Origin of the sequence: Roseovarius nitratireducens, assembly GCF_002925845.1 — a bacterium.
GTDB lineage: Bacteria > Pseudomonadota > Alphaproteobacteria > Rhodobacterales > Rhodobacteraceae > Roseovarius > Roseovarius nitratireducens.
In genome coordinates, this window is sequence record NZ_PDNI01000074.1 from 55,434 (window position 1) to 240,000 (window position 184,567).

Annotated in this window: 191 protein-coding genes, 2 tRNA genes and 1 pseudogene (2 of these 194 only partly in view); 96 read left to right on the forward strand and 98 right to left on the reverse strand. The window is 65.9% G+C overall.

Going from position 1 to position 184,567, the window contains the following annotated elements; all coding sequences use genetic code 11:
• From CRJ03_RS16635 to CRJ03_RS16665, 7 genes are all read right to left on the reverse strand, one after another.
• Positions 1-311 carry the 5' end (the start) of a TRAP transporter small permease subunit gene (locus CRJ03_RS16635; protein WP_104019995.1) on the reverse strand. The gene continues 322 nt to the left of window position 1, outside the view, so only the first 311 of its 633 coding nucleotides appear in the window; its start codon is at positions 309-311; the stop codon falls past the left edge of the window.
• A gap of 74 nt (positions 312-385) precedes the next feature.
• Positions 386-1,405, reverse strand: a complete 1,020-nt coding sequence (gene dctP, locus CRJ03_RS16640) for a TRAP transporter substrate-binding protein DctP (RefSeq protein WP_104019996.1) — start codon at positions 1,403-1,405, stop codon at positions 386-388.
• A gap of 120 nt (positions 1,406-1,525) precedes the next feature.
• Positions 1,526-2,866: a sigma-54-dependent transcriptional regulator gene (locus tag CRJ03_RS16645; RefSeq protein ID WP_276308238.1), complete on the reverse strand. Its 1,341-nt coding sequence runs from the start codon at positions 2,864-2,866 to the stop codon at positions 1,526-1,528.
• Positions 2,863-4,596, reverse strand: a complete 1,734-nt coding sequence (locus CRJ03_RS16650) for a sensor histidine kinase (RefSeq protein WP_104020182.1) — start codon at positions 4,594-4,596, stop codon at positions 2,863-2,865. Before CRJ03_RS16650 ends, CRJ03_RS16645 begins: the two co-directional genes overlap by 4 nt.
• Before the next feature lie 10 nt (positions 4,597-4,606).
• Positions 4,607-6,112, reverse strand: coding sequence for a heme biosynthesis protein HemY (locus tag CRJ03_RS16655; protein ID WP_104019997.1), 1,506 nt, complete (start codon positions 6,110-6,112; stop codon positions 4,607-4,609).
• Between the two features lie 19 nt (positions 6,113-6,131).
• Positions 6,132-7,523 (reverse strand): COG4223 family protein, encoded by a 1,392-nt coding sequence (locus CRJ03_RS16660; RefSeq protein ID WP_104019998.1) that lies wholly within the window; start codon positions 7,521-7,523, stop codon positions 6,132-6,134.
• Positions 7,524-7,571: 48 nt separating this feature from the next.
• A complete protein-coding gene (locus tag CRJ03_RS16665) occupies positions 7,572-8,303 on the reverse strand; it encodes a uroporphyrinogen-III synthase (protein WP_104019999.1) in 732 nt (243 codons plus the stop codon).
• A gap of 76 nt (positions 8,304-8,379) precedes the next feature.
• On the opposite strand from CRJ03_RS16665, the gene tsaD reads away from it, so the two are divergent.
• From tsaD to CRJ03_RS16690, 5 genes are all read left to right on the forward strand, one after another.
• Positions 8,380-9,474 (forward strand): tRNA (adenosine(37)-N6)-threonylcarbamoyltransferase complex transferase subunit TsaD, encoded by a 1,095-nt coding sequence (tsaD, locus tag CRJ03_RS16670; protein ID WP_104020000.1) that lies wholly within the window; start codon positions 8,380-8,382, stop codon positions 9,472-9,474.
• Positions 9,471-10,427 (forward strand): NAD(P)H-dependent glycerol-3-phosphate dehydrogenase, encoded by a 957-nt coding sequence (locus CRJ03_RS16675; protein ID WP_104020001.1) that lies wholly within the window; start codon positions 9,471-9,473, stop codon positions 10,425-10,427. Before tsaD ends, CRJ03_RS16675 begins: the two co-directional genes overlap by 4 nt.
• On the forward strand, positions 10,427-10,696 hold the full coding sequence (locus tag CRJ03_RS16680; protein ID WP_104020002.1) for a YciI family protein: 270 nt from the start codon (positions 10,427-10,429) through the stop codon (positions 10,694-10,696). Before CRJ03_RS16675 ends, CRJ03_RS16680 begins: the two co-directional genes overlap by 1 nt.
• The gene (locus CRJ03_RS16685; RefSeq protein ID WP_104020003.1) at positions 10,696-11,115 is read left to right on the forward strand and encodes an EVE domain-containing protein; all 420 of its coding nucleotides are present in this window, start codon (positions 10,696-10,698) and stop codon (positions 11,113-11,115) included. Before CRJ03_RS16680 ends, CRJ03_RS16685 begins: the two co-directional genes overlap by 1 nt.
• 103 nt (positions 11,116-11,218) lie before the next feature.
• Positions 11,219-12,847 (forward strand): AMP-binding protein, encoded by a 1,629-nt coding sequence (locus CRJ03_RS16690; RefSeq protein WP_104020004.1) that lies wholly within the window; start codon positions 11,219-11,221, stop codon positions 12,845-12,847.
• A 69-nt stretch (positions 12,848-12,916) separates the two neighbouring features.
• On the opposite strand, the gene CRJ03_RS16695 is transcribed toward CRJ03_RS16690, so the two are convergent.
• On the reverse strand, positions 12,917-13,795 hold the full coding sequence (locus CRJ03_RS16695) for a LysR family transcriptional regulator (RefSeq protein ID WP_104020005.1): 879 nt from the start codon (positions 13,793-13,795) through the stop codon (positions 12,917-12,919).
• 102 nt (positions 13,796-13,897) lie between these two features.
• On the opposite strand from CRJ03_RS16695, the gene CRJ03_RS16700 reads away from it, so the two are divergent.
• Positions 13,898-15,436 (forward strand): proton-conducting transporter transmembrane domain-containing protein, encoded by a 1,539-nt coding sequence (locus CRJ03_RS16700; RefSeq protein ID WP_104020006.1) that lies wholly within the window; start codon positions 13,898-13,900, stop codon positions 15,434-15,436.
• Between the two features lie 20 nt (positions 15,437-15,456).
• On the forward strand, positions 15,457-17,832 hold the full coding sequence (locus CRJ03_RS16705) for a YbcC family protein (protein ID WP_104020007.1): 2,376 nt from the start codon (positions 15,457-15,459) through the stop codon (positions 17,830-17,832).
• Between the two features lie 6 nt (positions 17,833-17,838).
• Here CRJ03_RS16705 and CRJ03_RS16710 read toward each other — a convergent pair whose 3' ends face one another.
• Positions 17,839-19,449: a GMC family oxidoreductase gene (locus tag CRJ03_RS16710; protein ID WP_104020008.1), complete on the reverse strand. Its 1,611-nt coding sequence runs from the start codon at positions 19,447-19,449 to the stop codon at positions 17,839-17,841.
• 116 nt (positions 19,450-19,565) lie between these two features.
• Here CRJ03_RS16710 and CRJ03_RS16715 point away from each other — a divergent pair, with 116 nt between their 5' ends.
• From CRJ03_RS16715 to CRJ03_RS16730, 4 genes are all read left to right on the forward strand, one after another.
• Positions 19,566-20,801 (forward strand): TRAP transporter substrate-binding protein, encoded by a 1,236-nt coding sequence (locus tag CRJ03_RS16715; protein ID WP_104020009.1) that lies wholly within the window; start codon positions 19,566-19,568, stop codon positions 20,799-20,801.
• Positions 20,802-20,896: 95 nt separating this feature from the next.
• Positions 20,897-21,565, forward strand: coding sequence for a TRAP transporter small permease (locus tag CRJ03_RS16720; RefSeq protein ID WP_104020010.1), 669 nt, complete (start codon positions 20,897-20,899; stop codon positions 21,563-21,565).
• Position 21,566: 1 nt separating this feature from the next.
• Positions 21,567-22,928 carry a TRAP transporter large permease gene (locus CRJ03_RS16725; protein ID WP_104020011.1) on the forward strand — a complete coding sequence of 454 codons (1,362 nt, stop codon included), beginning with the start codon at positions 21,567-21,569 and terminating at the stop codon, positions 22,926-22,928.
• Between the two features lie 13 nt (positions 22,929-22,941).
• Complete coding sequence (locus CRJ03_RS16730) at positions 22,942-23,721, forward strand: IclR family transcriptional regulator (RefSeq protein ID WP_104020012.1); 780 nt, start codon at positions 22,942-22,944, stop codon at positions 23,719-23,721.
• Between the two features lie 67 nt (positions 23,722-23,788).
• Here the strand turns inward: CRJ03_RS16730 and CRJ03_RS16735 are convergent, their stop codons facing one another.
• The 5 genes and pseudogenes from CRJ03_RS16735 to bcoG form a co-directional block, all read right to left on the reverse strand.
• Positions 23,789-24,586 carry a carnitinyl-CoA dehydratase gene (locus CRJ03_RS16735; RefSeq protein ID WP_104020013.1) on the reverse strand — a complete coding sequence of 266 codons (798 nt, stop codon included), beginning with the start codon at positions 24,584-24,586 and terminating at the stop codon, positions 23,789-23,791.
• Complete coding sequence (locus CRJ03_RS16740; protein WP_104020014.1) at positions 24,583-26,577, reverse strand: acetate--CoA ligase family protein; 1,995 nt, start codon at positions 26,575-26,577, stop codon at positions 24,583-24,585. The genes CRJ03_RS16735 and CRJ03_RS16740 overlap by 4 nt, the downstream gene beginning before the upstream one ends.
• A gap of 10 nt (positions 26,578-26,587) precedes the next feature.
• A complete protein-coding gene (locus CRJ03_RS16745) occupies positions 26,588-27,751 on the reverse strand; it encodes an acyl-CoA dehydrogenase family protein (RefSeq protein ID WP_104020015.1) in 1,164 nt (387 codons plus the stop codon).
• A 29-nt stretch (positions 27,752-27,780) separates the two neighbouring features.
• A pseudogene (locus CRJ03_RS16750) lies at positions 27,781-28,746 on the reverse strand (3-hydroxyacyl-CoA dehydrogenase NAD-binding domain-containing protein); the annotation flags it as partial.
• On the reverse strand, positions 28,743-29,651 hold the full coding sequence (gene bcoG, locus CRJ03_RS16755) for a 3-dehydrocarnitine:acetyl-CoA trimethylamine transferase BcoG (RefSeq protein WP_104020017.1): 909 nt from the start codon (positions 29,649-29,651) through the stop codon (positions 28,743-28,745). The pseudogene CRJ03_RS16750 and the gene bcoG, both read right to left, overlap by 4 nt.
• Before the next feature lie 70 nt (positions 29,652-29,721).
• Between bcoG and CRJ03_RS16760 the strand changes: the two genes are divergently transcribed.
• The 4 genes from CRJ03_RS16760 to CRJ03_RS16775 all read left to right on the forward strand — a co-directional run bounded on the left by CRJ03_RS16760 (position 29,722) and on the right by CRJ03_RS16775 (position 35,229).
• Positions 29,722-30,696: a GlxA family transcriptional regulator gene (locus CRJ03_RS16760; RefSeq protein ID WP_104020018.1), complete on the forward strand. Its 975-nt coding sequence runs from the start codon at positions 29,722-29,724 to the stop codon at positions 30,694-30,696.
• Between the two features lie 82 nt (positions 30,697-30,778).
• Positions 30,779-33,067, forward strand: a complete 2,289-nt coding sequence (locus tag CRJ03_RS16765) for an adenosylcobalamin-dependent ribonucleoside-diphosphate reductase (protein ID WP_104020019.1) — start codon at positions 30,779-30,781, stop codon at positions 33,065-33,067.
• 298 nt (positions 33,068-33,365) lie between these two features.
• Positions 33,366-34,280 (forward strand): MBL fold metallo-hydrolase, encoded by a 915-nt coding sequence (locus tag CRJ03_RS16770; protein WP_104020020.1) that lies wholly within the window; start codon positions 33,366-33,368, stop codon positions 34,278-34,280.
• A gap of 4 nt (positions 34,281-34,284) precedes the next feature.
• A complete protein-coding gene (locus tag CRJ03_RS16775; protein ID WP_104020021.1) occupies positions 34,285-35,229 on the forward strand; it encodes an MBL fold metallo-hydrolase in 945 nt (314 codons plus the stop codon).
• A gap of 99 nt (positions 35,230-35,328) precedes the next feature.
• On the opposite strand, the gene CRJ03_RS16780 is transcribed toward CRJ03_RS16775, so the two are convergent.
• The 13 genes from CRJ03_RS16780 to CRJ03_RS16840 form a co-directional block, all read right to left on the reverse strand.
• Positions 35,329-36,393: a YeeE/YedE family protein gene (locus tag CRJ03_RS16780; protein WP_104020022.1), complete on the reverse strand. Its 1,065-nt coding sequence runs from the start codon at positions 36,391-36,393 to the stop codon at positions 35,329-35,331.
• A 100-nt stretch (positions 36,394-36,493) separates the two neighbouring features.
• Positions 36,494-36,922: a DUF302 domain-containing protein gene (locus tag CRJ03_RS16785; RefSeq protein WP_104020023.1), complete on the reverse strand. Its 429-nt coding sequence runs from the start codon at positions 36,920-36,922 to the stop codon at positions 36,494-36,496.
• A 39-nt stretch (positions 36,923-36,961) separates the two neighbouring features.
• A complete protein-coding gene (locus CRJ03_RS16790; RefSeq protein ID WP_104020024.1) occupies positions 36,962-38,230 on the reverse strand; it encodes an NAD(P)/FAD-dependent oxidoreductase in 1,269 nt (422 codons plus the stop codon).
• A 28-nt stretch (positions 38,231-38,258) separates the two neighbouring features.
• Positions 38,259-38,939: a c-type cytochrome gene (locus CRJ03_RS16795; protein WP_240611706.1), complete on the reverse strand. Its 681-nt coding sequence runs from the start codon at positions 38,937-38,939 to the stop codon at positions 38,259-38,261.
• Between the two features lie 25 nt (positions 38,940-38,964).
• Complete coding sequence (locus CRJ03_RS16800) at positions 38,965-40,014, reverse strand: c-type cytochrome (RefSeq protein ID WP_104020026.1); 1,050 nt, start codon at positions 40,012-40,014, stop codon at positions 38,965-38,967.
• On the reverse strand, positions 39,998-41,278 hold the full coding sequence (soxC, locus tag CRJ03_RS16805) for a sulfite dehydrogenase (RefSeq protein ID WP_104020027.1): 1,281 nt from the start codon (positions 41,276-41,278) through the stop codon (positions 39,998-40,000). Before soxC ends, CRJ03_RS16800 begins: the two co-directional genes overlap by 17 nt.
• Positions 41,279-41,304: 26 nt before the next feature.
• Entirely contained in the window at positions 41,305-43,005 is a 1,701-nt protein-coding gene (gene soxB / locus CRJ03_RS16810) for a thiosulfohydrolase SoxB (protein WP_104020028.1), read from the reverse strand.
• Positions 43,006-43,104: 99 nt separating this feature from the next.
• Positions 43,105-43,956: a sulfur oxidation c-type cytochrome SoxA gene (gene soxA / locus CRJ03_RS16815; protein ID WP_104020029.1), complete on the reverse strand. Its 852-nt coding sequence runs from the start codon at positions 43,954-43,956 to the stop codon at positions 43,105-43,107.
• A gap of 28 nt (positions 43,957-43,984) precedes the next feature.
• On the reverse strand, positions 43,985-44,314 hold the full coding sequence (soxZ, locus tag CRJ03_RS16820) for a thiosulfate oxidation carrier complex protein SoxZ (protein ID WP_104020030.1): 330 nt from the start codon (positions 44,312-44,314) through the stop codon (positions 43,985-43,987).
• A 23-nt stretch (positions 44,315-44,337) separates the two neighbouring features.
• The gene (gene soxY / locus CRJ03_RS16825; RefSeq protein WP_104020031.1) at positions 44,338-44,754 is read right to left on the reverse strand and encodes a thiosulfate oxidation carrier protein SoxY; all 417 of its coding nucleotides are present in this window, start codon (positions 44,752-44,754) and stop codon (positions 44,338-44,340) included.
• Positions 44,755-44,798: 44 nt separating this feature from the next.
• Positions 44,799-45,269 (reverse strand): sulfur oxidation c-type cytochrome SoxX, encoded by a 471-nt coding sequence (soxX, locus tag CRJ03_RS16830; protein WP_104020032.1) that lies wholly within the window; start codon positions 45,267-45,269, stop codon positions 44,799-44,801.
• A gap of 117 nt (positions 45,270-45,386) precedes the next feature.
• On the reverse strand, positions 45,387-45,965 hold the full coding sequence (locus CRJ03_RS16835; RefSeq protein WP_104020033.1) for a thioredoxin family protein: 579 nt from the start codon (positions 45,963-45,965) through the stop codon (positions 45,387-45,389).
• Positions 45,966-45,977: 12 nt separating this feature from the next.
• Positions 45,978-46,715: a cytochrome c biogenesis CcdA family protein gene (locus CRJ03_RS16840; RefSeq protein ID WP_104020034.1), complete on the reverse strand. Its 738-nt coding sequence runs from the start codon at positions 46,713-46,715 to the stop codon at positions 45,978-45,980.
• A 78-nt stretch (positions 46,716-46,793) separates the two neighbouring features.
• Here CRJ03_RS16840 and CRJ03_RS16845 point away from each other — a divergent pair, with 78 nt between their 5' ends.
• Genes CRJ03_RS16845 through CRJ03_RS16855 form a run of 3 tightly spaced genes read left to right on the forward strand, consistent with a single transcriptional unit; the run spans position 46,794 to position 48,584 of the window.
• On the forward strand, positions 46,794-47,156 hold the full coding sequence (locus CRJ03_RS16845) for a thioredoxin domain-containing protein (RefSeq protein ID WP_104020035.1): 363 nt from the start codon (positions 46,794-46,796) through the stop codon (positions 47,154-47,156).
• Positions 47,157-47,183: 27 nt separating this feature from the next.
• Positions 47,184-47,498, forward strand: coding sequence for an ArsR/SmtB family transcription factor (locus CRJ03_RS16850; protein WP_104020036.1), 315 nt, complete (start codon positions 47,184-47,186; stop codon positions 47,496-47,498).
• A 36-nt stretch (positions 47,499-47,534) separates the two neighbouring features.
• Entirely contained in the window at positions 47,535-48,584 is a 1,050-nt protein-coding gene (locus CRJ03_RS16855) for a YeeE/YedE family protein (RefSeq protein ID WP_104020037.1), read from the forward strand.
• A 97-nt stretch (positions 48,585-48,681) separates the two neighbouring features.
• On the opposite strand, the gene CRJ03_RS16860 is transcribed toward CRJ03_RS16855, so the two are convergent.
• The gene (locus tag CRJ03_RS16860) at positions 48,682-49,716 is read right to left on the reverse strand and encodes a hypothetical protein (RefSeq protein ID WP_104020038.1); all 1,035 of its coding nucleotides are present in this window, start codon (positions 49,714-49,716) and stop codon (positions 48,682-48,684) included.
• 123 nt (positions 49,717-49,839) lie between these two features.
• Here CRJ03_RS16860 and CRJ03_RS16865 point away from each other — a divergent pair, with 123 nt between their 5' ends.
• The 6 genes from CRJ03_RS16865 to CRJ03_RS16890 all read left to right on the forward strand — a co-directional run bounded on the left by CRJ03_RS16865 (position 49,840) and on the right by CRJ03_RS16890 (position 52,969).
• Entirely contained in the window at positions 49,840-50,724 is an 885-nt protein-coding gene (locus CRJ03_RS16865) for a carbon-nitrogen hydrolase family protein (protein ID WP_104020039.1), read from the forward strand.
• Positions 50,725-50,806: 82 nt separating this feature from the next.
• Entirely contained in the window at positions 50,807-51,025 is a 219-nt protein-coding gene (infA, locus tag CRJ03_RS16870) for a translation initiation factor IF-1 (RefSeq protein ID WP_005978431.1), read from the forward strand.
• Between the two features lie 10 nt (positions 51,026-51,035).
• Entirely contained in the window at positions 51,036-51,614 is a 579-nt protein-coding gene (locus CRJ03_RS16875) for a Maf family protein (protein WP_104020040.1), read from the forward strand.
• On the forward strand, positions 51,611-52,639 hold the full coding sequence (locus CRJ03_RS16880; RefSeq protein ID WP_104020041.1) for a ribonuclease E/G: 1,029 nt from the start codon (positions 51,611-51,613) through the stop codon (positions 52,637-52,639). Before CRJ03_RS16875 ends, CRJ03_RS16880 begins: the two co-directional genes overlap by 4 nt.
• Complete coding sequence (locus CRJ03_RS16885; protein ID WP_104020042.1) at positions 52,636-52,818, forward strand: DNA gyrase inhibitor YacG; 183 nt, start codon at positions 52,636-52,638, stop codon at positions 52,816-52,818. The genes CRJ03_RS16880 and CRJ03_RS16885 overlap by 4 nt, the downstream gene beginning before the upstream one ends.
• Before the next feature lie 76 nt (positions 52,819-52,894).
• Positions 52,895-52,969: transfer RNA gene (locus CRJ03_RS16890), tRNA-Phe, on the forward strand.
• 403 nt (positions 52,970-53,372) lie between these two features.
• On the opposite strand, the gene CRJ03_RS16895 is transcribed toward CRJ03_RS16890, so the two are convergent.
• The 4 genes from CRJ03_RS16895 to CRJ03_RS16910 all read right to left on the reverse strand — a co-directional run bounded on the left by CRJ03_RS16895 (position 53,373) and on the right by CRJ03_RS16910 (position 60,329).
• Complete coding sequence (locus CRJ03_RS16895; RefSeq protein WP_104020043.1) at positions 53,373-55,388, reverse strand: CocE/NonD family hydrolase; 2,016 nt, start codon at positions 55,386-55,388, stop codon at positions 53,373-53,375.
• Between the two features lie 82 nt (positions 55,389-55,470).
• A complete protein-coding gene (locus CRJ03_RS16900) occupies positions 55,471-56,769 on the reverse strand; it encodes an ATP-grasp domain-containing protein (protein ID WP_104020044.1) in 1,299 nt (432 codons plus the stop codon).
• Positions 56,770-56,839: 70 nt separating this feature from the next.
• Positions 56,840-59,482 (reverse strand): cyanophycin synthetase, encoded by a 2,643-nt coding sequence (cphA, locus tag CRJ03_RS16905; protein ID WP_104020045.1) that lies wholly within the window; start codon positions 59,480-59,482, stop codon positions 56,840-56,842.
• On the reverse strand, positions 59,469-60,329 hold the full coding sequence (locus CRJ03_RS16910; RefSeq protein WP_104020046.1) for a cyanophycinase: 861 nt from the start codon (positions 60,327-60,329) through the stop codon (positions 59,469-59,471). The genes cphA and CRJ03_RS16910 overlap by 14 nt, the downstream gene beginning before the upstream one ends.
• Before the next feature lie 207 nt (positions 60,330-60,536).
• Between CRJ03_RS16910 and CRJ03_RS16915 the strand changes: the two genes are divergently transcribed.
• From CRJ03_RS16915 to CRJ03_RS16930, 3 genes are all read left to right on the forward strand, one after another.
• On the forward strand, positions 60,537-61,463 hold the full coding sequence (locus CRJ03_RS16915) for an isoaspartyl peptidase/L-asparaginase family protein (protein ID WP_104020047.1): 927 nt from the start codon (positions 60,537-60,539) through the stop codon (positions 61,461-61,463).
• 816 nt (positions 61,464-62,279) lie between these two features.
• A complete protein-coding gene (locus CRJ03_RS16925) occupies positions 62,280-63,611 on the forward strand; it encodes an ethylbenzene dehydrogenase-related protein (RefSeq protein ID WP_104020048.1) in 1,332 nt (443 codons plus the stop codon).
• A 94-nt stretch (positions 63,612-63,705) separates the two neighbouring features.
• Positions 63,706-64,275, forward strand: a complete 570-nt coding sequence (locus CRJ03_RS16930; RefSeq protein WP_104020049.1) for a NapC/NirT family cytochrome c — start codon at positions 63,706-63,708, stop codon at positions 64,273-64,275.
• 457 nt (positions 64,276-64,732) lie between these two features.
• On the opposite strand, the gene CRJ03_RS16935 is transcribed toward CRJ03_RS16930, so the two are convergent.
• Positions 64,733-65,164, reverse strand: a complete 432-nt coding sequence (locus CRJ03_RS16935) for an ATP-binding cassette domain-containing protein (protein ID WP_439126646.1) — start codon at positions 65,162-65,164, stop codon at positions 64,733-64,735.
• A 163-nt stretch (positions 65,165-65,327) separates the two neighbouring features.
• Between CRJ03_RS16935 and CRJ03_RS16940 the strand changes: the two genes are divergently transcribed.
• The 3 genes from CRJ03_RS16940 to CRJ03_RS16950 all read left to right on the forward strand — a co-directional run bounded on the left by CRJ03_RS16940 (position 65,328) and on the right by CRJ03_RS16950 (position 66,830).
• Positions 65,328-66,026 (forward strand): OmpW/AlkL family protein, encoded by a 699-nt coding sequence (locus CRJ03_RS16940; protein ID WP_104020050.1) that lies wholly within the window; start codon positions 65,328-65,330, stop codon positions 66,024-66,026.
• A 92-nt stretch (positions 66,027-66,118) separates the two neighbouring features.
• Positions 66,119-66,409 (forward strand): nitrate/nitrite transporter NrtS, encoded by a 291-nt coding sequence (nrtS, locus tag CRJ03_RS16945; protein ID WP_104020183.1) that lies wholly within the window; start codon positions 66,119-66,121, stop codon positions 66,407-66,409.
• The gene (locus CRJ03_RS16950; protein WP_165375345.1) at positions 66,342-66,830 is read left to right on the forward strand and encodes a MerR family transcriptional regulator; all 489 of its coding nucleotides are present in this window, start codon (positions 66,342-66,344) and stop codon (positions 66,828-66,830) included. The genes nrtS and CRJ03_RS16950 overlap by 68 nt, the downstream gene beginning before the upstream one ends.
• Before the next feature lie 4 nt (positions 66,831-66,834).
• Here CRJ03_RS16950 and CRJ03_RS16955 read toward each other — a convergent pair whose 3' ends face one another.
• The 5 genes from CRJ03_RS16955 to CRJ03_RS16975 form a co-directional block, all read right to left on the reverse strand.
• Positions 66,835-67,818 (reverse strand): GlxA family transcriptional regulator, encoded by a 984-nt coding sequence (locus CRJ03_RS16955; RefSeq protein WP_104020051.1) that lies wholly within the window; start codon positions 67,816-67,818, stop codon positions 66,835-66,837.
• Positions 67,815-68,513, reverse strand: a complete 699-nt coding sequence (locus tag CRJ03_RS16960) for a class I SAM-dependent methyltransferase (protein WP_104020052.1) — start codon at positions 68,511-68,513, stop codon at positions 67,815-67,817. The genes CRJ03_RS16955 and CRJ03_RS16960 overlap by 4 nt, the downstream gene beginning before the upstream one ends.
• 47 nt (positions 68,514-68,560) lie before the next feature.
• On the reverse strand, positions 68,561-69,385 hold the full coding sequence (locus CRJ03_RS16965; protein WP_240611707.1) for a 3-methyl-2-oxobutanoate hydroxymethyltransferase: 825 nt from the start codon (positions 69,383-69,385) through the stop codon (positions 68,561-68,563).
• Positions 69,386-69,721: 336 nt separating this feature from the next.
• Positions 69,722-69,922, reverse strand: a complete 201-nt coding sequence (locus CRJ03_RS20170) for a hypothetical protein (RefSeq protein ID WP_104020054.1) — start codon at positions 69,920-69,922, stop codon at positions 69,722-69,724.
• Positions 69,919-70,863, reverse strand: a complete 945-nt coding sequence (locus tag CRJ03_RS16975; RefSeq protein ID WP_240611708.1) for a LysR family transcriptional regulator — start codon at positions 70,861-70,863, stop codon at positions 69,919-69,921. The genes CRJ03_RS20170 and CRJ03_RS16975 overlap by 4 nt, the downstream gene beginning before the upstream one ends.
• A gap of 107 nt (positions 70,864-70,970) precedes the next feature.
• Here CRJ03_RS16975 and CRJ03_RS16980 point away from each other — a divergent pair, with 107 nt between their 5' ends.
• From CRJ03_RS16980 to CRJ03_RS17005, 6 genes are all read left to right on the forward strand, one after another.
• A complete protein-coding gene (locus CRJ03_RS16980) occupies positions 70,971-71,441 on the forward strand; it encodes a TRAP transporter small permease (RefSeq protein ID WP_104020056.1) in 471 nt (156 codons plus the stop codon).
• Positions 71,438-72,748, forward strand: a complete 1,311-nt coding sequence (locus CRJ03_RS16985) for a TRAP transporter large permease (RefSeq protein WP_104020057.1) — start codon at positions 71,438-71,440, stop codon at positions 72,746-72,748. Before CRJ03_RS16980 ends, CRJ03_RS16985 begins: the two co-directional genes overlap by 4 nt.
• Before the next feature lie 41 nt (positions 72,749-72,789).
• Positions 72,790-73,785: a TRAP transporter substrate-binding protein DctP gene (gene dctP, locus CRJ03_RS16990; protein ID WP_104020058.1), complete on the forward strand. Its 996-nt coding sequence runs from the start codon at positions 72,790-72,792 to the stop codon at positions 73,783-73,785.
• A gap of 61 nt (positions 73,786-73,846) precedes the next feature.
• Positions 73,847-74,941 carry an NAD(P)/FAD-dependent oxidoreductase gene (locus CRJ03_RS16995; protein ID WP_104020059.1) on the forward strand — a complete coding sequence of 365 codons (1,095 nt, stop codon included), beginning with the start codon at positions 73,847-73,849 and terminating at the stop codon, positions 74,939-74,941.
• Positions 74,922-75,224: a 2Fe-2S iron-sulfur cluster-binding protein gene (locus tag CRJ03_RS20380; protein WP_276308239.1), complete on the forward strand. Its 303-nt coding sequence runs from the start codon at positions 74,922-74,924 to the stop codon at positions 75,222-75,224. Before CRJ03_RS16995 ends, CRJ03_RS20380 begins: the two co-directional genes overlap by 20 nt.
• Complete coding sequence (locus CRJ03_RS17005) at positions 75,211-76,605, forward strand: FAD/NAD(P)-dependent oxidoreductase (RefSeq protein WP_104020061.1); 1,395 nt, start codon at positions 75,211-75,213, stop codon at positions 76,603-76,605. The genes CRJ03_RS20380 and CRJ03_RS17005 overlap by 14 nt, the downstream gene beginning before the upstream one ends.
• Before the next feature lie 510 nt (positions 76,606-77,115).
• Here the strand turns inward: CRJ03_RS17005 and CRJ03_RS17010 are convergent.
• Positions 77,116-77,191, reverse strand: a tRNA-Thr gene (locus tag CRJ03_RS17010).
• A gap of 192 nt (positions 77,192-77,383) precedes the next feature.
• Between CRJ03_RS17010 and CRJ03_RS17015 the strand changes: the two genes are divergently transcribed.
• From CRJ03_RS17015 to CRJ03_RS17030, 4 genes are read left to right on the forward strand one after another with little or no spacing between them, the layout of a single operon-like run.
• The gene (locus tag CRJ03_RS17015) at positions 77,384-78,034 is read left to right on the forward strand and encodes a histidine phosphatase family protein (protein WP_104020062.1); all 651 of its coding nucleotides are present in this window, start codon (positions 77,384-77,386) and stop codon (positions 78,032-78,034) included.
• Positions 78,035-78,061: 27 nt separating this feature from the next.
• Positions 78,062-78,676, forward strand: a complete 615-nt coding sequence (locus CRJ03_RS17020; protein WP_104020063.1) for a glutathione S-transferase family protein — start codon at positions 78,062-78,064, stop codon at positions 78,674-78,676.
• 10 nt (positions 78,677-78,686) lie between these two features.
• Positions 78,687-79,742, forward strand: coding sequence for a saccharopine dehydrogenase (locus CRJ03_RS17025; protein ID WP_104020064.1), 1,056 nt, complete (start codon positions 78,687-78,689; stop codon positions 79,740-79,742).
• A gap of 3 nt (positions 79,743-79,745) precedes the next feature.
• The gene (locus tag CRJ03_RS17030) at positions 79,746-80,888 is read left to right on the forward strand and encodes a saccharopine dehydrogenase family protein (protein ID WP_104020065.1); all 1,143 of its coding nucleotides are present in this window, start codon (positions 79,746-79,748) and stop codon (positions 80,886-80,888) included.
• Between the two features lie 41 nt (positions 80,889-80,929).
• Here CRJ03_RS17030 and CRJ03_RS17035 read toward each other — a convergent pair whose 3' ends face one another.
• The gene (locus CRJ03_RS17035) at positions 80,930-82,138 is read right to left on the reverse strand and encodes an aminopeptidase P family protein (protein WP_104020066.1); all 1,209 of its coding nucleotides are present in this window, start codon (positions 82,136-82,138) and stop codon (positions 80,930-80,932) included.
• Between the two features lie 152 nt (positions 82,139-82,290).
• Here CRJ03_RS17035 and CRJ03_RS17040 point away from each other — a divergent pair, with 152 nt between their 5' ends.
• The gene (locus CRJ03_RS17040; RefSeq protein WP_104020067.1) at positions 82,291-83,283 is read left to right on the forward strand and encodes a P1 family peptidase; all 993 of its coding nucleotides are present in this window, start codon (positions 82,291-82,293) and stop codon (positions 83,281-83,283) included.
• Between the two features lie 210 nt (positions 83,284-83,493).
• On the opposite strand, the gene panC is transcribed toward CRJ03_RS17040, so the two are convergent.
• Both panC and panB read right to left on the reverse strand, forming a co-directional pair.
• On the reverse strand, positions 83,494-84,339 hold the full coding sequence (panC, locus tag CRJ03_RS17045) for a pantoate--beta-alanine ligase (RefSeq protein WP_104020068.1): 846 nt from the start codon (positions 84,337-84,339) through the stop codon (positions 83,494-83,496).
• Complete coding sequence (gene panB / locus CRJ03_RS17050; protein WP_104020069.1) at positions 84,336-85,160, reverse strand: 3-methyl-2-oxobutanoate hydroxymethyltransferase; 825 nt, start codon at positions 85,158-85,160, stop codon at positions 84,336-84,338. The genes panC and panB overlap by 4 nt, the downstream gene beginning before the upstream one ends.
• Before the next feature lie 195 nt (positions 85,161-85,355).
• Here panB and CRJ03_RS17055 point away from each other — a divergent pair, with 195 nt between their 5' ends.
• Positions 85,356-87,863 (forward strand): GcvT family protein, encoded by a 2,508-nt coding sequence (locus CRJ03_RS17055; RefSeq protein WP_104020070.1) that lies wholly within the window; start codon positions 85,356-85,358, stop codon positions 87,861-87,863.
• A 30-nt stretch (positions 87,864-87,893) separates the two neighbouring features.
• Here CRJ03_RS17055 and CRJ03_RS17060 read toward each other — a convergent pair whose 3' ends face one another.
• The 4 genes from CRJ03_RS17060 to CRJ03_RS17075 all read right to left on the reverse strand — a co-directional run bounded on the left by CRJ03_RS17060 (position 87,894) and on the right by CRJ03_RS17075 (position 90,722).
• Complete coding sequence (locus CRJ03_RS17060) at positions 87,894-88,631, reverse strand: GH25 family lysozyme (protein ID WP_104020071.1); 738 nt, start codon at positions 88,629-88,631, stop codon at positions 87,894-87,896.
• Between the two features lie 83 nt (positions 88,632-88,714).
• A complete protein-coding gene (locus CRJ03_RS17065) occupies positions 88,715-89,056 on the reverse strand; it encodes a carboxymuconolactone decarboxylase family protein (RefSeq protein ID WP_104020072.1) in 342 nt (113 codons plus the stop codon).
• Positions 89,057-89,127: 71 nt separating this feature from the next.
• The gene (locus CRJ03_RS17070; RefSeq protein WP_104020073.1) at positions 89,128-89,787 is read right to left on the reverse strand and encodes a DUF938 domain-containing protein; all 660 of its coding nucleotides are present in this window, start codon (positions 89,785-89,787) and stop codon (positions 89,128-89,130) included.
• Positions 89,784-90,722, reverse strand: coding sequence for an aldo/keto reductase (locus CRJ03_RS17075; protein WP_104020185.1), 939 nt, complete (start codon positions 90,720-90,722; stop codon positions 89,784-89,786). Before CRJ03_RS17075 ends, CRJ03_RS17070 begins: the two co-directional genes overlap by 4 nt.
• Before the next feature lie 110 nt (positions 90,723-90,832).
• Here CRJ03_RS17075 and CRJ03_RS17080 point away from each other — a divergent pair, with 110 nt between their 5' ends.
• The 3 genes from CRJ03_RS17080 to CRJ03_RS17090 are packed head-to-tail and all read left to right on the forward strand — an operon-like array spanning position 90,833 to position 92,875.
• The gene (locus CRJ03_RS17080) at positions 90,833-91,495 is read left to right on the forward strand and encodes a phosphatidylserine decarboxylase (RefSeq protein ID WP_104020074.1); all 663 of its coding nucleotides are present in this window, start codon (positions 90,833-90,835) and stop codon (positions 91,493-91,495) included.
• Positions 91,492-92,235 carry a CDP-alcohol phosphatidyltransferase family protein gene (locus CRJ03_RS17085; protein ID WP_104020075.1) on the forward strand — a complete coding sequence of 248 codons (744 nt, stop codon included), beginning with the start codon at positions 91,492-91,494 and terminating at the stop codon, positions 92,233-92,235. Before CRJ03_RS17080 ends, CRJ03_RS17085 begins: the two co-directional genes overlap by 4 nt.
• A 19-nt stretch (positions 92,236-92,254) precedes the next feature.
• Positions 92,255-92,875 carry a class I SAM-dependent methyltransferase gene (locus CRJ03_RS17090; RefSeq protein WP_104020186.1) on the forward strand — a complete coding sequence of 207 codons (621 nt, stop codon included), beginning with the start codon at positions 92,255-92,257 and terminating at the stop codon, positions 92,873-92,875.
• Between the two features lie 56 nt (positions 92,876-92,931).
• Here the strand turns inward: CRJ03_RS17090 and CRJ03_RS17095 are convergent, their stop codons facing one another.
• Genes CRJ03_RS17095 through CRJ03_RS17110 form a run of 4 tightly spaced genes read right to left on the reverse strand, consistent with a single transcriptional unit; the run spans position 92,932 to position 97,591 of the window.
• Entirely contained in the window at positions 92,932-94,005 is a 1,074-nt protein-coding gene (locus CRJ03_RS17095; protein WP_104020076.1) for a BMP family ABC transporter substrate-binding protein, read from the reverse strand.
• A 23-nt stretch (positions 94,006-94,028) separates the two neighbouring features.
• A complete protein-coding gene (locus tag CRJ03_RS17100) occupies positions 94,029-94,943 on the reverse strand; it encodes an ABC transporter permease (protein ID WP_104020077.1) in 915 nt (304 codons plus the stop codon).
• On the reverse strand, positions 94,943-96,025 hold the full coding sequence (locus tag CRJ03_RS17105) for an ABC transporter permease (RefSeq protein WP_104020078.1): 1,083 nt from the start codon (positions 96,023-96,025) through the stop codon (positions 94,943-94,945). The genes CRJ03_RS17100 and CRJ03_RS17105 overlap by 1 nt, the downstream gene beginning before the upstream one ends.
• A gap of 48 nt (positions 96,026-96,073) precedes the next feature.
• Entirely contained in the window at positions 96,074-97,591 is a 1,518-nt protein-coding gene (locus tag CRJ03_RS17110; protein ID WP_104020187.1) for an ABC transporter ATP-binding protein, read from the reverse strand.
• Positions 97,592-97,837: 246 nt separating this feature from the next.
• On the opposite strand from CRJ03_RS17110, the gene CRJ03_RS17115 reads away from it, so the two are divergent.
• From CRJ03_RS17115 to CRJ03_RS17125, 3 genes are read left to right on the forward strand one after another with little or no spacing between them, the layout of a single operon-like run.
• Complete coding sequence (locus CRJ03_RS17115) at positions 97,838-98,281, forward strand: hypothetical protein (protein ID WP_104020079.1); 444 nt, start codon at positions 97,838-97,840, stop codon at positions 98,279-98,281.
• Between the two features lie 46 nt (positions 98,282-98,327).
• Positions 98,328-101,828 (forward strand): DNA polymerase III subunit alpha, encoded by a 3,501-nt coding sequence (dnaE, locus tag CRJ03_RS17120; protein ID WP_104020080.1) that lies wholly within the window; start codon positions 98,328-98,330, stop codon positions 101,826-101,828.
• Between the two features lie 48 nt (positions 101,829-101,876).
• A complete protein-coding gene (locus CRJ03_RS17125) occupies positions 101,877-102,269 on the forward strand; it encodes a hypothetical protein (protein WP_104020081.1) in 393 nt (130 codons plus the stop codon).
• Here CRJ03_RS17125 and CRJ03_RS17130 read toward each other — a convergent pair.
• Positions 102,266-102,733 carry a GNAT family N-acetyltransferase gene (locus CRJ03_RS17130; protein WP_104020082.1) on the reverse strand — a complete coding sequence of 156 codons (468 nt, stop codon included), beginning with the start codon at positions 102,731-102,733 and terminating at the stop codon, positions 102,266-102,268. The genes CRJ03_RS17125 and CRJ03_RS17130 overlap by 4 nt on opposite strands.
• 180 nt (positions 102,734-102,913) lie before the next feature.
• Between CRJ03_RS17130 and CRJ03_RS17135 the strand changes: the two genes are divergently transcribed.
• On the forward strand, positions 102,914-106,369 hold the full coding sequence (locus CRJ03_RS17135; protein ID WP_104020083.1) for a chromosome segregation SMC family protein: 3,456 nt from the start codon (positions 102,914-102,916) through the stop codon (positions 106,367-106,369).
• A 375-nt stretch (positions 106,370-106,744) separates the two neighbouring features.
• On the opposite strand, the gene rpmE is transcribed toward CRJ03_RS17135, so the two are convergent.
• From rpmE to CRJ03_RS17195, 12 genes are all read right to left on the reverse strand, one after another.
• Positions 106,745-106,966, reverse strand: coding sequence for a 50S ribosomal protein L31 (gene rpmE / locus CRJ03_RS17140; RefSeq protein ID WP_104020084.1), 222 nt, complete (start codon positions 106,964-106,966; stop codon positions 106,745-106,747).
• 11 nt (positions 106,967-106,977) lie between these two features.
• Positions 106,978-107,361 (reverse strand): 50S ribosomal protein L19, encoded by a 384-nt coding sequence (rplS, locus tag CRJ03_RS17145; RefSeq protein ID WP_104020085.1) that lies wholly within the window; start codon positions 107,359-107,361, stop codon positions 106,978-106,980.
• 261 nt (positions 107,362-107,622) lie between these two features.
• Positions 107,623-108,234, reverse strand: a complete 612-nt coding sequence (gene cobO, locus CRJ03_RS17150) for a cob(I)yrinic acid a,c-diamide adenosyltransferase (RefSeq protein ID WP_104020086.1) — start codon at positions 108,232-108,234, stop codon at positions 107,623-107,625.
• Between the two features lie 61 nt (positions 108,235-108,295).
• Positions 108,296-109,102, reverse strand: coding sequence for a tRNA (guanosine(37)-N1)-methyltransferase TrmD (trmD, locus tag CRJ03_RS17155; RefSeq protein ID WP_104020087.1), 807 nt, complete (start codon positions 109,100-109,102; stop codon positions 108,296-108,298).
• 5 nt (positions 109,103-109,107) lie between these two features.
• A complete protein-coding gene (gene rimM, locus CRJ03_RS17160) occupies positions 109,108-109,611 on the reverse strand; it encodes a ribosome maturation factor RimM (protein ID WP_104020088.1) in 504 nt (167 codons plus the stop codon).
• Positions 109,612-109,636: 25 nt separating this feature from the next.
• A complete protein-coding gene (gene bluB / locus CRJ03_RS17165; RefSeq protein ID WP_104020089.1) occupies positions 109,637-110,266 on the reverse strand; it encodes a 5,6-dimethylbenzimidazole synthase in 630 nt (209 codons plus the stop codon).
• Between the two features lie 18 nt (positions 110,267-110,284).
• Positions 110,285-110,650 (reverse strand): 30S ribosomal protein S16, encoded by a 366-nt coding sequence (rpsP, locus tag CRJ03_RS17170; RefSeq protein WP_104020090.1) that lies wholly within the window; start codon positions 110,648-110,650, stop codon positions 110,285-110,287.
• A 48-nt stretch (positions 110,651-110,698) separates the two neighbouring features.
• Positions 110,699-110,998, reverse strand: coding sequence for a chorismate mutase (locus CRJ03_RS17175; protein ID WP_104020091.1), 300 nt, complete (start codon positions 110,996-110,998; stop codon positions 110,699-110,701).
• An 83-nt stretch (positions 110,999-111,081) separates the two neighbouring features.
• On the reverse strand, positions 111,082-111,690 hold the full coding sequence (locus tag CRJ03_RS17180) for a GNAT family N-acetyltransferase (RefSeq protein WP_104020092.1): 609 nt from the start codon (positions 111,688-111,690) through the stop codon (positions 111,082-111,084).
• Complete coding sequence (locus tag CRJ03_RS17185) at positions 111,687-112,250, reverse strand: GNAT family N-acetyltransferase (RefSeq protein ID WP_104020093.1); 564 nt, start codon at positions 112,248-112,250, stop codon at positions 111,687-111,689. The genes CRJ03_RS17180 and CRJ03_RS17185 overlap by 4 nt, the downstream gene beginning before the upstream one ends.
• Positions 112,251-112,301: 51 nt before the next feature.
• Positions 112,302-113,798, reverse strand: coding sequence for a signal recognition particle protein (gene ffh, locus CRJ03_RS17190; protein ID WP_104020094.1), 1,497 nt, complete (start codon positions 113,796-113,798; stop codon positions 112,302-112,304).
• A 217-nt stretch (positions 113,799-114,015) separates the two neighbouring features.
• Positions 114,016-114,822: a mechanosensitive ion channel family protein gene (locus tag CRJ03_RS17195; protein ID WP_104020095.1), complete on the reverse strand. Its 807-nt coding sequence runs from the start codon at positions 114,820-114,822 to the stop codon at positions 114,016-114,018.
• Positions 114,823-114,980: 158 nt separating this feature from the next.
• On the opposite strand from CRJ03_RS17195, the gene CRJ03_RS17200 reads away from it, so the two are divergent.
• Positions 114,981-115,790, forward strand: a complete 810-nt coding sequence (locus tag CRJ03_RS17200; protein WP_165375346.1) for an alpha/beta fold hydrolase — start codon at positions 114,981-114,983, stop codon at positions 115,788-115,790.
• Positions 115,787-116,719 (forward strand): DMT family transporter, encoded by a 933-nt coding sequence (locus CRJ03_RS17205; RefSeq protein WP_104020097.1) that lies wholly within the window; start codon positions 115,787-115,789, stop codon positions 116,717-116,719. The genes CRJ03_RS17200 and CRJ03_RS17205 overlap by 4 nt, the downstream gene beginning before the upstream one ends.
• Positions 116,720-116,977: 258 nt before the next feature.
• On the opposite strand, the gene CRJ03_RS17210 is transcribed toward CRJ03_RS17205, so the two are convergent.
• Complete coding sequence (locus tag CRJ03_RS17210) at positions 116,978-118,189, reverse strand: bifunctional alpha/beta hydrolase/OsmC family protein (protein WP_104020098.1); 1,212 nt, start codon at positions 118,187-118,189, stop codon at positions 116,978-116,980.
• Between the two features lie 198 nt (positions 118,190-118,387).
• Here CRJ03_RS17210 and CRJ03_RS17215 point away from each other — a divergent pair, with 198 nt between their 5' ends.
• Complete coding sequence (locus CRJ03_RS17215) at positions 118,388-119,137, forward strand: GGDEF domain-containing protein (RefSeq protein ID WP_104020099.1); 750 nt, start codon at positions 118,388-118,390, stop codon at positions 119,135-119,137.
• Positions 119,138-119,260: 123 nt separating this feature from the next.
• A complete protein-coding gene (locus CRJ03_RS17220) occupies positions 119,261-119,449 on the forward strand; it encodes a hypothetical protein (RefSeq protein ID WP_104020100.1) in 189 nt (62 codons plus the stop codon).
• 6 nt (positions 119,450-119,455) lie between these two features.
• Here the strand turns inward: CRJ03_RS17220 and dddP are convergent, their stop codons facing one another.
• Positions 119,456-120,796, reverse strand: a complete 1,341-nt coding sequence (dddP, locus tag CRJ03_RS17225) for a dimethylsulfonioproprionate lyase DddP (protein WP_104020101.1) — start codon at positions 120,794-120,796, stop codon at positions 119,456-119,458.
• A 179-nt stretch (positions 120,797-120,975) separates the two neighbouring features.
• On the opposite strand from dddP, the gene CRJ03_RS17230 reads away from it, so the two are divergent.
• Positions 120,976-121,275, forward strand: a complete 300-nt coding sequence (locus CRJ03_RS17230) for an SCP2 sterol-binding domain-containing protein (protein ID WP_104020102.1) — start codon at positions 120,976-120,978, stop codon at positions 121,273-121,275.
• Here CRJ03_RS17230 and CRJ03_RS17235 read toward each other — a convergent pair.
• Positions 121,270-121,476, reverse strand: a complete 207-nt coding sequence (locus tag CRJ03_RS17235; protein ID WP_104020103.1) for a GDCCVxC domain-containing (seleno)protein — start codon at positions 121,474-121,476, stop codon at positions 121,270-121,272. The genes CRJ03_RS17230 and CRJ03_RS17235 overlap by 6 nt on opposite strands.
• Positions 121,473-121,697, reverse strand: a complete 225-nt coding sequence (gene merF, locus CRJ03_RS17240; protein WP_240611709.1) for a mercury resistance system transport protein MerF — start codon at positions 121,695-121,697, stop codon at positions 121,473-121,475. Before merF ends, CRJ03_RS17235 begins: the two co-directional genes overlap by 4 nt.
• Positions 121,698-121,773: 76 nt before the next feature.
• Between merF and CRJ03_RS17245 the strand changes: the two genes are divergently transcribed.
• Positions 121,774-122,178, forward strand: coding sequence for a MerR family transcriptional regulator (locus CRJ03_RS17245; RefSeq protein ID WP_104020105.1), 405 nt, complete (start codon positions 121,774-121,776; stop codon positions 122,176-122,178).
• An 18-nt stretch (positions 122,179-122,196) separates the two neighbouring features.
• Here the strand turns inward: CRJ03_RS17245 and CRJ03_RS17250 are convergent, their stop codons facing one another.
• Positions 122,197-122,850, reverse strand: coding sequence for a ChrR family anti-sigma-E factor (locus tag CRJ03_RS17250; RefSeq protein WP_104020106.1), 654 nt, complete (start codon positions 122,848-122,850; stop codon positions 122,197-122,199).
• Between the two features lie 5 nt (positions 122,851-122,855).
• A complete protein-coding gene (locus CRJ03_RS17255) occupies positions 122,856-123,395 on the reverse strand; it encodes a sigma-70 family RNA polymerase sigma factor (protein WP_206018391.1) in 540 nt (179 codons plus the stop codon).
• Between the two features lie 275 nt (positions 123,396-123,670).
• Here CRJ03_RS17255 and CRJ03_RS17260 point away from each other — a divergent pair, with 275 nt between their 5' ends.
• From CRJ03_RS17260 to CRJ03_RS17285, 6 genes are all read left to right on the forward strand, one after another.
• Positions 123,671-124,969 (forward strand): NAD(P)/FAD-dependent oxidoreductase, encoded by a 1,299-nt coding sequence (locus CRJ03_RS17260; protein ID WP_104020107.1) that lies wholly within the window; start codon positions 123,671-123,673, stop codon positions 124,967-124,969.
• Positions 124,966-125,724, forward strand: coding sequence for a DUF1365 domain-containing protein (locus CRJ03_RS17265; protein ID WP_104020108.1), 759 nt, complete (start codon positions 124,966-124,968; stop codon positions 125,722-125,724). The genes CRJ03_RS17260 and CRJ03_RS17265 overlap by 4 nt, the downstream gene beginning before the upstream one ends.
• A complete protein-coding gene (locus tag CRJ03_RS17270; RefSeq protein ID WP_104020109.1) occupies positions 125,721-126,968 on the forward strand; it encodes an MFS transporter in 1,248 nt (415 codons plus the stop codon). The genes CRJ03_RS17265 and CRJ03_RS17270 overlap by 4 nt, the downstream gene beginning before the upstream one ends.
• 4 nt (positions 126,969-126,972) lie before the next feature.
• Positions 126,973-127,533, forward strand: a complete 561-nt coding sequence (locus CRJ03_RS17275) for a DUF3833 domain-containing protein (protein ID WP_104020110.1) — start codon at positions 126,973-126,975, stop codon at positions 127,531-127,533.
• Positions 127,530-128,264, forward strand: coding sequence for an SDR family NAD(P)-dependent oxidoreductase (locus CRJ03_RS17280; RefSeq protein ID WP_104020111.1), 735 nt, complete (start codon positions 127,530-127,532; stop codon positions 128,262-128,264). The genes CRJ03_RS17275 and CRJ03_RS17280 overlap by 4 nt, the downstream gene beginning before the upstream one ends.
• 65 nt (positions 128,265-128,329) lie before the next feature.
• Positions 128,330-128,656 (forward strand): DUF3775 domain-containing protein, encoded by a 327-nt coding sequence (locus CRJ03_RS17285; RefSeq protein ID WP_104020112.1) that lies wholly within the window; start codon positions 128,330-128,332, stop codon positions 128,654-128,656.
• Positions 128,657-128,669: 13 nt separating this feature from the next.
• Here CRJ03_RS17285 and CRJ03_RS17290 read toward each other — a convergent pair whose 3' ends face one another.
• Positions 128,670-129,074: a cytochrome c gene (locus CRJ03_RS17290; protein ID WP_240611710.1), complete on the reverse strand. Its 405-nt coding sequence runs from the start codon at positions 129,072-129,074 to the stop codon at positions 128,670-128,672.
• 65 nt (positions 129,075-129,139) lie between these two features.
• Positions 129,140-130,714 (reverse strand): lysine--tRNA ligase, encoded by a 1,575-nt coding sequence (locus tag CRJ03_RS17295; RefSeq protein WP_104020114.1) that lies wholly within the window; start codon positions 130,712-130,714, stop codon positions 129,140-129,142.
• A gap of 118 nt (positions 130,715-130,832) precedes the next feature.
• Between CRJ03_RS17295 and CRJ03_RS17300 the strand changes: the two genes are divergently transcribed.
• The 6 genes from CRJ03_RS17300 to CRJ03_RS17325 all read left to right on the forward strand — a co-directional run bounded on the left by CRJ03_RS17300 (position 130,833) and on the right by CRJ03_RS17325 (position 135,030).
• Positions 130,833-131,258 (forward strand): tellurite resistance TerB family protein, encoded by a 426-nt coding sequence (locus tag CRJ03_RS17300; RefSeq protein ID WP_104020115.1) that lies wholly within the window; start codon positions 130,833-130,835, stop codon positions 131,256-131,258.
• 81 nt (positions 131,259-131,339) lie between these two features.
• Positions 131,340-132,128, forward strand: a complete 789-nt coding sequence (gene rpiA / locus CRJ03_RS17305) for a ribose-5-phosphate isomerase RpiA (protein WP_104020116.1) — start codon at positions 131,340-131,342, stop codon at positions 132,126-132,128.
• Positions 132,129-132,176: 48 nt separating this feature from the next.
• Positions 132,177-132,572 carry a 30S ribosome-binding factor RbfA gene (rbfA, locus tag CRJ03_RS17310; RefSeq protein WP_104020117.1) on the forward strand — a complete coding sequence of 132 codons (396 nt, stop codon included), beginning with the start codon at positions 132,177-132,179 and terminating at the stop codon, positions 132,570-132,572.
• A gap of 154 nt (positions 132,573-132,726) precedes the next feature.
• Positions 132,727-133,524, forward strand: coding sequence for a phosphodiester glycosidase family protein (locus CRJ03_RS17315; RefSeq protein ID WP_240611711.1), 798 nt, complete (start codon positions 132,727-132,729; stop codon positions 133,522-133,524).
• 40 nt (positions 133,525-133,564) lie between these two features.
• The gene (gene truB / locus CRJ03_RS17320; protein ID WP_104020119.1) at positions 133,565-134,470 is read left to right on the forward strand and encodes a tRNA pseudouridine(55) synthase TruB; all 906 of its coding nucleotides are present in this window, start codon (positions 133,565-133,567) and stop codon (positions 134,468-134,470) included.
• Positions 134,467-135,030 carry a DUF1643 domain-containing protein gene (locus tag CRJ03_RS17325; RefSeq protein WP_104020120.1) on the forward strand — a complete coding sequence of 188 codons (564 nt, stop codon included), beginning with the start codon at positions 134,467-134,469 and terminating at the stop codon, positions 135,028-135,030. The genes truB and CRJ03_RS17325 overlap by 4 nt, the downstream gene beginning before the upstream one ends.
• A gap of 365 nt (positions 135,031-135,395) precedes the next feature.
• Here the strand turns inward: CRJ03_RS17325 and CRJ03_RS17330 are convergent, their stop codons facing one another.
• The 11 genes from CRJ03_RS17330 to CRJ03_RS17380 form a co-directional block, all read right to left on the reverse strand.
• Positions 135,396-136,793, reverse strand: coding sequence for a DegQ family serine endoprotease (locus tag CRJ03_RS17330; protein WP_104020189.1), 1,398 nt, complete (start codon positions 136,791-136,793; stop codon positions 135,396-135,398).
• Positions 136,794-137,004: 211 nt separating this feature from the next.
• Entirely contained in the window at positions 137,005-137,202 is a 198-nt protein-coding gene (locus CRJ03_RS17335) for a DUF2065 family protein (protein ID WP_206018392.1), read from the reverse strand.
• Entirely contained in the window at positions 137,199-138,077 is an 879-nt protein-coding gene (hflC, locus tag CRJ03_RS17340; protein WP_104020121.1) for a protease modulator HflC, read from the reverse strand. The genes CRJ03_RS17335 and hflC overlap by 4 nt, the downstream gene beginning before the upstream one ends.
• Before the next feature lie 4 nt (positions 138,078-138,081).
• The gene (hflK, locus tag CRJ03_RS17345; RefSeq protein WP_104020122.1) at positions 138,082-139,227 is read right to left on the reverse strand and encodes an FtsH protease activity modulator HflK; all 1,146 of its coding nucleotides are present in this window, start codon (positions 139,225-139,227) and stop codon (positions 138,082-138,084) included.
• Between the two features lie 67 nt (positions 139,228-139,294).
• On the reverse strand, positions 139,295-140,650 hold the full coding sequence (gene gor, locus CRJ03_RS17350; protein WP_104020123.1) for a glutathione-disulfide reductase: 1,356 nt from the start codon (positions 140,648-140,650) through the stop codon (positions 139,295-139,297).
• Positions 140,651-140,790: 140 nt separating this feature from the next.
• Positions 140,791-141,351, reverse strand: a complete 561-nt coding sequence (locus CRJ03_RS17355) for a F0F1 ATP synthase subunit B (RefSeq protein WP_104020124.1) — start codon at positions 141,349-141,351, stop codon at positions 140,791-140,793.
• Positions 141,352-141,356: 5 nt separating this feature from the next.
• On the reverse strand, positions 141,357-141,902 hold the full coding sequence (locus CRJ03_RS17360; RefSeq protein ID WP_104020125.1) for a F0F1 ATP synthase subunit B': 546 nt from the start codon (positions 141,900-141,902) through the stop codon (positions 141,357-141,359).
• Positions 141,903-141,993: 91 nt separating this feature from the next.
• Positions 141,994-142,230: a F0F1 ATP synthase subunit C gene (locus CRJ03_RS17365; protein WP_104020126.1), complete on the reverse strand. Its 237-nt coding sequence runs from the start codon at positions 142,228-142,230 to the stop codon at positions 141,994-141,996.
• 94 nt (positions 142,231-142,324) lie between these two features.
• On the reverse strand, positions 142,325-143,107 hold the full coding sequence (locus CRJ03_RS17370) for a F0F1 ATP synthase subunit A (protein ID WP_104020127.1): 783 nt from the start codon (positions 143,105-143,107) through the stop codon (positions 142,325-142,327).
• A complete protein-coding gene (locus CRJ03_RS17375) occupies positions 143,097-143,438 on the reverse strand; it encodes an AtpZ/AtpI family protein (RefSeq protein ID WP_104020128.1) in 342 nt (113 codons plus the stop codon). The genes CRJ03_RS17370 and CRJ03_RS17375 overlap by 11 nt, the downstream gene beginning before the upstream one ends.
• 201 nt (positions 143,439-143,639) lie before the next feature.
• Positions 143,640-144,053, reverse strand: coding sequence for a universal stress protein (locus CRJ03_RS17380; RefSeq protein WP_104020129.1), 414 nt, complete (start codon positions 144,051-144,053; stop codon positions 143,640-143,642).
• A 178-nt stretch (positions 144,054-144,231) separates the two neighbouring features.
• On the opposite strand from CRJ03_RS17380, the gene CRJ03_RS17385 reads away from it, so the two are divergent.
• Together CRJ03_RS17385 and CRJ03_RS17390 are read left to right on the forward strand one after the other, a co-directional pair.
• The gene (locus CRJ03_RS17385; RefSeq protein ID WP_104020191.1) at positions 144,232-144,567 is read left to right on the forward strand and encodes an ArsR/SmtB family transcription factor; all 336 of its coding nucleotides are present in this window, start codon (positions 144,232-144,234) and stop codon (positions 144,565-144,567) included.
• Complete coding sequence (locus tag CRJ03_RS17390) at positions 144,557-145,534, forward strand: glycosyltransferase family 61 protein (protein ID WP_165375347.1); 978 nt, start codon at positions 144,557-144,559, stop codon at positions 145,532-145,534. The genes CRJ03_RS17385 and CRJ03_RS17390 overlap by 11 nt, the downstream gene beginning before the upstream one ends.
• Positions 145,535-145,551: 17 nt before the next feature.
• On the opposite strand, the gene CRJ03_RS17395 is transcribed toward CRJ03_RS17390, so the two are convergent.
• The 4 genes from CRJ03_RS17395 to CRJ03_RS17410 form a co-directional block, all read right to left on the reverse strand.
• Positions 145,552-146,424, reverse strand: a complete 873-nt coding sequence (locus CRJ03_RS17395) for a LysR family transcriptional regulator (RefSeq protein ID WP_104020131.1) — start codon at positions 146,422-146,424, stop codon at positions 145,552-145,554.
• Positions 146,425-146,538: 114 nt separating this feature from the next.
• Positions 146,539-147,009, reverse strand: a complete 471-nt coding sequence (gene rlmH / locus CRJ03_RS17400) for a 23S rRNA (pseudouridine(1915)-N(3))-methyltransferase RlmH (protein WP_104020132.1) — start codon at positions 147,007-147,009, stop codon at positions 146,539-146,541.
• Entirely contained in the window at positions 147,010-147,372 is a 363-nt protein-coding gene (gene rsfS / locus CRJ03_RS17405; RefSeq protein WP_104020192.1) for a ribosome silencing factor, read from the reverse strand.
• 182 nt (positions 147,373-147,554) lie between these two features.
• Entirely contained in the window at positions 147,555-148,868 is a 1,314-nt protein-coding gene (locus CRJ03_RS17410; RefSeq protein ID WP_206018394.1) for a mechanosensitive ion channel family protein, read from the reverse strand.
• 95 nt (positions 148,869-148,963) lie between these two features.
• Here CRJ03_RS17410 and CRJ03_RS17415 point away from each other — a divergent pair, with 95 nt between their 5' ends.
• From CRJ03_RS17415 to CRJ03_RS17440, 6 genes are all read left to right on the forward strand, one after another.
• The gene (locus tag CRJ03_RS17415; protein ID WP_104020133.1) at positions 148,964-149,893 is read left to right on the forward strand and encodes a histone deacetylase family protein; all 930 of its coding nucleotides are present in this window, start codon (positions 148,964-148,966) and stop codon (positions 149,891-149,893) included.
• A 5-nt stretch (positions 149,894-149,898) separates the two neighbouring features.
• Positions 149,899-151,071, forward strand: coding sequence for an MFS transporter (locus CRJ03_RS17420; protein ID WP_104020134.1), 1,173 nt, complete (start codon positions 149,899-149,901; stop codon positions 151,069-151,071).
• A gap of 73 nt (positions 151,072-151,144) precedes the next feature.
• Positions 151,145-152,167, forward strand: a complete 1,023-nt coding sequence (locus CRJ03_RS17425) for an aspartate-semialdehyde dehydrogenase (RefSeq protein WP_104020135.1) — start codon at positions 151,145-151,147, stop codon at positions 152,165-152,167.
• Positions 152,168-152,311: 144 nt separating this feature from the next.
• The gene (locus CRJ03_RS17430) at positions 152,312-153,019 is read left to right on the forward strand and encodes a hypothetical protein (protein ID WP_129590307.1); all 708 of its coding nucleotides are present in this window, start codon (positions 152,312-152,314) and stop codon (positions 153,017-153,019) included.
• A 34-nt stretch (positions 153,020-153,053) separates the two neighbouring features.
• The gene (locus CRJ03_RS17435) at positions 153,054-153,767 is read left to right on the forward strand and encodes a hypothetical protein (protein ID WP_104020137.1); all 714 of its coding nucleotides are present in this window, start codon (positions 153,054-153,056) and stop codon (positions 153,765-153,767) included.
• Between the two features lie 59 nt (positions 153,768-153,826).
• Positions 153,827-154,507, forward strand: a complete 681-nt coding sequence (locus tag CRJ03_RS17440) for a hypothetical protein (protein WP_104020138.1) — start codon at positions 153,827-153,829, stop codon at positions 154,505-154,507.
• Positions 154,508-154,520: 13 nt separating this feature from the next.
• Here the strand turns inward: CRJ03_RS17440 and CRJ03_RS17445 are convergent, their stop codons facing one another.
• Together CRJ03_RS17445 and CRJ03_RS17450 are read right to left on the reverse strand one after the other, a co-directional pair.
• Positions 154,521-155,234, reverse strand: coding sequence for a sulfotransferase family protein (locus CRJ03_RS17445; protein WP_104020139.1), 714 nt, complete (start codon positions 155,232-155,234; stop codon positions 154,521-154,523).
• Entirely contained in the window at positions 155,234-156,268 is a 1,035-nt protein-coding gene (locus CRJ03_RS17450) for a succinylglutamate desuccinylase/aspartoacylase family protein (protein ID WP_104020140.1), read from the reverse strand. The genes CRJ03_RS17445 and CRJ03_RS17450 overlap by 1 nt, the downstream gene beginning before the upstream one ends.
• Positions 156,269-156,377: 109 nt before the next feature.
• Here CRJ03_RS17450 and CRJ03_RS17455 point away from each other — a divergent pair, with 109 nt between their 5' ends.
• The gene (locus CRJ03_RS17455) at positions 156,378-157,034 is read left to right on the forward strand and encodes a class I SAM-dependent methyltransferase (RefSeq protein WP_104020141.1); all 657 of its coding nucleotides are present in this window, start codon (positions 156,378-156,380) and stop codon (positions 157,032-157,034) included.
• Positions 157,031-157,639 carry a methyltransferase domain-containing protein gene (locus tag CRJ03_RS17460; RefSeq protein WP_104020142.1) on the forward strand — a complete coding sequence of 203 codons (609 nt, stop codon included), beginning with the start codon at positions 157,031-157,033 and terminating at the stop codon, positions 157,637-157,639. Before CRJ03_RS17455 ends, CRJ03_RS17460 begins: the two co-directional genes overlap by 4 nt.
• Here the strand turns inward: CRJ03_RS17460 and CRJ03_RS17465 are convergent.
• Positions 157,627-158,367 carry a glutamine amidotransferase gene (locus CRJ03_RS17465; RefSeq protein ID WP_104020143.1) on the reverse strand — a complete coding sequence of 247 codons (741 nt, stop codon included), beginning with the start codon at positions 158,365-158,367 and terminating at the stop codon, positions 157,627-157,629. The two genes, CRJ03_RS17460 and CRJ03_RS17465, sit on opposite strands and share 13 nt — an antisense overlap.
• A gap of 129 nt (positions 158,368-158,496) precedes the next feature.
• Between CRJ03_RS17465 and CRJ03_RS17470 the strand changes: the two genes are divergently transcribed.
• Genes CRJ03_RS17470 through lpxK form a run of 3 tightly spaced genes read left to right on the forward strand, consistent with a single transcriptional unit; the run spans position 158,497 to position 160,988 of the window.
• Positions 158,497-158,739 (forward strand): DUF4170 domain-containing protein, encoded by a 243-nt coding sequence (locus tag CRJ03_RS17470; RefSeq protein WP_104020144.1) that lies wholly within the window; start codon positions 158,497-158,499, stop codon positions 158,737-158,739.
• Positions 158,740-158,745: 6 nt separating this feature from the next.
• On the forward strand, positions 158,746-159,981 hold the full coding sequence (locus CRJ03_RS17475) for a 3-deoxy-D-manno-octulosonic acid transferase (protein ID WP_104020145.1): 1,236 nt from the start codon (positions 158,746-158,748) through the stop codon (positions 159,979-159,981).
• Positions 159,978-160,988, forward strand: coding sequence for a tetraacyldisaccharide 4'-kinase (gene lpxK / locus CRJ03_RS17480; protein ID WP_104020146.1), 1,011 nt, complete (start codon positions 159,978-159,980; stop codon positions 160,986-160,988). The genes CRJ03_RS17475 and lpxK overlap by 4 nt, the downstream gene beginning before the upstream one ends.
• Before the next feature lie 25 nt (positions 160,989-161,013).
• Here the strand turns inward: lpxK and CRJ03_RS17485 are convergent, their stop codons facing one another.
• The gene (locus tag CRJ03_RS17485) at positions 161,014-161,631 is read right to left on the reverse strand and encodes a DsbA family protein (protein ID WP_104020147.1); all 618 of its coding nucleotides are present in this window, start codon (positions 161,629-161,631) and stop codon (positions 161,014-161,016) included.
• Complete coding sequence (locus CRJ03_RS17490; protein ID WP_104020148.1) at positions 161,628-162,155, reverse strand: DUF721 domain-containing protein; 528 nt, start codon at positions 162,153-162,155, stop codon at positions 161,628-161,630. Before CRJ03_RS17490 ends, CRJ03_RS17485 begins: the two co-directional genes overlap by 4 nt.
• 81 nt (positions 162,156-162,236) lie before the next feature.
• Here CRJ03_RS17490 and CRJ03_RS17495 point away from each other — a divergent pair, with 81 nt between their 5' ends.
• A complete protein-coding gene (locus tag CRJ03_RS17495; RefSeq protein WP_104020149.1) occupies positions 162,237-163,301 on the forward strand; it encodes an A/G-specific adenine glycosylase in 1,065 nt (354 codons plus the stop codon).
• A 25-nt stretch (positions 163,302-163,326) separates the two neighbouring features.
• Positions 163,327-164,466: an alkane 1-monooxygenase gene (locus CRJ03_RS17500; RefSeq protein ID WP_104020150.1), complete on the forward strand. Its 1,140-nt coding sequence runs from the start codon at positions 163,327-163,329 to the stop codon at positions 164,464-164,466.
• Positions 164,467-164,599: 133 nt separating this feature from the next.
• Here CRJ03_RS17500 and CRJ03_RS17505 read toward each other — a convergent pair whose 3' ends face one another.
• From CRJ03_RS17505 to petA, 3 genes are read right to left on the reverse strand one after another with little or no spacing between them, the layout of a single operon-like run.
• Entirely contained in the window at positions 164,600-165,448 is an 849-nt protein-coding gene (locus CRJ03_RS17505) for a cytochrome c1 (protein ID WP_104020151.1), read from the reverse strand.
• 10 nt (positions 165,449-165,458) lie between these two features.
• Positions 165,459-166,781: a cytochrome b gene (gene petB / locus CRJ03_RS17510; RefSeq protein ID WP_104020152.1), complete on the reverse strand. Its 1,323-nt coding sequence runs from the start codon at positions 166,779-166,781 to the stop codon at positions 165,459-165,461.
• A gap of 12 nt (positions 166,782-166,793) precedes the next feature.
• On the reverse strand, positions 166,794-167,354 hold the full coding sequence (petA, locus tag CRJ03_RS17515) for a ubiquinol-cytochrome c reductase iron-sulfur subunit (protein WP_104020153.1): 561 nt from the start codon (positions 167,352-167,354) through the stop codon (positions 166,794-166,796).
• 225 nt (positions 167,355-167,579) lie between these two features.
• Between petA and CRJ03_RS17520 the strand changes: the two genes are divergently transcribed.
• On the forward strand, positions 167,580-168,272 hold the full coding sequence (locus CRJ03_RS17520; RefSeq protein ID WP_104020154.1) for an outer membrane protein: 693 nt from the start codon (positions 167,580-167,582) through the stop codon (positions 168,270-168,272).
• Between the two features lie 32 nt (positions 168,273-168,304).
• Here the strand turns inward: CRJ03_RS17520 and CRJ03_RS17525 are convergent, their stop codons facing one another.
• Both CRJ03_RS17525 and hemN read right to left on the reverse strand, forming a co-directional pair.
• The gene (locus CRJ03_RS17525) at positions 168,305-168,907 is read right to left on the reverse strand and encodes a glutathione S-transferase (protein ID WP_104020155.1); all 603 of its coding nucleotides are present in this window, start codon (positions 168,905-168,907) and stop codon (positions 168,305-168,307) included.
• A gap of 146 nt (positions 168,908-169,053) precedes the next feature.
• Complete coding sequence (gene hemN / locus CRJ03_RS17530) at positions 169,054-170,409, reverse strand: oxygen-independent coproporphyrinogen III oxidase (protein WP_104020156.1); 1,356 nt, start codon at positions 170,407-170,409, stop codon at positions 169,054-169,056.
• A gap of 55 nt (positions 170,410-170,464) precedes the next feature.
• Between hemN and fnrL the strand changes: the two genes are divergently transcribed.
• On the forward strand, positions 170,465-171,226 hold the full coding sequence (gene fnrL, locus CRJ03_RS17535) for a transcriptional regulator FnrL (RefSeq protein WP_104020157.1): 762 nt from the start codon (positions 170,465-170,467) through the stop codon (positions 171,224-171,226).
• 297 nt (positions 171,227-171,523) lie between these two features.
• On the opposite strand, the gene CRJ03_RS17540 is transcribed toward fnrL, so the two are convergent.
• Positions 171,524-172,363, reverse strand: coding sequence for a universal stress protein (locus tag CRJ03_RS17540; RefSeq protein WP_104020158.1), 840 nt, complete (start codon positions 172,361-172,363; stop codon positions 171,524-171,526).
• 201 nt (positions 172,364-172,564) lie between these two features.
• On the opposite strand from CRJ03_RS17540, the gene ccoN reads away from it, so the two are divergent.
• From ccoN to ccoP, 4 genes are read left to right on the forward strand one after another with little or no spacing between them, the layout of a single operon-like run.
• The gene (ccoN, locus tag CRJ03_RS17545) at positions 172,565-174,169 is read left to right on the forward strand and encodes a cytochrome-c oxidase, cbb3-type subunit I (protein ID WP_104020159.1); all 1,605 of its coding nucleotides are present in this window, start codon (positions 172,565-172,567) and stop codon (positions 174,167-174,169) included.
• A 14-nt stretch (positions 174,170-174,183) separates the two neighbouring features.
• Positions 174,184-174,909, forward strand: a complete 726-nt coding sequence (gene ccoO / locus CRJ03_RS17550; RefSeq protein WP_104020160.1) for a cytochrome-c oxidase, cbb3-type subunit II — start codon at positions 174,184-174,186, stop codon at positions 174,907-174,909.
• Positions 174,910-174,921: 12 nt separating this feature from the next.
• Positions 174,922-175,116, forward strand: coding sequence for a cbb3-type cytochrome c oxidase subunit 3 (locus CRJ03_RS17555; protein ID WP_104020161.1), 195 nt, complete (start codon positions 174,922-174,924; stop codon positions 175,114-175,116).
• A 3-nt stretch (positions 175,117-175,119) separates the two neighbouring features.
• Positions 175,120-175,989 carry a cytochrome-c oxidase, cbb3-type subunit III gene (gene ccoP, locus CRJ03_RS17560; RefSeq protein WP_104020162.1) on the forward strand — a complete coding sequence of 290 codons (870 nt, stop codon included), beginning with the start codon at positions 175,120-175,122 and terminating at the stop codon, positions 175,987-175,989.
• Positions 175,990-176,149: 160 nt separating this feature from the next.
• Here ccoP and CRJ03_RS19985 read toward each other — a convergent pair whose 3' ends face one another.
• Positions 176,150-176,317: a hypothetical protein gene (locus CRJ03_RS19985; RefSeq protein WP_165375348.1), complete on the reverse strand. Its 168-nt coding sequence runs from the start codon at positions 176,315-176,317 to the stop codon at positions 176,150-176,152.
• A 103-nt stretch (positions 176,318-176,420) separates the two neighbouring features.
• On the opposite strand from CRJ03_RS19985, the gene CRJ03_RS17565 reads away from it, so the two are divergent.
• The 8 genes from CRJ03_RS17565 to msrQ all read left to right on the forward strand — a co-directional run.
• Positions 176,421-177,338 (forward strand): LysR family transcriptional regulator, encoded by a 918-nt coding sequence (locus CRJ03_RS17565; RefSeq protein WP_104020163.1) that lies wholly within the window; start codon positions 176,421-176,423, stop codon positions 177,336-177,338.
• Between the two features lie 95 nt (positions 177,339-177,433).
• Entirely contained in the window at positions 177,434-178,870 is a 1,437-nt protein-coding gene (ccoG, locus tag CRJ03_RS17570; RefSeq protein WP_104020164.1) for a cytochrome c oxidase accessory protein CcoG, read from the forward strand.
• Positions 178,867-179,331, forward strand: coding sequence for a FixH family protein (locus CRJ03_RS17575; RefSeq protein WP_104020165.1), 465 nt, complete (start codon positions 178,867-178,869; stop codon positions 179,329-179,331). Before ccoG ends, CRJ03_RS17575 begins: the two co-directional genes overlap by 4 nt.
• A 3-nt stretch (positions 179,332-179,334) precedes the next feature.
• Positions 179,335-181,518, forward strand: coding sequence for a heavy metal translocating P-type ATPase (locus CRJ03_RS17580; RefSeq protein ID WP_104020166.1), 2,184 nt, complete (start codon positions 179,335-179,337; stop codon positions 181,516-181,518).
• A 3-nt stretch (positions 181,519-181,521) separates the two neighbouring features.
• Positions 181,522-181,680, forward strand: coding sequence for a cbb3-type cytochrome oxidase assembly protein CcoS (gene ccoS, locus CRJ03_RS17585; RefSeq protein WP_104020167.1), 159 nt, complete (start codon positions 181,522-181,524; stop codon positions 181,678-181,680).
• Between the two features lie 182 nt (positions 181,681-181,862).
• The gene (locus tag CRJ03_RS17590) at positions 181,863-183,356 is read left to right on the forward strand and encodes an FMN-binding glutamate synthase family protein (RefSeq protein WP_104020168.1); all 1,494 of its coding nucleotides are present in this window, start codon (positions 181,863-181,865) and stop codon (positions 183,354-183,356) included.
• Between the two features lie 76 nt (positions 183,357-183,432).
• On the forward strand, positions 183,433-184,332 hold the full coding sequence (gene msrP, locus CRJ03_RS17595) for a protein-methionine-sulfoxide reductase catalytic subunit MsrP (protein ID WP_104020169.1): 900 nt from the start codon (positions 183,433-183,435) through the stop codon (positions 184,330-184,332).
• On the forward strand, positions 184,332-184,567 hold the 5' portion of the coding sequence (msrQ, locus tag CRJ03_RS17600) for a protein-methionine-sulfoxide reductase heme-binding subunit MsrQ (protein WP_104020170.1). It continues 367 nt past the right edge of the window; the window shows 236 of its 603 coding nt (coding positions 1-236); its start codon is at positions 184,332-184,334; its stop codon lies beyond the right edge, outside the window. Before msrP ends, msrQ begins: the two co-directional genes overlap by 1 nt.

The following is a 184,567-nucleotide window of genomic DNA, read 5'->3' on the forward strand; positions in this document are numbered from 1 at the left end:
TCGATCAGCCATAGCGCGCGGCCCTGAAACAGACCGACGAAGATATCCATGCGGATATGGCCACCGTCGCGCTGTGTGTAGGCCACGCCCATAAAGGCGATGAGCGGCATGATCTGCTCGATCCAGTCGACATAGCCGGACAGCGGTTGATTGAAGAAATTGCGCCCGCCCACGGAAAAGACCGCCAGCACCATGAGCGAGAACACCGCGATTCCGCTCAGCAGAGCGAGTTGCCGCTCGACCCGGTAGAGCCCAAGATCAAGCCTGCTTAGCGTGCTGTCGTCCGACAGCACAGAGGCCACGCCCGCCATGTCTCATCTCCCCCGCTATACCTGAATGAATCGGCCCGCTGCGGTTCTTGCGCAGCGGGCCAGAGCGGTCAGGCTCAGGAGCCACCCTTCAGCTCGGCGAGCTTGTCGGTGGCGAAGTCATAGAGATCCTGCGCGGGCAGGCCGCGGTTTCCCATGTCCTCGATCCACGCCGCCGCGGCGGGACCGGCCACGGCCTCTTCGAACGCCTTGAGTGACGCCTCGTCGAAGCTGATGACCTCGATCCCGCGCTCTTCGAGCGCCGGGCCCCAGGCTTCCATCGTGTTGTTCGTGTAGTTGTCGACATAGTGGTCGAGCGCTTCGTCGATCGAGCCCAACAGCGCCTCGCGATGTTCGTCAGATAGTCCTTCGAGCGCATCGGTATTGGCCACGACCGGGCAATTAACCGTGCCGGGGTTGAGGTTCGCGGTCCACCAGTCGCCGTTCTCGATGGTGCCGAAGGCCATGTGCGCGTGCGGGGCAAAGGCCACGGCCTTGACCACGCCACTGTCCATCGCCTGCCGCACCTCGGTTGCGGTCATCGAGGTGGGCACCGCGCCCACGGCCTCCATCGCCGCACCGATCCCGCCGGTGGCGCGCACGCTCAGCCCCTCGAAATCGCCGAGGCTGCGGGGGGCGTCGCCCATGCCCACGAGGTTGTATTGCGGCATCGGCGAAGGCATCAGCAGCGTCGCGTTCCAGCGCGCGAGATCGGCCTCGACTGCCGGGTGATCATAGAGCGCCATCGACAGCTTGCGCTCCTGATCCAGCGTCTCGACGCCCAGGAAAGGCAGCTCCAGCACGGTGATCGACGGGTTCTTGTCGCGGTGATAGCCGGCACAGAACTGCGCCATCTCGAACGCCCCGATGGAGATACCGTCGAGGTTCTCGCGGTTGTTGCTGAGGCCGCCATAGCTGATGTTGAGGGTGAAATCGCCGTCGGTCTTGGCGCTCACAAGCTCGGCCATCTTCTCGACATGCTCGGTGAATGCGCGGCGCTTGCCCCAGAGCGAAACATTCCACTCGGTTGCCATCGCCTCACCGGCAAAGGCAAGGCTGATTGCGGCCACGGCGGTATAGCTGAGATATTTCTGCATGGTTTTCCTCCCAGATTTCATGCGTCATGATGGCCGCTACCTTGGGACATGCCCGTCCCGATGGCTATGAAGAAAACCGCGCATGCCCCGGCAGCCGCCCTGCGGATATCCGCAAGGTGACTACAGCAGCGCCTCCTTGTCCAGTCCCAGCTTGACGATCTTCTCGTTGAGGGTGCGTCGCCCGATGCCGAGCGTTTCCGCCACCGCGTCCATACGACCCTCGTGTGCGGTGATCGCCTTGGCGATCAGCTCGCGCTCAAACGCCGCGACGGCGGCGCGCAGCGTGTCAGGCACATCGTCGCTCACCGGGTCGCGCCGCAGTGCCTGCGCGACCGAACCTCCGCCGCGCCGCGCCATGAGCACCCGGCGCTCGCAGACATTGCGCAGTTCGCGCACATTGCCCGGCCAGTCATGGGCCAGCAGCGCGGCGCTGTCCTCGGGCGTCAGGTCGGGCACGCGGGTCTCGTAGACGCGGGCGAACTCGTCGAGGAACCGCGCTGCCAGAAGCATCACGTCATCCCGCCGCTGCCGCAGCGTGGGCAGGGTGATCACCGTGGTATTGAGCCGATAGAGCAGATCGGCGCGCAGCCGCCCGTCGCGCACCGCCTCTTCTGCGTCCTCGTTGGTGGCCGAGATCACCCGGAACGACAGCGGCACCGGCGTCTCCGCCCCCAGCGGCAGAACCTGCTTGTCCTCGATCACCCGCAACAGCTTGGCCTGCACCGGCATCGGGCAGGTGCAGATTTCATCCAGGAACAGCGTGCCGCCATCCGCGCCCTGCAAGCGTCCCTTGGCTCCGCCCCCGGTGCCGAACATCTCGGCCTCGAAGCCCTCGATCGCGAGCGCGGCGCAGTTGAGCGCCACGAACGGCCCCTCGGCCTGCGTGCCCAGGTCATGCAGCGCGCGTGCCACCAGTTCCTTGCCGGTGCCGGTCTCGCCCTGCAACATCACCGCCGCGCCGCTTTGCGACAGGTCCAGAACGTCCTCGCGCAGGGCAACGGTCTCGGGCGTCTGCCCGAGCAGTACCCGGTCCAGGCCTGATAGCTGCATCAGCCGCGTCTTGAGCCGCGCATTGGTGCGGCGCATTGCGTGCTGATCGGCGGCATGGCGCAGGATGTTGAGCAAGCGGCGCGGCTCATAGGGCTTTTCGACGAAACTGTAGGCGCCGCGCTGCATTGCATCGACGGCCATCGCGATATCGCCATGCGCCGAAATCAGCACCAGCGGCGGCGCGAGATCGCGGTCCAGACTGTCCAGAAGCTCGAGCCCCGACATGCCCGGCATCCGCACATCCGACAGGATCACATCCGGCTGAAACTCCGCCAGCCGCTCGATCAGCCGCTCGGCGCGCGGCAGCGCCTCCACCTGCCAGCCCGACGCATCGAGCAGATCGACCAGCGACAGGCGCATTGCGCGGTCATCCTCGACAACGAGGATGCGGGGGATCGCCGGACCGCTCACGCCGCGCTCGCTCCGGCGTCGTCGCGTTCCTGCGGGATGTCGATGCAGAACACCGCGCCGCCGCCTTCGGCGTCGCGGGCGCTGATCCGCCCCTCATGCGCGCGAACGATATTGGCCGAGATGGCAAGCCCGAGCCCCATGCCGCGCCCGCTTTCGCGGGTCGTGACAAACGGCTCCTGCAAGTCCTCGAGCCGGGCCTGTCCCAGCCCGTGGCCGGTATCGCGCACCTCGACCCGACCCGCGCCGTCGCGCAGCGCGACCAGTACCTCGATCCGCCGCACGTCGCGATCTTCGACCGCGTCGATAGCGTTACGCAACACGTTGGTCAGCACCTGCTCGATCCGAAGCTGATTACCGCGCACGGTCACCGGTTTATCAGGGGCGGTCACCGATACCGTGGCCGCGACCCGTGCGATATTGGGCTCCACCAGCGCCAGCGCTGCTTGCACCGCGGCGAACAGGTCGACCGGGCCGAATTCCTCGCGGTCATTGCGGGCAAAGAACTTGAGCTGACGGGTGATCCCTTCCATCCGGTCAACGATAGCGGCGATCCGCGGCGCGAGCCGCCCCTCGCCCTGCCCGCCGATCTCCGCCGCCGTGAGGTGATTGCGCATCGCGGCAATCGGCTGCCCAAGCTCATGCGTAACCGAGGCGGCCAACTGTCCCAGCGCTGCCAGACGGCTTGCGCGTTCAAGCTCGTCCTGTGTCCGTGCCAGCCGCCGTTCGGCTGCCCGGCGTTCCTCGATCTCGACTGCCAGCCGTTCGTTGGCCTCGCGAAGCTGCGCCTCCTCCGCCTCGGACCGGCGCAGCGCCGCCCCGATTCGCCTAGTGCGCCGCACCTGCGACGCAAGCAGCCCGCCCCCGGCCAGCGTCGTCACGATCCCGGCCAGAAGCCAGCTTCGCGTCACCGCCGCGCTGTCATCGGCAAAGTAGTGCAGAACCCAGCCATGCGGGGTCAACGTGCCGGAAAGGTGCAGCCGCTCGGCCCCGCCGATCACGGCGCGCCGGTCCTCGGCGGGCCGCCAGTCGAGCGGCCCGAGTTCCTGCCCCGGAAATTGCCGATCCCGCGCGATCCGCGCGCGCTGTTTCGTATCCAGCGTGCCGAGCGCGCGATACCGCCAGCCGGGATCGGACGACAACAGAACCACGCCGTCGCGGTTGGCGAGCAACACCTGCTCTCCCGCCGCGCGCCACGTCTCCTCCAGATCGGTGAGGTCAAGCTTGATCGCGATCACGCCCAGAGTCTCTCCGCCGTTTCCACGTACCGGATCTGCAATGAAATAACCCGGCAGGCCGGTCGTCGCGCCGATCCCGTAGAACCGTCCCTGTCCACCGGCGAGCGCGGTCTGGAAATAGGGCCGGAATCCGTAATCTTGCCCCACAAAGCTTTCCGGTGTCCCGGCATTAGAGGCGGCGATGGTCACGCCGTCGGGGCGCATGAGATAGATCGCGTCGAGCCCCGATTCCGCGGCAAAGGCCGCAAGCCTGCGGTCAAGCACATCCGTTGCGCGCCCGGCGGCGGTGTCCATCACGTGCCGGTCCCGCGCCAACACATAGGTCAGGTGCGAAAACCGCTCGATCTCCGATATCACCATGCTGCGATAGAGCGACAGGCGGCCCTCCGCCTTGGCCTGTTCTTCCGAGCGGAAGAAGCCGAGCGAGATCAGAAACACGCCAAGAATGACGCCCAGTGCCGTCAGAACGGCCAGACCCCGGAGTGTCAGGCGCATCGCGAAGCCGTCACCGCCGCTCCCCGGTCGGCTCCGCTTCATCCGTCCCGGGGGCGTCCTCGACGATCTCGGCATCGGGCACCGTCTCGTCCTCTCCGGCGGTGTCCTCGGTGGCGGTGTCCTCTTCCGCCGGCTCTTCGACCGGACCGATCAGCAGCGGCAGCATCTCAAGCCCGGTGGGTGTGCTCACCGCCGTATCGGGCGGCGCACGCCAGCTCAGCGTATCGAATGAATGACAGTTCTCGCAGACGGGCTGCCACTCGGCATGGATGTGCTGGCAGTTGTCGCAGCACCACTGCGGGCCGCGCGGCGCGCCCAGCGCCCGCGCCAGCCAGCCCTTGACCACGGCATCCGACGCACCCTCGCCGCGCTCGATCGCCGCCATGATCGTGAGCGCGCGGGCATCCGGCTCCACCTCCGCGAGGTCGCCGAGCGCGCGCCGCGCCGCCGGGAAATCCTCTGCCGCGAGGCACAGTTCCGCCTCCAGAAGCCGCGTCTCGCGGTCGTCAGGATGCACCTTGAGCAGCTTGGCGAAGCGCTTGAGCCGCGCCTGCGGCGTCTCGTCCGGCTCGATCGACGCAAAGGCGGCGGCGAGGTCGGGATGCGGCCGCATCAGCCAGGCCTTGTTGATGACGCGCACGGCGGCGCGCTTCTTGCCGGCCTCGACATAGCCGCGCGCGGCCAGTACGGCAGCCGGGACGAGGTCGGGTGACATCCGGTTGGCCTCTATCGCCGCCTCGCGCGCCTCGACTGTCCTGCCTTCGTCCAGCACGTCGCGTGCCTCCGACAGCGCCAGAACGGCATCGCGCCGCTTGTGCACGTCGCGCGGCAGTGCGCCGTACTTGAGCTTGGCACCCAGCGTGGCGCGCGCGCCCTTCCAGTCGCTCTTGTCGGCCTGAAGCTGCAACAGCGTGTCCTGTATCTCGACCTGCCGGGGCTTGAGCGCGAACGCGGTCTTGGCCAGCTTGAGCGCGGCGTCGGTCTCGCCTGCCTCCAGCTTTTGCCGCAGGATGCCGCGTATCCCGACGAAGCGGGTTTTCTCGTTGGTGAGCAGGCGTTTGAACGCCGCTTCGGCCTTTGCCTTGTCGCCCGCCATCTCCGCGCCCTGAGCGGTGATGAGATCGGTGAGCGCGGGTTTGTGCAGAAATTTCTCTGCCTTGGCTGCCTGCAGGACGGCCTTGTCACCCTCGCCCGAGGCCAGCGCCAGCACGCCCTCGCCCAACGCGCGATAGCCCTTTTCCTGACGGTTGCGATCGAAATAGCGCGACAGCGCTGTCTCGTCGCCGTTGATGAAGCGCAGCACCGCCACCAGCATCCCTGCCAGCTTCATCAGCAGCCAGATCGCAAGCACCAGGATGCCCAGCGCGATCACCGCCTTGATGGGCGTGAGGTTGACCTCGATCCCGGCCATGACGATGCGCACGCCGCCCTCGAGTTCGAGCAGGTAGGACGCCCCGAAGGTGATGGCCCCGACAAGGGCGATGAACACTGCAACCTTCACGATGGACCAAAGCATCAGACCCGCCCTTTCAAACTCAATTCAGTTCCGCCGACAGTGCCTCGGCGGCGGCCAGTGCGTCGCGTCGCGCGGTGGCATTGGCCGCCCAGCCGGACATGGCGGCGCGCGCGTCCTTCGGCAAGGTCTCGATCTCTGCCAGCGCATCGCCGGTCCGCCCCTCTGCCAGCGCGGCTTCGGCGCGCGACAGGATGGCGTCCGGTCCATCGCCCTCGCGTGGTTCGAGCGACCGGATACCGAGCTGCGCGCGCAGGAAGTCGCCGACCGACGCGCCGTCGCCGGTATCCGAGGTGCGCGCCGCCGCCAGCGCCGCGCGCGCAGCATCGGGGAAGCTCTCGACAAGCTGCGCCCGGGTCGGCACGCCGGTTTCGGCCACCTCGGCGAGTGCATCGGGCACCGTGGCCCCCGTGTCGCGCAGATCGGTGAGCGCGGTGTCGAAGGCGTCGCCGGTGTCAAGCGCGGTCATCACCCGAGTGAGCGCCGCACGCTGCAGTGTCGCGCGGGCACTGTCGCGGGCCACCTGCTCCTCGGCTTGAAGCGTCGCCCGCAAGTCCTCGATCTCGGCGCTTTGCGCGGCGAGGCTGTCACGCAGTTCGTCGAGCGCCGCGTCGGTGGCGGTGGTATCCGGGGCCTCGGGCACCTGCGGAATCTCGAGGTTCGAGAGCTGAACCTCCAGGTTCGCGACCCGTTCGGCCAAGGATGTCACGGTCTCGCTCAGCCCGGACAGCTCGTCGGAGGGATCTGCCGGCTCCGGCAACCCGTCGATCCGTGCCCCGAGATCGGAAATCCGCTGCGCCTGCTCGTCGAGCCGCGTCTCGATCCCGTCATCGACGGGCGTGGGTGCGGGTGCGGCCTCCTGCCCGACCGGCAGGTGAGGGTAGATATAAGGGGCCGCCGCCACGCCGATCCCCGCTGCCGCGACCCCGCCGATCAACATCGACCAAAACCCGCCCTGCCGCACCGTGACCTGCTCGGTACGCACCACGGGTGTGGGTTCTTCATTATGCTCAGGGGACGGTGGACCGGTCTCTTCTGCCGGGTGTTCTCCGTCCTCGCCTTGCGGGGTTTCACCTGTTTCGTCCGATGGGGACGTGGTGGTCTCGCCCTCCGGCGTCGCGGCGTCGTCTGCGGGCTCTGCGTCAGGCGGGGCTGCACCCTCCGCTACCTCGCTTTCCGTTTCCTGTGCCTCTTCAGCTTCGGGGGAGTCCTGCTCAGGCGCGTCAGGGGCCGGGGTATCCTCGACCGTGTCCTCGCCCGCCTTGGAAAGGGCGGCATCCGATGCAGTGTCAGGCGCTTGCGTTTCGGTGGTCTCGGGCGTGTCTTGCGCCGCGGCGGAGGGGGCGGTCATATCCTCGGCTGCGCCTTCGGGCGCCTCGGGTTTGTCCGTCTCGGACTTCTTCTTTCTTGCCACGGCACGCCACCTTCTCGAATCTTGTCACGCTCGACTGTCAACCTGACCTTACTGTGCCCCCTTGTGGCTCTCAACCCGCTTGGCGTGTTTCGCCAGATCGTTCAGCACGATGCGCAATGCGCGGGCATCTGGCGTTGCGGCGACGGAGACGCGGGATGCCGCGCCGTCGGGGATGCGTGCGGCCACGTTGCGGCTGATCGCCGCGACGAAGAGCGGTGCGCGCGGGGTGCCCGCCACGTCAAAGAAGAGCACGGCGCTGCGCGGCGACATCAGGGGAAGGATCACGGGGGCGTCGCCCTCCAGCATGGTGCGGGCGGCGTCGCTCAGCGGCAGCGCCTGTTGGTCATAGACCATTGCCTCACGCGCGGCGTGGCCCGCCTGCCTCAGCGCGCTGGCGATATCGGCGGCTACATGCGCGCCGCGCGCGTGCAGGAACGGCCCCGCCACCCCTTCGTCGGCGAGAAGGTAGAGCAGGGCCTCGGCATCCTCGGCCACCGCGATCACTGAAAAGCCTCGCTGCCTCGCCTCCTCTGCCGTGGCCTCGCCCACGACGCAGGCGGGCAGGTCGCGCCGGGGCGACAGGCGGCAGAATCCCTCGACCCCGTGCCGCGAGGTGAAGATGAGCACCTCGCCGCGGGCAAGCGTGGGAAGAGTGCCGTCATAAGTGATGTGCATGAGTGGCGAGACGAGCACCTCTGCCCCCGGAAACTCTGCCCGCAATTCCCCGGCGAAGCGGGTCGCGGCGGGTTCGGGCCGGGTGATGAGCAGGCGCAGGGGCATGATCGCTCCGCAGTTGTTAGCCTCCTGATAAGGTGTTACCTGCCGCAGACGCGCGGGGCAATGCAGCAGGGCCGGGATGAGCACGCCGCTGACCATACTCGGGATCGAGAGCAGTTGCGACGATACCGCCGCCGCGTTGGTGCGCCTCGACGGCGACTCTGCGCAAGTGTTGTCCTCGGTGGTGCACGGGCAGACGGCGTTGCATGCGGATTTCGGCGGCGTGGTGCCAGAGATCGCGGCCCGCGCCCATGCCGAAAAGCTCGATCTTGCGGTGCGCGAGGCTATGGCGCGCGCTGGCCTTACGCTTGCCAATGTGGACGTGGTGGCAGTCACCGCCGGGCCGGGGCTGATCGGCGGGGTGCTCGCCGGGGTGATGTGCGCCAAGGGGATCGCCGCAGGCGCTGGCCTGCCGCTTGTTGGGGTCAACCACCTCGCGGGCCATGCGCTGACACCCCGGCTTACCGACAAAGCGGGTTTTCCCTATCTCATGCTGCTCGTCTCGGGCGGGCATTGCCAGTTTCTCATCGTGCGCGGGCCGGATGATTTCAGCCGCCTTGGCGGCACCATCGACGACGCGCCGGGCGAGGCGTTCGACAAGGTGGCGCGGCTTCTGGGCCTGCCGCAGCCGGGCGGCCCCGAGGTGGAGCGCGCCTCCACGGTGGGCGACGCGAGCCGGCTCCGGTTTCCGCGCCCGCTTCTGGACCGGGCGGGGTGCGATCTGTCCTTTTCCGGGCTCAAGACGGCGGTGCTGCGCGCGCGCGATTCGGTCGTGGCGGAAAAGGGCGGGCTGACGCGGCAGGACAGGGCCGATCTTTGCGCCGGGTTTCAGGCAGCGGTCTGCGACGTGCTGGCGGAAAAGACCCGGCGCGCGCTGGCGCTCTACATGGAGGAGGCGCCGCCCGCGCCGCTCATCGCGGTGGCGGGGGGCGTTGCGGCCAACGGCCCCGTTCGTGCGGCCCTGAAAGACGTGGCGGCGCAGGCGGGCGCGCGCTTCCTTGCGCCACCGCTTGAGTTATGCACCGACAACGCGGCGATGATCGCCTATGCCGGCGGCGTGCTCTACCGGTTGGGCCATCGCGATGACATGACGCTTGCCGCGCGACCGCGATGGCCGCTGGATGCGGCAAGCCCGGCGATGCTGGGCAGCGGCAAGAAGGGGGCCAAGGCATGATCCTGGTTTGCGGCGCGGGGGCGTTCGGCACGGCCCTGGCGGTGACACTGGCGCAAAACGGCCCCGTCACGCTCTGGGCGCGCGACGTGGCCCATGCCGCCGAGATGCGCGCAACGGGCCGCAACGATCGCCGCCTGCCCGATATCGCCCTGCCCGAGGCCATCACCATGGTCTCGGGCGAGGTGCCCGGCGGCGATACCCCCTGCCTGCTGGCGATGCCGATGCAGACGCTGGGGGGTTTTCTCCGCGATCATCACGACGCGCTCGGGTCGCGACCCCTCGTCGCCTGCTGCAAGGGGATGGACCTCGCCACCGGCCTCGGCCCCACCGGCCTCATCGCGCAGACCTGCGCGCAGGCCACCCCGGCGATCCTCACCGGCCCCAGTTTCGCGCGCGACATCGCCCTTGGTCTGCCCACGGCGCTAACGCTGGCCTGTGCCGATGCGGCGGCCGGAGAGGCGCTGCAAGCCACGCTCACCACGCCCACCCTGCGCCTCTACCGCACCACCGATACCATCGGCGCGGAACTGGGCGGTGCGCTCAAGAACGTGATCGCCATCGGCTGCGGCGCGGTGATGGGCGCGGGGCTGGGCGAGAGTGCGCGCGCCGCGCTGATGACCCGCGGTTTCGCCGAGATGAACCGGCTGGCCCATGCCTTGGGCGCGGGCCCTGAGACGCTGGCAGGGCTGTCGGGGTTCGGCGACCTGGCGCTGACCTGCACGAGCGCGCAGTCGCGCAACTATCGCTACGGCGAGAGCCTGGGGCGGGGCGATGCCTTTGACCCGGCGATCACCGTGGAGGGGGCGGCGACGGCGCGGGCCGTGCTGCACCGCGCCCGTGCGCTGGGCCTAGACATGCCGGTGACGGCGGCGGTGGCCGCGCTGGTCGCAGGTGAATTGCGCGTGGCGCAGGCGGTGGATATGCTGCTGTCCAGGCCACTGAAGGAAGAATGATGCTGATTGCCCTTATCGCCCGCGACAAGCCCGGCGCCCTGCAAACCCGTCTCGACAACCGCGACGCCCATGTCGCCTATCTCAAGGAGACCGGCGTGGTGTCGCAGGCCGGGCCGCTGCTGAATGACGAGGGCGAAATGGTGGGCTCGCTGATCATCCTCGATGTCGAGGACATGAAGGCGGCGCAGGACTGGGCGAACAACGACCCCTATGCCAAGGCCGAGCTGTTTTCCGGCGTCGAGCTGATCCCGTGGAAGAAGGTGATCTGATGCGCTACTGGCTGTTCAAGTCCGAGCCGTCCACCTGGTCATGGCAGGATCAGCTTGCCAAGGGCGAGGCGGGCGAGGAATGGGACGGCGTGCGCAACTACCAGGCGCGCAATTTCATGCGCGAGATGGCGGTGGGCGATCGCGGTTTTTTCTACCATTCACAAAAGGAAAAGGCGGTTGTCGGCACCGTAGAGGTGATCGCCGAGGCGCATGCCGACAGCACCACCGACGATCCGCGCTGGGAGTGTGTGGACATCAAGGCGCTGGAGAGTGCGCGAGAGCCGGTGACGCTCGATATGATCAAGGCCGATCCGCGCCTGTCGGAGATGGTTCTGGTGCGCAACTCGCGCCTCTCGGTGCAGCCGGTGACGGCCGAGGAATGGCGTCTCGTCTGCGGCATGGCCGGGCTTTCAGGCTGAATGGGAACAATCCGGGACCGCTTGGCCAACGCGCTCTTGACCTCAGAGCGATGCTTCCTGCTAATCGCCTAAAGGCGTGTGACGCAAGAAAGGGAGGCGTGCGATGGGCTGGATGAAGGACGAGACCGGGCTCGGCAAGACGGCGGCGAATTTCGTGCCGCTCACACCGTTGTCGCACCTGAAGCGGGCCGCTCATGTCTTTCCCGACCGCGAGGCGGTGGTCTATCACGGCCACCGCAAGACCTATGCCGAGTATCACGCGCGCGTCTCTCAGCTTGCCTCGGCGCTGGTGAATATCGGGGTCGAGCCGGGCGACGTGGTCGCCAGCATCCTGCCCAACATTCCCGCCCATTGCGAGGCGCATTTCGGCGTGCCGGCGGCGGGGGCGGTGCTCAACGCGATCAACACGCGGCTCGAGGCCGACACCATCGCCTATATCCTCGATCACGGCGAGGCGCGGGTGGTGCTGTGCGACACGCAGTTCCTGCCGACCCTCAGTGCGGCGCTGGAGATCATGGAACGGCCCGCCCCCGCGATCATCGAGGTGCCCGATGACGGCGCGGGGGTGCACGCGCATTCCGATTACATGAGCTACGAGGAGTTTCTCGCCACCGGCGACCCGGAGTTTGCCTGGATCATGCCCGAGGACGAGTGGGAGAGCCTCGCGCTCAACTATACCTCGGGGACCACCGGGCGGCCCAAGGGCGTGGTCTGTCACCATCGTGGTGCCTATCTGATGACGATGGGCACGGTGGTGAGCTGGCAGTTGCCGCGCTATCCCAAGTACCTGACCATCGTGCCGCTGTTTCACTGCAACAACTGGAACCATGTCTGGCTGATGCCGATGCTGGGCGGCACCGTGGTTTGCTGCCGCGACATCAACGCCCGCGCCATCTATGACGCCATCGCCGACGAGGGGGTGACGCATTTCGGCGGCGCGCCCATCGTGCTCAACATGATCGTCAACGCCCGCGACGACGAACGCCGCGACTTCGACCACGTGGTGGACGTGTTCACCGCCGGTGCCCCGCCGCCCGCCGCGACGCTGGCGGCGATAGAGCCGCTGGGCTTTACCGTGACGCAGGTCTATGGCCTGACCGAGACCTATGGCCATGTCACCGAGTGCCTGTGGCAGCACGGCTGGGACGGTCTGTCCGACGACGAGCGCTATGCCATCAAGGCGCGCACCGGCATCCTCATGCCGATGATGGAGGACATCACGGCGATGGACCCCGAGACGATGGAGCAGATCCCGATGGACGGCGAGAGCCTCGGCGAGATCATGATTCGCGGCAACAGCGTGATGAAAGGGTACCTGAAGAACCCCGAGGCCACCGAGAAGGCGTTTGCGGGCGGGTATTTTCATTCCGGCGACATCGCGTTCCAGCATCCCGACGGCTATCTCAAGATCGCCGATCGTGCCAAGGACATCATCATCTCGGGCGGCGAGAATATCAGCTCCGTCGAGGTGGAGGGCGTGCTGATGCGGCACCCGGCAGTGCTGCTGTGTGCCGTGGTGGCGAAACCCGACGACAAGTGGGGCGAGGTGCCCTGCGCCTTTGTCGAGCTGAAGGACGGGGCCGAAGTTGGCGAGGCCGACCTCATCGTTTTCTCCCGCGAGCGGCTGGCCGGGTTCAAGACGCCCAAGGCGGTGATCTTTCAGGAACTGCCCAAGACCTCGACCGGCAAGATACAGAAATTCGAGCTGCGCCAGATCGCCAAGGGGATGTGAGGGGCTCCCGCCGGTGCTCGGCGCCTTGGTGCCGGGCGCTGGCGACCCATAATCGACAAGAGGGCCGTATCACACCGACGCCGTGTCCAGCACCTCGGCCACCAGCGGATTGGGGAATCGGCGGCGCAGCGTCACTGCGAGAAACCGCTCGGTGATCCCCTCAAGCCGTGCGCGCTCCACCAGCATCCCCGAGGCCAGCTCGTCCCGCACCACGATGGGCGGGATCACGGCAAGGCTGGTACCGCTGCGCGCCAGCAGGCGCAGCATCGCCATGTCGTCTGCCTCGGCGGCGATGCGGGGCACCACGCCCAGCCGGTCCAACAGCGCGTCAAACGCCGCCCGCAGCGCCGATTCGGGCGTGGGCAGGATCAACGGCTCGCTTGCCAGCATCCCGGCCACATCCTGCGCCGCGTCCGCACCGGGGGGCGTACCGACGAGGCTGACGGGCTGTTCCGAGATCGCATGTACGAGATAGGGGCTGCCCGCGTCCCGCGCGGGCACGAGGTTGGTGAGCACGATGTCCAGCGTCAGCGCCTCCAGACCGCGCAAAAGGTCGCCCTGCGCGCCCGAGCGCAGCACCACCTCGACATCGGCGCGCCCGATCAGCGGCCCGACAAAGCCGATCTGGAAATTGCGCGACAGGGTCGACAGTGCCCCCACCCGCAGCACCCGGCGCGAGCCGGGGGCCTGCGCCAGCGTAGCGGTCAGGTCGTCGGCGGTGCGAAAGATCGCCTCGGCGTGATCGAGCGCGATGCGGCCCGCTTCGGTCAGGACGAGGCCGCGCCCGCGGCGCTCGAACAGGTCGTGGCCGAGCGCCGCCTCGAGCGTGCGCAACTGCGTGGACAGCGCGGATTGCGACAGGTTGAGGCCGCGCGCGGCACCGGTCAGCGTGCCGTCGCGGGCGACGGCGCGGAACAGGCGGAGATGATGAAGGTTCAGTTGGGCCATTATTCTATTTTATCTAATATTAATGCCCATAATATGTAATTTTCTGGAAGACGCGCAAGCCGTATCTCCTCCTGCAAACCTCTGGAACAGGAGACGCAAGATATGGACCTGCCCCCTCTGAGCCTCTTCACACCCCTTATTTTACTGGCCGTTTCGGCGCTTGCCATCGCCCGGCCCGGTCGCCGTCCGCGGGCCCTGCCGCGGCTGGCGGAGGGGGCCGCGCTGGCCGCGTTGGTCGTTGGCGTTGCGGGGCTGGCGCAACTCGTGATCGCCGGTCCGGTCACGCTGGCGGGCCTTGTACGGCTCGACGCGGTGAGCGCGACGATGGTGGTGCTGGTCTCGTTCGTCGGCTGGGTGGTGGTGCGCTACACGCGCAGCTACCTCGACGGTGAGGCGCGCGAAGGGGCGTTTCACGGGCTGCTTCTGGCCGCGTTGGCGGCAGTGAACCTGCAGGTTCAGGCCGCGAACCTCGCGGTTCTGGCCGCCGGTTTCATGGCCACCGGCCTGGCCATCCGGCAGCTTTTGCTGTTCTACCCCGAGCGCGCCGAGGCGCGGCGCGCGGCGGCCAAGTTCACCCTCGTGTGGGGCGCGGGCGACGCGGCGCTGATCCTCGCTGCAGCCCTCCTGTGGCACGCCTTTGGCACCATCGGGATCGCGGAGATTGCGCAGGCGGCGGGCGCGGGCCTGCCGCTCGCCGCCAAGCTCGCGGTGGCGCTGCTGGTAATCGCGGCGGCGCTCAAGACCGCGGCCTTTCCGCTGCACGGCTGGCTCACCGAGGTGATGGAGGCCCCAACTCCGGTCTCGGCGCTCTTGCACGCGGGCATCATCAACGGCGGCGGGCTGCTGCTCATCCGGCTGGCCGAGGTGGTGCAGGCAAGCCCCGGCGCGATGGCCGCGCTGGTGATGCTGGGTGGCTTCACCGCGATCTTTGGCGCGGCGGTGATGCTGACCCAATCGGCGGTCAAGACCGCGCTGGCGTGGTCCACGGTGGCGCAGATGGGCTTCATGCTGCTGCAATGCGGGCTTGGTCTGTGGGCGCTGGCGATGCTGCATATCGTGGCGCATTCGCTCTACAAGGCGCATGCGTTCCTCGCCTCGGGCGGGGCGGTGCGGGCGGTGGTGTCGGTGCGGCGTCCGGGGCCGGTGGCGGTACCGGGGCTGTCGGCGGTGGCACGGTCCTTCGCGCTGGCGCTGGTGCTCTACGCAGGTGTCGCCACCGGGTTCGGCTTGATCGCGGGGCCGAAATCGGCGCAGGCGCTGGCGCTGGGGGCGATCCTGATCTTCGGGGTGGCCTATCTGGTGGCGCAGGGCCTGGCCGATGCCGCGCCGCGCGCGCTGACATGGCACACGGCGCGCGCCTCGCTGGCGGCGGCGGTGGCCTATTTCGGCTTTCACGTCCTGTCGGGGGTGCTCTGGGGCACGCATCTGCCCGTGCCGCCCGCGCCGGGGCCGCTGGAGTGGGGCCTCATCGTGCTGGCGCTGGGCTCGTTCGGGCTGGTGGCGGTGGCGCAGGCGCTGTTCCCGCTCTGGGCGCACCATCCCTCGACCGCCGGGCTGCGGGTGCACCTGGCCAACGGGCTTTACCTAAACGCCGTTCTCGATCGCCTGATCGGCGGGCTGAAAACCGTGAAATCCAACTGACAGGGCAGGAGTAGAGACAGATGTTCCTCAAGCATACACAGATCGCCGCCGACCGGGTCTCGGGCCTGCTGACAAGCGCCGAGGCCGCAGCAAAGGCCATCCCGCCCGCATTTCCGCTGGACGCGACCGTGGCGGTCAACCCGTTCCTCGGGCAGGCGCAGGAAGACCTTGCCACCGCATCCGCACGGCTGGCGCGGGTGGCGGGGGTGCGCCTCTCCCGCCCGCGTGCCGAGTATGCCGCGAAAGTGGAGGCGGGCGAGATCACCGATGGCGACCTCGCCGCCGCGCTCTTTGCAAATTCGTCACCGCTTAAACCCGCCGATCTGGCGCTGTTGAAGGCGAAGCTTGCCACCGAAAGCCCCGAGCCGCAGGCCCTGCCCACGGTGGCGGAGCTGGCGGCACAGGCCACCGGCACCGACTGGCCCGCCGTGATCGCACGCAGCTTCGGGCTGTGGGCGGCGGGGCATTTCGACCGGGGGCAGGCGCTGTGGACGCCCGCACCGGGGCGCGGGGCCTTTGCCGCGTGGCGCGAATGGGCGACCCATGACCTGACACCGGAGATCGCGGGGCTGGTGGGTTTCTGCGCGCATGTCGCCGCCGCGCCGGACACGGCGGAGCGGGCGATCCTGCGCGCCGCCGAGCGGCTGGGCCTGACGGAAGCGGCGGCCGGGACGGCCTTTCATCGGCTGCTGATGGATTTGGGCGGCTGGGCGCAGCACGCGCGCTGGCTGCTGTGGCAGGCCGAGATGGCGGGCGAGAGCGACACCACCATCACCGACTTGCTGGCGATCCGCATGATCTGGGAGGAGGCACTCATCGACCATGCGCCGCAGGTCGAGGGCGACTGGCAGGACGTGGTGACCACCCATGCCGAACCGGTGACCGTGACGCCCGATCAGGCGATTGACGCGATCCTTCAGGACGCCGCCGAGCGCGCCTATCAGCGCCACCTGTCGGCGGCCCTGACCGGGGCCACGGTGCAGGATGCACGCCCGGCGCTGCAGGCTGCGTTTTGCATCGACGTGCGCTCGGAGGTGTTCCGCCGCGCGCTCGAGGCGCAGGGCGGCGGGATCGAGACCATCGGCTTTGCCGGGTTCTTCGGCCTGCCGGTGGCGCACAAGCCGCAAGGCACCGACATGGCGCAGGCGCATCTGCCGGTGCTGCTCAAACCGGCGCTGACCTCGTGCAGCCACGAGGGCGACGAGGTCGAGCAGGCGGCGCGCATCGCGGCCCGCGCGGTGCGGGCCTGGGGCCGGTTCCGGCAGGCGGCAGTATCGTCCTTCGCCTTTGTCGAGGCGGCAGGCCCGGCCTATGGCTGGAAGCTGGTGCGCGATGCACTGGGCTTGGGGGCCGAGCGCCCCGCACCCGACCCCGCCCCACGGATCGAAGGCGGCCTGAGCGCGGCGCAGAAGGCCGGGACGGCGGCAATGGTGCTGCGGGCGATGAGCCTGACCACGGGGCACGCGCGGCTGATGCTGCTCCTCGGTCACGGCGCGCAGGTCACCAACAACCCGCACGAGAGCGCCTATCATTGCGGCGCCTGCGGGGGGCAGACCGGCGAGGTCTCGGCGCGGCTCCTGGCCGCGTTGCTCAACGATCCCGAGACGCGGGCGGGCCTGCCCGAGCACGGCATCGACCTGCCCCACGACACGCTGTTCATGGCCGGGCTGCACGACACCACCACCGACAGGGTCACGCTCTACGAGGACGCCCCCGCCCCGGACCATGAAGCCGACATTGCGCAGGCGCGGGCGTGGCTCAATGCGGCGGGGGGCGTGGCGCGGGCGGAGCGGGCGGGCCGTCTGCCCGGCGCGCGGGCCGACACGGTGGCGCGGCGCGCGCTGGACTGGGCCGAGTTGCGCCCGGAATGGGGCCTAGCGGGGTGTGCCGCCTTTGTCGCCGCGCCGCGCGGGGTGACCGCCGGGGCCGATCTGGGCGGGCGCGCCTTCCTCCACAGCTATGACTGGCGGGCGGATGCGGGTTTTGGCACGCTGGAGCTGATCCTCACCGCGCCGATGGTGGTGGCAAGCTGGATCAGCCTGCAATATTACGGCTCGACCGTGGCGCCCGCAGCCTTTGGCGGTGGCAACAAGCTCATCCACAACGTGGTGGGCGGGATCGGTGTGGTGCAGGGAAATGGCGGCATCCTGCGCCCCGGCCTGCCGTGGCAGGCCGTCCATGACGGCGAGCGCGCGGTACACGAGCCGCTGCGCCTGTCGGTGATGATAGAGGCCCCGCGCGAGGCAATCACGGATGTGCTGACGCGGCACGCGGAGGTGCGGGCGCTGTTCGACAACGGCTGGCTGCACCTGTTGGCACTGGAGGAGGGCAGGGTGGCCGCGCGTTACCGGCCCGGGCTTGAGTGGGAGGGGGCTCCGCGCAAGACGGCGGCCTGAACCCGCTCAGCCGGTGCGGTCCTCGAGGATCATTTCGGAGGCCTTTTCGCCGATCATGATGGCGGGGGCGTTGGTGTTGCCCGAGACGATCTCGGGCATGATCGAGCAATCGGCGACGCGCAGCCCGGTGATGCCGTGCACGCGCAGCCGTGCATCGACCACGGCATCGCCACCCGGCCCCATCTTGCAGGTGCCGGTGGGGTGGTAGATCGTGGTGGAATAGTTGCGTGCCCAATCGAGCGTGCCCTCGTAATCGTCGAGATCGAGCGCGGCGTCGGGGCGGAACTCCTCGGATATCTTGGAGTTGAGCGGCGCGTGGCGGGCGATACGGCGGGCGATCTTGACGCCCTCGACGATGGTCCGGCAGTCGGTTTCGGTCGAGAGGTAGTTGGGGTGGATTTTCGGGTAGGTGGCCGGGTCGGCTGAGGCGAGGCGAATCTCGCCCCGGCTCTCGGGGCGCAACTGGCAGACCGACATGGTGAAGGCGGAGAAGGGATGCGGCCCCTCGCCGGGGCTGTCGGCGGACCAGGGCTGTACGTGGAACTGGATGTCGGGTGTTTCCACATGGTCGCCGGTGCGCATGAAGCCGGTGGCGAGGCTGGCGGCCATGGCCATCGGTCCGGCGCGGAACATCGCGTATTTCAATGCGATCCGCGCCTGGTTCCACAGGCTGCGCACCTCGTCGTTGAGGGTGGGTTCGTTGCACTTGAACACCAGCCGCGCCTGCAGGTGGTCCTGCATGTTGCGGCCGACGCCGGGCATATCGCGCAGCACCTCGATGCCGTGCTCTTGCAGGTGCGCCGCCTCGCCCAGACCCGAGAGCATCATCAGGTGTGGCGAGCCGATGGCGCCGGAGGACAGGATGACTTCCGCATTGGCCTTGACCACATGTTCCACCCCTGCGCGGTCGCGGTAGGCCACGCCGGTGGCGCGGGTGCCGTCGAAGGTGATGCGGCTGGCCTGCGCGCGGGTCAGGATGGTCAGGTTCTCGCGTTTGCGCACAGGGTTGAGGAACGCCACAGCGGCGGAGCAGCGCCGCCCTTTGCGCGCGGTGAGCTGGAAGTATCCCACGCCCTCTTGGCGAGCGCCGTTGTAATCGGGATTGAAGGGATAGCCCGCCTCCTGGGCGGCGGCCACCCATGCGTCGCAGATGGGCCGTTGCAGGCGCATGTTGGACACCGAGAGCGACCCCTGGTCGCCGTGATAATCGTCGGCGCCGCGTTCCTGCCGTTCTGAGCGCTTGAACAGCGGCAGCACGTCGTCCCAACCCCATCCGGGATTTCCCATCTGCGCCCAGCGGTCGTAATCCTGCGGCTGGCCGCGCACGTAGAGCAACCCGTTGAGCGAGGAGGAGCCGCCAAGCACCTTGCCGCGCGGCCAGTCGAGGGCGCGCCCGTTCAGCCCCGGGTCGGGCTCGGTCCGGTAGCACCAGTCGACCGAGGGGTTGTGCATGGTCTTGAAGTAGCCGACCGGAATGTGGATCCACGGGTTCCAGTCGCGCCCGCCAGCCTCCATCAGGATGACCTTGATCTTCGGGTCGGCGGAAAGCCGATTCGCAAGCACGCACCCGGCAGACCCTGCCCCGACGATCACGTAATCCGCTGATAATTCCGACATTTTCGACCGACCTTTGCACAAATTATGTGCGGAAAAGATTTTCCTTGCCAGAACGAGCATAAGTCTATCAATATTGAGACTGCAAGTATCATTATTGCAAAATCAGGGAGGACGTCATGAAAGTATCGAAAGCGCTCAGCGGGATTTCCCGCCGGGACCTGTTTCGCCTGACCGGCCAGTTTGGCCTGTCATCCGTGGTGATGGGCGCGGGCGCGCTGACCGGTGCGGTCAGCCTGCCCTCGCTCGCGCGGGCCGCCGAGAGCACCTATGACAAGCGTTTCGCCAAGGAGCCAAAGCATACGCTAAAGCTGGGCGCCGCAGGCTTCAACGCGCGCAACCTGCTGATCGAGCGCGCAGGCGTCCTGCAATTCGCCCGCGATCTGGAGGAGCGGACCGAGGGCGAGATCCGGGTGGAATTCATCGGCGACAACCAGATCTGCGGCCAGCTCAACTGCGTGGAGAAGACGCAGACCGGCGTGATCGACATGTATGCCGCCTCGACGCAGAACTCGGCCGGTGGCGCGCCGTATCTCAACGTGCTCGACTATGCCTACATGTTCCCGAGCCGGGCCGCGCAGTATCATTTCCTCTATTCTCCGGAGTCGCAGCGCATCCTGCGCGAGCCGCTGGAAAAGCGGCACGGGCTGAAATTCCTGTTCTCGCATTGCGAGTTGCGCGGCATCCAGCTTGGCAACAACTTTGCCGAGAAGCCCACGGTGACCAAGCTCGAAGAGCTGTTTGGCACCAAGAACCGCGTCACCGGTACGCAGCTTGGCCGCATCGCCATGCAGCTTCTGAACCTCAACCCGGTGCCGGTGGCCTGGGAAGAGACGCTTGACGGGCTCAAGCAGGGCCTGATCGACGGGGCCGAGACGTGGGCGTCGGCGGTGGCCTATGCCAACATGTCGACGGTGGTGAGCCAGTCGGTCGATCTCAAGTTCTTCTGCGGGACCGAGCATACGTCGATGTCGGCGCGCGTCTTCGACGCGATGGAGCCGCATCTGCAAGAGGCGATCATGGAATCGGCCTACCTTGCGCAGGTGCATGTGCAGGCGGCGAACGAGGCGGCGCTGGTCAAGACCGTCGGTTTCTCGGACCCGCAGCTGCCGGGTACGATCTTTGCCGAGCACGGCGTGCGGCCCGCCTTTCTCGCCGACGATCAGATCAGGATGGCCGAGGAGATGTGTTCGCCCGAGTTCAACCCCGAGCCGTGGGCGCAGTGGCGCGAGCGGCTCAACGGCTGGGCGGGTGGCATCGACACCTATCAGGACATTTATAACGTGGCGCGCGAGATCCCCAGGGATACGCTGCCCGAGAATGTCGAGCCGCGCCGCTGGTGGCGCGCGGCGTGATCGCCTAGCATCGGACCGGGCCGCACGCGGCCCGGCACCCCAAGCCGCCGATACGTGCGGCCACGACATACGGCAACCCAAGGGGAGGAGTGGGCATGACCGGCTGGTTTCAGGGCACGGGTGATATCCTGAGTGCCCTCGCCTCGGGCGATTCATGGATGTTGAGCGAAGCGATGCGCGCCCCGGCGACCTGGCCACTGGGCCTGATGGCGATGCTGGTGCTGGCGCTGGCGTTTCTCGTCCTTTACCGCGTCGTGCCGTGGACCGAGCGCAACCTCGAACAGTGGCTGATGGTCGTCTCCTACCTTGCCATCGGCGGGATCATCTTTGTCGAGGTGTTCCGCCGCTTCGTGCTGTCACAGCAGGCGCCGTGGTCCACCACGCTGCCGCCCTTCCTGTTTCTCATCATGACGTGGTTCGGGTGCAGCTATAACGTCAAGCTGCGCACGCATCTGGCGTTCGCCGAGTTTCGCATGGCCATGCCGCGCGCCGGACAGATGGCGTGCCTGGTGCTGGATGCGCTGTTGTGGATCGGGTTTTCCTGGGTCGTGGTTGTCACCTCGACCAAGGTGGCCGCCAATTCCGCCGCGAATTTCCAGATCATGCTGGGCACGGACAACGTGATGCAGTGGTGGTTCCTGCTGTCGGTGCCGCTGGCGTTCACCACGCTGGTGGCACGGGTGATCGAGAACCTGCTCGCTGACATGGTCAATTTCCGCAAGGGTGACACGCTCATCACCCAGGCCGTGATTGGAGGCGACTGACATGACCGACCCATCGACGCTTGTCACGCTCATTTCCATCGGGGTGACGCTTCTGTTCATGCTGGGCGTGCCGGTCTTTCTGGTGATCGGCTACTGGGTGATCGGCGTGTCCTTCGTCCTTGGCATGCCGTTGCAGAATATCGGCGGGGCGCTGGCGGATGTGTTCACCGATGGTTTTGCCTTGCTGGCGATGCCGCTGTTCATCCTGACGGGAGACCTCATCAACCGGTCGGGGATCGCGCGCAGGCTCAGTGATTTCGCCTATGCCTGCCTTGGCTGGATACGCGGCGGGCTGTCGATGGCGTCGCTTGGCGCCTGCGGGCTCTTTGCGGCGATTTCGGGCTCCAACTCGGCCACGACGGCGACGATCGGCTCGATGCTGCATCCCGAGATGGTCAAGGGCGGCTATGACGAGCGGTTCTCGGCGGCGACAGCGGCGGCGGGCGGCACGGTGGGGATCATCATCCCGCCCTCGATCATCTTCATCGTCTATGGTTTCCTGCTCAACCTGCCCATTTCAGAGCTGTTTGTCGCTGGAATCCTGCCCGGCGCGTTGATGGTGGGCGCGATGATGTTTGCCGCGTTCCTGATCTGCTGGAGCAACAAGTGGGGGTTCCTGATCCCATTGAGCCCGATGCGGGTGATCAAGACAGCGATTGGCGCATGGCTCGGGTTCTTTGCCATCGGGCTGGTGCTCTGGGGTATCTACACGGGCAAGTTCTCGCCCACCGAGGCGGCGGGGGTGACCGTCGGGTTCTGCGTGATCGTGGGCTTTGTCAGCCTGCCGCTCTACCGGATCATGGGTGGTGCCAAGGGGCGTGACGTGAACGAGAAGCGCGTCTCGGAGATGCTGGTGGTCGAGGGGTTCAGCCCGCTGGAGCTGCCGTCGATCACCATGCGTTCCGCGCAGATCACCGGTATTCTCGCGCCGCTCATCGCCGTGTCGGTGGTGATGCAGCAGATCATGTCGGTGCTGGGCGCGCAGGAGGTGATTGGCGGTTTCGTGACGTCGATGGGCGGTTATTACGCGGTGCTGTTCACCTCGATGGCGATCGTTTTCGTCTGCGGCATGGTGCTGGAAAGCCTGCCGGTGACGATCATCCTCGCCCCGATCCTTGCGCCGATCGCGCATGAGGTGGGGGTGGAGCCGGTGCAATTCGCGGTGATCTTCCTCGTGGGGGCCTCCATCGGCTTTATCACGCCGCCTTACGGGCTCAATCTCTATGTCGCATCCGGTGTGACTGGCGTTCCCTATTTCCGGCTTTTGCGTTACACGGTGCCGTATCTTGTGGCATTGCTGGCGGTCTGGTTCATCGTCGCGCTGGTGCCGCAGCTTTCGACGGCGCTCTTGCCGAACCGATGACGGTGGGGTTTGTATGGACGGGGACAGCACGGGAACGATCCCGACCAACCTGCGCCTGCTCCTGGTGATCGAAGAGATCGCCCGGGCGGGCGTGCCGGTCACACCGACCGAGGTCAACGCCGCCATCGGCCTGCCCAAGCCCACCATCCACCGCCTGTTTGCCACGCTGGAGGAGGAGGGATTCCTGCAACGTGACTTGGACGGGCGGACCTATTCGCCGGGGCCGCGCCTGCGCCGGTTGGCGGGCGGTATCCTGTCATCGCTGCGCATCCGCACGGCGCGGCAGGCGATCCTGAAGCGGGTGAGCAGCGAGATTGGCGAGACCTGCAACATCGCCCTGCCGGACCGCGACGCGATGATCTATCTCGAACGGGTCGAGACGCAATGGCCGTTGCGCATCCAGTTGCCCATCGGCACGCGCGTGCCATTCTACTGCACGGCGAGCGGCAAGATGTACCTGTCGTCGCTGGCGCGACCGCACCTGATGAAATACCTCTTGGCGACCGATCTGGAGGCGCGCACGCCCAACACCCTGACCGATCCAGATGCGCTGATGGCTGAGATCAGCCAAGTCCGGACGCAGGGCTATTCGCTCGACCGCGAGGAATTCATGCGCGACATGATCGCGCTCGCCGTGCCGATCCTGGACGTCAACGACCGGCTGATGGCGACACTGGCCTTTCACGCGCCCACGCAACGCTTTGATATCGCGCGGGCGCTGGAGTATCTGCCGTCGATGCGCGAGGCAGCGGCGGATTTGTCGAGCCTTGTCTCGGAGGGCGAAGGGGGCTGAGCATGTTGCTCAGGAGCGGGAACCGGCCTTGAGCTCCTCGAACATGCGACCGTAATAGCTGGGAGGTTCAGCGCCCCTTCCAGACCGGGTTGCGCTTCTCGGCAAAGGCGTTCTGGCCCTCCAGCAGATCCTCGCTACCGTATAGCGTGTCGACGGTGGCGAATTGGCGCCGCGTTACCCGGTTGAGCGCATCCTGAAAGCGCATCGCCTCGGCCTCGCGCACGATTTCCTTGATGGCGGCGTAGACGAGCGGCGGGCCACTTTCGAGGTGCCGCGCCAGTTCCCATGTCTGCTCCAGCAGGTCGTGGGGCGCGCAGACCTCGCGCAGCAGCCCCCAGCGTAGCGCCTCTTCAGCGTCGAACCAGCGTCCGGTCAGCAGCAGGTCCATCGCGACGTGGTAGGGGATGCGCTTGGGCAGCTTGATCGAGGCGGCATCGGCTACCGTGCCAGAGCGGATTTCGGGCAGGGCAAAGCGCGCGGTGTCGGCGGCGAGAATCAAATCGCAGGACAGCGCCAGTTCCAGCCCGCCGCCGCAACAGATGCCGTTCACCGCGCAGATCACCGGCTTGTTCAGGTGCGGCAATTCCTGCAATCCGCCGAACCCGCCGACGCCGTAATCGCCGTCCACCGCGTCGCCCCCGGCGGCGGCCTTGAGATCCCAGCCGGGGCAGAAGAATTTCTCGCCCGCCGCGCGCAGGATCGCCACGCGCAGGGCGTCATCGTCCCGGAAGGCGCGGAATACCTCGCCCATGATCCGGCTTGTCGCCAGATCAATGGCGTTGGCGTTCGGTCGGTCGAGCGTCACCTCGAGCACCGCCCCTTCGATCCGCGTGCGGATCGGCCCTTCGGTCAGCATGTCCATCATGTCTCCTCCCGGATGAATGCGTCCGCCGCCACCGCGCCTTTGCTGCACAGGATCAGCGGGTTGATTTCGATTTCGGCGATGTTTGGGTCGCTCTCCATCATGTCCTGAAGCGCCAGCGCCACGGCCCCCGCCGCGACGGTATCGGCACGCGGCCCCCCGCGCCAGCCGTCGAGCAGTGGCCAGAGCCGCAGGCCACGCAGCGCGGCGGCGATGTCCTCGGCGGTGACCGGGCAGACGAGCGTCACGGTGTCGGCCAGAAGCTCGGCCGTCACGCCGCCCACGCCCAGCGTCAGCGTCGCGCCATAGACCGGGTCGCGGCGCAGGCCCAGCAGCATCTCGGCCACGCCGCCGGTCACCATCTCTTCGAGCAGGTAGCCGGTGACGCCCGGCATATCCGCCTCGCGCGCCGGATCGGTCACGCCGAGCCGCACGGCCCCGACCTCGGTCTTGTGGGCAAGGCCCAGGCCCTTGAGCGCGAAGGGCGGCGCGAGCCCTGCACCGCCCGGATCGAGTGCCGCGAGCGAGGGCGCGGTGATGCCGCGTGGCGCCGCCACGCCTGCCGCCGAGAGTCGCGCCTTGGCCGCCGCCTCGTCGAGCAGGCGCGGCTCCGCCCCCGAGCGCACCGGCCAAGGCCGCCAGCCCGGGCGCACGGGTGGGAGGCACGCCGCCGAAAGCGCGGCGAGTGCGGTATCGAGCCCCATCAGCGGCACCACCCCACGCCCCAGCATGGCGATGGCGCGCGGCTCGTCGAAATTCTCGGGCAGCGAGGCCACGGGGAAGGCGGGCAGGCCGGTCGCCGCCTGTGCCGCCTCGATGGCGTCGAGCGCGGGCTGAAAGCTCGCGGGGTCGCAACGGTCGGGGCGCGGCGGGTCGATGATGAAAAGCCCGGCGTCGTAGTCGCCGAGCATGGTGGCGAAGACATCGATGGTGCGGGCCACGTCGCCCCAGATGAAGGTGTGGTAGTCGAGCGGGTTTGCCACGCGCACCAGCGGCCCGAGCGTGGCGGAGAGCCGCGCCGCTGTCGCCGGTGCGGGTGGCTCGAAACGCAGGCCGTGGCGCGGCGCGAGATCGGCCACGAGCCCTGCCTCGCCGCCCGAGCTCGATACCGAGCAGAACCGCGTGCCGGAAAGCCCCCCATGAACATGCACGATCTTGAGCGTTTCCAGCAGTGCGTCGAGGCTTGCCACCTCGGCCACGCCGCATTGGCGCAGGAATGCGCCCGAAGCGGCGCCTTCGCCGGCGAGCGCGGCGGTGTGGCTCGCGGCAGCGTCCTGCGCGGATGGGGTCTTGCCGGATTTCAGAGCGATGATGGGCTTGCCTGCCGCGCGTGCCCGTTCGGCCATCGCGGCAAAACCCGGGGCGTCGCCCACCCCCTCGATATAGAGGCCGAGCGCGGTCACGCGCGGGTCGTCGAGCATGGCGAGGGCGAGGTCGCTCAGCCCCACCTGCGCGGCGTTGCCGAGGCAGGCGACATAGGCGATGGGCAGGCCGCGCGCCTGCATGGTGAGGTTGATCGCGATGTTCGACGATTGGCTGAGGATCGCCACGCCCGTCTCGACCCGCTGCCCGCCATGCTGATCGGGCCACAGGAGCGCGCCGTCGAGGTAGTTGATGAAGCCGTAGCAATTGGGGCCGAGCACCGGCATCGGCCCGGCGGCCTCGACGAGCGCGGCTTGCAGACCGTCCTCGCCCGCCTCGCGCCAGCCAGAGGCGAAACAGACCGCCCCGCCCGCGTCCAGACCTGCGAGCGCGGCCACCGTCTCGACCGTGGCGTGGCGGTTGATGCCGAGAAAGGTGGCGTCGGGCGCGGCGGGCAGGTCGGCGAGGCTTGGGAAGCAGGGTCGCCCGCCGATTTCGGCCCGCGCCGGGTGCACCGGCCAGACCTCACCCGAAAACCCCATCCGATCGCATTGCGCGATCACGTTCGCCGCCCAGCCGGCGCCCATCACGGCGATGCTCCGGGGTCGCAGGAGGCGCGTCAGATCACCCATCTCCCCTCCCTCAGCCGCCCAGCGGGCGGAGCAGCGCGCGGCTGATGATGTGGCGCTGGATCTCGGAGGTGCCTTCCCAGATGCGCTCGATCCGCGCGTCGCGCCAGATGCGCTCAAGCGGCAATTCTTCCATCAGCCCCATGCCGCCGTGAATCTGGATCGCCTCGTCGGCGATCATCGCCAGCACCTCGGTCGCCTTGAGCTTGGCCATCGCCATGTCGGCATCGGTGACGGTGCCCTGGTCCGCCTTCCATCCCGCCCAGAGGGTGAGCAGCTCGGCGGCTTTCAACTCGGTCGCCATGTCGGCGAGCTTGAAGGACACGCCCTGGAACTTGCCGATCCGCTGCCCGAACTGGCGGCGCTCGGCGGCCCAGCCGAGGGACAGGGCCAGCGCGCGCTCGGCCCGACCGAGGCTGGTAGCCGCGACCTGGAGACGGGTGGCCCCCAACCATTCGTTGGCCACGTCGAAGCCCTTGTGCACCTCGCCCAGAACGTTGGCGTCGGGCACCCGGCAGCCGTCGAATTCGAGGATCGCGTTGGTGTAGCCGCGATGCGAGACGGAGCGATAGCCGGGGCGGACGGTAAAGCCGGGGGTGCCCTTGTCCACGAAGAACGCGGTGATGCGCTTGCGCTTGCCCCTTGGCGTGTCCTCCTCACCGGTGGCCATGAAGGCGATGGTGAAACCCGCGATATCGGCGTGGCTGATGAAATGCTTGGTGCCGTCGAGCACCCAGTCGCCGCCCTCGCGCCGGGCGGTGGCGCGCATCCCGCGCAGGTCCGATCCGGCGTCGGGCTCGGTCATGGCGAGGCAATCCCATGTCTCGCCGCGGATGCAGGGCATGAGATAGCGCTCGCGCTGCTCTGGCGTGCCCGCGAGCAGGATGTTGGAGGGGCGCGCCACGCAGGTCCAGTGCAGCGCGTAATTGGCGCGGCCAAGCTCTCGCTCGTAGAGCAGCCAGGTGAGCGTATCGAGCCCGGCGCCGCCCACCTCCTCGGGCATGTTGGCGGCATAGAGCCCGGCGGCCATCGCCTTTTTCTGAACCTCGGCCACGAGGTCCATCGGCAGGTGGCCGGTGCGCTCGATTTGGGCCTCGTGTGGGAACAGTTCGGCCTCGACAAAGGCGCGGGTGGTCTCGACGATCATGCGCTGTTCGTCGCTGAGGGCAAAATCCATTGCGGTCACTCCCCCGCGCCTGCGCGGCGCGCGTCGTGATCGGCGATCACGCGCCCCGCGCCCCAGCCGTTTTCCTTCAGCACCCGCAAAAAGCCCACGAGGTTGCGGTCGCGGATACGCTCCAGCTCGCGGATGGAATGGTGGCCAGATTGCGCATCCGATTGTCCGGCGATCAGGTCAACAAGGGCATCGTCATACTCGGGTACGTCCATAAGCCGCGTCCACGGCTCTTGCAGGCAGGGGCCGAACTGACCGAGGAAATGGCGCATCCCGGCCTCGCCCCCGGCGATACGGTAGGTCTCGAAGAGGCCCATCTGTGCCCAACGCAGGCCAAAGCCCATGCGGATCGCGTCGTCGATTTCCTCGGTTGTGGCCACGCCATCGCGCACCAGCCACAGCGCCTCGCGCCAGACGGCCTCTAGCAGGCGGTCGGCGATATGGGCGTCGATTTCCTTGCGGACATGGAGGGGGAACATGCCGATTTCCTGCAATATCCCCTTGGCCGTCTCGATGACCTGCGGCGCGGTGCCGGGAGAGGGCACGAGTTCGACCAAGGGCAGAAGGTAGACCGGGTTGAACGGGTGCGCGACGAAGATCGAGGCCGGGTTGGCCGCCTCTTCCTGCAACACCGAGGGGCGATAGCCCGAGGTCGAGGAGCCGAGCGGCGCATCTGGCGCGGTCTTTTGTATCTCGGCATAGACCCGGTGCTTGAGCGCGATCCGCTCGGACACCGATTCCTGCACATAGGCCGCGCCTGCCACCGCGTCGGCGATGCTGTCGGCGAAGGTGAGGCGGCCCTCACCCGGCATCGGCAGGTCGGAAAGCGCGGGGAGCGCGGCGCGGGCATTGTCGAGCACTTCGCCGATCTTGCGCGGGGTCTGCGGGTCGGGGTCGAACACCGCCACGTCCCAGCCCGCGAGCAGGAAGCGCGCGGCCCAGCCGCCGCCGATGACGCCGCCGCCGATGATGGCCGCCTTGCGGGGTGCGCCGCTCACAGTGGTGCCCTCTTTTCGAGGCTCAGCCGCTCGCGCACCGCGTCGGGGCCGACCACGCGTGCGCCCATCGCCTCGACGATGCCCACCGCGCGCTCGACCAGTTGCGCGTTGGTGGCGAGCACACCGCGGTCGAGCATCAGGTTATCCTCGAGCCCGACGCGCACGTTGCCCCCCGCCAGCACCGCCGCCGCGACATAGGGCATCTCGTTGCGCCCGAGGCCGAAGGCCGACCAGTGCCAGCCTGCGGGCACGTTGTTCACCATCGCGAGGAAGGTGTTGAGATCGTCGGGCGCGCCCCACGGCACCCCCATGCAAAGCTGCACCAGCACCGGCTCGGGGATGATCCCTTCGTCCACGAGCTGTTTCGCGAACCACAGGTGGCCGGTATCGAACGCCTCGATCTCGATCCGCGTCCCGGCGGCCACCATCCGTGCGGCCATGTCGCGCAGCATTCCCGGCGTGTTGACCATGACGTAATCGGCCTCGGCGAAATTCATCGTGCCGCAATCGAGCGTGCAGATTTCCGGGCGGCAGTCGACGACATGGGCCACCCGCTCTGTCGCGCCGGCCATGTCCGACGCGGTCGACATCCGGTCCATCGCCTCGGTGCCGTCGAACATCAGGTCGCCGCCCATCCCGGCGGTGAGGTTGAGCACCACGTCGGTGGCGCTGTCGCGGATGCGCTCTGTCACCTCGCGGAAGAGCGCGGGATCGCGCGAGGGCGCGCCGGTCTCGGGGTCGCGGACATGGCAGTGCACCACCGCCGCGCCGGCCTTTGCCGCGGCGATGGCGCTCTCGGCGATGGCCTCGGGCGAGCGGGGAACGTTGGGGCTGCGGTCTTGCGTGCCGCCCGATCCGGTCACGGCACAGGTGATGAACACCTCGCGATTCATGTTGAGTGGCATGGATTCCTCCTTGGCTGTCGCAAAGCCTAGCAGAGTTGCGGCGAGATGATTGACGATTTACGAAAGGAAGATGGCAAATTCCGAAACGATCTTTGCGCCCTCGCGCGCCACCCTCGACATCGCGGTGCTGGTCCTGCCGCGCGCCTCGATCCTCGAGGTGGCCTCGGTGCTCGACCCGATGCGCAACGCCAACCGGCAGATGCGGCGCGAGGCGTTCCGCTGGCGGGTGGTGACCCCCGACGGGGTGGCGGCGCCGCTGACCTGCGGGATCGAACTGCCCGCATCGGGGGCCTTTGCCGACGTTGCGGGGGCCGATCTTCTGATGGTGATCTCCGGTTACGATCAGGCCGAGGTGGCAACCCGGAGCCTGATTGCCGCGCTGCGCCGGATGGCCGGGCGGTTTGGCGCGATCGGCGGGATCGACGCGGGGCCGTGGATCATGGCGCGGGCCGGGCTGCTCGACGGGCACCGCGCCACCGTGCACTGGGAGGACCTGGAGGATTTCGCTGCCGCCTTTCCGGCGGTCGAGGTGGTGGCGGACCGCTACGTGCGCTCGGGCAACCGGCTGACGGCGGGCGGGGCGGTGCCTGCGGCGGACATGATGTTGCACCTCATCGGCGCGCGCTGCGGCCTCGGCGTGGCGGGGCAGGTAGCTGATTCGTTTCTCTATGATCAGTATTCCGATGCCACGCGCCCGCAACGCCCCGGTCTGGTCCCCGGCGCGCGCGACCGGCGGCTGTCGGAGGCGCTGACGATAATGGGGCAGGCGGTCGATGCGCCCTTGCCTGTCCCCCGGATTGCCGCGGCGCTCGGGGTCGGGACGCGGCGGCTGGAACAGATTTTCCGCGACGGGCTCGGGATGGCACCTGCGGCCTGCTATCTGGATTTGCGGCTACAGGCGGCACGGCGGATGATGAGCGACACCGATCACCCGCTTCTGGAGATCGCCCTGCGCACAGGGTTCTCCGACAGGTCGAGCTTTTCGCGCGCCTATCGCCGCCGGTTCGGCCACGCCCCGCGCGAGGCACGCAGGTCCAGAGGCTGAGACGGGAGCGACCGGCACGGCTGGAAATCGCGCGACGCGCGGGCTATTGTCAATCTCCGCTCCAGCGCAAGGGACACGCCTCATGACCCGCTTTTCCGCCCCGATCGCCGAACAGATCTGGTCCATGAAGTACCGCTATGTTGCCGACGAGGGCGGCGATGCAAGCGTCGAGGACACGTGGCGGCGTGTTGCGCAGGCGCTGGCCGCGGTCGAGGCCGAACCGGATGTCTGGGAGGAACGGTTCTATGCCGCGCTTGAGGACTTCAAGTTCCTGCCCGCGGGCCGGATCACCGCCGGGGCGGGTACGGGGCGCAAGGTGACGCTCTTCAACTGTTTCGTCATGGGCACGATCCCCGACGACATGGGCGGTATCTTCGACGCCTTGCGCGAGGCGGCGCTGACCATGCAGCAGGGCGGCGGGATCGGCTATGATTTCTCGACGATCCGGCCCAGGGGGGCGGTGGTCAAGGGCGTGTCGGCGGATGCGAGCGGGCCGCTGTCGTTCATGGATGTGTGGGACGCGATGTGCCGCACGATCATGTCTGCGGGGAGCCGCCGGGGCGCGATGATGGCGACGATGCGCTGCGACCATCCCGATATCGAGGAATTCATCGCTGCCAAATCCGACGCGGCGCGGTTGCGCATGTTCAACCTGAGCGTTCTGGTGACCGATGCCTTCATGGACGCGGTCAAGGCCGACGGGCCGTGGGATTTGCAATTCGGCGGCAAGGTCTATCACACGCTGCCCGCGCGCGACCTGTGGAACCGGATCATGCAGGCGACCTATGACTATGCCGAGCCGGGGGTGATCTTTATCGACCGGATCAATCAGGCGAATAACCTGAGCTATGTAGAGAATATCTCTGCGACCAATCCCTGCGGCGAACAGCCACTTCCGCCCTACGGCGCCTGCCTGCTGGGCTCGATCAACCTCGCACGGCTGGTGATCGACCCGTTCGGGCCGCGTGCGCGGCTTGACGCGGCCGCGCTCAAGGATCTGGTGCGGGTGGCGGTGCGGATGATGGACAACGTGGTGGACGTGTCGCAATTCCCGCTTGAGGCGCAGGCCGAGGAGGCGCGCGCCAAGCGCCGCATCGGGCTTGGGGTCACGGGGCTGGCGGATGCGCTTTTGATGCTGGGGCAGCGCTATGGCTCTGACAAGGCGGCGCGGCAGACGGAAATCTGGATGCACAAGATCGCCGTCGCCGCCTATCTCGCCTCGGTAGACCTCGCCCGGGAGAAGGGGGCGTTTCCGCTGTTTGATGCCGACAAGTTCCTCGCGTCCGGCACCATGCGGGACATGGACGAGAGCGTGCGCGATGCGATCGCGAAACATGGCATCCGCAACGCGCTTCTGACCTCGGTCGCGCCGACGGGCACGATCAGCCTCTACGCAGGCAATGTCAGCAGCGGCATCGAGCCGGTATTCGCCTACAGTTATACCCGCAAGGTGCTGCAAAAGGATGGAAGCCGCACCGAGGAAGAGGTCGTCGATTACGCCGTGCAGATGTGGCGGGAGAAGATGGGTGATGCCCCGCTGCCCGAGCATTTCGTGAACGCGCAGGTGCTGGCACCCGAGGATCACGTGAAGATGCAGGCGGCGGCGCAGAAATGGGTGGATTCGAGCATCTCGAAAACCATCAACTGCCCCGCCGATATCTCCTTCGCGGCGTTCAAGGATGTCTACATGCAGGCTTGGGAGTCCGGCTGCAAGGGTTGCACAACCTACCGGCCCAACGAGGTGACGGGGTCCGTGCTGAGCGTGAGCGAAACCGAGGACAAGGTGCCCGGGGAGGGCTCGGATCAGGCCCGGGGCGATTTTCCCGCCGAGGGCGGTGAAGTCGTCTACATGTCCGAGCCGCTCGACCGGCCCGCGGAGCTGGAGGGCGCGACCTACAAGCTCAAATGGCCCGACAGCAACCATGCGATCTATGTGACGGTGAACGATATCGTGCTGAACGGGCACCGGCGCCCCTTTGAAGTGTTCATCAATTCCAAGAACATGGAGCATTACGCCTGGACCGTGGCGTTGACGCGGATGATCTCGGCGGTGTTCCGGCGCGGTGGCGACGTGTCCTTCGTGGTGGAGGAACTCAAGGCCGTGTTCGACCCGCGCGGCGGGGCGTGGATGCAGGGCAAATACGTGCCCTCGATCCTCGCGGCGATCGGCGGCATTCTGGAGCGGCACATGGTGCAGATCGGATTTCTCGAGGGCGAGGGGCTGGGCCTCAAGTCCGATCCGACGGCGCAGGTCGTGGGGCTGGAAAATGTCCCGAGGGGCCCGGTCTGTCCGGCCTGCGGCAGCTACGAGATGCGCATGATCGAGGGCTGCATGACCTGCGCAAGCTGCGGGCACAGCAAATGCCAATAGGCATGTAACAGGTCCATAGCGCGGTGACAGGCAAGCGTGTGCGTCGTGATACGCCTCGACTGACTTCGTGGATTCGTGCTGCGAACCCTCCATGCTCAGAGGTCTGCAACAACGCATCTGCTAACCTCGCTTGCCGCTTATGCCGTCATTCGCACGAATGCGGGCCTTCCCGGTCACGGCCTGCTCCCCGACGGGCATGACTCTGCCGGGCGGTGTGTGTCCGCCGCATCCTCCTTGCTATTTGTCGCTCATCGTGAAATCATATTCGTATGTTTGCATTTAACGAACGGGGGGAGAGATGCGGATTACCAGACGCGAGCTCATGGTCGGGGGGCTGGCTGCGCTCACGGCGGGCGCGGGGCTGCGCGCCTTTGCCGCCACCGACATGGAACTCGGCACCGCGCGCCTGACCACGCTCAGCGATGGCAATCTCGTGCTGCCGCTCGATTTCCTCATCGGCGATCTGCCGCGGGGGCAGGCCACCGAGGCGCTCGCGCAGCACGGCATCACCGGCGACACGCTCACCCCGCCCTGCAACGTAACCCTCTACCGCGACGGCACAAACACGGTGCTGTTCGACGCGGGCTCGGGCCATGCCTTCATGCCCAGCGCGGGCCGTCTTGCCGATGCGCTTGACGCTGCCGGGGTCGCGGCCGACGAGATAACCCACGTGCTGCTCACCCATGCCCATCCCGATCACCTCTGGGGCGTGCTCGACGATTTTGATGATCCGGTCTTCGTCAACGCCACCCACATGATCGGGCAGGCGGAGCTGGACTACTGGACCGATCCTGCCACCGTCGACACCATCGGTACAGCGCGCGCCAGCTTTGCCGTCGGCGCGGCACGGCGGCTTGAGGCGATCGCGGACCGGCTTGAGACCTTCACCGGCGGACAGGAGGTGCTGCCCGGAATCCTCGCCCACGATACGCCCGGCCACACGCCCGGCCATATCAGCTTCGAGGTCCGACAGGACAGCACGGCGGTGATGGTGGTGGGGGACGCCATCGGCAACGGCCACCTTGCGCTGGCGCATCCCGACTGGGCCAGCGGCGCGGATCAGGATGCCGAACAGGGCATCGCCACGCGGCTGCGTCTGCTCGATCAGTTGGCCACCGACGGCATGGCGATGGTGGGCTTTCACCTGCCCGGCGGCGGGCTTGGCCGGGTGGAGCGCGCGGATGGCGCCTATCGCTTCGTGACGGAGGTGTGATCCGATGCGCAGCCTCTTCATAGCCGCCCTTTTCGCCGCCACCCCCGCGCTTGCCAGCGAGGATATCGCCGACCAGTATCCCGGCTCGCTGCTTTATTCCAAACCGGTGGAGTTCATCCCCGGTATCTGGTCCGCCATAGGCGCCACCGCGCCGCCCACCTACGAGAACGCGGGCCACAACAACAACCTGAGTTTCATCGTCACCGGCGAGGGCGTCGTGGTCATCAACGGCGGTGCCTCCTACGGGCTGGCCAAGGCCCTGCACGACGAAATCAAGGTGATCACCGATCAACCCGTGACCCATGTCTTCAACGAGAACGGGCAGGGCCACGCGATGCTGGGCAATTCCTACTGGGTGGAACAGGGCGTACCGGTGATCGCCCACGAGGATGCGCTGCACGAGATCGAGCGCTACGGCGGCTCGTCGCTGGAGGCCGCGCGCCGCGTCACCAAGGAACGCGCCGAGGGGACCGAGGTGGTGATGCCCACCGAAACCTTTGCCGGCGACTACCTGCTGGAGATGGGCGCGTATCGGATCGAGGCGCGTCACCTGGGCCCCGCGCACAGCCCCGGCGATATCGTGATCTGGCTGCCGGAACAGAGCCTCGTCATCTCCGGCGACATGGCGTTTCATGAGCGCATGCTGCCGATCTTTCCCGAGACGATCACGCGCGACTGGCTGGATACCTGGGATGCCGAGTTCGAGGCGCTAAACGCCACCTACGTAATCCCCGGACATGGCCACCCCACGAACATGGACCAGGTGCGTCGCTACACGAAGGGTTATCTCGAGTATCTGCGCGCGCGCATCGCCGAGCATCTCGATGCGGGCGGTGACCTCGCCGATGCCTATTACGTGGACCAGTCCCCCTACGCGCATCTCGACACGTTCGAGGAGCTGGCCACCAAGAACGCGGGTCGCGTCTACGAGCAGATGGAATGGGAATGAGAGCGGTGCTCGGGCAGAGTATTTGAACCAGGAAAAAGCCGGGCAATCGCGTGAACCGGAACGGGTTTCGTCTTGGCAGCAATACCCCCGGTGCGCCGTCTAACCCGGCGCTGCCCGCCGGGTGGGACGCAGCATCAGCAGATGCGTGGCCATCGCGCCCAGCCACATCGCGGTGACTGCGATCCAAGCTGTCAGCGCAAAGATCGCACCACCGGACATGCCCGCGCCCACGGCGCAGCCCCCCGCCAGCATCGAGCCGAACCCCATGAGCACCGCGCCCAGAAGATAGCGCTCCATCGGTGTGTCGGGGCCGAAGCGTTCGATCTTCCACTCGCGGGTGACAAGCGCCATCGAGGCGGCACCGACGAACACACCCGGCACCAACCCCACGCCGAATCCGAGGGGAAGCGAGGTGCTGTTGACCAGCCCCATCAGCGTGTCGGTGGAGGGGCCGGTGAAGGTGACCGAGGAGATCGCGATCACCTCGAAAGACGTCTGCGAGACCGCGTAGGTCGCGAGCCAGCCTAGTCCGATGGCCAATCCGACGCCCATCCCGGCCAGAACATGGCTCACCCGTACATGGCGCATCAGCGCCAGCATGACACCGGCCATCAGCGCCAGAGCGGCCAGCGTCGCCGCCGTGGCGTGCGTCAGGCCCAGATGCGCCAGCAGGTCACGCGCCTCGCCCCCCGGCACCGTCCAGAGCTGCGCCAGCCCCTCGCGTGCGGGCGAGAGGACCCCGCGCAGCGCCGATTGTGCCACAATGGTCAGGACCAGCCCGGTGATCAATGCGCGCAGGTTGCCCGTGGCGGAGAGCACCAGCAGGCGGCTCGCGCAGCCGCGCGCGAGGATCATGCCCGCGCCGAACATCAATCCGCCGATGACTGCCCCGGACATGCTACCGGTGGCGGCAAGCTGACGCGACTGGCTCACATCGAGAACCCCGATCGCGATGGCCCCCTGAACGGAGAGCACCCCGGCGGAGAACGCGATGAGCCAGATCGACAGGCGGGGGCCGAGATGGCGCTCGGCCACCTCGATTGTCGCTGCCCGCAGGCAAAAGCGCGAATGCTGTGCCGCCACCCCGAAGATCACGCCGACAAGCGCGCCGGCCATCGCCAGCACGGCCCCATCCCCGTAGGTGTCGATCAGTGTTTCCAGCATCGCGGGCCTTTCACATGGTCTTGCACGGGTCTGGCCTGCACGCGGCCTGCCTGCCTTGAGTCAGGTCAACCGGGCCGCCTGCGCGGCCCGGTCGGAGGCCTTATTCCAGCGCGTCTTGCACGATCTCGTCGAGAAACGCCTGGACCTTCTGCATCTCGCCCTCGGGGTAGGTGCGATAGCCCACCATCACCTCTCCCTCACGTTCCGCGACAAAGACGCCATAGGGGCAATGCGCGATGTTCATCGGGTCGGCCTCCATCACCTCGCGAGAGAGGGTGGCCGAGCAGAACAGGAAGATGTCCGCCGCTTCGAAGATCTTGACGTCGCTGCCCACATCCGTGCCGGTGCGGTTGAGCATGTCGCCCACATGGCTGGTGAGGTCGATCACCAGCCCCCGGTCGAGGATGGCGCTTTCGACCGCGAATGTCGCATCGCCGAATGTGCCGTTGAATGGATAGGTCACCGCCTCCTGCGCCATTGCGGGCAGCGCCATGAGGCCGAAAACCCCGGCCAGAATTGTCTGTTTCATTTCCTTTACTCCTTTATAAGACGGGCGTTCGCGCGCCGGTCAACTGAACATGTCCGTGGTGATCCCCGAATACCAACCCACCGATTCTTCGTAGGTGGCCTTGCGCGTCGCGGCGTCTTCGCCGGTCTGCGAGATGAAGCCGTCCACCTTGGCGATCTTTTCCTCCGTGGCCTCGTAGGTCGCGCCTACCTTGACGCCGTCATCCTCGGCGATGAGCGACCAGCAGGTGTTTGTGAACTTGGCCGGGAACACCTTGGAGCCCGTCAGCGCCCCGCGCACCGCCATTGCACAGACCTTGGCCTGTGAATTGGCGGCAAAGCCGGACTTGGGCATGTCGCCCTGCGCGGCGGCGTCGCCGAGCACGTGCACGTCCGGGTCCATCTTCGAGGACATGTCGGCGGCATTCACCGGGGCCCAATTCCCCTCCGTCACGCCCGCCATGTCGGCGATGCGCCCTGCCTTTTGCGCCGGGATCACGTTGCAGACATCGACCTGTTCGACCATGCCATCTATGTCGATGGTCATCGCCTCCGGGTCAACGCTCACGTTCTCGCCGCCGAAATCGGGGCCGATCCGCTCGATCATGCCGCTGTAGTGCCGCTGCCATCCCTCCTCGAACAGCGCCTGCTTGGAGAACTTGGGCTTGGGGTCGGCCACGAGGATCTTGGCGGTGGGGTTCACCTGGCTCAGCACATGCGCCACCATCGAGATCCGCTCGTAGGGGCCCGGCGGGCAGCGGTAGGGGTTGGGCGGGGCCACCATGGCAAAGCGCCCGCCCTCTGGCATGGCCATGATCTGCGCCTTTAGAAGCTCGCTCTGGGATCCGGCCTTGTAGGCATGGGGCATCTTGTTCTGCTCGGTCACGGACCAGCCCGGCACGGCATCCTCGACGAAGTCGATGCCGGGGCTGAGGATCAGCTTGTCATAGGGCAGAACCGCGCCGCCGGCGAGGCTGACTGTCTTGGAATCGCGATCCACGTCCACCGCCCAGTCATGCACCACGTTGATCCCGTATTTCGCGGCCAGGGTGCCATAGGTGTGGCTGATATCTTCGAGGTCAGTGAAGCCGCCGATATAGAGGTTGGAGAAATAGCAGGTGAAATAGCTGCGCGTGGGCTCGACCAGCGTGACGTCGATTTCGCCCTTGTTGTCGCGGGCGATATAGCGCGCGGCCGTGGCCCCGCCCGAGCCGCCGCCGATCACGACGACGCGTGGCTTGCCGTGCCCGTCAGCCAGCAACGCAGGCGCCGAGAGGGTGGCAGCCGCAGCGGTTCCAACGGCAATGAATTTGCGTCGGTTCAAAGTCACAATGTCTCCTCCCTTGAATGGCCCCCGATTATTCGAGGTCCTTGAAATAGGCCGCCAGCGCCGCGATCTCCTCGTTCGACAGGCGCCCGGCCATCATCTGCATCACCGGATGGGGACGCAGCTTTTCCTTGTAGGCGTGCATCGCCACAACGAAATCCTGCTCTGGCCAGCGGGTGATCGAGGGGATGCCCTCGGCGCTGCCATCGGCGCGGTGGCAACTCACGCATTCGCTGCTGAGATATTCGCCGTAGTCCGGGTCACCCTGGATCGCGAGGATCTCGGGGGCGACCGAATGATCGGTGCCGATAGCCGTGGGCGCGGCCTCGGGGATGTTTGCCGGGTTGTCCGAGAATTGGCGCAGAAAAGCTAGCAGATCAGCGCGCGCCTGGTCGTCCTTCAGGCCACGATAGCTCATCCGCGTCTTGGAGACGAGCGCGCGCGGATTGGCGATATAGGCGTCGAGCGTCTCCAGCGTCCATGTCAGCCCATCGATGCCCGCCCGCTCCATCGAGGCGGAATAGCGATAGCCCTCGTGCGCGGCTGCGCGCCGCCCGAAAAGGCTGTTGAGATGGGGGCCGATGCGGTCCTCGGCCCCATTGCCGACCTCGTGACAGCCCGTGCACGCGTTGAAGTGCCGCGCGCCCTTTTCGGCATCGCCGATCAGGTCTGCCCGAGTGCCGCCCGCGACGATCAGTGCGGCGAGTGTCAAGGCGGGCAGCAGCGGGCGCAACGGCCTATTCTCCGAAAGTCGAGAGATAGGCAGTGATGGCCGCGATATCCTCGTCCGAGCGCAGGCCGCCAAAGCCCATGCGCGTCCCATTCATGAAGCCGCGCGGATCGGCGAGGAAGGCGGCGAGATTCTCCTCGTTCCAGACCAGACCGTCGGCGGCCATGTCCTGAAGCGCGGAGGAATACTTGAACCCGTCCACCGCCCCTGCGGCGCGGTTCATCACCCCGTTGAGCTGCGGGCCGACACGGTTCTTGGCGCCGTCGCCCACCATGTGGCAGGCCTTGCATTGGCGAAACACCTTTTCACCGGCGGCCACCAGTTCGGGATCGGGGGCGGCGGCGGTCTCCGGCTCGGCGGCAGCCACCTCGACAGGCGGTTCCTCGGCGGCGGGGGCGGCGGCCTCCTCCGCCTCGGCGCCCGCTTCCTCCGGCGTCACGTCGAGGACGGCGGCGCGCATCGTGATCTCGACGCTGTCCTTGCAGTTTTCCATGCACGGCTCGCCATGCCAGGTCGCGTATTCCGTTTCGGCGCGGTCATCGACGATGAAGCCGTCCGCGTTGGGCATCTCGAATTCGGCGAAGTTCTCGTGGCTGAGCACGAAATCGTCCTCAACCAGGAAGTTGGAATAGAGGATATAGGCGGTGATCGCGTAGACATCGTCGGGGCTGAGCGATTGCGCATTGCCGAAGGGCATCGAGCGGTTCACGTAATCCCAGACCGTCGAGAGATGGGGCCAGTAGGAGCCCACGGTCTTGAGCGGGTCCTCGTTGGCCAGCGTGCCTTCGCCGCCGGCGAGCTTGGGCCAGTTGCCCACGCCTTCTGCGAAATCCCCGTGGCAGACCGCGCAGTTCTCGATGAACACCTGCTCGCCGGTCCACACGTCGCCCGACCCTTCGGGCAGGCCGCGCCCGTCGGGCATGACATTCACATCCCAGGCGGCGACCTCCTCGGGCAGCGCGGGGCGGCCAAGGCCGTATTCGCCCGACCAGACGGCTGTGGCGGTGACGCTGATGGTCAGGCCCGCGACCAGGGTAAACTTAAGAAACCTCGACATTTTCCGCCTCCCCGTTCGGTCGCACCCACCATGTCTGGATACAGTTGTTGTGATAGATCGAGTTGAGCCCGCGCACCTCGCGTAGCTGCGCCTTGGTGGGCTGGATATAGCCGGCCTCGTCCATCGCGCGGCTTTGCAGCAGCATCTCCTCGCCGTTCCACTCGGTATCGAGGTAGAACCGGGTCAGCGCCTTGGCCTCGCCTTCCTTGGCCAGCCGGGCGGTTTCCCACGTCTTGCCGCCATCCTTCGAGACATCCACGCGGGTGATGGCGCCGTGACCGGACCATGCGAGGCCGGTGATGACGAGCGGGCCCTTGCCGTGGGTGATCGGCGCTTGCGGGCTGGGGCTCGTGACGACCGATTTGGCGTCCATCACCCAGGTCCATTTGCGGCTTGTGCCGTCGGCCAGCGTATCGGTGTACTTGCTGGTTTCCTCGCGGCTTTCCACCGGGCTATTGGTCACCTCGATCCGGCGGATCCACTTGACCCACATGTTGCCTTCCCAGCCCGGCACGACGAGGCGCACGGGGTAGCCATGCTCCTTGCGCAGGGCCTCGCCATTGGCCTTGAACGCCACGAGGCAATCGCCAAGGGCCTTGCCCATCGGGATCGAGCGGCCGTTGGAGGACGCATCCGCGCCCTCGACATAGACCCACTTGTCCTGCAGATCGCCCGCCACGTCGAGCCCGGCCTCTTCCAGCAGGGTGCGCAGCGGCACGCCGGTATATTCCATGTTGTGGATCATGCCGTGGGTGAACTGCGCGCCGTTCAATTGCGCACCCGCCCATTCCATGCCGGTATTGGCGGCGCATTCGCAGAAATAGACGTGGTTCTCGCGCGGGAAGCGTTCGAGATCGGCATAGGTGAACACGAGCGGCGTATCCACCAGCCCGTTGATCATCAGGCGATAATCCTCTTTCTTCAGATCAATCGCACCCGAATGGTGCCGCTCGAAGGCGCAGCCCTGCGGTGTGATCGTGCCGTCGAGCGCGTGAATCGGCGTGAAGTTGATCGAGGAGATCGTGTCGGCGGTCAGCCACTCGACATTGCGGCGCACCACGTCGGATTCGTACTCGATGGGCAGGCCATAGGGCGTGGCATCCACCCCGTCACCCAGCCCAGTGGCCCAGGGCTGCACCTCGGTGATGAGGGGATCGGGACCAGCCTTCGCCGCACCCGCCGTCACCGCCCCCGCCGCCGCAGCGACGCTGCCGCGCAGGAAAGCGCGGCGCGAGGTCGATTTGCCCTTGAAGAATTCAGACATTGCCAATGCCTCCTTTCAACATGCTCTTACGCGCCAATAACCTTGACGCTCTCGTTCGGTGCGACACGCACGGTGCCCTGCTTGCGGATATGGCTCTCGACCACGTCCCAGATCTGCGGCCCCTCGGTGCCCTCGTTGACGCTGGCCCAACCGGCGACCACGTAATTCTTCTCGGGGTGGATGGCCTCGCCGGTCTTGAGCAGTGTCATGTCGCTGATCCGGCTGCCCTGCGGCTGGTTGATGTCGATCCGGTAGCCCATACCGCCGATGCGCACCATGTCGCCGCCCTGCTGGTAATAGGGGTCGGGGTTGAAGATGTTGTCGGCCACGTCCTCGAGAATGACCTTGATGAATTCGCCGGTCATTTCCGAGCGATACGCCTTGCCATAGGTCATCGAGGTGACGTTGAAGATGTCCTCGCGGGTGATGTCCTGCCCGGGGATGAGGCTCGGACCCCAGCGCACGCCGGGCGACATGGCGATATCCGCCTCGCGCTCCTCGATCAGCGCCTCGCAGATGAGATCGTCCCACGATCCGTTGAAATTGCCGCGCCGGTAGAGCAGGCTTTCGGTCTGGCCGATCACCTCTTCCAGCTCGGATTTGAACGGTGCGCGCTCGGCGTCGATGAGCGCGGCCACCTCCTTGTCCGGTGCGATCACGTCCGAGAAGATCGGGATCAGCTTGTGGCGGAAGCCCATCATGCGGCCATCGCGCACGTCGAGATCGACGCGGCTGACGAATTTGCCGTTGGAGCCGGAGGCCACGATGATCGTCTCACCCACCAGCACCGGCTCGGGCAGGGCGTCATGGGTGTGACCCGACAGGATCACGTCGATACCGCTGACGATGCCCGCCATCTTCTTGTCCACGTCAAAGCCGTTATGGCTGAGCACGACCACCAGGTCGGCCCCTTGCCCGCGCACCTCGTCGACCATGTCCTGCATGTTCTCGTCGCGGATACCGAAAGAATATTCGGGGAACATCCAGCCCGGGTTGGCAATCGGCATGTAGGGGAAGGCCTGACCGATCACGGCGATCTTGGCGCCGCCCCGCTCGAAGAACTTGTAAGGAGGGTAGAGATCCGAGGCGGGCTCGTCCCATTCGGCGTCGAAGATGTTCTGCCCGAGCGCGGCGAAAGGCAGGCCCTCGACCAGTTCCTGCATCCGGGCGGAGCCCAGGGTGAATTCCCAGTGAAAGGTCATCGCATCCGGCTTGAGCGCGTTCATCACGTTGACCATGTCCTGCCCCTGCGTGTGGTAGCAGGTGTAGGAGCCGTGCCAGGTATCACCGCCGTCGAGCAGGATCGCGTCAGGGCGATCGGCGCGGATTGCGTTGATGACTGTGGCCATGCGGTCCAGTCCACCCACCTTGCCATAGGCCTGCGCGAGGGCGCTGAAATCACCTGAGGACAGGGCGTAATGCGACGGGCTGCCATCGTCGATGCCGTAGAGCTTGCGGAAGTCGGCTCCGGTGACGTGCGGAACGGCACCTTTGTTGTCGCCCACGCCGATATTGATCGACGGCTCACGGAAGTAGATCGGCTTAAGCTGTCCGTGAATGTCGGTGATGTGGATGAGGCTCACATTGCCGAATGTGTCGAACTGCAAAAGTTGGTCCTGCGTCAGCGCCTGTTGCGCGGCCAGCTTGGCCCAGTTGCCAAAGGACGATGCCCCAAGGATGGCCGACGCGGCCATGCTCGTTTGAAGAAAATCGCGACGCGAGATCATGTCGGGCCTTTCCACGTTCCGCATGAAACCCATGCGGTTTTTTGAATGTTTCAGCTTGAAGAAAACCCCGCACGGGCAGCGCCCGGCGGGGTTCTCGAATCAGTTGCGGACCGACGGTCCCTCGACCGACAGGCCATTGCCGCGGCTCGCGACGTAGAGTTCCAGCGCCACGAATTCGGGGCTGCCGGGCTTGTAGGTCTCGGCGCGGGTGTCGCGCACGCAGCCCTTGAACCGGGCATGCACCGAATTCAGCTTGGTGTTTTTCAGCCGATAGACCGGGAAGCCGTTGATCTGCCCCTGGCTAAGATGGTCGGCGCGGATCATGCGGCCGTAATTGTCCTCGTGACAATTGGCACAGCTCAGCTCCAGTTGGCCGGTACGAGTGTAGTAGAGTTTCTTGCCCTGCTCCCACGTCTCGGCCACCGGGCCATCAGTGGCCACGTTGACGGGCAGACCGCGCGAGACCGAGGAAATCAGTGCCACCATGCTCGTCATGTCGGTGCCGGTATATTTCAGCGGCTCGGCCTGCATGTTCTCGGTGCGGCAGGCATTCACCTGCATCTCCAGCGTGCGGACCTCGCCCGCGGTCTCGTTCCACTTGGGATAGACCGCGCGCACGCCCTTCATGCTGTCCTCCACGTCACCGTGGCAGCTTGCACAGGATTTGCCTGCCTCGCCCTCGACCTCGTCCCAGGCCGCCATCGCGTCCTCGACGAAGATCATGCCGGGATTGTCGAAATCGTCCGACTGCATGGCCCGGGTCTCGGTGCCACGGAAGTGCCAGCCCGAGATCACCTCGGGCAGGGCGCCCTCGACCACCGCAGAGGGTTCGGTCCAGGTGGTCATCTCGATCTCGCCATTGATGGTCAGCTTATCCTCGGCGGGCTCGGCCCAGGCCGCCCCCGCCGTGATCGCGCCCAGTAGCGCCGTTATGGCTGCGGTTCTTTTCATGTTCGTCCCTCCCTGACGATGAGGCCGATCAGGCCAGCGCGACGCTCTTGGTCTCTTCGTAGACGGAGCCGTCGTCGTCGTACCAGGTGAACTTGAAGTCACCGGCATCGGGCACCACGGCCTCGAATTCGAAATACGGGTTGGTCGAGATCGCGGGCTCCATCGCCACGTCGACGACCATCTCGCCGTTGTACTCGCAGGTGAAGCGGTGGATGATCGAGCGCGGGATGGTGTTGCCATCCTTGTCCTTGCGCTGGCCCGATTCCATCGGGTGGCTGATGAGGGTCTTGATGGTAACCACCTCACCGGCCTTGGCTTTGCGCGGTGCTTTCACGCGGGGTCTGACGTTGTCTGCCATTGTCCTAGTCTCCTGTCTCTGCCTCAGCCGCCGCAGCCGCCGATGGTGACCTTGACGTTGCTCGATGCCTTGGCGAACGAGCCGTCCTTCATCTTGGCGATCGCCACCACGTCCTGCGTTCCGGCCAGCCGGATGCGGGTCGAGGCGCTCTGCGATCCAGCCAGCGGGCCGAATTTGAACTCGGCCACGCCGGGCGTCGGATTGCCCGTTGCCAGCACAAGAATCGCCTCGGCGCCGGGCGCATCCACCTCGATCGGCACGGTATTGCCGTTCTCGGCGATCTCGGGCGCGGTCAGGGTGATGCCTTCGCTGCCCATTTCCGCCCCGCCGGTGAACTCGGCGATCCGGTCCTCGGCGGCGGCGGTCGCCCGCATCGGCAGGCCGAAGGCCACGAACGCGCCCGCCCCCATCACCATCACGCTGCGTCTTGTCAGTGTCATCTCGTCTTTCTCCTTTACAGGCCGCCCGGCGCGCGGGCGCGGTATCATTCCTTGAGGGTCAGCAGGTAGGCGACCACATCCTCGATCTGCTGTGCGGTCAGAAGCGGGCCAAAGCTGTCGTCTGCCGCGTCGCCGGTATAGGCGTTGCCAGGGCGGATGAACCCGTCGACCTTGTAGAAGGACGGCATCATCGAGCCGGGGAACATCATCTTGGCGTTGGTGACGATGCCGCGCAGTTCCGCCTCGCTCCAGCGGTCGCCGACCCCGTCGAGGGGCGGGCCGATTTCGCCCTGAAACGGAACGTCGCTCATCTCGGTATTGACGTGGCACGCCACGCAATTGCCGAGTGACTTCGTCCCGACCACCTCGCGCCCCCGAACCGGATCGCCAGGTTGTCCGGTCAGCGACTGCGTCACAGCGCCTACCTCGAAGGCCACGTTGCCGGGCGCAACCTCCGCCGCCGCGGCGCCCGAGGCCGCACAGGCGAGGGCCAGGGTAATAATATTGCGTCTCATGCGTCCTCCCTAACACATTCAGAATTCAGTATATCATAGAACACAAACGCGTGAGCACACAACATTAAATTCTGATTATTGAATTTGATGTATTCGCGCGCTCATGTTTGGCCGTGTTCACTCCGACTTAGCGGCAGCGCGCTGCTCGATCATCCGTGCGTGATACCTCTGAAAATCCTCATCCGTATCAAGCGCGTATCGCTCTTCTCTCACCCATGTCAGCAGGTCGAGCGTAGTCTGTGGGCCGAATGCGCCGGGCATCATCGCCACCGCTGCCTCGGCCGCGGTTTGCCCCTCCGGCACCTCCTCGGGCAGGAACAGGATCGACGGAGTGAACAGCAGGCCCCACTTTCGCGTGGCCTGTTTTTCGCTCAGTGATTCCCCGTCGAAATCGGTCACCTCGATATCGCCGTGCAGGTTGATCTGCACCACGAAATAATTCTCGCGGATATAGTCTGCGATCTCGGCGCGCGGAAACACCTCCTCGTGCATCTTTGTGCAGTAGATGCAGCCGCGCTGCTCCACGATCAGCATCAGGCGCTTGCCCTCGGCATTGGCCTCGGCAAGATCCTCACGCAAGTCCTTGAACGTCTCGCGCATCCAGTCGGTCTTGTGCAGCCCGTCATCGCCAAGCTCCGCCGCGGCGACCGGCACTGCTAGCAGGAGCGCCGCCATCAGGCTCAGGAATCGTGTCATGTCATCTCCTCCCTAGATTTTCTGAAAGACCGGAAAGGCCTCGAGCATCCATTGCGCGATGTAGTTGACGCTGTCGGTGGCGATCAGAACGGCAAAAACGATTAGCAATGCGCCCATCGCCTTCTCCACCACCGGCAGGTATTGTCGAAATCGCGCAACGAAGCGCAGGAACGGCCCGATGAACAGCGCCGCCACCATGAACGGCGTTGTCATGGCAAGCCCGAAGACAAGCATCAGCCCCAGCCCCTTGATCGCCGTGGCCTCGGTGCTCGCGGTGAACACCACCGCAGTCAGCACGCCGCCCACGCAGGGCGTCCAGCCGGCGGCAAAGGCAAAGCCGACGAGATATGCGCCCATCACCGACATGCCCTTGGTCTCGCCCGCCTCGATCTGGAACACGCGATTGAGAAAGCCGATGCGCAGCACGCCCAGGAAGTGCAACCCCATCACCAGTACGATGAGCGCAGCCACTGCGCGAAATTCTGTCTGATGCGCGCGAAACGCCTGGCTCAGCCCGAAGGCAGCAGCACCCAGAAGGACGAAAACCGTGATGATCCCCGCCGAGAACATCACCGAGGCGGCGAAGGCACGCGCCCGCACTCCCGCTGGAATGGCGCCTTCAGCCGTTACCGCAGAGACAGACGCCCCCGCCATGTAGCTGAGGTAGAACGGCACGATCGGTAGCACGCAGGGCGAAAAGAACACCACGAGCCCACCAAGAAAGGCACTCAGCAAGGAGACATCGAACATCAGGGACCCCGGGAAGGTTGCAACAGATTCACATTCAAACTATCATATGTTTTTGAACATCCGTCAATCGGAGCGCCCATGCGCGTGCCCGTCCTCATTCTCGGTCTGATCCTAGCCACCCTGCCCGGCGTGCCGCACGCGGCGGAATTGCTGATGGTTGAGCGGCACGGCTGTCACTGGTGCGAGCGCTGGAACGCCGAGATCGGCCCGATCTATCCCAAGACCGACGAGGCCACCCGCGCGCCGCTGCGCCGCGCGCAGATCAATGACCTGCCGGAGAATGTCGAGTTCACCTCGCGGCCAGTGTTCACGCCCACCTTCGTGCTGATCGACGACGGGCGCGAGCTTGGCCGGATCGAGGGCTACGCAGGCGACGAGTTCTTCTGGTTCCTGCTCGGCCAGCTTCTTGACGCGCATCCCAAGGCCACGTCCCTGCCGTGACCCCACCCAATTGACGGACCTGAGCCGATGGACATCACCCCGCAAAGCCTTGACGATTTTCACCGCCACGCCTGCAACGCGGCGGAGTTTCTCAAGGCGATCAGCCACGAGGGGCGGCTGATGATCCTGTGCTACCTTGCCACCGGCGAGAAATCCGTCTCCGAGCTTGAAACGCTGCTGTCCGCGCGGCAGGCGGCGGTGTCGCAACAGCTTTCGCGGCTGCGACAGGAGGGGCTGGTCACTCCGAGACGTGAGGGCAAGACGATCTATTATCGTTTGACAGACGAGCGCACCAGGAGAATGCTCTCGGTGGTGTATGACCTGTTCTGCCACACTGCGTGACAGGGGTCGTGGCGCCGGGCGGAGGGAGGAAGCGTAATGGCCACCGACATTCCCGATCCGATCCTCATCGCGCTGGTGGCGTTCGGTGGCGGTATCCTTCTGGGGCTTGCGGCCCGGATCGGGCGGTTCTGTACGCTGGGTGCGATCGAGGACCTGCTCTACCAAGGTAGTGACACGCGCCTGCGGATGTGGGGGCTGGCCATCGGCTTTGCCGGGGTGGCGGGGTTCGGCATGGCAGCGCTGGGCCTCTTCGACATCGGCGCGAATGTCTACTGGCGCACGCCGTGGTCGCCGCTTGCCAGCGTGGTTGGCGGGCTGCTCTTCGGCTATGGCATGTCGATCGCCGGGAATTGCGGCCACGGTGCGCTGGCGCGGCTGGGCGGTGGCGATCTGCGGGCCTTCGTCATCGTACTGGTGATGGGCATCTCGGCCTATGTCATGATGTCGGGTCCGCTGGCGGCGCTACGCGTGGCCCTGACCGACGCCACCAGCCTTGGTTGGCAGACCCGCAGCTATGCCGAGGTTGTGTCCACGCTTACCGGGCTACCGCTGGTCTGGGCAGGGCTTGGCCTGTCGTTCGGCATCGCGGTGATGGCGCTGGCGTCGGGTCCGTTCCTCGCCAATCGGCGCGCGGTGTTTTGGGGCTCGGCAGTCGGACTCGCCATTGCCTCGGGCTGGGCGGTGACCTCGCATGTGGCTACCCACGGCTTCGCCCCGCAGGAGGTGATCTCGCACACGTTTTCGGCCCCGCTGGGAGATACGATCCTCTACCTGATGACCGCCAGCAGCGGAACCGGCATCAGCTTTGGCGTTGCCTCGGTTTTCGGCGTGCTGGCGGGGGCGCTCCTGGGCAGTTTTGTCCAGGGCCATTTCCGTTGGGAGGCGTGCGAGGACCCGCGCGAACTGCGCCGCCAGATTCTCGGCGGGGTTTGCATGGGCTTTGGCGGGGTGATCGCTGTGGGCTGCTCGATCGGGCAGGGCATGTCGGCGTTCTCGGTGCTGGCGCTGAGCGCGCCGGTCACGTTGGCTGCCATCTTCGCAGGGGCGGCGCTCGGCCTGCGGCAACTCATCACCGGCTTTGCGTGAATGCCTGGAACTGCGGGGCGAACTGGTCTTTGGCCGATGCCAGGATACCATAACCGAGCGGGACAAGACACCCTTCCCCCTTGTCGCCGTCCAGGCTTCACCCCCCGCAGATACCCTGCAGACGCAGCCAGTTGCCGTCGCTCAGGATGGGGGGCAGATCGGCGTCACGCGCGAAGGGATCGGCCTCGATCAGGCCGAGGACCGTCTCGCCGGTGATGTCGCGGGCATAGGCGTAGGGCGTGGCGCGTACCTGCCAGCGGGCAAACCCAGCGATCAGCGCATCGTTGGGCGGCGGTTCAGGCGGGTTCCTGAGCAACGCTTCGGCATGGGCGCGCAAGGTCTCGTCGCTGAGGCTTCCGGTGGCCATTAGCCGAAGCACCTCCCACAGCCCGGCGTCGGCCAGAAGCCGGTCGAGCGGGTCGCGGGCTTCGGCGCGCAGATGTGCCGCGATGATGTGACCGGCCACCGCGTCCGGCGTGTCGTGATCCTCGACAAGATCGGCGTTGACAAGCGTTGTGCCGCCGGTCAGCCGCAGCGCGTCACGGACACCGCTGCGCACCACCACGAGCCGTGCGCGCCCATCTTCCGGCGGCAGCCGTTGTTCCAGAGCGGCGACTGCACCCGCGCCGCCCGGCGTCCGGCAGGGCGGCCCTGTCACCCGGAAGACGTGATCGAGCAACGCCTGCCCAATCTCGGTGCGCTTGGCCTCCGGCACGACGCGCAACGCGTGATCGCGCGCGGCCCCCGGGAGCCAGAGCGTGACAACCAGAACCACCGCCAGAAGGCTCACCGCCATCCCGGCAAAGCGCAGGCGCCCAGGTCTTGGCCGTTGGCGCGCGATGGCGGTGCGCAGGATCTCGATGGCGGCAATCATCTCGTCCTCGCCCTCGGCGATCTCAAGCGTCTCGCCGGGATCGGCATCGGGGTGATAGAGCGCAGGGGACGCACCGGGATTTGCACGGGCTATGGCCGCCAGTGACCAGTGCGCCTGCACGCGGTCGCGCATATCGGTGATGGTGAGCGTCGCCTCGCCGAGCGACACGACGACATCGAGCCGCTGTGCGCCCGGCTCAGGCCGCCACAGCCCCGCCGCCTCTAGCCGCTGGTATTTCCGGAGTGCCGTTCTTCTCATGTGCCGGGCTGCCCTGCCTCGTTCGCGTGAGCGTAGCACGGTGCGGCACATGGCGGCAATTGCTCGACGTGCCCGCATGCGGGCGATATGGAAGGAAGACACCACAACCCGGAGTCGACCGCCATGAAGATCGCCACCGCCGCCTATCCCCTCGATCCGCTCAGCCAATGGGCGGAGTATGCCGCGAAGCTGTCGGACTGGGTGGGCCGGGCGGCGGCCGAAGGTGCCGATCTCGCCGTCTTTCCCGAATACGGGGCGATGGAGCTTGCGATGCTTTCGGGCGCGGAGGCCGCGGGTGACCTGGAGCGGTCTTTGCACGCAGTCGATGCCGTGATGACGGATGCGGGCGATCTTCATGCCGATCTGGCTGCGCGCCACGGGCTGCACATCCTCGGTGCATCGGCCCCGGTCTTCGATTCCGCACTCGGCGACCGGCCTGTGAATCGCGCCACGCTCTACACCCCGACCGGCGCGCGTGGGCATCAGGACAAGCAGATCATGACGCGTTTCGAGCGCGAGGAGTGGGGCGTGGCGCCCGGCGGGCCGCTGCGGCTCTTCGACACTGCGCTTGGGAAAATCGGCGTTCTGATCTGCTATGACTGCGAGTTTCCCCTGCTGGGCCGCGCGCTGAGCGACGCCGACCTGATCCTCGCCCCGTCCTGCACCGAGGCGCTCACCGGCTATTCCCGCGTTCGCATCGGTGCGATGGCCCGCGCGCTCGAGGCGCAATGCGTCACCGTCATGGCCTCGACGGTGGGGGATGCGGCCTGGTCACCGGCGGTTGATGCTAATACCGGCATGGGCGGCATCTTCGGCCCACCCGATACCGGCTTTCCGCCCACCGGCGTGATCGCCGAGGGCACGCTCAACCGCCCCGGATGGACCGTGGCAGAGGTGGACCTCGGCACCGTCGCTCATGTGCGCGCCGATGGCGTCGTGCTCAACCGCCGTCACTGGGACGATCAAGCCGGTCGTGACGCCACGGTCACACCCGTGCGCCTGCGCTGATTAGACCTTGAAAATCGCGGGAAACGGGCGCATTTAAAGGCGCGTTCCGCACGAGGGCGGAATTTATGTGCAAGGAGAGACCATGGCCAAGGAAGACACGCTCGAATTTCCCGGTGTCGTCAAGGAACTCCTGCCGAACGCGACATTCAGGGTCGAGCTTGAAAACGGCCATGAGATCATCGCGCACACGGCAGGCAAGATGCGCAAGAACCGGATCCGGGTTCTTGCGGGCGACAAGGTACAGGTGGAAATGACCCCCTACGATCTGACCAAGGGTCGGATCAATTACCGCTTCAAGTAAGCGCGGTTCGATGCGCTTGATCCTCGGCTCGGGCAGCCCGCGCCGCAGCGACCTGCTGGCGCAGATCGGCGTGATCGCCGATGCGATCCGCCCGCCCGAGATCGACGAGACCCCCGGTAAGGGCGAGTTGCCCCGCCCCTATTGCGCGCGCATGGCTCGGGAAAAGGCGCGGGCTGTCGAAGCTGACACGGATGACATCGTGCTCGCCGCCGATACCACTGTCGCCATGGGCCGCCGCATCCTCGGCAAGCCCGCCGATGTGGGCGAGGCGGCGCAATTCCTTCACGCGCTCTCGGGGCGGCGGCACCGGGTCATCACCGCGGTGGCGGTGCGGCGCGGCGAGCGGTTGTGGCAGCGCGACGTGGTGAGCGCGGTGAAGATGAAGCGGCTCTCGGACGAGGAGATCAACGCCTATCTCACCTCCGGCGAGTGGCAGGGCAAGGCGGGTGGCTATGGCATCCAGGGAATGGCCGGGGCATTTGCGGCGTGGATATCGGGATCGTTCACAGGCATCGTCGGGCTGCCGCTGACTGAAACCGCCGGGCTGTTACAGGCCGCAGGCTACCCAATGTGGGAGGCCGGAGCATGACGGAACGCATCACTGTCGCGCTCGATCACCTTGGCGGTCGCGAGGCGGCGGCGCTGATGCATGGTGGTCGGCTCGAGGATCTTCTCATCGACGGTGAAACTCCCCGTCCGGGCACCATCTATCGCGCCATCGCGGACCGCCCGGTCAAGGGGCAGGGCGGGCTGTTCCTGCGCACGCCTGATGGCAATGCTTTCCTGCGGCAGGTCAAGGGGATTACACCGGGGCAGGCGCTGCTCGTCCAGGTGACGGGTCATGCCGAGCCGGGCAAGGCAATCCCGGTCACCGCGCGGATACTCTTCAAGAGCCGGTATGCCATCGTCACCCCCGAGGCGCCGGGGCAGAATGTCTCGCGCGCGATCCGCGATGAGGAAACGCGCGCGCGGCTCCACGCGATCGCGGCGGAGGCAATGGGCGGGAGTGGCATGGGGCTGATCCTGCGCTCGGCCTGCGAGAGCGCCGGGGATGACGAGATCGCCGCCGATATCGCGCAGATGCGCGAGGTGGCCGAGGCGGTGAAGAGCGACGCCGAGGGGCGTGGGCCGGAAAAGCTGCTCGAGGGGGATGGTCCCCATGCCCGCGCGTGGCGCGACTGGCCGCTGCCCGACGAGCTGGGCCGCGAGCCCGGCTGTTTCGCGGAGCTCGGGGTTCTCGAGCGGATCGACGATCTCTGCACGCCGAGGATGACACTGCCGGGTGGCGCGAGTGCCTTTGTCGAGCCGACGCGCGCGCTCATCGCGGTGGACGTGAACACCGGCACCGACACCAGCCCCGCTGCCGGTCTCAAGGCCAACCTTGCGCTGGCGCGCGACCTGCCGCGGCAGTTGCGGCTGCGGGGCCTCGGCGGGCAAATCACGCTCGACCTCGCGCCGATGCCGAAGAAAGACCGCCGCGTGTTCGAGGACGCGCTGCGCGCCGCGTTCCGCCGCGACGAGGTGGAGACGGTTCTGGCCGGATGGACCCCGCTCGGCCATTACGAGTTGCAGCGACAGCGCGCGCGCATCCCGCTTGCCGAGGTGATGCGATGAGCTGTCCGATCTGCCGCAAGGCGACGGTGGCGCGCTATCGCCCGTTCTGCTCGCGCCGCTGCGCCGATATTGATCTTGGCAAGTGGTTCGCCGAGGGATACCGCGTGCCGTCTGACGATCCCGACGAGATCGCCGAGGCCGTGGAAGCGGCGGAAAACGAAGCGCAAAAACCGCACTGAAATCGCGCGAAGCCTCTGGACAGCCCGCCCACGCTCGCCTAAGACACGCCCACCCGAGGGCCAGACCCTCACCCGTGCCCGGGTAGCTCAGGGGTAGAGCAGTGGATTGAAAATCCTCGTGTCGGTGGTTCGATTCCGCCCCCGGGCACCATATATTTTTGCAATCACATTTTATATCAAGATGTTAAGGGTGAGCTGAAAGTTTCAAGTCACCTTTCTTCCCGCTCATAACCTCTTGTCACAGCGCACCCGGTGCGGAAGTATCTTCCATTTGTCACCAAAGCTTGAACGTATAGCTGATCTGGTCCGCTTTGCGGGCCTTCACTTTGGATTGCACACGACGTGCGCACTACAAGTAATCAAAACCTTGATCCAGCTGGCTAATCTGTCCGATCCTCCAGAAGCCAAAAAGCTTTTTCCACTGGCATGCCTCATCGGGTGGTCCGGTTTGGATAATCGCACTCGGTCAGTTCTGAATGCAGATTGACACGGTCACGGCAATTCATGGGCTCTCTTCGAGCCAGCTTAGCCTGCCCGTGGTCGGTGCTCGCGCGTCAGACGGCGTGTCTCGGGATGGTCGCGACATAGGTCTTGTCGCGAACAGAGGTATCGCCTTCGAATGCCTGCATCCGCGCGCGGAGGTGGAAATGCGTGCTGTCGCAAGACAGGTGCGTGTGCGTCACAGTCCGCACGACCCAGTCGTCCCGCCGCATCTCATGCACCCAGGTCACCTCGCCTTCGGCGGACGTTGGATCGCCCGGCAGGATGGAATAGCGCTCGGTGCACTCGGCGGAATGCGTCAGACCGTGCCGGATGATATGCGCCGCGCCCTCGTGGACACGGATATCCGCCGTGACGCGCCCGGTGGTCCGATCCTCCATCACGTTCCATTCCGCGGTCGCGGGCGTCTCGACCGCCTGCTCGAGGGGCACCGCAGCGCGCGGCGGATCAAACGGTGCCGCATCGCTGTAGTCGCCGTCTCGCAGCGGCAAGCTGAGCGTGCTCTGCTCGGTCAGAACCCGCAGCTCTACCGGCTCGGGTGCGGGCCAGGCGATCGGAAAGTAGCTGGTTGACAGGCCCAGCCGGATGCGATGGCCCGCGCGGAAGGTCTGGGCAACGTGCTTCATCGGCACATCGACCGTGTAGGTCTGCCCCGGTGTCAGGGGCTCGGGATGCTCGTGCCCGTCACGATGGGTGAGATTGAGCAAACCGTAGCTGACCCGGGTTGCCGCCCCGTCGGGGGCCACGTCCATCAGGCGCACGGCGACCTGCGCGACAGGCCGGTCCGAGATGAATGTCAGTCTCAGGATCGCGTCGCCCACGATGTGCACCGGCTCGGCCAGCGGCTCCGTCTCGAAGCACAGGCTGCCCGCGTCGTCCCTGCGCTGATCGCCCGGCTGATCGCCGGGCAGCGCGTAAGAGCACCACTTGCCGCCCTGAAACCCGACCCAGAGCGGCGAGGCGATGGTCAGCCAGCCACCGGGCACATCCCCGGCGCTCGACAGCCGTCCGTCGGACCCGAGGGCAAAGTCAGTCCGGGCGACCTTCGGCGAGGGCCATGCCGGTTCGGTGATCCAGTGCCCGTCCCGATGCTCGTAATGTGTTCTGGGTACGGCGTGATCCTGAAGATAGACCCGAAGGGGCGGCTCATCCGCGATGCCGGTGTCGATGCCCTTGAGCCACTGATCCCACCACCGGGTTTCCTCGCTCAGCCAGTCGATCGCCGGGCCCGGTGCGCCGACATGCGGGTAGCGATGCGACCAGGGGCCCACGATCCCCTTGACCGGACCCTCGAGGTTCTCGACCAGCCGAAAGACAGCGCGGCAGTAGCCGTCGGCCCAGCCGCTGACGGCATAGACGGGCACCTCGATATCGCCGAAATCCTCGCAGACCGACCCGTGTTTCCAGAACGCGTCACGCGTCTGGTGTTCCATCCATGTCTCGAGCCAGAAGCCCGACTCGTCGAGCCGCTCTTCCCACATCCCGCGCCAGCGATCGCCGACATGCTCGGGGTCGGGCGGCAGCGTGTTGATCCCGAACATCACCGACGCCCAGGACAGGTGGTCGCACAGCATGGTGCCGCCCATGTAATGGATATCGTCGGCATAGCGGTCGTCGGTCGAACAGATCGACACCACGGCCCTGAGCGCAGGGGGGCGCAGGGCCGCCAGTTGCAGGCCGTTGAAGCCGCCCCAGGAAATGCCCACGATCCCGACACCGCCATCGCACCAGGGCTGATCGGCGATCCAGGCGATGACATCACATCCGTCCTGAAGCTCGATCTCGGTATACTCGTCGGTCATCACCCCCTCGGATTCGCCCGTTCCGCGCAGATCGACCCGGACATAGGCATAGCCCTGCGCCGCCATCCACGGCGCGCGGGCATGGTCACGCTCCAGCGTCTTGTCGTTCTTGCGATAGGGGATGTATTCGAGAATCGCGGGCACGGCCTGACGCTCCGCCCCGTCCGGCATCCAGATACGCGCCGCGAGGCGCGTGCCGTCCGGCATCGGGATCTCGAGGTGCTCGATTTCCCGAACGGGCACGGGCAGCGGGTGGTCGATTTTCATGACGTTCATCCTGCACTATGTGCCACGCGATGCGGCCACCGTATCGCGTCCCCGCCTGACAAAGTCCAGCGCCGGCGTTGGCCTATTCCTCGATGTCACTGAACTCGTAATTCAGCTTCTTCATCACCTGCTCGTAATTCCACAACAGCTTGGATTGCTTGTTGGCCCCCATCCAGATCGATGCCACGGCGTAGCTGTAGGCATCCTGTTCGGGCAGTTCCGAGAGCCGCATGCCCTGCTTGACATAGGAGACAATGCGCGTGCCATCGACCTGCTCGGAGGCGACCTCCAACTCGGCACGCGAGGGCGTGCGCGCAACGGTCGCGTCGTTGAAAAATACCCGGTAAAAGAATTCCGCGGCGACGTTTTCCGGCCCCTCGCCCCGGGGCATGTCGGGTTTGCGCCCGAGACCCAGATCGACCGTCACCTGCTGATGACTCACCCCGTCCACCATCTCGAACAGGTCGCAATGCGATTGCGCGATACGGGTGTTGATCTCCAGCAGCCAGATCTTGTCCTGCACCTCGTCCCAGTAATATTCGATGTTGAAGCCGGCATTGTCATAGCCGATATGCGCCATCACCTTTCGGGTGATCTCGTTCATCTCGTCCTGCACGCGGCGCGGCAGGGTCGAGGGGTAGAGATAGTAGAAAAAGCTGAGCACCTGCGGATAGCGGATCGAATCCACCGTGCCGTAGGGCACGACCTCACCCTCGTGCACATAGCCCTCGACAGTGCATTGACGCCCGCCGATGACCTGTTCTGCCATGCAGTAATGCCCTTCGATCGCCTTGATCTCATCCGGCAGGTCGGCCTGATTCAGCACATAGTTGAACGGCTCTGAAATCTGGCCGATTTCGGCACGAAACGCCGCAACCGCGTATTCGAAATCCTCGGGACTGTCGATGCGAAAGCCGAGACGGGACCCGGATGACTTGATCGGCTTGACGAAGAACGGAAAGCGCAGATCGGCCTCGCCGATCCGCGACAGCGCGTTGTCGTCGAACGGGTCGAAAGCAGTGAATTTCGGCACGTGGTCCGGAATCACCTCGGCCATCACCTTGCGTGACCAGAATTTATGCTCGCATTTCAAAAGGCTTTCCAGCGACGCGTTCCGGGTGCCGTATTTCTTGCAAAGCAGGGGCAGCATGGTGGAGACGGGAAAGTCGATATAGCCGACGATCGCGTCGATTGAGCCGTCAAAGGCGTCGAGCGTCGCCTCGGCTTCACGCAGCATGGCGGGGATGTCGAATTCCTGCGTGTCCGAGACCGCCTCGGAGGTCAGGAGCGGGTGAAAGACGACATCCTCGACACCCCGCAGCCGGGTCAGTCGCCCGGCATTCATTGCGTTCAATCCGACGACGAAAACATTCTCGGTCATGATGTTGGTCCTTCCTGATCAGGGCGTGCGCATCGGTGAGGCCGACGCACCGTGTGCGTGCCGTTTGTCCTCAGGCCTGGGCGAGATCAGACTGAACCGGAAAACTCCGTCCCTTGAGCCGTTCCGTGGTGCCAATGATATCGTCCACCAGCAACAGCAGGAAATCGCCCGGCACGGCATCTGCCATGGCCCGGTCAACGGCGTCTTTTTCCTTCATGATGACCTCGACCACGCACTCTGATCCGGCTTCGGCTGCGCCTTTCCGGATCAGCTCCGCCGTCTCGCCTTCAGCTCGCCCGCGCGCGTCGGATTCGTAGACATAGAGTACGTCGCACATCTTGGCGAGCTGCGCGCCCAGAGCGGAAAGGTCATCGTCACGGCGATTGCCGGGTGCGGTCGACACGCTGATCTTGCGCTGTTGCCCAAGCCCGTTCACGAGCGGCTCCAGCGCCACCAGCGCCGGCACGTTATGGCCGTAGTCAATCAGGCAATAGACGCCGTCGGCCTCGAAATAGTTGGTGCGCCCGGGCATCTGCGCAGGGGTCGGGTGGAAGGTCAGCAGCCCGGCGCGGATGTCGTTGATCTCGATGCCGTGTGCCAGCGCCACCGCGGCGGCCGCCATCGCGTTCTGCACGTTGAAGGGCGCATGGCCCTCAAAGGCGATTGGCACGTCGTTCACATCCACCACATCGACCTCAACCTTGCCTCGCAGCAAGACGATGCGGCCGTTCTTGACCGTGACGACCATGCGCCGTTCGCTCAGGTGTTCCAGTAGCGCAGGGTTCTCCGGGTCCATCGTGAAATAGATGATCTCGCCGCGCGCCCAGTAGGTGCCATGCTCCATCACCAAAGGGTCATCGGCATTGAGCACGCAATAGCCGCCTTCTTTCTTGACGGCGTCAACCACCACGGTCTTGCAGCGTGCCAGCTCTTCCAGCGTGTGGATGTCGCGTTCGCCCAGATGATCCGACGCAATGTTGAGCAATACACCCACATCGCATTCGTCAAAGCCCAGACCGCGGCGCATGATTCCGCCGCGCGCAACCTCGAGCACCGCATGCTCGACCGTAGGCTCTCGCAGCACGGCTTGTGCAGCCGCCGGCCCGGAATAATCGCCACGCAGGATTACATGGTTGTCGATCTCGACTGTTCCGGTACAGCCCATGCCCACCGAATACCCCGACTGACGCAGGATATGCGTGGTCAGGCGGGTCGTCGTGGTCTTGCCGTTGGTGCCGGTGATCGCGGTGATCGGAATGCGGGCATTGTCAGTGGGATCGGGAAACAGCATGTCGACGACATGCTCGCCCACCGGGCGCGGGGTGCCATGCGTCGGTGCCATGTGCATCCGGAAACCGGGGCCAGCATTGACTTCGACCACGCCCGCAGATTGCTGGTCGAGCGGCTTGGTCAACGTCTCGGCCAACAGGTCGATGCCGATCACGTCAAGTCCGACATGCCGCGCGATCCGCTCCATCGAAAACCTGATGTCGGGATGCACTTCGTCGGTCAGATCGGTGGCCGTCCCGCCGGTCGAGATATTGGCCGTCGATTTCAGAAATACCATCTCGCCCCCGGGCGGCACACTGTCGAGCGTGAGCCCAGCCTGCTCGAGCATGCGATGGGTCTGTTCGTCAACATGGATCTGGGTCAGCAGGTTCTCGTGGCCCACGCCGCGGCGGGGGTCCTCGTTGGCCTTGTCGATCAGCGCCCGGATCGTCGACTTGCCATCGCCCGTGACATGCGCCGGGCGGCGGCGCGCGGCGGCGACCAGCTTGCCGCCGATCACCAGCATGCGGTGATCCTCGCCCTTGATGTAGCTCTCGACGATCACGGCACCGGAATCATCGCGCACCCGCGCAAGGGCCGCTTCATATCCCGATTTCAGATCGTCCATAGTGGTGATGTCGGTGGTCACGCCGCGCCCGTGATTGCCGGCCAGCGGCTTGGTCACCACCGGCCAGCCGATCCATTCGGCGGCCTCCTTGACCTCGTCCCACGAATAGCAGGTATAGCCCTGCGGCACCGCGATACCCGCATCGCCCAGTATCTGCTTTGTCCAGTCCTTGTCGTCGGCGATGGAGTGGCCGATGATCCCGGACTCGTCGGTCACCGTGGCCTGAAACCGGCGCTGTTTCACGCCGTGGCCCAACTGGATATAGCTGGTGCCCTCGGTCAGCTTGTACCACGGAATGTTGCGCGCCTTGGCGGCATTGACGATGGACCCGGTCGAGGGGCCGAGCGCATTGGCGTCGCGCACCTGTTTGAGATGTTCGATGATCGGGTCAAGATCGATATGGCCGCCATCGTAGAGCTTGCGCACGATCTCGACCGCCGCCTCGCCTGCGGCGATGCCGGTCGTCTCGTCACGGTAGCGGTAGACGACGTTGTAGACGCCGCGCTCATAGCTGTCGACGCTCTTGCCGTAGCCCACCGAGAACCCGACCAGGTTCTGCAATTCGATCGCCAGATGCTCAACCATGTGCCCGGCAAAGGTGCCATTGCGCACCCGCTGCAGGAACCCGCCGGGCTCTCCGATCGAGCAGCGATGTTCGTAAATCGTGGGAAAGATCGCTTCGAGCTTTTCGGCGATGCCTGGAACCTTGTCGCTTGGGCGGTCTTCCAGGTCCTCGATATCCAGCCGCATGTAGATCACTTGGTAGCGGCTGTAATAGTTCGGCCCGCGCAGTGCGCGGTGCTCAAGTATACGCATTCCTTTGCTCCAGGCTGCCAGCCCTGAGCTCTTTCGGCTCAAGGACCCGCCGGCCCGTCAAACTGTACCCGTTCCCGTCAACCAGCGCATGCATTATGACATTGTGGACGCTTACCGCCTCACCGTCAGAAAGATCGCTTACATTGGAACCGGTTATGGCCGAACTGTCAACGAGGACGACATGGCCAGGGCCAAAAGCGTATATCTTGTCGTCCTCGAAGAGCACTGCCGAATCTTCTCCGAGGCCAACACCAAGATACTCGGGATTCGTCGCACCAACCTCCATAAGACGCGAAAATCGCCCGCGTTCAAGGAAATGTGTGTCGATGATCACGCCTTCGATCAGCCCAAAGCCAGCAGTCATCTTGACCGCACCCTTGCGCAGCGAATCGGTCGCATGGCCACCATAGACCATCGTGGTCGACTGGCACGCCGCGCCTGCGCTTGTCCCGGCTATGACTGCTCCCTCGTCATAGCGTTTGCGAATATTCCTGAGCGCGTCCGACGCGCCAAGGATACTGGTCAGGCGCATTTGATCGCCGCCGGTGATAAAGATCACGTCACTGCGCGACAGCATGTCGAGAAAGGCCGGATCGACCGCATCTGCGCGCTCTCGGATCCGCACGTCCAGCACCTCGGCAGCGCCCAACCTCTCAAACACCTGACGGTAATCGGCGAACACGTCGTCGGGGATGCTGCTGGCCGTGGTGACGACCCCGACAACCGGCTCCCGGGTTTGGCTCAACGCCAGCACCTGCCTCAGGATCTCGGTTTCCGAGGTCTTATCCTCAGCGCCACCGATCGCGACGAGCTTTCCTCTTGGTACAGGATGTATAGACATGTCCATAAACGGACCTCCAGTCAGCAGTAGGCAACATCTATATATTGTGGAACTTGTCACTTCACAAACGAGATTGTCACCCCGATACTTGACGCCAATCTAGGTGCGTGTCGCAACGTAACAAGCTGGCCACACTTTTCAGCAGGCTGTCCACAGCATTCTTCCGGCCATAAGGTCCGCGACACCTGTCGATGAATCAAGGAGGGGTATCCCATGACCAAAGGTTTCGTGCTCGCCATACACGGTGGTGCCGGTGTACTGCCTCATGCCGAGATGACGCCCGAACGCGAGGCTGCCTGCCACGCCGCCCTCGCGCGCGTCCTGGCTGCCGGAGAGGCGGTTTTGGCGCGCGACGGTACGGCCCTTGATGCGGTCACCGTTGCGGTCGAGACGCTTGAGAACGAACCGCTTTTCAATGCTGGGCGTGGGGCGGTGTTCACCCGAGAGGGAACGCACGAAATGGATGCCGCGATTATGGACGGGCGCGGGCGCAAGGCCGGGGCGGTCGCCGTCATTGCTGGGGTGCGCAATCCCGTGCGCCTTGCACGTGCTGTTATGGAGCGGACCGATCACGTATTGATGGTCGGTGATGGGGCGCTGGAGATCGCGCGGGACGCAGGGCTTCCCTTCGAGGACGATGCCTATTTCTTCACGCAGGAACGCTGGGACAGTTTGCAAAGCACACTGCAGATGGAAGCTGATGGCACGCTCGACGATGACCCCGCACGGCGTCACGGAACGGTGGGGGCCGTCGCGCTTGACCGTGCTGGCAATCTCGCCGCAGCGACATCAACAGGCGGGATGACGGCCAAGCGTAGGGGCCGTGTCGGCGACAGCCCGATCATCGGTGCCGGGACCTTCGCCGACGAGGCCACCTGCGCGGTTTCGGCCACCGGCGATGGCGAGGCCTATATCCGCCTGTCGGTCGCGCATGAAATCGACGCGCGCATGAGGCTGGCCGGACAACCGATGGCCGAAGCGGCACGCCAGGTCATCTTGGACGACCTGACCGCCATCGGCGGCTCGGGCGGATTGATTTGTGTCGACCGTGACGGGGCACTCGCCATGCCGTTCAACTGCGACGGGATGTATCGGGGTTGCGTGATAGAAGGCGGCGAGCCGGTAACGGCTATTTATTGAAAGTGGGTCCGAAAAGGCACCCCCCAGGACACCAAACTCATAAGTTTGCATCCAGATACGCGTCGCGACGCGTTTGACGAGGGTCAGGCGTTATCTGCCAATACCGTTATTCAGTAGTTGGTATCTATTCCCGTAAAGTAATCCATTCCAAGACCAGGACTCGAAAGACACAATTTTCGCCACGGCGCGAAATCTTACGATCAGAACATGAAAACCCGCTGCACACGGCATCGAGCAACTCTGTGTAAGAATGGAAAATCCGAACCGTCCATTAGGTGTTCAGTCCCCGCATTCCCGATCACGTTTTTTCGGACCCGAAGGACGCGTTCGCATTGCGCCTGCATGTGCGATGTTGGAAGTTTCTCCGAGTTCTCGAAACCAGTTCCCAGCCACCCACCCTCCTCAGCGAGACGCTTTATCCAACGCCAGACCGTTGCCCTGCTGACACCGAGCTCCCAAACGGCATCGTTGATACCACTTTCCAGACTGGCAGTGCCATTCAGATATGCCTGAACAAGCGGACGCAGCACGCTCAAGCCAACGTGGCCTTGACTCGGGTCGACCGACTTGAGTCCCTCAGACACATCTATGCGCAACGAATCAGCCAGGCGGGGCACGCTTTGAGCGCTCCGCCTTGATTGAGATCAATGTGCGGACGCAACGGAAACCGTAGCGTCCACTGAGGTTCAACCATTGCTTGCGGGCGCTTTAGCCGATCATAGCCGGTTCTCTCGATGTCGATCGACGTGTTTGGAGGGCGCCCCGTTTCCGGGGGCTCTTTGAGATCGAAGCCCAACAACGAGAGGAGGGTCTGCCATGAAGTTACCACTTGCACCTATGATCGGGCTTGCCACGGGGGTTCTTGCAGCGCTCTCGCTTCCATCGAATGTCCGGGCGGAATCGGCGGTGGACTGGTCGGCGATCCCGACAACCACCCTTACGTTGTTTTATCCCGGGCAGAGCGGTTATGACTGGCTGCGCAGTTCCGACCACAAGCGGGCCTATTCAAAGGTGATCGAGGGCGATTCCTGCGTCTCCTGCCACGAGGGCGAGGAGAAGGATATCGGCCAGCTGATCGTCACGGGCGAGCGGCTTGAGCCCGATCCGATCGAGGGCAAGAACCCCACTGTCGACCTTGCCATGCAGGTCGCCTACGACGATGAAAACACCCACTTCCGGTTCCAGTGGAAGACCCAGATGGACCGCCCGGGCCAAATGCACAACTACATCCGCTACAACGGCGAGGCGTGGGAGTTCTACGGCAGCCACCGGGCGTCCTCGAAGGTGCGCAGCGGCGAGCAGCCACCGCTCTACGAGGACCGGCTGGCGATCATGGTCGATGACGGCTCGGTGCCGAATTTCGCCGCGCAGGGCTGCTGGCTTTCTTGCCACAACGGCATGCGCGACATGCCCGAGGAGGCGAGCAAGGACGATATCGCTTCAAACCCCATTCTGGGAAGTGAGGGCCTGAACAAGAGCGACATCCGCAAGTACCTGCCGCCCTCGCGCACCGATGAGGAGACGAGTTGGGACGCGACGAAGCTCGCCGACGAGATCGCCGCGCTCAAGGCCGAGGGCAAGTTCGTCGACCTCATGCAGTGGCGGGCGGCGCGCAGCGCGCCGGTGGGCATGGCGGACGACGGCTATGTGCTTGAATATCGTCTGTTCGACGCCGGCAAGAACCCGTTCAGCTGGAACGTCGATCGCAAGACCATGACGCCGAAATTCATGTTCGATGCCGAGAAAGTCGGCGTGAAGGCGATCACCGTCGATGACATCGGCGATCCGTCGAAGCCTTATGTGCTTATCCACGAGGAGAACGTCGTCGCCTACGATCCCGACGCGGGCTGGAAGGCGGGTGACGTGCTTCCCGGTCGTTTGGTGAGCCGTGCCGGCGCCGAGGGCTCGGCCGCTGACAACGACCAGGTGACGAGCAAGTGGGAAGACGGTGTCTGGACGGTTGAGTGGACGCGCAAGCGGGACACCGGCCACCCGGAGGACGACAAGATCATCGAAGACGGCAAGGCCTACAACTTTGGCTTCGCGGTTCACGACGACAATGTCACCACTCGCTTCCACTACGTTGGATTCCCGGTCTCAATAGGCTTCGGGGCCGAGGGTGATATCCAGGCAACGCCGCTTCAGTAAGCGGCTTGCCCCACGCATTTCGGGCTGGCGTCGCATCGGCACATGATACGACGCCAGCCCGATCCCGGACAACTGCACAGGGAGGGGAGACGAGATGCGGCTCTGGAAATGGACAGGTGGGCTGACAGGCATCGCCGTGCTGGTCGGCATAGGTGTCGGGGTTGTCGTTGGCGCGCCAGTCGCCGATGGCGTCGACCGGTACTTCTCGTCGAACAAGTTCTGCGCACAGACCTGCCATGTAATGGAGGCGACAGTGGCAGTCGAACTGGCAGAATCCGCCCACGGGACCACCATCTCCGGTGTCGTTCCGCAGTGCAAGGACTGCCATGTGTCCGAGGATCTGATCGGTGCCTATATCGATCACATCAAGGGGACGCGGGAGCTTTATGCCAATCTCATCCTGGGCATCGACACGGTAGAGGAGTTCGAGGAGGTTCGCTTTGATGCCGCGAACCGGGTGCGCATGCATCTTGTCAACAATGACAGCGAGAACTGCCGCTCCTGCCATGTGATGGAGAAGATCAAGCCCGAGCGCGTGCGCGGCCAGCGCCAACATGCCGAGGCACAGGAAAAGAACATCACCTGCATCGTGTGCCATTACGATCTGGTGCACAAGGAAACGGCGCTGTCCGAGGAGTTCGACGCCATCGTCAGTTCCTATTGATGAGGCGGGCCAAGATCGGGGCAGGCCTACACCGCCGATGATCCACCTCGCGGGCTGGCGTGGCGAGTGGCCTGCTGGACGAGGAGAAACTGATCCGGCCTGTGAAAATGCCACCTGATGTCCGACCGAAATCTCGACCTTCCGCGGCACGCGGCGCAGCAATCACCCGGCAACCCAGGCGCTTCTCGACTGGCTGTGAGACGATTTCTCAGGGCCACGGTGAGAGGTGACCGGCTTGTCGTGCTTGGCTACTGGCCCCTGAAAGGCAGAATTCGCGCTCGCCGTGAATGTTCGCTTCCACGGGCCACACCGCAGCATCTCATGGATGATGGAGGGGCAGGTCAGAGATCGTCTCGACGGCGGCGCGTGGCAAGTAGGGATAGCTGGCCATGTCCAGCTTGGGCGGGCATCGGGTTGGGCGTGACATCGGTGACCAGCTGCACGTTTTCACGCGCCGTCAGGCTGGCCACAAGGTTGTAGAACTGAAAAACGAACCCGCATGATCTCGCCGATAGAGGGTCAAATCCCGGTCCTTGAGCGAGGACAGCTCCAAGTCGCGAAACCAGACCTTGCCCGAGGTCGCATGATCAAGCCCGCCGAGGATATTGAGCAGCGTGGACTTGCCGCTGCCGGACGGCCCGAGCAGCACCGCCAGCTCGCCGGAGTAAAGCTCGAGGTTGACGCCATCGAGCGCCCGGATCTGCAATTCGCCGGTGTCGTAAACCTTTGTCAGGTCTTGCGTTCGGAATACTGCGCCCATGATGCTCGCTTTCTCGGACAGGCAGCGCGCCGCGCACACGCGTGAGCATGGGCGAAGGCCAAAGAGATTATAGGGCCAGTCAAGCCGCGCTGCGCGGTGGAAATGCTGTCGCAAGAGGGCCGTGTCCATCATGCGGATGTTTGCCTCAACAAGCGCGCAAAGAGGATACTTGATTCTCCATAAATCTCACATTAATGTCAGATTTGTGGAAGGGGAAACTGCAATTTCCAGTGGGGATCGCATATAAAATCTCTCTTCCAAAATACAAATTTCCAATTGGGAGGAGATAGCGATGAATTACGTGAGCGAACCGGGAGCGATTCCAAGACGGGTGAATCGACTCCGACAAATACTGTTTTTCTTTCCGTTCATCCTGTCCGCAGTCGCCTTGCTCGCGGGGGGCGCACTGGCGCAGGACGCCAACGTATCAGGCGACGGATGGGCGAACAGATTTCTGGTCCGGGGCAGGCTTGCCGGTGTTCTCCCCGAAGATAGCGCGCGATACAACGTCCCCGTGAGAACCCATGTGTCCGATCAGATCATTCCGGAAATCGACCTGTCGTATTTCCTGACGGACAACATCGCGCTTGAAACCATTTGCTGCATCACGAATCACAAGATTTCCCTGGCTGGCGGCGGTCCGGATATCGGTGATGCATGGCTCGTGCCGCTTTCTGTAATGGCCCAGTATCATTTTCACGCCCGGAGCGGCATAAAGCCCTATGTCGGGGCGGGTCCGGCGCTTGTGGTTGTTACCTCCGAGAGCCGCATGGGTCCGGCGACATCGTTCGATCTGGAGACCTACAATCCGGGCTTCGTGCTGCAAGCCGGTGTTGATATCAAGTTGAAGGACAACTGGTATCTCAACGCAGATATCAAGAAATTCTTCGTCGATATCAACGCACGGGTCACGACCGCCGGAGGCGCCGTTTTCGGCAAGGCCTCCATTGATCCTGTCGTCGCGGGTATCGGGATCGGGTATCGATTCTGATCACGATCTGCGACCGGAAAAGCGCGAATGCCCCGACTTGCCGGGGCATTCGCAGTACTGGCCACGCAATGACCGCAGGGTATGAGCAGCACATGGAAATTTTCTCGGGACTCGGGGTATCGAAAGCCATCGTCACGCGGTCCGCCCGGGTTGCCATCGTCGTCGGGACGATCCTCAACCTGATCAACCAGAGCGACGCAATTTTCGGCTCCGCCGAAAGTGATCTTGCAAAGGCCGGCCTGACCTATTGCGTTCCGTTTTTTGTTGCTATGTATGGGGCGCTATCCGCAACCAGAGATTACAGGAAGAATTCCCTTGGCCAAGACCAGCGCCACAAGACAGATGAAGATCGGGGAGCTCGCGCGGCGCAGTCGCTTGAGTGAGCGATCATTGCGCCATTATGAGGATCTCGGCATCCTGAATCCGGAGCGCAGCGACGGAGGGACGCGGACTTATGGCGAGCGTGACGTCGTTCTGGCAAAGCTGATCCAGAACATGCGGGATCTTGATATCCCGCTCGAAGTCATCGCATCGATCGCGGGGGTCCGGGCCCATCACTCCACCGGCGCAGGCTCTTCGCAAGAGGTGGCGGCCAGGCTCGGTGAACTGTCCGATACCCTGATGCTCATGGCCCGCCTTGCGATCGAACTTCAGGGCGAAGTGAACAGTGTTTTGAGCGCGGTCAATGAATGCCGTGGCTGCAAGAACAAGCCATCCCGATCGGGATGTCCCACCTGTCCGATGAACACGGTATCGGAAACCTCGCCCTTGGCGGATATGATCTGGCGCGGTGAACCCGCCTGAGCCCTCAAACATCGGCTGAATAGTCCAGTACACGCTCTCTGTGTTTGCCACGAAAATCCGTGGGCGTGATGCCGTAGAATTTCCTGAAGGCGGTTGCGAGCGTGCCGGTCGCGCCAAAGCCGGTGGCGGCGGCGATGTCGATCAGCGGCAGTTTCGTACTCTGGATCAGGTGATGCGCCCGCCGGACGCGCAATTGCTTGTAGTAATGGCCGGGAGAGGTTTCGAACACGGCCCGGAAACGCCGCTCTAGGCAGCGCTGCGAGATGTCTACCTGACCGGCGATCTCGGCGATGGAGAGCGGGTCCGAAAGGTTCTCTCCCATGATGGCGAGGGCGTCTGACACGGCCTTGTCATAGAACTTGTGAAAGGCCTCTGGGGCGAAGGGCTGGGTACTGGAACTGGTGCGGATCTCGGGCAGGAGCAGGTGGCGGCCGATCTCGGTAATCTCTGACACGGGCAGGTCGCGGGCCAGCAGGCCGATGACCAATTCCGCCGTTGCCGCGCGGCCCGCCGCAGTAATGATGCCGTTGGAGAATTCCGACAGGTTCTCGGTCAGGCGCGGCTGATCCTGGGTCTCGCGCAGGACAACCGCATCGGCCCAATGGGTCGTGACGGCGCCGGTCTCGATCTGGGTGCGGGCGATGAAGGTGGTGGCGGCATCGGCCAGCAGGATCACCGTGCGCCCCAGCCGTCGCATGCTGCGGATGCGTGCCATCCAGACGGCGGGATCGGCGGTTCTCGACGAAATGACAATGAGAAAATCGGCCAGACAGTGATCGGGAATGACCGGCTCCGCCCGCACGAGGCAGGCGCCGGCCCCCTGCACGATCCCGGGCCGATCCGAAATGATCCGCCAGGCAAAGCGCTGTGCGCCATGCACCATGTTCGCGGTCTGGAGCGTATGGGTGATCGCGGCAAGCTCCAGATCGCAGAACTTGCCCTGCACGAAAATCTCGAAGACCGTGGTATTGCGTTGTGATGTCGTCACGTCTGTCTATTCGAGTTTGATATCTTTGACGGGTTTCGGGTCTTTCGAAATACCTGGCCTACAATGGGCCAGGATATCCGGATGCCAGAACATCTTAGCATACGCAGACTTGCAAGCGCAGTTTCAAGCGGCCCCGGGCACTCCCGCTGCCCCGCCTTGCAAGCGCTCCACCCGCGAAAGACCCCGATCAAGTCCTCCACGGAAACGGTCCTGCACAGGGCGGCACAAGGCAGTTCGACCTTCTCTCCGCGAAACGCGAGCCCGGCATAGCCTGAAACCACCCAGCCGCGCTCTGGTTCCCAGAAGTGGTCGATTAGTGAGAAAAAATCCGTGCAGGCACCTCTGACATCCTCCGGTAATTCGATCTCTCCCCATGCGAGCGCGGCAAAGATTCCGCCCGCGTCCAGTACGCGATGGGCCTCGGCAAGATGCGGCACCACATCGAAATGATGCAGCGCTTGCATGGACACCACCATGTCAACGCTATCTGATGGCAATGGTAGATTTTCCGCGCTGCACTTGACGTATCCCACGGGTGATGCGGCGGGCGCTGGGTAGGCGGATTTCGGTGGTTTCGGGTCCGTGGCAATGGCGAGGTTGAAATGCTTCGACATGAAGCCACTGATCTCGGCCTCGCCGGCACCGCATTCAACGATGACCCGGCGCTGTCGCGGCAACCCTGCGAGCCAGCGCATGAATTGCGCCGGCTCCAGAGACGGGGTGCTACCATCCGACACGGATTTCAGCCGACAAGCGACATGAACTTCTCGTGTTCCCCTTCAAGCATGGTGTGCGAAAGATCCGGCTTGGGGAACTGACCGCCCTTTGCCGCGGCGAAGTAGGCCGAATAGGCCTTTTGCATCTCGCCCCAGACATCACCAAAGACTTCACGTTTTGGCGGGATCGGAAACACGGAACACCCGATGATGTCGCTCGAAACATGGAAAATACCATGCGCATAGGGGCCCGACCCCAGACTGGCGACAGCGACGGGAAGGTTCTCGTAGCACCATTTTGTCAACTCGACCGCGGTATGCTCGAACAAGGCCGCAAAAATGCCCGCATCGATGGATGCACGGACCAGTTCGATGATTGCGGCCGCTTCCTCGGCCGTGCGCCCCGCCGGGCTATGGCCGGAATTCATCACGGCCCGCTCTCCTTGTACGCCGAAATGGCCCACAACGGGGATCCCGGCATCGACGATGGCGCGGATGTGAGGAACCGTTCCAAGCGAGGGCTCGATATGGACGCCATCGGCACCCAGCTTGACCACTTTCGCCGCATTTCGCACGGATTCCTCGATGGAAATGCAAGCGGTGGTGTTGGGCATGTTGCAGATGATGAACGGGGAGGAAGCGCCGCGGAGCACACCTTCCAGCATATAAAGCTGCTCCTCGAAATCCACCGTAGCCATCGACTTGTGCCCCATGAGCCCCATCGGGCCGGGGCTGCCACAGCATAGAAGATCCATCCCGAGTTCTTCGGCCATGATTGCGCTCGGTGTGTCGTGGCATTCCATACCGACGATGCGCTCTCCCTTCTGGACCTTCTCCGCCAGATGTTTCATTCGGGTCTTTCTACGCTTTGCCATTCTGATTTCCTCCCTATGGACAGAACAAGTGATGAGATTCCGACATTATCTGACATTCATGTCAGATTTCAACAAGAATCGATCCGATGCTCAAACTCGGCAGGAAAAGGAAAGGAATTCACTTGTCCCTCGCTTGGGGCGACAGTGAATGTTGCCATCTCGAAAACTTGCCAGTTTTCCGAGCGACGTCGGTGCCGCTTATCCAGCCCACCAGATGACGAGATCGAATGGTCAAACGGTCAGAGGACGGCACGAACTGGCAGCGGGCCGGGTTGGTGTTCCATTCAGCAACTCCCTGCGCCGCCGCGCATTTCAACTCGCAGCCTTGACGATACCTTTCGCGACCAGCATGCCGATCTGCTCGTCACTGAGGCCGATATCCGTCGACAAGACCTTCGCTTTATCCTCACCCAACAGGCTCGGCGCCTGGCTCGCGACCGGGTCTTCACCGTCGAACCGTGAGATAAAATATGAGTAACACCGCGCGGGGCACAATTGGCGCCCGACATTCATCGCTGTTGCAATGAGTCTTCAATATCGCTTTGCATCTTTTCAACCGCCGCCTGCAGGTCCGCGATAAATGCGCGGCTGGCCATGGATGGCGTCGCGTAACCAGGGGTCAGGATCGAGACGCTGTTGGAAATGCGGGGCCGGAACCGGCGGATCGCCAGACGCGCCGGTTCCTGGGTTTGGAGAAGGTAACTGTAGGCCGTGATCATGTCGCAGACCATCACGCAGACCCCGGCGGCGACGAACTGCAGACCCGGCAGGAAAGTGCGCAGTTCAAGACGCTTGTTGAAGCGGCAGCCCGAGGCGCGAAACGCGGCCTCGGTCTGCACGGCGGTGTTGTGTTCGTCGAAGAGCACCGCCATCGGACTTCCGTCGAGATTGTCGGGGGTTATGACGGGGGCGCGCGCCAAGGGATCGTCGGCGCGCAGCACACAGACGCATTCGAGATCGTACTCCACCTGCGCGATGGAGGCGCGGGGCGCGGGCGTTTCGGCGAAACCAACGTCGTATTGCTGTGAGGCAATCAGGTCTTCGATCACGTCCGAGGAACGCATGATGAGGGACAGCTCGAGATCGTCCTTGTCCAGCAGGAACCGCGTCAGCAGGCGCGGCAGGAATACGCTGGAGGCGGCCGGGTGGCAGGCGATCTTGAGCTTGCCCGCTTGCAGCGTGCTGATCCGGCTGAGCGTGCGTTCGGTGCGTTCGACCCGACCGAGGATTTCCTCGCATTCCTCCAGAAAGTAATGCGCCTCGGGGGTGGGGGTGAGCTTGCCCTGCATGCGCACGAAGAGGGCAAAGCCCAATTGATCCTCTAGCGTGCGGATCATGGTGGAGACCGCCGGTTGCGTGCGCCCTACGCTGCGCGCCGCCTGGCTGATCGAGCCCGACCGCATGACTTCGCGAAAGGTGGTGAGCTGGCGCAGGGAGAGATGCATTTTGCTCATAATCCAAATTGATGGACTCAAAGATATAATCAAATTGAATTTATAAGTTGTGTCCAGTGTAATTCCCAGAACGCCGGTGCGGGACAGGCACCGGCAAGGAGGAGGTCATGGATACACTCTCGAAATACCTGCTGACGACACTGATCTGCGTGGTGGCGCTCGGCCAGTTCGTGCAGGTCATCACGCGTTATGTCTTGCAGGTGCCGGTGATGGGGCTGGAGGAGACGATGCTCTATCCCACGCTCTGGCTCTATATCCTCGGTTCCGTGAACGCCTCGCGCGAGAACACCCATATCCGCGCCAATGTGCTGGAGATATTCATCAAGACCGAGCGGGGGCACAATATTCTCGCCATCCTGGGCGAGATCATCAGCCTGATCGTCGGCCTGTGGCTGCTGTCCTGGGCCTGGGATTACACGCAATACGCCTGGCGCGTCTGGCGCGAGAGCCCGACGCTCTACATCCCGACCTTCTATTCTGACATCGCGCTCCTCGTGGGGCTGGGACTGATGATGGCCTACACCGCCTCGCATCTCGCGGCGCATGTTCGCCGTCTCGCACAAGGAAGCGCGTCATGATCGAGATCGCCCTTCTGGCCATTGCCCTGCTGGTGATCACGCTGACGCTGGGCGTGCCGCTGCCCTACTGTTTCGGGGCCGCGCTGATGGTGATGTATTTCCTCGGCGACGTGACGATGAAGGGCATGATGCTCTGGGGGTTCCAGCAAATGGGCAACCCGGTGCTGCTGGCCATTCCGCTCTTTGTGGTTGCCGGCACCATCATGTCCGAGAGCGGGATAGCCGCCTCGCTGCTGCGCTTTGTCAACGCGTTTATCGGCCATGTACGCGGTGGGCTTGGTGTTGTGGCGGCGGTCTCCTGTGCGGTGATCGGGGCGATTTCAGGCTCGGGCCTGACGGGTATCGCGGCCATCGGCCCGCTGCTCATCCCCGAGATGGAAAAGCGCGGCTATCCCCGCGAATACGCCACTGCCCTGATCGCCAATTCCTCGATCCTCGGGCTGCTCATCCCGCCCTCGGTCACGATGATCGTCTATGGCTGGGTCACCGATACCTCGATCCTGGCCTGTTTCCTGGCCACGCTCGGCCCGGGCCTGCTGATCATGGTGGCGTTTTCCGTGATCAACCTCGTGATGAGCCGCAAGTTCAACCTCGTGCTCGATGACAAGCCGTCGTTTTCGGAACTGTCGGGCGAGGTAGCGCGGCGCGGGTTTCACGCCTTTCCGGCGCTTCTGATGCCGGTGATCATCCTCGGCGGCATCTATGGCGGGATCATGACGCCCACCGAGGCCGCCGCCGTCGCCGTGATCTACGCGGTGCCGGTCGGCTTCCTGATCTACAAGGGGCTGAAATGGTCGAATTTCCTGTCGGCGGGGCGCGAGGCCGCAACGGCGGTGGGCGCGATCATGATGATGATCCTGTTTTCCATGATCCTCAGCCAGATGTTCGTCTATGAAAGCATCCCGCAGCAACTGGTCGAGGGCATCTTCTCGATCACCGAGAACAAGGTGCTGCTGCTGATCATGATCAACATCCTGCTATTCCTGGTGGGCATGGTGGTCAATGACGTGACCGCGATCATCCTGATCGCCCCGCTGCTGTTGCCGCTGATGCACGCCATCGGCGTGAGCCCGGTGCAATTCGCCGCGATCATGGGGGTCAACACCGCCATGGGGGGCGTGACGCCGCCCTATGCCTCGATCCTCTATCTTGGCGCGCGGATCGGCAAGGTGAAGGTCACCAAGGTGATCCCGCCCGCGATGAAGCTCATTCTCTTCGGTTACGTGCCGGTGGTGTTCCTCACCTCGCTCTGGCCGGACCTGTCGCTCTTTCTGCCGCGTTTCTTCGGCTACGACGTGGCCCCCTGACTACACCCCTCAACCCAAACCCAACACGGAGGATTACCCCAATGAAACATACCATGCTGGCCACCGCTGCCGCCGCGCTCATGGCGCTTACGCCCATGGCCGAGGCACAGGATCTCAAGATGAGCCATGTCCGCCCGCAGGGCGCAACCATCGACGTCGAGCTTCGGGCGTTTTCCGAGGCCGTCAAGGAGGCCACCGGCGGCGATGTTAGCGTCAATATCTTCGCCGCCTCCGCACTGGGCGATTACACCACGGTGCAGGAGCGCATCAGCGTGGGCGCCATCGACATGGCCACGCAGCCCGCCGCCACCGCCGCCGATCGCCGCATGCAGATCAGCTCTTTCCCCTATCTGGCTGGTAACTGGGAGCAGGCCCGCACGGTCTATGGCCCCGGCGGTGTGGTGCGCGAGGTGATGGCCGGGCTTTATGCCGAGCAGGACATCACCATGCTGGCGGCCTACCCTGTGTATTTCGGGGGCATCTCGCTCAATGTCGACAACCCGCAGGCCGGATCGGTCGACCCCAACGGTATCAAGGTGCGCGTGCCAGGCATCAAGAGCTTTCAGCTGACCGGCGAGGCGCTCGGCTATATCCCGTCGCCGATCCCGTTCTCCGAGGCGTTTACCGCCGTGCAGACCGGCGTCGTTGACGGCGTGATCGGATCCGGGGCCGAGGGCTACTATGCGTCGTTCCGCGACGTGACCAAGACCTATATCCCCGCCAACACCCATTTCGAGGTCTGGTACATGATCATCTCGAACGAGAGCCTTGCCGGGCTGTCCGACGAGGATCAGGCGGCGCTCAAGGAACAGGCGGCGGCGTTCGAGGCAACCCGCTGGGAGGTGGCCGAGGCCGATCAGGCGCGCAACGAGCAGCGGCTGGTGGATGATCTGGGTGCGACCGTGGTTGCGCTGAGCGACGAACAACTGGCCGCAATGGCCGCCAAGGCGCGCGCCGATGTCTGGCCCGCCGTGCTGGAGGATGTAGGCGCCGATTGGGGCCAGGCGATCCTCGACAAGGTGGCGGCGAGCAACTGAGCCTCAATAGGACAGGGCGGCGCATGCCGCCCTGTCGTCGCCCAAGCCGGGATCGGAACCCATGAGCAGCGATTATGTCATCATCGGCGGCGGGGTCGTCGGCCTCTCCACCGCCTGGGGCCTGCTCAAGCGCGGGCTTCGGGTGACGGTGCTGGATGGTGATGACGGGTCGTTCCGGGCCAGCCGCGGCAATTTCGGCCTTGTCTGGGTGCAATCCAAGGGCATGAACCAGCCGCGCTATGCGCGCTGGTCGCAAACCTCAGCCGCCGCGTGGGCCGAGTTCGCCACCGAGTTGGGCGAGGCCACGGGGCAGGACCTCGGGCTGGAGCAGAAGGGCGGCTACGATTTCCATTTCTCCGAGGAGAGCCTTCTGGCAACGGTAGAGAAATACGAGGCGCTGAAGGAAAAACTGGACGGCAATTACCCGTTCGAGGTGCTGGGCCGCAACGCCCTGCGCAAGGAAGAGCCGCATATCGGACCCAAGGTCATGGGCGCGATCCTGCATCATCAGGATGGCCACGCCAATCCGCTGCGCCTGCTGCGCGCGCTCGCCGCCGATGTGCGGCGCATGGGCGGGCGGGTGCTGACCGGCAGGACGGTGACGGATGTGACCAAGCCCGACGGCTTCCGCGTGATCTGCGCTGACGGCGCTATCGTCGAGGCGGGCAAGCTGGTGCTGTCGGCAGGGCTGGGCGCGGCGCTGCTTGGGCCGAAGCTGGGCTTCAAGGCCCCGGTGCGGCCACAGCGCGGGCAGGTGCTGATCACCGAGAAACTGCCCAAGATCATCAACCGCCCGTCGCTCATCGCGCGGCAGGTGGACGAGGGCGGCGTGCAGATCGGGGCCACGAACGAGGAGGTGGGGCTCGACGACGGCGTGACTCAACCGGGCCTCTCGGGTCTCGCCGCCGAGGCGATTGCGGCCTACCCGGTGCTGGCGCGCGCGCAGCTTGTGCGGTCATGGGGCGCGCTGCGGGTGCTCTCGCCCGATGGCTTGCCGATCTATCAGGAGAGCGCCGAGATGCCCGGCGCCTATCTCGTGACCTGTCATAGCGGCATCACGCTCGCCGCAGCACATGCCCGGTTCCTGCCCGACTGGCTGGAGGGGACCGAGGCAGCACCCGACCTGGAGGTGTTCGGTGAAGCCCGCTTTTCTTGAATTGTCCCCCGATGCGCACCGCGTGCCGGTGCGCTTTGCCGGGGAAACGCTGATGCTGCCCGAGGGCGCGAATCTGGCCGCCGCCCTGCTGGCCGCCGGGGTGACGGTGCTGCGGCACACGCCAGTCTCGGGCGCGCCGCGCGCACCCTTTTGCATGATGGGGGCCTGTTTCGACTGTCTGCTCGAGGTGGAGGGCGTGGTGCGGCAGGCTTGCATGATCGAGGTTACCGAGGGTCTGGAGATCGCCCGCCCGCATGAGGGGCCTTGCGATGACACGCTTTGACCTGGCCATCATCGGCGCGGGGCCCGCCGGTATGGCCGCTGCCGCTACGGCGGCGGAGGTGGGGATGTCGGTTTGCGTGCTGGATGAACAGCCCCGCGCGGGCGGGCAGATCTATCGCGACGTAGAGCGCGCGGCGGGCCTGCGCGGGGATATTCTGGGCAAGGATTACACCCAAGGCGCGCCGCTGGTGGCGGGGCTGCGGCAGGCCGTGATCACGCATGTCGGCGGCGCGGTGGTCTGGGCCATCGAGCCGGGCTTTCGTATTTCCTACACCTGCGACGGGGCAGCGGCGCAGATCGAGGCCGCGCGCGTGTTGCTCGCCACCGGTGCGCTGGAACGGCCCATGCCGCTGCCGGGCTGGACCTTGCCAGGCGTGATGACGGCGGGGGCGGGGCAGATCCTGCTCAAGCAGTCGGGCGTCTTGGCGCGTCGCGCGGTGCTGGTGGGCTCGGGCCCGCTGCTTTATCTCATTGCGGTGCAGATGGTGCGGGCAGGCACGCCGCCCTTGGCGCTGGTCGAGACGCAGAGGCGCGCGGACCTCATCCGTTCCGCGCAGCATTTGGGGGGGGCGCTACGCGGCTGGCGCTACCTGCTCAAGGGGCTGGGCCTGCTGGCCGAGATCGCCCGCGCCCGCGTGCCACGCCATACCGGGGCCACGGAGATTGAGGTCGAGGGCGAGGGCCGAGCCGAGGCGGTGTCCTTCGAGAGCCGGGGCAAGCACCACCGCATCGCCTGCGAGACGGTCTACCTGCATCACGGCGTAGTGCCGAACACGCAAGCCGCGCGCTCCCTTGGTGTCAGTCATAAATGGAACGCGGCGCAGGCTTGCTTCGTGCCGGTCCTCGATGAGTGGGGCCAGAGCGATGTGCCCGGAGTTTGCATCGCCGGGGATGGGGCCGGGATCGGCGGGGCCAGGGTGGCCGAGATCGCCGGGCGGCTGGCCGCGTTGAAGCTGGCCGAGGAAGCCGGGCGCTTGTCCGCGTCCGACCGTGATGACAGGGCCACCCCGTTACACGCTGCCTTGTCGGTCGAGCGGGCGGCGCGGCCCTTTCTCGATGTGGCCTATCCCCCTTATGCCGGTGCCATCGCGCCGACCGACACCACCGTGATCTGTCGCTGCGAGGAAGTCACCGCTGGCGACATAAGAAGTTACGCCGGGATCGGCTGCCTTGGCCCCAACCAGACCAAGGCCTTTGGCCGTGCGGGTATGGGGCCGTGCCAGGGCCGTTATTGCGGATTGACCGTTACCGCCCTGTTGGCCGAGGCGAACGGGCAATCGCCCGACGAAACCGGCTATTACCGCATACGCCCGCCGCTCAAACCGATTACGCTGGGCGAACTGGCCTCCATGGACGGGCCCGAGAAGGACGCGGCAGGATAGGAACACCGCATCATGCAACGGATCGGACCCGACCAAAGCATGAGCAACAGCATCAAGCACAGTGCAGCGAAATCGGCCGCATCTCCCCGGTGTTGACGGGGCTATTCGTCGGCCTTGGATATCATGATCGGCCCAAGTGTCAGGACGGCCCGGAACGGGGGTGGGCTGCAGACGCAGTCCAAGCTTGTTCCTTCATGGGCCAGGTTCGCGGCGCGGGCGCGGGCAATCTCGGCCTCGCGCGCGGCCGGCAACGTGTCGATCTCGCCCGCCACCGGACGCAGCTCAAGAGGTCAGCCCCCGCCCGTCCGCACGGCCTGCCCGGCCCGCAGCGCCGCAACCCGCGCGGTCAGAACCATTCATGAAGCAGCAATACGGCCTATGCGTCGAGGTGCTTCTCACCAAGGAAGTAGAATATCCCGGTCTTCGCGACGATGAATGGGCGCGACATGGTCTACCGGCTCCGTTCGACTTCAAGAAGCTGGAGCGAAACGACTCTTTCAGTTGAGGAAGTGGTGCCGCTGAAGGGACTCGAACCCCCGACCCCATCATTACGAATGACGTGCTCTACCAGCTGAGCTACAGCGGCCACCTTCTCGCCCGCGGGCCGGGTCTGGCGCGGCGGGACCGGGTGCCGCTTTAACCGAGCCGGGGGCAGGGCGCAACAGGAATTGCGCGCGCGCCCACGCGCCCGAGCCGGTGCGCCGAGAAATCCGCCCATGCCACCTTTCGCCCGGTCGCGCGGGGCGCTAACGTCGCGGCGCAAGACGGGGGGCGAAATGTGACCGAGATCGTTCTGGTGCGGCACGGGCAGGCCAACAACAGGGCCACGGACGAGGCGGGATATGACCGGCTCTCGCCCTTGGGCGTGCAGCAGGCGGATTGGCTCGGCATGCACATGCGCGCCACCGATCCGCATTTCGACCGGGTCGTCACCGGCACGCTCACCCGGCAGCGGGGCACGGCCGACGCCATGGGCTATGGCGGCGGCGACGTGGACGCGCGCCTCGACGAGCTGAGCTATTTCGCGCTGGCGCAGGCCGTGGAGGCGCAGCACGGCATCCCCGCCCCGCAGGATGCCACGCAATTCGCGCGCTACCTGCCGCGGGTCATCGACCATTGGGCGCAAGGCAATCTCGACGGGTTGCCCGAGAGTTACGAGAGCTTCTCGGCCCGCGTGACGGATCTGCTCGACGAGTTGTCGGGCAGCGGCGGGCGCGTGCTCGTTGTCACCTCCGGGGGCGTGATCGGCATGGCCATGCGCCACGCGCTCGGGCTCGACATCGGCGGCATGTCCAAGGTCATGCTGCAAGTGATGAACAGCTCGCTGCACCGTGTGCACCATGTCCATGACATGCTGATGGTGGGGGCGTTCAACGCCACGCCGCATCTCGACGCACCGGACCGGGCCCATGCCCGCACCTTTATCTGAAACGGGCATCTGAGACGGGAGAGGAACATGAAACTCTATTATGCTAGGGGCACCATCGCCATCGCCGTGGCCATCGCGCTCCACGAGGCGGGGCTCGAGTTCGAGCCGGTGCGGCTCGATTTCAAGGCGGGCGAGCAGACGGAACCGCGGTATCACGCGGTCAACCCAAAGGGGCGCGTGCCCGCACTCGTGACCGACAGCGGCATCCTGACCGAGACCGCCGCCATTCTTGAGCACATCGCCGATCTCGCGCCTGCCGCCGGGCTGCGCCCGACCGATCCGTTTGAGGCCGCGAAGATGCGCGAGGCGATGTGCTATCTCGCCTCGACTATGCATGTGAATCATGCGCACCGCGTGCGCGGCCATCGCTGGGCCGACGAGGAAAGCTCGCTCGCCGACATGAAGGCCAAGGCCGTCGAGACCATGACCGCGAGTGCGGCCCATGTCGAAAACCACATGCTCAAGGGGCCCTACGTGCTGGGCGAGGCGGTCTCGCTGGCCGATCCGTATCTCTACGTCGCCTGTAGCTGGCTGCCCGGTGACGGGGTGGACATGGCGGCCTATCCAAAGATCACCGCCTTTGTCGAGGCGATGCGCACCCGTGCCTCGGTGGCGCAGGTCATCGCCGACGACATGATCTGAGAGGACAACCATGACACATCTCTGGGTCCGGGCCGAGCAGCGGCCGAATGAGGAACGGGTGGGGATCACGCCCGAGGGGGCGGCGCAACTGGTCGCCAAGGGTATGCGCGTGACGGTCGAGGAAAGCCGCAACCGCGCGATCCCGATTGACGGTTACCGCGACGCGGGCTGCGAGATCGCGCCCGAGGGCGCGTGGCCCGACGCCCCCGCCGATGCCATCATCTTCGGGCTCAAGGAACTGCCCGAGGATGGCACGCCGCTACGCCATCGTCACGTCATGTTCGGCCATGCCTTCAAGGGGCAGCATTCCGGCAAGCGCCTGTTGCAGCGGTTCAGGGCCGGGGGCGGCGCGCTCTATGACCTGGAGTATCTCGTGGGCGAGGACGGACGCCGCGTTGCCGCCTTCGGCTACTGGGCGGGCTATGCGGGCGCGGCGGTGTCGCTCATGGCATGGGCGGCGCAGCGGCAGGGCAAGACCTGCCCGCCCGTCGATACCTTTGCGGGCCGCGATGCGTTGTTGGCGGCGCTCGCCGCGCAGCTCGACGCCACCGGCGCGCCCCGGCCCACGGCCATCGTCATCGGCGCGCTGGGCCGCGTCGGCACCGGGGCGAGCGACCTGTGCGAGGCGCTGGACGTGACGGTGACCCGCTGGGATATGGCAGAGACCGCGCAGGGCGGGCCGTTCCCGGAACTCCTCGCGCATGACCTGTTCATCAACTGCATCCTCGCGCGCCCCGGCACGCCGGTCTTCGTGCCGAAATCGGCGGTGGCTGAACCCCGCCGCCTGACGGTGATCGGTGACGTGGCCTGCGATCCCGACAGCGATTACAACCCGGTGCCGGTCTATGACACGGCCACTACATGGGCCGAACCGGCGGTGCGCGTCCACGACGCAGCCCCGCTCGACGTGATGGCCATCGACAACCTGCCCTCGCTCCTGCCGCGCGAATCCTCGGAGGATTTCGCCGCGCAGCTTCTTCCCCATCTCGGGACGCTCGACGCCATCGACGCGGGCGTCTGGGGCCGGGCGCGGGCGACATTCGACACCCATATCAAGGAGGTCTGAAACATGACGATTCACTGGTGCGGCACCGGCCTTTCGGCCATCCCCGGCCTGCGGCGGCTGATCGAGGCGGGCCATGACGTGACCGTGTGGAACCGCTCCACCGACAAGGCGCAGGCGGCGGTGGGCGACCTGACCGCCAATATCCACGCCTTCGACCGCGATGCGCTGGCCGCGGCGCTCAAGCCCGGCGACGTGGTCGTCTCGATGCTGCCCGGGGACTGGCACGTGCCTCTGGCGGAGCTGTGCCTGTCCAAGGGCGCGCATTTCGTCTCGTCGTCTTACATTGCGCCAGAGATGCGGGCGCTGGATGAGACCGCACGCGCACGCGGGCTGAGCCTCGTCAACGAGATCGGCCTCGACCCGGGCATCGACCACCTGATGGCGCATCACCTCGTGGCCGATTACCGCGCCTCGGGGGTGTGCGACGCGGCCAACGACCTCAGCTTCACCTCCTATTGCGGTGGCGTGCCCAAGCACCCGAACCCGTTTCGCTACAAGTTCAGCTGGTCGCCGCTGGGCGTGCTCAAGGCGCTTCGCTCGCCCTCGCGCTCGATCCGCGAGTTCGCGGAGTTGAACGTCGCGCGGCCGTGGGATGCGATCTCGTCCTACCAGGCCCCATTGCCGACGCCCGAGACCTTCGAGGTCTACCCCAACCGCGATTCCATCCCCTTCATCGAGGATTACCGCTTCGATCCTGACTGGCGGATCAGGGATTTCGTGCGCGGCACGCTGCGGCTCAACGGCTGGTCGGAGGCGTGGAAGGACGTGTTTGCCGAGATCGAGACGCTGGAGGGCGACGCCGGCGAGGCGCGGCTCAGGGAAATGTCCGATCAGTTCTGGCAAGAGAACGCCTATGACGAGGGCGAGCCGGATCGCGTCGTGCTCTGTGTCGGGCTGCGCGCCGAGCGGGACGGCATGCCGGTCTGGCACAAGACCTACGTGATGGACGCATGGGGCGACCTGCGCGGCACGGCGATGGCGCGGCTGGTGTCGGTGCCCGTCTCGCTGGCGGTCGAATCGGTGCTGGCACGCGAAATTCCTGCGGGCGTCAGCCCCGCGCCGCACGACCCGAAGCTGGTGGCGCGCTACCTGTCCGAGGTTGACCGGCTGGCGCAGCATTTGCAGGTGGTGGATCACCTCGCCTGAACGGTGTGCCGGGGCGGCGCGATGCCGCCCCGGCCCCGGGCTCAACCCACCGCGTTGAAGTCCGGGCCGTAAGGATAGCCGGTGATATTCTCGTTGCCGTCCTCGGTGATCACGAGAATATCGTGCTCGCGGTAGCCACCGGCGCCGGGCTGTCCCGCGCCAAGCGTCAGCATCGGCTCCATCGAGATCACCATGCCCGGCTCCAGAACCGTGTCGATATCCTCGCGCAGTTCCAGCCCCGCCTCGCGGCCATAGTAGTGGCTGAGAATGCCAAAGCTGTGGCCATAGCCGAAGGTGCGGTATTGCAGCAGGTCGCGCTCTTCGAAGAACGCGTTGATCTGGTGCGTGACGTCGGCGCAGGTGACGCCGGGCTTCAGCAGCGACATGCCGTACTCATGCGCGGCGACATTGGCCTCCCAGATATTGCGACTCGCCGCGTCCACCTCGCCCGCGAACATCGTGCGCTCCAGCGCCACGTAATAGCCCGACACCATCGGGAAGGTGTTGAGCGACAGGATATCGCCGCGCTCGATCATCCGCGCCGTCACCGGGTTGTGCGCGCCATCGGTGTTGATACCCGACTGGAACCACACCCATGTGTCGCGGTACTCGGCCTCGGGGAATCGCTTGGCGATCTCCAATTCCATCGCATCGCGGCCCGCCATTGCCACGTCGATCTCGCGCGCGCCGACGGTCACGGCGTCGCGGATGGCGTAGCCGCCCACATCGGCCACCTGTGCGCAGGACCGGATCAATGCGATCTCGGCTTCGGACTTGCGCATCCTTTGCCGCATCGTGGCCGGGGCGAGGTCCAGCATCGTCAAGGGCTCGAGGAAATCCTCCAGCCTGTCGCGCTGCATCAGCGTCAGGTGATCGCCCTCGTAGCCGACGACCCCGCCTGTCCCTGCCACGGACCACACCGCGCGCCAGAAATTGTCGCGCTGCCAGTCGGTATAGGTGATGTTGTCGCAAAATGATCGCCGCCACGGCTGGCCCGCGTCGATGCCCGCGCTGATGGTGACGCAGTCGGTTTCGGTGATGACAAGCCCATAGGGCCGCCCGAATGAACAATAGAGAAAGCCCGAATAATACGCGATATTGTGCATCGAGGTGAGGACGACGGCGCTTGCCCCCGCCTCCTCCATGATCGCGCGCAGGCCCGCGACCCGCGCCTCGTATTCGAGCACGGCAAAGGGCAGCGGGGCCTTTTCGCCGTTGTGGAACCTGTAGAAGTCTGGACGTGCAGTCATTGTGACCCTCCTTGCAAAAGAAGGTCCCGGCGTTCAGGACTGTTGGGAAAGGCCCTGATCGGGGCGACGCCATCGCCCGGGCCTGATGCCTTTTCTTGCCGATCGCATGCGCTCTGGCAAGGTGGTTTGTGGCCGGAACGGAGATTTGCGGCATGATTACGCGGACAGGTGCGCGCAACCTTATCACCGATGTGGCCGGGCTGCGCGTGGGCAATGCCGGGGATACGCGGCTGCGCTCCGGCGTGACGGTGCTCACCGCCGACGCCCCCTTTACCGCCGGGGTGCACGTGATGGGCGGCGCGCCGGGCACGCGCGAGACCGATCTGCTCGCCCCCGACCGCGCGGTGCAGGACGTGGACGCGCTGGTGCTGTCGGGCGGCTCGGCCTTTGGCCTCGATGCGGCCTCGGGCGTGGCGGAGGGGCTGCGCGACATGGGGCGCGGCTTTGCCGTGGGGGATGTGCGCGTGCCCATCGTGCCCGCCGCGATCCTGTTCGATCTGTTGAACGGCGGGGAAAAGGACTGGTCGGATAATCCTTACAAGGCGCTTGGCCGCGCCGCGCTCGCCGACGTATCGGAGGATTTCGCCCTCGGCAGCGAGGGCGCCGGGACCGGGGCCACCACGGCCACGTTCAAGGGCGGACTCGGCTCGGCCTCGACCCGCCTGCCCGATGGCAGCACGGTGGGCGCGCTGGTGGCCGTGAACGCTCTTGGCTCGGCCACGGTGGGGGATGGGCCGCATTTCTGGGCCGCGCCCTTCGAGATCGACGGGGAATTCGGCGGGCTCGGCCCCGCGCCGCGCCACCCCGACCCGCTGACCGCCCCCACGAAACTGGCGCAGCACGGCAACACCACCATCGGCATCGTCGCCACCGACGCCGCACTCACGCAGGCGCAATGCACCCGGCTTGCCACTGCCGCGCATGACGGGCTTGCCCGCGCTCTGCTGCCGTCGCACACGCTGATGGATGGCGATCTGGTCTTCGCCGCCGCCACAGGGGCGCGCCCCGCGCCCGACCTTGCCGCGCAGGTGCTGCTGGGCCACGCCGCCGCCTGCACCATGGCCCGCGCCATCGCCCGCGCGATCCACGCCGCCCGCCCGGCGCCCGGCGACCTGCTGCCGACGTGGTCGGAGCGGTTCGGCTGAGAGAAAAGCGGCCCCGGTGTTTCCACCGGGGCCCTGGGACACAACAGACGTAAGCGGTGGCTCACCGGGCATCGTCAATCAGGACACTCTTGACCAGCGCGGTTTGCGCGATCCCGGCACCCGTCACATGGGGAAGAATGGCGCGCTTGTCCCGTCAGGAAATCCATCCCTTTGCCCCCGGAGGCGCGTGACGTTGCTTAATTCGACGGTTCAGGCGACGGCCATATTGTCGATCAGCCGCACCCCGGCGAGCCACGCGGCGGCAAAGAGCCGCGCGGGACGGTCGGGCGCGTCGAGGGCTGCAAGGTCGTCCTGCGCGCGCAGGTCGAGGTAATCCACGCGGGTGAACCCGGCCTTCTCCAGTCGCGCCACCGCCCTCTCGCGAAGCGCCGGGAATGCCTGTCCCGACTGCAGCCCCTCGACCAGCGCCTCCATCTCCTCGTGCAGGCGCGGCGCGGAGGTGCGCGCGCGGTCCGACAAGAGCAGGTTGCGCGAGCTGAGCGCCAGCCCGTCGATATCGCGGATCGTCGGGCAGCCATGCACCGTCACGGGCAGGTCCAGATCGGTGGCCATGCGGCGCACCACCAGGAGCTGCTGGAAATCCTTCTCGCCGAAGAACGCGTCGGTGGCGCTGGTCTGGGTAAAGAGCTTGGTCACCACCGTGGCCACCCCGTCGAAATGGCCGGGACGGAATGATCCCTCCATCACGTCGGTCAGTCCGCTGACCGAAACGGTCGTGGCGAAATTCGCCGGATACATCTGGTCAGCCTCCGGCACCCACAGCGCATCCACCCCGAATCGAGCCAGCTTTCGCGCGTCCTCTTCCTCGGTGCGGGGGTATTTTTCCAGATCGGCAGCGTTGTTGAATTGCTTCGGATTGACGAAGATCGTCACGATCACCCGTTCGCAGCGCTCTTTGGCCGCCGCCACCAGCGACAGGTGCCCGTCATGCAGCGCGCCCATCGTCGGCACCACGCCGATGCGCTCGCCCGCCAGCGTCCAGGGGCGGGTGGCGATGCGCAGGTCGTCGAGGCGGCGCAGGATCGGCGCGCTCAACTCGGCGACTCCTCGGCGAATCCGTGCTCCGGCGCGGGAAAGGTGCGCGCGCGCACTTCCTCGGCATAGGCGGCGATGGCGGCGGTGCCCGCGTCCCCCAACTCTGCATAGCGCTTGACGAATTTCGGCTTGAACGCGGTAAACAGGCCCAGCATGTCATCGACCACGAGGATCTGCCCGTCACAGCCCGCCCCCGCGCCGATGCCGATCGTGGGGATGTCGATCCCGGCAGTGATCCGATCGGCCAGCACCGAGGGCAGCTTTTCCAGCACCACCGAGAACGCCCCGGCCTCGGCCACGGCGCGCGCGTCGGCCATCAGACGCTCGGCCGCCTCGCCTCGGCCCTGCACCTTGTAGCCGCCCAGCGTGTTCACCGATTGCGGTGTGAGGCCGATATGCGCCATCACCGGCACACCCCGCGCCACCAGAAAGGCGATGGTCTCGGCCATATGCTGCCCACCTTCGAGCTTGACCGCCGCCGCGCCCGTCTCGCGCATGATGCGCGCGGCGTTGCGGAACGCCTGTGCGGGGCTTTCCTCGTAGCTGCCAAAGGGCATGTCGATCACCAGCATCGCGCGCGACAGCCCCCGCGCCACCGCCTGCCCGTGCAGGATCATCATTTCCATCGTGACACCGAGGGTAGAGGTCATGCCGTGCACCACCATCCCGAGGCTGTCGCCCACGAGGACGAAATCGCAGGCCGAATCCATCATCCGTGCCATCGGCGTGGTATAGGCGGTCAGCGAGACGATGGGCGCGCGGCCCTTCATCGCCCGGATATCCTCGGGCAGGGGGGCGGTCTTGCGGGCGGTGGCGCTCATGGCTGTCGGTTCCGTGATGTCCGTGTTGGCGCGCTAGCTATCAAGCTGCGCGGGGGAAATCCACCTCTCTGTTATCGCACCGTGATCGGCGGGCAGCGTCGCTTTCGTGCGGCGTTGTGTCGGATGGGCTGCGCGTGATTTCACAGGATTGATAAATATCTGCCCAAAGACGTTATCCCAACGGAGTCGCACGCCATGAAAACCGAAGTCAAAGCCCTCGTCGTCGGCGGCGGAGCGATCGGCACCTCAATCGCCTATCATCTGGCCAAGGCAGGATGGCAGGACATCATGCTGCTAGAGCGCGACGAACTGACCTCCGGCTCGACTTGGCACGCGGCGGGCCTGTTGCCGCTTTTCAACATGTCCTACGCCACCACCCATATCCACAAGTATTCGGTGGATTTCTACAAGACGCTCGAGGCCGAGACCGGGCTCAACGCCGGCTTTGCGGTGGTCGGCAACCTGCGCATGGCGCAGACTGACGAGCGCATGGACGAATACATGCTCTATGCCGCGACCGCCGAGACCTGTGGTGTGCCCTACGAGTGGCTGACGCCGGACGAGATCAAGGCGCGCTGGCCGCTCATCAATACCGAGGATCTCAAGGGCGCGATCTATCACAATACCGACGGCTATATTAACCCCGCGGATGTGACGCAGGCGATGGCCAAGGGCGCGCGCCAGCGCGGCGTGATGATCGAACGCAAATGGCAGGCCGATGCATTCCACTGGACCGGCACGGCGTGGGAAGTCACCTGCACCAAGATGGTGGAAAAGGGCGGCAACCTCGTGCCCTCGGACGAGCAGATCGTGATCACCGCAGAGCATGTCGTCACCGCGAGCGGAAACCATGCGCAGACCACCGCGAAGAAACTCGGCATCAAGATCCCCGCGATCCCGGTCGAGCATCAGTTCATCGTGATGGACAAGGATCCGGCGCTGGTCGAATATCGCGCGAATGGCGGGCAGGAGCACCCCGTGGTCCGCGATGCCGATGCGCAATCCTATGTGCGCGAAGAGCGCGGCGGCTGGATTCTCGGCGTCTATGAGAAAAACGCCCCCGCCTGCTTTGAATATGGCGTGCCCGACAGCTTCCGCGCCGATCTCTTCCCGCTCGACCTGGAGCGGATCGAAGAGCAATACATGGCGATGATCCACCGCATCCCGTCCTGCGAGGAAAGCGGATTGAAGGACGATTTCAACGGCCCGATCTGCTACACGCCCGATGGCAACCCGCTGGTCGGCCCCGCGCCGGGGCTGCGCAACATGTGGCTGGCCGAGGGCTTTTCCTTCGGCATCACCGCCGCGGGCGGCACCGGATATTATCTCGCACAGCTCATGGTCGATGGCGAGGCCGAGATCGACATGGCGAGCCTCGATCCCAAGCGGTATTCGTCGAACTGGATGACCACCGAATTCGCCGCGCGCAAGAACGAGGAGGCGTATGACCATGTCTACATCCTCCACCACCCGGATGAAGAACGCCCCGCCGCCCGCCCGCTGCGCACCGTACCTGCCTATGACCGGCAAAAGGCGCGCGGCGCGCAATTCGGCTGGGTGAACGGCTGGGAGCGTCCCAACTATTTCGGGCCGTTGGATGCGCCCGAGAATTTCGACCACGACGCCCGCAGCTTCCGCCGTGGCGGCTGGTGGCAATACGCGGTGGAAGAGGCCAAGGCGATCCGCGAGGGCGTGGGCCTGATCGACGCTTCGGCCTTTACCAAGCATGTGGTCAAGGGCCCCGGCGCCACCGCGTTCCTCGACTGGTTCACCTGCAACAAGCTGCCCAAGGTAGGCCGGATCAACCTGACCTATGCGCTGACCGATGCCGGCACCACGCGCACCGAATACACCATCGTGCGCATGAAGGAGCACGAGTATTACCTCGTCTCCTCCGGTGGCTGGACGGAATATGACGCCGACTACATGCGCAAGGCCGCCGAGGACAAGATGGCCGAGTTCGGCTATGTCGAAATCCAGGACGTGACCACCCAATGGGGCGTCTTTGCCATCGCCGGGCCGAAATCGCGCGACGTGCTGAACGAGGTCATCAAGGACGCCGACCCGGCCACCGCGCTTACCAACAAGCGGTTCCCGTGGCTGTCGGCGCGACGGATCGAGCTGGGCATGTGCCCGGTCAACGCCATCCGCGTGGCCTATACCGGCGAGCTGGGCTGGGAGCTGCATCACCCGATCGAGATGCAGAATTACCTCTTCGACCTGCTTGAGAGCGCTGGCGAGAAGCACGGGATGAAGCTGGTGGGCGCGCGCGCGCAGAACTGGCTGCGGCAGGAAAAGAGCTATCGCGCCTTCGGCAACGAGCTGGGCCGGGATGCCACCCCGCTCGAGGCCGATCTGCCGCGCTTCGTCGATCTCGACAAGGAGTTTCGTGGCAAGGAAAGTCTCGTGGAGACCGGCGTTCGCGTGAAATGCTGCACGCTGCTGATCGACGGGCCTGACGACGCCGATCCGTGGGGCCGCGAGGCGCTCTACACACCCGAGGGCGAGCGGGTGGGCCGTCTCACCTCGGGTGGCTATTCGGTGGCCTTCGGTCAGTCCATCGGCATGGGCTATGTCCGTCCGAACCTTGCGGTTGAGGGCACGAAGCTACAGGTTCGCATGTTCGACAAGCTGTGGGACGCGACCGTTACCTGCGACAGCCCCTACGACCCGAAGAACGAAACCATCCGCAAGGATGGGTGAGCGATGACGGGGGCGCCTTCGGGCGCCCCCTCATTTCTCGTGCCGTCGCAACCACCTGCGCCACGCGCCCCGTGTGCCGCGAAACGCGTTGATGTCGACGCCGCCTTCCACGCCCGGAACGACGCCGGTGCCGGTATATTGCCAGAATACCCAAGGTTGCCCCGGATACACCTGGTCGGGCGTTTTCGCCACCGAACGCAGCCAGAACTCGGCGCGCACCTGCCCGATCCCGGTGACGGCATAGAATTCCGGCGTGGTGTAGATGATCGGGCGCTGGCCGTAGTAACGCTCTATGATATCAAGGAAAATCCGTGCCTGCCTGCGTACCTCGGCCCCCGGCGGGCGCGTGGTGCAGGTGGGCGAGAACGGGTTCCATTCCATGTCGAGCACGGGCGGCAGGGCGCGACCCCGGCGCGGCACGTTGCGGATGAACCAGCGCGCCTGCACCTCGGGCGGGGTGCAGAAATAGTAGAAATGATAGGCCCCTCGCGGGATGCCGTGGCGCGCGGCCAACTGCCAGTTTCGGTCAAAGCTGGGGTCCTTGACGTCGCCGCCCTCGGTCGCCTTGATCCAGGCGAAGGCCACGCCCGAGGCCGCAACGCGCCGCCAGTCGATCTCTTCCTGGAAACGCGCCACGTCGATACCGTGCACCGCGTAGCGAGCGGGTCCTCGGGGCCCGAAATCCACCGGATCGTAATCGCCGAACGGTCCGCCGGCCAGGGCGGGCAGGGGGGCGAGCCAGACACAAAGAGACAGGATACGCAGCATCGGGGGGCATCTCCGCGCGGGGGACTTGCGCCGATCCTATACGCCCCGCCCGTGCCGGTCAGCAGGTTTCGTACGCCCGCGGTTCAGGAACTTTCGGACAGCTCGTCAAAACAGGCGAGCGCATGCGCGGCATACATCATCGCCGGGCCGCCCCCCATCTGGATCGACATGGCCAGCACGTCGCCCACCTCCTCGCGGGTGGCGCCGGCGCGCACGAGCGCCTCGGCATGCAGGCCGATGCAGGGCTCACAGCGGATGACGATGGACATGCCAAGCGCGAGAAATTCCTTGGTCTTGAAATCGAGTGTGCCGCCCTCCTTGACTGCCTTGCCGAGGCCGCCGAAGGCGCGCGCCGTGTCGGGGATGAGCGCGTTCATCGCGCGCAACTCCGTTCTCGTGTCGTCGACTTTTTCTTTCCAGCTCATCTCCGCGTCCTTTTTGCCGGGGTCCTGCGATCGCAGAAAGCACCGGCAAGGCCGCAAGGCATTGATCCAGATCAGGTGAGGCGGCGGGCAGCGAGAAGAAGGTTGTTGGCGGGCATCTCGCGCGTCCCGGGTGGGGTCAACCCGGCGGCCTCGACCCATTCCCCGACCTCGGCCACGTCCTTGTAACCGATCCCGGCGTCCTGAGCGCGCAGGCTCGCGTCGAAGCGGGCATCGCCCTCGGAGGTGGCCTGCCCGTCGCGCAGAAAAGGGCCATAGAGGGCAAGGTGTCCGCCGGGTGCGAGCGCCTGCGCCGCCTCGCGGATTACCGTGCGCGCCTCGGGCGTGCTGATGAGGTGCAGCAGGTTTACCAGCACGATCAGGTCCTGCCCGCCATTCTCTGCCCCCCATCCCGGCGCGGTTGCGTCGAGCGGACGGGCTGGGGAAAGGTTGGGCAGGGCGGCCTCGGCCACGTAGGCATCGATGCTGGCGCGACGAGCGGCGTCGATTTCGGTAGGCTGCCAGTCGAGCCCGGGCATGGCGCGGGCAAAGGCCACCACATGCTGCCCGGTGCCCGAGGCGATTTCCAGCGCGCGGCCCGTCTCGGGCGCGATCTCGCGCAGCGCGTCGGTGATCGGTCCGGCGTTGCGCTCGGCCGAGGGGGCGTGCAGCTTGGCCCCCTCGGTTTCATGCGCGACCGAGGCCATCGGCGGCAGGGTGCGGCGCGTGCTCATGCGCCCTCTTCCGTGCGATCTGTCGCCGGGGGCGGGGCCGGGGTGAGCGCAGCGAGCCGTTGATAGAGTGCGTCATCCATTTCGAAATCAATGGCCGCGAGCGAGGGCGCGATCTGCTCCGCCGAGCGGCCCGAGATGAGCGGGACCGGCCCGGCGGGATGGCCCGCAGCCCAGGCAACGGCCAGCGTTGCGGGGTCGGTGCCAAGCTCTGCGGCGATGTCCACCAGCGCCGTGGCGGCCTCCTGCATCCAGTCCTGTCCGTAGCGGATCGCGTAGCGTTCGTTGCCGGTGAGCCGCCCCGTTTCGCCGCGCGCGTATTTACCTGTGAGCAACCCGCCCGCGAGCGGAGAATAGCCCGCCACGACCATACCCTCGGAGGCGGCCATCGGCAGGATTTCCACCTCTGCCTGCCGCTTCACGAGGCTGTACATCGGTTGCAGGATCGAGATTTGAAGATCAAACCGAGCCGCGATGCAGGCGGCTTTCATCACCTGCCACGCGGCGAAATTGGACAGGCCCACATGGCTGATCTGTCCGCGCGACTTCAGGTCGGCGAAACACTCCAGCGTTTCCTCCAGGGCTGTGTCGGGATCGAAGCGGTGCAGGTAGAGGATATCAACGTGGTCCATCCCGAGCCGCTGGCGCGAGATGTCGAACTGCGCGCGGATATTGGTGGCCCCGGCCCCGCCCGAGTAGCCAGCCTTGGTGGCGATCACGAGCCGGTCGCGATGCGGCGCGGCGAGTTTGCCGAGCAGCGTCTCAGCCGCGCCATCGGTATAGAGATAGGCGGTGTCGAAATGGGTGATGCCGGCGTTGAGGCAGGCGTCGAACATGGCGCGCGAGGCCGCCGCGTCCGCCGTGCCGCCGAATTGCATGGTGCCAAAGGCAAAGCGGCTGGCCGCGGTCCCGTCGGGAGAGGTGATCTGGATGCTCATGCGGTGGAGAGTGCCATGCGGTGGAACCGAAGAAAAGGTGTCGCCTTGCATCTGAAGGTCATGGGGCTTAGGCGATTGGAAAGGATATTGCGCCCGAGGACCATGCGCCCATGAAGATGCACGAGACCTTCATAAAGCCGATGCACCCCGAGGGGCGCCGCTTCGTCGCGATCTTTGCCGGGGTTGCGCTGGTGCTCTTCTTGCTGTGGGAGCCATTGGGCTGGATCGGTGTGGGGCTGACGGTCTGGTGCTACTATTTCTTTCGCGATCCCGAGCGCGTGACGCCCACGCGCCCCGGTCTGATCGTTAGCCCTGCGGATGGCATCGTGTCGCTGATCGAGCCCGCCGTGCCCCCCCCCGAGCTCGGCTTGCCGGATACGCCGCTCACGCGGGTTAGCGTGTTCATGTCGGTGTTCAACTGCCACGTGAACCGCGCGCCGGTGGCGGGCCGGGTGACGAAGGTGGCCTATCGCCCCGGCAAGTTCCTCAATGCCTCGCTCGACAAGGCGAGCGCCGACAACGAGCGCAACGGCATCGTGATCGAGATGGCGGATGGCCGCGTGTTGCCGGTGGTGCAGATCGCCGGGCTGGTGGCGCGGCGGATCGTGTGTTTCACCGGCGAGGGGCACGAGATCGCGCGCGGCGCGCGGTTCGGGCTCATCCGGTTCGGCTCGCGGCTCGATGTCTACCTGCCCGAGGGGGTGGCGCCGCTTGTGCGCGTAGGTCAGACGATGGTCGCCGGCGAGACGGTGATCGCGGAGACCGGCACATGAGCCGCCCCCCGAGAAAGGAGCTGACGCTGGCGCAGCTTTTGCCGAACATGCTGACGGTGGCGGCCATCTGCGCCGGGGTCACCGCGATCCGGATGGGCGTGCAGGGCGATTACGTGCGTGCGGTGCAGCTCTTGCTCATTGCCGGGGTTCTCGACGGGCTCGACGGGCGGCTGGCGCGGCTCTTGCGCAGCACCTCGGCAATGGGGGCGGAGCTCGACTCGCTCGCGGATTTCGTCAATTTCGGCGTCGCCTCGCCGCTGGTGATCTATTTCTGGGGCTTGCAGGACATGCGCCACGCGGGCTGGATCGCGGTGCTGTTCTTTGCCGTGTGCTGCGTCATGCGGCTGGCGCGGTTCAACGTCAGTTCCCGCGAAGAGGGGGCCAAGGGCGGATCGGGGGCGTATTTCCAGGGGCTGCCCTCGCCTGCGGGGGCGCTGCTGGCAATGCTGCCGATGTTCTTTACTTTCGCCATTCCGGGGATGTCACCGCCGCCCGCGCCGCTGGTGGGGCTTTACATGGCCGGTGTCGGCCTGCTGATGATCTCGCCGGTGCCGGTGTGGTCCTTCAAGCGGACGCGGATTTCGCGTGAGAACGTGAAATTCTTCCTGCTGGCCTTTGCCTGCGTGGCCGCTGCGCTCACGCTCTTCACATGGGCGGCGCTGATCATGATCTGCCTCGCCTATGTCGCGGTCGTGATCTGGGCGGCGGTGTTCTGGTATCCCAAGGACCGATCCTCATGAGCAACGGAGGGGTATGACGATGGATCTCGACGCGGTCAAGAACAGCTACGCCCGGTGGGCCCCTGTCTATGACGCGACTTTCGGCAAGATCACGCATGCCGGTCGCCGTGCGGCGGTGGCCTATATCAACGCGCGTGGTGGCGAGGTGCTGGAGGTAGGTGTCGGCACCGGCCTGTCGCTGGAGACCTATAACAGCGCGCTGCGCGTCACCGGCATGGATTACAGCGAGGACATGCTGCGCAAGGCGCGGGCGCGCGTGGCGAAACTGGGCCTCGACCATGTCGCAGAGCTGCGGCAGATGGATGCGCGCAGCCTCGAATTTCCGGATGCGAGCTTTGACACGGTAGCGGCGATGCACGTGCTGTCGGTGGTACCTGAGCCCGAGCGCGTGATGGCCGAGATCGCCCGCGTGCTGCGCCCGGGCGGGCAGGTGGTCATCACCAACCATTTCCGCCACGAGCGCGGGGTCTGGGCCGGTCTGGCCCGCGCCGCCGCGCCGCTAGAGAGGGTGCTAGGCTGGCATTCGGATTTCGAGATCGACACGGTGTTGCAGGACTCGCGCCTGCATATCGTTACCCGCCGCGACCTGCCCCCGATGGGGATGATGACATTCCTGGTGCTGGAAAAGCGTCTCAATTGACCGAAGAATAGCCCCGCCGGAACCGGCGGGGCTCTGGTCCTGCTTTCGTGGCGAACTCAGTTGGGGATCTGTCCGCTGATCCCCTCGACATAGAAATCCATCCCCAGAAGCGTGCCGTCATCAGCGATCTCGCCCTCGGCCAGCCATGCGCTGCCGTCCTGGCGGTTGATCGGGCCGGTGAAGGGGTGATACTCGCCCGCCGCCATCGTCTCCTTGAGCGCCAGCGCATCAGCCTTGACGTCGGCGGGGACCGCGTCGGTTATTTCGCCGATCTTGACCATGCCCTCGTCGATGCCGTGCCAGACCTGCTGGCTTTCCCACGTCCCGTCGATCACGGCCTGCGTGCGGTCGATGTAGTAGGGCGCCCAGTTGTCGATGATCGAGGAGACGCGCGGGAAAGGCGCGTATTCGGCCATGTCCGAGGCCTGGCCGAAGGTGATCACGTCACCCGCTTTTTCCGCCGCCGCCTGCGGCGCGGTGGAATCCGTGTGTTGCAGGATCACGTCGGCCCCCTGCTCGATCAGCGCCTGCGCGGCGTCGGCTTCCTTGGCCGGGTCGAACCACGTGTAGGCCCAGATGATCTTGAACTCGACATCGGGGTTGACCTTCTTCGCGTGGAGATAGGCAGAGTTGATACCCCGGATCACCTCGGGGATCGGGTAGGAGGCGATGTAGCCGATGGTGTTCGACTCGGTCATCTCGCCCGCGATATGGCCCTGCACCGCGCGCCCCTCGTAGAAGCGGGCGGAGTAGGTCGAGACATTGGGCAGGGTCTTGTAGCCGGTGGCGTGCTCGAATTTCACGTTTGGAAACTTCTTGGCGACTTCGAGCGTCGGCTCCATGAAGCCAAAGGAGGTTGTGAAGATCAGGTCCGCGCCTTGAAGTGCCATCTGCGTGATCGCGCGCGCGGCATCGGCGCCCTCGGGTACGCTCTCCTGGTAGACGGTCTCGACGGCGTCGCCGAAATGCTCTTCGACGGCGAGGCGGCCCTTGTCATGCTCGTAGGTCCAGCCGCCATCGCCGATGGGGCCGACATAGATGAAGCCGACCTTGGTCTTGTCCTGTGCGGTGGCCCCGGTCGCGAGGCCGAGCGCGAGCGCGGCAGAGGTGAGCAGGCGGGTGAGTGTCATGTGGGGTCTCCCTGTTGCGGTTGTCATTGCGAGGCGTGGAAGATGCGACCCAGAGAGGCGGGGGCGCGCGACTTGTCCGCCGACATGATGACCAGCACGAGGATGGTGATCAAGTAGGGCGACATGGAAAGATATTCGACCGGGATGGCAAGGCCCGCTGCCTGAAGATTGAGCTGCAACACCGTGACGCCGCCGAAAAGCCAGGCACCGAGCAGCACGCGCCCTGCCTTCCACGAGGCGAAGACGACGAGCGCCAGGGCGATCCAGCCTGCCCCTGCGGTCATGCCTTCGGTCCATTGGGGCACGCGGATGAGGCTTATATAGGCCCCGCCCAGCCCTGCGCAGGCCCCGCCAAAGAGGATCGCCAGCACACGAACCCGCACCACCCGGTAGCCGAGCGCATGGGCCGCGTCATGGTTTTCGCCCACGGCGCGCAGGATCAGGCCCGCGCGCGTGTATTTCAACATCGCCCAAATCGCCGCGACCAGTGCCAGCGCCAAGTAGACCATCAGGTCGTGGGAAAACACCACCCGGCCAAGAAAGGGAATGTCGCTCAGCGGGCCGAGATCGAGTCGCGGCGTCGGCGGTGGCTTGATGCCGACATAGCCCTGCCCCAGCAGCGACGAGAGCCCAAGCCCGAACAGCGTGAGAGCGAGGCCCGACGCCACCTGGTTGGCCAGCGCCAGTTGCGTGAGCAGGGCGAAGAGCAGCGCCAGCACCGCCCCGCCCGCCGCCGCCGCGACAAAGCCAATCGCAGGCGAGCCGGTGTTCACCGCCACGGCAAAGCCGCAGATCGCCCCGGTGATCATCATCCCCTCGACGCCGAGGTTGAGAACGCCCGCGCGCTCTACCACCAGCTCTCCCAGTGCGGCCAGCAGGATCGGTGTGGCCGCGACCACCAGCGCGGCCAGAAGCAGGGCCGGGTCGATCGCACCCATCACGCGACCTCCTTCTTGCGGATTCGGATGCGGTAATTTGTCAGAAGATCGACCGCCAGCAGGAAGAACAGCAGCATCCCCTGGAAAAGCTGGATCGCGGCGGCGGGCAGGCCCAGCGTCGATTGCGCCATCTCGCCGCCGATATAGGTGAGCGCCATCAGAAGCCCCGCAAGCGCGATACCCACCGGGTGCAGCCGTCCGAGAAAGGCCACGATAATCGCGGTGAAGCCATAGCCCACGTTGAAATCGATGCTCACCTGCCCGGCAGGCCCCGCGACCTCGAACATGCCGGCCAGCCCGGCAAGTGCCCCGGACGTGCCGAGGCAGACGAGCACCAGCCGCCCGGGCCGCACCCCTGAAAAGCGCGCTGCGCGCGGGGCCTGTCCGGCCAGCCGGATCTGGAAACCGAGGATGTGGCGGCTGAGCAGCACATAGGCCGCGATCACCGCGATCACCGCGGCGGCCACCCCCCAGTGCATGCCGGTCCCCTCGATGATCTCGGCGTTGTGGGCGCTGGGATAATCGCGCAGGTTGCGTGAGCCGGGAAAGCCGTGCCCGTCGGGATTGCGCATCGGCCCGAGCGCCATCGCGGCGAGAAGCTGCTCGGCCACGTAGACCAGCATCAGCGACACGAGAATCTCGTTGGTGCCGAATCGCACTTTCAGCAGCGCCGGGATCATCGCCCAGGCCCAGCCTCCGAGCGCACCCGCGATTATCATCAGTGGAAACACCACCGCACTGTCGAGTGGGTAGAGTGCGAGCCCCACCCCCGCCCCGGTGAGCGCGCCGAGGATATACTGGCCCTCGGCCCCGATGTTCCACACGCCTGCGCGGAACCCGAGGCTGAGCCCGATGGCGATGAGGATGAGCGGCGTCGCCTTGATGAGAAGCTGTGGCCGGTAGTAGAAGGCGAACTCGCCGAAGAGCGGCTTCCAGAAGATCGTGGCGATCGCCTCGACCGGGTCCTTGCCCAGCGCGGCAAAAAGCGCGCCGCCCGCGATCATGGTGACGAGCACGGCGAGGGGCGGCGTCGCCCATGTCCAGATCCGCGAGGGCTGTGGCCGCTTTTCCAGCCTCAGCATGGCGCGCCCACGGGCTTCTTCTTGGCAAAAATACCCGAATCCGCTGGTTCAGACATGCGCCACCTCCATGTCATGCGCGCCGCCCATCATCAGGCCGATTTCCTCCACGCTCAGCCCTGCGGCGGGGCGGGCGGGCGACAGCCGTCCCTCGTTGAGCGCCGCAAAGCGGTCGGAGATTTCCATGAGCTCGTCAAGGTCCTGGCTGATACACAGGATAGCCGTGCCCTCGGCGGCAAGATCGAGCAGCGCCTGCCTGATCGCGGCGGCGGCGGCGGCATCGACGCCCCAGGTGGGTTGGTTGACGACGAATACCTCGGGCCGTTGCAGCACCTCGCGCCCGATCACGAATTTCTGAAGGTTGCCGCCGGAGAGCGCGCGCGCGGCGGTCTCGGGACCGGGGGTGCGCACGTCGAACCGCGCGATGACCGCCTCAGCGAAGGCGCGCGCAGCCCGCCAACGGACGAAACCGCGGGCGAGCAGCCCCTCGCGGTCGGCACCGGTAAGAAGGGCGTTTTCCGTCAGCGTCATGTCCGGGGCAGCGGCGTGTCCGAGCCGTTCCTCGGGGGCGGTGAGCAGGCCGCGACGCCGCCGTTCGGCGGGGCCAAGATGCCCCGCGGGCGCGCCGTGCAGCCGCACTGTGGGCGCATTGGTCGTGATCTCGCCCGAGAGTGCGGCGAGCAACTCGTCCTGCCCATTGCCCGCAACGCCGCCGATTCCGAGGATTTCGCCCTGTCTGACGGTGAAGCCGATCGACTTGAGCGCGGTGCCAAAGGCCGAGGGTGCGGGCAGCGACAGTTCCTCGACTTCGAGCGCTACCTCGCCCGGCGCGTGTGCGGTGCGCGCAGGCGTGGCGAAGGTCGAGCCGACCATCATCTCGGCCATCGCGCGCGCCGAAGTTTCACGCGGGGTGCAGGTGCCCACGTTGCGCCCCTGCCGCAGGATCGTGGCGTGATCGCACAGCGCGCGAATCTCCTCGAGCTTGTGCGAGATGTAGAGGATCGCCACGCCCTCGGAGGCGAGCCGGCGCAGCGTTTCGAACAGGATCTCCACCTCCTGCGGGGTGAGCACCGAGGTGGGCTCGTCCATGATCAGGAGCCGCGGCTCCTGCAACAGGCAGCGGATGATCTCGACGCGCTGACGCTCGCCCGCCGAGAGATCGCCGGTGAGGCGGCCCGGGTCGAGCGGCAGGCCGTAGGTTTCCGACACCTCGCGGATGCGCGTGGCAAGGGTGCGCAGGGGCGGCGGGTGTTCCATCCCGAGCGCCACGTTCTCGGCCACGCTGAGCGCGTCGAAGAGAGAGAAATGCTGGAACACCATCGCCACGCCCGCCGCGCGCGCCGCCGACGGGTTCGCGGGGGCGAAGGGCGCGCCGCGCAAGCTCATGCTGCCGCTGTCGGGCTTGACCAGGCCGTAGATCATCTTGACGAGGGTCGACTTGCCCGCGCCGTTTTCGCCCAGCAGCGCGTGGACCTCACCCTCGCGGATATCGAAGGACACCGCATCATTGGCGATCACGCCGGGATAGGCCTTGGTCACGTCTGAAATGGAGAGCAATGTCTGCGTCACGCGTTCCTTCCCCGGTGGCGGTATCACCTGCCCACCCATGACTAGCCCAGTCGCGCCGCCTGCGGCAATGCCTTGCGGGAGACGGAAGGCACCATGATCGACCGGCAAAGCAGGAGGACCAGCAACCGCCCCCTTGTCGATCACGGTTTCTTTAGCAACCCGGCATGTCCCTTGACCCGCCGCATCGTGGAAGCGCAAGCTCAGTGATGGGGGCGCAACGCCCCCTTGAGCACGGGAGAATCCACCATGACTGAAGAAACGTTCAAGAAACTCGGACGAAGCTGGGGTCAGGGGATTTCGATCGGCGTCTGCGTGGCCGTTCTCACGGCCGTGGTTTCGATCATGGCCAATCGCTCGGGCATGGCGCCCTTTCCGCAACCTCCGGCTCTGGCCTTCGCGGAAACGCTGGTTGGACGGGAATTGCCAATGCCGGTGGGGCTCTTGTTTCACGCCGTCTATGTGACCGGCTGGTCCGCGCTTTTCCTGCGCTACTCGCCGTGGCAGGGCGCGGGCGCCATCGCCGTGTTGTCTCTGCTGCTGTGGGGCGGGGTGCTGCTTGTGTTCTTTCCCATTGTCGGTTGGGGCTTGTTCGGTCTTGGCATCGGACCGCAAATGATCCCCGGATCGTTCGTGCCGCATTTCCTCTTCGGGCTGTTTCTCTGGGGGCTCGACCGGGTCTGGCCTAGGTGAACAGAGACGGCTTTCCGCCGTCCACATGCCGGGCTAGGATCGGGGCATGAGTAATGCCCCCCGATTCATCCACCTGCGCGTGCACAGCGAGTATTCGCTGCTCGAAGGGGCGGTGCGGCTCAAGAAGCTGCCGGGCCTGTGCGAGACGGCCGGAATGCCCGCCGTGGCCGTCACCGACACGAACAACATGTTCGCGGCGTTGGAGTTTTCCGTCACCGCGCAGGCCGCGGGGGTGCAGCCGATCATGGGCTGCCAGGTGGACCTCGCCTATCAGGAGCAGGTGCCGGGCGAGCGATCGAGGCCCCCCGCGCCGGTGGTTCTTCTGGCGCAGGACGAGCGCGGATACGGCAACCTGCTGAAGCTCAATTCGTGTCTCTACCTGCGTGGCGACGGGCAGGTGGCGCATGTCACCCTCGATGAGATCGAAGCCCATGCCGAGGGTGTGATCTGCCTGACCGGTGGCCCGGATGGCCCTGTAGGTCGCCTGTTGCAGGGCGGGCAGCGCCCGGCGGCTGAACAGCTCTTGCAGCGGCTCAAGGCGGCGTTCGGCAACCGGCTCTATGTCGAATTGCAACGCCACCCCGGCGAGGACGGCGCGCCCGAGGCCGAGCGGCTGACCGAGCGCGGCCATGTCGAGATGGCCTATGCGTTGGACCTGCCATTGGTGGCCACCAACGATGTCTATTTCCCCAAGGCGGACATGTACGAGGCACATGATGCGCTTCTGTGCGTGGCTGACGGGGCCTATGTCGATCAGAACGCGCCGCGCCGCCGCCTGACGCCGCAGCATTACTTCAAGAGCCAGGACGAAATGGCCGCGCTCTTTGCCGATCTGCCCGAGGCGCTGGAGAATACTGTCGAGATCGCCCGGCGCTGTGCCTTTGGCTGCTACAAGCGCGATCCGATCCTGCCGCGTTTTGCCGATGACGAGGTGGACGAGCTGCGCCGTCAGGCGCGCGAGGGGCTGGAAAAGCGGCTCGCCGTCATTCCCCACGCCGCCCCCGTGGAAGATTATGAGAAACGGTTGGAGTTCGAGCTTGGCATCATCGAGGGGATGGGCTTTCCCGGCTATTTCCTGATCGTTGCCGATTTCATCAAATGGGCCAAGGGACGGGATATCCCGGTGGGCCCCGGGCGCGGCTCGGGGGCGGGGAGCCTGGTGGCCTATGCGCTTACCATCACCGATCTCGACCCGCTGCGCTACAAGCTGCTGTTCGAGCGGTTCTTGAACCCCGAGCGCGTCTCGATGCCGGATTTCGACATCGACTTCTGTATGGACCGCCGCGAGGAGGTGATCGCCTACGTGCAGCAGAAATACGGGCGCGACAAGGTAGGGCAGATCATCACGTTCGGCGCGCTTCTGTCCAAGGCGGCGGTGCGCGACATCGGCCGCGTTCTGCAGATGCCCTACGGGCAGGTCGATCGCCTCTCCAAGATGATCCCGGTCGAGGGGGTCAAGCCTGTCTCGATTGAGAAGGCGCTCGCCGACGAGCCGCGCCTGCGCGAGGCAGCACAGGCCGAGGAGGTGGTGGACCGGTTGCTCACCTACGGCCAGCAGGTCGAGGGGCTGTTGCGCAATGCCTCGACCCATGCCGCGGGCGTGGTGATTGGCGACCGCCCGCTCGACGAGCTTGTCCCGCTCTACCAGGACCCGCGGTCGGATATGCCGGCCACGCAGTTCAACATGAAATGGGTGGAGCAGGCGGGGCTGGTCAAGTTCGACTTTCTGGGCCTGAAAACCCTGACCGTCATCCAGAACGCCATCGAGCAGATCCACGCCGAGGGGCGCGACCTTCACATCGCTGCCGATGGCAGCACCATCTATCAGCCCTTCGAGGGGGCCGAGAACGATATCGGGCAAATCCCGCTCGATGACCCCAAGACCTACGAGCTTTACTCCCGTGCCCGCACGGTGGCGGTGTTCCAGGTGGAAAGCTCGGGCATGATGGACGCGCTCAAGCGCATGAAGCCCACCTGCATCGAGGATATCGTGGCGCTCGTCGCGCTCTATCGGCCTGGCCCGATGGAGAACATCCCGAAATATTGCGAGGTCAAGAACGAGCTGAGCGCGCGCGATTACCTGCACCCTTCCGTCGATCACATCCTCGACGAGACGCAGGGCATCATCGTCTACCAGGAACAGGTGATGCAAATCGCGCAGGAAATGGCGGGCTATTCGCTCGGTGGTGCAGATCTCTTGCGCCGGGCGATGGGCAAGAAGATCCAGGAGGCGATGGATGCCGAGCGGCCCAAGTTCATCGAGGGCGCCAAGGCCAACGGTGTCGATGATGCCAAGGCGCTCGAAGTCTGGAACTTGCTCGACAAGTTTGCCAATTACGGCTTCAACAAATCCCACGCCGCCGCCTATGCGGTGGTCAGCTATCAGACCGCGTGGCTCAAGGCCAATCACCCGGTGGAGTTCATGGCGGGTGTCATGAATTGCGATATCCACCTCACCGACAAGCTCGCCGTCTATTTCGAGGAGGTGAAGAAGGGGCTCGCGCTCGACTGGGCCGCGCCCTGCGTGAACCGGTCGGCGGCAGATTTCGTGGTGCGCGGGGGTGTGCTGCATTATGCGCTCGGCGCGCTCAAGAACGTGGGCGTCGAGGCGATGAAGCTCATCGTGGAGGGGCGCGGCGAGCGGCCCTTTGCCACGCTCTACGATTTCGCCCGGCGGGTCGATCTCAAGCGGATTGGCAAACGGTCGCTGGAAATGCTGGCGCGGGCGGGCGCCTTCGATGCGCTGGACCGCAACCGCCGCCGCGTGTTCGAGAGCATTGACGCGCTGATGAACTATTCGGCGGCGATACATGAGCAGAAGAACTCGAACCAGGTCTCGCTCTTTGGCGATGCGGGCGAGGACTTGCCCGAGCCGCGCCTCGCACCGGTGGAGGATTGGCTGCCCGCCGAGCGGCTGACCGAGGAATTCAAGGCCGTGGGTTTCTATCTCTCGGGCCATCCGCTTGACGATTACATGGCCGTGCTCAAGCGGCAGGAGGTCAAGACGCTCGACGAGGTGATGGCGCGCGCAGAGCGGGGGCCGTTCCTCGCCAAGATGGCCGGGGTGGTGGCCGGGCGGCAGGAGCGGAAATCGGCGCGCGGCAACCGCTTTGCCTTTGCCCAGCTCAGCGATCCGACCGGTAGCTATGAGGTCACGCTGTTTTCAGAGGTGCTGGAGAAGTCGCGCGATTTTCTCGAGGCCGGCGCGCAGGTGGTGATCACCGCCGAGGCGACGATGGAGGCGGACCAGTTGAAGCTGTTGTGCCGAGCGGTGCAGCCTGTTGACGGCATGGTGGCCGATGCCGGGGCGGTCGGGCTGTGCGTTTTTGTCGATCAGGTCGAGGCAATCGGCTCGGTTGCGGCGGTGCTGGACGGCGCGGCCAAATCTGTGCGAGGGGCGCGGCCCGGTCCGATCCGGTTCCGGCTCCTTGGCGCAGGGCTGCCCGGCGAGGTGGAGATCGACAGCGGCGCGGAATACCCCGTCAACCCGCAGATCAAGGGCGCAATCCGAAGCCTGACCGGCGTGGTCATGGTCGAGGAGATATAGCCCGGCGCGCTTAAGCTGATTTTAACCGGCGCAGGGCAAGGCTCGGTCATGCGGTGGATCGCGCTTGTCCTCATGGCCATGCTGGCCGCCTGTTCGCATCCCTCCCCGGCGTTCTGGGGCGTGGCCCCGGTGCGGGTCAGCGTCGGGCAGAGCACCTTTGACGTGCGGATCGTGGGGCGGCACGCGCAGGCGATCCGGCTCAGCCGGGAATGGGCACCGCGCACGATCTCGGTCGCACCGCGCGCCGCCGCCGCCATCGCAGAAGTCAGCGGCTGCGCGGTTCCCCGGCTCTGGGGCGATCAGGCGATGCTGGAGGCGGCGCTTGTCTGCGGGTGGGGCGCCTCCGCGCGGCGCGGCGTGCCGCGCGTGCATGAGTGCCGCGTGGTGCCGACGCGCAGGCGGTGGACCGAAGTGACCTGCACCCCGCGAGCGGAGGATTAGCCGAGCGATTTTTCCATGAAGATCGAGCTGGCTGCATCCGGGTAGTCGCCGAACGGCCCGCGCCGCACGAAGCCGTGGCGCGCATAGAGCCGCAGTGCCGAGCCGAGCTGGTCGCCGGTTTCGAGCCGCAGGAGGGGCAGGCCATTTGCCCGTGCCTCGGCCTCGATCCGAGCGAGCAGCGCCTCGGCCACGCCTTGCCCGCGCGCCGCCTCGGCCACGAACATGGATTTCACCTCGCCATAGCCGTCGCGCAGGGCAAGCGCGCCGGTGCCGAGCGTCTCGTCGCCCCGCTTCGCCACGAAGAAGCGTATGTCGGGGGTGCAAAGCGCGTCTGTGTCGAGAAAGAAATTGTCCTCGGGGGGAAACAGCGCGCGCATGAGATCGTGCGATTGCCGCAGCAGCGCCCCCACCGCCGCGTCGCGCGGGTCGCCAGGGGTAATGGTGAGGCCGGACGGGTCGTGCATGGCGCAGGTTTACGCCGAGCCTGCGCATCCTGCAAGCGGTCTGACAGCGGGAAGGTACGCAATATGCTGTGGATAAGCGGTCAACCTTCCCCATATCCTGTGTTTCCATGTTGACAGCCCCGCCCGTGGCCCAGCACACTTCCCTATCATCGGAATCATCCATCCCGGGGGCGCGCTGGCGTGCAGTTCTCCAAGCTCAGACTGACCGGTTTCAAGAGCTTCGTCGATCCCACCGACCTGGTGATCGCCGATGGGCTCACCGGTGTGGTGGGCCCCAATGGCTGTGGCAAGTCCAACCTGCTAGAGGCGCTGCGCTGGGCGATGGGAGAAAATCGCCCGACCGCAATGCGCGGCGACGGGATGGAGGACGTGATCTTCGCGGGTTCTTCGAGTCGCCCGGCGCGAAACTTTGCCGAGGTGGTGATCCATCTCGACAATTCCGACAGGCGCGCGCCGGCCGGGTTCAACGATGCCGATCACCTGGAGATCACCCGCCGGATCACCCGCGACGTGGGCTCGGCCTACAAGCTCAACGGCAAGGACGTGCGTGCGCGCGACGTGCAAATGCTGTTCGCCGATGCCTCGACCGGCGCGCATTCTCCCGCGCTCGTCAGGCAGGGGCAGATTGCCGAGCTGATCAACGCGCGCCCCAAGGCGCGGCGGCGTATCCTCGAGGAGGCGGCGGGGATTTCCGGCCTCTACCAGCGCCGCCACGAGGCTGAACTGAAGCTGCGCGGGGCCGAGACCAACCTCACCCGCGTCGATGACGTGATCGAGCAACTGGCCCAGCAGATTGCGCAATTGGCGCGGCAGGCGAAGCAGGCGGCGCGCTATCGCCAGATCGGCGAGGAACTGCGCCGCGCCGAGGGGCTGCTCCTGTGGCGGCGCTATTCGGAGGCTGACGAGGCCCATACGGCGGCCGAGGCGGCCTTGCGCGAGACCACGACCGAGGCTGCCCGTGCTGAGAGGGCGGCCCGCGAGGCGGCCCGCCTGCGCGCAGAGGCCGATGATGCCCTGCCCGCCCGGCGCGAGGAAGAGGCGGTCGCTGCCGCGATTCTCCAGCGGCTCGGTGTGCAGCGCGACACGATCGCGGAGCAGGAAAACACCGCGCGCGAACGGATCACCACGCTCGAGGCGCGTATCACCCAGCTTGATCGGGACATGGAGCGCGAGGCGGGGCTTAACCGTGACGCGCAGGAGACCGTCGAGCGCCTCGAATGGGAAGCAGCAGAGCTTGCCAAGGCATCGGAGGGTCACGAAGCGCGCCTTACCGCAGCGGCTGAGGAGGCTAGAGATGCGGCCCGCATCCTCGAGGCGCGCGAGGCGGACCTGAGCCGACTGACCGAGGACATGGCCCGCCTCTCGGCGCGGCACCAATCCGCGCAGCGCCTGATTGACGACAACCGCAAGACCCTGTTGCGTAGCGAGGCCGAGGCCGAACGCGCGCGCACCGCGCAACGTGAGGCGCGCACGGCCGAGCAGGAGGCGGTGACCACCTACACCGCCGCGAAGGCGGCCGAGGCGGAGGCGGTGGCCCGCGCGCAGGCGGCGGAGGCTGCGCTCGTGGACGCAGACGAGGCGCGCGCTGCGGCGCAGTCCCGCGAGGCCGAGGCCCGCGCCGCCCGGTCCGAGGCCGAAGGCGAGCTGGGCGCGTTGCGTGCCGAAGCGTCGGCGCTGGCGCGGCTGGTCGAGCGCGACACGGCCGAGGGTGGCCAGATCATGGACCTGTTGCAGGTGGCTCCCGGATACGAGAAGGCGCTGGGTGCCGCGCTCGCCGACGATCTGCACGCGCCCGAGGTGGAGGAGGACGGGCCTTCGGGCTGGCGCGACCTGCCCGGCTATTCTGCTGCGCAGCCGCTTCCCGAGGGAGTGACGGCGCTTGGCAACCACGTCACCGTGCCGACCGTGCTGGCGCGCCGGATCGCGCAAATCGGCCTTGTCGAGCCCGAGGACGGCCCGCGCCTTCAGCCCTTGCTGAAGCCGGGGCAGCGTCTGGTCAGCCGCGATGGCGATCTGTGGCGCTGGGATGGGTTCCGGACATGGGCCGAGGATGCCCCCTCTGCCGCAGCGCTGCGACTGGAGCAGCTCAATCGCCTCGAGGATCTCAAGCAGCAACTTGAGCAGGCTGAGGCCCGGGCCGACGGGGCCGCGCGCGCGCACGATGCGTTGCGCGCCGCGCTGACCGCGCGCACCGAGGAGGACCGCGCCGCACGCGAGGCGCGCCGCGCTGCCGATGCCGCCGTGACCGAGGCGAGCCGCGCGCTGAGCCGGGCCGAGGCTGACCGCAACCTTGCCGCCTCGCGGCTCGAATCGCTAGGCCTTGCCGCCGCGCGCCACGAGGAAGAAGCGGAGGCCGCCCGCGCCGCGTTGACTGAGGCAGAAGCGGCGCTCGCGGAGCTTGGGGACCTGTCCTCGGCTCGGGCCGAACTGGAGGATATCAAGACCACGGTCGAGGCCTCGCGGATCACCATGATGACGCGGCGCACGGCGGCGGACGACCTGCGCCGCGAAGGTGAGCGGCGCACGGCTCGCGGACAGGAGATCGCCCGCGAGGTGAGCGGCTGGCGGCACCGGCTCGAGACCGCCGCGACGCGCGGGGCCGAGCTTGCTGAGCGCAAGGCGACCTCGGAGGTGGAGCTGGCCGAGGCGCGGACCACGCCCGAGACACTGGCCGCGAAACGCGCCGAATTGAGCGCGGAGATCACCCGTGCCGAGGCACGCCGCGCCGCTGCGGCGGACGCGCTTTCCACTGCCGAAGCGCGCGCGCGGCAGGCCGCCGCCGACGAGCGCGACGCCGAGCGCCATGCGTCAGAGGCGCGCGAGGCCCGTGCCCGCGCCGAGGCCCGGCGCGATGGCGCGCGCGAGGGCTGTGAACTGGCCGCGGAGCGGATCATGGAGGCGCTTGGCCTGACACCCGTGGCATTGCGCGAAACGCTCGATGTGGACCCGGCGGCGATGCCCGCCTCGGAGACGATCGAGGCCGACGTGGCGCGGCTCAAGCGGCAGCGCGACGCGCTTGGGGCGGTCAACCTGCGCGCCGAGGAGGACGCGCGCGAGGTCGAGGCCGAACACGCCTCGCTGACCGGGGAAAAGGCCGATCTGGAAGAGGCGATCAAGACCCTGCGCGGGGGCATCGCGAGCCTCAACCGCGAGGGGCGCGAACGGCTTTTGACCGCGTTCGAGCAGGTGAATTCCAATTTCACCTTGCTGTTCCGGCACCTCTTTGGCGGTGGTGAAGCCAATCTCGTGCTGGTCGAAAGCGATGATCCTCTGGAGGCGGGACTGGAGATCATGTGCCAGCCACCGGGCAAGAAGCTTTCGACGCTGAGCCTGCTGTCGGGGGGCGAGCAGACGCTGACGGCGCTGGCGCTTATCTTCGCGGTGTTCCTCGCCAACCCGGCGCCAATCTGCGTGCTCGACGAGGTGGACGCGCCGCTCGACGACGCCAACGTGACGCGGTTCTGCGATCTGCTCGACGAGATGTGCCGCCGCACCGAGACGCGGTTTCTCATCATCACGCATCACGCGGTGACGATGAGCCGGATGGACCGCCTCTTTGGCGTCACGATGGCCGAGCAGGGGGTAAGCCAGCTCGTGTCTGTCGATCTCAACAAGGCTGAGGCGATGGTGGCGTGAGCCTTACAGCCATAACATCAATTTTAACCTTTCCTTCACGCTGCTTACAGAATGTACTGTTGCTGCAGTCCATAGCAGCAGAAGGAGGTGATCTGACTGAATGAAACCGATTTCCGAAAATGGATGGTTTTTCTGGCGGCGGGAACGCTGTTGGTTACAGTCATCCGGCTTTTGATGGGGCTCTGAGCCCCTGAAAAAGTAAAGACCCTGCGGAGTAGCCGCTCCGCAGGGTCACGTTTTCGGTGCTCAGACTGAAAACAACTTCCGAATAATCGGTATACTGCCCATTCCTTAGCGAAAAGTAAAGCTCTGGCCGCGCAAACGAAAACGCCGCCCCGAGGGGCGGCGCTGCTGGTTCGCGATACCCGCGACTTATCAGAAGCCGAGGCCCGCGTACTTGTTCTTGAACTTCGACACGCGACCGCCAGCATCGGTGAGGCGGGTGCCGCCGCCGGTCCAGGCAGGATGCACGGAGGGGTCGATGTCGAGCGACAGCGTCTCGCCCTCGGACCCGTAGGTGGAGCGCATCTGCACGACGGTACCATCGGTCAGTTTGACGTCGATGACGTGATAATCGGGGTGGATGTTTTTTTTCATCGTGCCAGTCCTTACGCCGACTTGCCCTTGAGGGGCTTGTAGTGGGTGTCTTCCGCGATCCGGGCGGATTTGCCCCGGCGCGAGCGCAGATAGTAGAGCTTGGCGCGGCGCACACGGCCGCGGCGCACAACCTCGATGTTCTCGATATTGGTCGAGTAGAGCGGGAATACGCGCTCCACCCCCTCGCCAAAGGAAATCTTGCGCACGGTGAACGAGCCAGCGACGCCCTTGCCGTTCTTGCGGCTGATGCAGACGCCTTCGAAATTCTGCACGCGGCTCCGGGTGCCTTCGGTCACCTTGTAGCCGACGCGAATCGTGTCGCCGGCCTTGAAATCGGGAATGGTCTTCCCGAGCGAGGCGATCTGTTCCGCCTCCAACTGAGCGATAATATCCATCGCTGCATCTCCTGGTTTGCTTGCGGTTTGGTCCGCAAAGATGTGTCGCGTCCGTGAGAGCTCTTGGTCTTCTTCCGGGTCCGCGGATGCGCCCGCCAGAGATCAGGTCGTCATTTCGTTTGTCGGCGTTCGCCGTGGTTGCCGTGATCGGCCGAAGAAAGCCGAGCGAAAGGAAGCCACAGGAAACATGCCCGCAACCGCCGAGGCGATTCCAGACCAGAGGCGTATAGGCGGGTTCGCGGCGGCGATCAACCCTTCGGTTCAGAATTCCACGCCGGCCTGTGCCTTGATGTTCTGCTCGCGGAAGGGGTGCTTGATCTCGGTCATCTCGCTGACCAGATCGGCGATCTCGATCAGCGGCGGCTTGGCGCTGCGGCCGGTCAGCACGACATGGGTCATCGGCGGCTTTTCCTCGGCGAGGAAGCGCACCACGTCGTCGATGTCGAGATAGTCGTAGCGCAGGGCGATGTTGATCTCGTCCAGAAGCACCATGCGGTTTCTCTCGTCGCGGATCAGGTCCTTCGCCGTGTCCCATGCCGCCTGCGCCATCACGGTGTCGCGCTCGCGGTCCTGCGTCTCCCAGGTGAAGCCTTCGCCCATGACGTGAAAGGCGCAGATATCGGCAAATCGCTCCTTGAGCACGTCGCGCTCGCCGCTCTGCATCGAGCCCTTGATGAACTGCACCACCGCGCAGGGCATCCCGTGGCCGATGCAGCGCAAGATCATGCCAAAACCCGAGCTGCTCTTGCCCTTGCCGTTACCGGTATGGACGATGATTAGCCCCTTCTCGCCCGTCTTGTGTTTCATTATGCGGTCGCGGGCGGCCTTGATCCGCTTCATCTTTTCGGTATGGGCCTGTGGGTCGGTGGTCATCGGCGGCTCCTGTTCCTGCGTGTCAGACCTGACCTAGCCCGGTCGCGCCCGATGCCGCAAGTCAGTCGCTTTCATCCGCGCGCGGGGAAAGATGTGCTTGCCACAGGTCGGGCCGGCGTTCGGCGGTGAGGCGCTCGGACATCTCGCGCCGCCAGCGGGCCACGCGGCCGTGATCGCCCGAGGTGAGCACCTCGGGGATGGGGTGCCCCCGCCATTCGGCGGGGCGGGTGTAGTGGGGATGTTCCAGAAGCCCCTCGGAAAAGCTCTCTTCCTCGGTCGATGCCTCGTTGCCGAGAACGCCGGGCAAATGCCGCACGCAGGCGTCAATCACCGCCTGCGCGGCGATCTCTCCGCCGGTCATGACGAAATCGCCGAGGCTGATTTCCTCGATGTCGTAATGGTCGATAACCCGTTGATCCAGCCCCTCGAATCGCCCGCAGATGAGCGTGACGCCGGGGCCCGACGCGAGCCTGCGCGCGCGGGCCTGCGTGAGCGGGGCTCCGCGGGGGCTGAGATAGATCAGGGGCTGGTCGGGCGGCGTGCCGGCCTGTGCCGTGTCGATGGCGCGGCCCATCACGTCGGCGCGCAGCACCATGCCCGCGCCGCCGCCTGCGGGGGTGTCATCGACGTTGCGGTGCCGCCCTTCGCCGAAGTCGCGCAGGTCAATGGTGTCGAGCGACCAAAGCCCCTCACGCAGCGCGCGGCCAGTCAGGCTCTCGCCGAGGATGCCGGGAAAAGCCTGCGGTAGCAGGGTGATGACGCGCGCGGTCCACACCCCGGCAAGCGTTGGGGCAGGCGTGATCAGGTCGCGGGGCCGCGCCGAGGGGCGGATGCTCTTGCGACCGTGGGATCGGGGGGTGTCGGTCATGGCGATCAGAATATCCCCTCGGGAGGGTCGGCAACGATCCGGCCAGCGACGAGATCGACGGTCGGCACCGCCTCGCGGGTGAAGGGCAGAAGCACGGTGCGGCTCTCGCCCGGCACCTCGATCTCGAGCAGGTCCGAGGCCCCGTGGTTGAGCACCGCGCGCACGCGGCCCAGCAGCGCACCACCGCTGTCATGAACGGAAAGTCCAATGAGATCAGCGTGATAGAATTCGTCCTCGGGCAGGTCCGGCAGGCGCTCGCGCGGCACGTAGAGGCGCGTGCCGCGCAAGTGTTCGGCCTCATCCCGCGTCCTGACGCCCGACAGCCGCGCGGTGAGCGCACCCGACGTCTGTCCGGTGAGGGTGACGTCGAAGCTTTGCGCGCCGTCCTCCGTGGTGAGCGCGCCATAGGCGGCGATGTCGTCGGCTTGGGCGGTGAAGCTCTTGAGCCGCACCTCGCCATGGACACCGAACCCCCCGGCGATGGCGCCGACGCAGACCTTGTCGCTCATGGATGGACCCTTTCGTTGCGGGGCATCATCGTGTCTCTACCGGGACATCCTGACGGCGGTCTTCCCATCCGGCAAGCTCGAGCTCGGGGGTGTCGCTGTCGGTCTCGGGCCAGCCGATGCAGAGATAGGCGACGAGGCGCCAATCGTGTGGAATATCAAGGTCTTGGGCAAGGCGGTCGGGGTCGAGGATCGACACCCAGCCAAGGCCGAGACCGCGAGCACGGGCGGCGAGCCAGAATTGCGTGATCGCGCCCACCACCGAATAGCGGCGCGCCTCGGGCATGGTCTGCGCCCCGAGTCCGGCGCCCTTGTCCGTGCCCTCGTCGCAGAAAACGGCGAGCTGCACAGGGGCTTCCTGCATGCCCGAAAGTTTCAAGCCGCTGTAAAGGCGTGCCTTTTCCCCCGCGTAGCCGTCGAGCGCGGTGGCATTGGCGGCGGTGAAGTTCGCCAGCGCGGCGGCGCGGGCGGCGTCGGATTGCACGCGGATCACGCGCCACGGCTCGCTCAACCCCACCGAGGGTGCGAGGGTGAAGGTGGCGAGGCAATCGCGCAGGATCGCCTCGTCCACCGGGCCGGTGCGAAAGCGGCGCACGTCGCGCCGCCAACGCATCAGCCGCAGCAGATCGGCCTGGAAGTCGATGGAAAACTCTGACATTCCAGTGCCTTACATATCTTACTCTTCCGCCGGTGCCTCGGCGGCGGCGGCGGCTTTCTCGGCCTTCTCGGCGGCGCGTTCCTGGGCCTTCTTGCCGGGCTGGGCCTTTTTCATGTTGGCGCGTTCGGCCTTTTCGCGGACGCCGGCGGCTTCGAGCATGCGGGCGATGCGGTCCGTGGGCTGCGCGCCCTTGTCGAGCCAGTGCTGGATGCGCTCGACATCCATCTTGACGCGATCCTCGCTGTCCTTGGGCAGGAGCGGGTTGTAGGTGCCCAGCTTCTCGATGAAGCGGCCGTCGCGCGGCATGCGGCTGTCGGCCGCGACGATGCGGTAGAAGGGGCGTTTCTTGGAGCCACCACGGGCAAGGCGGATTTTCATGGCCATTTTGATTTCTCCTTTAATGGCAGGGGTTTGGTGGGGTGTAATCCCACCTTACGATTGCTGCTTTCGGTGATGACGGATCACCTCGGCGATGATGAAGTTGAGGAATTCGCGGGCGAATTCCGGGTCGAGATCGGCGGCGTTCGCCAGCTCTTCGAGCCGTTCGATCTGTGCGGCTTCGCGCGCGGGATCGGACGGGGGAAGGTCGTGCGCGGCCTTGAGCCGGCCCACGGCTTGGGTGTGTTTGAAGCGCTCGGCGAGCGTGAAGACAAGGATCGCGTCGAGGCGGTCGATGCTCTCGCGGTGCTCGGCCAGAAGCTCGGCGGCGCGGGTGGTCGTGGCGTCAGGCATCACGGCCTCCATGCAAGGCGAACCGCACGGTTCGCGCGCCGAACCGCACGGTTCGGCCTGTGCGGCGGACGGTGGGGCAAGGATCAGTCAACGGGCATCCCCCTCGGTTTGAACAGCGGGTCGCAGTAATGGTTGATTTCCAGTTCGATGCCGTCGCGAATCTGCCCCGATGCGGCGGCACCGGGGGCGGGGTGGCGATAGACCGCGTCGGAGCCGTCGATGGTCGCAGCATCGTGGTCCTTGGTGCAGCCCAAGCGCTCGGCGAGGCGGATCGAGTCGAGGTTCTTGGGGTCGATATAGCTCACCGCGCCGTCCCAGCCCTGGCGTTCGTAGAAATGGCGGCGCACGGCGTGGGTGGCCTCGAGCGCGTAGCCGTGGCCGGATTTCTCGGGCCAGATGATCCAGGCGATCTCGCGCTCGGGCCATTTCGCGGGGAACCAGCCGCCGGTCATGCCGAGGGTCTCGTCGGTTGCCTTGTCGTGGATCATCCACATGCCGAAGCCGCGGATCGCCCAGTGGCCGATCTCGGCAGCGTAGAGCATCCACGCCTCGTAGCCGTTGAGAGGCCCGCCCATGAACCGCGAGCGGTAGGAGGCGAAGGTTGCCTTGAAATCGGGGTAATCGCCCACCTCTGGCCCGCGCAGCACGAGGCGGCGGGTCTCGATCACCGGGATGTCGGGATAGTTGGTCATGCGTAAGCCTCGACCGAGCCATCGTCGTCGCGGCCCAAGGCGGCGCCGGGGCCGGGGTGGCGATAGAGGTAATCGCGGCCCATGTGGATGTTTTCGTATTCGCGCTCGAACCATGCGCCAAGTCGCTCGGCCAGCGCGATGGAGCGGGTGTTGCCGGGCACGATGTTGGAGGTGAGCGTGGTCAGGCCGAGATCCTCGTAGGCGTAGCGGCGGGCGCGCGTCGCAGCCTCATAGGCGATGCCGCGGCCCTCGAACCCGTCGAACACCACCCAGCCCAGTTCCGGTTCGGGCCAGCCTTCGGGATACCAGATGCCGGTGATGCCGGCGGGCTGGCCGGTCTCGCGGTCCTCTATCGTGAAATAGCCGTGGCCGTGGATGTGCCAGTGACCCACGTTGAGCGCGAACCAGCGCCATGCGTCGCCGCGGTTGGGGGACGCGCCGAAGCCCGCTGCGCGCTCCTGATCGAGCAGGAAGGCGATCATCGGCTCGATGTCGCGCGGTTCCGGCCCGCGCAGGATCAGGCGGGGCGTGTCGAGCACGGGGGCGTTGGTGAGGGTCATGGGCGGGCCCCCGTTGAATCTGGATATTTTTGGCAAGATGAAGTCATGGGGCTATTTCTTCTTGCCGAAACCCGAGAGGCCGGGGGGCAGGCCCATGCCGCCGCCCATGCCGCCCATGCCGCCGGGCAGTTTGCCGCCCATGGCGCGGGCGGCTTCTTCCATTGCCTTGGGGTCGTTCATGTCGGGCATGCCGCCGCCCTTGCCCATCATGCCGCCGAGAGCCTGCTTGAGCATGCCCTTGCCGCCCTTCTTGCCGAGTTTCTTCATCATGTCGGCCATCTGGCGGTGCATTTTCAGCAGCTTGTTGAGGTCCGACACCTCTTGCCCGGCGCCCGCCGCGATGCGTTTCTTGCGGCTGGCCTGCAACAGGGCGGGGTTGGCGCGTTCCTTCTTGGTCATCGACTGGATGAGGGCGATCTGGCGGGTGATCATCTTGTCGTCGAAGCCGGATTCCTGCACCTGCTTGGCCATCTTGCCCATGCCGGGCATCATGCCCATCAGCCCTTCCATGCCGCCCATCTTTTGCATCTGTTCGAGCTGGCTGCGCAGGTCGTTCATGTTGAACTGACCCTTTTGCATCCGGCGCATCATGCGCTCGGCCTGTTCGGCCTCGAGCGTTTCCTGCGCCTTTTCCACGAGGCTGACGATGTCGCCCATGCCGAGGATGCGGCCGGCGATGCGCTCGGCCTCGAACGTCTCGATGGCGTCCATCTTCTCGCCCAGACCGACGAAGCGGATCGGCTTGCCGGTGATGGCGCGCATGGAGAGGGCGGCACCGCCGCGCCCGTCGCCGTCCATCCGGGTGAGGACGACGCCGGTCACGCCGATCTTGTCGTCGAACTCGGTGGCGACGTTGACCGCGTCCTGGCCGGTGAGGCCATCGACCACGAGGAGCGTCTCGCGCGGGTTTGCCACGTCGCGCACCGCCGCCGCCTGCGCGATGAGTTCGGCGTCGATGTGGAGGCGGCCTGCCGTATCCAGCATGTAGACGTCGTAGCCACCCAAGGAGGCTTGGGTCTTGGCGCGTTTGGCGATGGCGACGGGGTCTTCGCCCTTGACGATGGGCAGGGTATCGACGCCGATCTGTTTACCCAGAATGGCGAGCTGTTCCATCGCGGCGGGGCGGTTGGTGTCGAGCGACGCCATCAGCACGCGCTTGCCGTCGCGCTCTGTCAGGCGCTTGGCGAGCTTGGCGGTGGTGGTGGTCTTGCCCGAGCCCTGAAGGCCGACCATAAGGATCGGCGCGGGCGGGTTGTCGATCTTGAGGGCGCCGGGATCGCCCTCGCCGCGCAGCGTGTCGATGAGCGCGTCGTGGACGATCTTGACGACCTGCTGGCCGGGGGTGACGGATTTGGTGACCGCCTGGCCGGTGGCCTCTTTCTCAACCCGCTTGATGAAGTCGCGTGCCACCGGAAGCGAGACGTCGGCCTCGAGCAGGGCAACGCGCACCTCGCGCAGGGCGGTCTTGACGTCGTCTTCGGAGAGCGACCCCTGCCGGGTGAGCCGGTCGAGGACGCCGGAGAGGCGCTCGGACAGGTTTTCGAACATCGCTCGCGCTCCTTCGCGCCGGTTGCATGTCTGTCACCCGAGATGGGGGCGACGTCTCAAACGATAAATGCCCCCGTGGGCGCAATGCGCTGACGGGGGGCGATCCCGGGCATTCAGCCCAAGGGACCGGAAGCGGCAAGCCTCCGGGGATTGGGGGCGTTTACGCCGGGCGTGCGGGCGAGTCAAGGTGAAGCGCGGCGGCCAGGCCCACCCCGCGTTACCCTGCCTTTTCCACGTTCACCTGGTGCGGATAGGGGATCGAGATGCCGCCCGCGTCGAATGCCTCCTTGACCGCCTTGGTCATGTGGAATTTCAGGTCCCAGTAATCGGCGGCGTTGCACCACAGCCGCACGCCGATATCGACGCTGCTGTCGCCGAGGTTCACCACCCGTGCCCAGGGCTCGGGATCGTCATGGACGCGCCCGTCGGCGCGGGCGACATCGAGGATGATCCCGATCGCGCGATCCGCGTCGTCGCCGTAGTCGATGCCGAAGCCGAGATCGCAGCGCCGCGTGGCGTGGTGCGAGTAATTGGTGATGATCGCCCCCCATGCCTGTCCGTTGGGCACGATGATCTGCACGTTGTCGGGCGTCGAAAGCTCTGTGATGAAGAGGTTGAGATCGATCACCGTGCCGGAGGTGCCGCCGATATCGACGTATTGGCCCAGCTTGTAGGGGCGGAACAGGACCAGCATGAACCCTGCCGCCAGATCGCTCAGTGTGCCCTGGAGCGCGAGGCCGACGGCGAGGGTCGCCGCGCCCAGAACCGCGACGAGGCTGGTGGCCTCGATGCCGAAGATGCCCAGTACCGCGATGAGCACCATGAGCAGGATCACCCATTTCACGGTGGCGGCGGCGAAATTGCCGATGGTCTTGTCGATGCGCGTGCTGACATTGACGCGGCGGCGGACCATGCCGCCGATCGTCCCCGCCACGATCCAGCCCACCACAAGGACCGCCAGCGCCTTGGCCGCGGCGATCACGAGCGGGGTGTAGCCACCCAACGATGAAAGGATGTCCTGCATTTGGAACTCCGTCTGTACGAATGAAGTCTCCAAAGACTTGCAACAGGTCCGGCGGTTTCGCAATGGCGCGGCCTTCGCCGGATGTGAGATCGGGCATCTTGCGCCCGTCGCACCCGCCGCCTAGCGTGCCCGCGATCCTGACCGCAGCGGAGAGACCCATGCACCTGCGCCTGACCGAGACCGACGCGCTTTGCTACATCCATCACGCGCCCACACGCGACGGCGCGCCGACCTTCGTTTTCGTCAACGCGCTCACCGGCTCGACCGAGGCGTGGGAGGCGGCGGTCGCGCCGGCGCTGCGCGATCAGGGGTTCGGCACGCTGAGCTGGAATTTCCGCGGGCAGGCCGATTCGCCATTCGACCCGGCGCTGGAGCTGACCGACGCGGTGATCGTGGCCGATCTGCAAAGGCTGCTGGCCGAGCTTGCCCCGCCGCGCCCGATCCTCGTGGGCCTGTCCATCGGCGGGCTCTACGCCGCGCGGGCGGTGCTGAACGGCACGCAAGTCGAGGGGCTGGTGCTGCTCAACACGTTGCGCGAGATCGGGCCGCGGATCGACTGGGTCAACCACGCGATGGCACGCATCGTGGCGCATGGCGGGGTGGGGCTGTTTCTCGACGCGCTGTTCCCGTTGCTGGTGAATGGCGATTTCGCCGCGAAGGCGCGGGGCAATTTCCTCAAGGGGGATTATTCTCCGTTGCCGCCCGAGCATGGCCACATGAACCTGATGCGCAACGCCGCCCATGCCGACTGGGCGCTGGAATATGGCGCCCTCGCCCTGCCCACCCTTGTCATCACCGGGTTGCAGGACCGGGTGTTCCTGGACCGCGACGTGGTGGACCGGCTCTATGCCGCGCTGCCCGACGCGCGGCGCGAGGACTGGGCGGAGGCGGGCCACCTGCTGCCGCAGGAGGCGCCCGACCGGCTGATGGCAAGCCTTGCCCGCTTTGGGCAGGAGCTGAGCGCATGAACATCCCCGAGAAATGGGCCTACCCGGCGGTGATGATCGGTGTTTGCGGCCACGCAAGCAGCGAGTTCTTTGCCAAGCTCTCGGGCGTGGCGGGGCCGGAAACCAGCGTCTGGCGGTATCTGCTGGGCGGTTTCGGCCTGATCCTCTGGGCGCTGTGGGATCGCGACAGCCGCGACCTGCTTGCGCCGCTCAGGAAGGAGGGGCTGCATATCCTGTGGCTGTCGCTGATGGGGGTGACCGTCACCTACCTGTTCTTTCACTGGGCGCTCGACTACGCCACCGTGATCCAGGTGGCCACCGTCACCACCACGATCCCGATCTTCGTGGGGCTGGCCAACTGGGTGGTGAACGGTATCCATCCCGGCGCGGTCAAGATGATCACCGGGGTGCTCGCGGTGCTGGGCATCGCGGTGCTGCTGACCGACGGTGCGCTCGCCGCGCTTGCGGGCGAGGCGGGCACGCTTCCGGGGGTGCTGCTGGCTACCGGCTGCGCCGCGCTTGGCTCGTTCTACGCGGTGCTGATCAAGCCGGTGATGGGGCGGCACGGGGGCCTGCGGATCATCGCGCTGACGATGATGATCGGCGGGATCGGGTTGTGGCTGCTGGTGGGTGTGGCCTGGGGCACCTGGGTCAACCCGGCAAGCATCGTCGAGAAACCGGCGCTGGCGGCGTGGTCGCTGGTGATACTCGCGCTGTGGAACACCACCATCACGCAACTGATGTGGTTCGGCGGGCTGTCGGCGGCGCCGGACATTACCCGCGCGTCATACCTGTTTTTCCTCAAGCCGATCATCGCGGCGGCGCTGGCCATCGTGGTGCTCGGGTCGTGGCCCACCCCGCTCCAGGTGCTCGCCATCGCGCTGGTCACTGCCTGCGTTCTGGTCGAGCTATATTGGCCGAGGCTGCGCGCGCTGGTGGGGCGGGGGTAGGCCCGAGGGTCAGGTGGGGGATGTCTGGCCGTGAGCGGACGTTGCCGTGAGCCGCGCCATCGACAGGCCGCGGGCTGGCGATCCGACGGTTTTTCAGGGCGCTTTATGCTCGCCGAATCTCAAAAACCTGTAATCGGTGCGCGAGCTTAGACAAATCGCCAGTCCGGGGGGCGGCCTGGCGATGGCGCGGCGGGCTTCGCCCTCGATTCCGCGCCGGGGGCAAGAACCGAACGGCAGAAACAGGCCAACCGCCACCTCCTACCCCGCGCGCGTCTCGACCACCGCGCTCTGCTCGAGCGTGCGGTGCACCGGGCAGCGGTCGGCGATTTCCATCAGGCGCGCGCGCTGATCCTCGTCGAGGTCGCCCTCCAGCCGGATCACCCGCAGGAAGCGGTCGGCCTTGGCCGTGCCGCGGCTGTCGGCGTCCTGCGCGTGGACCTTGTCGTGGCAGACATCGACGCTGACATGGTCGAGTGGCCAGCGCTTGCGGCGGGCATACATGCGGATGGTCATCGAGGTGCAGGCCCCGAGACCGGCGGCAAGGAATCCATAGGGCGACATGCCGCGATCGGTGCCGCCATAGGCCTCGGGCTCGTCTGCGAGCATGTGGTGGGAGGGACCCGCGTTCACATCCTGAAGAAAGCCGTCCGGGTCCGCCTCGCTCACCCGCACGACGCCCTCGGGCGCGCCCGGCGGCGGGGCGGGGGCGCGCAGGTCGAGGTATCGCGTGGCCCACGCGGCGATCACCTCTGCGGCATACTCGGCATCCTCGGGGTTGGTCACCAGATGATCGGCCCCGTCGAGGGTGACAAAGCTCTTGGGGTGCTTTGCCACCTTGAAGATTTCGGCGGCGTTCTCGATCCCCACCGCTGCGTCGCGCGGCGCGTGCATCACCAGCAGCGCACGGCCCAGACCTTCGATCTTGGGGCCCAGCCGCTCGGCACGCACATCCTCGACGAAGCCCTGCCCGATACGGATCGCCCGCCCGCCAAGCTGCACTTCGGCCGCGCCCTCCGTCTCGATCCGCTCCAGCGCGCCGGCGAAATTATGGGTCACGTGGCCGGGATCGAACGGCGCGCCGATGGTGACGACCGCGCGCACGCTGTCGATAGCGCCCGCCGCTGCCAGCACCGCCGCGCCGCCGAGGCTGTGCCCGATCATCAGCCCCGGCGCCATGCCGCGCGCGGCCAGCGCCGCCGCCGCGAGTTCGAGATCGGCCACGTTCGAGGCAAATGACGTGTTCTCGAATTCGCCACCCGAATGGCCCAGCCCGGTGAAATCGAAACGCAGCACGGCGATGCCAGCACCGGCCAGCCGCGCCGCGATGCGGCGCGCGGCGGGAATGTCCTTGGAGCAGGTAAAGCAATGCGCGAAGAGGGCCGTGGCCAGATGCGGCCCCTCGGGCAGGTCAAGCCGCGCGGCAAGCTCGTGGCCGTCATGGCCCGCGAAGGTGAAGCGTTCGGTGGGCATGTTCCCGTCCCCTTTCAATTCCGTCGCCTAGAGACTAGGCGCGCCGTGCCGCGGCTTCCAGCATCGGGCGCGGGTCGTCACGCGATGGTGAGGCTTCGTGGTTTTCGCATCGAATTGACCGCATTATCCCGGCGCGTCCCCACCTACCATTAACCCGGATCGCGCCATGTTGAAACGGGTGCAACAGGAGGGTGAGAGATGACTTGGCGCGTGCGCACGAAAGGGGATGTGTGGCGATTTACCGTGGCGATCTCGGCGATCGTTCTGCTGGGCAGCCTGGGCCTGCGCTTCGGGATGCTGCCGCCCGATCTCGCCGCGCGCACGCTCGTTCCCGGGTCGGCGATGGCGTTGATGCTCGCCGCGCCGATCGCGTGGTTCGTGGGCCGCCGGATGCACGAGGTGCACCGCCTGGGCACGCGGCTGGAACACGCGATCAACCACGACCTGCTCACCGGCGTGCACACGCGCAGGGCGTTTTACGAGCGCACCGGACCGATGACCGGGGGGGGCTGCGCGGTGATCGTCACGGATATCGACAATTTCAAGGGGTTCAACGACCGTTACGGCCATTTCGCGGGCGACCAGGCGCTGCGCCAGTTCGCCGCCATTCTGACCGGGAATTGCCGCCATGCCGATATCGTCGCGCGGTTCGGCGGCGAGGAATTCGTGATCGTGCTGAGCGATGCGGGTGCCGGGGAGGGGCTCGCCGTGGCGGAACGGCTCGCCGCGCGGGTCCGTGCCTCGGCGATCTACCACGGCGCGCATACCCTGTGCCTGACGGCGAGTTTCGGGGTTGCGGCGCTGCCGCCCGGTGGCGACATGGATATCGCGATCCAGCAGGCCGATCGCGCGCTCTACCGTGCCAAGCACGCCGGGCGCGACCGTGCCTTTCTCTACGATCCGGGCTGTGACGATGCGGCGATCCCGATGGGCACGGCGGCGGAATGAGGGCTGATGAAGGGAACGCCTAACATAACGAGATTTGATGATTAACATTATAAACATTCGTTTTCGTGATTGAATGCGCGGGCCTATCTATCCTTGTACCACGCTCAAGGAAAGGACAGCACAATGCCCCAGGATATCTGCCTCACACCGGCCTCTCGCGCCCGCCCCGTTCCCCGCTTTACAGTGACACTTGGCCTTGTGGCGTTGCTGATGGCGGTGATCGTCTCCGGTGAAACCCCGGAACCGCGCAGTGTCGAGGGGGCCGAGCCCGCCTACGAGGACTGGCACGGCAATGTGCGCCGCTCGCGCTGACCGGCGTCAGTTGCCCATCAGCGCCGCATCGAACGGATAGCGCGTCAGGTTCTCGTGCCCGTCCTCGGTGATGAGAACCTGGTCCTCCAGCTTGATCGAGAAATCGCCGCCAACCTCGCCTACCAGCGCCTCGACGCAGAGCACCATGCCCGGTTCCAGCACGTAGTCGAAGGCCCCCTCGACCATCTTGTCGGGGTAGGCCACCAGCGGCCACTCGTCGCACAGCCCCACCCCGTGCATGAGGCAGCCGTATTTCTGCGCCTGGAATTTCTCGTCCAGGACGTGGGTGTTGCGGCTCAGGTCCTGGATGTTCACGCCCGGCTTCAGCATCTCCATGTTGGTGCGGATATGCTCCACCGCGTGCTGCATGGCATGGATCATGTCCGGGCGCGGCCGCTGATCGCCGATCCACCAGCTGCGCGAGATGTCCACGCAGATGCCGTAGCTGCCGATCAGGTCGGTGTCGAAGCTGATGATCTCGTTTCGCTGGCACACCCGCGGCCCGCATTCCTGGAACCACGGGTTGCTGCGCGGTCCCGAGGCCAAGAGCCGCGTTTCGATCCACTCGCCGCCGCGGCGGATGTTCTCGGCGTGCAGCACGGCCCAGATGTCATCCTCGCAGGTCTTGCCGTCGCCCACGTTGGCGCGGGCGAAATCCTCCATCGCGCGCACGGCGGCCTCGCAGGCGTGGCTCGCGCAGCGCATGGCGCGGATCTCGTCGGGGCCCTTGACGCTGCGCGCCTTTTCGGTGACCTCCTCGCCCTCCATGATGGTGAGCCCTTGCGCCTCTAGCGCGCGCAGCCCGTGGATCATCGGCTTGTCCACGGCGAGCCGCGTGTTGCCGGGGGCGTGTTCGGCCAAGATCGTGCGGACGTCACCCGCGAACAGGTCGGCGGCCACGTCCACCTTGTCGCCCCGGTCGAAATAAAACAGGTCCGCGCCCGAGCGAACCTCGGCCACCAGCGGGTTGAACGACGACAGGAACGGCGCGTTCTTGTAATCCCACATCACCATGTGCCCATCGGCACAGAGCAGCAGCGCGCGAAACGGGTTATGCGCGTTCCAGAGCTGCATGTTGGTGCTGTCGGTGGCGTAGCGGATGTTGAGGGGATCGAACATCAGCAGGCCCGCGTAATCGCGGTCCACGATGTGCCGCGTGAGCCGCGCCCAGCGATAGCGGCGCATCGCCTGCAAGTCCGGCAGCTCCAGCCCCGCCGCCGCCCATTCGTCGAAGGCGAGCCGCGTCGGCCCGATCTCGATCCGGTCGGCATCGTTGGGGGTGTTGTCGCCAAGCGTGGTGCCGCGTGTCGGGTCGATCTTGCGGGTATCGCGATAGTGGCGGTTCATCGGTTGGTCCTCCCTCCCGCCAGATTGGCAAGCGGCGGGCATTGCCCGCGCGCCGGATTGCGACGCGGGCCAATGTCGATTTTCGCCCTTCGTGACGCAGGGTCCGGCTTGCACGCGCCGCCGTGCGGCCCATGCTCGGCCGTGACCGCAACGCGCGCGAAGCAAGGACCATAGTGCCCATGACCCCCCTCATCGCCGAATACGTCGCTACGCTCGGGCCTCGGGCCACGGGGCGCATCCGGGGCCGTGCCCGGCTGGAAATCGCGGATCACGGCAGCGTGCTGCTGAGCGAGACGGGGGCCGAACCGGGCACGTCCGACGCCCCTGCCGACGTCGTGCTCGGCGCCAGCGACGCGGTGTTTCGCGCGATCCTGTCGGGCGAGCAGAACCCGATTACCGCCTACATGACCGGCAAGCTGCGGGTGGAGGGCAACGTGCAGCGCGCGCTCAAGGTGTCGGGCATCCTCACCGGGTCATGAGTCGCAGCATCCTTTGCCCGCCTGGACAGGCGGGCAGGGCACCGTGCCGTAGGAGCAGAACACGCAGCAATCGCCCGGTTGCGGGCGCAGCACCGCGCCGCAGGCGCTGCATTCGTGGAACCATTGGCAGGAGTCGGTGGGCATCTCCAGATCCTCGGCGGCGCCGCAATGCGGGCAGGTCAGCCGCGAGGACAGGCTCATTTGCGGTTCTTGCGGCGCCATAGCGTAACCCCCGTGAAGATCAGAAATCCGGCCAGCAGCGGCAACAGCACCGCGTCGCGATAGAGAACGCCGATCAGTCCCGACAGGCCAAGCGCCCCGAGCACCCACGGCAGCAGCGGCGTCACGCAGCACAGCGCGGTGATCGTGGTCCCCCCAAATCCGAATGCCAGTCGCCAATCCGCCATGCCCGTCGTCCTCATGCCCGTTGTTCTCTGGCCAATCCGGTGTGCAGGCTACATCCTGTAGCCGCTACAGAATCAAGGGGGAGACGTTCACATGTCCACGATCGGCGAGGCCGCGCGCCGCAGCGGCGTGCATGTGGAGACCATCCGATATTACGAGCGCAGCGGCGTGGTGCCGCGCCCGGCACGCACCGCAAGCGGGCGTCGCGACTATGCCGAGGCCAATATCCGGCGGCTGGGTTTCATCCGGCGCTGCCGAGACATGGGCTTTCCCCTGACGGACGCGCGCCGCCTCGCCGCGCTGACCGCGGATGCCCACGCCAACTGTCCCGATGCGCAGGCCGTCGCCGAGGCGCATCTCGGGGCGCTGCGCGCACGGATGGCAGAGCTTCGTGCGATAGAGGCGGAGCTTGCGGCACTGGTGGAAAACTGCTCGCGGCGCGCGTGCCCTTGCCCGGTGCTGGAGAAGCTGGAGGAGGGGCCGGACAGGGGCCCGTGACGCGCCGCGCGCTAACCGTCAGATGCGCAGGAAGGGCTGCGCCAGACGTGGAATCATCCCGCGGAACCGCAGCGGCGCATCGGTGGCGGCGAGGCAGATGCAATCCGCCCCGATATCGGCGACGGGCATGTGGTGGAGATCCTCGTCCGCGATTTCGATATCGCCGGGACCGTAGCGGTCGGTTTCGTCCACGAAGGCGCCTTGCAGCACCAGCGTCAGTTCCGTGCCGCGGTGTCCATGATCGGGCACTGCCGCGCCCGCCGGGATGAACAGAAGCCGCGCCGTGGCGTCGCGCGAGGTGGGCAGGATCGCCTGTTTCACCCCCATGCCGATGGACCGCCAGCGCACATCGGCGAGGTCGCCGCCCACGTAATCGCAAAGCGGCGCGGGCAGCACGCCGCGTTTGTGCGGCGCGGGGGTGTTGACGACGGGCGCGCCGTTGCGGATGCGCGCCATTGTCACGTCAAGGCTATCGGGGGCCATCGCCACGGTATCGGCCCGTTCCAGGACCGCGCCGCCAAGGCTCTCGTAGGCGCCGAGCCGCGCGCGGCATTCGTCGCACATCGACACATGCGTGGCCACGGCCAGGCTGAACGCTTCGGGCAATGCACCCGCAGAATAAGCCATCAGCAGCTTGTCGGTCAGGTGGTGGTTGATGTCGTGCATGGTCATGGTCGTCACTTCATTGCGTGGCGCAGACGGTCGAGCGCCAGTCTGATGCGGGATTTGATGGTGCCGAGCGGCAGGCCGGTCTCTGTGGCGATCTCGGAATGGGTGAGATCGCCGAAATAGGCCTTTTCGATCAGCACGCGCTGTTTTTCGGGCAGGGCGGCCAGCGCTTCGCCCAGTTGCTTGCTTTCCTGTTGCAGGGCCAGCGCATCGGCCTGGTCGGGCTCTGGCTCGGGGCCCCAGGGCAGGTCTTCGGGTTCGGGGTGTCTTGTGCGGCGAAGCACGTCGATGCGCCGGTTTCGCGCGATGGTGAATATCCACGTTGCCACCGAGGCGCGGTTCGGATCGAACAGGTGCGCCTTGTGCCACAGCGTCGCCATCGTCTCTTGCGCGCATTCCTCGGCCAGCGTGGCGTCGGCGCCCGAGCGCATGAGGAACGCCTTTACCCGCGGGGCGAAGTGGCCGAACAGGCGGGCGAAAGCCGCCTCGTCACGTGCGTCGCGCACCGCGATCATGGACGTCACCCAGGCGTCCTGGCCTCTCGTCATCCGGTCCTTTGATACCACGCTGCTGTCCGCTCCCTTGCGTCTGTCAGCGTGCCACATAGCACGTAGGCCCGCGGGCGGCGAGGGGGGGGCGACGCGGGCGGCGGTCGCGGGGTGCGTTTCGGTGAACATGCCCGTGTTACGCGCCGCGCACCGGACCGGATCACTTTGCGGGGCTGACCACCGTTCCACGACCGTGTCGCACGCATTCTAATCCGGTGGCGACCGTGCCGCGTAAACCATTTGATCATCGCAACGCTCAAGAGGGCCGCCCCGTCATGCTGAACCCCGCCCAGAAAAGAATCGCCGTCATCGGCGCCGGGATCACCGGCATGGGCGTGGCCGAGCGGCTGGCCTGTCGTCACGCGGTGACGCTCTACGAGGGCGAGCCGCGGCTTGGAGGGCATGCGCGCACGGTGATCGCGGGCAAGCGCGGCGATCAGCCGGTCGATACCGGCTTCATCGTCTTCAACTACGCCACCTATCCCGAGCTTACGGCCATGTTCGACCGGCTGGACGTGCCGGTGACGGAAAGCACCATGAGTTTTGGCGCGTCGTTCCGTGGCGGTGCGTTCGAGTACGGGCTGGAGGGCGCGCGCGCCTATTTTGCCCAAGGGGCGCGCGCCCTCGACCCGCGGCATTGGCTCATGCTGCGCGACATCTTTCGCTTTAACGCGCGCGCGCTGGCGGTGTCGGAGGATGGCAGCCTCAGCATTGGCGCGTTGATGGACCGGATGCGGCTGGGGCGGTGGTTTCGCGAGTATTACCTCACGCCGTTCTCGGGTGCGATCTGGTCCACCCCGGTGGAGAAGGTCCTCGATTTTCCGGCGCATGCGCTGGTGCGTTTCTTCAAGAACCACGGGCTGCTGGGCTATGACGAACAGCATCAGTGGTACACCGTCGCGGGCGGCTCGCGGGCCTATGTGGACCGGCTGGAGACGTCGATGCGGGCGCGGGGTGTTGCGCTGCGGCCCGGCACGCCGGTCCGGGGCGTGCGGCGCGATGCGCAAGGGGTGATGCTGCGCGCCGAGGGTGCGGAGTGGGAGCGGTTCGACGAGGTGGTATTTGCCACCCATTCCGACGACAGCCTGGCGCTGCTGTCCGATCCAAGCGCAGAGGAGCGCCGCAATCTCGGGGCCATCGCCTATCAGCCCAACGACATCACGTTGCACGCCGACACGAGCCTCATGCCGCGGCGCCGGGCGGTGTGGTCATCGTGGAACTATACCGAGGGCCCGGCCAAGCGCGCGGGCCAGATCGACCTGACCTACTGGATGAACAGCCTGCAGCCGATCCCCGGGGATGATCCGCATTTCGTCACGCTCAACACCACGCGGCCGATCCGCGAAGAGCTGATCTATGACCAGGTGACGCTGCGCCACCCGGTCTATGACCTCGGTGCGCTGGCCGCGCAGGAGCGCGTGCGCGCGGGCAACGGTGCGCGGCATACGTGGTTCTGCGGTGCGTGGCTGCGCCACGGCTTTCACGAGGACGGGCTCGCCACCGGGCTCGACGTGGCCGACGCGATCCTCGCCCGCGATAGCGCGCCGTTCGCCGCAGACATTGCCGCCGAATGAGTATCGTCCGCCATATCGCGGGCCACACATGGCACGGGCGCAAGGGCGCGGTGGAGAATGCGTTTCGCTACCGGGTGGATTACCTATTGCTGGATGCCGAGGCCGCCGCGCCGACCGCGCCGCGCCTGTTTGCGCGGGGCCGCGCGGGGGTGATGTCGCTGCATGACCGCGACCACGGTGGCCCGCCGGGCAAGGGGCGCGGCGCGGCATGGGTGCGCGAGGTGCTGGCCGCTCACGGCCTGCCCGCGCCCGCGCGGATCGAGCTTTTGGCGCAGCCGCGCGTGCTGGGCCATGTATTCAACCCGGTGGCATTCTGGCTGTGCCACGACGAAGGTGGCGCCACGCGCTGCATCATCGCGGAGGTGACCAATACCTATGGCGACCGCCATTCCTACTTGTGCCACCGCGACGACCACGCGCCGATCACCGCCACGGACAGGCTGCGCGCGCGCAAGGTATTCCACGTCTCGCCGTTTCAGCCGGTGGAGGGGGAGTATGAATTCCGGTTTGATCTGCGCGCCGACCGCATCGGCATCTGGATCGACCTGACGGCGGGCAATGGCGGGGTGGTGGCCACGCTCACCGGTCCCGTGCGCCCGCTGAGCCTGCGGGGCATGGCGGGGGCGCTGCTGCGCCGCCCGTTCGGGTCGCGCCGGGTGCTGGCGCTGATCCATTGGCAGGCGCTGCGGCTGTGGTGGAAGGGGGCGCGGTTTCGCGCACGCCCCGCGCCGCCCGCCGACGAGGTCAGTCGATGAGCCACGCCGCCACCCTGTCCGGTGCGGCCCCCGCCCCGCGCCTGCCTGGCTACGCGCTTTTTGCCGGGATGCTCGCGGCGGCGGGATTGCCGGTCTATATCCACGCGCCCAAGGTCTATGCCGACGCGCATGGCGTCTCGCTTGCGGCGCTGGGCACGGTGCTGTTCGCGCTGCGGCTGATCGACGTGGTGCAGGATCCGGCGCTTGGCTGGCTGGCGGCGCGCAGCGCGCGCTGGCGGGGGCTGGCGGTGAGCGTTGCCGCCGCGATGATCGCGGGCGGGATGCTGGGGCTGTTTGCCATCGCCCCGCCCGTCGCGCCGCTCGTCTGGTTTGCGCTGATGCTGACGCTGGTGTTCAGCGCGTTCAGCTTTCTGACCATCTGCATGTATGCCGAGGGCGTCGCCGCCGCCGACCGGCTGCCTGGCGCGGGGCATTTACGGCTGGCGCGCTGGCGCGAGACCGGCGCGCTGCTGGGCATCTGTGCTGCGGCGACGGCGCCGACGCTGCTGGGCGGCTACGCGGGCTTTGCGCTGGCCTTCGTGGCACTGGTGGTGGTGGCCTGGCTGGCGATGGTTGGCCAATGGCAGGGCGGAGGCGATGGCACGGCCGCAACGGGCTTTGGCACCGTGCTGCGCGACGCGCGCGCCCGGCGGTTGCTGGCGGTGGCGCTGGTCAATGCCGCGCCGGTGGCCGTCACCTCGACGCTGTTTCTGTTTTTCGTCGAAAGCCGCCTCGCCGCGCCGGGATGGGAGGGGTCCTATCTTGTGCTCTTTTTCCTCAGCGCCGCCTGTGCCGCGCCGCTCTGGGGCGCGCTGGCCGAGCGGTATGGTGCGAAACGGATGCTGCTCTGGGCGATGGGCGTCTCGATTGTCGCCTTTGGCTGGGCGGTCACGCTGGGCGCGGGCGATCTCGTGGCCTTTGCGGTGATTTGCGTGGTCTCGGGCGCGGCCACGGGGGCGGACATGACGCTGCTCCCCGCGCTTTTCGCCCGCCGCATGGCGGCCATCGCGCCGGGCGGGGCCGAGGGATTCGGCCTCTGGGCCTTTGTGTCGAAATTCACGCTGGCGCTCGCCGCCGTGGCGGTGTTGCCCACGCTGGAGGCGGGGGGCTTTCGTGCGGGTGGGGAGAACGACGCGCAGGCGCTGTGGCTGCTTGCGCTGATGTATGGCGGGCTGCCCTGCCTGCTGAAACTGGGGGCTATCGCGCTGCTCTTGCGCACGGACCTCGACGACGGGAAAGGATGACGGGATGGACGCGGTGGGACTGATTCTCCTCGGTGCGCTCGGGATGCTGGCGTTCATGGCGGTGGCCGCGCGAGTTGCCGGGTTCGGCGCGCAGCGGCTCGATGACTATGCCGCCTCTACGCCGCGTCTCGACCTGCGCGAGCATCTCAATGGCCCGATCAAGTGCGAGGGCGTGATCTATGGCCCGCTGGGGCGGGTCGCGTCGCGGTTCGATGCCGATTTCGAGGCGGAATGGCGCGGTGGGCGTGGCATCATGCGCGAGCATTTCCGCTATGACAGCGGCAACCGGCAGGATCGCGAATGGCGGCTCACGCTCAGCAATGACGGAACCATCCGCGCCGAGGCCGACGATCTCGTGGGCCCCGGCCACGGGCAGCAGACCGGCGCGGCGGCGCGGCTGAGCTATCGCATCCGCCTGCCGCGGGAGGCGGGTGGCCACGTCCTGAGCGTGACCGACTGGATGTATCTCACCCCCGGCGGCGTGATCGTGAACCGCAGCCAGTTCCGCAAGTTCGGGATCAAGGTGGCAGAGCTTGTCGCCACCATGCGCCGGGTGGAGCCATGACCGATTGGCAGGGCAAACGCTACTGGCTGATGGGGGCGAGCGAGGGGCTTGGCGCGGCGCTGGCGCACAAGCTGAGCGCGGCGGGGGCGGAGGTGATCGTGTCCGCCCGCAACGAGGCGCGGCTTGCGGAGCTTGTCGCCGCACTGCCGGGACGTGCGCGCGCCGTGCCGGTGGACGTGCGCGACGATGCGAGCGTGGCACAGGCGGCTGAAGCCGTGGGCGAGATCGACGGCCTGGTCTACCTGGCCGGGGTCTACTGGCCGATGCCCGCGACCGAATGGCGCGCGGAGGAGGCCACGGCGATGGCCGATGTGAACTTCACCGGCGCGGTGCGGGTTCTGGGCCATGTCGTGCCCGGCATGGTGGCGAAGGGCGCGGGGCACATCGTGCTGACCGGCTCGCTGTCGGGGTTTCGCGGCCTGCCCGGCGCCATCGGTTATGCGGCGTCGAAGGCCGGGGTGATGAGCCTCGCCGAATCGATGCGCGCCGATCTGTGGCGCAGTGGCGTGCGTGTGCAGCTTGCCAATCCCGGCTTTATCAGGACACGGCTCACCGACAAGAACGCGTTTCACATGCCGTTCATCATGTCGCCCGAGGCCGCCGCGCAGGAAATGTTCGAGCTGATGTGCGACGCGGGCGCCTTTCAGCGCCATTTTCCCCGGCTTTTCAGCTACGTGTTTCGCCTGTCGCGATTTTTGCCGGACGGGCTCTATTATCGCCTGTTTGCGTGAGATCAAGGAAAGGGTCTCTGCGCGCGGGCAAATGTGTGGCATGATCGTGCGCGAGGAGGCCACACATGCTGGACATCAGTGTTTACAAGATCGCTCAGATCGTTCTCATGGCGCGCGAGCTTGGCCGTGCCGAGGGCGAGTTGCGTGCCTTCATCGACCGGCTGAGCGAGGAGGAGCAGGCAAGCCTCGTCGCGGTCATGTGGATCGGGCGCGGCAGCTTTGAGGCCGAGGAGATCGAGGAGGCCAAGCGCACCGCCTTTGAGGAGGCGACGACGCCTTGCGTCGATTACCTGATCGGCACGCCGCACCTGTCCGATCACCTCGAGAACGGGCTGGACGCGCTCGGCCTGTCGGCGGCGGAGGATGAGAACGACCTGATCCGCGGCGGCTAGCCGGGGGCTGCGCTCACCCCTCCTGGATGCTCTCAAGGTAGGCCATCAGGGCCGCGAGCGGGCGCGGTGTGGGCGTGAGCACCCCGTCGCCCACATCCACCGGCACTGTCTCGCCCTCCAGCAGCAGGCCGAATTCCGGCATGTCCTGCCCCGGCAGGCCGGTGCGGTCGTAGCCGTCGATCACCGACAGCACGTGACGGCGCGGGAAGGTGCCATCCTCGGAAAGCTGGGTCAGATCGGCGGGCGGCGGCGTCATCGCCGCGGCCCAGGGGCCGTCACCCTTGCCGGACGCGCCGTGGCACTGCGCGCAGTTCTCGGCATAGATCGCCGCGCCTTCGCCCGCATCGGGCATGGAAACCGCCTGCACGCAGGCGGCAACGCCCAGCACGGCGACAAGGAACAGGGGACGGGTCTGCATCGGGGGCCTCATTCGCGTTTGCATTCGAGGCTATCCGCGTCGCCCGCGTGGCGCAATGGTCCCGATCACGCGAGTTCGCCCGCCAGCGCCCGGTCGATCAGCGCCACCGTCTCTTCGATGCCATAGAGCGCGATGAATCCGCCGAAGCGCGGGCCCTGAGAGGCCCCCAAAAGCACCTCGTAGAGCGCCTTGAACCAGTCGCGGAGCGGGTCGAACCGGTCGCGCCCCACGGCGTAGACGATTGATTGCAGCGCCTCGTCATCCGTGGGCCCGTCATAGGCTGCCAGTTGATCGCGCAGATCGGTCAGTGCCTCACGCTCCAGATCGGTGGGCGCGCGATAGACCTTGGTAGGGGCGACGAAATCCTCGTAATAGCGCACCGCCCCGCCCGCCGCGGCATCGAGATCGGGATGCGTCTCGGCGCTTGCCTCGGGCGCGTAGCGGCGGATGAAGCCCCAGAGCGTCTCCTTGTCATGGGCGGCGGAAACCGAGGCAAGGTTGAGCAGCATCGAGAAGGGCACCACCATCCGGCTCTCGGGCACGTCGCCGTTGTGGATGTGATGAACGGGGTTGGCCGCCCGCTGCGCCGCGTCCTGACCGGCATAGGCGCGCAATTGCTGGTGATACTCGTCCACCGCCTTGGGGATCACGTCGAAATGCAGCCGTTTGGCGGTCTTTGGCTTTTGATACATGAAATAGCTGAGGGACTCGGTCGAGGCATAGCGCAGCCATTCATCAATGCTGATGCCATTGCCGGAGGATTTCGAGATCTTCTGCCCGCTCTCGTCGAGGAACAGCTCGTAGGTGAAATGCTCGGGCGGGCGCACGCCCAGCGCCCGGCAGATGCCGTCATAGATGGGCGTGTTGGTGGAATGGTCCTTGCCATACATCTCGAAGTCGACGCCCAGCGCCGCCCAGCGCGCGCCGAAATCGGGCTTCCACTGAAGCTTTACCCGGCCGCCGGTGACGGGAAGCGTCCATTCGCGCCCCTGCTCGTCGTCGAAGGTGATCTCGCCCCTGGCGCCGTCCACATGCTTCATCGGGACGTAGAGCACGCGCCCCGTCTCGGGGTGGATGGGCAGGAAAATCGAATAGGTCTGCTGACGCTCCTCGCGCAAGGATTTGAGCATGATTTTCATGATGTCGTCATACGCTGAGGCGGCGCGCAACAGCACCTCGTCGAACTGCCCGGAGCGGTAGAATTCCGTGGCGCTGACGAATTCATACTCGAACCCGAACGTATCGAGGAACCGCCGCAGCATGGCGTTGTTGTGCGCGCCAAAGCTTTCGTGCGTGCCGAACGGGTCGGGCACGGATGTCAGCGGCTTTTGCAAGTGCTCGGCCAGCATTTCGCGATCGGGCACGTTGCCCGGCACCTTGCGCATCCCGTCGAGATCGTCGGAAAAGCAGATGAGCCGCGTGGGGATGTCGCTGATCGTCTCGAAGGCGCGGCGGATCATGGTGGTGCGCAGCACCTCGCCGAAGGTGCCGATATGCGGCAATCCGCTCGGGCCATAGCCGGTCTCGAACAGCACGTGCCCCTTTTCCGGCGGGGCCTTTTCATAGCGTTTGAGCACGCGGCGCGCCTCTTCAAAAGGCCACGCCTTCGAATTCATCGCCGCTTCGCGCAGATCGGACATCGCTCAAACTCCGGTTTTGTCGCAGGCAATGGCCCGCGCGACCTTGCGGGTTCCTATTGCCGGGGCGCGAGACAGTCAATATTCTGCACCGCAACACGCGCCCCCTGAAAGGCCCCCCATGTCAGACCAGATCCCACATTCGCTCTCGCCGCAGGATTGCCTCGTCGCCCTGATGATCGCGGTCTCTGCCTCCGACGAGAACATGCGAACCGCCGAACTCGTCAAGATCGAGAGCACGATCAACAACCTGCCCATCTTTGCCAGCTACGATCTCGACCGGCTGCGCGTGATGTCGCAGACGGTGTTCGACCTCTTTTCGGTCGAGGACGGGCTTGACGCGCTGTTTGGTCTCATGCGCGCCAACCTGCCCGAGGCGCTGAACGAGACCGCCTATGCGCTTGCCTGCGATGTGGCGGCGGCCGATGGCACGCTCAACGACCGTGAGTTGCGGCTGCTGGAGGAAATGCGCTACGAGCTCGATATCGACCGGCTGCACGCCGCCGCGATCGAGCGCGGCGCGCGCGCGCGCCACCTCACGATCTGAGTGCGGGACGGCGATTGCCACTCGCGCCGCCACCGCAACGCGCCTATAACGTCAGGTGCCACAGCCTGGAGGGACGACGCCATGACAGGAGAGCTTTCGCCCATCGACAAGGCCAAATTCGTCGCCGCCAAACGTTCGGTCGACTACATCGAGGACGGGATGCGCGTGGGGCTTGGCACCGGTTCTACCGCCGCGTGGATGGTGCGCTGCCTGGGCGAATTGGTGCGCGAGGACGGGCTCAAGATCAAGGGCGTGCCCACCTCCACCCGCACCGCCGAGCTTGCCCGCGAGATGGGCATCGAGGTCATCAGCCTCGACGAGGCGAAATGGCTGGACGTGACCATCGACGGCGCGGATGAGTTCGATGCCAATCTCAACCTGATCAAGGGCGGCGGCGGGGCGCTGTTGCAGGAAAAGATCGTCGCCACCGCCAGCGACCAGATGATCGTGATCGCCGATATCGGCAAGGAGGTCGAGCATCTCGGCGCCTTTCCGCTGCCGGTCGAGGTGATCCCGTTCGGCTGGCAGACCACGAAATCGTTGATCGAGGAGTTGCTCATCAACATGGACGTGCTCGGGCGCGACGCGTCACTGCGGATGAATGGCGACCGCCCCTTCGTCACCGACGAGGGCAACTACATCGTCGATCTGCACCTTGCCCGCATCGGCCACCCGCACCGGCTTTCGATGGCGCTCAACCAGATGCCGGGGGTGGTCGAGAACGGCCTGTTCCTAGATATCTGCGACGTGGTGATTCTCGGCTTTGGCGATGGCCGGGTGGAAACGCGCGACATCAACGACGGCACCGTGGCCAAGGAGCGGATAGATTTCGTCGAGAGCGAGAATCTCTTCGCCGATCTCGACGATTGAGCCCTGCCGCCGCTTGGCACGACCCGCGCGAAGGATTAGATCGGCGCAATGGCAAAGAACCGCACACATGACGGCCCCGGCCCCTCGCAGCGGCAGCTCCGCGTCGGCGAACTCGTTCGCCGCACGCTCTCGGAGGTGCTGATGCGCGGCGATATCCACGATCCCGAGCTCAACCGCCTGTCGATCACGGTGGGCGAGGTGCGCTGCTCGCCCGATCTCAAGATCGCCACGGCCTACGTGATGCCGCTGGGCGGCGAGGCGCAGGGCGAGGCAATCGAGTTCCTCGCACGCAACAAGGCCGAGCTGCGCCGCATCATCGGCCGCAAGGCGGGGCTCAAGTTTACCCCCGACCTGCGCTTTCGCCTCGACGAGACCTTTGACCAGATGGACGAGACGCGCCGGCTCTTCGAGGATGAAAAGGTGCGCCGGGATGTGGAGGGGTAGGCCGGGATCCCCGAGCTTTCGCCGGACCTTGTGCATCCTCTTGCGCGGAATCAAGGCGTGCCTGCACGCCGCCGCGCAGCGCCCGACCGCCCCCCGGGCGGGCGCTATTCAAGGTCTAACTCCGGACAACCGCCGGAATATTTGGCACGATAAAGTGCGCCGCCTCACCGTCGCAGCGCCCCCCCGCGGTCGGGCGCTGCGCGGCTCTTCCCTCGCCATCCTGCTTTTCATTCTCGCCGCCCCTGCCGCTGCTGCGTCCTGCCGCGCGATCGAGGCCGAGGGCGCGGGCTACACGCTGTGCGAGGCCGACGCCGCGCGCGACGATATCCGCCTGTTTCTCAACGATCCCGGCAGCGATACGCTCCTCGGCAGCTTCGCCAATGTCGAGCGGCTGCTGGAGAATCAGGACAAGCGCCTCGCCTTCGCGATGAATGGCGGCATGTATCACCCCGACCGCCGTCCCGTCGGGCTCCATGTCGAGGCGGGGCGCAAGATTGCCCCGCTCGTCACGCGCGCCGGACCCGGAAATTTCGGGATGCTGCCCAACGGCGTGTTCTGCCTGCGTGAGGACCGCGCCGAGGTGATCGAATCGCGCGAATTCGCCCGCGAGACCCCCGCCTGCCGCTTTGCCACCCAATCGGGGCCGATGCTGGTGATCGACGGTGCGCTGCACCCGCGCTTTATCGAGGACAGCGACAGCCGCTTCATTCGCAACGGCGTCGGCACCTCCGCCGACGGGCGGCGCGCGTGGTTTCTCATCTCCGACGCGCCGGTAAATTTCCACCGCTTCGCCCGCGTCTTCCGCGACCATATCGGCGCGCGCCAAGCGCTCTATCTCGATGGCAAGGTGTCGCGGCTCCACGCGCCGGGGCTGAACCGCTCGGATCAGGGCCTCCTGCCGCTCGGCCCCATCCTCGGTGTCGTGGTTGACGAGGGGGTTCCGCTCGACTAGGCCCTTGCGCCTGATCGAGGGACAGGGACAGGACCGAAGGATGGCACGAAAGCCCAAGGGCCGCGACATTTCCGGATGGCTGGTGGTGGACAAGCCCGCGGGGCTGACCTCCACCGCCGTGGTGAACAAGGTGAAATGGGCGCTCGATGCGAAGAAGGCGGGCCATGCCGGCACGCTCGACCCGGAGGCGACCGGCGTGCTCGCCATCGCGCTGGGCGAGGCGACCAAGACCGTCCCCTATATCACCGACGCGCTCAAGGCCTATCGCTTTACCGTGCGGCTGGGGCAGGCCACCAATACCGACGACGCCGAGGGCGAGGTGACCGACGAGAGCGACGCGCGCCCTACGGACGCGCAGATCAAGGACTCGCTCGGTGCCTTTCTGGGCGAGATCATGCAGGTGCCGCCGCGCTTCTCGGCGGTCAAGATCGACGGTGAGCGCGCCTACAAGCGCGCCCGCGACGGCGAGGAGTTCGAGGTCGCGGCCCGACCGCTCTGGGTTGAGGAAATCGTGCTCGCCGACCGCCCCGATCCCGATCACGCCGTGATCGAGATGACCTGCGGCAAGGGCGGCTACGTGCGGTCCGTTGCCCGCGACCTGGGCCGCGCGCTGGGCTGTTTCGGCCACGTGGTGACGCTGCGCCGCACCTGGTCCGGCCCGTTCGATGCCGAGGACGGTGTCAGCATGGAGACCATAGAGGCGCTGGCGCGCGGACCCGATCTCGATGCGCATCTTCGTCCGCTCGAGGAGGGGCTCGCCGATCTGGCGATGGTCACCGCCACGCCAGAGGGCGCGGCGCGTCTGCGCAACGGCAATCCCGGCATGGTGATCGCCTCGGGTGTCGAGTATGGCGAGGAGTGCTGGGCCGCCGAGGACGGGCGCGCCATCGCCGTGGGCCGCTACAAGGCGGGCGAGCTGCACCCCTCGCGCGTGTTCAACCGATGACCGCCCCCGAGGACCGGCACGACCCCGGCGGCAAGGTGCGTTTGCGCCTGCCCGAGGGCGTGCGCGGCGAGGCCGGTTTTTCCCCGTGCGGACGCTATCGCCAATCGCTCTCCCGCGACTGGACCGCGCCCGGAGAGGCGCCGCGCGCCGTTCTCTTCGTGGGCATGAACCCCTCGGTGGCGAGCGCCTCAGCCTCGGACCCCACCTGTCACCGCGAGCTGACCTTTGCCCGTGACTGGGGGTATACCCGCTATCTCAAGGGCAACGTGCTCGACTGGCGCGCTACCTCGCCGCGAGACCTGCCCGCCGACCCGGGCGAGGCGTGCAGCCCGGCCAACATCCCCGCGCTGGTGGCAATGGCGCAGGAGGCCGAACTGGTGGTCATGGCCTATGGCCGCCTGCACCCCCGCTACGCGGGCACCGTGCGCGGCGCCGTCGCCGCGCTTGCCGCCACCGGGCGTCCGCTCAAATGCTTTGGCCTCAACAAGGACGGCTCGGCCAAGCATCCGCTCTACCTGCGCAAGGATGCAGCCCTTGCGGAGTTTCCGCTGCCTGGCTGACGGCGCGCAGGACCACGGCGTCCTGAGGGTGGGGCGCGTGGGCATGTCTGGCCTGGAGCCGTCATTCCCCTCCTGCCCCCGCGCGGAACAAGGCGTGCTTGCACGCCGCCGCGCGAGCGCCCGACCGCCCCATCGGGCGGGCGCTTCTGCAATGCTGCAAGTAGATGAAATATAATAAGTATATTGCACCATAAATCGCACAGCATTGGCCGAACTGCGCCCACCCGGCGGTCGGGCGCTCGCGCGGCTCATCGCCAAATGCCCGACGATCGCTGAAGGCCAGAACCGCCCCTGATGAACCGCACCGCCAAACGACAAAGGGCCCCGCGAGGCGGGGCCCTTCACCGGCGCGGGGAAATCCCCGGCTATTCCGCGATGTTGAGTGCGACGAAGCGCGGCTCGCCCGCGCGGCGCACCAAGAGCAGCAGCGACTTGCGCCCCGCTTCGCGCGCCTCGGCAATGCGCGCGTCGAGATCGGAGATGCTCGCGACCTTCTGCTGGCCTGCCTCGGTGATGGCGTCGCCCGCGCGCAGGCCCTTTTCGTAGGCTTCGGACATCTCGTCCACCTCGGTGACCACGAGCCCGGTGGCAGTTGCGTCCAGTTCGAGTTGCGCGCGCAGTTCGTCGTCGAGCGGCTTGAGCGTGAGGCCCATCATGGATTTCTCCTGCGGGGCCTCGGGCTTGCCGGGTTGCGCAACGGGGATCGACCCTTCGGCCACTTCGCGGCGGCCCAGCGTCACCTTGAGCGTCTTGGTCTTGCCGTCTCGAAAGACGACGACGCGCACGGTCTTGCCCACGGCGGTGTTGCCCACCTGCCGCACGAGGCCGCGGGTGTCCTCGACGTCACGACCATCGAAGCTGAGGATCACGTCGCCCGCCTGCATCCCGGCTTCGGCGGCGGGGCCTTCGGGCACGTCAGTCACCAGTGCGCCGGCGACCTTTTCGAGGCCCATCGCCTCGGCCACGTCCTCGGTCACGTCCTGGATGCGAACGCCCAGCCAGCCGCGCCGCGTCTCGCCGTATTCCTTGAGCTGATCGACCACGCGCTTGACCACGTTCGACGCCATCGAGAAGCCGATCCCGATGGAGCCGCCGGTGGGGCTGAGAATCGCGGTGTTCACGCCGACCACGTCGCCCGCCATGTTGAAGAGCGGACCGCCCGAATTGCCGCGGTTGATCGCCGCGTCGGTCTGGATGTAATCGTCATAGGTGCCCGACAGCGCCCGGTTGCGCGCCGAGACGATCCCGGCAGAGAGCGAGAAGCCCTGTCCGAGCGGGTTGCCCATCGCCAGCACCCAATCGCCCACGCGGGCGGTGTCGCTATCGCCGAACTTGACGAACGGGAGCGGCTTTTGGGGCTCTACCTTCAGGAGCGCGATGTCGGTCTTGGGATCGGTGCCGACCACCGTGGCCGAAAGTTTCTCGCCCGAGAAAAACTCGATGTCGATCTCGTCGGCCTTGTCGATGACGTGGTTGTTAGTGACGACGTAGCCATCTTCGGAAATCACGAAGCCCGAGCCCAGTGCCGAAGATCGGCGCGGGCGGTCGCCCTCTGGCATCTGCTCGCGGAACCGCTCGAAGAAATCCTCGAACGGCGAACCCTCGGGCACCATCGGCAGGGGTCCGGTGCCTTGCTCGACCGTGGTCGAAGTGGTGATGTTGACCACGGCGGGGCTGATCTCGTCGGCCAGGTCGGCGAAAGTCTCGGGCAGGGCGCGCGCGGCGACCCCCTGCGCCAGCAGCAGCGCCACGGTCAGCGCCATGAGCCATACGGCCCGCACGGCCCCGGTTGTGGATCGCGTAGCGGCAATGTTCGGGTTGGTCACGCCAAAATCTCCTCTGGTTCATGTCGTCGGGATCGCGCGCGAAGGCCGCGCCGCTCCCGGTGGATGGATCAGATGTAAGTACGGTCGCCACTTTCGCCAAGGCTGTAACATTCGATCACAGCGATGTGACCGTGCCCGCGCCGTGAATTCAAGCGCCCAGCGCCTTGGCCGCCCATACCAGCGCGAGCCCGATTATCAGGGCCAGCAGTCCCATCAGGCGACGCACCTCGGGCGGGAACGCCGCCAGCGCAACCAGCATCTGGTCAATGAGCGAAGGGGCCAGCGCATAGACCAGCCCCTCCACGATCAGCACCAGCCCGAGGGCCAGAAGCGCGGTTTCGATCATTCCTGCACGTTGCCCGAGCGCAGGTAATCGAAGAACTCGCTGTCGGGCGTCATCACCATCGAGGAATTGCTGCCCTGAAGCGCATTTTCATAGGCTTGGAGCGAGCGGTAGAAGGCAAAGAACTCGGTGTCCGCCCCGTATGCCTCGGCATAGACCGCGTTGCGAGTGGCATCGGCCTCGCCGCGGATCACCTGTGCCTCGCGCTCGGCATCCGACACCGTTTCGGTCACCGTCCGGTCGGCCTGCGCGCGCACGCGCTGCGCCGCCTCGTTACCACGGGCAATCTCGTCGGCGGCCTCGCGCTCTCGCTCGGCCCGCATCCGTGCGAACGTGGCTTCGAGGTTCTGGTCGGGCAGGTTGGTCTGCTTCAACCGCACGTCCACGATTTCGAGGCCAAGTCCCTCGGCGCTGGTACGCGCCTGCGCGCGGATGCGACGCGCCAGATCGCCGCGTTCCGGCGACAGGATCGAATCGGATGTCACTTGGTCGGCCCCCAGCACCTCGCGGATCTGCGCATTGAGCACCGACGAGAGCCGGTCCTCGGCCAAGGCCATGCCACCGATGCCGACCGCTTGCCGGAACTGCACCACGTCGCGAATGCGGTAGCGGGCAAAGGCATCGACGATGAGCCGGCGGTCGTCCGACGGCGTCACCTCGATCGTGTCGGTGTCGAGCGACAGGATGCGGTCGTCATAGCGCACCACCTCCTGGATGAAGGGGATCTTGAAGTTGAGCCCCGGGTTCTCGTGAACAGCCTTGATCTGGCCGAATTGCAGCACCAGTGCATTCTCGCGCTCGTCCACCACGAAGATCGACGAGAGCCCGAGGAAGCCAACCACCACGAGGAACGGGATGAGAAATTTGATCTTGCCCATGATCTCAGTTTCCTTCGCTTGTCGTGGTGTTGCGGCGCAACTCGTTCAGCGGCAGGTAGGGCACGACACTGCTGCCCCCCTCGCTTCCGACGATGGACTGGTCGAGGATCGTCTTGTCGATATCGCCCAGCACCTGTTCCATCCGCTCGAGGTAGAGGCGCTTGCGGGTGACCTCGGGGGCCTTGGTGTATTCCGTCAGGACCGAGGTGAAGCGGCTCGCGTCACCGCGGGCCTCGTTGACCACGCGGGCCCGGTAGCCTTCGGCCTGGGCGAGGATCTGCGCGGCTTCACCGCGCGACTCCGCCAGCACCCGGTTGGCATAGGCGTCGGCCTGCCGTTGCAGACGGTCGCGCTCCTGCTCGGCGGCTTGCACCTCGCGGAACGCGTCGATCACCTCGCGCGGCGGGTCGGCCTTGTCGAGGTTGACACGCACGATACGGATGCCGCTCTCGTACTCGTCCAGCGTCGCCTGGATGTTCTCTATCGCGCTGTCTGCGATGATCCCGCGATCGCGGTTGAGGATCGGCCCGAGGTTCGATGCGGCGATGATCTCGCGCATCACCGATTCCGACACCGCCTGCACCGTCAGTTGCGGATCGCGAATGTTGAACAGGAGCTTGGACGGGTCAGAGATGTTCCAGACCACCTGGAAATTGATGTCCACGATATTGGCATCGGTGGTCAGCATCAGCCCCTCGTTGCCGACATTGCTGCGCTGGCCGATATTCTCGGTCCGCTCCGAGGTGACGTTGACGATGTCGTAGGTCGCCACCGGCCACGGCGCGAAATTGAGGCCGGGATTGCCGGTCGCGTAATACTCGCCGAGGAAAAGCTCGACCGATTGCTCCTCGGGCTTGACCGTGTAGACGCTGGCAAAAAGCCAGATTGCCACGGCACCCAGCACCGCGAGGCCAATGGTGCCGCGACCGAATTGCGGACCGTCGCCGCCGCCACCGGCGCCGCCCCGGCCACCGCCGCCGCGACCGCCCATCAGGACACGGAGTTGATCCTGCCCCTTGCGCACAAGCTCGTCGATTTCGGGGAGTTGCCCGCCTTCGGGGGGGCGCCTGCCGCCGCTTGGCGGGCGACGGTCGTCATCGCCGCCGCGATCGCCGCCACCGCCCCACGGGCCGCCATTATTTCCAGCCATGCTAACCTTCCCTTGCTTTTCCGCCTTTGGCGGACATGCTCTCTACCTGTGCGTGAACCCCAGAAAATCAAGCGGTCCGCGCAGGCGTCTTCATCGTTACGATCTCTTCCGACATGGTCGGGTGCACCGCTACGGTGCGATCGAAATCTTCCTTGGTCGCCCCCATCTTCACCGCGATCCCGGCCAATTGTATCATCTCGCCCGCACCGGGGGCGACGATATGACAGCCCAGCACGCGGCGTGTATCGGCGCAGACCACCAGCTTCATCAGCACCCGCGCGCCGCGCCCGGCAAAGCTCTCGCGCATGGGCTTGAACGAGGTGGCGTAGATCTCCACCGGCCCGCGCTCGCGGGCGTCCTCTTCGCTCAGGCCCACGGTGCCCATCTCGGGCTGGGTAAAGATCGCGGTGGGGATCAGGTCGTGGTCCACCGGCGTCGGGTTGCCGTTGAAGACGGTTTCCACAAAGGCCATGCCCTCGCGGATCGCCACAGGCGTGAGGTTGACCCGGTCGGTCACGTCGCCGATGGCGTAGATCGAGGGCACGCTTGTCTGGCTGTAGTCATCGACCACGATTTCGCCCTTGCGCCCAAGGTTCACCCCGGCCTCTTTCAGCCCCATGTCCCCCGTGTTGGGGGCGCGCCCGGTGGCGAACATCACCTCTTCGAACGTGGCCTCGGTGCCGTTTGTGGCGGTCACACGGTAGCCGCCCTCGAAGGGCTGCATTGCCTCGATATTGGTGCCGAGGTGCAGGTTCACCCCAGACTGGATCATCTCGTCCGACACAAGGCCCCGCGCCTCGCCGTCAAATCCGCGCAGGATCTGCGCGCCGCGGTAGAACTGCGTCACCTCTACGCCGAGGCCGTTGAGGATGCAGGCGAATTCGCAGGCGATATAGCCACCGCCGATGACAAGGATGGATTTCGGCAGCCGCTCGAGGCGGAAGATGTCGTCGCTTACCAGCGCGTGCTCGGCGCCGGGCAGATCGGCCCGGACGGGGTGGCCGCCGGCGGCAATCAGGATGTGCCGCGCGCTGACGCGCGTGCCATCGGCCAGCTCGACCGTATGTGGATCGGCGAGCCGCGCGCGCATGTCGAATGTTGTCACGCCATTATTGCTCAGGATGCCGCGATAAACGTCTTCGAGCCGGTCAAGCTCGGCATCGAGCTTGGCCCGGAACGCCGCCCAGTCAAAGCCGCCCGCGTGCACCGTCCAGCCATAGGCCAGCGCCTCGGCGATGGCTTCGGGGTATTCCGAGGCAAAGACCATCAGCTTCTTGGGTACGCAGCCGCGGATCACGCAGGTGCCGCCATAGCGGCTTTCCTCGGCGAGCGCCACGCGCGCGCCGCCCTGGGTCGCGACGCGCGCTGCGCGCACCCCGCCCGAACCGCCGCCAATCACGAAAAGGTCGTAGTCGAATGACATGCCAGTCGGCTCCCTACCTTGCTCCGCCGACATATCTCAGCAACGCGGCAATGTGAAACCCCCAATCGTGACGCGAGAAACAACGGGGCCGCGATCCTTTCGGAACGCGGCCCCGTTGCGATGGCTTTCGCTTTGCGGCGTCAGTGCAGCTTGGATTCGACCTCGCCGATCGCCGCGTCGATGAGCGCGTCGCCGTCGGCGGCGCTCATCTGCTTGGCGATCACGTCGCGCGCGGCGGCGGTGGCCACGGCGATCGCCTGATCGCGCACGTCGCGCACGGCGCGCGCCTCGGCGCTGGCGATCTGGTCCTCGGCGGCCTGAAGCCGACGCGCGATCGAGCGCTTGATCTCTTCCTTGGCGTCGATGGCGGCCTGCTCGGCCTCCTCGCGGGCCTGCACGACGATGCGGTCGGCATGGTCCTGCGCCTCTTTCTGCTTGCGCTCGTAGCTGGCCAGCACCTTCTGCGCCTCTTCGCGCAGCTGGTGGGCCTCGTCGAGATCGGACCTGATAGACGCCGCGCGCTCGTCAAGCTTTGCGCCCAGCAAGCCTGGCACCTTGAGGTAGATCAGCACCCCTATGAAGATCAGGAACGCGATCAGCACCACGAAATTGGTGTTGAACAGCGAGAAGAACGGGCCGGACGCCGCGAAGGCCGGGCTGGCGGCGAGCGTGGCGGCGGCAGTCAGGGTCAGCTTGCGCATCGCACTCATCCTTTCATCCGGGCGTTCACGGCCGCGCTTACGCTGCGGCCGTCGGCCTTCTGGCCCATCGAGGCCACAAGCTCGGTGGTGACGTCCTTGGCCACCTCCTTGACGGCGTCGAGCGCGCCTTCGCGGATTTCGGCGATCTTCTTCTCGCCTTCGGCGGTCTTGGCCTTGATCTCGGCATCGGCCTCCTCGTTGGCGCGGTCGAGGTCTTTCTTGATCGAGGCCTTGGTCTCGGCGACAATCTTCTGCGCCTCGGCCTTGGCGTCGGCGAGCGCCTGCTTGTAGGCCTCTTCCGCCTCGGCTGCCTTGGACTTGAGATCCTCGGCGGCGGCGAGATCGTTGGTGATGGTGCCCTGCCGCTCTGCCAGCACCGCCGCGATGCGCGGAAGCGCGATACGCGACAGGATGAAGTAGAGCACGACCAGCGCGATGGCGAGCCAGAATATCTGGTTGCCGAACCAGTCGCCGCAAAGCTGCGGCATTCCGACGGCACCGCCCCCGCTGTCGAGACAGGCGCTTACGGCATCATGCGTTTCGGTTGCCATGACAGACGTCCTCCCTCAGGAACTTTCCGCGAATTCCGGGTGGCAGGCAAGCATGGCCGCCACCCGGCCGCAAGGATCGGGCCCTGAGCGATCAGACGGCGAACATCAGCAGAAGCGCGACGAGGAACGAGAAGATCCCGAGTGCTTCCGAGAACGCGATGCCGATGAACATGGTCGCGATCTGGCCGCCGGCGGCCGACGGGTTGCGCAGCGCGCCCGACAGGTAGTTGCCGACGACGTGGCCCACACCGACGGCGGCGCCGCCCATGCCGGTACATGCCAGGCCTGCACCGATGTAAGCACCCATTTGAACGATATCGCCTTCCATAGTGATCTCTCCTTACGCTGGAATTGGCATTGGTCTGTTGGTCGTCAGGCGGGCGAACCCGCCGCTTGTCTATGTCAGGGGCGCGTGGCCCGGCTTAGTGATGCGGATGCAGCGCGTCGCGCAGATACACGCAGGTCAGGATCGTGAACACGTAGGCCTGGATGAAGGCCACCAGCACCTCGAGCGCGTAGATGGCGGAGATCGCGAGGATCGACAGCGGCGTGACAAGGATGCCCACCCCGACCGACAGCGCGATCATCGGCGCGAAGGCCGCGAACACCTTGATCACCGCGTGACCGGCCATCATGTTGCCCGCCAGACGGATGGAATGGCTGACCGGGCGCACGAAGTAGGAAATCACCTCGATCAGCGCGAGGACCGGCCGCAGCGGCAGCGGCGCGGCGGTGATCCAGAACAGGCCCAGGAACCCCACGCCATGCTTGACGAACCCCAGGATCGTCACCGTCAGGAAGACAAGCATCGCCAGCACCGCCGTCACCGCGATATGGCTCGTGGTGGTATAGGCCATCGGCAGCAGGCCGATGAAATTGGCGAAAACGATGAACATGAACAGCGTCATGATGTAGGGGAAAAACGGCAGCGCGTCCTTGCCCGCCACGTCCTCGACCATCTTGCGGATGAAGTCATAGGCCAGCTCGGCGATGGATTGGGTGCGCCCCGGCACGATCGCGCGCTTTGACGTGCCCAGCACCAGCAGCGCAAAGATCGCCGCCACCGCGATCGCCATCCACAGCGTGACGTTGGTCAGCGTGAACAGGCCCACGGCCCCGTCGCCGAACAGCGGTCGCACGATGAACTGATCCATCGGGTGGAACACCAGCCCGCCGCTGTCGGCCCCTTGCGCTTCAGTCGCCATCCTTCGCCCCTTCGTCTCCGCCCGAGCTGGGCGCATTCATGTCCTTGGCGAGCTCCGCCGCGCTGCGCATCATCGTCTTGATGCCCGCCGCGAGGCCCAGCAATGTGAACACGACAAGGAATACCGGCAATGTGCCGAACAGGCTGTCCAGCCCGTACCCCATGCCGAAGCCGATCAACAAACCGGCAACAAGCTCGATCACCATCCGCCAGCCATGCTGCGCCTGGCTGTAGTGCTCTTCCTGATGAGGGCGCTTTGTCTTGTCGCCTCGCAGCTTGGCGATCCGTGCGTCGAGCTGCCTGAGCCGCTCGCTGTCGTCTGGATCGGACACCTACGCCCCCTCTCGGAATCTGATGTAGGTGCTACGGTCAGAGGGAGCCGGAGTCAAGCGCGCGATCCGCGCAGGCGAAGTATGTTCAACCTATTGATATATTGAGTATTTTTGGAAAGGTGAATATGGGATAATTTCCCGGCGCGGCCGTCTAGTGCCCGTGGCGGGCGGCCGCGCCATGTTCAACCGAACGGTTGAGTTTCAGCGCACCACGAAGACCGAGCACTTGGCGTGCTGAGCGATATAGCCGCCATGCGAGCTGAAAATATGCTCGAAAAAGCCCGGCTCGTGGCTGGCCATGATGACGAGGTCCGCGCCAACCTTGTCGATCGCGTTCATCAGTTCCGCGGTGGTCTCGACCGCCGGGTCGTGCGCCATCAACGGATCGGCCTTCACCGTCACGCCGTATTTTTCGCGCAGGTCGTCCGCGAAGCCTTGCAACCGACTACCGAATTCCCGCGGTGTGTGCCCCAGCTCGCTGGGAAGCTCGCCACCCACGCTGACCACATCGATGCTCGCGCCGTAATGTTTGGCCATGTCACCGGCGACGTCGAGCGCCTTGGCAAGCGTGTCCTTATGAACCAGATCGACGGGAACCATGATTTTTGAGAACATGTACTTTCCTTTCGCGTTTCCTGTTTGGTCTGCGGACCGTAACTGCCTCAGCCTGACATTGCCTTGCCTCAGATCAAACCCCCTTTCCGGCCAAAATGCTGCGAAAAACGGCATGTTTCGCCCCGAACGGGCGGTGATGAGCGTTGACGCGAGCCGCCCCCTCGGGCTTAAGACCGGCATGGACAAGGCCCACGCCCTCGACATGGTCTTTGCCGCGCTCGCCGATCCCACGCGCCGCGCGATCCTCGCCATGTTGCTCGAGGACGACATGGCCGTGACCGACGTGGCCGAGCCCTTCGAGATGAGCCTCGCGGCGATTTCCAAGCATCTCGCGATCCTCACCCGCGCCGGGCTTATCAGCCAGGAGCGGCGCGGGCGCGTCAAGTGGTGCAAGCTGGAACCGGATGCACTGCGCGACGCCTCGATCTGGATGCAGGGCTTCGGCCAGTTCGAGGCGGTCCATCTCGACGCGTTCGAGCGGTTTCTCCGCGACGAGTTGCGCGATGATCCCTGATCCCCGCCGACTGCCCCCGGCGCGTATCGAAACGGTGAGCGGCGCCATCCTCATGCCGATGGCACCGGGACACAGCCATGCCTGCGGCGTGCTCGACGCCCAAGGCCGTGCGGTCCCGGCTGCGCGCACGCGCATCGGCCCGCGCCGTTTCACCGCCGATCCCCTTGCGCCTGCGGACACGCCGGATGTCCTGCCGGGGTGCTGGCTCTATGCCGGGGTGGGGCGGCACCATTTCGGGCACTTCCTGCTCGAGGCGCTGCCACGGCTCTGGGCGCTCGACCATCCTGGCGCGCCGCGCCCCGACGGCATCGCGCTCGTCCCGATGGCCGGGCGCGATATCGCCGCCGTGCTCGCCCGTCGCCTCGGCCCGTTGCTCGATATCCTCGGGCAGGGGCTGCCGGTGCACCTGATCCAGCGGCCCACCCGTGTGGACGCGGCGCTCGTGCCCTCGCAAGGCTTTGGCCACCGCGAATGGAGCCACGGCACGCCGGAGGCCCGCGCCTACATGCGCCGCCATCTGCGTGCCGCCGTCGCCCCTGACGGTCCCGAGCGGCTCTATGTTTCGCGCCGCCGCCTCAAGAATCCTGAACAGCAGGTGCCCCACGAGCGGCGGATCGAAAAATGGATGTCGCGGGGGGGCTATGGCATCGTGCACCCCGAGCGCCACAGCATCGTTGAGCAGATCGCGTGCTACCGCGCCGCGCGGGTGATCGTCGGCCCCGACGGCTCGGCCTTTCACCTCGCGCCCTTCGTGATGGACACGGAGGCGCGCGTGGGCCTCATCCAGCGCCGTACAAGGCAAACGGCGTTCGAGGCCATCGTAGGGCAGGTCGCAGGCTTTGCCGGGATCACGCCATGGACTACCGCTGCGCTCGCCCGGCTGCCGGCGTCCGCGGAGGACACGTCCACCCTGCCGCCCGAGCTTTACCAGCTACGCCGCGAATTGCAGGCGGCGCGCTTTCTCTGAGCGGGCATTTGCGCTGCTTACCAGCCGCGCGCGCGCTCCTTGAGGAAGGCGAGGAACGTCTGCACCTTGGTGGTGCGGTGCAGATCCATGTGCGTCACGAGCCACAGCGGTGCCGCCCATTCGGGCCGCGGTGGCGTTACCCGCACCAGCCCCGGCACCTCTGTCGCCTGCAACGCCGAGACAAAGCCGATCCCCGCCCCGGCGAGGATCGCGTTGTGTTGCGCGTGTACGTCGCCCGAGCGGAACACGATATTGGCAGCGGGTACGGTTTGCCTGAGCCAGCGATGAAACGGCGCTCGCGCCTCGGGGTCGTCTGGTCCGACGAAACGGTGCCGCACGAAATCGTCGCAGCCCTCCGGCATCCCGTGCCGCGCCACGTAGCCCTCGCTGGCAAAGAGCGCGAAATCCTGTCGGAAGAACGGCTGTACCACGTTGTCGGGTTGATCCGGTGCGCTGCCCGCGCGTACCGCGACATGCGCCTCGCCGTATTCCAGCCGAAAGAGGCGGTCGCCGGTCAGGTATCGCACCACGAGATCAGGGTAGCCCTGCTGGAACTCTGCCAGCACCGGCGCGAGCAGGTGGCTCAGCCCGCCGATCGAGGTCACGACCAATTCGCCCGACACCTCGTTTCCGCGCCCCTTGATCCGGCCCGCCAGCTGGTGAAACTGATCGTCGGTCGCCTGCGCCACGCGCAGCAGGTCGTCGCCCGCCTCGGTGGGCGTGTAGCCGCGCGCATGCCGCTGAAACAGCCGCACGCCGAGCCGCTCTTCGAGCGCGTCGATATGGCGGATCACGGTGGCATGGTGCACGCCGAGCACCTCTGCCGCGCCGCTTACCGTGCCGACCCGCGCCACGTGAAAGGCGGTGCGCACCTCGTCCCAGTTCTCCATTGCCCGATCTCCCGCCCGCTTTGCGCGCAGTATGCGGTGCGGCGCGCGGCGGCGCAATCCGGCTTGTTCCCGTTAGATGCGCCGGGGGCCGGAAGCCTGGAAACTCTCAAGTCGTCAGGCCCGGTGATACGGGCTGCCCGCGAGGATCGAGGCGGCGCGGTAGAGCTGTTCGGCGAGCATCACGCGGGCGAGCATGTGCGGCCAGACCATGCGTCCGAACGAGAGCGCAAGATCGGCCCGCGCGCGCAGATCGGGGGCGAGCCCGTCGGCCCCGCCGATGAGAAAGGCCACGTCGCCGCGCCCGCTGTCGCGCCACCCGGCGAGGTGCCCCGCGAAATCGGGAGAGCCCATGACCTGCCCCCGCTCGTCGAGGGCCACCACCACGGCGCTGCGGGGGATCGCCCGGTCCAGCAGGGTGGCCTCGGCTTCCATGCCGCCGCCCTTGCGGTCCTCGACCTCGGTGACCGTGAGCGGCCCGAGCCCGAGGCCGCGCCCCGTCCGGTCGAAGCGGGTGGTGTAATCGTCGATCAGTGCGCGTTCCGGGCCGGTGCGCAACCGGCCCACCGCGCAGACATGCACGCGCATTCAGCTCTTGGCCGCTGCCTGCCCGGTAGGCAGCCACATTTTTTCGAGCTGGTAGAACTCGCGTACCTCGGGGCGAAACACGTGCACGATCACGTCGCCGGTGTCGATCAGCACCCAGTCGCCGGTTTCACGCCCCTCGGTGCGGGCTGGCACGCCGTGCTCGCGCTTGAGCCGGTCGACCAGCTTTTCCGAGATGGCCGAGACCTGGCGCGAGGAGCGGCCCGAGGCAATCACCATGTAATCGCCCATTGCCGTCTTGCCGCGCAGATCAATCTGCACGACGTCTTCGGCCTTGTCATCGTCGAGGGACTTGAGAATGGCGGCCAGCTGCGTTTCGCTATCGGCCTGATGCGGCGGGGTCATATGCGCCGCCGGGGAATCAGCGGCAGGGGCCGCGTGAGACATGAGAGACAGGACATCGTCCTCCTTGGCTATGCACCGCTACGCCCCGGTGCCGGACATGGGATCAAGGTAGCAAGAGACATGCGACTTTTCAATGAAGCGCGCAGGCGAGCGGGGTAATCGCGCGGGAACGTGCGTGAAATTTACCCACCCCGTGGCCCGTCCTCGAGCATCCGCACCTCGCGCTGGGGGAAGGGGATGGAAATGCCGTGCTCCTGGAACGCGTCCCACAGGGCCAGATAGACATTGCCGCGAATGTTGGTGAGGCCCTGCGTGGGATCGCGAATCCAGAAGCGCAGGATGTAGTCCACGCTGCTGTCGCCGAAGCCGGTGATGTGACACACCGTCGCCGGGGTGTCGAGAACGCGGTTCACGCCGCGGGCAGCCTCGGTGGCGATCTTTCGCACCTTGTGCGGATCGTCACCGTAGGCGGTGCCGAAATGGATGTCGAGCCGCACGAATTCGTCGGAATGCGACCAGTTGACCACCTGTCCGGTGATCAGGTCCTCGTTGGGGATGAGGTATTCGCGCCCGTCGCGCGTGGTGATCGAGACGTAGCGCGCGCCCAAGCTATTGATCCAGCCGAAGGTCTCGCCGAGGCTGATGACATCGCCGGGCTTGATCGACTTGTCGAGCAGGATGATAACGCCTGATACGAGGTTGGATACCACCTTTTGCAGGCCGAAGCCGAGCCCCACGCCGATCGCGCCCGACAGCACCGCGAGCCCCGTCAGGTCCACCCCGACCGTGCGCAGCCCGATGAAGAACGCCGCGCCGTAGAGCAGCACTTGCAGGAACTTGACCACAAGCACCTGCATCGAGGGCGAGATGTCCTGGTTCTTGCGCACCTGCGCGGCGCTCGCCGTCGAGACGAAGCGCGCCAGCGCGAACAGCACGCCGATGACGATCACCGCCTGCACGAGGAGCCACACCGAGAGCCGCGTCTCGCCAAGCTCGAAGGCCAAGCCTTCGAGCAGCGTCTGTGCCTCGTCGGTGAGGTTCAGGATGATGAGCGTTGCCCATGTCCAACCGGCATAGCGCACCAGCGCCCGCAGGAAGCCGTTGGCGATGAGCCGGGTCAGGATGGTGATCGTGAGCCAGGCCAGCGCCAGTTCGGCGAAGATAGAGAGCATGTAGGATCGGCTGGGCCAGGTGGTGGCGCGCAGTATCCATACCGTGGGCCACATGAGCATGACGAAGAAGATGAGCCGCAGCCGCCGGTGCAGCATCACCAGCAGCCGCATCCGCCATTTTGGCCAGCCCTCGCGCCGCCGCATCCAGTCGTGACAGAGCGGGCCGAGCAAGCGGTTGGCGAGATGCGCGGCGGCGAAGAGGGCCACGGCGATACCGACCTGGTAGGCGTTCCACGGGCGCAGAAGCCCGCGCAGGAACAGCTCTGCCTGCGCCCAGAGCCCGAGCGCGATGTCCTGAGTGAGGGTGACGGCGTCGCCTTCCATCCGCAGAGAGTGGCACGCGGCCCACATCGCCACAAGCCAGCACTGGACAAGAGCCGGGAATCCGGGTCTTTTCCTGCCGGATACGGAGGAGCGCCATGACCACAGCCCTGATCACCCATCCCGATTGCCTGCACCACGAGACGCCGCAGGGCCATCCCGAGCAGGTGGCGCGGCTGGTACGGGTGCTGGCGGCTCTGGAAGGCAAGGCGGTGGTCCGCGTGACCGCGCCGCTGGTGGCCGAGGACGACCTGCTGCGGGTGCATCCCAAGAGTTATGTGGACAGCATCCGCGCCGCCGCTCCAGCCGAGGGGATCGCGCAGCTTGACGCCGATACCTGGATGTCGCCCGGCAGCCTCGCCGCCGCACATCGCGCCGCCGGGGGCGCGGTGCGGGCGGTCGATCTGGTGCTTGCGGGTGAGGCCGGCAACGCCTTTGTCGCCACGCGCCCGCCCGGCCACCATGCCGAGCGCGAGACGCCGATGGGGTTCTGCCTCTTTGGCAACGTGGCGCTGGCGGCGAAACATGCGCTCGACCATCACGGGCTGGCGCGGGTGGCGGTGGTGGATTTCGACGTGCATCACGGCAACGGCACGCAGGACCTGCTGGAGGACGAGGCGCGGGCGCTGTTCATCTCGTCGCACCAGTTCCCGCTTTGGCCCGGCACCGGCACGGCGGACGAGACCGGGCCGCATGACACGGTGATGAACCTGCCCATCGCACCGGGCACCGGCTCGGAGGAGTTCCGGCGGCTCTATGAAGACAAGGTTTTTCCCCGGATCGAGGCGTTCGCGCCGGAGCTGATCCTCGTCTCGGCGGGGTTCGACGCGCATGCCGACGACCCGCTGGCCGATTTGCGGCTGGAGACCGAGGATTTTGCCTGGCTCACCGACCGGCTGTGCGATCTCGCCGACACGTTGTGCGGCGGGCGGCTGGTGAGCTGCCTGGAGGGTGGCTATGACCTCGACGCGCTGGCCGAGAGTGCCGCGGCGCATGTCGATCGGCTCATCGCGCGCGGGCTGGGCTGAGGGGGATGCGCGCCGGGCTGATCCTGCTGTGCCTCGCCTATGTGCTGAGCCAGTTCTTTCGCGCCTTTCTCGCCGTTCTGAGCGGCCCGCTGGAGCGTGATCTGGGCGCGACACCCGACGACCTGGCGTTTGCCTCGGGGCTGTGGTTCCTCGTTTTTGCCGTGATGCAGCTGCCTGTCGGCTGGGCGCTGGACCGCGTGGGACCGCGGCGCACCGCCGCCGTGCTGTTGCTGGTCGGCGGGGGCGGGGGCGCGGCCCTCTTTGCCGTGGCCACGGAGCCGGTGCATGTGAGTATCGCGATGGCGCTGATCGGGGTGGGCTGCGCGCCGGTGCTGATGGCGTCCTACTACATCTTTGCGCGGCAGTTTCCGCCCGCCAAGTTCGCCACGCTTGCGGCGCTCATGCTGGGCGTGGGCTCGGTGGGCAACCTCGTGGCCTCGTACCCGATGGCGTGGGCCGCCGAAACGATCGGCTGGCGCGCGGCGCTGTGGGGGTTGGCGGTGATCTCGGCGGTGGCGGCGGCGGGAATCGCGGCGCTGGTGCGCGACCCCGAGGCGGTCACGGGCGAGGCGCGCGGCTCGGTGCTCGACCTTCTGCGGATGCCCGTGCTCTGGGCGATCCTGCCGCTGATGTTCGTGGCCTACGCCCCCTCGGCGGCGCTGCGCGGGCTGTGGGCGGGGCCCTACCTGCGCGACGTGTTCGCGCTCGATACCGGCGCGGTGGGGCAGGCGACGCTGGTGATGGGCGTGGCGATGATCGCCGGGACGCTGACCTATGGCCCGCTCGACCGGCTGGTGGGCAGCCGAAAATGGGTGATCTTCGGCGGCAACCTGCTGGCGGCGCTGGCACTGGTGGCGCTGATCCTGTGGCCCGACCGGAGCCTTGGGCTGTCGGTGGCGTTGTTGGCGGTGATCGGCTTTGCCGGGGCGTCCTTCCCGGTGATCGTGGCGCATGGGCGGGCATTCATCCCGGCGCACCTGGCGGGGCGGGGGGTGACGCTGCTCAATCTCTTTGGCATTGGCGGGGTCGGTGTGGCGCAATTTGTCACCGGGCCGCTCCATGCCAGCATGTCGGCGCAGGGGGCGCTGGCCGGTCACGTGGCGATCTTCGGGCTGTTTGCCGGGGCGCTGGCGCTGGGGCTGGTGAGCTATCTCTTCAGCCGCGACAGCATGGGCTGAGCAAACCGCTTTTATCCCCCCGCCATTGCCTGTATGACCCGCCCCGCAACCCCGCTCAGGAGGCTTGATAAACATGGGTTACAGAATCGCCGTCGTCGGCGCCACGGGCAACGTGGGCCGCGAAATGCTCAACATCCTCGCCGAACGCGAGTTTCCGGTGGACGAGATCGCCGCGCTCGCCTCGCGCCGGTCGCTCGGCACCGAGGTGAGCTTTGGCGACCGAACTCTGAAGACGCAGGACCTCGACGCGTTCGATTTCACCGGCTGGGATATCGCGCTCTTTGCCATCGGTTCGGACGCAACAAAGGTCTACGCGCCCAAGGCGGCCAAGTCTGGCTGCATCGTGATCGACAACTCGTCGCTCTACCGCTACGACCCGGACGTGCCGCTGGTGGTTCCGGAAGTTAACCCCGAGGCGGTCGAGGGTTATGCCAAGAAGAACATTATCGCCAACCCCAACTGCTCGACCGCGCAGATGGTGGTGGCGCTGAAGCCGCTGCATGACCGGGCGCGGATCAAGCGCGTGGTGGTCTCGACCTATCAATCGGTGTCGGGCTCGGGCAAGGACGGCATCGACGAGCTTTGGGATCAGACCAAGGCGGTCTACAACCCGACGGATGATTACGAGGCCAAGGTCTATCCCAAGCAGATCGCCTTTAACGTGATTCCGCATATCGACGTGTTCCTCGAGGACGGCCAGACCAAGGAAGAGTGGAAGATGGTCGCCGAGACCAAGAAGATTGTCGACCCGAAGATCAAGGTCACCGCAACCTGCGTGCGGGTGCCGGTGTTCGTCGGTCACGCCGAGGCGATCAATATCGAGTTCGAGGATCATCTCGACGAGGCCGAAGCGCGCGATATCCTGCGCGAGGCGCCGGGGATCATGGTGATCGACAAGCGCGAGGATGGCGGCTACGTCACGCCGATCGAATGCGTTGGAGATTACGCCACCTTCATCAGCCGCATCCGGCAGGACCCCACCATCGACAACGGCATCAACCTGTGGTGCGTCAGCGACAACCTGCGCAAGGGCGCCGCGCTCAACGCCGTGCAAATCGCCGAGACGCTGGGACAGCGGGTGCTGAAGAAGGGCTGACCTAAGAGCGAGGCAATCTTGGCGGGCGCGGCCATTTGGGCGCGCCCGTTCGCGGTCGGGTGGATGCTCGCGCCACTGGAACGTGACGCTTTTATGTCGTATACATGAACAGCGCGTAACAGTTTCACGAAATCCGGCATGCCCATGTCTGTCTCCCCTGTCTCCCCTGTCTCAGATCGGTCTCAGCCGGGCTTTGCCGTCGCGGTCGAACGTGTCCTTCTGGGGCTTGTTGTTCTGGTCCTGCTGATAACGATCTACTATCACGCCACAGATCACGAGACATTCAAGTACTGGTTCGCCGCCGAGGACGGGCCGGTGGAATGGGGCACCTTTGCCTTTCTTTCCCTCGGCTGCGTGCTGCTCTTGCGCAAGGCAGGCCGCATCAAGGCGCGGCGCGGGCTTGGCGCGGCGATGCTGATGGGGCTCTACGCGTTTCTCTTCCTCTTCGCGGCGGGCGAGGAAATCTCCTGGGGCCAGCGGGTTTTCGGCTGGGAAGCGGGCGAGTTCTTTACCGAGCGCAGCGAACGGGCCGAGACCAACATCCACAACATGAAGATCGGTGAATACAACCTCAACAAGGTGATCTTCGGCAGCACGTTGACGGCAATTTTGCTGCTCTACCTGCTGGTGTTGCCGCCGCTTTACTCGCGTTGGCCGCTCATCAGAGGGCTGGCAGGGCGCATGGTCATCCCGGTGCCCCGGCTCCATCATGCCGCGCTGGCGCTCATTGGCTCGCTGGTGATGTGGTACGTGATCGACCTGCCCCGCAACTGGGAGGTGTACGAGTTGGTCTTTGCGCTCATCGCCGCGTCGATCTTTCTGCGCCCGCAAAACCCCGAGACGTTTCGCTGAACGTGGCTCACACCCCCTTGAAAAGAGACATGACATGACCAGATTGCCCGTGCTCGACCAGGTTTTGCTGGCGCTCGTCGTCGCCAATATCCTCGCGTTGATCGTCTTTCACTTCGTTCAGACGGATATCTTTCACACCGTCTATGCCATAGAGGACGGCCCGGCGGAATGGGCCACGGCGGTACTGCTGTTTCTCTCTTTCACCGTGCTGGCGCGGCATGCGCTGCGCTTTGCCGGGGCGGGCGAGCGGCGGGCGGTGGTGACGATGGCGGTGGGTGCATTTCTGTTCTTCTTCGCCGCGGGAGAGGAGATTTCCTGGGGGCAGCGGATTTTCGGCTGGCAGGCGCCCGAGATCATCACCGACAACAGCCACCGTGCCGAGACCAACCTGCACAACCTCAAGGTGGGGGACGTCAAGCTCGTCAAGGTGCTGTTCGGCAACGTGCTGACGGTGGTGCTGTTGGGCTGGCTGGTGGGGCTGACGCTGCTCTATGCCCGCTCGGCGCGGATCGCGGCATGGGCGGATCGCTGGGCCGTTCCGGTGGCGGGCCATCGCCACGCGGTGCTGGTGCTGGCCGCGTCGGTGGTGATCGCGGTCGTGGACCTGCAACGCAAGTGGGAAGTCTACGAGTTCATCTTCAGCCTCGTGGCGCTGTCGATCTTTCTCTACCCGCAGAACGGCCATGTCTTTGCCCGCAAGTCGGACCCGGTGCCGGCGGACGCGAGGACCGGGCCGCGCGACGCTTGATGCGCGGCGCGGCTTGGGATACCCGCCTGTCATCGTATCCCTGATGGAAGGCCCTGGCCATGTTTCGTCTGACTGACCGCTCGAACCTGAGCCATGCCGATGTCGTGCTCTTCGGTCTCGGCTATGCCACGCTGATCTTTACCGTCGGTTATTACGTCACCGGTTTGCACGATGAGTTTCGCACGGGGTTTGCCATCGAGGACGGCCCGGTGGAATGGGGCACGGCGGTGTGCCTGCTGCTGTCGTCGCTGGTGCTGCTGCGCAACGCGTGGGCCCTACGCGGGCGCGGCGCGCTGGCAGTGGTGCTGACGGCTTTCTACGCGCTCGCCTTCTTCTTTGGCGCGGGAGAGGAAATATCCTGGGGCTACCGGCTGTTCGACTGGGAAGCGTCGGAGTTTTTCCGTCAGAACAACGCGCAGGGCGAGACCAATATCCACAACCTCGTGGTGGGTGACGTCAAGCTGGTAAAGACGCTGTTCGGCAGCGGGCTGACGCTGGCGATCCTGCTCTACCTGCTGGTGTTGCCGCTTGTTTACGCGCGGGTGGGTGCGCTGGCGCGTCTCGCGGACCGGCTTGCGATTCCGGTGGCGGATACCCGGCATATGATCCTCGCGCTGGTGGCGACGGTGGTGATCGTGGCGGTGCAGATGATGACCAAGTGGGAAAGCTACGAGTTCGTGTTCAGCCTGCTGACGGTGTCGATCTTCCTGCGGCCACGCAACGCTGAAAAGGTCACGTGAGCGGGCAGGGCGTTCACTCCACCACGCGCACGCTGTCGCGCGCGCGGGTGAGCGCGGCCTGCCGCGGCCCGTGCAAACGTGAGACGAGCACGCCTTGCGCGGCCTCGTCGGCCAGGCCCAGAGCGTCGAGCGCGGCCTCGATATTGGCGGCGTTCTCGGCCAAGCGGGGGCGCTGGCCCATGTTGTGACGGCTGCCGCCCTCGGGCTCGGGGCGGGTGAGGCCGAAGTGATCGGCCACGGCAGGCAGCGCGCCCTCGGCCTCGATATTCACGGCCATGAAATCACGCCGCCCCTCGAAATGCGTCAGCACCCAGGCGAACCAGTCTGCGCGGCGGTGCGCCTCGTTGATGAAGTTCTGCACGCTGAACACCTTCTGGTGATGTGCGGCGATGCTGACGAGATAGGGGCGCAGGGGCCGGAAATTGAGGATGAACCGGGCGTTGGGATAGGTCCGGTCGTAGGCCGCCACCGGGCGCACCTGCCCGAAATCAGAGAACGCGTCGAAGCGCCCGGTTTGCCAGTCCTTCGAGTCATGGTAGCTGCGCAACCCGTTGGCCTCGAACAGCTTGTGCAGCGAGGTGGTGCCGCAGCGTGGGTGGCCGATCACGAAATACTTGGCCGCCTGCCGGTCGCCCTTGGGCGTGAAGAGGAAATGCAGCCGCATCCGCGCGCGGATCACGGCGAAGGCCACGTCGTTGAGGTCGGTGGTGCGGCGTCCGTCGGTCATCAGATGATTTCGTCCTCATCGAAGAGCGCGCCCACGTCGAGATGGGCGCTGATGCCCTCGGCGGCGGCCGCGGCGCGGGCGGTTTCGGCGACGTGAAAGAGCGCGTCGCCCTCGTAGACCACCGGCATGTTCGTGCGTCCGATCAGGATGCCGGTCTGGTCGCTGACGATCTCGCTCTCGACATCGCCGAAGGCATTTGCCACCGCTCCCAGCACGGTGCCCGGCGCGACCGCATCCCCGAGCCCCACGAAGCCGCGAAACAGCCCGCCGCGCGGCGCGCGATACCACGACGAGGTGCGTGCGCGTACAGGTCGTGCCTTGGCCCGCGGCACGCCCTTGGCCGCGATCATGCCCAGCCGGCGCATCACCCGCAGCGTGCCCGCCACCCCGGCGCGCGCCGCCGCCTCGTCGAAACGCAACCCCTCGCCGCCCTCGTAGAGCAGGACGTCGACGCCCGCCTCCTCTGCGGCCATGCGCAGCGAGCCGTCGCGCAGGCTGGATTCCATCATCACCGGCGCACCGAAGGCGGCACCGAGATCGGCCAGCCGCTCGTTGTCGGGCGTGAGGCGGATCTGCGGCAGGTTGGAGCGGTGGATCGCCGCCGAGTGCAGGTCGATCCCGACGTCGGAGCGGCGTACCACCTCTTCCATGAAGATATGCGCCAGTTGCGAGGCCATCGACCCCGCCGAGAGGCCCGGAAAGACGCGGTTGAGGTCGCGCCGGTCGGGCAGGTAGCGCGAATGGTTGAGAAATCCGAAGGTGTTGACGATCGGCACCGCCAGCAGCGTGCCTGCCATCGACCGCAGCGGCGTGGCGCGCAGCAGGCGGCGCACGATCTCAACCCCGATCACCTCGTCGCCGTGGATTGCCGCCGACACGAACAGAACCGGCCCCTTGCGCCGCCCGTGGATCACCTCGACCGAGAGATGCACCGGCGTGTGATTGGAAAGCTGGCTCACGGGGATGTCGACGCGGGCGCGGGTGCCCGGTGCGACCTGCTGGCCGCCGATCTCGAAATGGGTGCGCCGCGCCATGTGCCGCCTCTTTGCCGTGCGTGGTTCTATGGAGGCTTAGGCAATCGCGGTGCGGCTGTCCATGCCGTGCCCCGCTTGATCGCGTGCCGCCGCGTCGCTAAGCGGGGTTATGCAATCCCTCTTGCCCGCCCGATGCCCCGTCTGCCGCGCCGAGAGGCTCGCGGATTTCGGGCTGTTCGACGGCAAGGGATACTGGCGCTGCGACGCCTGCGGGGCGCGCGGGATGAACCCCGGCCATTACCCCGATGCCGCCACCGAGCGGGCCGAGTATGACCGGCACGAGAACGCGGTGGACGATCCGGGCTACCGCCGGTTCCTCGACCGCCTCGCCTCGCCGCTTCTTGCGCGGCTCGCGCCCGGCGCGCGGGGGCTCGATTACGGCTGCGGCCCGGGCCCGGCGCTGGCCGCGATGCTGCGCGAGGCGGGGCACGCGGTGGCGCTCTTTGATCCCTTCTACGCCCCCGATCCCACGCCGCTGGCCGATTCCTATGATTTCATCACCTGCACCGAGGTGGCCGAGCATTTCCACCGCCCTGCGGAGGAATTCGACCGGCTGGGCGCGATGCTGCGCCCGGGTGGCTGGCTGGCGGTGATGACCTGCTTCCAGACCGATGATGCGCGGTTCGGCGGCTGGCATTACCGCAAGGACCCCACCCACGTGGTGTTCTATCGCGCCGAGACCTTTGCCACGCTCGCCGCCGCGCGTGGCTGGTTCTGCGAGGTGCCGTGCAAGGACGTGGCGCTCTTGCGGGTGCCGGGCCCATGACCACGATCCTGCACGAGGAACGGCTGGCAACCGTGGTTGCGACCGTGACAGAGACCGGTGCGCGCACGGTGCTCGACCTGGGCTGTGGCGATGGCGATCTGGTGCTGCGGCTGGCGGGCGTGGCGGGGATCGGGCGGGTCACCGGGATCGAGATTGACGCCGAACGGCTCCGGCGCGCGCAAACGCGGCTGGCCGGGTTGCCTGCGGGGCGCGCGCGGGTACAACTGGCCTGCGCCTCGCTCACGCAGGCGCATTCCAATCTGGCGGGCTATGACTGCGCCTGCCTCGTCGAGGTGATCGAGCACCTGCCGCAAGCGGATATCAACCGGCTGGAGCGTGCGCTGTTTGGCGGGATGCGGCCTGGCCACGTGATCGTGACCACGCCCAATGCCGAGTACAACCCCGTCCTCGGTGTGCCACCGCACCGCTTTCGCCACCCCGATCACCATTTCGAATGGGACCGGGCGCGCTTTGCCCGCTGGGGGCGGGGGGTGGCGGCGCGCAATGGCTATACGGTGACGTTTCGCGATATATGCGGCGCGCATCCCGACCTCGGCGGCGCAAGTCAGATGGCGGTGTTCCGGCGCGGGGATCAGTCCCCGTAGCGGGCGACGAAGCGGCGCAAGATGCGCTCGGGCGCGTGGACATCCGCGGCGCGGCACATGGCGATGAGGTCATCCGCTGTCTCGGGGGCGAAATAGCCCTTGTGTCGGTAGATGCGGATGCGCGTTTCGAACCCGGCGGCGTCAGCCTCGGGGTGAAACTGCGTGGCATAGACGTTGCGCCCGTAACGCACCATCTGGAATGGGCACGTGGGCGAGGCGACGAGATGAGTGCAGCCCGAGGGCAGTTCCTGCAGCGCCTCCTTGTGGCCGACGAAGGCGCTGAACTGCGCGGGCAGGCCGGCAAGTAGCGGGTCGTCGGCGCCCTCGTCTGTGAGGGCGCATTCGGCGGTGCCCACCGGCTCGCCATGGGCGCGCTTGCTCACGTCGGCGCGCAGGTGCTTGCCGAGGATGCCGATGCCGTAGCAACAGCCGAGAAACGGCAGGTCGCCCCCGGTGATTGCGGGCATGAGCGACAGCACCTGATCCTCGATGCGCGCCTCGACGGGGGATTTCTCGTTCGGCGCGTCGCTCACGCAGCCGGGGCCGCCGCCGACGATCACCCCGGCATGGTCGGCAAGCCGCAGGTCGGCGGGCAGCGATTGCTGATCGAGGCGGATGCGGCGCACGCGATCGTTTGCCAACCCGCCCTTGCGCAGGATGGCGGTGAATTCGTCGTCGGCGGCTTCGGTCTCGGGGCGCAATTGCAGGACGAGAAAGGGCTTGGTCATCGGCGGCTCCGGCTGCTGCGACAGGCTTGCCCCGGGCGGGCGGTCCCGTCAAGCGCGCGCGGGCGCGGCTTGATTCCGCGGATGAAAGGGATAGGGTGCGCGCGTGCCTGCAACAGCGAGGATCCCACCATGCCCCAACGTCTTCACCTTGTCTTCGGCGGTGAGCTGGTCGATCCGTCGCGCACCGAATTCCGCGACGTGAACGACCTGCACATCGTGGGAATTTTCCCCGATTACGCGAGCGCCCACGACGCCTGGAAGGCCGAGGCGCAGCGCACGGTGGACAACGCGCACACGCGCTATTTCATTGCCCACCTTCACCGGCTGCGCGACGAAGAGCGCGAAGCCTCGTCCACCGAAGAGCTTGGCTAGGCGGCCATGAGGCGTTCGCTGGGCCTTGCGGCCTATCTCGCGCTCGCGCGGCGCGGTGGACAGGCAGGTGCCCCGCCCGACAGGCCCCGGCCCGGCGGTCGTGTGGTCTGGGCCCATGCGGTGGACATGGCGCGCGCGCGCGCGCTCGCGGGGCTGGCGCGGCAGCTGGCGCAGCACCGCCCGGACATCTCGATGGTGATGACTATGCCTGCCGACGGGGCGGGGGCGGATGCGGAGGGGCGCGCGCTGCGCGGCCCGGCCATCCGCCAGGCGCTTCCGCCCGATACCATCCCGGCGGCGGAGGTCTTCCTCAACCATTGGCGGCCCGACCTGTGCCTGTGGAGCGGCGGCGACTTGCGACCGGCGCTGCTGATCTGCGCGGCGCGCGAGGGCGTGCCGCTGTGCCTCGTGGATGCCGAGGAGGCGCTGCTGGAGCGGTCGCGCTGGCCCTGGCTGCGCGACCTGCCGCGCGCGGTACTGGCCGAATTCACCGAGATACACGCACGCGACGAGGCGGCGGCGCGTCAGGCGCGGCGGATGGGTGCGGACCCGGCCCGCGTACACGTGACCGGTGTGCTTCAGGAGGAAGCGCTGGCGTTGCCCTATCGCGAGGACGATCACGAGACCCTCGCGCGGCTCATGCGCACGCGGCCCGTGTGGCTCGCGGCAATGGTGCAGCCAGACGAGATCGAAACCGTGCTGGGCGCGCATCGCGAGGCGAGTCGCGCGGCGCATCGCTGTGTGCTGATCGTGGTGCCCGACGACCCCGAGCAGAGCGCCGGGATCGCGGAACGAATCGCGGCGCAGGGGTGGCGATACATCACCTGGTCCGAAGGTGCGCTGCCCGACGAGACGACGCAGGTGATCCTCGCCGACACAAGCGGCGAGATGGGGCTGTGGTACCGGCTGGCGCCGATCTGTTTCATGGGCTCGTCGCTTGTCTCCGGTCATCACGGGCGCGATCCAGACGAACCCGCCGCGCATGGCTCGGCTATCCTCTACGGGCCGAATGTGGCGCGCTATCTGCACCGCTATTCGCGCTATGCCGAGGCCGGGGCCGCACGGATCGTTCGGGACACTGACACGCTTGCCGTAGCGGTGCAGGCACTGCTGCCACCGGATCGTGCGGCGACCATGGCGCATGCGGCGTGGGAGGTGGCCTCTCGCGGGGCCGAGGTGACAGACCAGGTGGTGGAGATGGTGCTCGACACGCTCGACCGGCGCGCGGCGGCGGAGACATGAGGCCCCCCGCGTTCTGGGACGCGCCGCCGGAGCGGCCCGGCCTGCGCGCGCGGCTGCTGGCACCGCTGGGCGCGCTCTATGCCCGGGCGACGGCGCGACGGCTGGCGCGGGGCGGCGGCTGGCAGGCACCGGTGCCGGTGATCTGCGTGGGCAACATCAACGCGGGCGGCACCGGCAAGACGCCGACGGTGCAGGCGGTGGTGATGCGGCTGCGTGACCGGGGCTTTGCCCCGGCGATCCTGTCGCGCGGGCATGGCGGGCGGCTGGCCGGGCCGGTGGGTGTCGATCCGAAAATGCACAGCGCCGGGGACGTGGGCGACGAGCCGCTGCTGGCGGCGGACTTCGCGCCCACGTGGGTGGCGCGCGATCGCGTGGCCGGCGCCCGTGCGATTTGCGCTGGGGGGCAGGCGGATTGCATCGTGATGGATGACGGGTTCCAAGATCCGGCGCTTGCCAAGGACATCTCGATCCTCGTGGTGGATGCCGCGCGCGGGTTCGGCAACGGGCGTTGCCTGCCCGCCGGGCCGCTGCGCGAGCCGGTGGCGACGGGCATGGCGCGGGCCGACCTGGTCCTGTCGGTCGGGGATGCGGCGGCGCAGGAGGTGTTTGCCAACCGATGGGGAGGCGCCATCACCGTGCCGCATATCCGCGCGCGGCTGGCACCGTTGCAGACTGGTATGGACTGGACCGGTGCGCGGGTATTGGCCTTTGCGGGGATCGGTCATCCGGCCAAGTTCTTTGCGACGCTGCGCGCGCTTGGGGCAGAGCCGGTGCGCGAGGTGGCGCTGTCCGATCATCAGCCGCTGACGCGGGCGCTGATGGCGCGGTTGCTGCGCGAGGCGGCGCAGAGCGGCGCGCAGCCCGTGACCACGGAAAAGGACGCGGTCCGCCTGCCTGCCGATCTGCGGCGGCAGGTGATGGTGGTGCCGGTGCGGCTCGATGTGGCGGATTGGGGGCCGTTCGACGCGGCGCTCGACCGCTGCGGAATCGGCGGCGCGCCACGCTGAGGCGCCGCGCCGCCCATGCCAGCGCTTATCCGGCCGCCAGCTTCTCGTCGATGATGGCCTTGAGCTCGTCATAGGGCATGTTGGAGTATTTCTGCCCGTCGATGATGAGCGTGGGGGTGGAATTCACCTCGTGCGCCTGGGCGTTTTCCTGGTACCAGCCGACCAGCGCCTGCGCCTTGTCGCGGTCGTTGAGGCAGGCCTCGACCGCGTCGGGCGCGATCCCCGCCACCTTGCCGATGCGGCGCAGGTTATCGGCGATGGTGGCCGGGTCGCCCTGCGTCCATTCGCGCTGCTGCTCGTAGAGCACGTCGGCGATGCCGAAGAATTTTTCCCCGCCGCCGCAGCGCGCGACCATCGACGCCCAGAGACCGAACCGGTCGAAATACACGTCGCGATAGACGAAACGCACCTTGCCGGTGTCGATATAGTCGGCCTTGAGCTGTTTGAACGGCCCCTTGTGGAAATTGGCGCAATGCGGGCAGGTGAAGGAGGCGTATTCCATCACCGTCACGCTGGCGTCCTCGGGACCGAGGGCCATTTCGGTGATCTCGGGCGCGGTGGTCGCGGTGCTTTCCTCCTGTGCCTGCGCGGGTGAGATCAGGGTGGCAAGCGCGAGCACGCCCGCGGCGAAGAGATGTTTCATCCGGATGATCCTTTTGTTCGTGTCGGTCTGGTCAATACGTTGCGCGCGAGCCGTTCCAGCGCGGCGCGCAGATCCTTGTCGGCCACCGGGGCGGTCATGTCGTGCGCCCGGGCCGCCACCTCGGGCGGAGGGTCGGCGGGGGTGTGGGGCGGCTCGCGATGCGTGAAATCCGCCTGTCCCTCGGCAAAGCCGGTGGGCGATGTCTGCGTCAGGCGTATGCGCGAGATGGCGTTGTAGCCATAGACCGCGTTGATCCGTTCGCGCAGAACCTCCTTCTGCATCTCGAGCATGGGGGCCTGTGCGCCTGTGGTGAGGATGGTGAGCGTGGCCCCCATCCCCTGCCGGGCATAGGACACCTCGACGGGGCGGGCGATGGCGGCGATCGTGTCGCCGGCGATCTCGGGCCAGTGGGTGAGCAGGCGTGACTGCGCAAAGCCGCGCTGTTCCGAGACGCGACGGATGCTCGGCTGCAACAGCGCCGAGGTGCGTTTGAAGCCTCGTGATCCGCGCGCGGCTGCGGCCATGCTTGGCACCCTCCCTCGTGGCGCTAATCTATGTCATGTGGCAGGGGATACCAGACCCGATTGCAGGCGAGGGGATAAACCGTGCGTGAATATGCCGATCCGGACGCCCTGCTGGCGTGGTATGACACCCATGCCCGCAACTTGCCGTGGCGCGTGGGGCCGCGCGACCGGGCAGCCGGGCTCTGGCCCGACCCTTACCGTGTGTGGCTGTCGGAGGTGATGCTGCAACAGACCACGGTGGCCGCCGTGCGCGGCTATTTCGAGCGGTTCACCGCGTTGTGGCCCACCGTCGCCGATCTTTCAGCGGCAGACGACGCGCAGGTGATGGGGGAATGGGCGGGGCTGGGATATTACGCCCGGGCACGCAACCTGTTGAAATGCGCGCGCGTGGTGGTGGCCGATCACGCCGGGTGCTTTCCCGACAATCGCGAGGGCCTGATGGCGTTGCCCGGCATCGGCCCTTACACCGCCGCCGCGATCGCGGCCATTGCCTTTGACCGGCCAGAGGTGGTGGTGGATGGCAATGTCGAGCGGGTGATGGCGCGGCTGTGGGATATCCGCACGCCGCTGCCCGCCGCCAAGCCGGTGATTCGCGCCGCGGCCGCGTGGCTCACACCAGCGGATCGGTCCGGTGACTACGCGCAGGCGGTGATGGATCTGGGCGCGACGGTCTGCACGCCGCGCGCGCCCGCCTGCGGGGTCTGCCCGTGGATGGCGGCATGCGCGGGCCGCGCGACCGGCGTGGCCGCCGATCTGCCCGCGAAGGCCCCGAAGAAGGCCAAGCCGCTGCGGCTGGGCCATGCCTATGTCGCGCGGCGCAGCGATGGCGCGTGGTTGCTGGAGCGGCGGGCGGAAAGTGGTCTGCTGGGCGGGATGCTGGGCTGGCCGGGCAGCGATTGGGGAATGGATCCCGTCCCCGCCCCGCCGGTCGCTGCGCATTGGCGCGACATTGGTGTCGAGGCGCGGCACACCTTTACCCATTTCCATCTGCGGCTGCGTGTGCATGTCGCCGAAGTGGGGCACGAGGCTGCGCCTGAGCGCGGAGATTTCCTGCCGTCTGCGGCGTTTCGCCCCTCGGAGCTGCCCACCGTGATGCGAAAGGTATTTGACCTAGCACGGACGGCGTTCGACACTGGGGGGCAGTGATACGCGCAATCGCGAGGACAATCCCATGATACCCGCCGATCAGGTCGCCCGGTTCCAGCGTGTGTTGCCATTCTGGATGTCGTTCCTGCTTGTTCCCGTCGCGCTCCTTGGGGCGCTCCACGGTGGCTGGACAGTGATCCTGCTGCCAGTGGTTACGTGGTATTTCTTTACGTTGCTCGACGCGTTTCTCGGGCTCTACACCGAGAATGCGGATCCGGCGACGCCCGAGGACCGGCTGACCTGGTATCGCGCGATCACGCTCGCCTGGGTGCCGGTGCAATTCGCGCTGCTCTACTGGATGATCTGGTATGTCACCGGGCCGGGGGACGCGCATCTCGGGGCGCTGGAGACGATCGTGCTGTTGTTTGGGGTTGGCGTGGTCACCGGCACGGTGGGGATCAATTACAGCCACGAATTGATGCACCAGAAGGATCGTGGCGAGCGGTTCCTGGGCGATGTGCTGCTGGCGATGGTGCTCTATTCGCATTTCCGGTCCGAGCATCTCCTGGTGCACCATCGCTATGTTGGCACGCCGCGCGACCCGGTGACGGCGCGATATAACGAGGGGTTCCATCGGTTCTTTCCACGGGTGCTGCGGCAATGCTGGCAATCGGCGTTCCGTGCCGAGCGCGAGAAGCTGGCGCGCAAGGGGCGCGGATGGACCGATGCGCGCAATCCGTTCTGGCGCTACTGGGCCATGCAGGGATTCATGCTGTTGCTGGCGGTTCTGATTGGTGGCGGTGTGGGGTTGCTGCTGTTCCTGTTGCAGGCCTTCGTTGCCGTCTGGCAATTGGAACTGGTGAATTACATCGAGCATTACGGGCTCACGCGCAAGCATCTGGGCGATGGCAAGTACGAGCATGTGCAGCCGCGCCATAGCTGGAACGCGGCGCACAAGGCATCGAACTGGCTGCTCATCAACCTGCAACGCCATTCCGACCACCACTACAAGCCCGACCGCCGCTTCCCGCTGTTGCAGAATTACGGAGCGGATGAGGCGCCTCAGCTTCCCCACGGCTACCCGATCATGACGATGGCGGCGATGGTGCCGCGGCTGTGGCGACGGATCATGAACCCGCGCGTGCGACGCTGGCGGCAGATGTACTACCCCGAGATCACCGACTGGCGCGCCTATAACAAGGCGGCCAATCCGATGCCGCGCTGAACTGTCAGGCGGGATCGGCGGTCGGCAGCGTCGGGGTGGAGTATTTGCCCCAAGAAGAAATGGAGGCGTCCCAGAAAGAAGGCCCCCGCCGATCGGGCGGGGGCCTTGCCGTGTCAGAGTTGCGGAGCCGGTGTCACCCTTTGCGGTGCTTGATCGGTTTCCATATCCGCTTGTTGGTGAGGTAGAGCAGCACCGACAGCACGGTGAGGAAGATCACGCCCGTCAGGCCCGCGTCCTTGCGCGCCATCATCTTGGGCTCTGCCGTCCACATCAGGAAGGCGGCAACATCCTCGGCCTCCTGCTCCAGCGTCGCCGCGGTGCCGTCGTCGAATTCGACATCGTCGCCCCAGAGTGGCTGTGCCATGGAAATCCAGCTTCCGGGCACGGTCGGGTGGCCGTGCTCGTCCTTGCACTCATCGGGGTACCCGCCGGCGGTAAAGGCAGAGTTGTAGGAGCCAGGGAAGTCCTCGGGAGCACATTCCGGCGACTCGTGATAGCCGGTCATCAGCGAGTAGATGTACTCCGGTCCGCCCATGCCGTTGAAGAGCTGCGAGAGCCCGGTGCCGTAGGGGCCGTGGAACCCGGCGCGCTTCTTCGCCATGAGCGACAGGTCCGGTGCGCTTTCCAGCTGCGACATCGGGAAATGATCCGTCGGCTTCGCGGTCCGGAAATCGTCGAGATCGTCGTCATAGACCTCGAATTGCTCGGAATAGGCGCGCATCTGGTCAGCGGGCAGGTGCGGCCCGCCCTCATCGGCAAGCGTACGCAGCGGCACGTATTGCAGCCCGTGGCAGGCCGAGCAGACCTGCGTGTAGACCTTGAGGCCACGCTGCAACTGCAACTGGTCGAACTTGCCGAAGGGCCCCTCGAAAGAGAAGGCCACATCCTCGATATGCCCCTCACCCCCGGCGGCGAATGCGCCGCCGGTCGAGAGGGACAGGGCCGCGAGGGCCGCAATGCCTGTTTTTCTGAACATTGTCATCCGTCCTTTCTCATTCGGCGGGCGTTTGGGCCTTGCCATAATGTGCATCGAAATCGTCTTCGATGGTGGCAGGCTGTGCCTCGGGTTTCTCGATTACGCCCAGAAGCGGCAGTATCACCAGGAAGTAGGCGAACCAGTAGGCCGCACCGATGAGCGAGATGATGGAATACGGCGGCTCTGCGGGCATCGCACCGGCCCACATCAGCACCACGAAATCGACAACCAGAAGCCAGAACCACCATTTGAACATCGGCCGGTACCGTCCCGAGCGCACCGAGGAGGTATCGAGCCACGGCGCCAGCGCCATCACGATGATGGAGCCGAACATCGCCAGCACACCGAAGAACTTGGCATTGATGATCCCGCCGGTGATCCAGCTTGCGAACATCACCACCCAGACGTCGGAGGTAAAGGCGCGCAGGATCGCGTAGAAGGGCAGGAAATACCATTCCGGCACGATATGCGCGGGCGTGAGGAGCGGGTTGGCCTCGATATAGTTGTCGGGATGCCCGAGGTAATTGGGCATGAACCCGACGATCGCGAAGAAGATCACCATGATCACCGCGAGGGCGAAAAGATCCTTGATCACGAAATAGGGCCAGAACGACACGGTGTCCTTCTGGGCCTCGGTCTTGGAGCCGCGGCGCACGTCCACCCCGGTGGGGTTGTTGTTGCCGGTGGTGTGGAACGCCCAGATATGCAGCGCCACCAGCGCCGCGATCACGAAGGGCAGCAGGTAGTGCAGCGAGAAGAAGCGGTTGAGCGTGGCATTGTCCACCGCCGGTCCGCCGAGAAGCCAAGTCTGGATCGCTTCGCCGATGAAGGGAATCGCGCCAAAGAGACCGGTGATCACCGTGGCCCCCCAGAACGACATCTGACCCCAGGGCAGAACGTAGCCCATGAAGGCGGTGCCCATCATCGCGAGGTAGATCAGCATGCCGATGATCCAGGTGACCTCGCGCGGGGCCTTGTAAGAGCCGTAATAGAGCCCGCGGAAGATGTGCAGGTAGACCGCGACAAAGAACAGCGAGGCACCGTTCATGTGCAGGTAGCGGATGAAATGCCCGCCATTCACGTTGCGCATGATATGCTCGACCGAGGCAAAGGCCATGTCGACATGCGGCGTGTAATGCATCGCGAGGATGATGCCCGTGACGATCTGCAACACGAGGCAGAAGGTCAGGACGATCCCCCAGATCCACATCCAGTTGAGGTTCTTGGGGGTGGGAATCATGATGGTGTCATAGAGCAGCCCGACGATGGGCAGACGATTGTGCAGCCACTTCTCGCCGTTCGTCTTGGGCTCGTAATGATCGTGTGGAATTCCGGACATGTGCGCGTTTCCTTATCCCAGTTGGATCGTCGTATCGTCGACGAATTCGGCCACGGGAATCCAGAGGTTCTCGGGCGCGGGGCCTTTGCGGATGCGTCCCGCGGTGTCGTAGTGAGAGCCGTGGCAGGGGCAGAACCAGCCGCCGAAGTCACCGGCGCCATCGCCGATCGGCACGCAGCCCAGGTGGGTGCAGACGCCGATCATCACCAGCCATTCGCCCGCCTCGTCCAACGTGCGGTTCTGGTCGGCGGCGGACAGCGACATGTCGTTGCGGTTCTGCGCGTTGGTGTCGGGCAGTTCCGACAGGTCCACCGAACGCGCCGCCTCGATTTCCTTTTCCGTGCGGCGACGGATGAAGACCGGCTTGCCGAGGAACTTGACGCTGATCTGCGTGCCCGGATCGACCCCGCCCACATCGACACGGATCGAGGACAGGGCCTGCACATCCGCCGACGGGTTCATCTGGTTGACCAGCGGCCAGATCGCCGCTCCTGTGGTGACGGCACCCGCCCCTGCTGTGGCGTAGTAGAGGAAATCCCTCCGGGTGCCTTCGTGATCTTCTGCGTGGGACACGAGGTTACTCCATTCTGTCAGTGGCGGTCACGGCCTCATGAGGTTTTGTCCGGGGACTCTCCCCGACCTTCACTCTGCGGCTATTTAGCGAGGCTTTGGCAAGGCGTCCAGCCTGCTGCGCCCCAAGATGTGATCGAAGCGCGATTGTGTCGCGCTTGTCGGTGGGCATTTCCGGGTATAAGGACGCATTAGACGCGTATTCCCTCGTAGTGCAAGGTCCCGGACATGCTCGATTCTATCAAAGTCGCCGCCGCAGCGCTCATGCTGATGGCTACACCTGCCGCCGCCGAACTAGAGCTGAGCCTCTATCTTGGCACGCAGAGCGCCCACAGCGACAGTGACTCGGTGCGCCTGCCGGGGGCGGCCGCGCCGGTGAGCCGCGACATCGACTGGCGGGTGAAGCCGTTCGACAACCCGCTCTATTACGGCGGTCGCGCCACGTGGTGGATGCAGAACGATTTCGGCTTCGGCATCGAGGGTACCCATGCCAAGGCCATCGCCTCGGCCTCTGACCGCGCCGCGCTGGGCGTCGACAAGCTCGAATTCACCGATGGGCACAACATCCTCACCGCCAACGTGATGAAGCGTTTTCCCGGTGCTTTTGCCAAGACGCCGCGATTCACGCCATATGTCGGGGCCGGGGTCGGCGTGGCCATCCCGCACGTGGACATCAAGGTGACCGGCGCCACGGGGCGCACCTTTGATTTCGAGGCCACGGGCCCCGCCCTGCGTGGCATCGCCGGGCTGAAATACGCGATTACCGACAAGTGGGCGCTCTTTGGCGAGTACCAGATCACGTGGTCCGACAACGACGCCACCATCGACCCGGACCCGACCGTTGCCGGGCAGAGCGCGGGCAAGCTCAAGACAGAGCTCGTGACTCATGCGATAAACGTGGGAATCAGCTACAGCTTCTGAGGCAGCGTCGGCGGGTTCTGCGACGGCACCGGTCAGGCGGGGGCCGTCGCTGTCATGCTTTCACGCTGCGCAAACGCGGTGAACCAGTCGGCCAGCGCCGGGTGCCCCTGCCGCCAGCCGCGCCCGTCATGGCGGAAATCGAGATATCCCAGCGCGCAGCCCGTGGCGATATGGCCCATGTCCAGCCGACCAGAGAGGTGGCTCATCCACCGCGCTTCGAGCGCATCGAGCGCGCGGGCGATCTTGGCCCATTGCGCCTCGACCCAAGGGGCGTATTGCATGTCTTCGGGGCGAAAGCGGCCCTCGTAGGTCATCAGAACGGCAGCTTCCATGATGCCCTCGGCGGTAGCTTCGAGCGTCAGGACTTCCCACAGTCGCGCCTCGGGGTAGAGCCCGGCCCCCGAGAGGTCATCAAGGTATCGGGTGATGACCCGGCTGTCATAGAGCGTGGCGCCGTCCTCGCGCACCAGCGCGGGGATCTTGCCCAAGGGGTTGGCCGTGGCGGCGCGCGGATCGGTTTCGATCGGGGTTGTCACGAGGTTTACCACCTCGACCTGCTGGGCGAGGCCGGTCTCATGCAACAGCACGCGCACCTTGCGCACGAAAGGAGAGAGTGGGGAGGCGATGAGTTGCATGGTTCGGCCCTCTTTGCAGGTGTCGCGCAGACGCTAGGCGCGCAGGGCCGGGGTGTAAAGCGCGGCTGGCCGCTAACGGGCCTACCGTGGCAACAGTCTAAAAGGGATGTTGCTCAACACCGGAACCGACTCTTGAGCGGTATTCCCTAGATCGCCGAGCTGTGACCTTCGGCATTGACCTCGTACGCGTCGAGCTGCCGTGCGATCATCCGGGTGAGCGGGCGTGCCTCCGGCGGGATGAACAGGCCGGTCTCGTCCAGCTTCAGATGACCGGCAAAGGCCTGGTCAACCTCTGACAACAGGTCGTGCAGCGCGGCTGGGGCGATGGCGAAATCGCGCGTGATCTCCTCCGCGTCGACGCGGAAATCGCACATCAGCATCTCGATCATCCGGCCGCGCATCCGATCCTCGGGCGAGAAGACATGACCGCGCGTGGTGGAAAACCGCCCCTCGCGGATCGCGCCGGTATGGGCCCCGGTGGCGGGTGCGTTCTGCGCGTATCCTTGCGGAAAGCGCGAGATCGAGGATGCGCCGAGACCGATCAGCACATCCGACGTGTCGTCGGTATAGCCCTGGAAATTGCGGCGCAGGCGTCCGGTCTTTTGTGCAATGCTCAGCCCGTCATCCTTGGTGGCGAAATGGTCGATGCCGATCTCGTCATACCCGTCCCAGAGAAACAGCCGCCTGGCGGTGTCGAAGAGGGCAAGGCGTTCTTGTGGGGTGGGCAGAGCGTCCGAAGGGATCATCTGCTGGCGCTTGGCCATCCACGGCACATGTGCATAGCCATAGAGCGCCACACGGTCAGGGTTGAGCGACAGGAGCTTCTGCACGCTCTCGGTGATTCGCGCCTTGGTCTGGTGCGGCAGACCGTAGAGAATGTCGGCATTGAGGCTCGCCACACCCCTTGCACGGATTTCCTCGGTAGCCCATCGAGTGATGTCGTAGCTTTGCAGGCGACCGATGCTTTTCTGGATGTCCTCGTCGAAATCCTGCACCCCGATGGAGGCGCGGTTCATGCCTGCCGCGGCGAGGGCGTCGAGGCGCGGCCCGTCGATCTCGTTGGGGTCGATCTCGACCGAGAACTCTGTGGCCTCGGTGAACGGTGCGATCTCGCGAATCGCCCCCGCCAGCTCGGTCATCATCGAAGGCTGAAGAAGCGTCGGCGTGCCACCGCCCCAGTGCAGCCGCGAGAGCCGCACACCATCGGGCAGCAGGCGGCCCAGCATGGCGATCTCGGTCTTGAGCGTCTCTAGATAGGCGATCACCGGCGCATCGCTCTGGGTGCCTTGCGTGCGGCAGGCGCAGAACCAGCACAGCCTGCGGCAGAAGGGCACGTGCACGTAGAGCGACACCTCGGAGCCAGCCGGAATAGCGGCGATCCAGTCGGTGAAGTCACCCGGCCCCACCGACCGGCTGAAATGCGGCGCGGTGGGGTAGCTGGTGTAGCGAGGCACCTTGGCATCAAAAAGACCCAGTCGAGCGAGTTCGGTTTGCGTATCCATGTGTCGACGTTTACAGTCCGAAAACGTAAACTCCTTGACTCAGATCAACCCTTGGATGGCAAAGTTGGCAATCAGCGAAAAAATCGCGCATTGCGCGCCGGTAGATTGCGGCGACTGCCCGATCCGGCACCGCGCCGTCTGTGCACGGTGCGAGTCTGACGAGCTCGAGTTGCTCGAGCAGATCAAGTATTACCGCAACTTCGAGGCCGGGCAGACGGTTATCTGGTCCGGGGACCAGATGGATTTCGTCGCCTCCGTCGTTTCGGGGATCGCCACGCTCACGCAGACGATGGAGGACGGGCGCACGCAGATGGTGGGCCTGCTTCTGCCCAGCGATTTCGTGGGTCGCCCGGGGCGCGAGTGCGCCGCCTATGACGTGGTGGCGACCACGGATATGGTGATGTGCTGTTTTCGTCGCAAACCGTTCGAGCAAATGATGGTTCGCACGCCCCACATCGCGCAGCGCCTGCTGGAAATGACGCTCGACGAGCTGGACGCGGCGCGCGAATGGATGCTGGTGCTGGGCCGCAAGACCGCGCGGGAAAAGATCGCCTCGCTTATCGCGATCATCGCGCGGCGCGACGCCGCGCTCTCGATGCAGGGGATGCGCGGCCCGCTTGTCTTTGACCTGCCGCTCACGCGCGAGGCGATGGCCGATTACCTCGGATTGACGCTTGAGACCGTCAGCCGCCAGGTCTCGGCGCTCAAGAAGGACGGGGTGATCTCGCTTGAGGGCAAGCGCCGGGTGACCATCCCTGACATGGGCCGCCTGCTGGAAGAGGCGGGCGACGACAGCGATGGTGGGCTGCTGGTCTGAGGTCATTGGTTCAGCCGGGGCCGAATCAGTGCCAAGAGATTGGTTAACAACCCAAAATGCCTGTCTGCATCGCGTCGGTAAACCGGCTGTATCGCGTCGGTATTTCTGTCGATCCCGTCGAGGTTAACAGACCGGTCGAAGCAGCCGCCTGCTCAGACCAGCCTGCGCCCCGATGACACCGATGGCGTTCCCGGCGGCAAGGCTCCGGAGACGGGCAAGGGTGGTTTCACAGGCGGGGGACGGTCGGAAAGGCGCGACGGGACCGGCCCCGCCTTTCCCGACCAGAAGCCCGGTGGGTCAATGCGCCATGAACACCGGCACCGTGGCCTGTTCCAGCATGTAGCGCGTGGCCCCGCCGAAGATTGCCTCGCGAAAGCGCGAATGGCCATAGGCCCCCATCACCACCATGTCGGCGTCCATGTCCGTCATGTGGCGCAAGAGCACATCCGAGACCCGCGGCAACGAGCGCGACAGTACGTCGATCTCGGTCTTGACCCCGTGGCGCGCGAGATACTGCGCCAGAAGCCCACCGGGATCGGAGCGGTTCGGCCCGTGCATGGGCGGGTCGATCACCACCACATGCACCGTCTCTGCCATGCGCAGGAGCGGCATCGCGGCCCGCGTGGCGGCGAGCGCCTCGGGGCTCTCGTTCCAGGCCAGAAGTATGCGCCTTGGGTTCGGTGTCGGGGCGCCCTTGCTGGGCGCGACGAGAACCGGCGTGCGCCCCTCGAAGAGCGCCGATTCGGTTACCGCCTCGAGTTCGGCACCGCGCCCCTCGCCATAGGGCTGCGGCAAAGTGACCAGATCCGAAAACCGCGCCCGCGCCGAGACATGGCGTCCGATATCGGCAAGCTGTGCCACGCCCATCTCGGCGGCCCAGCGAATCGTGCTCTTGTCGAGACGCGCGCGCACCAGCCGGTCGATCTCTTCGGCGTCTTCCTGCGCACGGCTGATTGTCTCCTGGAGCACGACCGCGCTCGCGCCAGCGTAGTAATAGCCTGTCTGGCTTCGGTCCACGCCCAAGCAGAGCGCATCGAGATGCGCGTCATTGGCTTCGGCCACGGCGATGGCATGGGTGAGGGTCTCATCGACCAGCGCCGGGTCGGTCAGTACCGTGAATAGGCTGTTATAGGTCATCGTGCATTTCCCTGAATCCGCTTCGATATGACCACATTAGGGGCATGAGGGGCGGGACGCATTGACGCGGATCAAGCGCCGGTGCGTGCCGTTTTGACACAGATCAAGGTTTGTTGACTCGGGTGCTCCCATTAAGTGCACAGTTAAACGTGCGTGCGCCGGTCATGGCGAGTCGCGCGGTCGAAGACGAAGGGACGCAACATGACGAATTACATCAAGCTGATTGCGCTTGGCCTGATAACGCTCTTCGCGTTGATCGCTGCCAATTACGCGCGTGATCTGGCCTACCTGATCAACGCGCTTACCGTGGCGCTGATCTCCGGCGGGCTGTTTCTGTGGGTACTCAAGCACACCGACGAGCCGGAGGTGCGAGTCGACCTGTCCGGCGAATACATGGACGGCGTGGTGCGCGCCGGGGTGGTGGCCACCTGCCTCTGGGGCGTCGTGGGCTTTCTCGCGGGCACGTTCATCGCCTTTCAGCTCGCCTTTCCGGAGCTCAATTTCGAGTGGGCGCAGGGCTATGCCAATTTCGGGCGGCTGCGTCCGCTGCACACTTCGGCCGTGATCTTCGCCTTCGGCGGCAACGCGCTCATTGCCACGTCTTTCTACGTGGTGCAGCGCACCTCGGCGGCGCGGTTGTGGGGCGGCAACCTCGCGTGGTTCGTGTTCTGGGGCTATCAGATTGTCATCGTTCTGGCCGCCACCGGCTACCTGCTGGGTGCCACCCAATCCAAGGAATACGCCGAGCCGGAATGGTACGTTGACTGGTGGCTGACCATCGTCTGGCTTGCCTATCTCGCCGTGTTCCTCGGCACGATCGTCAAGAGAAAAGAGCCGCATATCTACGTGGCCAACTGGTTCTACCTGTCGTTCATCATAACGGTGGCGATGCTGCACGTGGTCAACAACCTGTCGATCCCGGTCTCGATCTGGGGCTCCAAATCGGTCCAGGTGTTTTCGGGTGTGCAGGACGCGATGGTGCAGTGGTGGTACGGCCATAACGCCGTGGGCTTCTTTCTCACCGCCGGGTTCCTGGGGATGATGTACTACTTCGTCCCGAAACAGGCAGAACGCCCGGTGTTCAGCTACAAGCTGTCGATCATCCACTTCTGGGCACTTATCTTCATCTATATCTGGGCTGGTCCGCACCACCTGCACTACACGGCGCTGCCCGACTGGGCCTCGACGCTGGGCATGGTGTTCTCGATCGTGCTGTGGATGCCGTCCTGGGGCGGGATGATCAACGGCCTGATGACGCTCTCGGGCGCGTGGGACAAGCTGCGCACCGATCCGATCATCCGGATGATGGTGATCTCCATCGGTTTTTACGGCATGTCCACCTTCGAGGGGCCGATGATGTCCATCCGCGCGGTCAACTCGCTGTCGCACTATACCGACTGGACGATCGGGCACGTGCACTCGGGTGCGCTTGGCTGGAACGGCATGATCACCTTCGGTGCGCTCTACTTCCTGGTGCCAAAACTGTGGAACCGTGAGCGGCTTTACAGCCTGAGCCTCGTGAGCTGGCACTTCTGGCTCGCCACGATCGGCATCATTCTCTACGCCGCCGCCATGTGGGTGACGGGGATCATGGAGGGCCTGATGTGGCGCGAGGTGGATGCGAACGGCTTCCTTGTGAACTCTTTCGCCGACACCGTGGCCGCGAAACTGCCGATGTATATCGTGCGCGGTCTGGGCGGGGTGCTCTACGTCACCGGTGCCGTGATCATGTGCTACAACCTCTGGATGACTGTGAAGCGTTCGCCGGCCGTCGCGGCCACGAACCACACAGTCCCGGCTGAATAAGGAGGGCCGGAGAGATGGCAATTCTGGACAAACACGCAATCCTGGAAAAGAACGTCACGCTTCTGGCGATCTTTGCCTTCCTCGTGGTCACCATCGGGGGGATCGTGCAGATCGCCCCGCTGTTCTGGCTCGAGAACACCATCGAGGACGTGGAGGGCATGCGCCCCTACTCGCCGCTGGAACTGGCCGGGCGCGACATCTACGTCCGCGAGGGCTGTTACGTCTGCCACAGCCAGATGGTGCGCCCGATGCGCGACGAGGTCGAACGCTACGGCCATTACAGCCTCGCGGCGGAGTCGAAATACGACCACCCGTTCCAGTGGGGCTCCAAGCGCACGGGGCCTGACCTCGCGCGCGTCGGCGGGCGCTACTCGGACGCATGGCACGTCGATCACCTGCGCGATCCACAAGCGGTGGTGCCCGAATCGGTGATGCCGAAATACGGCTTCCTTGAGGATCGGCTGATCGACGGCAAACACGTCGCCGACCTGCTCGAGACGCACAGCCTCGTGGGCGTGCCCTATACCGACGAGATGATCGAGAACGCGGTGGCAGACTTCCGGGCGCAGGCCGATCCGGACGCCGATACCGAGGGGCTGCTCGCGCGCTACCCCAAGGCGCAGGTGCGCAATTTCGACGGCCGCCCCGGCATCTCGGAGAGCGACGCGCTGATCGCGTACCTGCAGATGCTGGGCACGCTGGTCGATTTCTCGACCTTCACCCCCGTTGCAAGCCGCTGAGGAGGACAGAAGATGGAAACCTATTCCCTGCTGCGCCAATTCGCCGATAGCTGGATGTTGCTGGTGCTCTTTGCCTTCTTCATCGGGGTAGTGATCTGGGTGTTCCGCCCCGGCGCCACGAAGAAATACGAGAACCCGGCGAACATCCCCTTCCGGCACGAAGACAAACCGGCATCCGATCGCGATGCCGACGCCAAGGAGGCGTAAGACATGGCCAAGAAACCGACCAATAAACAGGAACCGGATACCACCGGCCACGAGTGGGACGGGATCAAGGAATACAACAATCCCCTTCCGCGCTGGTGGGTCTGGGTGTTCTACGCCACCATCATCTGGGGGATCTGGTACGTGATCGCCTATCCCGCATGGCCGCTCATCAACGAGGCGACGGCGGGCTACAAGGGCTGGTCGACCCGCGCCAACGTGGCCGCCGAGATCGAGGCCGCAAAAGAGGCCAATGCCGAGATCAATACCCGGCTGGCCTCGGTCGAACTCGAAGAAATCCCGACGGACGAGGAACTCAACAGCTACGCCGTTTCTGCCGGGGCCGCGGTCTTTCGCACCTGGTGCGCGCAATGCCACGGCTCGGGCGCGGCGGGCGTGAAGGCGGGCGGCTATCCCAACCTGCTGGACAATGCCTGGCTCTGGGGTGGCACGCTGGACGATATTCGGTACACCATCGCTCACGGTATCCGCAACGACGAGGACCCGGATGCGCGCTGGTCGCAGATGCCCGCCTTCGGTGACATCCTCGACAGCGAATCGATCGACCAGGTGGTGAATTACGTGATGTCGCTCTCGGGCGCGCCGCAGGACGCCACGGCCGCTGCGGCAGGCGAGGAGATATTCCTCGACAACTGTGCCGCCTGCCACGGCGACGCGGGCGGGGGCGACATCTACCAGGGTGCCCCGAACCTCGTCGACGCCATCTGGCTCTATGGTGGGGATTACGACACGATCCGCGAGACCGTGACCAATGCGCGCTTTGGCATCATGCCGCCGATGGGCGGGGCCGACCTCAGCGAGGCCGAGACGCGCGCCGTTGCCGTCTATGTCCACCAACTGGGTGGTGGCCAGTAAGCGCAAAGAGATACCCCGGGCCCGTTCCTGGGCCCGGGGTAAGGTGCCGGTCCTTCCGTCCTGTTCGCGCGTTTCCAGGAAGGGCCGGCACCGATAGCGCCGACAGAAGAAACGCCTTGCCAACCTCGGGCCCCGTTTCGGGGCCCTTGTCATGTGTGGCTCAGACCCTGCGACGGGCGATGAGGTGGGCCTCCAACTCTGCACTGTCGCGCAGGTCCGAGCGGTCCGCCAAGGGCCGGTGGGGCCGGTTTTGATGGCGGTGGCGCGCGCCGTTCGCGGTGTCGGTGCGAGTGGCGATATTGAAAGTATTTGCCAGAATTCCGAGCATGATCGTGTCCTTTCATCTGCTGCTGTTCTGCCATTCAATATGGGGAAATGTGGCTCCTCACGCGACTCTGGAAAATTTTCGATCCGTAAGGTAGGCTTACATCATGGATTGGCATACCCTTCCTTCGCTGACCGCTTTGCGTGCCTTCGCGGCCCTGGCCGAGACCGGCAGCACCGCCGCCGCCGGCGCGCGGCTAAACGTGAGCCACGCCGCCGTCAGCCAACAGGTCAGGCAGCTTGAGGCGCATCTGGGCGTGGCGCTTGTCGACCGGTCGGGGCGCCAGTCACGGTTGACGGCGGAGGGGCGCGTCCTTGCTGATGCGCTGAACCTCGGGTTCGGGGCTATTGCCCGTGCGGTCGAGGCGCTGACCGGTGCTGATGCCGAGCGCCCGCTGCAGATATCGACGACGCCGAGTTTTGCTGCGCACTGGCTCATGCCCTGCCTCAGCGAGTTCCGGCAGGCGCATCCGCAAATCGACCTGATGATCGACCCGACGCCGCGGCTCGTGGAGATGGAGCCGGGCGGCATCGACATCGCCGTGCGGTATGGCACAGGCCACTGGCCGGGGCTGGAGGCGGAGTTGCTGTTTCGCTCGCCCATCGTCGCGGTGGCGGCGCCGCACCTGGTCGAAGACAAGCGGATCGACTGCCCCGCGGACCTTGCCGATCTGCCTTGGTTGCAGGAATTCGGCACCAACGAGGCGAGCGACTGGCTGCGTCGGCGGGGCGTGGTCAAGGAACGTGCCGCCGGGCTGGTGCAGGTGCCGGGCAACCTGTTGCTCGACGGGTTGCGCAACGGGCAGGGCGTGGCGGTGACGGTGCGCGAATGGGTGCGTCAGGATATCACATCCGGTCGACTGCGGCTTTTGTTCGAGGATCAAGAGGAGGCGGGCTATCATGTTGTTACGCGCCCCGGCGTGCTGCGCCCGCCTGCAAAGGCTTTCGTTACGTGGCTACGGCGGCAGGCGCGAAAGACGGTGCCGCTCAAAGAGTTGTCCGTGAGCAAGACGCAAGCGAAATAGATCGATTCAGGAGTCAGGATTGATGCAGGTCAAAGTTACGGGCCCCGCATCCTGTCAAAAGACGATCAACAGATGCAAGATATCGGAGTGTCTCCGTGGCCGATTCCCAGCCCAATGCCCCCCAATCCCTCTATGCCGCGCGTGAGCCGGTCTTTCCCAGGAAGGTGTACGGCAAGTTCCGCAACCTGAAATGGGTGATCATGGCCGTTACCCTCGGCATCTATTACCTCACCCCGTGGATTCGCTGGGATCGGGGGCCGAGTCTTCCGGATCAGGCAGTTCTGCTCGATCTGGCTGAGCGGCGGTTCTTCTTCTTCTGGATCGAGATCTGGCCGCATGAATTCTACTTCGTTGCCGGCCTGCTGGTGATGGCTGGCCTGGGGCTGTTCCTGTTCACCTCGGCGCTTGGCCGGGTGTGGTGCGGCTATGCCTGCCCGCAGACCGTGTGGACCGATCTGTTTATCCTGGTGGAACGCTGGATCGAGGGTGATCGCAATGCCCGGCTGCGCCTGCACAGGCAGAAGAAATGGGATGTCCGTAAGGCGCGGCTGCGAGTGACCAAATGGATCACGTGGGCCTTGATCGCGGTGGCGACGGGGGGCGCGTGGGTGTTTTATTTCACGGATGCACCAACACTCCTGGTCGACCTGTTCACGCTCGACGCGCATCCCATCGCCTATACCACCATCGCCGTTCTGACCGGCACGACCTTTTTCTTCGGCGGTTTCGCGCGCGAACAGATATGCATCTATGCCTGCCCCTGGCCGCGCATTCAGGCCGCGATGATGGACGAGGACACGCTGACCGTGGGCTACCGCGAATGGCGTGGCGAGCCGCGCAAGAATTCAGAAGAGGTCAAGGCCGGGGCCGCGCAGGGTGACTGCATCGACTGCATGGCCTGCGTCAACGTCTGCCCCGTGGGCATCGACATTCGCGATGGCCAGCAGCTTGAATGCATCACCTGTGCGCTGTGCATCGACGCCTGCGACGACGTGATGGCCAGGATTGGCAAGCCGCGCGGGCTAATCGACTACATGGCGTTCACCGACGAGGAGCGCGAGCGCGCGGGCCAGCCGGCCAAACCGATCTGGAAGCACGTTTTCCGCCCGCGCACCATTCTCTATACGGCGCTTTGGTCGCTGGTGGGGCTGGGTCTTGTCTTTGCGTTGTTCATCCGCTCCGACATCGACCTGACGGTGGCGCCGGTGCGCAACCCGACCTATGTCACCCTGTCGGATGGCGAAATCCGCAATATCTACGAGGTGCGCCTGCGCAACATGAAGCACGAGCCGACGCGCTTCAAATTCAGCGTGAAGGGCGATCCGACGCTGTTCATCACGCTGGAGGGCACGCCTTATACTTCGGTCGAGGTGGCGCCCGACGAGATGAAGCTTCAGCGTGTCTACGTCACCGCGCCGCCGAATTCGGCCCCGGCACAGGCCGAGAGTACCGATATCCGCATCTGGGTCGAGGATACCGGCAGCGGCACGCGCGATTACAAGGACACGGTCTTCAACGGACGGGGGCAATGATGGCGGAACGACAGATCACCGGGCGGCACGTGCTGATAGGCTTCGTGGCGGCCTTCAGCGTCATCATCGGGGTCAATCTCGTGCTGGCCTATTCGGCGGTGCGCACCTTTCCGGGGCTGGAGGTGAGAAACGGCTATATTGCCAGCCAGACCTTCAACGAGCGCAAGGCCGCGCAGGAGGCACTGGGCTGGATACTGGCCGCCGAGGCGCAGGGCGGGCTTTTGTTGCTGCGGTTCACCGATGAGAGCGGGCAGCCCGTAAGACCCGCGAGCGTCGAGGCGACGGTGGGCCGGGCAACCGAGGATCACGAGGATATCTCGGCCCGGCTCACCTATACCGGGCAGGCCTTCGAAGCACCGGTTATGCTGGGAGCAGGCAAGTGGATCCTTCGGCTGAGAGCCTATTCCGCCGACGGCACACTGTTCCAGCAACGCCGCGAGATTCTGATGGATCGGGGCTAGGGGATGACCGCCACGATGCGCCCTGCACCTTCGGCCTGTCCGGCCTGCGCCGCCGCCCCGGCGGCCGAGGCGCTGGCCGCGCGCGATCTGCCGGACGCGCGGATCGCCCTGTCGCTGCCGACGATCCATTGCGCGGCCTGCATCTCGAAGATCGAGAGCGCGCTGGACGCGCACCCGCAGGTGCGCTCGGCGCGGGTCAACCTCACCCTCAAACGGGCCAGCATCGACGCCGCCCCCGGTGTGACGGCGGATGAGATGCGTGCCCTTGTCGAGCGGCTGGGCTACGAGGCGCACGAGCTTGATGCCGGTACGCTCAACGCCACCGCAACCGACAAGGCGGGTCGTGATCTCTTGATGCGGCTGGCGGTGGCGGGATTTGCCGCGATGAACGTCATGCTGCTGTCGATCTCGGTCTGGTCCGGGGCCGATGCTGCGACGCGCGACCTGTTTCACTGGATATCCGCCGCGATCACCCTGCCTGCTATCGCGTTTTCGGGCATGCCATTCTTTCGCAATGCATGGGCTGCGCTGCGGCAGGGGCGGCTCAACATGGACGTGCCGATCACGCTGGCGATCGTTCTGGCGGTGATCACCTCGCTGTGGGAGACATCGCTTTCCGGCGAGCACGCCTATTTCGACGCGGCCATCGCGCTCACCTTCTTCCTGCTTGCCGGGCGTTATCTCGATCATCGCACCCGTGCCATCGCGCGCTCTGCCGCCGAGGAGCTGACCGCGCTCGAAGTACCACGCGCGACGCGGTTGCACGATGGCGAGGAAAAGGTTGTCAGCGTCTCGGAGCTTGCGGCGGGTGATCTGGTCCTCGTGCGCCCCGGTGGGCGGATGCCGGTGGATGGCGAGATCGTCGGCGGCACGTCAGAGATCGACCGCTCTCTCCTGACCGGAGAGACGCGGCCCGTTTTCGCGGGTGAGGGACAGGCGGTGAGCGCCGGAGAGGTGAACCTCACCGGGCCGCTGACCATCCGTGCCACCGCCGTTGGGGCCGAGACATCGCTGCACCGCATGGCCGACCTGGTGGCGATCGCGGAATCGGGGCGCTCGCGCTACACCTCGCTCGCTGATCGCGCGGCCAAGCTCTATGCGCCCGGGGTGCATATCCTGGCGGGCCTGAGTTTCCTCGGCTGGTATCTCTATACGTGGGATTTGCGCACCGCGCTCAACATTGCCGCAGCCGTGCTTATCATCACATGTCCCTGCGCGCTGGGCCTTGCCGTTCCGGCGGTGACGACGGCGGCGTCGGGGCGGCTTTTCCGGCGCGGCATGCTCATCAAGCACGAAACCGCGCTGGAGCGGTTGGCACAGGTGGACACGGTGGTGTTCGACAAGACCGGCACGCTGACCGCCGGTACCCCGCGACTCGAGGCACCGGGGACGGTCCCGCCGGAGGCGATGGCGGTGGCGCGCGCGCTGGCCGAGGGCTCGTCGCACCCGCTGGCCCGCGCCATCGCCGAGGCCGCGCGCGAGGCAGGTGTCGCGGCGGCGAAGGTGAGCGACGTGACAGAGGTGCCGGGCTACGGCACCAAGGGCCGCTACGAGGGCCGCGAGGTGCGGCTCGGGCGGGCAAGCTGGACCGGGGCCAAGCCGCGGACGCAAACCGCGAGTTTCCTCGATATGGGCGGTGGCGGACCGGTGGCGTTTCCATTCACCGACGCGCTGCGCCCCGGTGCGCAAGAGGCGGTCGCGGCGCTGGTGGCCGATGGCAAACGGGTGATCCTGATGTCGGGCGATACCGAACCGGCGGTTGCGACCCTCGCGGATCGGCTCGGGATCAAGGAATGGACGGCCGAGGCGCTTCCCGCCGACAAGGCGGCGCGCGTCGAGGAGCTGGGCGGCGAGGGCGGGCATGTGCTGATGGTGGGTGACGGGCTCAACGACACCGCTGCACTCGCCGCCGCGCATGTCTCGATCTCGCCCGCATCGGCGCTCGATGCCGCGCGGGTCGCGTCGGATATCGTGCTGCTGGGCAATGACCTGTCGCCCATCGGTGCGGCCTGTGTGACGGCGCGCTCGGCCACGCGGCGCATCCGCGAAAACTTCAGGATTGCGACGGTTTACAACATCGTCGCCGTGCCGCTGGCGGTGGCCGGACTCGCCACGCCACTGATCGCGGCCTTGGCCATGTCGGCGAGTTCGATTACCGTGTCGCTGAACGCGCTGCGATTGAGGTGAGCGATGAACGTGCTGGCCTATCTCATCCCGATTTCGCTGATCCTTGGCGGTCTGGGGCTGGTGTTCTTCATCTACACGGTGCGGTCCAACCAGTACGACGACCCCGAGGGCGATGCCCGGCGCATCCTGACGGATGACTGGGACGAACACCCCAAGCCCTGACCACCGAGGATCGCGCCGCGGACGGCCTCGCCGCGCACCATCCGTCCGGCAGGCTGACCGGCGCGGCGACGTGGACAAGCGTGCCCGATCCGGACTAAACGGTGAGGCATTTCGTCAGCCCCGGCGCGTGGCCGCCATCCGGGGACCGTGGCGAGCCAGTCGGGCGGGCCGGGGAGATCGTTATGGGGTATGTGACACAGATTCTCGAGGTCCTCTCGCTCGTCTTCGTGTTCCTTCTGGGGACGGCGGCGCTGGTGGTGCTGCTCTTCTACGTTATAGACCGTATGCAGACCGGCGACGCGATTCGCCGGAACTACCCGGTGATCGGGCGGTTCCGGGGGCTGTTCACCAAGCTGGGCGAATTCTTTCGTCAGTATTTCTTTGCGATGGACCGCGAGGAAATGCCCTTCAACCGTGCGCAACGGGATTGGGTGGCGCATGCGACCAAGCACAAGGGCAATACCATCGCCTTTGGCTCGACCCGCAATCTTCACGTGCCCGGCACGCCCATATTCGTTCCGGCGGTGTTCCCGCCGCTCGACAACCAGTTTGCCACCACCGCACCGATGGAGATCGGGCCGGGCGCGGCGATTCCCTACAAGGCGAAGTCGATCTTCAACATCTCCGGCATGAGCTATGGCGCGATCTCGCGCCCCGCCGTCGAGGCGCTGAGCCGGGGGGCGGCACGGGCGGGCATCTGGCTCAATACCGGTGAGGGCGGGGTCAGCCCCTATCACCTGACCGGCGGGTGCGACCTTGTTTACCAGATCGGCACCGCGAAATACGGTGTGCGCGACGCCGGGGGGCAACTCTCGGATGACAGGTTGCGCGAGGTTTCTGACAACCCGTGCATCAAGATGTTCGAGATCAAGCTGGCGCAGGGCGCCAAACCCGGCAAGGGCGGCATCCTGCCCGGTGCCAAGGTCAATTACGAGATCGCGCGCATCCGCGGCATTGCCGAGGGGCAGGACAGCATTTCGCCCAACCGGTTCGTCGAGATCGACGATTTCGGCGACCTGCTCGACATGATCGGTCATATCCGCCGCGTCACCGGGCGGCCCGTCGGTTTCAAGACGGTGATCGGCTCGTCGCAGGCCTGGGAGCCGTTCTTCGAGCTGGTGGCCGCGCGCGGGGCGGAGTGCGCGCCGGATTTCATCACCATAGACGGCGGCGAGGGGGGCACCGGGGCGGCACCGATGCCGCTGATGGACCTCGTGGGCATGCCGCTGCGCGACGCGCTGCCGCGCATGGTGGATCTGCGCGACCGTTACGGTCTCAAGGACCGAATCCGCATGATTGCCAGCGGCAAGCTGGTCAATCCCGGCGACGTGGCCTGGGCGCTCTGCGCCGGGGCCGATTTCGTGACCTCGGCGCGCGGCTTCATGTTCAGCCTCGGCTGCATCCAGGCGCTCAAGTGCAACCGTAACACCTGCCCCACCGGCATCACCACCCACGATCCGTATCTTCAGCGCGGCCTCGTGGTCGAGGACAAGTATGCCAAGGTTGCAAACTATGCCAAGTCCATCATCAACGAGGTCGAGACCATCGCCCATTCCGTCGGCGTGGCCGAACCGCGGCAGATGCGGCGGCGGCACGTGCGGCTGGTGCAGGCCAACGGCACCTCGATCCGCTTCAACGAGATCCGCCCGAGTTACAGCCCGGACGCGCCATCGTGATCGCCACCGGTGAAACCCGCGGCTGGTTTGGCGCGTGTCTGTCCCTATATGCCGTTTAACGGATAAGGAGGACGTAATGGCCTATCGCTGGAAGAATGACCTGCGCGAGCGTGACGTGACCCCGGAGCCCGTGTGGCTCGACCGACGGGCCGTGATCGCCGGGGCGGCGGGGCTTGGTCTTCTCGGAGCCGGCGGTGCCGCGCGCGCCGAGACGCTCGAGCCCAACGACTGGGAGGACATCACCTCCTACAACAATTACTATGAGTTCGGCACCGACAAGGGCGACCCGGCGCGCCATGCGCACCGGCTGACCATCGAGCCGTGGAACGTGCGTATCGACGGGTTGGTGGACCGCCCCGGCGACTATGCCTTCGAGGACATCATGGCGAAGATGACGGTGGAGGAGCGCCTCTACCGTTTCCGCTGTGTCGAGGCATGGTCGATGGTGGTGCCGTGGAACGGGTTCGAGCTCGCCGACCTGCTGGCGATGGCGGGCGTGCAGTCAGGCGCGAAATACGTGGCCTTCGAGACGGTGCTGCGCGAGGACGAGATGCCCGGCGTGGCCTACCCGGTGCTCGACTGGCCCTATGTCGAGGGGCTGCGGCTCGATGAGGCGATGCATCCGCTCACCATCATGGCGACGGGCATATATGGTCGCGACATCCCAAAGCAGAACGGCGCGCCGCTGCGTCTTGTCGTGCCTTGGAAATACGGCTTCAAGTCGATCAAGTCGGTGGTGCGCATCACGCTGATCGACAGTGAGCCGCCGACAAGCTGGAACAAGGCCAACCCGCGCGAATACGGCTTCTACTCCAACGTCAACCCGGAGGTGGACCACCCACGCTGGAGCCAGGCCACAGAGCGGCGAATCGGCGGCGGGCTGTTCTCGTCGCGCATCCCGACGCCGATGTTCAACGGCTATGGCGACGAGGTGGCCAGCCTTTACAAGGGCATGGACCTCAAGAAGCAGTTCTGATGTGGGCTGACCGGATCAACGGCCCGGCGCGCCGCGTTCCGATCTGGGCGCTGTGGGTCATCGGTCCCGCGCCGGCGATTTGGTTCTTCTACCTCGGGCTGACCGGCGGGCTCGGTGCCGAGCCGATCAAGGCGCTGGAGCGTGAACTGGGCCTGGTGGCGCTTCAGTTGCTGGTGGCCACGCTTACGATCACGCCGCTGCGGCGGCATCTCGGCATCAATCTCATGCGCTTTCG

What these genes read in the sequence shown, in the direction of transcription:
- soxX (WP_104020032.1), bottom strand. Translation starts at nt 45,269, where the DNA reads ATGAGACGCAATATTATTACCCTGGCCCTCGCCTGTGCGGCCTCGGGC.
- CRJ03_RS16725 (WP_104020011.1), top strand. Translation starts at nt 21,567, where the DNA reads ATGACCGACCCATCGACGCTTGTCACGCTCATTTCCATCGGGGTGACG.
- CRJ03_RS17275 (WP_104020110.1), top strand. Translation starts at nt 126,973, where the DNA reads ATGGACGCGGTGGGACTGATTCTCCTCGGTGCGCTCGGGATGCTGGCG.
- bluB (WP_104020089.1), bottom strand. Translation starts at nt 110,266, where the DNA reads ATGTCAGAGTTTTCCATCGACTTCCAGGCCGATCTGCTGCGGCTGATG.
- soxB (WP_104020028.1), bottom strand. Translation starts at nt 43,005, where the DNA reads ATGATCTCGCGTCGCGATTTTCTTCAAACGAGCATGGCCGCGTCGGCC.
- CRJ03_RS17575 (WP_104020165.1), top strand. Translation starts at nt 178,867, where the DNA reads ATGATGGCGGAACGACAGATCACCGGGCGGCACGTGCTGATAGGCTTC.
- CRJ03_RS16800 (WP_104020026.1), bottom strand. Translation starts at nt 40,014, where the DNA reads ATGTCGAGGTTTCTTAAGTTTACCCTGGTCGCGGGCCTGACCATCAGC.
- CRJ03_RS17075 (WP_104020185.1), bottom strand. Translation starts at nt 90,722, where the DNA reads ATGAGCATCCAGATCACCTCTCCCGACGGGACCGCGGCCAGCCGCTTT.
- CRJ03_RS17270 (WP_104020109.1), top strand. Translation starts at nt 125,721, where the DNA reads ATGAGCCACGCCGCCACCCTGTCCGGTGCGGCCCCCGCCCCGCGCCTG.
- CRJ03_RS17095 (WP_104020076.1), bottom strand. Translation starts at nt 94,005, where the DNA reads ATGACACTCACCCGCCTGCTCACCTCTGCCGCGCTCGCGCTCGGCCTC.
- CRJ03_RS17460 (WP_104020142.1), top strand. Translation starts at nt 157,031, where the DNA reads ATGACCACGATCCTGCACGAGGAACGGCTGGCAACCGTGGTTGCGACC.
- rbfA (WP_104020117.1), top strand. Translation starts at nt 132,177, where the DNA reads ATGGCAAAGAACCGCACACATGACGGCCCCGGCCCCTCGCAGCGGCAG.
- CRJ03_RS17565 (WP_104020163.1), top strand. Translation starts at nt 176,421, where the DNA reads ATGGATTGGCATACCCTTCCTTCGCTGACCGCTTTGCGTGCCTTCGCG.
- CRJ03_RS16960 (WP_104020052.1), bottom strand. Translation starts at nt 68,513, where the DNA reads ATGCGCTGGCTCGCAGGGTTGCCGCGACAGCGCCGGGTCATCGTTGAA.
- CRJ03_RS16885 (WP_104020042.1), top strand. Translation starts at nt 52,636, where the DNA reads ATGAGCTGTCCGATCTGCCGCAAGGCGACGGTGGCGCGCTATCGCCCG.
- fnrL (WP_104020157.1), top strand. Translation starts at nt 170,465, where the DNA reads ATGGCAAAGTTGGCAATCAGCGAAAAAATCGCGCATTGCGCGCCGGTA.
- CRJ03_RS16740 (WP_104020014.1), bottom strand. Translation starts at nt 26,577, where the DNA reads ATGGGTGATCTGACGCGCCTCCTGCGACCCCGGAGCATCGCCGTGATG.
- rpmE (WP_104020084.1), bottom strand. Translation starts at nt 106,966, where the DNA reads ATGAAAAAAAACATCCACCCCGATTATCACGTCATCGACGTCAAACTG.
- CRJ03_RS17105 (WP_104020078.1), bottom strand. Translation starts at nt 96,025, where the DNA reads ATGCTGAGGCTGGAAAAGCGGCCACAGCCCTCGCGGATCTGGACATGG.
- CRJ03_RS17220 (WP_104020100.1), top strand. Translation starts at nt 119,261, where the DNA reads ATGCCCCAGGATATCTGCCTCACACCGGCCTCTCGCGCCCGCCCCGTT.
- cphA (WP_104020045.1), bottom strand. Translation starts at nt 59,482, where the DNA reads ATGCGTATACTTGAGCACCGCGCACTGCGCGGGCCGAACTATTACAGC.
- msrP (WP_104020169.1), top strand. Translation starts at nt 183,433, where the DNA reads ATGGCCTATCGCTGGAAGAATGACCTGCGCGAGCGTGACGTGACCCCG.
- CRJ03_RS17330 (WP_104020189.1), bottom strand. Translation starts at nt 136,793, where the DNA reads ATGGCGCTGACCGTGGCGCTGCTGCTGGCGCAGGGGGTCGCCGCGCGC.
- CRJ03_RS16665 (WP_104019999.1), bottom strand. Translation starts at nt 8,303, where the DNA reads ATGCCCCTGCGCCTGCTCATCACCCGGCCCGAACCCGCCGCGACCCGC.
- dctP (WP_104020058.1), top strand. Translation starts at nt 72,790, where the DNA reads ATGAAACATACCATGCTGGCCACCGCTGCCGCCGCGCTCATGGCGCTT.
- CRJ03_RS17295 (WP_104020114.1), bottom strand. Translation starts at nt 130,714, where the DNA reads ATGTCCGATCTGCGCGAAGCGGCGATGAATTCGAAGGCGTGGCCTTTT.
- CRJ03_RS17200 (WP_165375346.1), top strand. Translation starts at nt 114,981, where the DNA reads ATGCACCTGCGCCTGACCGAGACCGACGCGCTTTGCTACATCCATCAC.
- CRJ03_RS17055 (WP_104020070.1), top strand. Translation starts at nt 85,356, where the DNA reads ATGAAAACCGAAGTCAAAGCCCTCGTCGTCGGCGGCGGAGCGATCGGC.
- CRJ03_RS17370 (WP_104020127.1), bottom strand. Translation starts at nt 143,107, where the DNA reads ATGGCGACTGAAGCGCAAGGGGCCGACAGCGGCGGGCTGGTGTTCCAC.
- CRJ03_RS17280 (WP_104020111.1), top strand. Translation starts at nt 127,530, where the DNA reads ATGACCGATTGGCAGGGCAAACGCTACTGGCTGATGGGGGCGAGCGAG.
- CRJ03_RS16730 (WP_104020012.1), top strand. Translation starts at nt 22,942, where the DNA reads ATGGACGGGGACAGCACGGGAACGATCCCGACCAACCTGCGCCTGCTC.
- soxC (WP_104020027.1), bottom strand. Translation starts at nt 41,278, where the DNA reads ATGTCTGAATTCTTCAAGGGCAAATCGACCTCGCGCCGCGCTTTCCTG.
- CRJ03_RS16745 (WP_104020015.1), bottom strand. Translation starts at nt 27,751, where the DNA reads ATGGATTTTGCCCTCAGCGACGAACAGCGCATGATCGTCGAGACCACC.
- CRJ03_RS17365 (WP_104020126.1), bottom strand. Translation starts at nt 142,230, where the DNA reads ATGGAAGGCGATATCGTTCAAATGGGTGCTTACATCGGTGCAGGCCTG.
- CRJ03_RS17440 (WP_104020138.1), top strand. Translation starts at nt 153,827, where the DNA reads ATGTTTCGTCTGACTGACCGCTCGAACCTGAGCCATGCCGATGTCGTG.
- CRJ03_RS17060 (WP_104020071.1), bottom strand. Translation starts at nt 88,631, where the DNA reads ATGCTGCGTATCCTGTCTCTTTGTGTCTGGCTCGCCCCCCTGCCCGCC.
- CRJ03_RS17445 (WP_104020139.1), bottom strand. Translation starts at nt 155,234, where the DNA reads ATGACCGACGGACGCCGCACCACCGACCTCAACGACGTGGCCTTCGCC.
- CRJ03_RS16850 (WP_104020036.1), top strand. Translation starts at nt 47,184, where the DNA reads ATGGACATCACCCCGCAAAGCCTTGACGATTTTCACCGCCACGCCTGC.
- CRJ03_RS17485 (WP_104020147.1), bottom strand. Translation starts at nt 161,631, where the DNA reads ATGAAACATCTCTTCGCCGCGGGCGTGCTCGCGCTTGCCACCCTGATC.
- CRJ03_RS17415 (WP_104020133.1), top strand. Translation starts at nt 148,964, where the DNA reads ATGACCACAGCCCTGATCACCCATCCCGATTGCCTGCACCACGAGACG.
- CRJ03_RS16865 (WP_104020039.1), top strand. Translation starts at nt 49,840, where the DNA reads ATGAAGATCGCCACCGCCGCCTATCCCCTCGATCCGCTCAGCCAATGG.
- soxZ (WP_104020030.1), bottom strand. Translation starts at nt 44,314, where the DNA reads ATGGCAGACAACGTCAGACCCCGCGTGAAAGCACCGCGCAAAGCCAAG.
- CRJ03_RS16845 (WP_104020035.1), top strand. Translation starts at nt 46,794, where the DNA reads ATGCGCGTGCCCGTCCTCATTCTCGGTCTGATCCTAGCCACCCTGCCC.
- CRJ03_RS17360 (WP_104020125.1), bottom strand. Translation starts at nt 141,902, where the DNA reads ATGGCAACCGAAACGCATGATGCCGTAAGCGCCTGTCTCGACAGCGGG.
- soxY (WP_104020031.1), bottom strand. Translation starts at nt 44,754, where the DNA reads ATGACACTGACAAGACGCAGCGTGATGGTGATGGGGGCGGGCGCGTTC.
- CRJ03_RS17080 (WP_104020074.1), top strand. Translation starts at nt 90,833, where the DNA reads ATGAAGATGCACGAGACCTTCATAAAGCCGATGCACCCCGAGGGGCGC.
- CRJ03_RS17260 (WP_104020107.1), top strand. Translation starts at nt 123,671, where the DNA reads ATGCTGAACCCCGCCCAGAAAAGAATCGCCGTCATCGGCGCCGGGATC.
- CRJ03_RS16705 (WP_104020007.1), top strand. Translation starts at nt 15,457, where the DNA reads ATGTTCCTCAAGCATACACAGATCGCCGCCGACCGGGTCTCGGGCCTG.
- CRJ03_RS16995 (WP_104020059.1), top strand. Translation starts at nt 73,847, where the DNA reads ATGAGCAGCGATTATGTCATCATCGGCGGCGGGGTCGTCGGCCTCTCC.
- gor (WP_104020123.1), bottom strand. Translation starts at nt 140,650, where the DNA reads ATGTCATTCGACTACGACCTTTTCGTGATTGGCGGCGGTTCGGGCGGG.
- rplS (WP_104020085.1), bottom strand. Translation starts at nt 107,361, where the DNA reads ATGGATATTATCGCTCAGTTGGAGGCGGAACAGATCGCCTCGCTCGGG.
- dctP (WP_104019996.1), bottom strand. Translation starts at nt 1,405, where the DNA reads ATGCAGAAATATCTCAGCTATACCGCCGTGGCCGCAATCAGCCTTGCC.
- CRJ03_RS16835 (WP_104020033.1), bottom strand. Translation starts at nt 45,965, where the DNA reads ATGACACGATTCCTGAGCCTGATGGCGGCGCTCCTGCTAGCAGTGCCG.
- rpiA (WP_104020116.1), top strand. Translation starts at nt 131,340, where the DNA reads ATGACAGGAGAGCTTTCGCCCATCGACAAGGCCAAATTCGTCGCCGCC.
- CRJ03_RS16935 (WP_439126646.1), bottom strand. Translation starts at nt 65,164, where the DNA reads ATGGACACGGCCCTCTTGCGACAGCATTTCCACCGCGCAGCGCGGCTT.
- CRJ03_RS17410 (WP_206018394.1), bottom strand. Translation starts at nt 148,868, where the DNA reads ATGGAAGGCGACGCCGTCACCCTCACTCAGGACATCGCGCTCGGGCTC.
- CRJ03_RS17025 (WP_104020064.1), top strand. Translation starts at nt 78,687, where the DNA reads ATGACACATCTCTGGGTCCGGGCCGAGCAGCGGCCGAATGAGGAACGG.
- CRJ03_RS17430 (WP_129590307.1), top strand. Translation starts at nt 152,312, where the DNA reads ATGTCTGTCTCCCCTGTCTCCCCTGTCTCAGATCGGTCTCAGCCGGGC.
- infA (WP_005978431.1), top strand. Translation starts at nt 50,807, where the DNA reads ATGGCCAAGGAAGACACGCTCGAATTTCCCGGTGTCGTCAAGGAACTC.
- CRJ03_RS17425 (WP_104020135.1), top strand. Translation starts at nt 151,145, where the DNA reads ATGGGTTACAGAATCGCCGTCGTCGGCGCCACGGGCAACGTGGGCCGC.
- hemN (WP_104020156.1), bottom strand. Translation starts at nt 170,409, where the DNA reads ATGGATACGCAAACCGAACTCGCTCGACTGGGTCTTTTTGATGCCAAG.
- CRJ03_RS16765 (WP_104020019.1), top strand. Translation starts at nt 30,779, where the DNA reads ATGACCCGCTTTTCCGCCCCGATCGCCGAACAGATCTGGTCCATGAAG.
- rpsP (WP_104020090.1), bottom strand. Translation starts at nt 110,650, where the DNA reads ATGGCCATGAAAATCCGCCTTGCCCGTGGTGGCTCCAAGAAACGCCCC.
- ffh (WP_104020094.1), bottom strand. Translation starts at nt 113,798, where the DNA reads ATGTTCGAAAACCTGTCCGAGCGCCTCTCCGGCGTCCTCGACCGGCTC.
- CRJ03_RS17455 (WP_104020141.1), top strand. Translation starts at nt 156,378, where the DNA reads ATGCAATCCCTCTTGCCCGCCCGATGCCCCGTCTGCCGCGCCGAGAGG.
- CRJ03_RS16715 (WP_104020009.1), top strand. Translation starts at nt 19,566, where the DNA reads ATGAAAGTATCGAAAGCGCTCAGCGGGATTTCCCGCCGGGACCTGTTT.
- bcoG (WP_104020017.1), bottom strand. Translation starts at nt 29,651, where the DNA reads ATGCCACTCAACATGAATCGCGAGGTGTTCATCACCTGTGCCGTGACC.
- CRJ03_RS16760 (WP_104020018.1), top strand. Translation starts at nt 29,722, where the DNA reads ATGGCAAATTCCGAAACGATCTTTGCGCCCTCGCGCGCCACCCTCGAC.
- CRJ03_RS17125 (WP_104020081.1), top strand. Translation starts at nt 101,877, where the DNA reads ATGCGGTGGATCGCGCTTGTCCTCATGGCCATGCTGGCCGCCTGTTCG.
- CRJ03_RS17245 (WP_104020105.1), top strand. Translation starts at nt 121,774, where the DNA reads ATGTCCACGATCGGCGAGGCCGCGCGCCGCAGCGGCGTGCATGTGGAG.
- CRJ03_RS17490 (WP_104020148.1), bottom strand. Translation starts at nt 162,155, where the DNA reads ATGGCCGCAGCCGCGCGCGGATCACGAGGCTTCAAACGCACCTCGGCG.
- rimM (WP_104020088.1), bottom strand. Translation starts at nt 109,611, where the DNA reads ATGAGCGACAAGGTCTGCGTCGGCGCCATCGCCGGGGGGTTCGGTGTC.
- CRJ03_RS17215 (WP_104020099.1), top strand. Translation starts at nt 118,388, where the DNA reads ATGACTTGGCGCGTGCGCACGAAAGGGGATGTGTGGCGATTTACCGTG.
- CRJ03_RS17090 (WP_104020186.1), top strand. Translation starts at nt 92,255, where the DNA reads ATGGATCTCGACGCGGTCAAGAACAGCTACGCCCGGTGGGCCCCTGTC.
- CRJ03_RS17500 (WP_104020150.1), top strand. Translation starts at nt 163,327, where the DNA reads ATGATACCCGCCGATCAGGTCGCCCGGTTCCAGCGTGTGTTGCCATTC.
- CRJ03_RS17520 (WP_104020154.1), top strand. Translation starts at nt 167,580, where the DNA reads ATGCTCGATTCTATCAAAGTCGCCGCCGCAGCGCTCATGCTGATGGCT.
- CRJ03_RS17115 (WP_104020079.1), top strand. Translation starts at nt 97,838, where the DNA reads ATGACTGAAGAAACGTTCAAGAAACTCGGACGAAGCTGGGGTCAGGGG.
- CRJ03_RS20170 (WP_104020054.1), bottom strand. Translation starts at nt 69,922, where the DNA reads ATGAATGTCGGGCGCCAATTGTGCCCCGCGCGGTGTTACTCATATTTT.
- CRJ03_RS17005 (WP_104020061.1), top strand. Translation starts at nt 75,211, where the DNA reads ATGACACGCTTTGACCTGGCCATCATCGGCGCGGGGCCCGCCGGTATG.
- CRJ03_RS17065 (WP_104020072.1), bottom strand. Translation starts at nt 89,056, where the DNA reads ATGAGCTGGAAAGAAAAAGTCGACGACACGAGAACGGAGTTGCGCGCG.
- CRJ03_RS17040 (WP_104020067.1), top strand. Translation starts at nt 82,291, where the DNA reads ATGATTACGCGGACAGGTGCGCGCAACCTTATCACCGATGTGGCCGGG.
- CRJ03_RS17205 (WP_104020097.1), top strand. Translation starts at nt 115,787, where the DNA reads ATGAACATCCCCGAGAAATGGGCCTACCCGGCGGTGATGATCGGTGTT.
- ccoP (WP_104020162.1), top strand. Translation starts at nt 175,120, where the DNA reads ATGGCCAAGAAACCGACCAATAAACAGGAACCGGATACCACCGGCCAC.
- CRJ03_RS17475 (WP_104020145.1), top strand. Translation starts at nt 158,746, where the DNA reads ATGAGGCGTTCGCTGGGCCTTGCGGCCTATCTCGCGCTCGCGCGGCGC.
- CRJ03_RS17030 (WP_104020065.1), top strand. Translation starts at nt 79,746, where the DNA reads ATGACGATTCACTGGTGCGGCACCGGCCTTTCGGCCATCCCCGGCCTG.
- CRJ03_RS17020 (WP_104020063.1), top strand. Translation starts at nt 78,062, where the DNA reads ATGAAACTCTATTATGCTAGGGGCACCATCGCCATCGCCGTGGCCATC.
- CRJ03_RS16975 (WP_240611708.1), bottom strand. Translation starts at nt 70,863, where the DNA reads ATGAGCAAAATGCATCTCTCCCTGCGCCAGCTCACCACCTTTCGCGAA.
- CRJ03_RS17420 (WP_104020134.1), top strand. Translation starts at nt 149,899, where the DNA reads ATGCGCGCCGGGCTGATCCTGCTGTGCCTCGCCTATGTGCTGAGCCAG.
- CRJ03_RS16940 (WP_104020050.1), top strand. Translation starts at nt 65,328, where the DNA reads ATGAATTACGTGAGCGAACCGGGAGCGATTCCAAGACGGGTGAATCGA.
- CRJ03_RS16980 (WP_104020056.1), top strand. Translation starts at nt 70,971, where the DNA reads ATGGATACACTCTCGAAATACCTGCTGACGACACTGATCTGCGTGGTG.
- CRJ03_RS17540 (WP_104020158.1), bottom strand. Translation starts at nt 172,363, where the DNA reads ATGACCTATAACAGCCTATTCACGGTACTGACCGACCCGGCGCTGGTC.
- hflC (WP_104020121.1), bottom strand. Translation starts at nt 138,077, where the DNA reads ATGGGCAAGATCAAATTTCTCATCCCGTTCCTCGTGGTGGTTGGCTTC.
- CRJ03_RS16770 (WP_104020020.1), top strand. Translation starts at nt 33,366, where the DNA reads ATGCGGATTACCAGACGCGAGCTCATGGTCGGGGGGCTGGCTGCGCTC.
- CRJ03_RS17525 (WP_104020155.1), bottom strand. Translation starts at nt 168,907, where the DNA reads ATGCAACTCATCGCCTCCCCACTCTCTCCTTTCGTGCGCAAGGTGCGC.
- CRJ03_RS17255 (WP_206018391.1), bottom strand. Translation starts at nt 123,395, where the DNA reads ATGACGAGAGGCCAGGACGCCTGGGTGACGTCCATGATCGCGGTGCGC.
- CRJ03_RS16675 (WP_104020001.1), top strand. Translation starts at nt 9,471, where the DNA reads ATGATCCTGGTTTGCGGCGCGGGGGCGTTCGGCACGGCCCTGGCGGTG.
- CRJ03_RS16775 (WP_104020021.1), top strand. Translation starts at nt 34,285, where the DNA reads ATGCGCAGCCTCTTCATAGCCGCCCTTTTCGCCGCCACCCCCGCGCTT.
- CRJ03_RS17435 (WP_104020137.1), top strand. Translation starts at nt 153,054, where the DNA reads ATGACCAGATTGCCCGTGCTCGACCAGGTTTTGCTGGCGCTCGTCGTC.
- CRJ03_RS17100 (WP_104020077.1), bottom strand. Translation starts at nt 94,943, where the DNA reads ATGGGTGCGATCGACCCGGCCCTGCTTCTGGCCGCGCTGGTGGTCGCG.
- CRJ03_RS17175 (WP_104020091.1), bottom strand. Translation starts at nt 110,998, where the DNA reads ATGCCTGACGCCACGACCACCCGCGCCGCCGAGCTTCTGGCCGAGCAC.
- CRJ03_RS16895 (WP_104020043.1), bottom strand. Translation starts at nt 55,388, where the DNA reads ATGAAAATCGACCACCCGCTGCCCGTGCCCGTTCGGGAAATCGAGCAC.
- CRJ03_RS16735 (WP_104020013.1), bottom strand. Translation starts at nt 24,586, where the DNA reads ATGATGGACATGCTGACCGAAGGGCCGATCCGCACGCGGATCGAAGGG.
- CRJ03_RS17335 (WP_206018392.1), bottom strand. Translation starts at nt 137,202, where the DNA reads ATGATCGAAACCGCGCTTCTGGCCCTCGGGCTGGTGCTGATCGTGGAG.
- CRJ03_RS16900 (WP_104020044.1), bottom strand. Translation starts at nt 56,769, where the DNA reads ATGACCGAGAATGTTTTCGTCGTCGGATTGAACGCAATGAATGCCGGG.
- CRJ03_RS17465 (WP_104020143.1), bottom strand. Translation starts at nt 158,367, where the DNA reads ATGACCAAGCCCTTTCTCGTCCTGCAATTGCGCCCCGAGACCGAAGCC.
- CRJ03_RS17300 (WP_104020115.1), top strand. Translation starts at nt 130,833, where the DNA reads ATGTCAGACCAGATCCCACATTCGCTCTCGCCGCAGGATTGCCTCGTC.
- CRJ03_RS17285 (WP_104020112.1), top strand. Translation starts at nt 128,330, where the DNA reads ATGCTGGACATCAGTGTTTACAAGATCGCTCAGATCGTTCTCATGGCG.
- CRJ03_RS16910 (WP_104020046.1), bottom strand. Translation starts at nt 60,329, where the DNA reads ATGGACATGTCTATACATCCTGTACCAAGAGGAAAGCTCGTCGCGATC.
- dddP (WP_104020101.1), bottom strand. Translation starts at nt 120,796, where the DNA reads ATGAACCGCCACTATCGCGATACCCGCAAGATCGACCCGACACGCGGC.
- CRJ03_RS17470 (WP_104020144.1), top strand. Translation starts at nt 158,497, where the DNA reads ATGCCCCAACGTCTTCACCTTGTCTTCGGCGGTGAGCTGGTCGATCCG.
- CRJ03_RS16855 (WP_104020037.1), top strand. Translation starts at nt 47,535, where the DNA reads ATGGCCACCGACATTCCCGATCCGATCCTCATCGCGCTGGTGGCGTTC.
- CRJ03_RS17210 (WP_104020098.1), bottom strand. Translation starts at nt 118,189, where the DNA reads ATGCCCACCGAACGCTTCACCTTCGCGGGCCATGACGGCCACGAGCTT.
- CRJ03_RS16985 (WP_104020057.1), top strand. Translation starts at nt 71,438, where the DNA reads ATGATCGAGATCGCCCTTCTGGCCATTGCCCTGCTGGTGATCACGCTG.
- CRJ03_RS17580 (WP_104020166.1), top strand. Translation starts at nt 179,335, where the DNA reads ATGACCGCCACGATGCGCCCTGCACCTTCGGCCTGTCCGGCCTGCGCC.
- CRJ03_RS17450 (WP_104020140.1), bottom strand. Translation starts at nt 156,268, where the DNA reads ATGGCGCGGCGCACCCATTTCGAGATCGGCGGCCAGCAGGTCGCACCG.
- ccoS (WP_104020167.1), top strand. Translation starts at nt 181,522, where the DNA reads ATGAACGTGCTGGCCTATCTCATCCCGATTTCGCTGATCCTTGGCGGT.
- CRJ03_RS16690 (WP_104020004.1), top strand. Translation starts at nt 11,219, where the DNA reads ATGGGCTGGATGAAGGACGAGACCGGGCTCGGCAAGACGGCGGCGAAT.
- CRJ03_RS16700 (WP_104020006.1), top strand. Translation starts at nt 13,898, where the DNA reads ATGGACCTGCCCCCTCTGAGCCTCTTCACACCCCTTATTTTACTGGCC.
- CRJ03_RS16655 (WP_104019997.1), bottom strand. Translation starts at nt 6,112, where the DNA reads ATGCTTTGGTCCATCGTGAAGGTTGCAGTGTTCATCGCCCTTGTCGGG.
- CRJ03_RS16880 (WP_104020041.1), top strand. Translation starts at nt 51,611, where the DNA reads ATGACGGAACGCATCACTGTCGCGCTCGATCACCTTGGCGGTCGCGAG.
- trmD (WP_104020087.1), bottom strand. Translation starts at nt 109,102, where the DNA reads ATGACCGACACCCCCCGATCCCACGGTCGCAAGAGCATCCGCCCCTCG.
- petB (WP_104020152.1), bottom strand. Translation starts at nt 166,781, where the DNA reads ATGTCCGGAATTCCACACGATCATTACGAGCCCAAGACGAACGGCGAG.
- CRJ03_RS16965 (WP_240611707.1), bottom strand. Translation starts at nt 69,385, where the DNA reads ATGAAACATCTGGCGGAGAAGGTCCAGAAGGGAGAGCGCATCGTCGGT.
- tsaD (WP_104020000.1), top strand. Translation starts at nt 8,380, where the DNA reads ATGAGCACGCCGCTGACCATACTCGGGATCGAGAGCAGTTGCGACGAT.
- CRJ03_RS17555 (WP_104020161.1), top strand. Translation starts at nt 174,922, where the DNA reads ATGGAAACCTATTCCCTGCTGCGCCAATTCGCCGATAGCTGGATGTTG.
- CRJ03_RS17290 (WP_240611710.1), bottom strand. Translation starts at nt 129,074, where the DNA reads ATGCAGACCCGTCCCCTGTTCCTTGTCGCCGTGCTGGGCGTTGCCGCC.
- CRJ03_RS17185 (WP_104020093.1), bottom strand. Translation starts at nt 112,250, where the DNA reads ATGACCCTCACCAACGCCCCCGTGCTCGACACGCCCCGCCTGATCCTG.
- CRJ03_RS16930 (WP_104020049.1), top strand. Translation starts at nt 63,706, where the DNA reads ATGCGGCTCTGGAAATGGACAGGTGGGCTGACAGGCATCGCCGTGCTG.
- CRJ03_RS17085 (WP_104020075.1), top strand. Translation starts at nt 91,492, where the DNA reads ATGAGCCGCCCCCCGAGAAAGGAGCTGACGCTGGCGCAGCTTTTGCCG.
- CRJ03_RS17035 (WP_104020066.1), bottom strand. Translation starts at nt 82,138, where the DNA reads ATGACTGCACGTCCAGACTTCTACAGGTTCCACAACGGCGAAAAGGCC.
- CRJ03_RS16915 (WP_104020047.1), top strand. Translation starts at nt 60,537, where the DNA reads ATGACCAAAGGTTTCGTGCTCGCCATACACGGTGGTGCCGGTGTACTG.
- dnaE (WP_104020080.1), top strand. Translation starts at nt 98,328, where the DNA reads ATGAGTAATGCCCCCCGATTCATCCACCTGCGCGTGCACAGCGAGTAT.
- rsfS (WP_104020192.1), bottom strand. Translation starts at nt 147,372, where the DNA reads ATGACCCCGCCGCATCAGGCCGATAGCGAAACGCAGCTGGCCGCCATT.
- CRJ03_RS16650 (WP_104020182.1), bottom strand. Translation starts at nt 4,596, where the DNA reads ATGCGCCTGACACTCCGGGGTCTGGCCGTTCTGACGGCACTGGGCGTC.
- CRJ03_RS16925 (WP_104020048.1), top strand. Translation starts at nt 62,280, where the DNA reads ATGAAGTTACCACTTGCACCTATGATCGGGCTTGCCACGGGGGTTCTT.
- CRJ03_RS16710 (WP_104020008.1), bottom strand. Translation starts at nt 19,449, where the DNA reads ATGTCGGAATTATCAGCGGATTACGTGATCGTCGGGGCAGGGTCTGCC.
- CRJ03_RS17130 (WP_104020082.1), bottom strand. Translation starts at nt 102,733, where the DNA reads ATGCACGACCCGTCCGGCCTCACCATTACCCCTGGCGACCCGCGCGAC.
- CRJ03_RS17235 (WP_104020103.1), bottom strand. Translation starts at nt 121,476, where the DNA reads ATGAGCCTGTCCTCGCGGCTGACCTGCCCGCATTGCGGCGCCGCCGAG.
- CRJ03_RS16875 (WP_104020040.1), top strand. Translation starts at nt 51,036, where the DNA reads ATGCGCTTGATCCTCGGCTCGGGCAGCCCGCGCCGCAGCGACCTGCTG.
- CRJ03_RS17390 (WP_165375347.1), top strand. Translation starts at nt 144,557, where the DNA reads ATGATCCCTGATCCCCGCCGACTGCCCCCGGCGCGTATCGAAACGGTG.
- panB (WP_104020069.1), bottom strand. Translation starts at nt 85,160, where the DNA reads ATGAGCGCCACCGCCCGCAAGACCGCCCCCCTGCCCGAGGATATCCGG.
- nrtS (WP_104020183.1), top strand. Translation starts at nt 66,119, where the DNA reads ATGGAAATTTTCTCGGGACTCGGGGTATCGAAAGCCATCGTCACGCGG.
- CRJ03_RS16785 (WP_104020023.1), bottom strand. Translation starts at nt 36,922, where the DNA reads ATGAAACAGACAATTCTGGCCGGGGTTTTCGGCCTCATGGCGCTGCCC.
- truB (WP_104020119.1), top strand. Translation starts at nt 133,565, where the DNA reads ATGGCACGAAAGCCCAAGGGCCGCGACATTTCCGGATGGCTGGTGGTG.
- soxA (WP_104020029.1), bottom strand. Translation starts at nt 43,956, where the DNA reads ATGAAAAGAACCGCAGCCATAACGGCGCTACTGGGCGCGATCACGGCG.
- CRJ03_RS17070 (WP_104020073.1), bottom strand. Translation starts at nt 89,787, where the DNA reads ATGAGCACGCGCCGCACCCTGCCGCCGATGGCCTCGGTCGCGCATGAA.
- CRJ03_RS17195 (WP_104020095.1), bottom strand. Translation starts at nt 114,822, where the DNA reads ATGCAGGACATCCTTTCATCGTTGGGTGGCTACACCCCGCTCGTGATC.
- CRJ03_RS16685 (WP_104020003.1), top strand. Translation starts at nt 10,696, where the DNA reads ATGCGCTACTGGCTGTTCAAGTCCGAGCCGTCCACCTGGTCATGGCAG.
- CRJ03_RS17380 (WP_104020129.1), bottom strand. Translation starts at nt 144,053, where the DNA reads ATGTTCTCAAAAATCATGGTTCCCGTCGATCTGGTTCATAAGGACACG.
- CRJ03_RS16680 (WP_104020002.1), top strand. Translation starts at nt 10,427, where the DNA reads ATGCTGATTGCCCTTATCGCCCGCGACAAGCCCGGCGCCCTGCAAACC.
- CRJ03_RS17265 (WP_104020108.1), top strand. Translation starts at nt 124,966, where the DNA reads ATGAGTATCGTCCGCCATATCGCGGGCCACACATGGCACGGGCGCAAG.
- CRJ03_RS16695 (WP_104020005.1), bottom strand. Translation starts at nt 13,795, where the DNA reads ATGGCCCAACTGAACCTTCATCATCTCCGCCTGTTCCGCGCCGTCGCC.
- cobO (WP_104020086.1), bottom strand. Translation starts at nt 108,234, where the DNA reads ATGACCACCGACCCACAGGCCCATACCGAAAAGATGAAGCGGATCAAG.
- ccoN (WP_104020159.1), top strand. Translation starts at nt 172,565, where the DNA reads ATGACGAATTACATCAAGCTGATTGCGCTTGGCCTGATAACGCTCTTC.
- CRJ03_RS16780 (WP_104020022.1), bottom strand. Translation starts at nt 36,393, where the DNA reads ATGCTGGAAACACTGATCGACACCTACGGGGATGGGGCCGTGCTGGCG.
- CRJ03_RS17250 (WP_104020106.1), bottom strand. Translation starts at nt 122,850, where the DNA reads ATGACCATGCACGACATCAACCACCACCTGACCGACAAGCTGCTGATG.
- CRJ03_RS19985 (WP_165375348.1), bottom strand. Translation starts at nt 176,317, where the DNA reads ATGCTCGGAATTCTGGCAAATACTTTCAATATCGCCACTCGCACCGAC.
- hflK (WP_104020122.1), bottom strand. Translation starts at nt 139,227, where the DNA reads ATGGCTGGAAATAATGGCGGCCCGTGGGGCGGTGGCGGCGATCGCGGC.
- merF (WP_240611709.1), bottom strand. Translation starts at nt 121,697, where the DNA reads ATGAGGACGACGGGCATGGCGGATTGGCGACTGGCATTCGGATTTGGG.
- CRJ03_RS16720 (WP_104020010.1), top strand. Translation starts at nt 20,897, where the DNA reads ATGACCGGCTGGTTTCAGGGCACGGGTGATATCCTGAGTGCCCTCGCC.
- ccoO (WP_104020160.1), top strand. Translation starts at nt 174,184, where the DNA reads ATGGCAATTCTGGACAAACACGCAATCCTGGAAAAGAACGTCACGCTT.
- CRJ03_RS17230 (WP_104020102.1), top strand. Translation starts at nt 120,976, where the DNA reads ATGACCCCCCTCATCGCCGAATACGTCGCTACGCTCGGGCCTCGGGCC.
- CRJ03_RS17180 (WP_104020092.1), bottom strand. Translation starts at nt 111,690, where the DNA reads ATGACCAACTATCCCGACATCCCGGTGATCGAGACCCGCCGCCTCGTG.
- CRJ03_RS17590 (WP_104020168.1), top strand. Translation starts at nt 181,863, where the DNA reads ATGGGGTATGTGACACAGATTCTCGAGGTCCTCTCGCTCGTCTTCGTG.
- CRJ03_RS16840 (WP_104020034.1), bottom strand. Translation starts at nt 46,715, where the DNA reads ATGTTCGATGTCTCCTTGCTGAGTGCCTTTCTTGGTGGGCTCGTGGTG.
- CRJ03_RS17385 (WP_104020191.1), top strand. Translation starts at nt 144,232, where the DNA reads ATGGACAAGGCCCACGCCCTCGACATGGTCTTTGCCGCGCTCGCCGAT.
- CRJ03_RS17505 (WP_104020151.1), bottom strand. Translation starts at nt 165,448, where the DNA reads ATGACAATGTTCAGAAAAACAGGCATTGCGGCCCTCGCGGCCCTGTCC.
- CRJ03_RS17395 (WP_104020131.1), bottom strand. Translation starts at nt 146,424, where the DNA reads ATGGAGAACTGGGACGAGGTGCGCACCGCCTTTCACGTGGCGCGGGTC.
- CRJ03_RS17355 (WP_104020124.1), bottom strand. Translation starts at nt 141,351, where the DNA reads ATGCGCAAGCTGACCCTGACTGCCGCCGCCACGCTCGCCGCCAGCCCG.
- CRJ03_RS16860 (WP_104020038.1), bottom strand. Translation starts at nt 49,716, where the DNA reads ATGAGAAGAACGGCACTCCGGAAATACCAGCGGCTAGAGGCGGCGGGG.
- CRJ03_RS17325 (WP_104020120.1), top strand. Translation starts at nt 134,467, where the DNA reads ATGACCGCCCCCGAGGACCGGCACGACCCCGGCGGCAAGGTGCGTTTG.
- rlmH (WP_104020132.1), bottom strand. Translation starts at nt 147,009, where the DNA reads ATGCGCGTGCATGTCTGCGCGGTGGGCCGGTTGCGCACCGGCCCGGAA.
- lpxK (WP_104020146.1), top strand. Translation starts at nt 159,978, where the DNA reads ATGAGGCCCCCCGCGTTCTGGGACGCGCCGCCGGAGCGGCCCGGCCTG.